Source organism: Paenibacillus chondroitinus NBRC 15376 (assembly GCF_004000765.1).
GTDB lineage: Bacteria > Bacillota > Bacilli > Paenibacillales > NBRC-103111 > Paenibacillus_E > Paenibacillus_E chondroitinus.
The window spans coordinates 57,672-288,357 of record NZ_BILW01000005.1; the positions used below are offsets into that span (position 1 = coordinate 57,672).

The 230,686-nt window shown below is 46.1% G+C and carries 221 protein-coding genes, 3 tRNA genes and 2 other annotated features (2 of these 226 only partly in view); of the genes, 173 read left to right on the forward strand and 51 right to left on the reverse strand.

Annotated elements, in window-relative coordinates; all coding sequences use genetic code 11:
• From PCH02S_RS08345 to ileS, 31 genes are all read left to right on the forward strand, one after another.
• Positions 1 to 477 carry the 3' end of an ABC transporter ATP-binding protein gene (locus PCH02S_RS08345; RefSeq protein ID WP_127451944.1) on the forward strand. 486 nt of this gene lie to the left of the window's left edge, so the window shows 477 of its 963 coding nt (coding positions 487-963); the start codon falls outside the window, past its left edge; its stop codon occupies positions 475 to 477.
• Positions 478 to 629: 152 nt separating this feature from the next.
• On the forward strand, positions 630 to 2,264 hold the full coding sequence (gene bshC, locus PCH02S_RS08350) for a bacillithiol biosynthesis cysteine-adding enzyme BshC (protein WP_127451947.1): 1,635 nt from the start codon (positions 630 to 632) through the stop codon (positions 2,262 to 2,264).
• 12 nt (positions 2,265 to 2,276) lie between these two features.
• A complete protein-coding gene (locus PCH02S_RS08355; protein ID WP_127451949.1) occupies positions 2,277 to 3,539 on the forward strand; it encodes an adenosylhomocysteinase in 1,263 nt (420 codons plus the stop codon).
• Between the two features lie 135 nt (positions 3,540 to 3,674).
• Complete coding sequence (locus tag PCH02S_RS08360; RefSeq protein ID WP_127451952.1) at positions 3,675 to 4,760, forward strand: DUF4349 domain-containing protein; 1,086 nt, start codon at positions 3,675 to 3,677, stop codon at positions 4,758 to 4,760.
• Positions 4,761 to 4,885: 125 nt separating this feature from the next.
• Positions 4,886 to 5,323, forward strand: coding sequence for a division/cell wall cluster transcriptional repressor MraZ (gene mraZ / locus PCH02S_RS08365; RefSeq protein ID WP_127451955.1), 438 nt, complete (start codon positions 4,886 to 4,888; stop codon positions 5,321 to 5,323).
• 65 nt (positions 5,324 to 5,388) lie between these two features.
• Positions 5,389 to 6,339, forward strand: coding sequence for a 16S rRNA (cytosine(1402)-N(4))-methyltransferase RsmH (rsmH, locus tag PCH02S_RS08370; RefSeq protein ID WP_127451958.1), 951 nt, complete (start codon positions 5,389 to 5,391; stop codon positions 6,337 to 6,339).
• 20 nt (positions 6,340 to 6,359) lie between these two features.
• Positions 6,360 to 6,794: a cell division protein FtsL gene (ftsL, locus tag PCH02S_RS08375; RefSeq protein ID WP_127451961.1), complete on the forward strand. Its 435-nt coding sequence runs from the start codon at positions 6,360 to 6,362 to the stop codon at positions 6,792 to 6,794.
• 15 nt (positions 6,795 to 6,809) lie between these two features.
• Positions 6,810 to 9,017, forward strand: coding sequence for a penicillin-binding transpeptidase domain-containing protein (locus PCH02S_RS08380; RefSeq protein WP_127451963.1), 2,208 nt, complete (start codon positions 6,810 to 6,812; stop codon positions 9,015 to 9,017).
• 94 nt (positions 9,018 to 9,111) lie between these two features.
• Positions 9,112 to 11,040 (forward strand): stage V sporulation protein D, encoded by a 1,929-nt coding sequence (locus PCH02S_RS08385; RefSeq protein ID WP_127451966.1) that lies wholly within the window; start codon positions 9,112 to 9,114, stop codon positions 11,038 to 11,040.
• A gap of 111 nt (positions 11,041 to 11,151) precedes the next feature.
• Positions 11,152 to 12,639 carry a UDP-N-acetylmuramoyl-L-alanyl-D-glutamate--2,6-diaminopimelate ligase gene (locus tag PCH02S_RS08390; RefSeq protein ID WP_127451968.1) on the forward strand — a complete coding sequence of 496 codons (1,488 nt, stop codon included), beginning with the start codon at positions 11,152 to 11,154 and terminating at the stop codon, positions 12,637 to 12,639.
• Positions 12,636 to 14,018 (forward strand): UDP-N-acetylmuramoyl-tripeptide--D-alanyl-D-alanine ligase, encoded by a 1,383-nt coding sequence (locus PCH02S_RS08395; protein ID WP_127451971.1) that lies wholly within the window; start codon positions 12,636 to 12,638, stop codon positions 14,016 to 14,018. Before PCH02S_RS08390 ends, PCH02S_RS08395 begins: the two co-directional genes overlap by 4 nt.
• A 96-nt stretch (positions 14,019 to 14,114) precedes the next feature.
• Positions 14,115 to 15,050, forward strand: a complete 936-nt coding sequence (gene mraY, locus PCH02S_RS08400; RefSeq protein ID WP_127452395.1) for a phospho-N-acetylmuramoyl-pentapeptide-transferase — start codon at positions 14,115 to 14,117, stop codon at positions 15,048 to 15,050.
• Between the two features lie 3 nt (positions 15,051 to 15,053).
• The gene (murD, locus tag PCH02S_RS08405) at positions 15,054 to 16,448 is read left to right on the forward strand and encodes a UDP-N-acetylmuramoyl-L-alanine--D-glutamate ligase (protein WP_127451974.1); all 1,395 of its coding nucleotides are present in this window, start codon (positions 15,054 to 15,056) and stop codon (positions 16,446 to 16,448) included.
• Positions 16,449 to 16,549: 101 nt separating this feature from the next.
• Positions 16,550 to 17,647 carry a stage V sporulation protein E gene (gene spoVE, locus PCH02S_RS08410; protein WP_127451976.1) on the forward strand — a complete coding sequence of 366 codons (1,098 nt, stop codon included), beginning with the start codon at positions 16,550 to 16,552 and terminating at the stop codon, positions 17,645 to 17,647.
• Between the two features lie 7 nt (positions 17,648 to 17,654).
• Positions 17,655 to 18,725 (forward strand): undecaprenyldiphospho-muramoylpentapeptide beta-N-acetylglucosaminyltransferase, encoded by a 1,071-nt coding sequence (locus tag PCH02S_RS08415; protein ID WP_127451978.1) that lies wholly within the window; start codon positions 17,655 to 17,657, stop codon positions 18,723 to 18,725.
• Positions 18,726 to 18,924: 199 nt separating this feature from the next.
• Positions 18,925 to 19,830 (forward strand): UDP-N-acetylmuramate dehydrogenase, encoded by a 906-nt coding sequence (murB, locus tag PCH02S_RS08420; protein WP_127451980.1) that lies wholly within the window; start codon positions 18,925 to 18,927, stop codon positions 19,828 to 19,830.
• Between the two features lie 15 nt (positions 19,831 to 19,845).
• A complete protein-coding gene (murA, locus tag PCH02S_RS08425) occupies positions 19,846 to 21,126 on the forward strand; it encodes a UDP-N-acetylglucosamine 1-carboxyvinyltransferase (protein ID WP_127451982.1) in 1,281 nt (426 codons plus the stop codon).
• Between the two features lie 115 nt (positions 21,127 to 21,241).
• Positions 21,242 to 22,135, forward strand: a complete 894-nt coding sequence (locus PCH02S_RS08430; RefSeq protein WP_127451983.1) for a cell division protein FtsQ/DivIB — start codon at positions 21,242 to 21,244, stop codon at positions 22,133 to 22,135.
• A 302-nt stretch (positions 22,136 to 22,437) separates the two neighbouring features.
• Positions 22,438 to 23,685, forward strand: coding sequence for a cell division protein FtsA (gene ftsA / locus PCH02S_RS08435; RefSeq protein WP_127451985.1), 1,248 nt, complete (start codon positions 22,438 to 22,440; stop codon positions 23,683 to 23,685).
• Positions 23,686 to 23,715: 30 nt separating this feature from the next.
• Complete coding sequence (ftsZ, locus tag PCH02S_RS08440) at positions 23,716 to 24,852, forward strand: cell division protein FtsZ (protein ID WP_127451986.1); 1,137 nt, start codon at positions 23,716 to 23,718, stop codon at positions 24,850 to 24,852.
• A gap of 234 nt (positions 24,853 to 25,086) precedes the next feature.
• Positions 25,087 to 26,010, forward strand: a complete 924-nt coding sequence (spoIIGA, locus tag PCH02S_RS08445) for a sigma-E processing peptidase SpoIIGA (RefSeq protein ID WP_127451988.1) — start codon at positions 25,087 to 25,089, stop codon at positions 26,008 to 26,010.
• Between the two features lie 179 nt (positions 26,011 to 26,189).
• Positions 26,190 to 26,912, forward strand: a complete 723-nt coding sequence (sigE, locus tag PCH02S_RS08450) for an RNA polymerase sporulation sigma factor SigE (protein WP_127451989.1) — start codon at positions 26,190 to 26,192, stop codon at positions 26,910 to 26,912.
• A gap of 215 nt (positions 26,913 to 27,127) precedes the next feature.
• The gene (sigG, locus tag PCH02S_RS08455) at positions 27,128 to 27,910 is read left to right on the forward strand and encodes an RNA polymerase sporulation sigma factor SigG (protein ID WP_127451991.1); all 783 of its coding nucleotides are present in this window, start codon (positions 27,128 to 27,130) and stop codon (positions 27,908 to 27,910) included.
• Positions 27,911 to 28,046: 136 nt separating this feature from the next.
• Complete coding sequence (locus PCH02S_RS08460) at positions 28,047 to 28,346, forward strand: YlmC/YmxH family sporulation protein (protein ID WP_127451993.1); 300 nt, start codon at positions 28,047 to 28,049, stop codon at positions 28,344 to 28,346.
• A 107-nt stretch (positions 28,347 to 28,453) separates the two neighbouring features.
• Positions 28,454 to 29,305: a peptidoglycan editing factor PgeF gene (gene pgeF / locus PCH02S_RS08465; protein WP_276562826.1), complete on the forward strand. Its 852-nt coding sequence runs from the start codon at positions 28,454 to 28,456 to the stop codon at positions 29,303 to 29,305.
• A 45-nt stretch (positions 29,306 to 29,350) separates the two neighbouring features.
• Complete coding sequence (locus PCH02S_RS08470; RefSeq protein WP_127451997.1) at positions 29,351 to 30,037, forward strand: YggS family pyridoxal phosphate-dependent enzyme; 687 nt, start codon at positions 29,351 to 29,353, stop codon at positions 30,035 to 30,037.
• A 41-nt stretch (positions 30,038 to 30,078) separates the two neighbouring features.
• Positions 30,079 to 30,501, forward strand: a complete 423-nt coding sequence (locus tag PCH02S_RS08475; protein WP_127451999.1) for a cell division protein SepF — start codon at positions 30,079 to 30,081, stop codon at positions 30,499 to 30,501.
• Between the two features lie 65 nt (positions 30,502 to 30,566).
• Positions 30,567 to 30,806, forward strand: coding sequence for a YggT family protein (locus tag PCH02S_RS08480; RefSeq protein WP_127452396.1), 240 nt, complete (start codon positions 30,567 to 30,569; stop codon positions 30,804 to 30,806).
• Positions 30,807 to 30,808: 2 nt separating this feature from the next.
• On the forward strand, positions 30,809 to 31,591 hold the full coding sequence (locus tag PCH02S_RS08485) for a YlmH family RNA-binding protein (RefSeq protein WP_127452001.1): 783 nt from the start codon (positions 30,809 to 30,811) through the stop codon (positions 31,589 to 31,591).
• A 116-nt stretch (positions 31,592 to 31,707) separates the two neighbouring features.
• The gene (locus PCH02S_RS08490) at positions 31,708 to 32,187 is read left to right on the forward strand and encodes a DivIVA domain-containing protein (RefSeq protein WP_127452003.1); all 480 of its coding nucleotides are present in this window, start codon (positions 31,708 to 31,710) and stop codon (positions 32,185 to 32,187) included.
• Between the two features lie 73 nt (positions 32,188 to 32,260).
• Positions 32,261 to 32,507, forward strand: a binding site (T-box leader).
• Between the two features lie 69 nt (positions 32,508 to 32,576).
• Complete coding sequence (gene ileS / locus PCH02S_RS08495) at positions 32,577 to 35,345, forward strand: isoleucine--tRNA ligase (protein WP_127452398.1); 2,769 nt, start codon at positions 32,577 to 32,579, stop codon at positions 35,343 to 35,345.
• Positions 35,346 to 35,400: 55 nt separating this feature from the next.
• Here the strand turns inward: ileS and PCH02S_RS08500 are convergent, their stop codons facing one another.
• Positions 35,401 to 36,141, reverse strand: coding sequence for a TraR/DksA C4-type zinc finger protein (locus tag PCH02S_RS08500; protein WP_127452004.1), 741 nt, complete (start codon positions 36,139 to 36,141; stop codon positions 35,401 to 35,403).
• A gap of 179 nt (positions 36,142 to 36,320) precedes the next feature.
• Between PCH02S_RS08500 and lspA the strand changes: the two genes are divergently transcribed.
• From lspA to PCH02S_RS08515, 3 genes are read left to right on the forward strand one after another with little or no spacing between them, the layout of a single operon-like run.
• Positions 36,321 to 36,839, forward strand: a complete 519-nt coding sequence (lspA, locus tag PCH02S_RS08505; RefSeq protein WP_127452400.1) for a signal peptidase II — start codon at positions 36,321 to 36,323, stop codon at positions 36,837 to 36,839.
• Positions 36,814 to 37,764 carry an RluA family pseudouridine synthase gene (locus PCH02S_RS08510; RefSeq protein ID WP_127452006.1) on the forward strand — a complete coding sequence of 317 codons (951 nt, stop codon included), beginning with the start codon at positions 36,814 to 36,816 and terminating at the stop codon, positions 37,762 to 37,764. The genes lspA and PCH02S_RS08510 overlap by 26 nt, the downstream gene beginning before the upstream one ends.
• A gap of 31 nt (positions 37,765 to 37,795) precedes the next feature.
• The gene (locus PCH02S_RS08515; RefSeq protein WP_127452008.1) at positions 37,796 to 38,950 is read left to right on the forward strand and encodes an aminotransferase A; all 1,155 of its coding nucleotides are present in this window, start codon (positions 37,796 to 37,798) and stop codon (positions 38,948 to 38,950) included.
• A gap of 50 nt (positions 38,951 to 39,000) precedes the next feature.
• Here the strand turns inward: PCH02S_RS08515 and PCH02S_RS08520 are convergent, their stop codons facing one another.
• The 4 genes from PCH02S_RS08520 to PCH02S_RS08535 form a co-directional block, all read right to left on the reverse strand.
• Positions 39,001 to 40,122, reverse strand: a complete 1,122-nt coding sequence (locus PCH02S_RS08520; protein WP_127452010.1) for an N-acetyldiaminopimelate deacetylase — start codon at positions 40,120 to 40,122, stop codon at positions 39,001 to 39,003.
• 20 nt (positions 40,123 to 40,142) lie between these two features.
• The gene (gene dapD / locus PCH02S_RS08525) at positions 40,143 to 40,853 is read right to left on the reverse strand and encodes a 2,3,4,5-tetrahydropyridine-2,6-dicarboxylate N-acetyltransferase (RefSeq protein WP_127452012.1); all 711 of its coding nucleotides are present in this window, start codon (positions 40,851 to 40,853) and stop codon (positions 40,143 to 40,145) included.
• 107 nt (positions 40,854 to 40,960) lie between these two features.
• Entirely contained in the window at positions 40,961 to 42,847 is a 1,887-nt protein-coding gene (locus PCH02S_RS08530; RefSeq protein ID WP_127452014.1) for an ABC transporter ATP-binding protein, read from the reverse strand.
• On the reverse strand, positions 42,844 to 44,568 hold the full coding sequence (locus PCH02S_RS08535) for an ABC transporter ATP-binding protein (protein ID WP_127452015.1): 1,725 nt from the start codon (positions 44,566 to 44,568) through the stop codon (positions 42,844 to 42,846). Before PCH02S_RS08535 ends, PCH02S_RS08530 begins: the two co-directional genes overlap by 4 nt.
• Before the next feature lie 443 nt (positions 44,569 to 45,011).
• Here PCH02S_RS08535 and pyrR point away from each other — a divergent pair, with 443 nt between their 5' ends.
• From pyrR to pyrE, 7 genes are all read left to right on the forward strand, one after another.
• Positions 45,012 to 45,566, forward strand: a complete 555-nt coding sequence (gene pyrR / locus PCH02S_RS08540) for a bifunctional pyr operon transcriptional regulator/uracil phosphoribosyltransferase PyrR (RefSeq protein WP_127452017.1) — start codon at positions 45,012 to 45,014, stop codon at positions 45,564 to 45,566.
• 2 nt (positions 45,567 to 45,568) lie between these two features.
• Complete coding sequence (locus PCH02S_RS08545; protein WP_174806759.1) at positions 45,569 to 46,468, forward strand: aspartate carbamoyltransferase catalytic subunit; 900 nt, start codon at positions 45,569 to 45,571, stop codon at positions 46,466 to 46,468.
• 19 nt (positions 46,469 to 46,487) lie between these two features.
• Positions 46,488 to 47,771: a dihydroorotase gene (locus tag PCH02S_RS08550; RefSeq protein WP_127452020.1), complete on the forward strand. Its 1,284-nt coding sequence runs from the start codon at positions 46,488 to 46,490 to the stop codon at positions 47,769 to 47,771.
• A 158-nt stretch (positions 47,772 to 47,929) separates the two neighbouring features.
• Complete coding sequence (locus PCH02S_RS08555; protein ID WP_127452021.1) at positions 47,930 to 49,114, forward strand: carbamoyl phosphate synthase small subunit; 1,185 nt, start codon at positions 47,930 to 47,932, stop codon at positions 49,112 to 49,114.
• A gap of 14 nt (positions 49,115 to 49,128) precedes the next feature.
• Positions 49,129 to 52,338 (forward strand): carbamoyl-phosphate synthase large subunit, encoded by a 3,210-nt coding sequence (carB, locus tag PCH02S_RS08560; RefSeq protein ID WP_127452023.1) that lies wholly within the window; start codon positions 49,129 to 49,131, stop codon positions 52,336 to 52,338.
• 55 nt (positions 52,339 to 52,393) lie between these two features.
• On the forward strand, positions 52,394 to 53,083 hold the full coding sequence (gene pyrF / locus PCH02S_RS08565) for an orotidine-5'-phosphate decarboxylase (protein WP_246069008.1): 690 nt from the start codon (positions 52,394 to 52,396) through the stop codon (positions 53,081 to 53,083).
• A gap of 32 nt (positions 53,084 to 53,115) precedes the next feature.
• On the forward strand, positions 53,116 to 53,757 hold the full coding sequence (gene pyrE, locus PCH02S_RS08570; RefSeq protein ID WP_127452026.1) for an orotate phosphoribosyltransferase: 642 nt from the start codon (positions 53,116 to 53,118) through the stop codon (positions 53,755 to 53,757).
• Positions 53,758 to 53,888: 131 nt separating this feature from the next.
• Here the strand turns inward: pyrE and PCH02S_RS08575 are convergent, their stop codons facing one another.
• Positions 53,889 to 54,773, reverse strand: coding sequence for a LysR family transcriptional regulator (locus PCH02S_RS08575; protein WP_127452028.1), 885 nt, complete (start codon positions 54,771 to 54,773; stop codon positions 53,889 to 53,891).
• 123 nt (positions 54,774 to 54,896) lie between these two features.
• Here PCH02S_RS08575 and dapA point away from each other — a divergent pair, with 123 nt between their 5' ends.
• Both dapA and PCH02S_RS08585 read left to right on the forward strand, forming a co-directional pair.
• Positions 54,897 to 55,772: a 4-hydroxy-tetrahydrodipicolinate synthase gene (dapA, locus tag PCH02S_RS08580; protein WP_127452029.1), complete on the forward strand. Its 876-nt coding sequence runs from the start codon at positions 54,897 to 54,899 to the stop codon at positions 55,770 to 55,772.
• A gap of 19 nt (positions 55,773 to 55,791) precedes the next feature.
• Positions 55,792 to 56,181, forward strand: coding sequence for a RidA family protein (locus PCH02S_RS08585; protein ID WP_127452401.1), 390 nt, complete (start codon positions 55,792 to 55,794; stop codon positions 56,179 to 56,181).
• A 97-nt stretch (positions 56,182 to 56,278) separates the two neighbouring features.
• Here PCH02S_RS08585 and PCH02S_RS08590 read toward each other — a convergent pair whose 3' ends face one another.
• Both PCH02S_RS08590 and PCH02S_RS08595 read right to left on the reverse strand, forming a co-directional pair.
• Complete coding sequence (locus tag PCH02S_RS08590; protein ID WP_127452031.1) at positions 56,279 to 56,785, reverse strand: GNAT family N-acetyltransferase; 507 nt, start codon at positions 56,783 to 56,785, stop codon at positions 56,279 to 56,281.
• Between the two features lie 18 nt (positions 56,786 to 56,803).
• Positions 56,804 to 58,186: a dipeptidase gene (locus PCH02S_RS08595; RefSeq protein WP_127452033.1), complete on the reverse strand. Its 1,383-nt coding sequence runs from the start codon at positions 58,184 to 58,186 to the stop codon at positions 56,804 to 56,806.
• A gap of 189 nt (positions 58,187 to 58,375) precedes the next feature.
• Here PCH02S_RS08595 and PCH02S_RS08600 point away from each other — a divergent pair, with 189 nt between their 5' ends.
• The 17 genes from PCH02S_RS08600 (at position 58,376) to PCH02S_RS08675 (ending at position 78,510) form a co-directional block, all read left to right on the forward strand.
• On the forward strand, positions 58,376 to 58,921 hold the full coding sequence (locus PCH02S_RS08600) for a GNAT family N-acetyltransferase (protein ID WP_127452034.1): 546 nt from the start codon (positions 58,376 to 58,378) through the stop codon (positions 58,919 to 58,921).
• A 339-nt stretch (positions 58,922 to 59,260) separates the two neighbouring features.
• Positions 59,261 to 59,947, forward strand: coding sequence for an ABC transporter ATP-binding protein (locus PCH02S_RS08605; RefSeq protein WP_246069009.1), 687 nt, complete (start codon positions 59,261 to 59,263; stop codon positions 59,945 to 59,947).
• Positions 59,910 to 61,004 carry an efflux RND transporter periplasmic adaptor subunit gene (locus PCH02S_RS08610; RefSeq protein ID WP_127452038.1) on the forward strand — a complete coding sequence of 365 codons (1,095 nt, stop codon included), beginning with the start codon at positions 59,910 to 59,912 and terminating at the stop codon, positions 61,002 to 61,004. Before PCH02S_RS08605 ends, PCH02S_RS08610 begins: the two co-directional genes overlap by 38 nt.
• Positions 61,004 to 63,937, forward strand: a complete 2,934-nt coding sequence (locus PCH02S_RS08615; RefSeq protein WP_174806753.1) for an ABC transporter permease — start codon at positions 61,004 to 61,006, stop codon at positions 63,935 to 63,937. Before PCH02S_RS08610 ends, PCH02S_RS08615 begins: the two co-directional genes overlap by 1 nt.
• A 1-nt stretch (position 63,938) precedes the next feature.
• The gene (locus PCH02S_RS08620; RefSeq protein WP_127452040.1) at positions 63,939 to 64,862 is read left to right on the forward strand and encodes an ABC transporter ATP-binding protein; all 924 of its coding nucleotides are present in this window, start codon (positions 63,939 to 63,941) and stop codon (positions 64,860 to 64,862) included.
• Complete coding sequence (locus PCH02S_RS08625) at positions 64,859 to 66,331, forward strand: ABC transporter substrate-binding protein (RefSeq protein WP_127452041.1); 1,473 nt, start codon at positions 64,859 to 64,861, stop codon at positions 66,329 to 66,331. Before PCH02S_RS08620 ends, PCH02S_RS08625 begins: the two co-directional genes overlap by 4 nt.
• A 54-nt stretch (positions 66,332 to 66,385) precedes the next feature.
• Positions 66,386 to 68,536, forward strand: coding sequence for a hypothetical protein (locus PCH02S_RS08630; RefSeq protein WP_127452043.1), 2,151 nt, complete (start codon positions 66,386 to 66,388; stop codon positions 68,534 to 68,536).
• Between the two features lie 289 nt (positions 68,537 to 68,825).
• Positions 68,826 to 71,936 carry an efflux RND transporter permease subunit gene (locus PCH02S_RS08635; protein ID WP_127452045.1) on the forward strand — a complete coding sequence of 1,037 codons (3,111 nt, stop codon included), beginning with the start codon at positions 68,826 to 68,828 and terminating at the stop codon, positions 71,934 to 71,936.
• A 29-nt stretch (positions 71,937 to 71,965) separates the two neighbouring features.
• Positions 71,966 to 73,225 carry an efflux RND transporter periplasmic adaptor subunit gene (locus PCH02S_RS08640; RefSeq protein ID WP_127452047.1) on the forward strand — a complete coding sequence of 420 codons (1,260 nt, stop codon included), beginning with the start codon at positions 71,966 to 71,968 and terminating at the stop codon, positions 73,223 to 73,225.
• A gap of 24 nt (positions 73,226 to 73,249) precedes the next feature.
• On the forward strand, positions 73,250 to 75,001 hold the full coding sequence (locus PCH02S_RS08645; protein ID WP_127452048.1) for a hypothetical protein: 1,752 nt from the start codon (positions 73,250 to 73,252) through the stop codon (positions 74,999 to 75,001).
• Positions 75,002 to 75,157: 156 nt separating this feature from the next.
• The gene (locus PCH02S_RS35630) at positions 75,158 to 75,322 is read left to right on the forward strand and encodes a hypothetical protein (protein WP_164484139.1); all 165 of its coding nucleotides are present in this window, start codon (positions 75,158 to 75,160) and stop codon (positions 75,320 to 75,322) included.
• 89 nt (positions 75,323 to 75,411) lie between these two features.
• A tRNA-Met gene (locus PCH02S_RS08650) sits at positions 75,412 to 75,488 on the forward strand.
• A 10-nt stretch (positions 75,489 to 75,498) separates the two neighbouring features.
• Positions 75,499 to 75,572, forward strand: a tRNA-Ile gene (locus tag PCH02S_RS08655).
• A 195-nt stretch (positions 75,573 to 75,767) separates the two neighbouring features.
• A complete protein-coding gene (locus PCH02S_RS08660; RefSeq protein WP_127452050.1) occupies positions 75,768 to 76,055 on the forward strand; it encodes a copper amine oxidase N-terminal domain-containing protein in 288 nt (95 codons plus the stop codon).
• A 9-nt stretch (positions 76,056 to 76,064) separates the two neighbouring features.
• Positions 76,065 to 77,309 carry a copper amine oxidase N-terminal domain-containing protein gene (locus PCH02S_RS08665; RefSeq protein WP_127452052.1) on the forward strand — a complete coding sequence of 415 codons (1,245 nt, stop codon included), beginning with the start codon at positions 76,065 to 76,067 and terminating at the stop codon, positions 77,307 to 77,309.
• 46 nt (positions 77,310 to 77,355) lie between these two features.
• On the forward strand, positions 77,356 to 77,643 hold the full coding sequence (locus PCH02S_RS08670; protein ID WP_127452054.1) for a DUF2277 domain-containing protein: 288 nt from the start codon (positions 77,356 to 77,358) through the stop codon (positions 77,641 to 77,643).
• Positions 77,644 to 77,775: 132 nt separating this feature from the next.
• Entirely contained in the window at positions 77,776 to 78,510 is a 735-nt protein-coding gene (locus PCH02S_RS08675) for a DUF1906 domain-containing protein (RefSeq protein WP_127452056.1), read from the forward strand.
• Positions 78,511 to 78,557: 47 nt separating this feature from the next.
• Here the strand turns inward: PCH02S_RS08675 and PCH02S_RS08680 are convergent, their stop codons facing one another.
• On the reverse strand, positions 78,558 to 79,697 hold the full coding sequence (locus PCH02S_RS08680; protein ID WP_127452058.1) for a hypothetical protein: 1,140 nt from the start codon (positions 79,695 to 79,697) through the stop codon (positions 78,558 to 78,560).
• 177 nt (positions 79,698 to 79,874) lie between these two features.
• Here PCH02S_RS08680 and PCH02S_RS08685 point away from each other — a divergent pair, with 177 nt between their 5' ends.
• The 7 genes from PCH02S_RS08685 (at position 79,875) to PCH02S_RS08710 (ending at position 85,231) form a co-directional block, all read left to right on the forward strand.
• On the forward strand, positions 79,875 to 80,726 hold the full coding sequence (locus PCH02S_RS08685; RefSeq protein WP_127452060.1) for an alpha/beta hydrolase family protein: 852 nt from the start codon (positions 79,875 to 79,877) through the stop codon (positions 80,724 to 80,726).
• Positions 80,727 to 80,734: 8 nt separating this feature from the next.
• Positions 80,735 to 82,075, forward strand: coding sequence for a Na+/H+ antiporter NhaC family protein (locus tag PCH02S_RS08690; protein WP_127452062.1), 1,341 nt, complete (start codon positions 80,735 to 80,737; stop codon positions 82,073 to 82,075).
• Between the two features lie 19 nt (positions 82,076 to 82,094).
• Positions 82,095 to 82,607: a metallophosphoesterase gene (locus tag PCH02S_RS08695; RefSeq protein WP_127452064.1), complete on the forward strand. Its 513-nt coding sequence runs from the start codon at positions 82,095 to 82,097 to the stop codon at positions 82,605 to 82,607.
• Between the two features lie 76 nt (positions 82,608 to 82,683).
• A complete protein-coding gene (locus PCH02S_RS35635) occupies positions 82,684 to 82,857 on the forward strand; it encodes a hypothetical protein (RefSeq protein ID WP_164819479.1) in 174 nt (57 codons plus the stop codon).
• Between the two features lie 191 nt (positions 82,858 to 83,048).
• A complete protein-coding gene (locus tag PCH02S_RS08700; RefSeq protein WP_127452066.1) occupies positions 83,049 to 83,366 on the forward strand; it encodes a hypothetical protein in 318 nt (105 codons plus the stop codon).
• 152 nt (positions 83,367 to 83,518) lie between these two features.
• Positions 83,519 to 84,031: a hypothetical protein gene (locus PCH02S_RS08705; protein WP_127452068.1), complete on the forward strand. Its 513-nt coding sequence runs from the start codon at positions 83,519 to 83,521 to the stop codon at positions 84,029 to 84,031.
• A gap of 585 nt (positions 84,032 to 84,616) precedes the next feature.
• Complete coding sequence (locus PCH02S_RS08710) at positions 84,617 to 85,231, forward strand: hypothetical protein (protein WP_127452069.1); 615 nt, start codon at positions 84,617 to 84,619, stop codon at positions 85,229 to 85,231.
• Positions 85,232 to 86,213: 982 nt separating this feature from the next.
• Here PCH02S_RS08710 and PCH02S_RS08715 read toward each other — a convergent pair.
• Positions 86,214 to 86,286: transfer RNA gene (locus PCH02S_RS08715), tRNA-Val, on the reverse strand.
• 372 nt (positions 86,287 to 86,658) lie between these two features.
• On the opposite strand from PCH02S_RS08715, the gene PCH02S_RS08720 reads away from it, so the two are divergent.
• Entirely contained in the window at positions 86,659 to 86,853 is a 195-nt protein-coding gene (locus PCH02S_RS08720; RefSeq protein ID WP_079420361.1) for a hypothetical protein, read from the forward strand.
• A gap of 96 nt (positions 86,854 to 86,949) precedes the next feature.
• Here the strand turns inward: PCH02S_RS08720 and PCH02S_RS08725 are convergent, their stop codons facing one another.
• The 3 genes from PCH02S_RS08725 to PCH02S_RS35640 form a co-directional block, all read right to left on the reverse strand.
• Entirely contained in the window at positions 86,950 to 87,243 is a 294-nt protein-coding gene (locus PCH02S_RS08725; RefSeq protein WP_127452071.1) for a hypothetical protein, read from the reverse strand.
• A gap of 198 nt (positions 87,244 to 87,441) precedes the next feature.
• Entirely contained in the window at positions 87,442 to 87,651 is a 210-nt protein-coding gene (locus tag PCH02S_RS08730) for an alpha/beta-type small acid-soluble spore protein (RefSeq protein WP_127452072.1), read from the reverse strand.
• A gap of 142 nt (positions 87,652 to 87,793) precedes the next feature.
• Positions 87,794 to 87,949 (reverse strand): hypothetical protein, encoded by a 156-nt coding sequence (locus PCH02S_RS35640; protein WP_157321483.1) that lies wholly within the window; start codon positions 87,947 to 87,949, stop codon positions 87,794 to 87,796.
• A gap of 306 nt (positions 87,950 to 88,255) precedes the next feature.
• Between PCH02S_RS35640 and PCH02S_RS08735 the strand changes: the two genes are divergently transcribed.
• From PCH02S_RS08735 to PCH02S_RS08745, 3 genes are all read left to right on the forward strand, one after another.
• Entirely contained in the window at positions 88,256 to 88,582 is a 327-nt protein-coding gene (locus PCH02S_RS08735; protein ID WP_127452074.1) for a hypothetical protein, read from the forward strand.
• 169 nt (positions 88,583 to 88,751) lie between these two features.
• Positions 88,752 to 89,300: a superoxide dismutase family protein gene (locus PCH02S_RS08740; protein ID WP_127452076.1), complete on the forward strand. Its 549-nt coding sequence runs from the start codon at positions 88,752 to 88,754 to the stop codon at positions 89,298 to 89,300.
• Positions 89,301 to 89,322: 22 nt separating this feature from the next.
• Positions 89,323 to 89,871 carry a hypothetical protein gene (locus PCH02S_RS08745; protein ID WP_127452078.1) on the forward strand — a complete coding sequence of 183 codons (549 nt, stop codon included), beginning with the start codon at positions 89,323 to 89,325 and terminating at the stop codon, positions 89,869 to 89,871.
• A 338-nt stretch (positions 89,872 to 90,209) separates the two neighbouring features.
• Here the strand turns inward: PCH02S_RS08745 and PCH02S_RS08750 are convergent, their stop codons facing one another.
• Positions 90,210 to 90,671: a Ger(x)C family spore germination C-terminal domain-containing protein gene (locus PCH02S_RS08750; protein WP_127452079.1), complete on the reverse strand. Its 462-nt coding sequence runs from the start codon at positions 90,669 to 90,671 to the stop codon at positions 90,210 to 90,212.
• A 331-nt stretch (positions 90,672 to 91,002) separates the two neighbouring features.
• Positions 91,003 to 91,434, reverse strand: coding sequence for a CBS domain-containing protein (locus tag PCH02S_RS08755; RefSeq protein WP_127452081.1), 432 nt, complete (start codon positions 91,432 to 91,434; stop codon positions 91,003 to 91,005).
• A gap of 161 nt (positions 91,435 to 91,595) precedes the next feature.
• Here PCH02S_RS08755 and PCH02S_RS08760 point away from each other — a divergent pair, with 161 nt between their 5' ends.
• On the forward strand, positions 91,596 to 92,057 hold the full coding sequence (locus PCH02S_RS08760) for a divergent PAP2 family protein (protein WP_127452082.1): 462 nt from the start codon (positions 91,596 to 91,598) through the stop codon (positions 92,055 to 92,057).
• A gap of 75 nt (positions 92,058 to 92,132) precedes the next feature.
• Positions 92,133 to 92,570 (forward strand): GNAT family N-acetyltransferase, encoded by a 438-nt coding sequence (locus PCH02S_RS08765; RefSeq protein WP_127452084.1) that lies wholly within the window; start codon positions 92,133 to 92,135, stop codon positions 92,568 to 92,570.
• 29 nt (positions 92,571 to 92,599) lie between these two features.
• On the opposite strand, the gene PCH02S_RS08770 is transcribed toward PCH02S_RS08765, so the two are convergent.
• Both PCH02S_RS08770 and PCH02S_RS08775 read right to left on the reverse strand, forming a co-directional pair.
• Positions 92,600 to 94,177, reverse strand: a complete 1,578-nt coding sequence (locus tag PCH02S_RS08770) for a sensor histidine kinase (RefSeq protein WP_246068998.1) — start codon at positions 94,175 to 94,177, stop codon at positions 92,600 to 92,602.
• Between the two features lie 167 nt (positions 94,178 to 94,344).
• Positions 94,345 to 95,097, reverse strand: a complete 753-nt coding sequence (locus tag PCH02S_RS08775; protein WP_127452085.1) for an MBL fold metallo-hydrolase — start codon at positions 95,095 to 95,097, stop codon at positions 94,345 to 94,347.
• A 145-nt stretch (positions 95,098 to 95,242) separates the two neighbouring features.
• Here PCH02S_RS08775 and PCH02S_RS08780 point away from each other — a divergent pair, with 145 nt between their 5' ends.
• The 3 genes from PCH02S_RS08780 (at position 95,243) to PCH02S_RS08790 (ending at position 97,241) form a co-directional block, all read left to right on the forward strand.
• Positions 95,243 to 96,136: an alpha/beta hydrolase gene (locus PCH02S_RS08780; RefSeq protein ID WP_127452087.1), complete on the forward strand. Its 894-nt coding sequence runs from the start codon at positions 95,243 to 95,245 to the stop codon at positions 96,134 to 96,136.
• An 81-nt stretch (positions 96,137 to 96,217) separates the two neighbouring features.
• Positions 96,218 to 96,838, forward strand: coding sequence for a stalk domain-containing protein (locus tag PCH02S_RS08785; protein ID WP_127452089.1), 621 nt, complete (start codon positions 96,218 to 96,220; stop codon positions 96,836 to 96,838).
• 91 nt (positions 96,839 to 96,929) lie between these two features.
• Positions 96,930 to 97,241 carry a DUF1292 domain-containing protein gene (locus PCH02S_RS08790; protein WP_127452090.1) on the forward strand — a complete coding sequence of 104 codons (312 nt, stop codon included), beginning with the start codon at positions 96,930 to 96,932 and terminating at the stop codon, positions 97,239 to 97,241.
• A gap of 134 nt (positions 97,242 to 97,375) precedes the next feature.
• Here PCH02S_RS08790 and PCH02S_RS08795 read toward each other — a convergent pair whose 3' ends face one another.
• On the reverse strand, positions 97,376 to 97,795 hold the full coding sequence (locus PCH02S_RS08795; RefSeq protein ID WP_127452092.1) for a DUF1885 family protein: 420 nt from the start codon (positions 97,793 to 97,795) through the stop codon (positions 97,376 to 97,378).
• An 85-nt stretch (positions 97,796 to 97,880) separates the two neighbouring features.
• Positions 97,881 to 99,350, reverse strand: coding sequence for an aminotransferase class I/II-fold pyridoxal phosphate-dependent enzyme (locus PCH02S_RS08800; RefSeq protein ID WP_127452094.1), 1,470 nt, complete (start codon positions 99,348 to 99,350; stop codon positions 97,881 to 97,883).
• Between the two features lie 170 nt (positions 99,351 to 99,520).
• Between PCH02S_RS08800 and PCH02S_RS08805 the strand changes: the two genes are divergently transcribed.
• Both PCH02S_RS08805 and PCH02S_RS08810 read left to right on the forward strand, forming a co-directional pair.
• Complete coding sequence (locus tag PCH02S_RS08805; protein ID WP_127452096.1) at positions 99,521 to 100,771, forward strand: MFS transporter; 1,251 nt, start codon at positions 99,521 to 99,523, stop codon at positions 100,769 to 100,771.
• A gap of 34 nt (positions 100,772 to 100,805) precedes the next feature.
• Positions 100,806 to 101,978, forward strand: coding sequence for an MFS transporter (locus tag PCH02S_RS08810; protein WP_127452097.1), 1,173 nt, complete (start codon positions 100,806 to 100,808; stop codon positions 101,976 to 101,978).
• 262 nt (positions 101,979 to 102,240) lie between these two features.
• On the opposite strand, the gene PCH02S_RS08815 is transcribed toward PCH02S_RS08810, so the two are convergent.
• Positions 102,241 to 102,930, reverse strand: a complete 690-nt coding sequence (locus PCH02S_RS08815) for a hypothetical protein (RefSeq protein WP_127452099.1) — start codon at positions 102,928 to 102,930, stop codon at positions 102,241 to 102,243.
• Between the two features lie 113 nt (positions 102,931 to 103,043).
• Positions 103,044 to 103,676, reverse strand: a complete 633-nt coding sequence (locus PCH02S_RS08820) for a YktB family protein (RefSeq protein WP_127452101.1) — start codon at positions 103,674 to 103,676, stop codon at positions 103,044 to 103,046.
• A 189-nt stretch (positions 103,677 to 103,865) separates the two neighbouring features.
• On the opposite strand from PCH02S_RS08820, the gene PCH02S_RS08825 reads away from it, so the two are divergent.
• Complete coding sequence (locus PCH02S_RS08825; protein ID WP_127452103.1) at positions 103,866 to 104,723, forward strand: stalk domain-containing protein; 858 nt, start codon at positions 103,866 to 103,868, stop codon at positions 104,721 to 104,723.
• Between the two features lie 5 nt (positions 104,724 to 104,728).
• Here the strand turns inward: PCH02S_RS08825 and PCH02S_RS08830 are convergent, their stop codons facing one another.
• Positions 104,729 to 105,391 carry a response regulator transcription factor gene (locus tag PCH02S_RS08830; RefSeq protein ID WP_127452104.1) on the reverse strand — a complete coding sequence of 221 codons (663 nt, stop codon included), beginning with the start codon at positions 105,389 to 105,391 and terminating at the stop codon, positions 104,729 to 104,731.
• Positions 105,392 to 105,432: 41 nt separating this feature from the next.
• On the reverse strand, positions 105,433 to 106,554 hold the full coding sequence (locus PCH02S_RS08835) for a sensor histidine kinase (RefSeq protein WP_127452106.1): 1,122 nt from the start codon (positions 106,552 to 106,554) through the stop codon (positions 105,433 to 105,435).
• 184 nt (positions 106,555 to 106,738) lie between these two features.
• Between PCH02S_RS08835 and PCH02S_RS08840 the strand changes: the two genes are divergently transcribed.
• From PCH02S_RS08840 to PCH02S_RS08850, 3 genes are read left to right on the forward strand one after another with little or no spacing between them, the layout of a single operon-like run.
• Positions 106,739 to 107,674, forward strand: coding sequence for an ABC transporter ATP-binding protein (locus PCH02S_RS08840; protein ID WP_127452108.1), 936 nt, complete (start codon positions 106,739 to 106,741; stop codon positions 107,672 to 107,674).
• A gap of 12 nt (positions 107,675 to 107,686) precedes the next feature.
• Complete coding sequence (locus PCH02S_RS08845; RefSeq protein WP_127452110.1) at positions 107,687 to 108,868, forward strand: ABC transporter permease; 1,182 nt, start codon at positions 107,687 to 107,689, stop codon at positions 108,866 to 108,868.
• Positions 108,861 to 110,015: an ABC transporter permease gene (locus PCH02S_RS08850; protein ID WP_127452112.1), complete on the forward strand. Its 1,155-nt coding sequence runs from the start codon at positions 108,861 to 108,863 to the stop codon at positions 110,013 to 110,015. Before PCH02S_RS08845 ends, PCH02S_RS08850 begins: the two co-directional genes overlap by 8 nt.
• Positions 110,016 to 110,089: 74 nt before the next feature.
• On the opposite strand, the gene PCH02S_RS08855 is transcribed toward PCH02S_RS08850, so the two are convergent.
• On the reverse strand, positions 110,090 to 110,188 hold the full coding sequence (locus tag PCH02S_RS08855; protein ID WP_127452113.1) for a YjcZ family sporulation protein: 99 nt from the start codon (positions 110,186 to 110,188) through the stop codon (positions 110,090 to 110,092).
• 227 nt (positions 110,189 to 110,415) lie between these two features.
• Between PCH02S_RS08855 and PCH02S_RS08860 the strand changes: the two genes are divergently transcribed.
• The 7 genes from PCH02S_RS08860 to gndA all read left to right on the forward strand — a co-directional run bounded on the left by PCH02S_RS08860 (position 110,416) and on the right by gndA (position 117,795).
• Positions 110,416 to 110,652: a DUF6953 family protein gene (locus PCH02S_RS08860; RefSeq protein WP_127452406.1), complete on the forward strand. Its 237-nt coding sequence runs from the start codon at positions 110,416 to 110,418 to the stop codon at positions 110,650 to 110,652.
• Positions 110,653 to 110,867: 215 nt separating this feature from the next.
• On the forward strand, positions 110,868 to 111,464 hold the full coding sequence (locus PCH02S_RS08865; protein ID WP_127452115.1) for a hypothetical protein: 597 nt from the start codon (positions 110,868 to 110,870) through the stop codon (positions 111,462 to 111,464).
• A gap of 215 nt (positions 111,465 to 111,679) precedes the next feature.
• Positions 111,680 to 112,684: a LacI family DNA-binding transcriptional regulator gene (locus tag PCH02S_RS08870; RefSeq protein WP_127452117.1), complete on the forward strand. Its 1,005-nt coding sequence runs from the start codon at positions 111,680 to 111,682 to the stop codon at positions 112,682 to 112,684.
• 18 nt (positions 112,685 to 112,702) lie between these two features.
• The gene (locus PCH02S_RS08875; RefSeq protein ID WP_127452119.1) at positions 112,703 to 113,974 is read left to right on the forward strand and encodes a nickel pincer cofactor-dependent isomerase, group 22; all 1,272 of its coding nucleotides are present in this window, start codon (positions 112,703 to 112,705) and stop codon (positions 113,972 to 113,974) included.
• Complete coding sequence (gene gntK / locus PCH02S_RS08880) at positions 113,971 to 115,542, forward strand: gluconokinase (protein ID WP_127452121.1); 1,572 nt, start codon at positions 113,971 to 113,973, stop codon at positions 115,540 to 115,542. Before PCH02S_RS08875 ends, gntK begins: the two co-directional genes overlap by 4 nt.
• 40 nt (positions 115,543 to 115,582) lie before the next feature.
• Positions 115,583 to 116,350 (forward strand): SDR family oxidoreductase, encoded by a 768-nt coding sequence (locus PCH02S_RS08885; RefSeq protein ID WP_127452123.1) that lies wholly within the window; start codon positions 115,583 to 115,585, stop codon positions 116,348 to 116,350.
• 32 nt (positions 116,351 to 116,382) lie between these two features.
• Entirely contained in the window at positions 116,383 to 117,795 is a 1,413-nt protein-coding gene (gene gndA, locus PCH02S_RS08890) for an NADP-dependent phosphogluconate dehydrogenase (protein WP_127452124.1), read from the forward strand.
• 14 nt (positions 117,796 to 117,809) lie between these two features.
• On the opposite strand, the gene PCH02S_RS08895 is transcribed toward gndA, so the two are convergent.
• A complete protein-coding gene (locus PCH02S_RS08895; RefSeq protein ID WP_127452126.1) occupies positions 117,810 to 118,109 on the reverse strand; it encodes a hypothetical protein in 300 nt (99 codons plus the stop codon).
• Between the two features lie 171 nt (positions 118,110 to 118,280).
• On the opposite strand from PCH02S_RS08895, the gene PCH02S_RS08900 reads away from it, so the two are divergent.
• Positions 118,281 to 118,787, forward strand: a complete 507-nt coding sequence (locus tag PCH02S_RS08900) for a shikimate kinase (protein WP_127452128.1) — start codon at positions 118,281 to 118,283, stop codon at positions 118,785 to 118,787.
• 21 nt (positions 118,788 to 118,808) lie between these two features.
• Here the strand turns inward: PCH02S_RS08900 and PCH02S_RS08905 are convergent, their stop codons facing one another.
• Positions 118,809 to 119,099: a rhodanese-like domain-containing protein gene (locus PCH02S_RS08905; protein ID WP_127452129.1), complete on the reverse strand. Its 291-nt coding sequence runs from the start codon at positions 119,097 to 119,099 to the stop codon at positions 118,809 to 118,811.
• Between the two features lie 640 nt (positions 119,100 to 119,739).
• On the opposite strand from PCH02S_RS08905, the gene aroA reads away from it, so the two are divergent.
• The 3 genes from aroA to PCH02S_RS08920 are packed head-to-tail and all read left to right on the forward strand — an operon-like array spanning position 119,740 to position 122,326.
• Positions 119,740 to 121,035, forward strand: a complete 1,296-nt coding sequence (gene aroA / locus PCH02S_RS08910; RefSeq protein WP_127452131.1) for a 3-phosphoshikimate 1-carboxyvinyltransferase — start codon at positions 119,740 to 119,742, stop codon at positions 121,033 to 121,035.
• A 34-nt stretch (positions 121,036 to 121,069) separates the two neighbouring features.
• Entirely contained in the window at positions 121,070 to 121,888 is an 819-nt protein-coding gene (locus tag PCH02S_RS08915) for a C39 family peptidase (RefSeq protein ID WP_127452132.1), read from the forward strand.
• 12 nt (positions 121,889 to 121,900) lie between these two features.
• Positions 121,901 to 122,326 (forward strand): CoA-binding protein, encoded by a 426-nt coding sequence (locus PCH02S_RS08920; RefSeq protein WP_127452134.1) that lies wholly within the window; start codon positions 121,901 to 121,903, stop codon positions 122,324 to 122,326.
• 71 nt (positions 122,327 to 122,397) lie between these two features.
• Here the strand turns inward: PCH02S_RS08920 and PCH02S_RS08925 are convergent, their stop codons facing one another.
• A complete protein-coding gene (locus PCH02S_RS08925) occupies positions 122,398 to 122,964 on the reverse strand; it encodes an FAD-dependent oxidoreductase (protein WP_127452136.1) in 567 nt (188 codons plus the stop codon).
• A gap of 219 nt (positions 122,965 to 123,183) precedes the next feature.
• On the opposite strand from PCH02S_RS08925, the gene PCH02S_RS08930 reads away from it, so the two are divergent.
• The 7 genes from PCH02S_RS08930 to PCH02S_RS08960 all read left to right on the forward strand — a co-directional run bounded on the left by PCH02S_RS08930 (position 123,184) and on the right by PCH02S_RS08960 (position 130,870).
• Positions 123,184 to 123,996 carry a hypothetical protein gene (locus PCH02S_RS08930; protein ID WP_127452137.1) on the forward strand — a complete coding sequence of 271 codons (813 nt, stop codon included), beginning with the start codon at positions 123,184 to 123,186 and terminating at the stop codon, positions 123,994 to 123,996.
• A 192-nt stretch (positions 123,997 to 124,188) separates the two neighbouring features.
• Entirely contained in the window at positions 124,189 to 126,078 is a 1,890-nt protein-coding gene (locus PCH02S_RS08935; protein WP_127452139.1) for a glucose PTS transporter subunit IIA, read from the forward strand.
• Complete coding sequence (gene ptsP, locus PCH02S_RS08940; protein ID WP_127452140.1) at positions 126,075 to 127,814, forward strand: phosphoenolpyruvate--protein phosphotransferase; 1,740 nt, start codon at positions 126,075 to 126,077, stop codon at positions 127,812 to 127,814. The genes PCH02S_RS08935 and ptsP overlap by 4 nt, the downstream gene beginning before the upstream one ends.
• A 1-nt stretch (position 127,815) precedes the next feature.
• Entirely contained in the window at positions 127,816 to 128,358 is a 543-nt protein-coding gene (locus PCH02S_RS08945) for a type 1 glutamine amidotransferase domain-containing protein (protein ID WP_127452142.1), read from the forward strand.
• Positions 128,359 to 128,483: 125 nt separating this feature from the next.
• Positions 128,484 to 128,891, forward strand: coding sequence for a hypothetical protein (locus PCH02S_RS08950; RefSeq protein ID WP_127452144.1), 408 nt, complete (start codon positions 128,484 to 128,486; stop codon positions 128,889 to 128,891).
• A 179-nt stretch (positions 128,892 to 129,070) separates the two neighbouring features.
• Positions 129,071 to 130,075: a catabolite control protein A gene (gene ccpA, locus PCH02S_RS08955; protein WP_127452146.1), complete on the forward strand. Its 1,005-nt coding sequence runs from the start codon at positions 129,071 to 129,073 to the stop codon at positions 130,073 to 130,075.
• Between the two features lie 93 nt (positions 130,076 to 130,168).
• Positions 130,169 to 130,870: a 5'-methylthioadenosine/adenosylhomocysteine nucleosidase gene (locus PCH02S_RS08960; protein WP_127452148.1), complete on the forward strand. Its 702-nt coding sequence runs from the start codon at positions 130,169 to 130,171 to the stop codon at positions 130,868 to 130,870.
• Positions 130,871 to 130,931: 61 nt separating this feature from the next.
• On the opposite strand, the gene PCH02S_RS08965 is transcribed toward PCH02S_RS08960, so the two are convergent.
• Both PCH02S_RS08965 and PCH02S_RS08970 read right to left on the reverse strand, forming a co-directional pair.
• Positions 130,932 to 132,119 (reverse strand): acetoin utilization protein AcuC, encoded by a 1,188-nt coding sequence (locus PCH02S_RS08965; RefSeq protein ID WP_127452150.1) that lies wholly within the window; start codon positions 132,117 to 132,119, stop codon positions 130,932 to 130,934.
• Positions 132,120 to 132,201: 82 nt separating this feature from the next.
• On the reverse strand, positions 132,202 to 132,840 hold the full coding sequence (locus tag PCH02S_RS08970) for a GNAT family N-acetyltransferase (RefSeq protein WP_127452152.1): 639 nt from the start codon (positions 132,838 to 132,840) through the stop codon (positions 132,202 to 132,204).
• Positions 132,841 to 133,064: 224 nt separating this feature from the next.
• Here PCH02S_RS08970 and acsA point away from each other — a divergent pair, with 224 nt between their 5' ends.
• A complete protein-coding gene (acsA, locus tag PCH02S_RS08975) occupies positions 133,065 to 134,789 on the forward strand; it encodes an acetate--CoA ligase (protein ID WP_127452154.1) in 1,725 nt (574 codons plus the stop codon).
• Positions 134,790 to 134,851: 62 nt separating this feature from the next.
• On the opposite strand, the gene PCH02S_RS08980 is transcribed toward acsA, so the two are convergent.
• Positions 134,852 to 137,962, reverse strand: coding sequence for a transglycosylase domain-containing protein (locus tag PCH02S_RS08980; RefSeq protein ID WP_127452156.1), 3,111 nt, complete (start codon positions 137,960 to 137,962; stop codon positions 134,852 to 134,854).
• 128 nt (positions 137,963 to 138,090) lie between these two features.
• Positions 138,091 to 138,369 (forward strand) — a binding site (T-box leader).
• Between the two features lie 50 nt (positions 138,370 to 138,419).
• Here PCH02S_RS08980 and tyrS point away from each other — a divergent pair.
• Positions 138,420 to 139,679 carry a tyrosine--tRNA ligase gene (gene tyrS / locus PCH02S_RS08985; protein WP_127452157.1) on the forward strand — a complete coding sequence of 420 codons (1,260 nt, stop codon included), beginning with the start codon at positions 138,420 to 138,422 and terminating at the stop codon, positions 139,677 to 139,679.
• 40 nt (positions 139,680 to 139,719) lie between these two features.
• On the opposite strand, the gene rpsD is transcribed toward tyrS, so the two are convergent.
• Positions 139,720 to 140,319, reverse strand: coding sequence for a 30S ribosomal protein S4 (rpsD, locus tag PCH02S_RS08990; protein WP_127452159.1), 600 nt, complete (start codon positions 140,317 to 140,319; stop codon positions 139,720 to 139,722).
• 354 nt (positions 140,320 to 140,673) lie between these two features.
• Between rpsD and PCH02S_RS08995 the strand changes: the two genes are divergently transcribed.
• The 4 genes from PCH02S_RS08995 to PCH02S_RS09010 all read left to right on the forward strand — a co-directional run bounded on the left by PCH02S_RS08995 (position 140,674) and on the right by PCH02S_RS09010 (position 144,282).
• Positions 140,674 to 142,662: a sensor domain-containing diguanylate cyclase gene (locus PCH02S_RS08995; RefSeq protein ID WP_246068999.1), complete on the forward strand. Its 1,989-nt coding sequence runs from the start codon at positions 140,674 to 140,676 to the stop codon at positions 142,660 to 142,662.
• Between the two features lie 173 nt (positions 142,663 to 142,835).
• Positions 142,836 to 143,513, forward strand: coding sequence for a TVP38/TMEM64 family protein (locus tag PCH02S_RS09000; RefSeq protein ID WP_246069010.1), 678 nt, complete (start codon positions 142,836 to 142,838; stop codon positions 143,511 to 143,513).
• Positions 143,514 to 143,623: 110 nt separating this feature from the next.
• Positions 143,624 to 143,872: an HPr family phosphocarrier protein gene (locus PCH02S_RS09005; RefSeq protein ID WP_127452161.1), complete on the forward strand. Its 249-nt coding sequence runs from the start codon at positions 143,624 to 143,626 to the stop codon at positions 143,870 to 143,872.
• 122 nt (positions 143,873 to 143,994) lie between these two features.
• A complete protein-coding gene (locus tag PCH02S_RS09010; protein WP_056833125.1) occupies positions 143,995 to 144,282 on the forward strand; it encodes a YlaN family protein in 288 nt (95 codons plus the stop codon).
• A gap of 56 nt (positions 144,283 to 144,338) precedes the next feature.
• On the opposite strand, the gene cax is transcribed toward PCH02S_RS09010, so the two are convergent.
• The gene (cax, locus tag PCH02S_RS09015) at positions 144,339 to 145,385 is read right to left on the reverse strand and encodes a calcium/proton exchanger (RefSeq protein ID WP_127452162.1); all 1,047 of its coding nucleotides are present in this window, start codon (positions 145,383 to 145,385) and stop codon (positions 144,339 to 144,341) included.
• A 199-nt stretch (positions 145,386 to 145,584) separates the two neighbouring features.
• On the opposite strand from cax, the gene PCH02S_RS09020 reads away from it, so the two are divergent.
• Positions 145,585 to 145,965 (forward strand): Asp23/Gls24 family envelope stress response protein, encoded by a 381-nt coding sequence (locus tag PCH02S_RS09020; protein WP_127452164.1) that lies wholly within the window; start codon positions 145,585 to 145,587, stop codon positions 145,963 to 145,965.
• Between the two features lie 29 nt (positions 145,966 to 145,994).
• Here PCH02S_RS09020 and ftsW read toward each other — a convergent pair whose 3' ends face one another.
• Positions 145,995 to 147,143 carry a putative lipid II flippase FtsW gene (gene ftsW / locus PCH02S_RS09025; protein ID WP_127452166.1) on the reverse strand — a complete coding sequence of 383 codons (1,149 nt, stop codon included), beginning with the start codon at positions 147,141 to 147,143 and terminating at the stop codon, positions 145,995 to 145,997.
• 13 nt (positions 147,144 to 147,156) lie between these two features.
• Positions 147,157 to 147,504: a YugN family protein gene (locus tag PCH02S_RS09030; protein WP_127452168.1), complete on the reverse strand. Its 348-nt coding sequence runs from the start codon at positions 147,502 to 147,504 to the stop codon at positions 147,157 to 147,159.
• A gap of 205 nt (positions 147,505 to 147,709) precedes the next feature.
• Between PCH02S_RS09030 and PCH02S_RS09035 the strand changes: the two genes are divergently transcribed.
• From PCH02S_RS09035 to PCH02S_RS09065, 7 genes are all read left to right on the forward strand, one after another.
• Positions 147,710 to 148,879, forward strand: coding sequence for a M20 family metallopeptidase (locus tag PCH02S_RS09035; RefSeq protein WP_127452170.1), 1,170 nt, complete (start codon positions 147,710 to 147,712; stop codon positions 148,877 to 148,879).
• 63 nt (positions 148,880 to 148,942) lie between these two features.
• Positions 148,943 to 149,383 carry a CBS domain-containing protein gene (locus PCH02S_RS09040; RefSeq protein WP_127452171.1) on the forward strand — a complete coding sequence of 147 codons (441 nt, stop codon included), beginning with the start codon at positions 148,943 to 148,945 and terminating at the stop codon, positions 149,381 to 149,383.
• 194 nt (positions 149,384 to 149,577) lie between these two features.
• Entirely contained in the window at positions 149,578 to 150,738 is a 1,161-nt protein-coding gene (locus tag PCH02S_RS09045; RefSeq protein WP_127452173.1) for a Gfo/Idh/MocA family protein, read from the forward strand.
• 58 nt (positions 150,739 to 150,796) lie between these two features.
• Complete coding sequence (locus PCH02S_RS09050) at positions 150,797 to 151,870, forward strand: Gfo/Idh/MocA family protein (RefSeq protein ID WP_127452175.1); 1,074 nt, start codon at positions 150,797 to 150,799, stop codon at positions 151,868 to 151,870.
• 134 nt (positions 151,871 to 152,004) lie between these two features.
• Positions 152,005 to 153,711, forward strand: coding sequence for a DNA repair helicase XPB (locus tag PCH02S_RS09055; RefSeq protein WP_127452177.1), 1,707 nt, complete (start codon positions 152,005 to 152,007; stop codon positions 153,709 to 153,711).
• Positions 153,701 to 155,734, forward strand: a complete 2,034-nt coding sequence (locus PCH02S_RS09060; protein ID WP_164819480.1) for a helicase-associated domain-containing protein — start codon at positions 153,701 to 153,703, stop codon at positions 155,732 to 155,734. The genes PCH02S_RS09055 and PCH02S_RS09060 overlap by 11 nt, the downstream gene beginning before the upstream one ends.
• Before the next feature lie 82 nt (positions 155,735 to 155,816).
• The gene (locus PCH02S_RS09065; RefSeq protein ID WP_127452411.1) at positions 155,817 to 156,266 is read left to right on the forward strand and encodes a YlbF family regulator; all 450 of its coding nucleotides are present in this window, start codon (positions 155,817 to 155,819) and stop codon (positions 156,264 to 156,266) included.
• Positions 156,267 to 156,272: 6 nt separating this feature from the next.
• On the opposite strand, the gene PCH02S_RS09070 is transcribed toward PCH02S_RS09065, so the two are convergent.
• Positions 156,273 to 157,277: an asparaginase gene (locus PCH02S_RS09070; RefSeq protein ID WP_127452181.1), complete on the reverse strand. Its 1,005-nt coding sequence runs from the start codon at positions 157,275 to 157,277 to the stop codon at positions 156,273 to 156,275.
• A 47-nt stretch (positions 157,278 to 157,324) separates the two neighbouring features.
• On the opposite strand from PCH02S_RS09070, the gene PCH02S_RS09075 reads away from it, so the two are divergent.
• The 5 genes from PCH02S_RS09075 (at position 157,325) to galU (ending at position 161,054) form a co-directional block, all read left to right on the forward strand.
• Positions 157,325 to 157,588, forward strand: a complete 264-nt coding sequence (locus PCH02S_RS09075; protein WP_127452182.1) for a YlbG family protein — start codon at positions 157,325 to 157,327, stop codon at positions 157,586 to 157,588.
• Between the two features lie 211 nt (positions 157,589 to 157,799).
• On the forward strand, positions 157,800 to 158,237 hold the full coding sequence (locus PCH02S_RS09080; RefSeq protein ID WP_127452184.1) for a hypothetical protein: 438 nt from the start codon (positions 157,800 to 157,802) through the stop codon (positions 158,235 to 158,237).
• 111 nt (positions 158,238 to 158,348) lie between these two features.
• Entirely contained in the window at positions 158,349 to 159,260 is a 912-nt protein-coding gene (locus PCH02S_RS09085; RefSeq protein WP_127452186.1) for a selenium metabolism-associated LysR family transcriptional regulator, read from the forward strand.
• A gap of 46 nt (positions 159,261 to 159,306) precedes the next feature.
• Positions 159,307 to 160,173: a PHP domain-containing protein gene (locus PCH02S_RS09090; protein WP_127452187.1), complete on the forward strand. Its 867-nt coding sequence runs from the start codon at positions 159,307 to 159,309 to the stop codon at positions 160,171 to 160,173.
• Complete coding sequence (gene galU, locus PCH02S_RS09095; RefSeq protein ID WP_127452189.1) at positions 160,173 to 161,054, forward strand: UTP--glucose-1-phosphate uridylyltransferase GalU; 882 nt, start codon at positions 160,173 to 160,175, stop codon at positions 161,052 to 161,054. The genes PCH02S_RS09090 and galU overlap by 1 nt, the downstream gene beginning before the upstream one ends.
• 57 nt (positions 161,055 to 161,111) lie before the next feature.
• Here galU and PCH02S_RS09100 read toward each other — a convergent pair whose 3' ends face one another.
• Positions 161,112 to 162,875 carry an Rqc2 family fibronectin-binding protein gene (locus PCH02S_RS09100; RefSeq protein ID WP_127452191.1) on the reverse strand — a complete coding sequence of 588 codons (1,764 nt, stop codon included), beginning with the start codon at positions 162,873 to 162,875 and terminating at the stop codon, positions 161,112 to 161,114.
• A 182-nt stretch (positions 162,876 to 163,057) separates the two neighbouring features.
• Between PCH02S_RS09100 and PCH02S_RS09105 the strand changes: the two genes are divergently transcribed.
• The 19 genes from PCH02S_RS09105 to spoVM all read left to right on the forward strand — a co-directional run bounded on the left by PCH02S_RS09105 (position 163,058) and on the right by spoVM (position 183,859).
• The gene (locus PCH02S_RS09105; protein WP_127452193.1) at positions 163,058 to 165,850 is read left to right on the forward strand and encodes a calcium-translocating P-type ATPase, SERCA-type; all 2,793 of its coding nucleotides are present in this window, start codon (positions 163,058 to 163,060) and stop codon (positions 165,848 to 165,850) included.
• Positions 165,851 to 166,001: 151 nt separating this feature from the next.
• Positions 166,002 to 166,835 carry a diaminopimelate epimerase gene (dapF, locus tag PCH02S_RS09110; RefSeq protein ID WP_127452195.1) on the forward strand — a complete coding sequence of 278 codons (834 nt, stop codon included), beginning with the start codon at positions 166,002 to 166,004 and terminating at the stop codon, positions 166,833 to 166,835.
• A gap of 96 nt (positions 166,836 to 166,931) precedes the next feature.
• Positions 166,932 to 168,806: a bifunctional homocysteine S-methyltransferase/methylenetetrahydrofolate reductase gene (locus tag PCH02S_RS09115; protein ID WP_127452412.1), complete on the forward strand. Its 1,875-nt coding sequence runs from the start codon at positions 166,932 to 166,934 to the stop codon at positions 168,804 to 168,806.
• Positions 168,807 to 168,847: 41 nt separating this feature from the next.
• Positions 168,848 to 169,720, forward strand: a complete 873-nt coding sequence (locus PCH02S_RS09120; RefSeq protein WP_307719929.1) for a YicC/YloC family endoribonuclease — start codon at positions 168,848 to 168,850, stop codon at positions 169,718 to 169,720.
• 34 nt (positions 169,721 to 169,754) lie between these two features.
• Positions 169,755 to 170,015, forward strand: a complete 261-nt coding sequence (remA, locus tag PCH02S_RS09125) for an extracellular matrix/biofilm regulator RemA (protein WP_009672664.1) — start codon at positions 169,755 to 169,757, stop codon at positions 170,013 to 170,015.
• A complete protein-coding gene (gene gmk / locus PCH02S_RS09130) occupies positions 170,005 to 170,643 on the forward strand; it encodes a guanylate kinase (protein ID WP_127452198.1) in 639 nt (212 codons plus the stop codon). Before remA ends, gmk begins: the two co-directional genes overlap by 11 nt.
• 1 nt (position 170,644) lies before the next feature.
• Positions 170,645 to 170,878, forward strand: coding sequence for a DNA-directed RNA polymerase subunit omega (gene rpoZ, locus PCH02S_RS09135; protein WP_127452200.1), 234 nt, complete (start codon positions 170,645 to 170,647; stop codon positions 170,876 to 170,878).
• A gap of 70 nt (positions 170,879 to 170,948) precedes the next feature.
• Positions 170,949 to 172,169, forward strand: coding sequence for a bifunctional phosphopantothenoylcysteine decarboxylase/phosphopantothenate--cysteine ligase CoaBC (coaBC, locus tag PCH02S_RS09140; RefSeq protein ID WP_127452201.1), 1,221 nt, complete (start codon positions 170,949 to 170,951; stop codon positions 172,167 to 172,169).
• Positions 172,169 to 174,682, forward strand: a complete 2,514-nt coding sequence (gene priA, locus PCH02S_RS09145; RefSeq protein ID WP_127452203.1) for a primosomal protein N' — start codon at positions 172,169 to 172,171, stop codon at positions 174,680 to 174,682. Before coaBC ends, priA begins: the two co-directional genes overlap by 1 nt.
• Positions 174,683 to 174,722: 40 nt before the next feature.
• Entirely contained in the window at positions 174,723 to 175,205 is a 483-nt protein-coding gene (gene def, locus PCH02S_RS09150; RefSeq protein ID WP_127452205.1) for a peptide deformylase, read from the forward strand.
• An 11-nt stretch (positions 175,206 to 175,216) separates the two neighbouring features.
• Positions 175,217 to 176,170: a methionyl-tRNA formyltransferase gene (gene fmt / locus PCH02S_RS09155; RefSeq protein ID WP_127452414.1), complete on the forward strand. Its 954-nt coding sequence runs from the start codon at positions 175,217 to 175,219 to the stop codon at positions 176,168 to 176,170.
• Positions 176,171 to 176,260: 90 nt separating this feature from the next.
• Positions 176,261 to 177,652, forward strand: a complete 1,392-nt coding sequence (rsmB, locus tag PCH02S_RS09160) for a 16S rRNA (cytosine(967)-C(5))-methyltransferase RsmB (RefSeq protein WP_246069000.1) — start codon at positions 176,261 to 176,263, stop codon at positions 177,650 to 177,652.
• Between the two features lie 118 nt (positions 177,653 to 177,770).
• Positions 177,771 to 178,841, forward strand: coding sequence for a 23S rRNA (adenine(2503)-C(2))-methyltransferase RlmN (gene rlmN / locus PCH02S_RS09165; RefSeq protein ID WP_127452208.1), 1,071 nt, complete (start codon positions 177,771 to 177,773; stop codon positions 178,839 to 178,841).
• Between the two features lie 12 nt (positions 178,842 to 178,853).
• Positions 178,854 to 179,618: a Stp1/IreP family PP2C-type Ser/Thr phosphatase gene (locus PCH02S_RS09170; RefSeq protein ID WP_127452210.1), complete on the forward strand. Its 765-nt coding sequence runs from the start codon at positions 178,854 to 178,856 to the stop codon at positions 179,616 to 179,618.
• The gene (gene pknB, locus PCH02S_RS09175; protein WP_127452212.1) at positions 179,615 to 181,729 is read left to right on the forward strand and encodes a Stk1 family PASTA domain-containing Ser/Thr kinase; all 2,115 of its coding nucleotides are present in this window, start codon (positions 179,615 to 179,617) and stop codon (positions 181,727 to 181,729) included. The genes PCH02S_RS09170 and pknB overlap by 4 nt, the downstream gene beginning before the upstream one ends.
• On the forward strand, positions 181,729 to 182,658 hold the full coding sequence (gene rsgA, locus PCH02S_RS09180; RefSeq protein ID WP_127452213.1) for a ribosome small subunit-dependent GTPase A: 930 nt from the start codon (positions 181,729 to 181,731) through the stop codon (positions 182,656 to 182,658). Before pknB ends, rsgA begins: the two co-directional genes overlap by 1 nt.
• A gap of 6 nt (positions 182,659 to 182,664) precedes the next feature.
• Positions 182,665 to 183,315 carry a ribulose-phosphate 3-epimerase gene (rpe, locus tag PCH02S_RS09185; protein ID WP_127452215.1) on the forward strand — a complete coding sequence of 217 codons (651 nt, stop codon included), beginning with the start codon at positions 182,665 to 182,667 and terminating at the stop codon, positions 183,313 to 183,315.
• Between the two features lie 14 nt (positions 183,316 to 183,329).
• Positions 183,330 to 183,575, forward strand: coding sequence for a hypothetical protein (locus PCH02S_RS09190; protein ID WP_127452216.1), 246 nt, complete (start codon positions 183,330 to 183,332; stop codon positions 183,573 to 183,575).
• Positions 183,576 to 183,778: 203 nt separating this feature from the next.
• Positions 183,779 to 183,859: a stage V sporulation protein SpoVM gene (spoVM, locus tag PCH02S_RS09195; protein ID WP_014652194.1), complete on the forward strand. Its 81-nt coding sequence runs from the start codon at positions 183,779 to 183,781 to the stop codon at positions 183,857 to 183,859.
• 97 nt (positions 183,860 to 183,956) lie between these two features.
• Here the strand turns inward: spoVM and rpmB are convergent, their stop codons facing one another.
• The gene (gene rpmB / locus PCH02S_RS09200; protein WP_127452218.1) at positions 183,957 to 184,145 is read right to left on the reverse strand and encodes a 50S ribosomal protein L28; all 189 of its coding nucleotides are present in this window, start codon (positions 184,143 to 184,145) and stop codon (positions 183,957 to 183,959) included.
• A 339-nt stretch (positions 184,146 to 184,484) separates the two neighbouring features.
• Here rpmB and PCH02S_RS09205 point away from each other — a divergent pair, with 339 nt between their 5' ends.
• The 15 genes from PCH02S_RS09205 to PCH02S_RS09275 all read left to right on the forward strand — a co-directional run bounded on the left by PCH02S_RS09205 (position 184,485) and on the right by PCH02S_RS09275 (position 198,397).
• Positions 184,485 to 184,844: an Asp23/Gls24 family envelope stress response protein gene (locus PCH02S_RS09205; RefSeq protein WP_127452220.1), complete on the forward strand. Its 360-nt coding sequence runs from the start codon at positions 184,485 to 184,487 to the stop codon at positions 184,842 to 184,844.
• 29 nt (positions 184,845 to 184,873) lie between these two features.
• Positions 184,874 to 186,607, forward strand: a complete 1,734-nt coding sequence (locus tag PCH02S_RS09210) for a DAK2 domain-containing protein (RefSeq protein WP_127452222.1) — start codon at positions 184,874 to 184,876, stop codon at positions 186,605 to 186,607.
• A 48-nt stretch (positions 186,608 to 186,655) separates the two neighbouring features.
• Positions 186,656 to 187,513 carry a DegV family protein gene (locus PCH02S_RS09215; RefSeq protein WP_127452224.1) on the forward strand — a complete coding sequence of 286 codons (858 nt, stop codon included), beginning with the start codon at positions 186,656 to 186,658 and terminating at the stop codon, positions 187,511 to 187,513.
• Positions 187,514 to 187,516: 3 nt separating this feature from the next.
• Entirely contained in the window at positions 187,517 to 189,562 is a 2,046-nt protein-coding gene (recG, locus tag PCH02S_RS09220) for an ATP-dependent DNA helicase RecG (protein ID WP_127452226.1), read from the forward strand.
• 214 nt (positions 189,563 to 189,776) lie between these two features.
• Positions 189,777 to 191,090: an alpha-L-fucosidase gene (locus PCH02S_RS09225; protein WP_127452228.1), complete on the forward strand. Its 1,314-nt coding sequence runs from the start codon at positions 189,777 to 189,779 to the stop codon at positions 191,088 to 191,090.
• An 88-nt stretch (positions 191,091 to 191,178) separates the two neighbouring features.
• A complete protein-coding gene (locus tag PCH02S_RS09230; RefSeq protein WP_127452230.1) occupies positions 191,179 to 191,445 on the forward strand; it encodes a DUF1294 domain-containing protein in 267 nt (88 codons plus the stop codon).
• Positions 191,446 to 191,505: 60 nt separating this feature from the next.
• Complete coding sequence (locus PCH02S_RS09235) at positions 191,506 to 191,793, forward strand: stage VI sporulation protein F (RefSeq protein ID WP_127452232.1); 288 nt, start codon at positions 191,506 to 191,508, stop codon at positions 191,791 to 191,793.
• A 147-nt stretch (positions 191,794 to 191,940) separates the two neighbouring features.
• Positions 191,941 to 192,312, forward strand: a complete 372-nt coding sequence (locus PCH02S_RS09240) for a hypothetical protein (RefSeq protein ID WP_127452234.1) — start codon at positions 191,941 to 191,943, stop codon at positions 192,310 to 192,312.
• A complete protein-coding gene (locus PCH02S_RS09245) occupies positions 192,309 to 193,577 on the forward strand; it encodes a DNA polymerase IV (protein ID WP_127452236.1) in 1,269 nt (422 codons plus the stop codon). Before PCH02S_RS09240 ends, PCH02S_RS09245 begins: the two co-directional genes overlap by 4 nt.
• Complete coding sequence (locus tag PCH02S_RS09250) at positions 193,574 to 194,071, forward strand: hypothetical protein (protein ID WP_127452238.1); 498 nt, start codon at positions 193,574 to 193,576, stop codon at positions 194,069 to 194,071. The genes PCH02S_RS09245 and PCH02S_RS09250 overlap by 4 nt, the downstream gene beginning before the upstream one ends.
• 184 nt (positions 194,072 to 194,255) lie before the next feature.
• Positions 194,256 to 194,936, forward strand: coding sequence for an SOS response-associated peptidase (locus tag PCH02S_RS09255; RefSeq protein ID WP_127452240.1), 681 nt, complete (start codon positions 194,256 to 194,258; stop codon positions 194,934 to 194,936).
• Positions 194,937 to 194,963: 27 nt separating this feature from the next.
• Positions 194,964 to 196,127 (forward strand): metallophosphoesterase, encoded by a 1,164-nt coding sequence (locus tag PCH02S_RS09260; RefSeq protein WP_127452242.1) that lies wholly within the window; start codon positions 194,964 to 194,966, stop codon positions 196,125 to 196,127.
• Between the two features lie 6 nt (positions 196,128 to 196,133).
• Positions 196,134 to 196,685, forward strand: a complete 552-nt coding sequence (locus PCH02S_RS09265; protein ID WP_127452244.1) for a hypothetical protein — start codon at positions 196,134 to 196,136, stop codon at positions 196,683 to 196,685.
• Positions 196,686 to 196,690: 5 nt separating this feature from the next.
• Entirely contained in the window at positions 196,691 to 197,728 is a 1,038-nt protein-coding gene (locus tag PCH02S_RS09270) for a CobW family GTP-binding protein (RefSeq protein WP_174806755.1), read from the forward strand.
• Between the two features lie 207 nt (positions 197,729 to 197,935).
• Complete coding sequence (locus tag PCH02S_RS09275; protein WP_127452247.1) at positions 197,936 to 198,397, forward strand: Fur family transcriptional regulator; 462 nt, start codon at positions 197,936 to 197,938, stop codon at positions 198,395 to 198,397.
• A gap of 174 nt (positions 198,398 to 198,571) precedes the next feature.
• On the opposite strand, the gene PCH02S_RS09280 is transcribed toward PCH02S_RS09275, so the two are convergent.
• Positions 198,572 to 199,612, reverse strand: a complete 1,041-nt coding sequence (locus tag PCH02S_RS09280) for a polysaccharide deacetylase family protein (RefSeq protein WP_246069001.1) — start codon at positions 199,610 to 199,612, stop codon at positions 198,572 to 198,574.
• 173 nt (positions 199,613 to 199,785) lie between these two features.
• On the opposite strand from PCH02S_RS09280, the gene PCH02S_RS09285 reads away from it, so the two are divergent.
• On the forward strand, positions 199,786 to 200,841 hold the full coding sequence (locus tag PCH02S_RS09285) for a WD40/YVTN/BNR-like repeat-containing protein (RefSeq protein WP_127452249.1): 1,056 nt from the start codon (positions 199,786 to 199,788) through the stop codon (positions 200,839 to 200,841).
• A gap of 4 nt (positions 200,842 to 200,845) precedes the next feature.
• Here PCH02S_RS09285 and PCH02S_RS09290 read toward each other — a convergent pair whose 3' ends face one another.
• Positions 200,846 to 201,340: a GNAT family N-acetyltransferase gene (locus tag PCH02S_RS09290; protein WP_127452250.1), complete on the reverse strand. Its 495-nt coding sequence runs from the start codon at positions 201,338 to 201,340 to the stop codon at positions 200,846 to 200,848.
• Between the two features lie 117 nt (positions 201,341 to 201,457).
• Here PCH02S_RS09290 and PCH02S_RS09295 point away from each other — a divergent pair, with 117 nt between their 5' ends.
• Positions 201,458 to 201,742, forward strand: coding sequence for a hypothetical protein (locus PCH02S_RS09295; RefSeq protein ID WP_127452252.1), 285 nt, complete (start codon positions 201,458 to 201,460; stop codon positions 201,740 to 201,742).
• Positions 201,743 to 201,808: 66 nt separating this feature from the next.
• Here PCH02S_RS09295 and PCH02S_RS35645 read toward each other — a convergent pair whose 3' ends face one another.
• On the reverse strand, positions 201,809 to 201,979 hold the full coding sequence (locus tag PCH02S_RS35645) for a hypothetical protein (RefSeq protein ID WP_164819481.1): 171 nt from the start codon (positions 201,977 to 201,979) through the stop codon (positions 201,809 to 201,811).
• Positions 201,980 to 202,212: 233 nt separating this feature from the next.
• Here PCH02S_RS35645 and PCH02S_RS09300 point away from each other — a divergent pair, with 233 nt between their 5' ends.
• The 3 genes from PCH02S_RS09300 (at position 202,213) to PCH02S_RS09310 (ending at position 204,556) form a co-directional block, all read left to right on the forward strand.
• Entirely contained in the window at positions 202,213 to 202,476 is a 264-nt protein-coding gene (locus PCH02S_RS09300; RefSeq protein ID WP_127452254.1) for a hypothetical protein, read from the forward strand.
• A gap of 123 nt (positions 202,477 to 202,599) precedes the next feature.
• Positions 202,600 to 203,319: a metallophosphoesterase family protein gene (locus PCH02S_RS09305; RefSeq protein ID WP_127452256.1), complete on the forward strand. Its 720-nt coding sequence runs from the start codon at positions 202,600 to 202,602 to the stop codon at positions 203,317 to 203,319.
• Between the two features lie 148 nt (positions 203,320 to 203,467).
• The gene (locus PCH02S_RS09310) at positions 203,468 to 204,556 is read left to right on the forward strand and encodes a hypothetical protein (protein WP_127452257.1); all 1,089 of its coding nucleotides are present in this window, start codon (positions 203,468 to 203,470) and stop codon (positions 204,554 to 204,556) included.
• 143 nt (positions 204,557 to 204,699) lie between these two features.
• Here PCH02S_RS09310 and PCH02S_RS09315 read toward each other — a convergent pair whose 3' ends face one another.
• Entirely contained in the window at positions 204,700 to 204,909 is a 210-nt protein-coding gene (locus tag PCH02S_RS09315; protein ID WP_127452259.1) for an alpha/beta-type small acid-soluble spore protein, read from the reverse strand.
• A 210-nt stretch (positions 204,910 to 205,119) separates the two neighbouring features.
• On the opposite strand from PCH02S_RS09315, the gene PCH02S_RS09320 reads away from it, so the two are divergent.
• Positions 205,120 to 206,565 (forward strand): PAS domain S-box protein, encoded by a 1,446-nt coding sequence (locus PCH02S_RS09320; protein WP_127452261.1) that lies wholly within the window; start codon positions 205,120 to 205,122, stop codon positions 206,563 to 206,565.
• A 120-nt stretch (positions 206,566 to 206,685) separates the two neighbouring features.
• On the opposite strand, the gene PCH02S_RS09325 is transcribed toward PCH02S_RS09320, so the two are convergent.
• A complete protein-coding gene (locus tag PCH02S_RS09325) occupies positions 206,686 to 207,174 on the reverse strand; it encodes a hypothetical protein (protein WP_127452263.1) in 489 nt (162 codons plus the stop codon).
• 217 nt (positions 207,175 to 207,391) lie between these two features.
• Between PCH02S_RS09325 and PCH02S_RS09330 the strand changes: the two genes are divergently transcribed.
• On the forward strand, positions 207,392 to 208,609 hold the full coding sequence (locus tag PCH02S_RS09330; protein WP_164819482.1) for a Ger(x)C family spore germination protein: 1,218 nt from the start codon (positions 207,392 to 207,394) through the stop codon (positions 208,607 to 208,609).
• A gap of 130 nt (positions 208,610 to 208,739) precedes the next feature.
• Here PCH02S_RS09330 and PCH02S_RS35650 read toward each other — a convergent pair whose 3' ends face one another.
• Entirely contained in the window at positions 208,740 to 209,150 is a 411-nt protein-coding gene (locus tag PCH02S_RS35650; protein ID WP_164819483.1) for a hypothetical protein, read from the reverse strand.
• A gap of 549 nt (positions 209,151 to 209,699) precedes the next feature.
• Here PCH02S_RS35650 and PCH02S_RS09350 point away from each other — a divergent pair.
• Entirely contained in the window at positions 209,700 to 210,011 is a 312-nt protein-coding gene (locus tag PCH02S_RS09350; protein WP_127452271.1) for a hypothetical protein, read from the forward strand.
• 44 nt (positions 210,012 to 210,055) lie between these two features.
• Here PCH02S_RS09350 and PCH02S_RS09355 read toward each other — a convergent pair whose 3' ends face one another.
• Complete coding sequence (locus PCH02S_RS09355) at positions 210,056 to 210,610, reverse strand: hypothetical protein (RefSeq protein WP_127452272.1); 555 nt, start codon at positions 210,608 to 210,610, stop codon at positions 210,056 to 210,058.
• Positions 210,611 to 210,836: 226 nt separating this feature from the next.
• On the opposite strand from PCH02S_RS09355, the gene PCH02S_RS09360 reads away from it, so the two are divergent.
• The 7 genes from PCH02S_RS09360 (at position 210,837) to PCH02S_RS09395 (ending at position 216,898) form a co-directional block, all read left to right on the forward strand.
• Complete coding sequence (locus tag PCH02S_RS09360; protein WP_164819484.1) at positions 210,837 to 211,547, forward strand: stalk domain-containing protein; 711 nt, start codon at positions 210,837 to 210,839, stop codon at positions 211,545 to 211,547.
• Between the two features lie 67 nt (positions 211,548 to 211,614).
• Positions 211,615 to 211,908 carry a hypothetical protein gene (locus PCH02S_RS09365; protein ID WP_127452275.1) on the forward strand — a complete coding sequence of 98 codons (294 nt, stop codon included), beginning with the start codon at positions 211,615 to 211,617 and terminating at the stop codon, positions 211,906 to 211,908.
• 561 nt (positions 211,909 to 212,469) lie between these two features.
• Positions 212,470 to 214,008, forward strand: a complete 1,539-nt coding sequence (locus PCH02S_RS09375; protein ID WP_127452276.1) for a stalk domain-containing protein — start codon at positions 212,470 to 212,472, stop codon at positions 214,006 to 214,008.
• A 224-nt stretch (positions 214,009 to 214,232) separates the two neighbouring features.
• A complete protein-coding gene (locus tag PCH02S_RS36685; RefSeq protein WP_268597378.1) occupies positions 214,233 to 214,364 on the forward strand; it encodes a hypothetical protein in 132 nt (43 codons plus the stop codon).
• 511 nt (positions 214,365 to 214,875) lie between these two features.
• Positions 214,876 to 215,244, forward strand: coding sequence for a hypothetical protein (locus PCH02S_RS09385; RefSeq protein ID WP_127452278.1), 369 nt, complete (start codon positions 214,876 to 214,878; stop codon positions 215,242 to 215,244).
• A 5-nt stretch (positions 215,245 to 215,249) separates the two neighbouring features.
• Entirely contained in the window at positions 215,250 to 216,521 is a 1,272-nt protein-coding gene (locus tag PCH02S_RS09390) for a DNA polymerase IV (protein ID WP_127452417.1), read from the forward strand.
• The gene (locus PCH02S_RS09395) at positions 216,518 to 216,898 is read left to right on the forward strand and encodes a YolD-like family protein (RefSeq protein ID WP_127452280.1); all 381 of its coding nucleotides are present in this window, start codon (positions 216,518 to 216,520) and stop codon (positions 216,896 to 216,898) included. The genes PCH02S_RS09390 and PCH02S_RS09395 overlap by 4 nt, the downstream gene beginning before the upstream one ends.
• A gap of 114 nt (positions 216,899 to 217,012) precedes the next feature.
• On the opposite strand, the gene gerPC is transcribed toward PCH02S_RS09395, so the two are convergent.
• The 5 genes from gerPC to PCH02S_RS09420 form a co-directional block, all read right to left on the reverse strand.
• Positions 217,013 to 217,336 carry a spore germination protein GerPC gene (gerPC, locus tag PCH02S_RS09400; RefSeq protein ID WP_127452282.1) on the reverse strand — a complete coding sequence of 108 codons (324 nt, stop codon included), beginning with the start codon at positions 217,334 to 217,336 and terminating at the stop codon, positions 217,013 to 217,015.
• Between the two features lie 404 nt (positions 217,337 to 217,740).
• The gene (locus PCH02S_RS09405) at positions 217,741 to 217,920 is read right to left on the reverse strand and encodes a DUF2524 domain-containing protein (protein WP_127452283.1); all 180 of its coding nucleotides are present in this window, start codon (positions 217,918 to 217,920) and stop codon (positions 217,741 to 217,743) included.
• A gap of 659 nt (positions 217,921 to 218,579) precedes the next feature.
• Complete coding sequence (locus PCH02S_RS09410) at positions 218,580 to 219,803, reverse strand: tyrosine-type recombinase/integrase (protein WP_127452285.1); 1,224 nt, start codon at positions 219,801 to 219,803, stop codon at positions 218,580 to 218,582.
• 6 nt (positions 219,804 to 219,809) lie between these two features.
• The gene (locus PCH02S_RS09415) at positions 219,810 to 220,202 is read right to left on the reverse strand and encodes a hypothetical protein (RefSeq protein WP_127452286.1); all 393 of its coding nucleotides are present in this window, start codon (positions 220,200 to 220,202) and stop codon (positions 219,810 to 219,812) included.
• A gap of 2 nt (positions 220,203 to 220,204) precedes the next feature.
• Entirely contained in the window at positions 220,205 to 220,795 is a 591-nt protein-coding gene (locus PCH02S_RS09420; protein WP_127452288.1) for an ImmA/IrrE family metallo-endopeptidase, read from the reverse strand.
• Between the two features lie 311 nt (positions 220,796 to 221,106).
• On the opposite strand from PCH02S_RS09420, the gene hsdR reads away from it, so the two are divergent.
• From hsdR to PCH02S_RS09445, 5 genes are read left to right on the forward strand one after another with little or no spacing between them, the layout of a single operon-like run.
• On the forward strand, positions 221,107 to 224,370 hold the full coding sequence (hsdR, locus tag PCH02S_RS09425) for a type I restriction-modification system endonuclease (RefSeq protein ID WP_127452290.1): 3,264 nt from the start codon (positions 221,107 to 221,109) through the stop codon (positions 224,368 to 224,370).
• Complete coding sequence (locus PCH02S_RS09430; RefSeq protein ID WP_127452292.1) at positions 224,367 to 225,785, forward strand: class I SAM-dependent DNA methyltransferase; 1,419 nt, start codon at positions 224,367 to 224,369, stop codon at positions 225,783 to 225,785. The genes hsdR and PCH02S_RS09430 overlap by 4 nt, the downstream gene beginning before the upstream one ends.
• Positions 225,785 to 227,425, forward strand: a complete 1,641-nt coding sequence (locus PCH02S_RS09435) for a restriction endonuclease subunit S (protein WP_127452294.1) — start codon at positions 225,785 to 225,787, stop codon at positions 227,423 to 227,425. Before PCH02S_RS09430 ends, PCH02S_RS09435 begins: the two co-directional genes overlap by 1 nt.
• Positions 227,391 to 228,980, forward strand: coding sequence for an AAA family ATPase (locus PCH02S_RS09440; protein WP_127452295.1), 1,590 nt, complete (start codon positions 227,391 to 227,393; stop codon positions 228,978 to 228,980). The genes PCH02S_RS09435 and PCH02S_RS09440 overlap by 35 nt, the downstream gene beginning before the upstream one ends.
• Positions 228,977 to 229,792 (forward strand): HNH endonuclease family protein, encoded by an 816-nt coding sequence (locus tag PCH02S_RS09445; protein ID WP_127452297.1) that lies wholly within the window; start codon positions 228,977 to 228,979, stop codon positions 229,790 to 229,792. The genes PCH02S_RS09440 and PCH02S_RS09445 overlap by 4 nt, the downstream gene beginning before the upstream one ends.
• Positions 229,793 to 229,830: 38 nt before the next feature.
• Here the strand turns inward: PCH02S_RS09445 and PCH02S_RS09450 are convergent, their stop codons facing one another.
• On the reverse strand, positions 229,831 to 230,040 hold the full coding sequence (locus PCH02S_RS09450) for a hypothetical protein (protein ID WP_127452299.1): 210 nt from the start codon (positions 230,038 to 230,040) through the stop codon (positions 229,831 to 229,833).
• A 15-nt stretch (positions 230,041 to 230,055) separates the two neighbouring features.
• Positions 230,056 to 230,686: the 3' portion of a hypothetical protein gene (locus tag PCH02S_RS09455; protein ID WP_127452301.1), read on the reverse strand. The gene runs 113 nt beyond the window's last position; 631 of the gene's 744 nt are visible here — the last part of the coding sequence; the start codon falls outside the window, past its right edge; the stop codon is at positions 230,056 to 230,058.

Below are 230,686 nucleotides of genomic sequence, written 5' to 3' on the forward strand. Positions count from 1 at the left end.
ATTGCCCGCGCGCTTGCGATCGAGCCGAAATTCATTATTGCCGATGAGCCGATCTCGGCATTGGACGTTTCCGTACAAGCTCAGGTTGTCAACTTGTTTAAGAGATTACAGAAGGAAATGGGCCTGACTTACTTGTTTATCGCGCATGATTTGGCGATGGTGAAGCACATTTCTGACCGTATCGGAGTTATGTATCTTGGTAACTTGGTTGAAGTTACAACATCCGATGATCTTTACGCGAAACCGCTGCATCCGTATACGCAATCTCTGCTTTCAGCGATTCCGATTCCAGATCCGGAAATCGAGCGTACACGCGAGCGTATCATTCTTCAAGGCGACGTACCAAGCCCGCTCAACCCGCCTAGTGGTTGTCCGTTCCGTACGCGTTGTCCGCAAGCGATGCCGCAATGCGCGGAATCCATGCCGCCAAGCAAAGAAGTGGAACCGAATCACTTCGTAGCTTGTCATTTGTACTAAGCACTCATTTGCCGTCCCGAAAGGGGCGGCTTTTTGGCATTCATCTATTCAATTGTAATGATTTGAAATACAGTTTTGACGATTGGATGCCTACCGTGTACAATCAAAGAATAGTCGTTTTATTTGGTATGAAGAGGGGACACTAGTCGCATATGCAAATGGAAACTTTTCATTGGAAAAAGAGTCAGAAGCTAGCTGAAGATTATATTCAACAGTCAGCAGAAGCTGCACCATTATTTCCATATTATTTTGGAAATCAAGAAGATTGGCAGTCTCGCGTTAAGTGGCTGGACGAAGGGCATTCCGCACGGAAGGCGGATCGCGGACGCTTGGTGGAAGTGCTGAAAACATACAACGAGCGAATTGGTAATACAGGTGCTGCCTTGGATCAAATTGCCGCGCTAGCGAGCCAAGAGGCACTTGCCGTTGTTGGAGGACAGCAAGCAGGGCTGTTTGGCGGTTCGCTGCTTGTTTTGTACAAAGCCATCACGATTATTCAGCTCGCTCGGGAGTGGAGCTCCAAATTAAATCGTCCTGTCGTTCCTGTCTTTTGGATCGCTGGCGAAGACCATGATTTTGATGAAGCAAATCATATGTACGTGCTGTCCAATACACAGCAGATTGACAAAATGAAGGTGGATCACCCAACAGGGCACCGCACGTCTGTCAGCAAGCTTCCGCTGGAGCCTGAAGCGTGGAAGAATGCTTTGGCGGCCTTGGATCAGTCTTTGATGGATACAGAGTTCAAAGCCTCCTTGATGGCGAAATTAGAAAGCACGACGGAAGGCAGCGCCACGTTATCCGATGCTTTTGCCCGTTGGATGGCCGTTTTGTTTGGTGAATACGGACTTGTGCTGATTGATTCCGATGAGCCTGCTCTTCGTGCGATAGAAACGGAGATGTTCGAACAGCTTGTTTTGCAGAATGAAGCTTTTGCTGCATCTCTGATGAAGAGTCAAGAGGATGTGCAGCGGGCGGGTTACAGCAGTCAAGCGGACATTGCTGAGGATGCGGCTAACCTTTTCGTTTATGCAGGAGGGCATCGATTGCTTCTACATCGTGAAGGTGAATATTTCACAGATAAGAAAAAGGAATATCGCTTCACGAAAGAACAGCTGCATGATCTGGCGGTAACGAGCCCGGAGCAGTTGAGCAACAACGTGATGTCCAGACCGCTTATGCAGGAGTTTCTGTTCCCTGTGTTGGCCAGCGTGTTAGGCGCCGGTGAAATTGCCTATTGGGCGCTCACGAAGCAAGGGTTTGAGCAGTTTGGAATGAAAATGCCGATTGTTGTGCCGCGTTTGGAGTTTACCTTAATTGAAGGCACCGTTCAGAAGCAGATGCACAAATATGATTTTACGTTTGAGGATGTTCTGCATCGTTTTGAGCAAAAGAAACAGGATTGGCTGGATGCGCAAGATACAATGCGGCTAGGCGAGCGTTTTGATAAGGTGAAAACCGATTTTGAGACCAGCTATGCGCCTCTTGTTGAATCACTGGCCGCGATTAATCCAGGCATTAAAAAGCTCGGAGATACGAACTTGACGAAGATTTTAGAACAGATAGAATTCCTGCAAAATAAAGCTTCGGATGCGTACAAAACACAGTTTGATGCGACGTTAAGACAGCTAGAGCGCATTCGACTAACCATAATACCGTTAGCAAAGCCGCAAGAAAGAGTGTATAATGGGTGTGTTTATATGAATCGATATGGGAATGATTGGCTGCGTGCGCTTGTCGAGACGCCGATTCCTGTGGACGGTTTGCACCGTGTTTATTATTTGTAGGAGGAAGTATACATGACAACTGTTGAAAAAAGTATTGTTACGGATATGGCATTGGCACCTGAAGGCCATTTGAAAATTGATTGGGTTCAGGCGCATATGCCTGTTTTGAACCGAATTCGTGAGCAATTTGAAAAAGAGCAGCCTTTTAAAGGGTTGAAAGTAACCATCTCTTTGCACTTGGAAGCCAAAACAGCTTATTTGGCTAAAGTGGTAAAAGCAGGCGGTGCGGAAGTTACGATTACAGGCAGTAATCCTCTTTCTACACAAGATGATGTATGTGCTGCGCTTGTTGAGGATGGCATTACGGTATTCGCGAAATACAACCCTAGCCCGGAAGAGTATAAGGAATTACTGATTAAGGCGCTAGAAACGAAGCCTGATCTAATCATTGACGACGGAGGGGATCTGGTATCCATTCTTCACTCCGAGCGTAAAGATCTTGCTGCTCAAGTCCGCGGCGGTGCGGAGGAAACAACAACCGGTATTCTTCGTTTGAAAGCGATGGAAAAAGAAGGGAAACTGGAATTCCCGATGGTTGCTGTGAATGATGCTTTCTGCAAATACTTGTTTGACAACCGCTATGGCACAGGCCAATCCGTTTGGGACGGTATTAACCGTACAACAAACTTGGTTGTTGCGGGTAAAACAGTTGTTGTTGTCGGCTACGGCTGGTGCGGTAAAGGTGTTGCGATGCGTGCCAAAGGGCTTGGCGCTAATGTAATCGTAACAGAAATTGACGCGATCAAAGGCGTTGAAGCTTACATGGACGGTTTTGCGGTAATGCCGATGATTGAAGCGGCGAAATTAGGTGATTTCTTCGTAACGGTAACGGGCAACAAGGATGTTATCCGCGGCGAACACTATAAAGTGATGAAGGATGGCGCTATTCTTTCGAATGCAGGCCATTTCGACGTGGAAGTCAACAAACCTGAGCTTGAAGCACAATCCGTATCCAAACGTACGGTTCGTCGCAACATTGAAGAATATCAACTGGCGGATGGCCGTAAGATCTATGTATTGGCTGAAGGTCGCCTTGTGAACCTGGCGGCAGGTGACGGACACCCGGCTGAGATCATGGATATGACGTTTGCGCTGCAAGCGATGTCTCTCAAATATGTGAACGACGAGTATAACAAACTAGGGAAAACAGTTGTCAACGTGCCTTACGTCTTGGATGAGCAAGTGGCCAGATTCAAATTGGAGTCGCTTGGCACAAGCATTGATTCCTTAAGTGATGAGCAAAAGCTCTATCTTGACAGTTGGGCAGAGCATTAAGAACTTGAGAACCTTTTGGACCGCTTTTATGTGGTCTGAGAGGTTTTTTTTATTTGTAAAAATTTTGCAACATTTTTTGTTCGTTGCCCGTTTATAGGGTGTATAACCTATATTTGGTAGGGAGGGGATGGCAAGATGGGGGTCAAAAAGTGGGGTCAAAAGGTTTCATTGCTGCTTGCTGTGTGTATGCTGATTAGCAGCCTAGTGGCTGGATGCAGTTCATCCAAAAATGATGCCGCATCGTCTTCAGAGCAAAAAATGAGTTCAAGCAGCGGAGCAATGGCGAAAGAAGAGCTACGTGCCGAGAGTCAAAAGGCCGCGTCTCCTGCCGCTCAGACGCAGGCGGCGAGTGACCTCAAAGCGGCGGAGTCAGGGACGGCTCAAGCGCCGGCCGATGGCAAAGATGCGACGATGACTGTCATGCCGGCATTGGGCAGCGATGAAGCGGCGGGATTTAATCGTAAGCTGATTTACCGGGCTAATTTGGTTATGCCCGTTGAAGACTACGGAAAGGCTCAAGCAGCGCTTAGAGACCTTGTGACTTTGAGTGGAGCATATATCCTGCAGTTCTCGGAGAACGCTAATACAGGAGAGAGAGGCGGCACGTATACCATCAAAGTAGCGGCCAATGGCTTTGTTTCTTTGTTGGACAGCTTGGAGAAGATTAGTCCGTCTCTGCAAAGGAATGTGCAAGGGCAGGATGTAACGGAAGAATACGTTGATCTCAGCTCGCGTTTGAAAGCCAAACAGCTGGTTGAAACAAGATTGCTTGGATTTATGGAAAAAGCTTCAAAGACGGATGATTTGCTGGCCTTCTCGAATGAGCTTTCGAAAGTGCAAGAGGCTATCGAACAGATCAAAGGCCGAATGAGGTATTTGGATCAAAATGTCGCTTATTCCACGATTGAAATTCGGATGTACCAACAAACGGATAAGAAGCCGTTCCTCTCGGATCCGGGCCAACTTAGCTTAAACGACCGGATCCAGAAAGCATGGAACTCTAGCCTAAATGTACTAGTAGCTGTACTGCAAGGGATCCTTGTTTTCCTGGCGGCCGCGTTCCCAATCCTTGTAATTGCACTGTTGATCGGTATTCCGATTTGGGTATACAGGCGCAAAAGAAACAAGCAATTGGCCGCGATGCGAAATCAGCTCAAAGAGCAAAATGCTTCTTTAAACTCACTTGAAGATGAGAAACAAGGAACAATAGACGCAGAATAGACCCAAAAATGAAAATTTTTTCGCAAATCCTGCTCAAAAAGCAGGATTTGTTGCGTTATTGGCGAATTAACATTAAAAAGTGGTGAAAAGTGGTACGAAGTGGAGGGAAAGGGGGACGCCATGCTATGTTCATGGGGGAATATCAACATAGCATAGACGAAAAAGGCCGAATGATCATTCCGGCCAAGTTTCGTGAAGCCCTTGGCGAATCCTTCGTAATCACTCGCGGTCTAGATCAGTGCTTGTTCGTGTATCCTCGCTCCGAGTGGGCCATTCTCGAACAAAAACTGAAGGCATTGCCGCTGATGAAATCAGATGCACGTGCATTCACCCGCTTTTTCTTCTCGGGCGCAACCGAATGCGACCTTGATAAACAAGGTCGGGCAAATATTCCAGGCAATCTCGTCGACCACGCCAAGCTTGAAAAAGATTGCGTCGTTATCGGTGTTTCCAACCGAGTAGAGATTTGGAGTAAGCAAATTTGGGAAAGCTATGCCAATGAATCGGAACAGTCGTTCAATGAAATAGCGGAGAAACTCGTCGACTTTAATTTTGATTTATAGATGCTTGAAAGATTACGCTTACGAAGACAGTTTTGCCAAGGCAAAACTTTTAGGAGGACACCAAGTTGTTTCATCATGTGACGGTACTAAAAGAAGAATCAGTTGAAGGTTTACATATAAAGCCTGATGGCGTATACGTGGATTGTACGATGGGAGGCGCGGGGCATAGTTCCCTCATAGCTTCTAAATTAGGTCCTAATGGGTTACTGATTGCCCTTGACCAGGACGATGTTGCTCTAGCTAACGCTCAAACCGTGCTCGCTCCTTACCTGGATCGTGTGAAAATCGTGAAAAGCAACTTCAGGGATTTGGAGCAGGTGCTCATGAATGAGCCAAGAGCACTACGGGATGGGAAACCGCAAGTTGATGGGATTCTTTTCGATCTTGGCGTATCTTCTCCGCAGCTGGATGATGGCGAGAGAGGTTTCTCCTATCATCAAGATGCAGAGCTTGATATGAGAATGGATCGTACGACGGAACTAACCGCCAAAACGATCGTCAATGAATGGGCTCCTGAGCGAATTGCAAAGATTTTGTTTGAATACGGGGAAGAGAAATTTTCACGGCGTATTGCAGGCGTCATAGCCGAAGCTCGTACCAAAGGGCCTATTGAAACCACAGGTGAGCTTGTTGAGCTGATTAAGGAAGGAATTCCTGCAGCCGCAAGAAGAACAGGCGGCCACCCGGCTAAGCGAAGTTTTCAAGCGCTGCGCATTGCGGTAAATGATGAGTTGGGCGCTTTTGAAGAAGCGTTGGAGCAATCTGTGAGATGTTTGGCTCCGGAGGGCAGAGTAGCGGTGATCACGTTCCATTCTTTGGAGGATCGCATCTGCAAGCAATTTTTCGTTAAAAATGTGGAGAAATGTACGTGCCCTCCGGCGTTTCCGATGTGTGTTTGCGATAAATCCGGTGATCTTAAATTAGTAACACGCAAACCGATCATACCTAGTGAGCATGAACTTGAGGTGAACCAAAGAGCAAGATCCGCCAAATTACGTATTGCCGAAAAGCTTTGACACAAAAGGAGGAAGTTGATATGCCATCTTACATCCAGGGGAATTTAGCTCTTGACCGGAAACGGACTGTTCCAGCAGCTAAGGTTAAGATTAAAGAGACAACGAAAGTTGTTTACCGCAATAAATCGCTGCCGACCCAAGAAAAAATGCTGTATCTGTTCACGGTTCTCCTCTGTGTCCTTGTTGCAGGCGTGATCATTTGGCGGTACGCGTCCATCTATCAAATGAATGCAAGCATATTGAAAATGCAAGGAGAAATTCGCGAGATTCAAGCTCAGAACAGCGCTTTGAAGCAGGAAGTAGAGAAACTGCAAAGTCCTGATCGTCTCAAAGAGGAAGCTGTCCGCCTCGGGTTTAATTTAGATGATGACAAAAAGGTAAGTTTAGTGACTCCGGCCAAACCGAAAACTACCACGAGCAGCAGTAAAAATACTAAAGCTGCTTCTAAACCGTAACGGGCAGGTATCGATATGACAAAAAAAATTAAGCTGCGTTCTTTACTCATTGGAGGGTTTTTCACCCTTCTTTTTGTTGTCCTTATTGCTAAAGTCTATTGGATTCAAGTGGTAGATGCCTCTTGGTTGCTAGAACAAGCGGAAGAAAAATGGGAGACGGACAAAATTATCGCGCCTGTTCGCGGAGCTATTCTTGATCGGAATAATAAAGTGCTTGCTGAAGAAGGAACCGCCTACACCGTTACGCTGAATCCCAAAATGATTGATAGTCTGCATGCGGCGGATGATATCGCCAGAGGGTTAGCGGATATTTTGAAAGAATCCGATGTGTCTAAAGCAACGCTTGAAAACAAAATCCGCGAACTTGCCACAAGGAAGAAGCCGGACGGCAGTGATTTCGCGGTCAATGTCGAAATTCGCAATGAAGGCTGGAAGATTGACAAAGAGAAAGCGGATCAAGTTCGTGACTTCATTACAACTATGCAAACGCGATTGAATAAATCGGCCAAAACGAACATCGGAATCGGGATCATCGAAGAAAAGAAACGGTATTATCCAGGGGAAACGTTAGCTGCGCATATTCTTGGATATACGAACAAAGAAGGTAAAGCTTCACTTGGCTTAGAGTTGAAGCTGGACGACACGCTGAAAGGCGTTCCTGGCATGCTGAGCTATGAAAAAGACGGCAAAGGTGTGGAACTTCCGGATGCCAAAGTTGATTTTAAACCGGCGGAAGACGGCAACAATGTGCGGCTCACCATCGATAAGAACATTCAGTTCTATTTGGAAAGCGCGTTGGCCAAAGTAAATGATAAATGGCATCCCAAAAGCTTGACGGCTATTGCAGTTGATCCGCAAACCATGGAAATTTTGGGTATGGCGAACACACCGACCTTTAATCCGAATACGTACTGGAATATTAAAGATCAAAGTGATTTTAAAAATAATGCGGTAGCTTCCCGTTATGAGCCTGGCTCGACATTCAAGATTGTCACTTTAGCAGGTACGGTAGAAGAAGGGTTATTTAATCCAAATGAGATGTACCAGTCAGGTATGATTCGTGTGCAGGATAGAGAGCTGCATGACCACAACCGTGTAGGTTGGGGCAAAATTTCGTATCTGGATGGTCTTAAGCGTTCAAGTAACGTAGCTTTCGTCAAATTAGGAATCGAGAAGCTTACACAACCTAAACTCAAGAGTTACATAGAGAAATTTGGATTTAACGAAAAAACGAACATCGATATGCCTAATGAAGTATCCGGACTCATCGACATGAAATATCCATCGGAGTATGCAACGGCAACGTATGGGCAAGGGAAAGTCGTTGTGACGGCCATTCAGCAAACGGCCGCTTATGCAGCTATGGCGAACGGCGGTAAATTAATGTGGCCCCACATTGTGAAGGACATCATAGACCCCAAAACAGGAAAAACCATTCAATCCTTCGCGCCGCAAGTCGTGCGTCAAGTCGTGAGTGAGAAGACGGCAGCTACGGTTAGCGGCTACTTGGAACAAGTCGTCTCCGATCAAGATATCGGAACAGGGAAGCTGGCCTACATGGAAGGGTACCGCGTAGCCGGCAAAACAGGTACGGCAAACTTGGTACTTCCTGGAGAAAAAACGTACTCAACCAATACCTGGGTTATCTCTTTTATCGGATATGCACCTGTTGAAGATCCAAAAATCCTCGTCACGTTGATCGCAGATCAGCCTGATCTTGGCGGCAATTACCATTTGGGCGGACAAGTTTTAGCGCCTGCTTTTAAAGATATTGTTGGGGAATCCCTGCAATATATGGGGGTTAAATCAAGCAAGCAAACACAAATGGTTGCCAAAGAAGCGAACAAATTAAAAGTGCCTAATTTCATGGAAATGACATCGGCCAATGCGAAAGCAGCGGCGAAGGAGAGCAATTTACCATTGGAAGTTTTCGGCAAGGGAGATCAAGTTGTCGATCAATTCCCCAAACCGGGAACTGAAATCTTATCCACGCAACGAATATATGTGGCCATGCAGAACGTTAGTGAAATGCCCCTGCCAAACCTAGTGGGTCGATCCTTGCGCGATGCTGTAGAAGCTTGCTCCTTCTTCAAAGTGGATTGCCAAACTTCTGGCGAGGGTTATGTCTCGGAGCAAACGAGTGCAGGTGAGGGTGAAGGGCGCAGCGCAACACTGACGTTGAAACCATTAAGCGATAAACCGGCGGTAGCAGGTACAAAGTAGCCTGAAAGTGGCAGGCTTGTTCTAACCCCTGTTTGTCCCGAATAGTCATGTTAGGAATGAGACTGACTTATTTGGGAAGGGAGATTGAACGTTCATGCGTGCTTCTAACGTTACTGTTCGCCGCAGATTGTTTACTGCGCTCATCATTGGCACGATTATTTTCACTGCACTTATTCTCCGCTTGGCTTACGTCCAGCTATGGATTGGACAAGACTTGGCGAATAAAGCGGAGGATAGCTGGAGGAGACAGATTGAATTTGCGCCGAAACGAGGAGAGATTCAGGATCGCAACGGGATCACTTTGACTTATAGCATGAGCACGCCGACGATCGTGGCGATACCGGTTCAAATTCAAGATCCTCAGAGTACGGCAGCCAAACTGGCGGAAGTGCTTCAAGGAAATGCGGATGATATCTATAAGCAAATTACGAAAAAAACGTCCCAAGTCGACATCAAGCCGTCCGGACGGAAAATAACGATTGAGAAAGCGCAGGAAGTCCGCAATCTGCACCTTCCCGGGGTAGTAGTCGCCGAAGATAATAAACGATATTACCCATTTGGCAGCTTGGCAGCACACATCCTGGGCTTTGCAGGCATAGATAAAGGTCTTACAGGGATTGAAGCAAAATACGATAAGGAATTGACGGGCATCCCCGGCAACATTTCGTATATGACAGATGCAGCAGGCAGGCCTCTGGCAGGGACGACGGATAAGTATACAAGCCCGAAAGACGGGCTCAACGTAAAACTGACCATCGATAATCATCTGCAGTCCGTGATGGAAAGAGAATTGGACCAAGCCATGGTTCAATATCAAGCGCAAAATGTCGTCGCCATTATGATGGATCCGAATAATGGTGAAATATTGGCCATGGGCAGCAGACCGACCTATGAGCCGGGCAATTATAAGAATTTTCCAGCAGAAACGTATAACAGGAACTTGCCGATTTGGAAAACATACGAGCCAGGTTCGACGTTTAAAATCATTACGCTTGCAGCAGCTTTGGAAGAAAAGAAAGTGGATCTCAAGAATGAACCTTTCTATGATCCTGGTTTTATTGAAGTTGGAGGAGCTAGACTGCGCTGTTGGAAACGTGGCGGCCATGGCAGTGAAACGATGCTCCAAGTTGTACAAAACTCTTGCAACCCGGGTTTTGTCGTCATGGGGCAGCGGCTGGGCAAAGAGAAGTTGTTTGACTATATTTCCAAATTTGGCTTTGGGAAAAAGACAGGCATCGACCTCGGCGGAGAAGAGAACGGGATTATGTTCAAACCTTCCCAGGTAGGGCCCGTGGAACTTGCAACGACCGCTTTCGGTCAAGGGGTTTCCGTAACGCCGATTCAACAAATTACAGCAGTATCTGCGGCAATCAATGGCGGAAAGCTGTTTAAACCTTATGTGGCCAAATCGTTCTCGAACCCGGACACAGGTGAAGTTGTTGATGTCGTAGAGCCGGAGCTTGTGCGCAATGTTATTTCCGAGGGAACCTCGAAACAGGTCCGGGAAGCGCTCGAAAGCGTAGTAGCTCTAGGTACAGGGCGCAATGCCTTCATCGACGGCTACCGGGTCGGAGGGAAAACGGGAACTGCGCAAAAGGTTATCAACGGCCGCTATTCACCCGATGAGCATATCGTGTCCTTTATCGGTTTTGCCCCGGCGGATAACCCGAAAATTGTGATTTATGCGGCGGTGGATGACCCCAAAGGGATTCAATTTGGCGGCTTGATCGCAGCGCCTTTAGTGAAGAACATGATGGCTGACGCTTTGCGCTATATGAAGGTTGAGCCGAATAAGCAGCAGCTCGATAAAGAGTACCGATATGGGGAAACGCCGGTTGTTGAGGTGCCGGACTTGGTTGGAGCGTCAGTTGATGATATATTAGAAGATCTGAACATGAATTTTAAGCTGGCGAAGTCCGGCAATGGCAAATATGTGATCAGCCAAGCGCCAAAAGCAGGCACAAGGGTCGATCAAGGTTCAACGATTCGTATTTTTTTATCGAACAATGAGCCGCCACAATAAAGAGTTAGCTTCCGATTCAAAAAAAGATTTGCAAGTAAGACATGTTTAGCTTTTCCATATGCATAAAATTGTCCATAATAGATAGGAAAAATGTTAAGGAGAGGGTTGCTCATGAAACTGCAGGAGCTTGCTTCCGCACTGCTCATTACCCACATACATGGAAATGCGAATACGGAAATTACGGGGATTGAAGCAGACTCTCGTAAAATTAAACCAGGCGATATATTTTTGTGCATCCCAGGACTGACGGTTGACGGCCATGATTACGCCCCAAAAGCGATTGCGCTTGGGGCTTCTGCGCTTGTTACCGAAAGAGTGCTGGATTTGCCGGTTCCACAGCTGGTGGTGAAAGATGCCAGATACGCGATGGCCGCATTGTCTGCTCATTTCTACGGATATCCGAGTAAGGAATTAAAGTTAATCGGAATTACAGGAACCAACGGCAAAACAACATCGACCTACTTGCTGGAAAAAATATTGCGCGATCAAGGCTTTACCACGGGTCTGATGGGCACGATTCAAATGAAAATCGGTGATACGTACACCGAGATGGAGCGGACAACGCAAGAGTCCGTTGATCTGCAGCGCAGTTTCCGCAGCATGTGCGAGGCAGGAACAGATTACTGCATTATGGAAGTTTCAAGCCATGCTTTGGAGATGGGCCGTGTGAAGGGGATTCACTTCCGCTCCGGTATTTTCACGAACCTGTCCCAGGATCATTTGGATTATCACAAAACCATGGAAGCTTATGCAGCGGCAAAAGGGCTTTTGTTCTCCAGGCTGGGCAATGGTTTTTCAGGCAATCCCGAAGATCGTCAGTATGCGATTTTGAATGCGGATGATGCGGCATCTGAAACGTTCAACAGGCTTACTGCCGCACAAGTAATTACATACGGAATAGAGCAGCCATGTGATGTTCGAGCAACGGACATTCGGATGACCGCAAAAGGCACAGCATTCAAGTTAGTCTCTTTTGCCGGAGAAGCGTTCTTCGAAATGAAATTGGTAGGAAAATTCAATGTATATAACGCCTTAGGCTCAATCGCAGCCGCATTGGCGGAAGGTATTCCGTTAGAGACAATTCGAAATAGCTTGGAAAATATTGCTGTCGTTGATGGACGGATGGAGGTCGTGGATGAGGGCCAGGATTATCTGGTTCTGGTTGACTACGCCCATACGCCGGATGGACTTGAGAATGCACTTTCTACGGTCCGTGAATTTGCCGAGGGCAAAGTCATTACCGTATTTGGTTGTGGAGGAGATCGCGACAGAACGAAGCGCCCCTTGATGGGTAAGGTAACAGCGGCCTATAGCGATTATTTATATGTGACTTCCGACAATCCTCGCACCGAGAACCCGGATGCGATCCTTCAAGACATTGTTCCTGGTCTGAAGGAGGTCAATTATCCCGAAAATAACTATGAATTGATTCCAGATCGTAAAAAAGCGATACAAAAGGCTATTGATGGGGCAGGCCCCAAAGATGTAATATTGATAGCGGGAAAAGGCCACGAAACGTATCAGGACATCATGGGGGTTAAGCATGATTTCGATGATCGTTTGGTGGCTAAGGCTGCGATAAAGGGGAGAAAGCGATGATCCAGCGTACATTAGAACAAATTGCAGACATGTTGGGGAGTGAGGTTCGAGGGACAGAAGCTGCCGTGAGCGTTGCGGGCGTCTCGACCGATACCCGCTCGATTCCGGCCGGCAGTCTATTCGTCCCGCTGATTGGAGAAAAGTTTGACGGGCACGCCTATGCAGAGGAAGCTTATCATAAAGGAGTGGCGGCTGTATTATGGCAGGAGGATCGCGGAGAGGCACCTGCAGGTGTTCCTTATGTCCCCGTGGCAGATACGCTGGCAGCTTTACAGCAATTAGCCAAGGCTTATCGGAAGCAACTGCCTGTACGTATCATAGGCATAACGGGCAGTAACGGTAAAACAACGACGAAAGATTTGGTCGCAGCCGTTTTGGGCAGTACCTATAAGGTGCATAAAACCAAAGGGAATTTAAATAATCATATCGGGTTGCCGGTTACGCTCTTACAGCTGGAGGAAACGACAGAGTTTGCCGTGGTTGAAATGGGGATGAGCGGACGGGGCGAAATCGAGCTGCTAAGCGATTTGGCCGAGCCGGATGCTTCGATCATCACGATGATCGGCGAGTCCCACATGCTTCAGCTGGGCTCGAGAGAAGAAATTGCCCGGGCGAAAGTGGAGATCGTAAGCGGCATGCCAAGCGGCAGCCTGCTTGTGTACAACGGTGACGAGCCGCTCATTGAGATGGCTCTTGCAGAGCGCAGCTTGCCGGAGGGGCTTCACCGCCTCCAGTTCGGACATGGCAAGGACAATGCGAAATACCCGACAACAATCCGGATGGATGCGGACGGTACGCACTTCCAGATCAATTCACCGGATTACTCGGAATTGTACATTCCTCTACTCGGCACGCATAATGTCATCAACGCGTTAGCGGCCATCGCCATCGGCGAAGCCTTCGGCGTTCAGCCGGAAGCCATTGCAGCGGGGCTCCGCTCGCTGGAGATGACAAGCATGCGCATCGAGAAGCTGACGGCAGCCTCAGGGCTGACCGTGCTCAACGATGCGTATAATGCCAGCCCGGCCTCCATGAGGGCGGCTATTACATTGACCGAGACGCTTGGCGGCTTCGGTCGGAAGTTCCTCGTGCTCGGCGACATGCTGGAGCTTGGCGAGCACGAAGAGCAGTTCCATCGCGAAATTGGCGCGATGGTTTCGCCGGAACGTGTAGACTACGTCTTCACGTTCGGCCGTTTGGGCCGCTTCATCGCAGAGGAAGCGGCGGCGCGCCTCTCGAAGGACCGCGTGCGCGCCTTCGAGGACAAAGAGCTGCTCGCGAGCGAGCTAGCCGCTTTGGCACAGCCGGAGGACATTGTGCTTGTGAAGGGCTCGCGCGGTATGCGGCTTGAGCAAGTCGTGAATGCTTTGCTCACTTAATAAGAACAGAATGAACTTATGATGAAACAGTAGATCGTTTTCGGTTAACGGAAACGAGCAGGGGGAACCAACGTGGAAAACGCAATTTTATTAACGATGGGCGTCGCATTTGTGCTTGCGCTTATTATGGGGCCGCTTTGTATTCCGATATTGCGGCGTATGAAGTTTGGCCAACAAATCCGTGAGGATGGCCCGCAGGGACATTTGAAGAAACAAGGAACACCAACGATGGGCGGCATCATCATTCTGATTGCCCTAGCTTTGGCAAGCCTTCGTTTTGCTGATAAAAATACCGATCTTCTCATCTTGCTGATTGCTTCATTAGGCTACGGCCTGGTAGGTTTTCTGGATGATTACATCAAAATTATTTTCAAGCGCTCGCTTGGCCTTACAGCGAAACAAAAGCTGTTCGGGCAGCTGCTGATCTCGGCTATTGTTTGTTACCTGCTGGTAAGGGAAGGACATAGCACGGACTTATATATTCCTTTTGTGGAGTTCCACTTCAATCCGGGTTGGTTGTACTTCCCACTGATGGCGATTCTCATGTTAGGCGCGTCGAACGCGGTGAATTTCACCGATGGGTTGGACGGTTTGCTGGCAGGGACAAGTGCAATTGCATTTGGCGCTTATACGGTGATTGCGATGAACAATACACAGCCGGAAGCAGCGATTTTCTCAGCGGCAATGGTCGGTGCTGTGCTTGGATTTCTCGTCTTCAATGCGCATCCGGCGAAAGTGTTCATGGGAGATACAGGCTCGCTTGGCATCGGTGGCGGCTTAGTGGCTGTTGCAATTTTGACCAAAGCGGAGCTGCTGCTGGCGGTTGTCGGCGGCGTGTTCCTGATCGAGATTTTATCTGTCGTTATTCAAGTTGTTTCCTTCAAGACCAGGGGCAAGCGTGTTTTCAAAATGAGTCCGATCCATCACCACTTTGAACTGGTCGGATGGTCGGAATGGCGTGTCGTTATCACATTCTGGGTCGTAGGTCTTGTACTTGCTGCACTCGGATTATATATGAATGAGGTGTTGTAGAACATGATGCATCCGCGGGAATATCGTGGACTTGAAGTGGTCGTATTGGGCTTGGCTCGCAGCGGTGTCGCTGCGGCTAAGCTTTTTCATCAACAAGGTGCCCTGGTCACCGTTAATGACAAAAAAGAGCGGAGCGCATGCCCTGAAGCCGACGAATTGGAGGCTCTGGGTATTTCTGTTGTATGCGGGTTTCACCCGGAGTCCTTGGTGCATGAGGGGGTTGCGCTCGTTGTTAAAAACCCGGGCATTCCATACTCGGTTGAGCCGATCCGCAAAGCATTGGAGCTTGGCATTGAAGTCGTTACGGAAGTAGAGGTCGCTTACCAGTTCTGTGAAGCGCCGATTATCGGGATTACAGGTTCTAACGGGAAGACAACAACGACAACATTGATTGGATTAATGCTGGATTCAGCAGGCTTGTCGCCTGTCGTGGCGGGGAATATCGGGCGTGCTCTTACAGAAGCAGCGCCAGAAGTAACGGCCGACAATTGGATGGTTGTAGAGTTAAGCTCCTTTCAACTCAAAGGGACAACTTCGTTCCGTCCGAAAATTGCGCTGTTCTTGAATTTGTACGAAACTCATCTGGACTACCACGGTTCGATGGATGACTATATTGCCTCAAAAGCAAAGCTGTTTGCCAATCAAACAGAGGAAGACACGGCTATATTAAATTGGGACCATCCGGTATGCCAATCGCTTATTCCTACTCTAAAAGCGAAGCTTTTCCCATTCTCCAGAAAAGAAGTACTGTCTTACGGTGTTTATTATGACCAATCATCGGATAACCTTGTTTATGCGAATGGCCAGGGGGACATTGTGCCGATTATGCCGGCTCGGGAAATGGGAATGCCGGGCAGCTTTAACATTGAGAACGCTTTGGCGGCAGCGGCAGCAGCCCTCACAGCAGGCGTAGAGCCGCACACGATCGCGGATGTGCTTAGAAGCTTCAAGGGCGTAGAACACCGCCTGGAGTTCGTGAGAGAACTTAAGGGGATCACGTTCTACAATAACTCCAAAGCAACAAACGCTGTGGCAACGATTAGTTCAATTGAAGCCTTTGACCAGAAGTTAGTTTTAATTGCTGGAGGCTTGGACCGAGGGTCAGATTACATGGAGCTGCTCCCTACGTTCCGTGAGCGAGTCAAAGGGATTGTCACGCTTGGACAAACTAAAGAGAAAATTAAACATATCGCAGAGCTGGCAGGGATTAGCAGCATTCAAACCGTCGATACTGCTAAGGATGCAGCGGATGCAATTTCGCAAGCCGTTCAGCTTGCTTGGCAGATGTGTGAAGCGGGAGACATCGTTCTGCTTTCGCCGGCTTGTGCAAGTTGGGATATGTTCCCCTCCTTTGAGGACAGGGGACGCATGTTTAAGGAGTCCGTGCATAACCTTTAAATAGGGCTTATCCACATGTGTTTGCTGGCAGGTGACGGTTGTCTCCTGCTCGGCTATTCATCCTCTGGATGTGGCCCAGAACACATAAAGAGGTGTCTGTTATGGGTAAATCACGGTCTGCTCCTGATATTTGGATTATTATTCCAACTTTGCTGCTTTTGACAATTGGCATTATTATGGTTTACAGTGCGAGCAGTGTACTTGCCTTTCGGGAATTCGGCGATTCCCTGTATTACCTCAAACGGCAGTTAATTTTCGCTGTTTTAGGGATCATTGCGATGTTTTTTACCATGAATGTCGATTATCTCGTTTGGAAAAAGATAGCGCGCATTACACTGATCGTATGTTTCTGCATGCTCATTATTGTGCTCATTCCCGGCATCGGGGTTGTACGTGGCGGGGCCAGGAGCTGGCTCGGGATCGGCGCCTTCGGTATACAGCCGTCGGAGTTTATGAAGATGGGGATGATTCTGTATTTATCCAAATTGTTATCCGAGCAGCAATCCCAAATCACCCAATTTACCAAAGGGTTATTGCCTCCGCTAGGAATTATGGGTCTAGCTTTCGGGTTGATTATGCTGCAGCCTGATCTTGGCACCGGCGCTGTTCTGGTCGGAGCTTCGCTGCTTATTATTTTTATCTCTGGCGCACGATTGCTTCATCTTTCATATCTGGGTATGATAGGGGTTGCCGGTTTCATTGGGCTCATCATTGCTGCTCCTTATCGCTTGAAACGGATTACTGCTTTTTTAGATCCTTGGCAGGACCCGCTTGGTGCAGGCTATCAATCTATTCAATCTCTCTATGCAATTGGTCCAGGCGGCTTAGTAGGGTTAGGACTTGGTATGAGCCGTCAGAAATACAGTTATTTGCCTGAACCGCAAACCGATTTTATTTTCTCCATCATTGCAGAAGAACTTGGTTTTATTGGCGGTACTTTAGTGCTTCTATTATTTACCATCTTAGTATGGCGCGGTATGCGGGCGGCTATTACAGCTCCGGATACATTTGCAAGTTTAATTGCTGTTGGCATTATCGGCATGATTGCTGTTCAAGTAATTATTAATATCGGTGTCGTCATTGGAATGTTTCCAGTTACCGGTATTACATTGCCATTCATAAGTGCAGGCGGTTCGTCATTGACGCTTATGCTGACATCCGTCGGCATCCTGCTCAATATATCCCGTTATTCGAGGTGACAAAGGAATGAAAACAATTGTCTTTACCGGAGGAGGCTCCGCAGGACATGTTACGCCTAACATTGCTCTTATGCATAAGCTGAAAGAGTTAGGTTGGGAAATTCAATACATAGGCTCGGCAACAGGCATCGAGAAAGACATCATCGAGCGCGAAGGTGTTCCTTTTTACCCGATATCTTCTGGGAAATTGCGTCGATATTTTGATCTGAAAAATTTCAAAGACCCTTTTAGAGTGATGAAAGGTGTTTATGAATCTTATAGATTGCTCCGTCGTCTGAAGCCCGCCATCGTCTTTTCGAAGGGCGGGTTCGTTTCCGTACCGGTCGTTTTGGGCAGTCGCATGAACAAAGTGCCGGTTATTATTCATGAATCCGATATGACGCCAGGACTGGCCAACAAAATATCGATTCCTATGGCAACGAAAGTATGTGTAACATTTCCGGAGTCCATGCAGCATGTCAACAAAGAGAAAGCGGTTCTTACCGGTTTGCCGATTCGCGAACATATTCGGAGCGGGAAAGCCTCCAGAGGCTACCAGCTTTGCGATTTTCATAAGCAAAAACCCGTTATTTTGATTATGGGGGGAAGCCTGGGCTCGCAGGTCATCAACCAAGCTGTCAGATCCAATCTGCCTCGCTTGCTCGAGCAATTCCAAATTGTTCATTTGTGCGGCAAAGGCAATATTGCGGCTGAGTTTGCCGGGACGCGCGGATATAAACAGTTCGAATATTTGAATGAGGAACTCCCGGATGTCTTAGCTATGACAGACCTTGTGATTTCCCGGGCTGGCGCTACATCCATCTATGAGTTTTTGGTATTGGAAAAACCAATGCTGCTTATTCCTTTGTCATTGCAAGCAAGCCGTGGCGATCAGATTCTGAACGCCAAGTCGTTTCAGAAAGCCGGTTACGCGGAGGTTATGCAGGAAGATGAGCTTACAGCTGAATCGCTGCAAACCCGCCTGGAGGCTCTCTATGCAAACAGAGAAACTTATAAAGCAGCTATGCAATCCCGCAATGACAGCGATGCTGTTGCTGCGATCGTTAAATTGATTGAATCCTACAGCTTATCGAGTTAGTTTTTCGAAAGCGAATGGGCGATTGTCACACTCTATCCGATTTTACATAAACTATACTATAACCGTGACAGACACCTAAGGCTTGATATGGCGCCAAAGTTTGAAGCCCGGCCATCTTCAACTTGGTCCGTATTTTTGAAATTATGGAGCTTAGCTGATTCGATAATTTCGCCCTATGTTCTGTGAAGGAGGTTTTCCCATGCAGCAGTTAATATCCGACTTAAAGGCAGCAAATATTGGCGAGATTCGAACGAATGAGCGACTGGCCCCTTATACGACTTGGAAAATCGGTGGTCCGGCCGATTGCCTTATCCTCCCGAACACGAAGGAGCAGGTTGCTGCAGTCATCCGTTTCCTGCATCAACGTGGAGTACCATGGACGATTATCGGTCGTGGCTCTAATCTGCTTGTCAGTGACAAAGGAATTAGAGGGGTAGTTATCAAACTTGGCTCTGCGCTGGAAACTTTGCGCTTTGAAGGTGCGACGGTTTATGCAGGCGGTTCCTATTCGTTCATTAAATTGTCTGTGCTAGCAGCCAAGGAAGGTTTAACCGGACTGGAGTTTGCTTCGGGCATTCCCGGTTCTGTGGGAGGCGCCGTCTACATGAATGCAGGGGCTCACGGGTCCGATGTGTCACGCATACTCAAGCAGGCTGAAGTCATCCTGGACACAGGGGAATTGGTCACGATGCAGGCAGAGGATTTGCAGTATGCCTATCGGCATTCGATTCTGCACACTCTACCCGGCATAGTAACAGAAGCTGTCTTTGAATTACAGGTTGGAGAACGCAAAGAAATCGCGGGAGCCATGGCGGCTTACCGGGATCGGCGTCTTCGCACTCAACCGCTTCAATTAGCTTGTGCTGGAAGTGTTTTCCGCAACCCCGAAGGGGGATTCGCCGCAAAGCTCATCGAAGAGGCTGGCCTGAAAGGCAAACGTGTCGGTGGAGCGCAAATCTCCACGCTGCACGCCAATTTCATTGTGAACACCGGAGATGCTAAAGCCGAGGACGTTCTCACTCTCATCGCAGAAGTACAGCAAATCGTGCAGAAACAGTACGGCATATCGCTAGTACCGGAAGTTTTGGTGATGGGTGAGAGGTAAATCGGAGGTGGAACTTTGGAGAAGCTCGTTATCGAAGGTGGAAAACCTCTCACGGGAGCCATCCAGATACACGGCGCTAAAAACGCCGCATTACCAATCTTAGCAGCATGCATCCTGGCTAGCGGCACTCATACTCTGCATAATGTTCCTAATTTGCTCGATATCGACACCATGCTGCGCATTCTTCGTGCGTTGGGCTGCCGTGCCGAACAGCAAGAGGATACGGTATCCATTACAACATCCACAGCTAATTCCTCGCATATTCCAGAAGAATTGATGGGGCAGATGCGTTCATCCATCTTTCTTATGGGACCGCTGCTCGCTAGATTTGGCAGTGTCACCGTGTATCAACCCGGAGGCTGCGCAATCGGCGAACGTAAAATTGATTTGCACCTGAAAGGGCTGCAAGCTTTAGGAGCCAACATCGAAGAATTCGCAAACAAAATTGTTTGCACAGCCGAATCGCTTCATGGCAGTGAAATCGTTCTGGATTTCCCGAGCGTCGGAGCGACGGAAAATATCATGATGGCTGCTGTGAAAGCAGAAGGCATCACAACGATTTATAATGCGGCACGCGAACCGGAAATTCAGGATTTGCAGAACTTCCTGAACGCCATGGGCGCCGACATTATCGGAGCAGGAACAGATACCATCACCATTCGTGGCGTGGAAAATCTGTCACCTTGCACCTACCGCATCATCCCTGACCGTATCGTGGCCGGAACCTTTATGGTGGCCGCTGCTGCAACGAAAGGGAGCATTACTTTAGAGAAGGTTAACCCTGCTCACTTAACCTCTGTGATCCATGTCCTCAAGCGTGCAGGTGTTCAAATCATCTCTGACGGTGATATAATACATGTAAGCTGTCCGACTAGACCGAAGGCCGTCGAACGTATCGTGACTTCGCCGCATCCATCTTTTCCTACTGATTTGCAATCACAGGTTATGGTGCTGCTATCCTTAGCAGACGGTATGAGCGTAATGAAAGAAACGATTTTCGAAGGTAGATTCAAGCACGTAGATGAATTGTCCCGTATGGGTGCAGATATCCGTGTTGATATGAGTTCAGCCTTTATTAGAGGCGTTCCCAGGCTGTATGGAGCGACAGTGGAGGCGACGGATTTACGTGCTGGCGCAGCACTTGTTATCGCCGGTCTGGCTGCGCATGGTACGACGATCGTTGAGCAAATTCATCATATTGATAGAGGCTATGATAGAATTGAACATATGCTTTCAAGATTGGGTGCATCCGTGCATCGACAATCACCTGTTCCAAGCGAGCAAGCGAACAACTGAATGAATTCCGCGCATCCCTTCCTGGATTCAGGCGGGGATTCACGGTTTCATTTGATTGGTACATACAAGATTTTAAATTTTAACCTTCATTCGAAACTATTAGGTGGTGCCCAGCTTGTCTGACGACCGCAATATGCCCGCTCTGCCGCCCGTTCCAAAGCCACGAGCCCGTACGAATAGAAAACTGCTCATCTTTTTATTTATTTTTTTTATCATCATTTTAGTCATTTTGTTTTTTCAATCTTCACTAAGCCGTGTAAGTGCCATTGAAGTTGAAGGAAATGAGCTCATAACCTCGGAAGCGATCGGACAAGCCAGCCAGATTGCCGTCGGGGACCGTTTTTTTGCCTTCAGTTCCCAAACGATAACACAACGTATAGCCTCTCTACCCATGATTAAGACAGCTACGGTGAAGAAGCATTTTCCAGGCAAGATTCTCATTACCGTGCAGGAGTATCCGAAAGTTGCTTTCCAGATAGCAGCAGATGGCAAGAAGCAAGCCGTGCTTGCCGATGGCGCTGTCGTTGAATTGCCTTCTGGCAGCAGCATTCCACTGGATATGCCCATTTTGACAGGGTGGACGGATGGTGATCCGAATAAAGCAGCACTATGCAAAGTGCTTGGTGAAATTCCGGAGAGTGCGCTGTCGGACATTTCCGAAATCAAACCGGACCCGTCGGAGCCGTACCCGGACAAAATCAAGCTGTACACGAGATCCCAATTTGAAGTGTACACCACGATAGCTTACTTGCCTGAGAAAATTGACAATCTGCCTGCTTATATAGCAAGCTTACAAGAGGATCATATTACTAGCGGCATTATCAAAATGCTAGAAGTAGAATATCATGCTCCTTTTGAACCTAATGAAGATACGAAGAATGATTCTAATAATACGTCGGGCCAAAAAGGTGGAAGCAACGCAGCGGCAAGCCCATCACCCGATCCTGCTAACAAGGATGGGAACAAGTCGACGCCAAAGCCGACTCCAAAAGCGACACCGAAACCGTAATCCCAGAGACAGCGCGCCCTTCCAGATAAAAAAACGGTTTAATGGACTACTCAACCATGAAAATTAATGTTAAAATTAGTTTTATGGTTAAATAGAAATCTATTGACCCTATGAAGGGTACAAGCAATTAATAGACTTGTTTTATCCCTATTCTATTGAAAATTAACTGTTTAAAAAAACGACGTTGCTTCCGTTAAAAAAAATGTTGAAAAAAGAGGGAATATGGCGGTTGTGTGGAATACGTATTTAAGTAATTGTAATGTAAACACAATATTATCCAAGTTATAGGAGGTGCCAGGGGCTTGAGCAACAATGATATCATTGTTAGTTTAGACATCGGTACATCCAAGGTTCGTGCTATTATTGGGGAAGTTGTTAACGGAACCATTAATATAATAGGTGTGGGATCTGCCGAGTCAGAGGGTATTCGTAAAGGCGCAATCGTTGATATTGACCAAACGGTCAACTCCATCCGGAGCGCTGTTGATCATGCAGAACGAATGGTCGGCGTACAAATTTCCGAGGTTTACGTAGGAATTTCAGGGAATCATATTGCTCTTCAATCGAGTCACGGTGTTGTCGCTGTTTCCAATGAAGACCGAGAAATCGGGGAAGAGGATATTGATCGTGTCATTCAAGCGGCAAGAGTCATCGCATTACCTCCCGAGCGTGAAATTATTGGAGTCGTACCTAAGCAATACTTAGTTGATGGCCAAGAAGGCATTAACGATCCTCGCGGCATGATCGGCGTTCGCTTAGAAGTGGAAGCGACGATTATCACAGGCGCGAAGACTGGGATACATAATCTGATCCGAGTTGTGGAAAAATCCGAACTTAAGGTTGCAGGCCTCATCTTGATGTCGCTTGCATCCGGACAGTTAGCTCTTTCCAAGGATGAGAAATCAGTTGGAACTGTACTGGTTGATGTTGGTGCAGGTGCAGCGACGATCGCTGTGTTTGAACAAGGGAATCTGACAGCCACATCAACGATTCAAATCGGCGGTGAGTATATCAGCAATGATATCTCGATAGGCCTTCGTACTCAGCTCGAAATCGCAGAGAAAATAAAGCTGAAATACGGTTGCGCATCGGTAGACGACTCGGCCCCCGATCAAATGTTTAAGGTTACACGAATGGGAAGCAATGTGGAAAAAGAGTTTTCGCAAGTTGATCTCGCGAATATTATTGAACCCCGCGTTGAAGAAATTTTCCAAATGATCCGTGCAGAAGTGCACCGTTTGGGATATGGCGATCTAGCTGGTGGGTATGTACTCACAGGCGGGACCGTTTGTATGCCAGGTGTACTCGCAATTGCGCAAGCTCAACTCGCTACATCTGTTCGAATTGCCGTTCCTGATTTCATCGGAGTGCGTGATCCTTCTTACACGAGTGGTGTTGGCATCATTCAATTCGTTTCCAAGTACATGAAAAACCGGAATACCGCTTTCACCAAAAAAGTGGCATCCAAACCTGTAACAAAAAAATCCTCCGAGAGCTCTAAACCTGGTATTTTGGAACGTGTAAAAAGTTTTTTCAGTGAATTTATTTAGTGAACGCAACGTTAGGGGGATATGACTCACATGTTTGAATTTGATATGGATATGGAACAGTTGGCTCAAATAAAGGTCATCGGTGTTGGTGGCGGTGGTAGTAATGCGGTAAACCGAATGATTGAGAACGGTGTTAAGGGCGTTGAGTTTATTACCGTTAACACGGATGCTCAAGCTTTACACCTTGCCAAATCGGTGCATAAATTGCAAATCGGGGACAAGCTGACGCGCGGTCTTGGCGCAGGCGCAAACCCGGATGTAGGGAAGAAAGCGGCAGAAGAGTCAAGGGAGATGATTCTGAACACGCTTCGCGGCGCAGACATGGTATTCGTTACTGCAGGAATGGGTGGCGGTACCGGAACTGGAGCGGCTCCCGTTATTGCTGAAATCGCAAAAGAAGTGGGCGCATTAACCGTTGGTGTTGTTACTCGCCCGTTTACATTTGAAGGTCGCAAACGTTCTTTACAAGCAGAGCAAGGGATTGCAGCATTGAAAGAAAAAGTGGATACGCTTATCATTATTCCTAATGATCGTCTCTTGGAAATCGTAGATAAGAAGACGCCTATGCTTGAAGCTTTCCGCGAAGCGGATAACGTACTTCGCCAAGGTGTTCAAGGGATCTCCGATTTGATCGCGGTTCCTGGTCTGATTAACTTGGACTTTGCCGATGTGAAGACAATCATGACAGAACGCGGCTCCGCCCTGATGGGAATCGGAGTGGCAACAGGTGAAAACCGCGCGGCTGAAGCAGCGAAAAAGGCGATTTCCTCGCCACTCTTGGAAACGTCGATCGAAGGTGCTCGCGGGGTGCTGATGAACATCACAGGCGGCGTGAACCTAAGCTTGTACGAAGTCAATGAAGCGGCGGATATCGTGGCATCAGCTTCTGATATTGAAGTGAACATGATTTTCGGAGCCGTTATTGATGATAAACTGAAAGACGAAATTCTGGTAACAGTCATTGCTACCGGTTTTGAGCATAGAACATCACCGTTGGCTCAACCGGTTAAGCGTCCGGTCAGCGGACATCAAGAGCAACCACAATCCTCGCCATCCGTTTCTTCCGACCGATTGAACAACCTCAAACCTTTTGGCTCACAGCCGTCAAACGATCAATTGGATATTCCGACGTTCCTGCGCAATCGCGGGCGGAATAACGACAAATAATTACACGAAATGTGTAAAGAGACCGAAGTCCTACGTCATGTAGCGGCTTCGGTTTTTTGTTATTTTGAAGGCTTTTCTAGCTAGCTAAAGGCCGCGTCAACTGACAAAAAAAGTAGTAGCTTACTAGCAAGTTTAGACAGACTTTGAACTAGGATTGCCCTATACTGATTTAGAACCTTAAAGTTTCGTCAGGAAAATGGTTGAAAAAGCATCTATCATGGAGGTGAGGACATTGTGATCGTCTACGCGGATCTCATTTTCCTACTGAACTTTCTGATGGATGCGGCCATGCTGATCGTAACGGCCAAAACGCGGAAAATATCGTTCAAGTGGTGGAGAATCGCAGGTTCGTCGTTCTTAGGAGCCTCCTATGTCGTCATTATGTTCTTGCCGGTACCCGTGTTTCTTTTTACATTTTCTGTGAAATGTATGTTTTGTATAGGGATGATTATGACTGCTTTTGGGTTCGGGTCTTTACAAAATTTATTGAGAAACCTCGGAACGTTCCTCTTAGTAAATTTTGCTGTCGCTGGCGGGATGTTTGGTATCCATTACGTCCTTGCATCATCCTCTGAGGTGATGAAAGGTATTGTATTTACCCAATCCGGTGTGGCTATGTTCCAATTCCAAATTGGCAGCGTGCTCTTTGTTCTTTTATTACTTATTCCATTGCTCTGGTGGTTCAGGACCGTGCTGCAAAGCACGAAGCAGCGTGAGGTACTGACAGCCTACGTGGCGGAAGTTACGATTCATGTAGGGGACTACACGGCCTCCTGCAAAGGATTGATTGATACGGGAAATCAATTGTATGATCCACTAACGCGCACCCCTGTGATGGTCATGGAAGTGTCGGAATGGGGCGATGTATTGCCTGTAGAGTGGCTGCAGCGGATTCGGTCAGCTGATGTTGACCAAATCATAAGCGGTTTGGGTGTAGAAGAGTTCGTTTGGCAGGACCGCTTGCGTCTAGTGCCTTATCGAGGCGTTAATCGGAACACCCAATTCATGCTGGCCATTAAACCGGATAAGGTGGTGATTACCCATAATAGTACGCAAATTGAAGCATCCAAGGTGCTTATCGGACTCGACGGCGGAAAGCTTTGCAGTGACGGATCCTATCAAGCGATTATTCATCCGGCTTTAATATCTGCTGGTTAGCGCTTTCATTGCCCTGGCGAAGTCTGTTCTGATACGCAAAACTCAGCGAATGCATACGAAGCAAGTTTTCCTGCGGAAAACTCAACCCATGCTCACGAAGTTAGTTTTGCTGACGCAAAACTCAGCTTACGCTTACGAAGCAAGTTTTGCTAACGCAAAACTCTTAGGAGGAAACTAACATGCTCTTGAAGTGGAAAATGCTTTTACAACTAGCGTACTATCGAATTTTGATGCTCCTTGGCCTTAAGGGAGAAGAAATCTATTACATAGGTGGAAGCGAAGCTCTACCGCCACCGCTAACGCGAGAAGAAGAAGAATACTTATTGGAAAAATTACCGTCCGGGGATGCTGCTATTCGAGCTATGTTGATTGAACGCAACCTGCGATTGGTTGTTTATATAGCCAGGAAATTTGAAAATACAGGCATCAACATCGAGGATCTGGTTTCCATTGGCGCTATTGGCTTAATCAAAGCCGTTAATACGTTTGATCCGGAGAAGAAGATTAAACTTGCTACATACGCTTCCAGATGTATTGAGAACGAAATTTTAATGTACCTGCGGCGTAATAGTAAAATCCGTACGGAAGTATCTTTTGACGAACCGCTGAATATCGATTGGGATGGCAATGAGCTGCTATTGTCCGATGTGCTCGGAACAGAGAACGATACCATTTACCGTAACATTGAAGAACAAGTAGACCGTAAGCTGCTGCACAAAGCGTTGGATAAATTAAGTGAGCGTGAGCGAATTATCATGGAGCTGCGTTTTGGATTACAGGACGGCGAGGAAAAAACGCAAAAAGATGTCGCAGATCTGCTTGGCATTTCGCAATCCTACATCTCCAGGCTGGAAAAGCGAATCATTAAAAGGCTTCGTAAGGAGTTTAATAAGATGGTGTAAGGTGAAAAGAGAGCTTGGGATGAGGTTGCGATCCCACCTCTCTTTTTTTTGTGAAAAATTTTTTTAAGCTGGCGATGTTCAAATTGTTCAGGCGTCACAGGGGGGAGCGAGTCGGAGACCTTTTGTCAAGTGGCTGGACGGGGTGTTAAGCAGGAATAAATCACTCACTCAGGGGGATAATTAACATTAATGTTTCTCCTTGGGAGGTAATCACGGTGACCCGAAATAAAGTTGAGATATGTGGTGTTGATACCGCCAAACTGCCTGTTCTGACCAATGCAGAAATGCGTGAGCTGTTCGCTGATTTGCAGACTAAGCAGGAGCGAACGGCAAGAGAGAAATTGGTGAATGGGAACCTCAGATTGGTTCTAAGTGTGATCCAGAGGTTCAACAATCGCGGAGAGTATGTGGACGATCTCTTCCAAGTTGGCTGTATCGGTCTGATGAAAGCCATTGATAACTTTGATTTAAGCCAAAATGTCAAATTCTCAACCTATGCTGTACCGATGATTATAGGTGAGATACGCCGCTACTTACGTGACAACAACCCGATTCGCGTTTCTCGTTCCTTAAGAGATATTGCTTACAAAGCGCTGCAAGTCAGAGACAGCCTGACGAATGCGAACTCACGCGAACCTACGATTTATGAGATCTCCGAGGCACTGAACGTGCCCAAAGAGGATGTCGTGTTTGCACTCGACGCTATTCAAGACCCGGTTTCGTTATTCGAACCGATTTATCATGATGGCGGTGATCCGATTTATGTCATGGATCAAATCAGTGATGAAAGAAATAAGGACATGTCCTGGATTGAGGGAATCGCACTTCGTGAAGCGATGCGCAAGCTGAATGCGAGAGAGAAAATGATTCTCTCCATGCGCTTTTTTGAAGGAAAAACACAGATGGAGGTTGCCGATGAGATTGGTATTTCCCAAGCACAGGTTTCGCGGCTTGAGAAATCAGCCATCTGCCAGATGCAGAAACATGTGAAATCGTAATTTCTATACATAAAGACCGGAGCAGCTGTGACAAGCTGTGACGGTCTTTTTTTGATATTCAGGACATTTTGCCCACACTGCACATATACTAGTACAAAATCAGTTAAAATCCTATGGATTCGTGGTGAATAGCCTCATGAAAATATCTGATTTCCAGACGAAAGATGTCATTAATATCGTGGACGGCAAAAAGCTCGGTCAAATCAGCGATCTGGAGCTGGATCTGCTGCAGGGACGGATCGAAGCGATTGTCGTGCCGAATCAAAGCCGATTCTTCGGATTGTTTGGTACCGGAACAGACGTCATCATACCATGGAAACATATTGTAAAAATCGGCGCAGACGTTGTGCTCGTGAAGCTTGAAGATGCTCGTCCGTATCGTCAAACCGATGAAAATGAAGGTGTCTATGAGTTCAACAGACAGTTCCGCAACTAACGTATGACACACGAATGCAGGCTGAATTCGCACAATCAGCCAAGAGACAATCGTGTGTCTTTTTGTTTTGTGCTAAAGTAGAGGTAGTATGAAAGCAAGGGAGTGGAATGATCGTGGAACCATTTGTGAAACAAGTTAGAGAGGGGCAGCCTGCACTCTTTACGATAGAAAGCTGGATGAATCAATTTGAAGGACTTACTGCGGGCTTTACGTCACGACATGGCGGAGTGAGCGAAGCGCCCTATTCAACGCTGAACTGTGGTCTGCATGTGCTGGATAATCCTGAGCACGTGATCAGGAACCGCGAACGGCTAGCTGAGGCAATCGGTCAGCCATTCGACGCTTTTACCTATGCGGAGCAGGTGCATGGCAATGAGGTGACCGTTGTGTCGCTTCAGGAGAAAGGGATAGGAAGAACGTCGAGGGAGTCAGCCATTCAAGCGAAAGACGGCTTTATTACGAAGGAGAAGGGAATTGTGCTCTGTGCGCAGTTTGCAGACTGTGTACCGCTGTTTTTCTACGATCCTGTACAGCACGTCGTGGGACTCTCTCATGCCGGGTGGAAAGGGACCGTGCTAAACATTTCCATGGCTACAATATCCTTAATGACACATACTTTTGGTAGTCAGCCTAAGGACATCAGGGCAGCCATCGGACCTTCCATCGGTGTTTGCTGCTATGAGGTGGACGAAACCGTTGCAACACGTGTGTATGCTGTGCTGGAAGAAATTAATGCAACGCCCGATGAAAGGCTTACAGTGATTACTGGCAAGGACAACGGCAAATACATGCTGAATTTGCAAGAACTGAACCGAAAATTGTTGGTACAAGCAGGAATTTTGTCGTCCCATATCGAAGTTACTCAGTTATGTACGAGTTGTCGCTCAGATGACTTCTTTTCTCATCGCAAAGAGGGCGGATCAACAGGTAGAATGGTTGCTTGGATTGGTCTTCGGTAAGGAGAAACAAGCAGGCAACGTTTGAAAATTGAGGTGTTTACATATATGACTTTACTAGCGCGTAAAGAAGAAGTTGAAGCTCGTGTTGCTGCAGCTTGCCAGCGGTCAGGACGAAATGAGAATGAGATCAAGATTATTGCTGTGACCAAATATGTATCCTTGGAGACGACCCGAAGCGTACTGGATACGGGATTGCTGCATATCGGTGAAAATCGTTGGCAGGATGTGAAGCCTAAGTGGGAAGCACTGCATGACCGGGGTACGTGGCATTTCATAGGCCATTTGCAGACGAACAAGGTGAAGGATGTCATTGGCAAATTCGCTTACATTCATTCGCTCGACCGAATGTCGCTCGCCAAAGAGCTGGACAAGCAGGCTGCGGCACTGGGTATGAAAGTGAATTGTTTACTGCAAGTGAACATATCCGGAGAAGAATCCAAGTATGGCATGGACCCCGAGCATTTCTTCGAATTTGCTGAAGAAGTCAGCAAACTGCAGCATATACATATCTCCGGTTTAATGACGATGGCGCCTTATGAGATGGAAGCCGATGCGACTAGACCTGTCTTTCGCGGTTTGAGAGAACTGAGAGATCGGTTGAATGAGCGCAGCATCTTCCCCTATGAGATCAAAGAACTATCAATGGGAATGTCCGGGGATTTTGAAGTAGCAATTGAAGAGGGAGCTACTTGGGTGCGATTGGGTACTGTTCTGGTTGGAAAAGAAGCATAAAGGTTATAAAGGATTGAAGAAGCGGATAGGAGGGAATTATAATGGGAGTTTATAACCGTTTTATGAATTTTCTTGGATTACAAGAAGAGGAAGAAGTTGTGGAGCGTGAGCGAATCGTGGAAACAACGGAAGAACCTGAAACCAATCCCTATGAATTGCGTAATAAAAATAAGGCGAATGTCGTCAGCATTCACTCTCAGAAGAACGCGCGTGTCGTGCTGAGCGAGCCTAGAACGTACGAAGAAACGCAAGACATCGCGGATCATCTTCGTTCTCGAAGAGCGGTGGTCGTCAATCTACAGCGAGTTCGCGGTGATTTAGCCATACGCATCGTAGATTTTTTGAGCGGAACAGTATATGCTTTGAATGGGTCTATATCCAAACTGGGACCGAATATCTTCCTTTGCACACCTGATACAGTTGATATTCATGGCCACATCTCAGAGATGATGGGTGAGGAATAGGCGCATATCCTAACACAGAGGTGGATGCGTACGTGGATTACGTTCACTATTATCTTAGTATTTTGATGGAAATTTATTATTTCATGATTATCGGTTACTTAATTCTTTCCTGGTTTCCGAATGCACGCGACAGCTTTGTCGGTGGTCTGCTGGGGAAATTGGTTGAACCGTACTTAAGTCCTTTCCGAAAAATAATTCCAAGCATCGGGTTCATCGACTTGTCACCGATCGTTGCTCTTATCGCTTTGCGATTTGTGGTCATGGGGATTATTGCCGTTCTAGATTTCATTGTAAGGATGTTTTAAAATTGTCTAAAGAACTCTATAGTCATTTTCATTCAGACGAACATTACTTTGTAGATAAAGCCTGGGATTGGGTGGAGCGGGCGGCACAGAACCACGCCGTGAAGCTGACTGATTTTCTGGATCCCAGACAAGCTTTCATTTTAACCTCACTCGTGAATCGGCATCCGGATGTGCACTGCCGGTTCGACGGAGGTTATCCGGATGCGGAACGCAGAAGGGCGCTGGTCGCCCCTGACTACCGGTCTTTGGATGAGGAAGATATGGAGATGGCAGTTCTCTCCGTTTCATCCGGGGACGGTAAGTTTCTAACATTAGAACATGGGGATTACATGGGCGCCATTCTTGGACTCGGCATGAAGCGAGACAAGGTTGGCGATATTCATGTTATAGAGGGTGGCTGCCACTGCCTGGTTACCCGGGATGCAGCCGATTATTTGCACTTGAACTTGTCACAAGTTCACAGGGTGCATGTTCAGACAGAGCTGCTGCCACTGAATAAGCTGGAGCTAGCTGCTGTGAACCTGGACGAGCTGACGTTATCCGTTGCCTCCATGCGGATGGACGGTATTGTAAGCGATGTATTCAGGCTTAGCCGCGCTAAAGTGCTGATACCTATTCAAGCTGGGCGCTGCCGCGTCAACTGGAAGCCGGAAGAAGATCCGAGCAAGCCGCTGAAAGAAGGCGACATGGTTTCTATGCAAGGGTTCGGCAGATTCAAGGTGCTTGAAGTCGAAGGCGTAACGAAAAAAGGTAGGATTCGTGTGAAGATCGGCAAGTTTGCGTGAGCGTGGATAATTTATCCACGAACCATGCAGGAATTGCTAATTTTCTGTCGAACTGATTCAGTATAGATGTGCGTATTGCCGTGCAAAGCTGTGCAAAACGCAAAGGAGGGGCACTGATGCCATTAACACCGTTAGATATACATAATAAGGAATTTTCCCGTTCTTTTCGCGGATACGATGAAGATCAAGTCAATGAATTCCTCGATCAAGTCATTAAGGATTACGAGGCATTGATTCGTGAGAATAAAGACTTAGCTAATCAAACGGTGGCCCTGCAGGAGCGTCTGGATCATTTCACGAATATCGAAGACTCGTTGAGCAAAACCATCATTGTTGCCCAGGAAGCAGCGGATGAAGTTAGAAATAACGCCAAGAAAGAAGCACAGCTGATCTTGAAAGAAGCTGAGAAGAACGCAGACCGGATTATTAATGAATCCTTGACGCGTTCACGCAAGGTAGCTCTGGAGATTGAAGAGCTGAAGAAACAAGCGTCGATTTACCGCACGCGTTTCCGGACGCTCCTGGAAGCGCAGCTGGAGCTTCTAAACAATGAAGGCTGGCAGAGCATGCAGTTCGATCAAAAAGAAGAAGCCTAGGATGGCGGCTGACAGGCGGCTGTTATATTGACTATGTCTAGTGAATTCGGTATACTCCTGTTATTAGTATCTCAGTAAAGCTATGACTGGAACGAGTAGGTCGCCTAAGCAGTGTCAGCGAATTAGGGTATCGGTGTGAGCCTAATCTCTGCAGCGTATCGAATATCCCCCAGGAGCGTCTCTTGAATCAAGTAGAGAGAACCGGGTCATGCCGTTATACATGATCGAGTGAATGAGCGAGGAATTGTATGCGTTTAGCGCGTCTTTTCGGTGGCTTATTAACGAGGGTGGTACCGCGAGTAGAGTTTCTCGTCCCTTTTAGGGGATGAGAGGCTTTTTTTGTTTTTTTGGATGATAAAATGTATGAAGGTAAGAATGGAGTGGTTGAGTTGGATTATGGCAAAACATTAAACTTATTACAAACCGATTTTCCGATGAGAGGGAATTTACCTCAAGCGGAGCCTAAAATTCAAGAACATTGGGATGCCGAAGACATCTATGCCAAAGTGCAGGAGAGTCGCAAAGGCAGAGAAAAATTTATTTTGCATGATGGACCTCCATACGCGAATGGGGACATTCATATTGGACATGCCCTTAACAAAGTATTAAAAGATGTGATTGTTCGTTTTAAAACGCTGCAAGGATATGACGCTCCTTACGTGCCGGGCTGGGATACACACGGCTTGCCGATCGAGCAGGTGATTACGAACAGCGGGAAAGTCGACCGCAAGAAAATGACGGTCCCTGAATTCCGTGAATATTGCAAAGAATACGCGCTGCAATCCGTTGAGAAACAGAAAAGCCAATTCAAACGTCTAGGTATTCGAGGCGACTGGAAGAATCCGTATATCACTTTACTGCCAGAATATGAAGCGGGACAAATCCGTGTGTTCGGCAAAATGGTGCAAAAGGGTTATGTCTATAAAGGTTTGAAGCCTGTTTACTGGTCTCCGTCTTCTGAAAGCGCGCTAGCTGAAGCGGAAATTGAATACAAAGAAAAAACGTCCTCCTCCATCTATGTGGCATTCCCGGTTAAAGACGGTAAAGGCAAGCTTCCTCAAGACGCAGCAATTGTCATCTGGACGACTACAGCTTGGACGCTTCCAGCGAACTTAGGGATCTCCTTGCACCCGGAATTTGATTATGCTGTGGTACAAGCCAGCGGGAAGAAGTATGTGCTTGCGAAAGGCTTGCTGGAAGCAGCGGCCAAAGAAATCGGCTGGAGCGATTATGAAGTTTTGTCGACGGTGAAAGGCCAAGAGTTGGAGTATGTGACTTGCCAGCATCCTTTCTATGATCGCGAATCGCTTGTTATGGTTGGCGAGCATGTTACGCTTGAAGCCGGTACAGGTTGTGTACATACGGCTCCAGGTCACGGGGAAGATGACTTTGCAATCGGTCAACGCTATAATCTTGGGGTCCTTTGTCCAGTGGACGATCAGGGTCATTTTACAGCGGAGGCACCAGGGTTTGAAGGCATGTTCTATGAAAAAGGCGGCAAGCTGATCATTGAGAAGCTGCAGGAATCAGGCCTACTGCTAAAAGCAGGGGAAATTCAGCATCAATATGCACATGACTGGCGTACGAAGAAACCGGTTATTTATCGTGCTACGGAGCAATGGTTCGCTTCGATCGATAAATTCAGACAAGAGATGTTGGATGAAATCAAGAAAGTGAAATGGACGCCAGAGTGGGGAGAATTGCGCCTGCACAACATGATCGCCGATCGTGGAGACTGGTGTATTTCGAGACAACGTTCCTGGGGCGTACCCATTCCTATTTTCTATTGCCGCAGCTGTAATGAACCGCTCGTCAATGAACAAACGATTGAGCATGTGGCCCAGCTATTTGAGCAAGAAGGATCGAACGCTTGGTTTATTAAAGAAGAGAAGGACCTGCTTCCAGCGGGAACTTGCTGCTCCAAATGCGGCCACGGCGAATTCCGCAAAGAAACAGACATCATGGATGTTTGGTTTGATTCCGGTTCCAGCCACGTAGCCGTGCTTGAGGCCCGTCCTGAGCTTCAGTGGCCGGCAGATTTGTACCTGGAAGGTTCTGACCAATACCGTGGTTGGTTTAATTCTTCCTTGATTACAGGTGTTGCGACGAAAGAGCAATCTCCTTACAAAGGCATTCTAAGTCATGGTTTCACACTGGACGGAGAAGGGCGTAAAATGTCCAAATCCATTGGGAATACGATTGATCCTAATGTGGTTTGTGGCAAACTAGGGGCGGACATTCTGCGTCTATGGGTATCCTCTGTGGATTACCAATCAGACCACCGGATTTCGGACAACATTTTGAATCAAACAACGGAAGTTTATCGCAAAATCCGTAACACGATGCGTTTCTTGCTCGGGAACCTGAGTCACTTCAATCCAGAGACAGATCGCGTAGCTGTTGAAAGCTTGTCGGAGCTTGACCGTTATGCATTGATCCGTCTGAACCGGATGATTGATAAGGTTGTTAAAGCTTACGATGCTTATGAATTCAACATTGTGTATCAAACGATTCATCATTTCTGCGCGGTTGAGATGAGCTCGTTCTACTTGGATATTATCAAGGATCGCTTATATGCCAACGCACCGCAAGATCCAGCACGGAAAGCTTCGCAAACAGTGTTGTATGATTCATTAGTCGCTGTGACTAAGCTAATTTCACCAATTTTGGCTCATACAGCTGATGAAGTGTGGAAGTACATCCCTGGCGTAACATTAAGCAGTGTTCAATTGGCTGAGCTGCCGGAAGTGGATTCGAGCTTGTACAATGTGGAATTGGAAAATAAATGGAACAGCTTCCTCGACATTCGCGACGAAGTACTGAAAGCGCTGGAAGAAGCGCGTAAAGAGAAAGTCATCGGTAACTCCTTAGGGGCTGCTGTGCACCTGTATCCGAACGAAGCGACTTTTGCTCTGCTTAGCCAGCTTGAACAGCTAGATCAATTGTTCATCGTGTCCGCTGTAAGTGTACATCAGCCAGGTACAAGTGCACCTGAAGGGGCTCATCAAACGAAGGATTTGGCTATTGCTATTGAAGTAGCGAACGGTGAGAAGTGCGAGCGCTGCTGGATAGTGACTCCAGAGGTTGGGCAAAGTAAAGAACATCCAACGCTATGCGTCAGATGTAATGACGTGGTTACTGCTCATTACCACGAGTAAGAAAGGAGCAAACGAGCTTGCGCTGTTATAGCGAAGCTCGTTTGTCCTGTTTATGTTAGAGCGGCTCGTCATCAAGGGAACGGTTCTCAGGCTCAAGAAAAGGGTCGCCTTCCTCGCTGTGCATATAATCCCGGTAAGCTTTGCTGCGCACTATGGTGACATGCTCACCATATAAGTCTGTGGCTACGAAGCTTTCGAAAGATTCAACATAGCCGACATTTTCATCAGCTTCAATGTACATTTCGTTGTAATTCTCAACGTTTGGGTCTTCTGCGAATGCAGGCGTATTGGATGTGCCCCAGCTTTCAACGATTTGCCAAGCGTCTTCACCGTCAAATTCGGTTTCGTCATTACGCTCGTCAAAGCTTGTTCGGCCAAATGGCGGATAAAGCACTTGCTCTTCAACCGGTCTTCTGATGGACTGTTCAGGATCAGGCACATGTTCTTTGCAGTAGAGCGTGGTTGGAATGGCTTGCAATCGTTCAAAAGAAATCGGGCTATGGCAAAAGATACATTGGCCATAATCGCCTTTTTCCATATGTGCTAAAGCTTCATCAACTTGCCTCAAATGAAACTCAGCATGCTCATTGAGCGAGATATCTTTTTCACGTTCGAAGATTTCTGAGGCCACGTCAGCAGGATGATTATCGTACATGGAGAGCTCACCTGTGCTGTCTTTGAATGAGTTTGACAGGCCAAAATGATCGTTCGTGGCAAAATGTTTTTCAAGACCCAGCTTTTCCTCCAATAATTGCAGGTATAATTGATTTGATTGCTCCTCGGTTAGATGGCTCATAGGTCGTACAGCTCCCTTCTTACAGCTGATCCTTACCGTTATAATGCCGAGCAGCCGCGTTTTTTAGTGAGGTAATTCCTTGCAATTAAGGTACCTTTCTTGCTTACGGATAGATGTGAATGTTTATGAAGTGGGTTTTTGCAGAGGCAAAGCTCTTAGGAGGAAAAGAAATGAAGTATATGAAGTATTATTTCTATGCGCTAATCGTGTTTATTTTGGATCAAGTGTCCAAATGGTTCATCGTAAAAAGGATTCCTCTTGGCGAAGAAAGATCTGTCATTGGTGAGTTTTTCATGATCACTTCCCATAGAAACCGGGGAGCCGCATTCGGCATTTTACAAAACCAAAGATGGTTTTTCATTATCATTACGACCTTTGTGTTGATCGGTATCATTTGGTATATGCGCCGGACAATTCGTGATGGGAAAACGTTGTTGACATGCGCACTTAGCTTACTCCTCGGAGGAGCTATCGGAAACTTTGTAGACCGCGCATTATTCGGAGAAGTCGTGGATTTCCTGCAGGTGACTTTTGATTTCAGCTTGTTCGGCAAGGACATTTATTACATTTATCCGATCTTCAATATCGCTGATTCCGCCATCGTGATCGGGGTTATCCTCATTTTCTTAGATTCAATTCTTGCGTGGAGAAAAGAGAAAAAAGGAGCGGCTCATGAACACAAATCAGACCTCGTCTGAAATGGCATCTCAAGATGTTATTGAATGGACAGTTGATAAAGAGTATGCGGGTGAACGGATCGATAAATTCATCACCGAAGCGTTGGAAGAAGATGTGTCCAGAACCTTGGTACAGCAATGGGTCAAAGACGGGCATGTTAAGGTAAATGAGAAAACGATCAAACCGAACTATAAGCTCTCGGAACAGGATGCGATTTCGCTGCAAATCCCAGACCCGCAAGGTGTCGAGCTGATGGCTGAAGACATTCCGCTTCATGTGGTATACGAAGATGCGGATGTCATCGTCATCAATAAGCAGCGCGGGCTCGTTGTACATCCTGCGCCAGGGCATTATTCAGGCACGTTAGTGAATGCCTTGATGCATCATTGCAAGGATCTTTCCGGAATCAACGGAGAGCTGCGTCCCGGCATTGTACACCGCATCGATAAGGACACATCCGGCTTGATTATGTCTGCTAAGAATGACAAGGCTCATGCGAGTCTGGCTGAGCAATTGAAGGCACATACCGTTAATCGCAAATATATCGCGCTGGTCCACGGACATCTTCAGCATGATCAAGGCACGATCGATGCGCCGATCGGGCGCGATTCCCATGATCGCAAGATGTACACGGTGACGGAGAAAAACAGCAAACATGCGGTGACGCATTTCGTCGTGCTGGAACGTTTCGGCGATTTCACTTTAGTGGAACTCAAGCTTGAAACGGGGCGTACGCACCAAATTCGCGTACACATGAAGTTTATTGGACATCCCTTAGTCGGTGATCCGATGTACGGCAAGAGCAAAGGGATGTTGATGGATGGTCAAGCGCTCCACGCCGCAGTGCTAGGCTTTGAGCATCCTCGGACAGGGGAATGGCTGCAGTTCGAAGCGCCGATTCCATCAGACATGGAACAGCTGCTGCAAACAATACGAACATCCTAGGGTTCATCTGATGGGGAGAGGAGCGAATCATATGGAGCATTTAATTAATCCACAAGTAAAAGACATTCAGATTTCGGGTATTCGTAAAATCTCCAATCTGGTCAGCACGATTCCGGGTGCACTGACACTTACGATCGGACAACCGGATTTCCCGACGCCGCGGCATATTATTGAAGCGGGACAGAGGGCGCTGGACGAAAATAAAACCGTCTATACGCAAAATCCGGGCTTACTTGAGCTTAGACAAGCGGTATCTCACTTTGTGAAAGTGAAATATGGACAAACCTACCGTGCAGCAGATGAAATTATCGTGACTGCCGGCGCAAGCCAAGCGGTAGATATCACGCTGCGTACCATTCTTACGCCGGGTGCGGAAGTCATCCTGCCGGCTCCGATTTATCCGGGGTACGAGCCTTTGATTCGACTTGCCGGCGGGGTTCCAGTTTATGTAGACACCAGAAAAAACGGATTGAAATTAACCGCCGAACTGTTAGCGCCATACATAACTGACAAAACGCGCTGCGTGATCTTATGTTATCCGTCCAATCCAACAGGCCAAGTGCTATCGAAGCAAGAATTGAACGACCTGGCACTGCTATTGGAAGACCGTGAATTATTCATTTTATCCGATGAAATATATAGTGAGCTTGTATATGGCGATACGCATCAATCCATTGCAACGATTGGCAGCCTGCGAGAAAAAACGATCGTCATCAATGGATTGTCCAAATCTCATGCCATGACAGGATGGCGGATTGGCTTCACCTTGGCGCCGGCTAACATAACCGAGCATATGGTCAAGGTACACCAATATAATGTCACCTGTGCCAGCTCTGTAAGCCAGTACGCGGCTTTGGAAGCATTGACAGCAGGGATCGACGATGCTCTGCCGATGCGAGAAGAATATGAAGCTCGCCGAGATTACGTTTTTAATCGTTTGCTGGCCATGGGCTTTGAACTGGAGAAGCCGGATGGGGCGTTCTATTTGTTCCCGTCTATCACCAAATTCGGATTATCCTCTCAAGAGTTCACGATGAGACTGCTTCAAGAAGAGCATGTCGCGGTCGTGCCTGGGGATGCTTTTACCTCCTACGGCGAAGGTTTCATCCGTATTTCCTATGCGTATTCGCAGGAAGTACTGGAAGAGTCGCTGAATCGTGTGGAACGTTTTATCAGCAAATTGTAAGACGCAAAAACCTCCAAAGCCGAAGGGCTTGGAGGTTTTTTTTTACCCATTTACTGAGATTTAAATTGGAAGTAAGCAGTAATGGTGTTAATAGCAACATCAATCGCCCGTTCATCCGGGTCAAGTTTGGCATTGTGCAGTCCGTGAGGCGTATCTACCCCTAACCAGAACATGAAGCCGGGAATTTGCTCTAAAAAGTAGCCAAAGTCTTCGCCAGTCATAGCTTCCGTACATTCTACAAGCTGAACTTGATCGGTTGTTCGCAGCCACGCCATGAACTCGCCAGTCAAAGCAGGATCGTTAAAAACTTGACGGTAGTTCGAGCCGTAATCAATCGTTACTTTGCATTCAAAAGAGCTTTCGATGCCAGCCGCAATAGCCTCAATCCGTTTCTTGATCTTGTCCATTGAACCAGCGGAAAGTGTGCGAATCGTGCCTTCCAGGCGACCTTTTTCGGCAATGATGTTCTGTTTGGTGCCAGCCTCCATTTTGCCGATGGTCACGACAGCCGAATCCAGCGGATTCACATTACGGGAAACGATGGTTTGCAGTTGGCCAACCATTTGCGTCGCCGCGATAATCATATCATTCGCTTGATGCGGGTAAGCGGCGTGTCCACCTTTACCTAGAAGGTCGATGAACAACTCAGAAGTGTTGGCGAACAAGATCTCAGGCCGTGTGGCAATGGTGCCAACCGGGTACTCAGGCGCGATATGAAGAGCAACCATCTGATCCGGCATCCAGTCCTGCAGTTCTTCCGAAGCAAGCATGGGCATTGCGCCCCCAGGTCCTTCTTCAGCCGGCTGGAACAGGACAACAAGATCATCCTTAATAGGCTGTTCTACAAAATGGGTGATCACGCCTATCCCGATTGACATGTGAAAATCATGACCGCAGGCATGCATATACCCAGGATGCTGCGATGGAAACGGAAGCGTAGTTTCTTCCGTAATCGGCAGCCCGTCCATATCCGCGCGATAGCCAAACCGTTTGGTGGGATTTGTTCCTTTGATATAAACCAAAATGCCTGTCCGCCAAGTCCGGATGCTGATCCGATCCTGAGGATGCTTAGCAAGTTCGTCTAAGAGCAGCTTTTGCGTCTTGAACTCTTCAAAGCCCGGCTCCGGGATTTGGTGAAGCTGACGACGCAATGCGATGAAAGGGCTAGACATAGGTGTTCCTCCAGATGATCTTACAGGGTACGCAGATCTTGTAAGATTTCTGTTTTGGATTTTGTTTTATCGTCAACTTTCTTGATTACACGAGCAGGAGCGCCGGCAACAACCGTGTACTCTTCAACATCTTGTGTAACGATAGCGCCTGCAGCTACTACGGAACCTTTGCCAATGCGAACGCCTTCTAGGATTACAGCATTAGCGCCTACAAGCACGTCATCTTCAATCACGCAAGGTTGTGCAGAAGGAGGCTCAATAACGCCGGCAACAACTGCACCAGCACCGATGTGACACATTTTACCGATTTGCGCTCTGCCGCCAAGAACAGCGTTCATGTCGATCATTGTGCCGTCACCTACGGATGCACCGATGTTGATAAGCGCGCCCATCATGATAACCGCGTTGTCTCCGATATGTACTTTATCGCGAATAACTGCGCCTGGCTCGATACGAGCGTTGATTCCTTTTAGGTCTAGCATAGGAATTGCGGAATTACGGCGATCAGATTCAACCACGTAATCAACGATTTGCTCTTTGTTGGCTTCAAGCACAGGGGAGATTTCGCTCCATTCGCCAAATACGACGCCGCTGCCTCCGGAAATGAAGGATTGGCTGCCTTCTCCGAATTCAATACCTTCAAGGTTTCCTTTTACATATACTTTAACGGGAGTTTTTTTCTTGCTTTCTTTAATAAACTGGATGATTTCTAACGTATTCATTTCGCTCATGGTGACATCTCCTTAAATTAAATTGACTCTCCTATATTATCAGATAGGGGGCGACGTGAAAAGGACTGCGTAACGAGTCGAAACAACTCGAATGCGCAGTCCATCGATTAGGAGATCGCTTTTGAAGCAAATTGGCTGTTATACAGGTCGGCATAGAAGCCATTTTGCGCTAAAAGCTGCTCATGTGTTCCCTGTTCAATAACCGTTCCATGATTCATCACCAGAATGAGATCAGCGTCACGGATGGTAGATAAGCGATGGGCAATAACAAAGCTCGTGCGGTTCTCCATCAAATTGTTCATCGCCCTCTGAATGGAGACTTCCGTGCGGGTATCTACGGAGCTGGTCGCCTCATCCAGAATCAAAATCGCTGGATCCGCTAATATCGCTCGAGCAATGGTTAGCAGCTGCTTTTGGCCATGGGAAAGATTGGATGCTTCTTCATTTAAAATGGTGTTGTATCCTTCCGGCAGCGTTCGAATGAAATGATCGGCGTATGCCGCGCGAGCCGCATTCACGATCTCTTCCTCGGATGCGCCGACTCGACCGTAAGCGATGTTCTCCCGAATCGTGCCGTTGAACAGCCACGTGTCTTGGAGGACCATACCGAACAGTCCGCGAAGGTGGCTGCGAGACATTTTACGGGAATCAACGCCGTCGATGGATATCGTTCCGCCTTTTAACTCATAGAAGCGCATGAGCAGGTTGACGATAGTGGTTTTCCCCGCACCGGTCGGGCCAACGATGGCCACGGTTTGACCTGGCTCAACTTCAATGTTCATATGCTCAATGAGCGGCTCATCGGTTTTATAGGAGAAAGCAACCTCGTTGAACTGGACATGCCCGCGCACCTGCGTAACGGACTTGCCTGCGGCGTCCTCAAGTACCTCTTCAGGCTCATCCAGCAGCTCGAAGATCCGTTCCGCGGCTGCGATGGTGGATTGAATAATGTTTGCGATATTGGCAACCTGTGTGATAGGCATCCCGAACTGCCCGGAGTACTGGATGAAGGCCAAAATATCACCAATTTTGATCGTGCTTTGTGTCACCATGATACCGCCAATGACACTGACGAGCACATAGCCGATATTTCCGATAAATGACATGAGGGGAAAGATCATCCCGGAAATAAATTGCGCCTTCCAGCCGGAATGATACAACCGGTCATTAATTTCATTGAATTTCTCGATAGAGTGGCGTTCACGCCCGAATGCTTTGACAATCGTATGTCCCGTATACATTTCCTCGACGTGGCCATTGAGCTCGCCAAGTGTTTTTTGCTGGCCTTTGAAATATTTCTGCGAGCGGGAAGCAATCATTTTCGTTGCCAAAATGCTTAAAGGCAGTGTGATGATGGTTACCAATGTCAAAAGTGGACTAATCGTAAGCATCATAATGATAATCCCGAGCAGCGTGACGATCGACGTAATTAGCTGAGTTAAACTCTGCTGCATGGTGGAAGAGATCGTATCGACATCATTCGTTGCGCGACTCATCGTATCTCCATGACTACGTGAATCAAAGAAAGAAAGCGGAACCCGAGTCAGCTTGTCGCTAATATCCTTGCGGAGATTAAACACAATTTTCTGTGTGACACCAACCATAATCCTTTGCTGGATAAAAGTTAAAACAGAGCTGAATACGTAAAGTGCAGCTAGTATCAAAACAATTTGCAGCAGCGCATCAAAGTCAATTTTTGCACCGGGCACACCCTTGAGCTTAGCCATGGAGCCTTCATACAGCTTTGTCGTTGCATTCCCCATGAGTTTGGGACTAATGATGCTGAAAACCGTACTGAGCACGGCTGCTATAAAAACAGAAATGATAGATACCCGGAAAGGCTTCATATAGCCGGACAGCCGACGCAAGGTACCCTTGAAATCCTTTGCTTTTTGAACAGGCATGCCCATCGCACCCATACCGCCTCGGCCAAAATGTGCTGGATTCACACCTTGGGAGGGAGGACGCTGCCCGTTTCTCGGTTGATCACTCATGCAATTTCCTCCTCTGACAGCTGGGAAGCCACGATTTCTTGATAAACACGGCAGGTGCCCATCAGCTCGGCATGTGTGCCGATCCCGGCTATGCGTCCGTCTTCTAGTACGATAATCCGGTTGGCATCCATGATGGTGCTGACTCGTTGAGCTACGATGATTTTCGTCGCTTGCGCGGTTTCAGCTTTAAGTGCCGCCCGCAGCTTCGCGTCGGTTTTGAAATCAAGCGCAGAGAAGCTGTCATCGAAGACGTAGATTTCTGGTTTGCGAGCGAGGGCTCGGGCAATGGCTAACCGCTGCTTTTGACCGCCGGATAAATTCGTGCCCCCCTGAGCCAGGATGGATTGATAGCCATCTTTCAATTCAGCAATGAAATCTGCGGCCTGCGCCGTCTGCGCAGCCTGTTGGATTTCGTCCTCCGTTGCAGACTCGCGTCCGAACCGGATATTATCGGCAACCGTACCGGAGAAGAGCGCCGCTTTTTGCGGGACATATCCAATTTGTTGTCTCAGGCTATCTATTTGCAAGGTGGGTAAAGGATGGCCGTCAATCGTAATGCTGCCTTCATTAACATCATAAAAGCGCAGCAGCAAATTGATCAGTGTTGTTTTGCCAGAACCTGTACCTCCAATAATGGCTGTTATCTCACCCGGCTCTGCGCGGAATGAAATATCACGGATGGCAGGCTGCTCGGCACCCGGATAGCTGAAAGAGACATGTTTAAATTCAATCGCTGCTTGATCGGAAGGAAGAACCTTTGCCTCTTTGGAATTTTTTATCGTAGAGGTCAAAGCCAGAACTTCATTAATACGCCCGGAAGAGGCGGATGCTCTAGGGATCATCATGAAAATCATCGTCATCATGAACATCGAAAACATAATTTGCATCGCATATTGAATGAAAGCCATCAAATCGCCTATTTGCATCTGGTTGTTATCAATGCGAATTCCCCCGTACCAGAGGATCACGACAATCCCCAAATTAAAAACCAGCATCATGATTGGCATCATCGTCGCCATAATTGTGTTTACTTTGATGGCTGTTTGAGTGTAATCGAGGTTCGCTTTCTCAAACTTCCGCTGTTCATGACCGGAACGGTTAAAAGCGCGAATGACTCGGATACCGGTCAAATTCTCGCGAAGCACAAGATTGATGGCGTCTATTTTGACTTGCAGCACTTTAAATAGAGGAAGCCCTTTGGACATGATTCCTATGATGGCTAATGCGAGGATCGGAATGACGGCAATGAGGACAATAGCCAGATGGGCATCTTTATAGGTCGCCATAATGACACCACCGATCAACATTGTCGGCGCACCGATGAACATCCGCATCATAACAATCACTTGCTGTACTTGCGCAATGTCATTGGTAGTTCGTGTAATCAGCGAGGAGGTGCCGACCTTGTCGAACTCATTTAAGGAAAAGCTCTCGACATGGCTAAAAAGCTTACGGCGTAAATCTCTGCCGAATCCAGTGGCTGTCCGTGCCAGCAAGTAGCTGGCAACCATCACGCAAGCCATCGCGCCCATAGCTACCAAAAGCATGTAGGCCCCATAACGGAGAATATAGGCAACATCCCCATGCAAGACTCCGACATCGACGATGTCCGAGAGCAAAGTGGGGAGATACAGTTGAGACAATGACTGAAGAAGCATTAAGGCGATGATGGCAACAACTGAAACTTTGTACGGATTCAAAAGTCTAAACAGTTTGAACAAATGTTTTCCTCCTTAGGGAATTGTGAGTAATGCCATAGTGGATTTTGATATGTAAATTATAACACATGATAAAAATTCTGTTCAAAAATTCAACGCTATTCATATTGACTTATCTTGTCGAAAGTGGCATAATGCTTTTAATTACATATGTACCTTTAAAAACAGTCCAGAGAGGCTGGCAAGGTAGTCGATAAGAAAAGACGGGATAAATTGAATCGTGAATTCAGTTTATGAACAAGCTTGGGGATGTGCGCATCCTTATGCCCCGCTCTGTATCTTTATGCACGCTAACTCCTTGCCAATGAATGGGCAAGGAGTTTTTTGGTGTGTTTTAACCTGCCAAAACTCAGCCAATGCTTACGATGCCAGTTTTCCTACGGAAAACTCAGCCAATGCTTACGATGCCAGTTTTGCTAAAGCAAAACTCTCAGGAGGCGAATCAAATGAACGAAGCAACCGAGCACACGATTATAGACGAAATGGGAATTCGTCGTGCCCTTACGCGGATTGCACATGAGATACTTGAAAAGAATAAAGGGGTAGAAAATTGCACCCTAATTGGGATTCGGACACGAGGCATTTATTTAGCGAAGCGAGTCGCTGAGAGAATTATGGAAATCGAAGGCGTGCCGGTTCCTGTCGGCGAAATTGATATCACTTCGTATCGAGACGACCGCGTCAAAGTGAAATCGGCCCTGAACGTCCAGGAAGGCGGCCGCATCCAAATTCAAGACCGGAAAATCATTCTGTTCGACGATGTCCTGTTTACGGGACGCACCGTGCGGGCAGCGATGGACGCCTTGATCGACTTAGGCAGGCCACAAATGATTCAGTTGGCCGTGCTAGTGGACAGAGGGCATCGCGAACTGCCGATTCGCCCGGATTACGTAGGAAAGAACGTGCCTACCTCCAAAAGTGAAAGCATTGAAGTGCTGCTAACGGAAATCGACGACAAAGACGGCGTCATTATACTTCAACAGAGGGGGAAACAGGAGTGAGCATGGTGAGTACACAAACCAAACATTTTCTAGGACTAAAAGGAGTTAGCGCTGACGAGATCATAAGCATCCTTGATCGCGCGGCTTACTGGGAGCAGAGTCCTGCGAAAGTGACCAATCAATTTAACGGCAAATTCGTTTCCAACTTATTTTTTGAAAATAGCACTAGAACCCGCTTTTCCTTCGAACTGGCGCAAAAGCGTCTAGGCGCAGATGTTCTGAACTTCTCTGCAGCGGAATCCAGCGTACAGAAAGGCGAGTCCATCTACGACACAGTCCGTACGCTGGAGTCGATGGGGATCGACGCAGGCGTCATCCGCTTGAAGCCAAACGGCGTGCTCCAGGAGCTCGCGGAGAAAATCAAAATCCCGCTGATTAATGCGGGCGACGGCAACAACGAGCATCCGACGCAAGCGCTGCTCGACTTCTACACGATGCGCAAGCAGTTCGGCGCCATCAAAGGGCTGACCGTCTCCATCGTCGGAGACATCCTGCACAGCCGCGTGGCACGCTCCAATCTGTGGGGACTGCTTGCATTGGGGGCTAAAGTGCAATTTTGCGCGCCAGCAAGCATGCAGGCTCCAGAACTCGCAGAGTTCGCGCCGTACGTGTCCTTCGATGAAGCGCTGAAGGCAGACGTTATTATGATGCTGCGCGTGCAGCTCGAACGCCACGACACAGGGCTGCTTCGCTCCGCAGAGGAATACCGCGAGCAATACGGGTTAACGGTAGAGCGCGCAAGCCGCATGGCTCCTCACGCGATCATCATGCATCCTGCTCCGGTTAATCGCAACGTGGAACTGGACGATGAACTGGTTGAACATGAGAAGTCAAAAATTTTCACACAAATTGCTCACGGCGTGCCGATTCGTATGGCCGTCATCGAACGAGCTTTATCATAAAACAGGGGGACTCATCACAATGGGCATTTGGATTCTAAACGGAACGACAGTTGACGCAAATAATGTACAAGCGAAGAAACACATTTTAGTTGAAAATGATAAAATTGCTCAGGTTCTGGACGCTGTCGAAGGTTCGGCGCCACAAACGGAAGGGCATGAAGTTATCGATGCAGCAGGCAAATTGGTAACACCTGGCTTTATCGATATGCATGTTCACTTAAGAGAGCCCGGGTTTGAACATAAAGAAAATATTGCGACCGGAACGCGTTCCGCTGCAAGAGGCGGATTCACAACGATTGCATGTATGCCGAATACAAGACCCGTCATCGATACAGTAGAGACGGTGAACTACATATTGGACAAAGCAGCTACAGAAGGCGTAGTTCGTGTCCTTCCTTACGGCACGATCACGAAAAACGAGCTTGGCCGCGAGTTAACTGACTTTGCCGCGCTGAAAGAAGCGGGAGTCATCGGCTACACGGATGACGGCGTAGGCGTGCAAAGCGCGCAAATGATGAAGGATGCCATGGCCTTGGCCGCATCCATCGGAATGCCCATCATCGCTCACTGCGAGGATGATACGCTTGTCGTCGGAGCTCCGGTTAGCGAAGGCTCCTTCGCCAAGAAGCACGGCCTGAAAGGCATCCCGAACGAATCCGAAGCGATTCATGTTGGCCGCGACGTGCTGCTGGCTGAAGCAACAGGTGTTCACTACCACGTGTGCCACGTTTCTACCGAGCAATCGGTTCGCTTGATTCGTCATGCGAAGCAGTTTGGAATTAAAGTAACCGCAGAGGTTTGCCCGCATCACCTTGTGCTATCGGATGAAGATATTCCAGGGCTTGACGCGAACTGGAAGATGAACCCGCCGCTGCGCACACCGCGCGATGTGCAAGCTGTCATCGAAGGCCTTGAAGACGGGACGATCGACATTATCGTGACGGATCATGCGCCTCACTCGGAAGAAGAGAAAGAGAAGGGCATGATGCTGGCGCCATTCGGTATCCTTGGTTTCGAGACTGCCTTCAACCTGCTGTACACGAAATTTGTCCTGACCGGCAAATGGACGCTTGGCTTCCTGGTAGATCGTATGACGAAGAAACCAGCTGATGTATTCGGACTTCCATACGGAACGTTGAATGTAGGCAGCATCGCGGACATCACTATCGTGGATTTAGAAACAGAACGCGAGGTTCTAAAAGAAGAGATTGTTTCGCGCAGCAAAAACACACCGTTTATCGGATGGAAACTGAAGGGGTGGCCGGTTGTTACCATCGCTTCCGGGAAAATCGTTTATTCATAAAAACGACACGAACGATCTGTACGGAAACTATAAAATCGTGTATATTTATACAAACTGATCATTTTTTATGCAAGTCTACGCATAAAGATGATAACAAATAAGCATGACATCTGCGGTTCGTTAGAATCGCCTGACAATAGTGAAGGAGCTGAACATACATGCAGGCAAGATTGTTGCTGGAAGACGGCACGCTTTTTACAGGAAAATCGTTCGGTAGTGAAGGGGAATCCGTTGGTGAGGTAGTATTCAACACGGGAATTACTGGGTATCAGGAGGTTCTTTCCGACCCTTCCTACTGCGGTCAAATCGTAACGATGACTTATCCATTGGTGGGGAACTACGGTGTGATTCGTGATGATTTTGAATCCGTACGCCCATTCATTCATGGTTTTGTCGTTCGTGAGCACGAAGAAATCCCAAGCAACTGGAGAGCGCAATACACGCTTGGCAGCTTGCTTAAAGAATATGGCATCGTAGGCATCAGCGGTATCGATACGCGCATGTTGACTCGTAAGATCCGTCACCATGGCGTTATGAAAAGCTTGCTGACAACTTCCAATAAATCTGTTGCCGAGTTAACTGAAATCCTGAGAGGGACTTCCCTCATGACGGATCAAGTAGCTCGCGTCTCCACGAAAAGCGTGTACGGAGCACCAGGTCACAAAGAACGAATCGTATTGGTTGACTTTGGGGCGAAAAGCGGAATTATCCGCGATCTGAGCAAACGCGACTGTGACGTTGTTGTTGTGCCTCAAGATGCAACAGCGGAACAAATTCGCCGCCTTGCACCTGACGGCGTCCTGCTGTCTAACGGCCCTGGGGATCCGAAAGATGTTCCACACGCTGTCGAAATGATTAAAGGATTGCTTGGCGACATCCCGCTTTTCGGAATTTGCTTGGGTCACCAGCTGTTCGCACTTGCTTGCGGCGCTGACACTGACAAACTGAAATTCGGACATCGCGGCGGTAACCACCCGGTGAAAGATTTGGCTTCCGGCCGCTGCTACATTACATCGCAAAACCATGGCTACACCGTAAAAGATGAGTCCGTTGCCGGAACTGATCTTGAAGTGACGCACATTAACAATAATGACCGTACAATTGAAGGTTTGAAACATAAGAAATTCCCGGCTTTCTCGGTTCAATACCATCCGGAAGCTGCACCTGGACCGTTTGACTCCAGCTATCTGTTCGATGATTTCATCTCGATGATTCGTCAGCACAAACTAGATAATCCAGAACAACCGCGCCAAGCGCAAATGCTTGCTCAATGGAAAGCATCCGCGGCATCGACATCTGTAAGTAAAGCTTACGAAGCAAGTTTTGCTGAAGCAAAACTCTAGGGAGGAACTGTAATATGCCAAAAAATAATACACTCAAAAAGATCCTCGTTATCGGTTCCGGTCCGATCGTTATTGGTCAGGCAGCGGAATTCGACTATGCGGGAACGCAAGCTTGCCAAGCATTGAAAGAAGAAGGCATGGAAGTTATCCTGATCAACTCCAACCCGGCTACGATTATGACGGATACGAACATGGCTGACAAAGTATATATCGAACCAATTACGCTTGAATTTGTTACACAAATCATTCGTCAAGAGCGTCCAGACGGTTTGCTTCCGACTTTAGGTGGTCAAACAGGTCTGAACATGGCAGTAGAACTTGCTCGCGCTGGCGTTCTTGAGAGCGAGAACGTGAAGCTTCTGGGTACACAGCTTACTGCGATTGAGAAAGCGGAAGACCGCGATCTTTTCAGAGACTTGATGAGAGAGCTGGAGCAGCCTGTACCGGATAGCGTTATCGTAACAACTGTCGCGCAAGCGGTAGATTTTGCAAATGAAATCGGCTTCCCGATCATCGTTCGTCCTGCCTACACACTTGGTGGTACTGGCGGCGGTATCTGTAACACGATGGAAGAACTGACGGATATCGTAGCTTCCGGAATTCGTTACAGCCCAATCGGCCAATGTCTGGTTGAACGCAGCATCGCAGGTATGAAAGAAGTCGAGTATGAAGTTATGCGTGACGCGAACGACAACTGTATCGTTGTATGTAACATGGAGAATTTTGATCCAGTAGGCGTACATACCGGAGACAGTATCGTAGTAGCGCCAAGCCAAACGTTGTCGGATCGCGAATATCAAATGCTTCGCTCCGCATCCCTGAAAATCATTCGTGCTTTGAACATCGAAGGCGGATGTAACGTACAATATGCGCTTGATCCGCACAGCTTCCAGTACTATGTTATCGAAGTTAACCCGCGCGTAAGCCGCTCTTCAGCGCTTGCATCCAAAGCAACAGGTTACCCGATTGCCAAAATGGCAGCTAAAATCGCGATTGGCTACACGCTCGATGAGCTTGTAAATCCGGTAACGGGTCAAACGTATGCATGCTTCGAGCCTGCACTTGACTACATCGTGTCCAAAATCCCGCGTTGGCCTTTCGATAAATTCACGGCGGCTAACCGCAAATTGGGTACACAAATGAAAGCAACCGGTGAAGTTATGGCGATCGGACGTACATTCGAAGAGTCCATTCACAAAGCGGTTCGCTCCTTGGAAATTGGTGTACATCGTTTGTTCCTGAAGGAAACAGACCTTTTAGATACAGAAACATTGGAATCCCGTTTGCAAAAACCTGATGATGAGCGCTTGTTCTTACTGGCAGAAGCTTACCGCAGAGGCTATTCTGTAGAACAATTGCAAAATTTGACGAAAATTGATTGGTGGTTCTTGAACAAGCTTGAAGGTTTGATCAAGTTCGAGAAAGAAATCGCTGCAAGCGAATTAACGGCTGATCTGATTTTTGAAATTAAGCGTAAAGGCTTTACAGACCGAGCTGTTGCTGAAATCCGTACGCTTGCCGGCTGCACAACATTCATTAACGAAGCTGATGTAAGAGCTTATCGCTTGAAGCAAAACATTAAACCTGTTTACAAAATGGTTGATACTTGCGCAGCGGAGTTTGAAGCCTCGACGCCATACTACTATTCAACTTATGAGCAAGAAGATGAAGTAACGGAAACATCGAAAGAGAAAGTTGTTGTACTTGGTTCCGGTCCAATCCGTATCGGACAAGGGATTGAGTTTGACTACTCAACCGTACACGCTGTATGGGCAATTCAAGCTGCTGGCTACGAAGCTGTTATTATCAATAACAACCCAGAGACGGTGTCCACGGACTTCAACACATCCGATCGCTTGTACTTCGAGCCATTGTTCTTCGAAGATGTGATGAACGTCATTGAACGCGAGAAACCAATCGGGGTTATCGTACAATTCGGTGGTCAAACCGCGATCAACTTGGCAGCTCCTTTACACAAAGCAGGAGTTCGCATTCTAGGTTCCGATCTGGAAAGTATCGATACTGCGGAAGATCGCAAGAAATTCGAAGCTTTGCTAAGCAAGCTTTCCATTGCTCAACCTCCAGGCGGTACAGTAACTTCTGTGAATGAAGCGGTTGGAACTGCAGCGAAATTCGGTTATCCGGTTATCGTTCGACCTTCCTATGTCTTGGGCGGACGTGCGATGGAAATCGTCTACTCCGATGAAGAATTGCTGAGCTACATGGAATATGCGGTGAAAATCAACCCTGAGCATCCGGTTCTGATCGACCGTTATATGCTGGGTAAAGAGGTAGAAGTAGACGCGATTTGTGATAGAGAAACGGTTCTAATCCCTGGGATTATGGAACACGTTGAGCGTGCAGGGGTTCACTCCGGCGACTCCATCGCGGTATACCCGCCGCAATCGCTCTCTGACGAAATTAAGGCGCAAGTTATCGAGATTACGACAAAAATCGGTCTGGAACTTAACGTAGTGGGCTTGGTAAACATCCAGTTCGTTATCCACAACGACCAAGTGTATGTAATCGAGGTTAACCCGCGTTCTTCCAGAACGGTACCATTCTTAAGCAAAGTAACGAACATTCCGATGGCTAACGTGGCTACACGCGTCATTATGGGACAAAAGCTGGCGGATATGGGTTACCAAAGCGGTCTATGGCCGGAAGATAACTATGTCTCCGTAAAAGTGCCGGTATTCTCCTTCGCGAAACTTCGCCGTGTCGATACAACACTCGGACCTGAGATGAAATCAACAGGTGAGGTCATGGGTCGCGATACGAACTTCGCTAAGGCGCTTTACAAAGGTTTAATCGGTGCGGGTATGAAAATCCCGTCTGCAGGTTCAGTCGTCGTGACTGTTGCTGACAAAGACAAGGAAGAAGCGATTGAAATCTTGAAAGGCTTCTACCGTCTCGGTTATAAAATCATTGCAACCGGTGGAACGGCTACAGCGATTGAAGAAGCTGGTCTTCCAGTTACAACGGTGCATAAATTGAGCGAAGGCTCACCGAACATTTTGGATCTGATTCGCAGCGGTGACGCGCAGTTTGTTGTCAACACGCTGACCAAAGGCAAAACGCCTGAGCGCGACGGTTTCCGTATTCGCCGTGAAGCTGTTGAGAACGGTGTGGTTTGTATGACATCGCTGGACACAGTAAGAGCACTCGTGAATATGCTTGAAGCGATCAACTTCTCCTCACGTTCCATGCCGGTTCATGTCTAAGAAAGAGGTGACGGACTTGTCAGTATTAACTCGTACGGATGTTGCAGGACGCATTATGGTCGCGCTCGATTATGCGAATGCGGCAAGCGCCGAAGGGCTGCTGAAGCAGCTCGAGGGCATCCCTTGCTATGTGAAGGTGGGCATGCAGCTGTTCTATGCTGCAGGTCCAAGCTTTGTCGCGAGCCTGAAGGATCGCGGTTATAAGGTGTTCCTTGATGTGAAGATGCATGACATTCCGAACACGGTCAAAGGCGGCGCGGAAAGCGTAACGCGCCTAGGAGTGGATGTGTTCAACGTCCATGCCGCCGGAGGCAAGGACATGATGGTCGCTACCTTGGAGGGTGTTGACAAGGGTTTGGCCGCAGGCGCGGTACGTCCGATCGTCATCGGCGTGACGCAGCTGACCAGCACCTCGCAAGCGGTGCTGAACGAAGAGATCGGCTTGACCGGTACGGTGGAGCAAGCCGTCATTCGTTATGCCCGCTTGGCGCATGCCGCGGGGCTTCAGGGCGTCGTCGCGTCACCGCTAGAGGTGACGGCGATTAAGGCGGCGTGCGGTGACGGGTTCGTCACCGTAACGCCGGGCATCCGCCCGGCAGGAGCGGATGTGGGCGACCAGTCGCGCATTATGACGCCAAGCGAGGCGTTCGCGCAGGGAACGGACTACGTCGTGATCGGCAGACCGATCACAGGCGCAGCGGACCCAAGGGCTGCATTGGAATCGATTATTGATTCCATCTTGTAACATCTAACAACGGAAGGAACGGTGGAAGTAACATGAGTCAACTCGAAACGATTGCGAAGCATGTCGCGGCTTCCTTATTAGATATTCAAGCGGTAGCGTTAAGACCGCAGCAACCTTTCACATGGACTTCGGGCTTGAAATCCCCGATTTATTGCGACAACCGTCTGACGATGTCACACCCGGCGATTCGCGAAGCGATCGCTGACGGCTTCGTCAGCTTGATTCAAGAGAAGTTCCCGGATGCAGAGGTTGTAGCCGGTACTGCAACGGCTGGCATCCCTCATGCGGCATGGGTCGCTCAGAAGCTGGGTCTCCCCATGATTTATATTCGCGATAAAGCGAAAGGCCATGGCAAAGAGAACCTGATTGAAGGTTCTGTAAAGCCCGGCCAAAAGGTCATCGTTATCGAGGACCTGATTTCAACAGGCGGAAGCTCTCTGAAAGCAGCGATTGCTGTCAAAGAAGCCGGAGCCATACCGTTAGGCGTACTAGCCATTTTCTCCTACCAATTGGACAAGGCGACAGACGCTTTCCAAGCTGCGGAGATGCCGCTTCATACGCTTTCCAACTACTCTACGCTGCTTGAAGTAGCTTTAGAGAAGGGTGCAATCAAAGCTGAGGATATGGCTTTGCTACGCTCATGGAGAGAGAATCCTGCTGCTTTTGGTGTGTAAAAGGATTTGATGTGTGCCAGTTTCGGCTGGTTACCGCACCGGCGGCGCCACAATAGGATGACATTCTCGACATCCACATATAAATGAAATGCGAAGAAGCCCTACCTTTTCGAAAAGGAGGGCTTCTTTTTTTATTTGTCTTCCTCGTTATTGGTCAATAGTTGGATAAAAGTTTGCAAGGGCTGGGAGATCCACTTTTTCGGATGAAGCAGCAGTTGGATATCCAACTTTAAATCTTCATGTGAAAAAGGCAGGGAAACAAGCCTTTTTTGTTCGAGTTCGCCCTGAACGACAATTCTGGGAAGCAGCGCGATCCCGAGCCCATTCATAACGCATTGCTTAATGGCCTCCAAATTGCCTAGTTCGAAGCCGATTTGGAACGGGATGGCGTGATCTTTGAGCAGCTTTTCAAACATGCCCCGATAAATGCAGCTTTCTTCTGTTACAATAAACTCAGTTTGTTGTAGATCGGTAAGCTCAATTCGGTCTAATTGTGTGAGCGGATGAGATAATGGAGCAACAAGCAGCAAGGGTTCTTCTTTAATTTTCGTACAGGTTAAGAGGGGTTCAGCCGGATATTGGTCCAAAAGCAGACCCAGATCGTAGTCGCCTTCTCTAACTTTGGTCATCAGGGAGGCTTCGCTGTCCGGATATAACTGAATATTGAGGCCGGGATAAAGCTGTTTCAAAGCTTGTAAATAAGGAGGCAGGTAATAAGCCGCAAGCGAGTTAATTGTGCCAATCGTCAAAGTACCGGTGACCTGGCTTGCCACCATTTCTTTGGACTGATCATAGAGATCGAGCATTTGTACAGCCAGTTTCAGAAGGATTTCACCAGGAGATGTCAGCCGCAGCTGCCGGCCAAATCGTTCAAAAAGAGGCACCCCGTATTCACGCTCAAGCTTCTGAATTTGCATCGTAATGCTGGATTGCGCATAGCCTAAATCTTCGGCGGCCTTGGTAAAGCTTTTTCTTCGGGCAACTTCCCGAAAGGTGCGGAAATACGTTAAGTCCATGGCAGCCTCCTAATCTCACTTCAAAATTATTGATGAGTAGTATCACTTATTATAGCTAACTGTGATGCATTATTCCATGCTAAAGTGGATGTACAACATCAAATTAACGGGGAGATGGCTAATATGTTAAATGAAAAAGACTTGCATGGTGTGTATGTTCCTATCATTACGCCTTTTGACGAGGATGGCGAGTTGGATGCTGCCTCCTTGTATAATCATGCCTACAATTTGTTTCAAGACGGAATCGATGGGCTCGTCGTTAATGGTACGACAGGGGAATCCCCGACGATTGCGAGTGATGAACTGGGCATTATGTTTGCAACTGCTCAAGCTGCCCGAGATGCGGCGCATGTGCATGTCCCGCTTGTAGTGGGTACGGGCACGAATGATACGCGATCTACGGTGCGTAAAACAGAAGAAGCTGGAAAACTTGGCGCTGACAGTGCTTTAGTCGTGGTGCCGTATTATAATAAACCCAGTCAGCAAGGGATTATTGAGCATTTTCGCCGTGTTGCAAGTGTTGGTGTACCCGTCATTCTCTATGAAGTTCCCCATCGTACAGGGGTTAAATTAGAGCTGGATACGGTTCGGACCATTCTCGAACTGGATGGTGTGATTGGAATGAAAGACAGTACGCCCAACACTCAGCTAGTCTCGGAGCTTACTAGATTGGGCTCGAAGCCGATTTTGTGCGGTGAAGATACGTTGCTTTTCGAGGCTCTTCAATCAGGGGCTAAGGGTGTAATGAGCGCATCTGCGAATGTGGAGACAGAGCGGTTTGTAGCATTTTATCGCCATTTTCTGGAAGGGCAGCAGGAGAAAAGCAAAGAGTTTTTTGAAAAATTGCTTCCGCTGATTCACCTGCTTTTCCAAGAGCCTAATCCAGCTCCACTGAAATGGCTGCTTGAGCACCAAAGGGTCATTGAATCGGGAACGCTTCGCTTGCCGCTTATGCCGGTATCGGAAGGTTTGCGCGCTAAGCTTGCATCTTATCTGTAAAAGGAGAGTTGAGTGAATGATGACTCGAACAAAAGTATTTACAGGCTCGCCTTGGGAGCCTACGGTAGGTTATTGCCGCGCAATCCGAGTAGGCAATCGCATTGAGGTAGCCGGAACAACAGCAATGAGGGATGGCGAAGTGGTCGGCGAAGGCAACGCTTATGAGCAAGCGCGTTATGTGCTGGAGATAATTGAGAAAGCACTCCTAGAGCTTGGAGCCACGATGTCGGATGTTATACGTACGCGCATGTTTGTGACGGATATTTCCTTATGGGAGGAATTCGGCCGTGCGCATGGGGAATTTTTCCGGGAAGTTCAGCCAGTGGCAACAATGGTTGAGGTGCAAGCTTTAATTGATCCCAGGTTAATGATAGAAATTGAAGTTGAGGCGTTGAAGACCGAAGATTAGAGATGTGTTCAGGTTAATAAATAAATAGCGCTTTTTCATTTTGTCGTTGATGTCATGTCGCTGACAAGAGGAAAAAGCGCTATTCGCGTGTTATTTGTTAGCCGACCCGTTTACCGAGAATAATCAAGTCTCGTTCAATTCCGTCAAGCTCGGCAATGCCAGGCAGATGCGCCCAATTTTCAAAACCAAATTTACGGAAAAGCTGCAGACTAGGTTCATTATGGCCGAAAATAAAGCCGAGCAAAGTCTTAAGCCCCAGCTTTGGACAAGCTTCTAAAGCCTGCTCCATGAGGTATCGGCCGATTCCTTGGCCGCGGCACGTTTCGTCTATATAAATACTGACTTCTGCCGTGGCATTGTAGGCAGGGCGGCCATAAAAGGATTGAAAACTAAGCCAGCCGCAGATCCCGCTGCCATTTTCCAGTACCCATAAAGGACGGAAATTCGCGGAGTGTTCATGAAACCAGCCTTCACGACTGGCTGTCGTCACGGGTTCCGTATCTGCGGTAACCATGCGCCCAGCAATTGTTGAATTATAGATACGTACGATATCCGCGAGATCTTCCAAATTGGCATCGCGGAGAGATAGATTTGTTGTGCTCATGATGTTCGCTCATTCCTCTCATGCTTTCTCATTTCGTGCAGCTAGATTCAGCCAGAAGCGGCTGATTGTCTCCGTTCCCTTTTCCCAATTGATCAAATGGAAATGCTCATTAGGGGCATGCAAGTTCTCACCCGGAAGGCCGAAGCCGAGCAGAACAACTGGGGCATCCAGCACGCGGCCCAACACTTCCACGATTGGAATGGAGCCGCCGCTACGTGTGTACACTGGCCATGAGCCATATGTATCTTCATAAGCTTCAGCGGCTGCAACCATGACGGGCTCGTCGATCGGCGTAATAAACGGATTGCCGCGTAATTGACGATCGAGTGTTACTTTAACGCCAGGCAAATCTTGGGCATGAATATGCGCTTCAACGGCATTCATGATCTCATCCGGGATTTGCGCAGCAACGAGTCGGCAGGCAATTTTGGCCGAAGCACGGTTAGGGATAATGGGTTTAATCCCTTCACCTTGAAAACCGCCGCTCACCGAAGTTATTTCCAACGTGGGTCTCGACGTTGTTTGCTCGTAGAACGAGAATCCTTTTTCCCCATATAACGTGTCGACATTTAGATTTGTACGGACTTTATTTTCATCAGGTTCAACTTGTTTAAAAGCTTCGCGCTCTTTGTCTGAAAGCTCGATGACCCGATCGTAGAAGCCTTCGACGGCTACTCGGCCATCGGCATCATGAAAAGAGCTTAGCAGCTTGGTTAAAGCATGAATCGGATTTTGGACAGCCCCGCCAAATAGCCCGGAATGCAGGTCACTGTTCGCTCCATCGATCGTAATCTCAAAACCGGCGAGACCACGCAAGCCATACATAAGCGCCGGTTTGCCAGGGCCGTGCATCTGAGTATCCGATAGGACAACAGCGTCAGCCTGCAATTTGTCTTGGTACTTTTCTACAAAGGGAGGGAGGTTTTTACTGGCAATTTCTTCTTCGCCTTCAATACAGAATTTCACATTCACGGGAAGAGTGCCTTGTGTACGAAGGAAAGCTTCGACCACTTTTACATAAAGCAGAAGTTGCCCCTTATCGTCTGTACTGCCTCGGGCATATAGCTTCCCATCGCGAATGACAGGCTCGAAAGGTGGAGTGTCCCATAATTCCATAGGATCTGCCGGTTGAACGTCATAGTGTCCATAAATAAGCACAGTTGGTTTACCTTCTGCATGCAGCCAGTCAGCATAAACGACAGGATGCCCGCCTGTAGGCATGATTTCAATATTTTCTAGGCCGGCTTTTCTGAGGGAGTCAGCCGTCCATTCCGCACAGCGCTTCATATCCGGTTGATGTTCGGCAACAGCACTAATACTTGGAATCCGCAAAAATTGCATCAATTCCTCTATGTGTTGGTCTCTTTGCTCTTCCAAATAGGTTTTGATTGTTTCAATCATGTCGGTGATCTCCTTCTTTGTAAGCAATTCTAAATAAGCTACTTCTTTTAACTTCCCCAAAGGGCGGGAAAATCCTGCAAATGAATGCTCCTCTATCACATTTTGTAGGACAGTTGCATGCAGCTTGGAGAAGCGGGTATTATTGTAAAGCCAAATAAACGGAACCGTGACGGTTAAGGAGGAGTAAACATGCAGCTTGTTTGTAAAACAGAACGAATGTCTTTGGTTCGTTTAGATCCAACTTCATCTGAGCTGGTGCTTGATTATGTGAATCGCAATCGGGCTTTTTTGAAGGAATGGGAAATTGAGCGTAATGAGCTGTATTATACGAATTCGCATCAAGCTGATTTGCTTGAGAAAGAAGTTAAACTGATCGAGGACGGCTTGCTGATAAAAGTATGGATGTTGTATGAAGACCGAGTGATAGGGTCGATTTCTCTAAGCAATATTGTCAGAGGAGCTTTTCAATCCTGCCATCTGGGCTATCGAATGGATGGAAGCCTTGTCAATCGTGGGCTTATGACGGAGGGGGTCCAGGCCATAATTGACTATGCTTTTGAGGTCGTGGGGCTGCACCGAATTGAAGCCAACATCATGCCACGCAATGCTGCCTCTTTGAGGGTTGTGGAAAAACTGGGGTTCTATGAGGAGGGCTTAGCGTTCAAATATTTGAAAATTCATGGTGTTTGGGAGGATCATATTCATATGGTGCTGCGGAATACGGCTATGGAATAAAAGCGGTAGATGTAGATAAGGATCATCTTAAAAGTCTGTAAGGACTTTCAGGATGGTCCTTTTTTGGATAAAATTAGGTATTTTGTTGTATAACATTTTTTTTACAAATCATAGTATATTTTAATAGATTCATACAAGAGAACGTTCGTGCTTAAAAACTTTCAGCAAATTTTCAGTTTCGTGGAACTTTTTGAAAACATCTAACGTCTAATTTATCATACAGGTTATTTTGGAAATGAAAGGAAGAAGTATCATATGGCGAATTGGTTTCGCAAAAATAACAGGGCTGAGCCTGCAGGTACTGAGGATAAGATAATCCCTAACGAGTTGCAAGCAGCTATGCACGTACATAATTCGCCGCTGCTAACGGTAACGGGTGTTCATCGCTCTTTTCAAGTCGGCGGCGAGCGTTTAGAGGTACTGAAAGGGATTGAGATGGAACTCCGACCGCTTCAGCTTGTGATGCTCAAAGGCCGCTCAGGCTCAGGGAAAACAACACTTTTGAATTTAATTGGGGGGCTTGATCAGCCGAATGAGGGAGAAATCATGTTCCTAAATCATGCTTTCCATTTAGGGAGCGACAATGAACGAACGTTAGTTCGTCGAAAGGAGATCGGCTTTATTTTTCAATCGTATGCCTTAATGCCGTTATTATCAGCATGGGAAAATGTGGAGCTTGCGCTTCGCATGGCGGGTGTTCCTCGGTCTGAATGGAAAGAACGGGTTGCGTATTGTCTAGAGCTCGTCGGGCTCGGTAAGCGAATGTACCATCGGCCTTTCGAGCTGTCTGGTGGTGAGCAGCAGCGTGTTGCCATTGCCAAGGCGATTGCGCATCGACCTTCCTTGATTTTGGCCGACGAACCGACGGCTGAGCTGGACTCCCAGATGGGAGCACAAATCATGTCCGTTTTTCGCAGTATGATTGCAACGGAGCAGGTAACAATTTGTATGACGACCCATGACCCTACGATTTTGGAGGATGCCGATCATGTTTACGAAATGGTGGACGGGAAATTCGTCTCCTAACTGGGGAAAGCCCGTAACTGCACTACTTATCTCTACTACACTTATTTTATCTTCCGGCTGCTCGCTGCTGCCAAAGGAACAGGAAGAAGAGGCGCTTCCAAGCATTAATCCGCCTAAGTTATCCAAGAAGCCTGAATATACGGTGAAAACAGAAACACTTGAGACGAAAGTAAGAGGGAGCGGGCGTCTCATGGCGCTGCAGGAAGAAAAGCTGTTCTTCTCCGAAGATATGACTTCCAAACGGATCAGTGCCATTCTCGTGAAAAATGGCGATGCGGTTGAGAAAGGTCAGCCCGTAGCTGAGCTGGACGTTTCGGATATGGAAAGCGATTTGAAGCGGAAGAGGCTTGAAACCCGCAAAGATGAGCTGACGATGATCGAAACGCTGCGGAAAGCGGACGAAATGACGCCGGAGCAAATTGAGCAGGCCAAGATTGATTTTGAGCTGAAGCGGGAGGAACTCACGAAGCTGGAGAACCAAGTGAGTAAAGCGAAGCTTCTCGCACCGTTTAGCGGAACGATCGTCACGGTTACAGCGAAGAAAGGCGACACAGTGAAGTCAGAAGAGTCCGTCGCGACACTTGCGGACTTGAATGAATTGACGGTGGCGGCAAGTATAAGCGCAGACGATGCGAAGAAAGTCTCCATCGGCATGGAAGTCCAAGTGGATATTAACTCTGCCGGACAGCACAAAGGAAAGGTTAAGCAGCTGCCGAACCCGCAAGCGGCAGGGAATAATAACGGCGGCTTCCCGGGAGGCGGGCAAGACGGCAAGCAGGACTCCATTGATCAATATTTAGTCGTTCAGTTGGATGAATTTCCGAAAGGCCTGAATCGTGGAACACCGCTTAGCGTGACAATTATTACCCAAAGGAAAGAAAACGCGACAACGATACCGCTTGCGGCGCTTCGTTCCTATTCCGGCCGGAATTATGTGCAGGTGGTTGATAATCAGGGAAATAAGAAGGAAGTTGATGTGGAAATCGGTCAACAGACGTCAACGGATGTAGAGATTGTAAAAGGTCTTACCGCCGGACAGAAAGTAGTTGGTCGCTAATGTCTATTCCCATGCTGCGGTTTTTATTTCGGAAAATGTGGAATACCCGCTGGCTGACGCTCAGCACATTGCTTGGTTTGATTATGGCTGTTGCGTTCACAACCAGCATACCGATGTATGCGGACGGGTCGCTGAAGCGTGTCGTAGCCAAATCGCTCGAAGAGAAAAGCAGCGGACTTCCGGCAGGATCCGTGCTTATGCGATATCAAGCGGTTGGGACGGAACGTGCAGGGTTAGACGAGCTAAAGGACGTCAATGTGTACATAGGAGAAGAAATTCCCAAAGAAATTGGATTTCCGATTGATACGTTCGCCAAAAGCTACACGATCAAAGCAGCTCAAATAACCCCTGTTGATGCATCGAAAGTAGATCCCAGCAAAAGGCGGCAAATGGCGCTCACTTCATGGAGCGAGCTGAATAATCACGTGGATTGGTCCATCGGTCAAATGGCTTCGGATCAAGTGCAGAACGGTATTCTGGAAGCTGTTGTTTTGGATGAAGCTTTATACCGGAATGATTTGCACATCGGTGATGTGTTCAACTACTCGGTGTCTGGTGCAGGAGGCAGCCAACTGCTTAAGGTGAAGATTGTCGGCTCTTTCAAGCCAAAAAATGAAGCGGATGCCTATTGGTTTCAAGGTTTAGAGGGGTTACTTAACTCACTTATCGTAAGTGATGATGTTTTTATGAAGACATTGTTAACAGAGAAGAAAATTCCGCTCCAGTTGGCTAATTGGTATTATGCTTTCGACCTGCGGGATATTCAAACAAGTCAGTTGTCACCACTAGATCACCGTCTGGAGAGATTGGATATCAACCTCTTCCAGAAACTTAAAAATACGAAGGTCGATGTTTCCTTCAAGCCGATGCTTGCTGAATTTAAGGCGCAAAGCTTGCAGATGCAAATTTTATTATTCACGTTAGCAGCACCTATGATTGCCATGGTTTTCTATTACATTGTTATGAATGCCAGACAATCCCTGGATCGACAGCGGGGAGTTATCGCCACACTGCGAAGCAGGGGCGGCAGCACGAAGCAAATCATTGGCATTTATTTTCTGGAAGGTTTATCGCTAGGGATCATAGCGTTGGTAGTTGGACCGTTCATGGGCTGGTTCATGGCCAAAAGTATAGGTTCTTCCAGCGGGTTCCTGACTTTTGTGGACCGCAAATCAATTCCGGTCAGTTTTACCAAGGAAGCAATGCTGTACGGCGGGCTTGCTGTTTTAATCGCCATCCTGGCAAGTGTCATTCCTGCGGTTCTTTACGCCAAAGCTTCGATCGTGAACTATAATCAGCTCCTTGCTCGATCTGATCGATCTCCGCTATGGCAGCGTTGGTTTATAGACATTGTACTGCTCGGTGTTGTAGGTTATGGCTTTTATCTGTTTGATCAGCGTCAGGTGTTGTCTGTACAGACTGGCTTAACGACCGATCAGCTGCAAGTTCATCCGCTACTGTTTTTTGTGCCTGCACTCTCGATATTTGCGTTGGGATTATTCTTTTTGCGAATTTTCCCGTGGCTGCTGCGCTTTTTTGGATGGCTTGGGCGGAGATTCCTTCCGGTGCCTCTCTACTTAACACTTGTGCAGCTTTCCCGGTCGGCCAAAGCTTACTATCCATTAATGCTGTTGTTGATTCTTACGCTGGGACTCGGCGTATACAATTCTTCGGCAGCACGCACGATTGATCTGAATTCCACAGAGCGAACGCTCTATCAATATGGAACGGATGTGGTGCTGCAAACGGTATGGGAAGGTTTCTCCGATGATCTGCCTAAAGATCCTAATGCAGGCGGAAATCAGGGTGGTGGCGCTGGAGGTAATAACGGCGGCAACGGTGGCTCCGGGAATGGAGGAAACGGTGCTGGCGGTGGTCAAGGAGGCCAGGGCGGTCAGGGTAGTGGAAATCCCGGGGAGGAAACACCATCGAAGATTCGCTACGTGGAGCCGCCATTTCAAGTATTTCGCGAGCTTGAAGGCGTTCAGGCAGCGGCAAGAGTGCTGCAAACCAAAGGTAATGTCGTGGTTTCCGGGAAATCGACGGGCCAAGGGCTTGTCATGGGCATCGATAACGTCGATTTTGCCAAAGTCGGGTGGTTCCGGCCAGATTTATTTCCAGCTCCTCCGTATCAATATTTGAATTTGCTTGGCAGCTATGAGCAAGCCGTTATCATTCCTTCTAATTATGCAAGCAAGTATGCGTTGAAAGCCGGGGATCTGCTCTCAATTACCATTAGCCAGCAGCCTGTGGAATTCGTCATCGTTGGCATTCTTCCGTACTGGCCAAGTCAATATCCCGATCAGACGCCATTTTTCATTACAAATTTGGATTATGTATACGATCAAGCGCCTATGGTTCCTTATGAGGTTTGGCTGAAAATGAAACCAGACGCGAAAGTGGCGCCTATTGTTACTGCTTTGCAAGATAAGGGGATTGAGCTGGCTTCTGTGAAGGATGTTCGCAACGAGCTCATTGTTCAGAAGAAGCTTCCGGCCAGGGGCGGAGTTTTCGGGATTCTAAGCTTAGGCTTTCTCGTATCTGTCCTAGTGTCTTTAATCGGCTACATGTTGTACTGGTTCTTCAATCTTTCCAGTAGAGTCGTGCAGTTTGGGGTCCTTCGTGCTATGGGGCTTTCCCGTAAGCAATTGACCGGCATGCTGCTGCTTGAGCAAGGCTTTACAGCAGGTTTATCGATTGCTTTAGGAATTGCAATAGGTAAACTGACGAGTTATTTCTTCTTGCCTTTCTTGCAAACGTCTCAGAATGTGAAGACTCAGGTGCCGCCTTTCCGGGTTGTTTTCGATTCCAAAGACACCAATCAGCTCTATTTCGTTGTAGCTTTCATGATGGCAACAGGAGCTTTACTGCTGTTCTTGCACATTAGAAGGCTGCGTGTTCATCAAGCTGTGAAGCTCGGGGAGGAGAAATAGAATGATTACTTGTGAAGGCTTAGTCAAAATTTACAAATCAGACGAAGTGGAAGTTGTCGCTTTGCAAGGATTGAACATCCAAGTTGACGCCGGCGAGCTTATGGCCATTATCGGGAACAGCGGAAGCGGCAAGTCTACCTTGTTAAACATCTTGGGCGGTCTGGATCGTCCTTCCGCAGGTCAAGTGAAAGTCGGCGATTGGGATTTGTTGAAAATCACAGATAAGCAGCTGGTCGAATACAAACGGCATACAGTCGGCTTCATCTGGCAAAATAACGCCCGCAATCTTGTTTCCTATTTGACTGCACTTGAGAATGTAGAAATGCCGATGATGCTCAGCGGGAAATATGATCCCGCCTATGCCAAGCAATTGCTGGAATGGGTTGGGCTTAGCCATCGGCTGAACAATAAACTGCAAGAGCTGTCAGGCGGCGAACAGCAGCGTGTAGCCATCGCGATTTCGCTTGCAAACCGTCCGAGGCTGCTGCTTGCCGATGAACCTACGGGTTCCGTAGATTCCAAGACGGCGGATATGATACTAAACATTTTTCAGCGACTGAATAAAGAATTGGGGGTTACGATTGTGATTGTTACCCATGATTTATCCATGGCTGGAAAAGTAGGAAGAGTCGTTGCCATCCGGGATGGAATGACCAGTTCAGAGTTTATTGCGCGCAGTCCGTCACTTGTAGGCACGGCGGGTATTGCGGGTGGACTTGCGAATAAGGACCATGAAGAGTTTGTGGTATTGGACCGCGCAGGCCGCTTGCAAGTGCCCAAAGCTTATCTGAACGCCTTGCAAATCGAAGGCAAAGCAACGATGGAGTTTGACGGCGAGAAAATTATGATTAAAGCCCCAAAAGCCATACCGGCTTTTGGGGGCAAAGATATGAATTCACATGCTGACGGAGGTAAATCCAAATGAAATCAATTACACGTAAAATGGTCGCTACATCTTTGACCTTGGCCATGATCGTACCCCTTGCAGTGGCTTGTACGAAGGGTGAGAAAACGGATGATAAACAGGAGCGGGTGCTGAAGATCGCCACATCCATGGGGTTCGGTGATGATGAGTATTTCCGGCAACAGTTTACCGAAATATTTGAGTTCGCCAACCCGAATATTAAGATTGAAATGATTCCAACGATGGATGATAAATATCGCTATGGCGGGGTGCAGCCTGGTGAGAAGATGCCGGATCCGATGGAGAAGCTGAAAGAGGTCATGCAGGGGGATAACCCGCCGGATGTCGTGATGGTCGGCTTCGAACAGCTGCCGGATATTATTGAAAGCAATATGCTGACGCAATTGGATCCGCTGATTACGAAAGATAAATTCGATACAACAGGCATTGTGCCTGCTGTCATTGATGGCATCAAAAACGCTGGCAGCGGTAAGTTGTATGCACTAGCTCCAACCTTCTCTTCCTCGGCATTGATTTATAATAAGAAAATGTTCACGGATGCCGGTGTTGATTTTCCGAAAGACGGCATGACGTGGGATGAGGTTTTTGACCTTTCCAAACGGCTGACCAAAGGAGAAGGAGAGAACCGCTTGAACGGCTTCTCATTCTCAACGCAAGCTCAAGGCGATTTATTCTATGGTATGCAAATGTACACGGCTCCCCTGCAACTCAAGATGTTTGATGATGCTGGCGATAAGATGACGGTGGATACGGATCAGTGGGAAAAAGTATGGACGAAGATGGCACAGCTGCAAAAAGACAATGTGTTCCCTGAGCTTATTGATCCACAAAAGGGGTTGAACCGTAAATTCGATCAAGAAAATCCTTTTGCTTATGACGATTTCATGTCGAACCGCTTGGCGATGGGAATCATTAATTACGGTCAAATTCAACAAATTACGAATGCGAACAAAAACGCTGCCAGCTACAAAGGATTTACACCGATTGATTGGGATGTTGTAACAATTCCTTCACATCCTGAAGCGAAAGGCGTGGGCGGTTCCATTTATATGAATGGGATTATGGGGATTAACGCGAAAGCCCAGAATCCGGACGATGCCTGGAAATTCATTAAATTCGTGAATGGCGATGACTGGGCCAAACTGAAATCATACAGTTCTTATAACTTAGTTGCGCGTTCCAAGTATTTGAAGCCGAAAGACGGTATGGATTTCCATATGGAAGCATTTTACAATGTCATTCCTGCACCATCGGATAATAACTTCAAAATTTATCGTGATAAGCCGAACATTTATCAAGTCCAAGAAATTGGCCATCAATTGTTTAACAATGTTTTACAAGGAAAAACGACGGCTCGTGAGGCACTGAAAGAATGGCAAACCCAAGGCGATGCAATGCTGAAGCAAATGAAGGAAAATCCAGGTGAACCACCGAGACCTATGACTATGCAAGCAGTGCCTGCCGGTTAATAACGACTAACGATAAGATGACAGTTACAAACAATGAAGGAGGCCATTCACACCATGAAGATCAAGTTCGGCTACAAATATGCGGCCACAATTGCTTTGTCTGCCACAATGGCATTTGGCGCCATAACACCCGTTTGGGCAGATGGCAGTCCAGCCGCCGTAACCATGGCGATAGGTAAGGTACCGATTACGAATAGCAGCTATTTTGAATTAAAGCAAATTCATGTTTTACCTGATCAAAGCGGCAAGATCGCAACGTTCACGATTACGATTCATAATGAAGGCAGCAGTGAATTGCAATTTATTGATTACTGGGCTAGATTGAAAAGTAAATCAGGTAATCAATTCTCAGCGCGCTTGCTGCCTGCTGATAAGGATAAGAACCGGGTAGCCCCCGGTTCTACAACCGATTTAACATTCTATGCAACGGTGAATCCAAGCACGAATCTTCAGGACCTTGTTGTCCAATTCATCAAGTGGGATTTTAGCCAAACGAATTTCGAACGGGTGCTTGGAGAGGTCGCTGTACCGGAGAATTATACAGATGTCGTTCCCTCTGAAGGTACGGGCACCATTTCGATTGGCGGAGTGGACGTACGAGCTTCTATTAAAAAATTCGTCAGCAACAAAAACGAGAAATATCATGTTCCTACGGTTTACCTGACCTTGGAGAATGTTGGTAGTCATGCTGTAACTATACCTGCTTACTTATTCTCAATTAGGACACAAGACGGGCTCTTGTATCCTTTGGAGGCTAAAGGGATCAAAGATTTGAAAATTAATCCAAAAGAGAGCAAAGAAATTCAGCTCTCAGGTTCGATTCCCGTAGCGGTAGCCGCGGATGCTTGGCAGCTGGCCATTGCGGATACGATTGCGGATTTGAAGCTTAATGTAGCCGTGGCCAACTTCCAACTTCCTGCCGTATCATCTCAAGAAGGTGGTTCCATTGGCAAAGAATATTCTTTTACGAATAAATCGGGCGTTTACACAGCTCAGCTAGGTGGTCTTCACCGTCTTCCTTGGGAGGATCAAGATCTTTTGACAGCAGATCTAGTCCTAAGCAATAAGGGAGATGAGTCGCTGCCCATTCCGAAGCTGTCCGGATATTTCCTCCTGGATGATGCGGTTAAAATCGATGCGAAGCTTATCCAGACAGCTAAAGTGATTGGGCTTGGAGCGGGTACAAGCGTTAACCTGCAGCTTGCCGGCAAATTGCCGTATACGTATGAGTTCTCTCACGTGAAGCTTGTACTTCAAGAGAATGAGGGAGATGAACCAGCTACGGGAACAGAAACAACAAGCACAACAACGACGGATGTTCTGGAGTTCTCAACACAAGCTGAACTACAAGCCGTTCCTCTAATTGGATTGGGCGAATCCTACTCGTCGACAGATGTCGGGCGCAAAGCCAAGTATGCAGTTAGAAGCGTATCGACTTATGAGGACAAAACGAGCATCATGTATTCCGCTATGGTTGAGGTGACTAACCTGGAGAAAAGATTCACGAACGCCACGAAGCTTGTCGCGAATTTCCGGTCACCGGACGGAACCGTATTCCCGGCTTCTGTTGCGGAAGTGAAGAACAAAATTTCTCCATCAGGAAAAGGGCTGCTTAACGTTTGGGCGCCTGTGCCAAAAGGCTTTTCAACGGAGAACATGAACTTGCTTCTTGGCGAAGCCGTAACGGAGGGCAAACTGTCGGAAGGCGACAAAGCTGTAGCTGATTCCTATGTAAATCCAGTTGCCTATACACTGCCAGCGGAAATTACGAAAGTGGCAGATACACTTACAAATGTGGACTTATTCCCTTACACGATTAGCATTAATAAAATTGGGACGAGTATTGAGGATAAAGTATTTACACTCAAATTCAACTACGAGTTAACGAAAGAGAAACTGACCGAAATTAATACCGAAGGCCACAACTTATTGCTTGTATTTGAAGATGGCGGCGGAATTAAACGTTTTGAGAGGAGATTCGATTTCAAAGATTTTGACGTCTTCAATGGAGAATCCACGGGGGATGAGGATACGAAGATGCGACTTGGGAAAAGAGAGAATTTCAAAATCTCGATCCCGGATGAAGGCCTTATTTTTAATACAAAATTCCTGCAAAAATATACACTTAGTGTGTACGACGAATTCCAGGGGCAACGAAAATTAGTTGCTTCTCAGAAAGCAGATTGGTTTATTACTACGGATTAATAACATACATCTAAGGGTTGTCTCAAATGGTCTGCTAAAGCCAATGAGCAGCCCTTTTTTTGTGTTCAGTCATAAGAAGTCATAACAGGAATGCCCGCCATATGACCAATATATGACTGAAATATGACTTCACTCACCTGTTTTTATACATAGCCCGAGATATAATAAACCCAGACCGAAAAAAACATAAATTTTCCAATGTAATTTTATGTTTTGTTAAGAAATTCCAAGTATGATGGTTGAGTGAGTGTTTCAAAGTATTAAAGCTGGTGATAGGGGAGAAGTGAGAATGATCAAGTTAACCGAGTTTTCAATGAAAAATGTAGCAGCAATTTTCATTCTGATGCTGCTGTTAGTCGTAGGTGGTACGTACTCCACAACGACGCTCAAGGTAGAAAGCTTTCCAGACATTACTTTTCCGGTCGTCATTGTAAGTACTACATACGTAGCGCCTCCTAAGGACGTGCTAGACGAAGTTACGAAGCCGCTCGAAAAGGCGGTTGCAGGATTAGACGGTTTAAAGACCCTTAGCTCAAGTTCACAGGATAATTACTCACAAATTATTCTGGAGCTTGAACAGGATAAGAAACCGGAAGATGTGAAGAAGGACGTTGAGAGCTTAATTTCCAACGTTAAGCTTCCGCAGGGATCTGAGAAGCCTAAGGTGTTAACAGCCGGCTTTGCTTCCGAACCGGTCTATTATCTAGCCGTATACGGTGATGAGGGAATGAACCAAGCTGAGCTGGATAATGCGTACAAGGATACAATTCTTCCAGGCTTTAATGGACTTAAAGGGGTTGACCATGTCGACTCTGTCGGTAACCAGGACGCTGTGCTCACAATTAAGCTGGATGCGCCTGCGATTAACAACTATGGCTTAACTCCAGCGGATGTATCTGGATCCATTAAGGCAGCATTGGTTTCCAGCCCTGCAGGTACCGTGGATTTCAATGGTAACCAACAGATGGTTCGTGTAAAAGGCGAGATGGATACTATCTACAATTTGGATAATTTAAAAATTACGACGAAAGCAGGCGATACGCTTCTCCTTAAGCAAATAGCCAAGGTTGAAGCCATTAGCGAGTCCAAATTTATTGCCAGATTAGACGATAAACCGGCGATTGGTGTGCTTTTGTACAAAACCAAAGCAGCCAACGCCGTTGAATTTGCAGACAGCGCAGATAAACTAATGACAGACTGGGCTCAGACTTTGCCTGGTGTGAAGTTCCACAAAATTTATAACTCAGCCAACGATATCAAAGATTCTATCCATGGAATGGTCCAAGAAGGCGGCTTAGGTGCAATCCTGGCATCTGTCATGATCTTGCTGTTCCTTCGTAATATACGCATGACACTGATCGTACTCGTTTCCATTCCTCTATCGATTCTCGTCACGCTGTTAGTCATGGGACCATTGGGCATTTCCCTGAATATCATGACGCTTGGCGGTATGGCGATTGCGGTTGGCCGGGTCGTGGACGACAGTATCGTCGTTATCGAAAATATTTATAGTCAGCTGCAAGTGGCCCAACAACGTAATGAATCCGTTATTCGATTAGCAACGAAACAAGTTTCGAGTGCAATTACGTCTTCAACCATTACAACCGTAGGTGTATTTGGTCCGATCGGCTTCGTAAGCGGTGTTGTCGGCGAAGTATTCCGTCCTTTTGCGATAACGCTGGTTGTTGCTCTTTTATCTTCATTAATTGTAGCGTTAACTGTCATTCCCATGTTGGCGAAGCTGATGGTGCTTAAATCCAACAAACTTACCAACCACGATGAAAATCACGTTGGACCGATGGGTGAAAAGTATAAGAAAGCGATTATCTGGTCTTTAAACAACCGCATCAAAACGCTTTTGATAGCCGGAGTAGCCCTTATTCTTTCTATTGTTATTACGGTTCCGAATTTAGCGGTGGCCTTCATGCCAAACAGTGAAGCTGTGAAACAAGGCGCAATTGAAATAAAAATGCCTCGTGAAACATCCATTGAGATGATGAATGAAAAATCCAAGGAACTAGAAAGAGAATTAAAGCAGCATAAAGATAAATTAGGAAATCCTGCATTCAAGTATATTGAATCCCTAGTTGGTTATAACCAAAGCAGCGATCGGTATGCCTATAGAGCGATGATGTTCTTCGAATTAACCGCAGACACAGATGCGACAGAGGCTGTCAAAATCTACAAAGAAGATATGCTGAAATTGATGCCGCCAGGTTCGGATGTCAACATCCAGTTATTTACGGGTGGACCTCCAACATCAACAGGCTCTGATTTTGCCTACTCGCTGAAGGGCGATGACCAGTTATATCTCCAGCAAGCTGCTAAGATGGTAGAAGATAAGCTGAAAGAGTTTCCAGAAATAAACGATATCAAAGATAGTCTGAGTGATTCTAAAACGGAAGTTGAGATTACGGTCGATCAAAATAAGGCACGATTGTACGGACTATCTTCAGCGCAAATTCTACAATCTGTTAGTTCCTGGATCGCAGAAGAAAAGCTCGGAGATTTGAAGTTTAACAATGTTACTTATGCAACCAAAGTTATGCTTAATCCAATGTATAAAAATTCCGTGGATAAATTAGGCACATTCTTGGTCAAAACAACTACGGGTCAAACGATCCAGTTAAATGAAGTCGCTCATATAGCGCAAATTGACGCGCCTAACAGCATCAGTCGTGAAGATGAAGAACAAATTGTAAGTGTAAGCGCCAAAATTGACAGTACGGATAAAGGCGGCGTGAGCCAAAAAATAACGGCTGAACTGGCAAAGCTGGAGCTGCCGTCTGGGGTCTCACGTGAAGTCAAAGGGGTTTCTGATGATATTAACAGAAGCTTTATGCAAATGTTTGTCGCCATCTTTGCATCCATTTTCATTGTTTACATTGTCATGGTAATCGCATTTGGTAACGCAAGAGCGCCACTGGCTATTCTTTTCTCACTGCCGCTTGCGGCTATTGGAGGGCTTCTAGGGCTTCTGATTACGGGAGAATCCATCAATGTTACCTCACTCATCGGATTCCTCATGCTGATCGGTATCGTTGTAACGAACGCGATTGTACTTGTAGACCGTGTACAGCAGCTTAGGGAGTATGGCCATTCCATCCGTGATGCACTTATTGAGGCAGGGATTACACGTTTAAGACCGATCATTATGACGGCAGGCGCAACGATTATTGCCCTACTGCCGCTTGGATTAGGTTTATCCAAAGGGACCATTATCTCCAAAGGATTGGCGGTCGTTGTTATTGGGGGACTTACGACTTCAACGTTGTTAACACTTGTTATTGTACCGATAATGTATGAGATTTTATTTAAAAAGAGAGATCGTCGTTGGTTCAAAAGAAAAGGGAAATCGTCAACCATACAAACGGAGCAAGCACCGTCTGCGCTTCAATAAGCTGAATTGGGGAAAAGGAGAAATCGAATATGAAACGTCAGTTGTTCACGATTAAGCAAAGTGCCAAATTATTCGGTGTCGTCGCGCTTAGCGCGGCGATCATCGCAGGATGTTCCGCATCACCTGCTGCAAGCCCGAGCGCAACGCCGGGAACTGCTGCCGAGCAAGGAGTTAAAGTTGTAAAAACGGCTAAAATTGCTAAACAAAAGATTGGTAATCCGATCGAGCAAGTAGGGGATGTTGTCTCTTCTATACAATTGGATGTGGTAGCGAAGTCAGGCGGGGAAGTTATTGAAATTCTTAAAAAACGCGGAGATAAAGTTGAAAAAGGCGATGTGCTGTTCCGCTTGGATCCGACCGATGTTTTGATTCAAAAAGACTTGAATACCGTGAGTATCAAAGGAGCCCAGGCCGGGCTTGTTGAAGCTAAACAGAAGACGGCCAACGGGATTGCTGATGCCAAAGACGGGGTGTCCAAATTAGAAACAGCCGTTAGCGATCTTGAGAAGGCCTATAACAAGGCTCGTAATGAATACGATCTGGGTACAGCAACGAAAACGCAGTTAGAACAGTCCGAAACAGCGCTAACAAATATGAAAAAAGATTTGGAGAGCGCACGTAGAACGCTGAAAACTGCGCAAGAGACGAATTCTCTTGCGCAGGTGGAGACTAGTCTGGAGTCAGCACAGGTAAGTGCACGGAGCATTGATAGAACGTTAAGCAACCTCGATGTAAAAGCGCCTGCTTCCGGTGTGCTAACGGATCTCAATGTGACCGTTGGTGAAACTTTATCACCAGGCGGCCGTGTCGGTGAAGTGCAGCAGACGAACCCGGTCAAAATCAAGTCTCAACTGACCGAAGCATCGGCAGCTCTCGTTCGAGGCAAAAACGAACTTATTTTCTACATACCAGACGTTACAGACAAAGCGAGCGCTAAAGTCACGTATTTATCCGATGTGATCAATGGTCAATCCAAGGCCTATGATTTGGAGTTAGAGGTTCCGAATCCGGATGGCAAGTTGAAACCGGGCTCCAAAGCCCAAGTCGAGCTTACTAAAGACGATGAACAAATCGTACCGGTTATCCCGAGCCTTAGTATCGTCCGCGAAGGCGGCGACAGCTATGTGTATATCGCGAACGGGGAAACCGTACAAAAGCGTAAGGTTGAACTTGGTCGCTTAAACGAAACGAATCAAGAAGTATTATCCGGTGTTAAGGAAGGCGAGATGCTCGTAATTTCCGGACAGCACCAGCTGAAAGATCAAGATAAAATCAAAGTGAGCAACTAGCAGGGGCTCAAGGAGGAGAACTACGTGAATAAGAAAATGAAGAGATCACTGGCCACTATTGTACTAACCGCTGCACTTTTAACTACCGCTTCTTTTCCTGCATGGGCTGCGGAGGGTGTGAGCTCGGCAGTTTTCGCTCAAACAAGCACGAATACCAGCTATGCGCTGACAGATAAAGTTGAAGTGGAAATCAAAAGTATACTCAACCAGCATGAATCGGATTCAACGAAGCTGGGAGCAGTCATTCGGATTAAAAATACGACCGATAAAATAACTCGTGTCCCTGATTTTGAATTGCGTGTTCGCATGGCGGATGGCATTGAATATACGCTGCAGCCGAGTGCCAAAAATCTAAAGTCTATACTACCGAAGACGCAGCAAGAGCTTAGCTATCTAACGAATGCAGAACGCAGCGACGATGCTGAGCTTAGTGAGCTTAGCTTTGTAGATGTGGATATGGAAGTTTATCCTAAAAAAGAAACAACACTGCTGAGCGTACCGGTTGACGCGGCGCTCGTGTGGAAAGGCAGTGACAGCACAATCACCAAAGCTTCTGCGCTTCTGAAGTGGGGCGAGGCTTTCACGCTGCCATCACTGAGGACATCGGTAGGCTTCATTCCTGTGGATATCCACAAGGAAATTACAGCCAAAGGCGTGTCTACTGTTGTGCAAATTCAGGTCGTCAATCCAACGAATGAACGTCAAACCGTGCCGAATTTCGGAATCGATGGCAAGACGGAGAGCAAGGTTTATTCCGGCGATCGTGCTGAAGCTTCCGTTGTGCTTGATCCGGGTGAGAAAAAGTATATCCATATCGTGATCCCAACCGATTTGGACACCGAATTCACGAGTTTGAATGTCGTGACGCCAGAGAGTTTCTTCGCCTCGCAGGGGGATGGCAAGATGCAAGAAGATACTTACCGTGTAGGACGCGCGAACATTTTACTGCCTGTTGGAGCGGCGACACAAGGCGTCATTCCGGCACCAGATTACACATTGGGAACGCCAGTTAAACTGGATTCCACGAATAAATTTGTACCGTCCAATGTCGATGTGTCGCTTGTTGAACTGCATGTCACCAACAATGAAGATGATGGATTCAATACGGCAGTTGCCAAATTTAAACTAACGAATAACAGCGATCGTCCAGTCCCAATTCCAGCGATACAAACGGAGCTTGTAAGTAAAGACGGCTTTGCTTATGGAGGAAGAAGACAGTTGGCAACTGCGCTTAGTGTTGTTCCTAAGGCATCTTATGTTGTCAGCTATTCCTATGCGCTTCCTGCTTCCGAAACGGGTGAGGGCTTGAAGATGAACTTATACAGCCAGCAAGTTAGCGGAGATACGGTGTATAAGTCACTGCTAGCAACTGCGAAAGTGCCCGTACAGGCCAACGAGACAACGAGTAAAGTGCTTAACGTTTATCCTTACGAGATCAATATTAAGGACTGGAGTATATCAGCGATATACCAAGCTTCCTTGACCTACGATTACAAGTTGAAGCTGGAGCTGGACATCAAACCGGATAAACAAGTAACCGCCGATAAGTATAACAACATGCTTTCCTTTGAGTTATTTGATAAAGTTGGCAATCCTGTCGGAAAAACAACGAGAGATTTGTCAGGCGAAGGAAGATTGTACAATGGTACGAACACAATTGACCTAAGTGCGAGATCCGGTCAACTGGATTTCCCGATCCAAGTCAAAGTTTATGAGACCTTTACGAACGAATACGGAGAAACGGTTAAACGATTCCTTACAACGTTCAAACAATAGTCTTTCAATGGATAAATCGCCTGGTGGTGCATGAAGCACTGCTAGGCGGTTTTTCGTTTTTATCGTGCATGCAGGATGTTCGTGAGGGGGACTCATAAGTCTGATCTGTTTTGGATAAGATAGGTTTATCGATTTCATTAAAACGGAGTGATTGCGATGAACTGGATATATTGGGCTAAATTATATGATTCCAAGTTTCAAGCGGGCTGTCTGGCGAAAAGAATGGAAGAAGACTGGTGGATTTACGGGTATGAATGCCCACAAGAAGTGGAAGTTTTCAAGTCGAAAAAGGGACGTTTCGGCGTTCGTTACAATACGTAATTTCCTGCATTTTATCTAAAAATTAACGCTTGACTTACCACTCGCGCTTAGTGTATATTTATTTTTGTCGCTGTTGAGCGGCAACATGACGCGGGGTGGAGCAGCTCGGTAGCTCGTCGGGCTCATAACCCGAAGGCCGCAGGTTCAAATCCTGCCCCCGCAACCAAATTTTATTTGGGCCTATAGCTCAGTTGGTTAGAGCGGTCGGCTCATAACCGATTGGTCGGGGGTTCGAGTCCCTCTGGGCCCATAGTAGTGAAACCCTTGGAATAAGGGTTTTTTTATTTTTTAGAAGATAAAAACAAGCCTCTTATTTTCATCAATCGTTTGATGATGATGAGGGGCTTGTGCATGTTTTGTGCACATTGTTTACAAAAAATAATAAGAGAATCAATTTGAAAGGTATGGTAAACTGTGTAAGAAATTACTACTTGGAGGAAGTTGCATGCCATTAAATTTTATTAGAAGAAGCCTCATTTTATCTGCATTACTAGTATGGACTTATTCACCATTAGCTGTGTTTGCTTCATCTACAAGCGGATCCGCTTACATCAAGTTAACACTGGGGGAAACCAAAGCTTCAATTAATGACCAGAGCGTTACGCTTCAAATGTCTCCGCACCTTGTCGAGAATACAACGATGGTCCCACTCCGATTTGTTACAGAAGCCTTAGGAGCTACCGTTAAATGGGATGGAGCGGCTCAGAGAGTTGACTTGACTTATGGGACATAGCTCCTCTCTATGCAGATAGGAGATGCAACTGCTCATGTAGATGGTATGCCAATTCACCTTGAGCAAGCTCCTACTATTGAAAATAAAGTCACTCTCGTGCCGATTCGGTTCATTGCAGAGAATTTCCAACAGACAGTTGCATTCGATGAACAAACTCGGGTTATCACGATTTCGCCACCAGTTGATCAAAGCTCGAATACCGCTCTCCCTGTCAAAAAGCGATTGGATAAGCCAACAGTTGATAATCTAACTTCACAGAACTCAATAAAAATTCCTTTAACTGGACTCCTCCCATCATCTAGACCTTATCCTCATTATTTCCTTAGTGATATAGAGATGATCTCGGATGGCAAAGATGATTTGTACTTCATCTCACAAAATGATCAGTCTAACTTCTATATCAAGAAGATGAATTTGAGCAAAGGAAAAGAGATAAGTTTAGAAACCATCCTATCGTTCAACGATGAGAAGTTTGATTTTGAATATAAAGACGAGCATGGTTCGGTAAGCAAATTTCTACGTTATGAATTCATCCCAAAATCATTATTCTATGACCAAGCCTCAGATAGACTTTTTGTCATGGGGAGAGACTTTTATAATAAAATGGCGGTTTTTTATCAAGTATGGCCTAGTGTGAAAATGATTGCGTTCGATACGAGTGGACAATTAGATACGGATACGGATTTTATTCAACCTTTGAAAGATGGACAAACGTATGTGATAAGCAACTCTTTCAAAAACATCCTGTACACGGCTCATGAGGGGGAGAGGCTCACATCCTACATGAGTGTTGAGGGAAATCGCATGCATCATCTTGTTCCACTTGTTAGTAATGGGATCTTGTATGTTCTTGATCGCGAGAGCAAGCAAATAAAAGAAATTACTCCCGGGGTAGGATCACAGGTAGTTGCTACATTAAATATGGATCAGATAAATATCGCAATCACACATGATGGATCTTTTTACCTTACAGATGCGAAGCAATTTTATCGTGTCAATGTAGAGGGGGAGATTGAACCCTACGCGAATATGGATCTTGCCATTTTTAAAAAGGGTATTTTTAATTCTTTGACGGGGAACTATGATCAGATGCCCATTCCTCCAGGCTACTCAGGAGCAATAAATGATGATTTTGAGCCTAAAAAAATGGTTCTTGGTATTTCACCGCACTTTGCCATTAATGCCGATGGTAATATTCTGATTTATGATGATATCAATTTGATTCTTAGGAAAATTACCGTTTTCGAAAATTAAGCTGAAGTGTTCAACAATTAAAAAATTTGCAAAGGAGCTGCTTGCTATGTGCCGAAATATTAAGCCGCTTTTTAACTTCAACCCCGTTGCTACAGATGCTGAGATTCAGGCGGCCTCCTTACAATTTGTTAGAAAAATTTCGGGTTTCACCGCGCCATCCAAGGCTAATGAAGAAGCTTTTAACCGAGCGGTTACTGAAGTTGCGCTAGCTGCGCGTCAATTAATGGATTCACTCGTCACTACTGCGGAGCCGCGCAATCGAGAAATCGAAATCGAGCGTGCACGCGCTAGAAACGCCAAACGTTTCGGAACCGTAAAAAAACTGGAGTCTTAATAAAAAGGCTTTTACCTTCTTAGGTAAGAGCCTTTTTGTTGCTTTCCTTTCATTAGCAACTCAATTGAAGGTAGCAATCTATTGTCTACGAGCATATGATGTAACAAACTAGTAGAAATTAGGTGATAGAAAGTGACCAAAGGTTTTGATTGCTCAACGCCTTTAACGGCGCAAACCGCCGCAGCTTTCGTCAAAGATGGCTACTCGTTTGTGGCCAGATATCTCGTCCCGAGCGGGTATAAGGCTTTAACGAAAAGTGAAGCGGAACGAATCAGCCAAGCAGGTTTGGACATCGTATCTGTTTTCGAAACTACGGCAAACCGGGCTCTTGGCGGTAGAAGTGCAGGATTGGCTGACGGCGCTACCGCGGTACAGGTGGCTCATCAGCTGGGGCAGCCAACAGGAAGCTGTATCTATTTTGCTGTCGATTTTGACGCGACTAGCGCTCAAATGGCTACGGTTATAGCGTACATCCAAGCGGCAAGTGAAGCGACTCCGGAGTATACCACCGGGGTATATGGGTCGTATGCGGTTATGGAAGCTGTGAAGCAAGCAGGTGCTTGCTCGAGGTTTTGGCAGACCTACGCATGGAGCGGAGGTAAAAAATCCACATTCATTAACATTTATCAATATTTGAATGATGTTTCCGAGAATGGCATCCAAATAGATCATGACGAATCCTATGGCAGTGAAGGCTGGTGGAACACGCTGACACCAGTGAACTATCCGCTTACAACACATGATGCCAATGTCATCATCCCTTTTCTGTCTGCCGGTTATATGGCGACAACTTCGCTTCCGGCCCGAGCGGAATTCAATCGCTTGGCGAATGAACTGCGCAAGGCGTCTGGCCAGCCGCTGCAGTAAATGTAAAGCCCGCTAACTCTCGTTTCCTGAGAGTTAACGGGCTTTTGTCATTGCATGACAGCGCTGCGAATGTACCAGCGCGAATCAAGCGATGCTCTTTCGAGCCGAAAGAGCACACGCCTGTGTGCAGGCGCGGAAGCACGTGCCGGTGTAACCGAAACGTCGACCGCAGCCTCAAGCTCGAGGAGCTGGGACACGTCCCGCTCCGGGAACTTGGACAGGCGGCGCATGCTTCGCACATGTACCGCCTGCTCTTGCCCTGTGGTGACCTGCAGCAGCTGCAGGTCACCTTGGTTGGCTCCGCTGATCCAGACGTCGATCAGCGCCCAAGGAGAAAGCTTGCTGATGTAGGACGTCAGCAAGCCTGCCGCGCGGTGCACCATAACCTGGTGCGCCGGATCCGAGGAGTGGGAGCCGTGCGTCACGCTCCCGAGGAAGTGAATACAGAAATGACCGTTGAAGTCATTTCCGGGAATCCCGTCTCCGCCATGCGGCATGCCGTGCATGGAGCCGGCCAGCGTGCGGCTGTTAAACTTCACGAGGACCGCTTTGCGGTCCCAGCTCCAGGCGCCGCCATAGATGGTTTTGAGCGTCGCAGAGTCGGTCTTCGTCAGCGGTTGGACATCCGCGTGACTGGAACCCGCGCGGCGCTGCCCTTCAAAGCTAAGACCGGTTTCCACGTCGGTGATCGTGAATTTACTATATTTGGGGATGACCGCGCTTGCGTCCTCCCAAGTCAGGATTTCGCCATAGTGCTGAGCTCTAAGCGCTTGAACTTGCGTGCGAAGCGCTTCTTGCACGCCTGTCGACACCGCATAAATGGATTTGGTCATCGGATCAACCAATTCCCCATTTTCCGTGACGCCGTAATGCTGCGTCTGCCCTTTTTTATGATAAATGAGGGTGGTGTCCGGCGGCAAAGGCTCCGTATACGAAGCGCCTGCCTGTAGTTGCTCAAGCTCTCGCTGTAATTTTTTATTTTCAAAAGATGATTCTGATCGGTAGGCGGCATGTGGAGAGGCTTGGACGACCAACTGAAAAGTAGTCGTATTCGTCGTTTCTTGAGACCTGAGGGCTTGACCATAAGCATGGTGGCCGAATGGACCAAACAAACAAATGGACATCACAGAAAGCAACAAGGTGCAGATCATCGTTCGGAGCAAGCGGGTTGCTCGGGCATGATGCATAGGTAAGCTTCCTCCTGAATTGATTTTAGTAGCGGTCCACATTTGAACAGCAGGATGAAACGCCATAGTCAAGTTTTTACTAATTGCCATAAATTTATGAACAAATTCATCGTTATCTGCTGCCCGATTGGCATCTGTGTTAAAATATAGCAGTACTTAGGAAAGGGAGGTTATCTCATGCAACCAAGTGAATGTAAAGCATTTGAGCTACATATAGCAGAGGATCGGATTGTGAGAGGAGATTTCTATGAAGCGGCGTCACAACCGGCTATGGGGACCTTAGTCATTTGCCATGGATACAAAGGGTTTAAAAACTGGGGGATGTTCCCTCACGTAGCGCAATCCTTGTCTAAGGATGTAAATGTCATGGCCATCAATTTCTCTCACAATGGCGTTGGAGAGGATCTGCTTGAATTTACAGAGTTGGAGAAGTTCGCGCGAGATACATATTCCAGAGATCTTGAAGATTTGGAAGCCGTTGTGGAGGAAATTCGGCGAAATGAACAGCTTGCTGGTGCTGGTACTGGTGCCGGTGAGAAACCGATTTTGCTTTTGGGCCACAGCAGAGGGGCGGGGGTGTGCCTAATCTATGCGCTTGATCATCCTGATCAAATTGCGGGTGTTATCAGCTGGAATGGCATTTCGAATGTTGATCTGTTGACGGAGGATAATAAAAATGAGATGCGCATAGCGGGAAGATCGTATACGTTGAACGGTCGTACAAAACAAAATATGCCGTTAGATCTTGAAATCCTTGAAGACATGGAGAGCAACAGCGAGCGATTCAATATAATGGGCAGAATTAGCGGCGCTGCGTTTCCAATTGCTTTAATTCAAGGAACTGAGGATAGCGAAAGGCTTATTCGAGGCTCACGACAGATGGTCGAGCAAAACTCATCTATTCAATGGATCCGAATTCCTGAGGGCAATCATACCTTTGGCTCGGTTCATCCTTATCAAGGAGAGTCCCAGGCGCTGAAGCAAGCCATTCAAGAGACTCTTCACACCATTCGAGAAATGTTAGGATAAAAAGACACATGTTAACGAATAGACAACTTGGCGTAACGATACTTATTACCATTCTTGGACTCGCTGCTGCATATGTGCTGCATATCGCCTTGGCGATTGGTTTTTCATTTGGACTCATCACATTGATCGTCATCGTATGGCGAGGCGGAGCTGCATTCAGAGGCATTCTGCGAAGCATGTGGGAGGGTGTCACGCAAACCAAAGAAGTGATGTGGATTCTTGCATTGGTTGGCGTTGTTATCCCTACATGGACAGCTAGCGGGACTATTCCCTATATGATCGATTTAGGACTTCGCATCGTGGATCCCAGCTATTTTCTTACATTTTCGTTTGCTCTTTCCGTGTGCATTTCCATGCTGCTGGGCACTTCCACGGGGACGCTGAGCTCGGTCGGAATCCCGCTAATCGGTCTTGCTATGCTGCTTCAAATCCCTTTACCGATGGTTGCAGGCGCACTAGTTTCGGGCGCTTTTGTCGGCGATAGGACTTCGCCTTTTTCCAGTGCGAACCGTCTGGTGGCGTCTTCCACAGGTGTTACCGTCAAAGAATTATTTAAAGCCTTGCTGCCAACTACGATTGGGGCTGGAGGTATTGCCCTCGTTTTTTTCTTGTTTTGCGACATGAGAGGGAAGTGGCATCAAGAGGAAAACAATGTGCTTAGTCAGCAATTTGGCTCCGGTTTTAACTACAGCATTTGGTTGTTAGTGCCTGTGCTGCTTTTACTGCTTTCGATTTTGCTCAGATTTAAAACAAGAAACGGATTTCTCCTTTCCATCGCGAGTGCAATCGGAATTGGCCTGATTTTTCAAGGAGTCACTTGGGAGGAATGGCTGCATGCGATGTGGTTTGGTTACCACTCCATGACTTTTGATTCGCTGCAAACCAAAGGATTGTCCAGTATGGTTGAATTAATTGTACTTATTGCACTCGCGGGAGCGTTCAACGGGATTTTAGAGGAAAACCGTGTTTTACAGGCCTATATGCAAAAATTGTTGGGAGGAAGCTCCACCTCCTTATTCGCAGCTACGATTCGAACCGGCTTATTTGGTCTAGGCCTTGGCCTAGTTTCGTGTACACAAACCCTCCCGATCATGATGACAGGCAGGAGTTTGCTGCCCTTTTGGAAGGAACGCTTCCCGCGCAGTCAGCTTGCCAGAGTAGTTGCAGATTCAAGCCTTATTCTAGCTGCTATGATTCCTTGGAATATGCTCGCTATTGTATGTGGAACCATTGTAGGAGTGCCAGTCGAGCATTATATTAGTTATGCGCCATTTCTTTGGGCTTTGCCACTATGTACCATGATGTGGTCATATGGGTGGGGTCGTCGTGGCAGAGCCGTCGGATATTGAATTGAAGGGGAGTTGCAAGATGCCTACAACTTATTTTATTTCAGATCACCACTTCGGCCATAAAAACATCATTGACTTCGAAAACAGGCCTTTCGCAGATGTTGACGAAATGTCAGAAGCCATGATAGCAAAGTGGAATGCTGTCGTCCGTAAAGAAGACAAAGTTTTTCATTTAGGCGACTTTTCTTTTTTAAATAAAGAACGCACTCAGTCAATTGTTTCACAGCTGAACGGGTATAAAATCCTCATCATGGGCAATCATGATCGGGGGAGAGCGAGGACCTGGTGGCTTGATGCGGGATTTGATGAAGTAAGTGAGTATCCACTTATTTATATGAACTTCTTTTTCCTTTCGCATGAGCCTATGTACATGAATAAACAGATGCCGTATTTGAATGTTCATGGGCATATTCATGGCCAGAAATATGAAGGACGTCAATATTACAATGTGAGTGTAGAACAATTAGACTATACGCCGGTGTCTTTTGAGCAGATTCGCGATTCGGTAGTGGTGGATGAGGAACAGGCGTGATGGCGCTTGAACGACAAGTATGAAGGTGTATAAAAGGTGGGAATAATGAGATTAATTGTTCGAGGAGGTTGATTTTATGTTAACGAATGACAAGCTGAGTGAAGCCGATATCGAAGTCATTTTGATGGCCATAGACACTTCAAAAGACGCACTACTTAAAGTGTATACGAAAGATTGGCTCGAAACGAAAATCGATGATATAAAAAACAAGCTTCACGCACAGCAGGAGGAACTGGAACGAAAACATTGAATCATGTAATCGATTCTATCGACCAAAAAGCACTAATGATCATTGATCATTCGGGTGCTTTTTTTACAATGTATCAAGAAGCATTTGATAATGCGGGTGGTAAGTCGTACAATGATTTGAAGAGTAAATCCATGTAAGTTTTTGGGACGTAGCCTTACCTCCAATAAATTATGCCTAAGGAGATTTGAATCATGCCTCAAATGTCATCGTATAAATTGCCTTGTGGAACTAAGAAATTTTATCCTGAAAAGCTCGATTATTTAACACGTAAAGGAAATTATCTATTGTTTCATACGTTTTCACCTAAAAATAAAATGGCCTATATCATCTCTCCGAAACAGAAGGGCATGGATATCATTGTTGAAGGTCCACCGAGCGATATCGTTAACCTCTATGAAAGTATCGGCCTTGATGAACAAGAGATTCGAGATGTAAATGGCGTATTTCTCTATAAACAAGCCCAAACAAAAGAAGAATTTGAACAGGTTTTTGAAAAGTTCGTCCGGTAATAGTTGAAATATTATAGAAAGAGCACTTGAATTTATTCAAGTGCTTTTTTGTTGTAATGGATGCTCAGTGATAGGGGGAATTCGAGATAATTTATACAATCACATAATTTGGGAATACTGTCTGAATATCAGAAAGTACAAGGTGGTACAAGATGTTCTATAAAAATCAACAAAAATTTTATCAAGAACCGGTGTACAAGTCCCCTTACGCTGCTGCACTTTGGTCATTATGTCTTCCAGGATTCGGGCAACTTTATGTGCGTGAGTATTTTATCGGTATTATTTTACTCGGTTCTGAAATTGCCTTTAATATTTTATCTAAATTAAACTGGTCTATTTATTACTCGTTTACTGGAAAATTGCAAGAGTCTTCCGAGATTGTGAATATGGGATGGGGGTTGTTCTATCCCTCCGTATACGCGTTCAACATCTGGCATGCCTATAATACGGCAAAGATCATGAATGCTAAGCTAGAAGCAGAAGGAGTTCCAAAGCCTGAAAAACTGGCACATAATATGGGCTTTTTTACTGGGCTCGTTTTTGGTATGTTTTTCGGACTGCATTGGGTATTTTTGATAAGTCCTGTTTTTTCAGGTATTGTCCTGGGATTTTCTTTGGCGATTATTGGGCATTTAATTGAGAAGAATATGAGTCGATCAATTTAAATGTAAAAGACAATCCATCGAAACAAAAAAGCCCTGGGCATATGTCCAATCAAGAACTATGTACTGAGCGTATGATCATACTGTAATGAAAATTTACATGAAGGGAAGGATTAAATATGGGTGCAAGTTGTGCAGGTTATGGTGGCTACTCCACAGCCGCGGTGGTATTGGTCCTTTATATTTTACTTGTAATTGTTCTTGCAGTTTTTGCTTGGTAATACCCAGAATGCTCATTCGCTATCACCTTGTAGTGTACCGAAAAAGAGAATCCTTTAAGTTTTAAGGGGACTTCTTTTTTTTGTTCATAGAATCGATTCGAGTTGTATGTACACAATACACAGCAAAGGGAGGCTGCCGGCACGATCGGCAGCCTTTCGCTCACCTAACGGGCAGAATAGTGAATTTATACATTTTCCAATGTACAATTTATACATGTATATAAGCGCATATGTTGGATAAATTAAACATAAAAAGAAACCTATAAAGTTCGTACATGAATGGTAATGAAGACTAATCCTGAAATCAAGAATTATTATGGTTACAAGCGGAATGCTTATTGGGAGAAATATTGTTAGGAGGCATAAAATGGATTTTAAACAATATTGGAATCAAATCCTTGAGAAACAGGAAGAGTTAAATTCGCAATTAAGTTCTTATTGGAGTAGTTTTTCGGATATGGGTAATTGGCAATTTTGGGTAGTTACTTCATTGTTGGTGGTACCCCTTCTATTGGTTTTCTTTATAGTAGATCGAAAAAGAATTTTTGAAATATTTTTCTTTGGATATACAGTACATATGATCTGGACGTACATCGATATTGCACTTGGAAGAACCGGTCACTTCACTCATAAATACTTTCTAACTCCTGTATTGCCGAATGCATTAAATATCACTGTATCGGTACTTCCAGTTGGTTTTTTGCTTTTGTATCAATATTGTACCAATAAGAATAAAAATTTCTATTTGTATACCTTGTTGTTAAGTGCAATGTTTGCATTTGGTTTCGCAACAATTGAAAAGTATATGGGGTTTGTTGAATTTAGAAAAGGAACGAACCAATTTCACCTATTTATTATCGATGTTGGAATAGCATATATTGCCTACTGGTTTACTAGGTTACTTCTAAAAGTAAGAGAAAAGAATAATAATTGGAACCGTGAATTAAACATAAACAATCCTTTTAAAAAGAAGGCACGATAATAAGTACATCAAGGTCACCTTTGCGGAACAAAACTTAAACTAACGGGAGAACGATAGTTCAAAAAACATGGAGCAGATGCCGACGTTTCCAGTCTAGAAGCCGCAGGGCTCAATCAAAATCTCCAGCCTTTGCATCATTAAAAGCCCTCTCAACCTGTTCCAATGAAGGGACTCGTTGATGTTTTCTGTGTAATCCAATGATTCTCGACAATTCAGTACTCTTGAACTTCATCAATTTCTTTCGTTTGTTTAAGTATTGCAACTGCAATAACATTTCCAGTGTATTACATCCTTAAAGGTAGATGAATTACTCATGAGCTCGGAAATAAATAATTTGACTGGGATATCTAAGTCAAATAGAACTCATTTAGCGAATAAGTATTTCCCCACTGGTTAAATATCTGGTGGGGATTTTTGTGTTCCTAAAATAAAATAACTTGCATAGCGAATACGTGCTCGGTATATAATATAACACACAAACAAGTGTTCTTGTTTTGGGCTATATAGTCATATTCTGTTTGATTTAAAAGAGGTTGAGAACACAATTTATACTGAAATACAAAATATTAAAAGTAGAATGAAAAAACGGGACATTAAAGTGTTAAACATGTCAACCACTGCTTTAGGTATAAATGATGAATATAAAGTTCGCGGTTATATCCACCATTTTACAATGCTACGAAGTTTGATTAAGGCTGAACTCATGCTTAGTATGAAAACCTTTATGCCAGATTGGATGACAACAGCGCAGTTTAAGACTTTTAATTTTAAGGTCTTGGTCTGCTGCCGTTTCTTTTAATGGATCAATCTAAACCGTATTTTTCAAAACTTATCATTCTTCAATTTAAAAACCGAGTTTAAAGTATTTGGTACCCAAAGCGTACCCAAGCGATAAAAAACAAGCTGTTATATGCACTTTTTGAAGACTGTACTAATAAACAAAACCCGCAAAGCACAGTGCTATGCGGGTTTCTGTTATATATGACCTGTAGTGGGCTCGAACCACTGACCCCTACCCTGTCAAGATAGTGCTCTCCCAGCTGAGCTAACAAGTCGTTTTGTAAAGACAATTAGTAATATACCAAGAATTCTCAAGCATGTCAATATATAAAATGATTATTTTGTAAACGGATTAATGGCGCCAAAAGCGAAAAAGCTTGGTGAGGAGATGGTAAGTTTTACGCTTCTTTTTGGACCTGGGCATGAAGGAGAATTCGTTTGTTGAAGTTTCTAAAGTTGCTGTATGACCTTTCCCCAGCAGGATGGACAGTTCATCGTCGGTTACGCCTTGCATTGTCATGGATTAGTCAACCTTTCCGCTCAATCATGTCATTAATATATCAAAAAAGTCAGCGCTTTGATATAGGACTTTCATATTAGCGGGATTTATGGTAACTTGGTGTCATTAGAGTTTGGGAGGAACAGGAATGACGAAGCAGCAGCATCGATGGAATTTGCGTTTAAAAAGCAGTAATGTATATCTAGGTACCGTATATTTGGGCGATCCGCTTCCTGAAGTGGAAGATGTGATTATGATTGGCGATAAGAAATATACAATTCTTGAACTCGGAAGTAATCGCGATGCAAGCGATGTGTTTGTAGAAGAAGTGAAGAAGAAGTAACTCATGGTAAAAGCGCTGTCTAGGAGGGTTCATCCTTCTAAACAGCGCTTTTTAATTTAGCTTATTCTTACACTGGATCCTATGCTTTTGTATGTACTAGGCAATGTTGTAGAGGGAGGCCAGGCAATCAACGAACATTTTGTTATATTCCTCGCGGGTGTAGTCTTTGTTGCAGGCAATGTCTCTTCCCAGGAATTGAAACCAGGTGATTTCTGTTTGCGCTTTTTTGTAAATAAATTTGCCGTGTTGGATGAGGAAGGTGTCATTCTCGAAGTAAGGTACGTTGTCAAACTGAAGCGTTTTTTCGCCTTTTTGTTCGGAGACTAATGTCGCCAATAGAATAAGCATGCGGTACGGATCACGGAAAATTTCATATTGTTGTTCAGTCATGGATTACCACTCCTTTCGTGTATAAGGGATAAAGCCATCATACTAGAGAGGTAATCCGAATAAAATATGCGAACGAAAACTCATGAGGATATCGAAGGAACAGATGACAATATTGAAGAAATAGAAAAAAAGACTGACGGTCACTCTAAGGAGGATCGAGTGAAATCAGTCTTTGGAGTTTGCGTCTACATCAAAGGATTAACGTTTGAAGCTGGAAAGTTGTTGTTCTGCGATTTGTACCAAACGCTTCGTGATGTTTCCGCCGATCGCGCCAGCATCACGAGTTGCCAAGTTACCGTTGTAGCCAGTAGGGGAGAGAGGGACACCAATTTCCTGAGCGACTTCAAACTTCAGTTGATCCAATGCTGCTTTTGCTTGTTGTACGACTAAAGTGTTGTTACTAGCCATTCAAAATCATCTCCTTTTTTATGGTACATCAGTATTATTTGAATGTTCAGAAAATTTATACGCAAAAAATAAAAATATCTATATCATCAATAAACCCCCAACCGGTTGGCTGGGGGAGGATATATTTTAAAATAAGGATCAATTATTCCTCTTCGGATTCCACGCTTTCCTCAGCCGCTGCAGCTTCTTGACTCGCCTCTGCAACCTCTTCAGCCGCCTCTTCGTTCACTACTTCTTCTGTGGACTCTTCAGCGATTTCTTCTTCATTTTGGGATACAACTTCTTCTTCTTGGCTCATGCATTTCACCTCCTCGGTTATGTATAATATCATTTTATCCGCTTCTATCAGGCCCTACAAGAGGGTTTAGAGGGCTGTGCATAGATTTAATGAAACCTTAATTCGTTTGTCAAATCCCGCTAAAAGGGGGTAGCGAGAAAACTCGGTTTTTGCGCCAAAATGACTTATTTTCGCCGGATTTCTCTAATGAGCATGTTTTATTTTTCTATGAATATACATGAGGCAAGCAGCGAAAGTTTATGAATGACTAAGCTGAGCTACGCTATAAAGATAGTTTTCTTACGAAAACTCTTAGGAGGAGTCCGAATGAACCGGTCGGATGTTATTTTGGAATTACAGTTAGTCCCTGAGCTGCTCAAGCAAGCTGAAGCGATCTATGTGGATGCCGTATCTGAGCTGAGTTGGGCCAAGCACGAACTATTGACGAAGGAATGTGAGGTCATAGGTGACGGATTGGTGACAGGGAAAAATGAACAGCAGCGTCAAGCTGAAATGTGGCCTTACACGAAAGATTTGCAGCAGCAAGTGTTAAGAATGGAAGATGCCGTCGAGCATACGAAGGTAGAGTTCCATTTTTACAAGCGAAAGCTTGAAAATCTACAAATTATAGCCAAATTGATGACCATTCTATAAGGGGAAATAAATGATGAGAAACCTGCGATCGGATGATTGCGGGTTTTTTACTATTTCTGAGCATAGATGAAAATTTTATTTTTGTTATACGGTTACAGCAGAAGTCAGTTGTGCATCCTAAGGGTAGATTATGTAAAATGCTAAGTTTTCGGGAGGACGAAGATACGACATGAAATCATTAAAAATTGTTGTGACTGTGAGTTTGGGGCTGCTCGTGCTGACAGGTTGTCAAAGTGTGAAAAGTACGGCGACAGCAGAAGCTGGTTCTACGCCACCTCTAGAGGTTACATTAATTGGGACAAGCGGACAAACGGTTGGTAAGGCACAACTGGCGGCCGTTCCAGAGGGCGTACAAATTGATCTTCAAGTAAGCGGGCTGACGCCTGGTGCCCATGGTTTTCATATTCATGAAAAAGCCGCTTGCGTTGCGCCGACATTTGATTCGGCAGGTGCTCATTTTAACCCGATGCATAAAGAGCATGGTTTCCTAAATCCCAAAGGCGCGCATGCTGGGGACCTTCCTAACTTGGTCGTAGATGAGCAGGGAAATGGCCGTTTGAGTACGGTCACCAAATCCGTGGTGCTGCTTCCTGACAAGCCAAATTCATTGTTTAAGCCAGGGGGAACCTCTCTCGTCATTCATGAGAAAGAGGATGATTTGAAGACGGATCCATCTGGAAATTCTGGTAAACGAATCGCCTGCGGTGCCGTGAAATAAAGGAAGGAGCATTCATGACAACATGATCAAAACACAGGATCTCAAACTGCAGATGGATGAACTCACCAAACAGAATGACTTAGTGCTAATTGAGCTCGAACAGGTAAAGAAAATGTTGTTAGGCGGATCCCAAAGCTCGCAAGGTGGCCAAAATCAGCAGCAAGCTTCGAATTCCGGTCAATCGCAAGCGCAGGGTGAAGATCAAGGACAGAACCAGGATCAAGCTCAAAGTCAGGCTCAAGGGCAAGGACAAGATCAGGGACAGGCTCAAGGACAATCTCAAGGACAATCTCAAGGTCAGGGCCAAGGACAAGGACAAGGCCAGCAAGCCGGACAAAATGGCGCTAACGGCCAACAAGTCTCAGACTTAGCCAATGAACTATTGAAAATTAAGGATTTGGTTGAAAAGCTGGAACAAAAAACATCCCAATATGTCAGCAGCCAGTCCAACAACGGGACATTAACAGAGAAAGACGCAGTCAATCTGATATTGACGTTAATGAACGGCATGGTCGATTGGGCCAGCGAATTTGTATCATCCAAAGCCTCTTCGAATGGACAGCTGCAATAACATAAAAGAGATCAGCACCCCAAAAAAAGAGCTGCCCGTGCAGCTCTTTTTGGTTTTTTGTCGAAACGAAACGCTTTTCAATTGTTTTTTCAGTGACGCGTTTTATTGATTCTTTAGGCGATTCGACAATATGCACTTATTTACATAATCGAGTCTGACCGATAAAGTAAAGAGGAGTTAAACGTAAAGAGACAAACCATAGATGGGGTGTAGTGTATGCGGGAAATAGATATTCATCATCTGATGAATCAACTCGGAATTCAGCCTGATCAATTACATAAATGGATGTCTGATCAAGGGAATGAAGCTAAGGTTGAAGCGACTCGTAGAGCCGATCATTATTTGATCACGCAGACCCCTTCGAGCTTCATTTCGACACCGACGCGGAACTCTAATTCGGGATAAACTGATGCCGATTCTTCAATGACACCTCTCATCTTAATGTGCATATCGATATAAGGAGGTCCATTTTTTGGAATGAGAATGTGATATTTCGAATTAATGTTATCCACCGAAACGAAAAATTTCGAATCCTGAAAGGGAGCTTCAATTTCAACTTTGTTAATACTCGCTTTTATAATATTAAAAAGGTGTGTTTCATTCGAGTTTAGTGTTAGCTGAACATTCTTTTTATCAAAAACAACGGCAGTATTGATCGTAAAACGATTATTAGCCGATTCCACAATGGAGAGAATGGGATCTAATCCTAGTTCTTTTTTTTTGCGATAAAAGTTGAATAGGTATTCGGAAACCACATAACTGGATTCTACCCCCGAAGGATACCCTTCCTTTCCAAGCAAAGTTTACCTCTTAGTCTGTCTCCGGAGGGCTGACCCTATCCATGACTTAAGGGAAACTGGCTGATTCAGGCAGCGAAGAAGATAATGTTGAAATTGCCGTGGGTGGCGCTGTTTTTTCTGGTGGAAGGAGCAGTTCTGCTTGGGAAGTAAGAAAAGCGGGAGGGGAGGGAATTCGGAATGAGACGTGGCAGCGGGGGAAGCGGGTGATCCGTTCCAGGGAGGAACGGACCCGATCTTCCGAAAGTCCATTGCGTGGACCCAATGTCCACTGAACCGCGATTTTGGATGAAATGTATGAAGATTGGAAAAGGACAAGACAGGAGTGCTGTGACTACCTCTCTCCTGCAGCGGAGGGGGATTTGAACACGACTTGCTTCGCGCAATATTCAATGATTTCGCTTCTTCGCACAATACCGATGAATTTATCGGAATCATCTACAATTGGCACGAAGTTTTGAACTTTGGCTAAATCAATGAGATCTACCATGTCCGCATGGATATGGACAGGTTTGTTTTGCACACGTAGCGGAACCTCAGACAGCAAATGCCGGTGCGCATTCTCAAACGTTATGCCTTCCGAATTTTTCAAAAACCATAACAAATCGCCTTCAGTGACAGTCCCTACATAATGACCATCGTCGGATAATATCGGTACCGCGGTATAACGGTGATATTCCATACGCTCAAGTGTTTGACGAAGCGTTGTTTGTAATGTTGTTGTAATAACCTCTGATTTCGGTAAAAGGAAAAAAGCGATATTCATCATTCACACTCCTTAGAGTTTTCATAAGAAAACTGACGTTGCTAGCAAAGGCTTGGAGTTTTACGCAGGAAAACTTTCTTCGTAAGCTAACACTCCTATTGTATCAAAATTTACGAATAGAATCTAAACCTGTGTTGGATGCTACAAGAGAGGTGAGTAGAATGAATAGAGCGCTTATAACAGCATTGTTAGGAATTGGTACCGCACAGGCGTTAAAAATGCCTCTTACTTATATGACAACGAAGAAGTGGGACTGGTCGCAACTCATTCAAACCGGTGGAATGCCTAGTTCGCACTCCGCGGGTGTGTCGGCTTTAGCAACTTATATCGCTATGAAAAGAGGGCTCTCGGCCGTTGATTTTGCCATTAGCTCGGTGTTTGGTGCTGTCGTCATGTACGACGCCATGGGAGTTCGTCATGCAGCTGGGGAGATTGCCATAGAAGTGAACGAAATTGATGTGCAGGTAGAGCGGTTAGCTAAACAACATCCGGGTTTATACCATGCTCGCAGACGGAAGGCTTTGAAAGAAAAATTGGGTCATTTGCCGCGGGAAGTCTTGGGCGGTGCGATTTTGGGGGTAGCCATCGGCGCTTCCAGCTATTTGTTGGAGAAAAAGAGGTAGGCTTTGACGCGTGTGGACATCCTTTCTTGAATGATATAAGATCAAGGAATATTCATTGAAAGGAAGAAAGTCCACATGCAAATCATTCGTGTTACTAGTCATGATCAACTGAAAGATTGCTTTAAGGTTCGTTTCAAAGTATTTGTAGACGAGCAGCAAGTGCCTGAACATTTGGAGATGGACGAAAAGGATGAATCGCCGGAAGCTTGCCATCATTTCCTTATTCTAGACGGTGAACAACCGGTAGCCGCAGCCCGTTGGTACGAATACCAGCCCCAAACCGCCAAGTTTCAGCGTGTAGCTGTTTTGAAAGAATATAGAGGCCAATCCCTCGGCAAACAAATCATTCTGGCTATGGAGCAGCAAGCCCGCGAATTGAACTGCACGTCATCCATTCTGGATGCGCAGTGCCAGGCTGAGGGCTTTTATAGTCAACTAGGATATCATGTCATCTCAACAGAACCATTCTACGATGCAGGCATTCTGCACGTAAGAATGAAAAAGCCGCTGTAACTACAGCGGCTTTTTTTGCTATGACGATGTTATTGCGCCAATGGGAAAGTAATGATGAATCGTGTGCCAGTGCCAAGCTCGCTTTCCACCTCCAGTGTACCTTGGTGATCTTGCACGATTTTGTAGCAGATCGATAAACCAAGCCCTGTGCCGGATTCTTTGGTCGTGAAGAAGGGATGGAAAATTTTCTCCAACTGTTCGTTTGGAATCCCGGGGCCATTATCGGCAATGACGACCGTCACGCTTTTGGCATCAGACGTCAATTGCATGTGTACGACACCGTTTTCTTCCATGGCTTCGCAGGCATTTTTTACGAGATTAAGAAGCAATTGAATCATTTTATCCTGATCCATCAAGACAAGGACGGGCTCCGTCGCTTCTTTGTAGTGAATTTGATGGCCGAATCGGGTTGCTTCCGACTCCATCAGCGCGATGACCCTGAGCACACACTCGTGCAAGGAGTAGACGCGAAAATCGATGCTATGAGGCTTGGAGAATTGCAGGAATTCACCGGTTAAATCACTCATGCGATCAATTTCCTCCATAATCAAGCTGTACCAATTTTCTATATTGTAACCGTTTGCTTTGGAGATTTGCAGAAATCCTTTGATCGTTGTAAGCGGGTTTCGTATTTCATGAGCCATACCGGAAGCCAATTCGCCGATTACCCTTAGCTTATCGGATCGAAGCATATGCTCTTCACGCTTTAGCCAAGACTCCCGTTTACTCGTAAATAAGTTATTCTCAGCTAACAAGATCAGATCATCTTTCGTCAAGCCGTCCAGCGGATAGGAAGCAATCCCGTATGTAATTTGGATACCAGTCAGTTTAGGCAGTTCGGAGTCCAGCTTTAGTTTTAAAGAGGATGTGGCTGATTGGTCAGCAACTAGCGGCATAACGACTGCGAATTCATCACCGCCGTATCTCGCTATGAAGAGCGCATCTTTAAACAAGATTTGGAGGAGCTCCGCCATCTGCTTCAAGATAAAGTTTCCAGCCTGAAAACCGCGGGTCGTATTCATCGATTTCAAATCCGTGCAGTCGATCAGAATCAGGACCAGACCCTGTTTCTGACGAATGAGCTGCTCAAGCCGGCGATGGGACTCTTCATAGTTGTAAAGGCCTGTTAGCGAATCCTGCTGCGAGAATAAGTATCGCTCCTTTTTCAATCGATCAGCTTGTTTAAGCGTGGAATATGTTGCTTTCGTCAGTAATGAAACCGTTGTGAAATGCAGCAAGCATTCAATCCCATAAATCCAAAGCAAGTCATAGAGTCCTTTAATGAGATATACATTGCCCAAAAAAATAAGCGCGTAGGAGGCGGACAGCACCCACGATTTTTTGCGATTTTCTTCTGTATAAATATCGTAGAGCAGCGTTAGTATGTATAGAGGGAGGATCAAGTTTAAATGACCTATGTAATGTAGGAAGCCAATGATCAGTAGGCGGAGCCAGGGCATTCCTGCATGTTTGATTGGAATACGGAAGCTTATCAAGTACAGTAAAACGAAAAGGATTTGTAAAGGAGTGTTAATGGAAGTGTGGAGAACTGTCGTATATAGCATAAAAATAAATGCGTAAGCAAAAAGAATCCAATTGATTATCAAAGTATCATCTCCTGCAAATTACGATGTCCAGAATAACCACTCTTGTGAAATGTTCTCTGTCTCTTACCCAAATCCTGCTTTCAGGCAAAAAGAATAGGAAATAAACACGGATTTTCGCGAAAAAAGAACCTTCAGGGGGTTGAATTCCTAAGGTTCCATGATGATAATTATTCTGGAAGATCAATAATTTCGTGCTGGACGGCAAACCGCATATGGCCGGTTTTGCCAATGAAATCGCTCATATTGTCGGCATAATGCATGAGATAGATCCGCTGTTGAATATGTTCAGGTAACGTAAGCAATTCGTCAAGTGTAGCATGGATGAATCCTTGGCCGCTTAATTGACAATCATGAAAGATCGTATGGCAGTTTCTTTTGGCGGCAACTTCGTAAACGAGCAGTTCTTCACTGAAGCGGACATCCGCACTATAGAAGATTCGGTCGTTGATAAACAGCGAGTAGCTGGGCTTGCAGGAAATATGAAGTGTTGGCACAAGTTCAATGGTTAAACCAGGGCCTATGACAACAGGCACTTGTTCCTCAATCACAATGACGTCAAAATAATCCTCGAGGGAATGATAGCCTTCTTCCGGATTATACATGCCGCCTTTCAAAGTGTTTTCCCATAACGTATCTGCAATTGCTTGAGTCAGGTAGAGCTTTGTTTTCTTCTGATTGCTTTCATATAATAAGCGGAAAGCCATTTCTTCCAATCCGCCAACGTGATCCGCATGAATGTGTGAAATCACGATGCCATCGATTTGATCCGGCTGCAGCTGTATATCGTAAAGCGATCTTGGCGTTGTTGAGCCACAGTCGATGAGTAGATTTCTTTCGGTTGAACGGATTAATGCGCTTGTATTATAAAATGTTTTGGCAAAAGCACTGCCGGTTCCCAACATTTGAATTTGCAAACTCATTCAGCCGCCTCCATTTTTCGACAAAAAACATCTTTTTCTAATGTAGCATGGGAGGTTGTTCGATTTCAACCATAATATGTATGGCGTATAAGCTTAAAGTACGATGTATAAATAAGTTTATTTCATTTAAGGTGATGATATTGGGATGATTTGGTATTTAATTGGAGCGCTGATCGTGACGGTTGGCTTGATTTTGGTGGGTATTTCTACCTATGTCGGTTGGCAGTTAACACATCCGAAACGAAAAATCGTCGATGAGTTCCCTGAGCAATATGGCTTGCAGAAGCAGGATATTGCATTTCCGAGCCAATCGCAGGACGTTGCACTGGATGGATGGTTTTTCAAATCGCCTTCCGCACCCCAAGGGGAGTTGGCGACGACGGTCATTATGTCACATGGATATGCGGGTACACGACTGGAAAAGGGGCTGCCGGCGCTTGCTTTAACGAAAGCGATCGTTGAGGACGGCTATCATGTGCTTATGTTTGATTTTCGCAATTCGGGCAATTCGGAAGGCAGCTTGACGACTGTCGGATATTTGGAGAAGCAAGATTTGTTGGGGGCTATTCAGTGGGTGCGGGAGCATGTCCCTAGTAAAATTTGCTTGCTGGGCTTCTCGATGGGAGGAAGCACGTCACTTTTGGCTGCAGCAGAAGAATCCTCCGTTGCGGGGGTGATTACAGATAGTGCTTTTAGCCAGCTAAGCCCATACTTGCGAGATAACCTGCCGGTGTGGTCGAAGCTGCCAAGATTTCCGTTCACACCTTTGATTTTGGGCATTTTGCCAAGACTGATAGGGATTAATCCCCGGCATGTAGATGCGCTTGCGGCTGTTGATCGCATTTATCCGAGACCGATTCTTTTTATACACAGCAAAGATGACGATGCGATTCCATGGTCAAATAGTGAAGGGATGTGGCGTCGGCATCCAGACGTTTTTGAGCTGTGGCTCACACAAAAAGCGGGGCATGTCGGGTCTTATAACATGCAGCCGGAGGCGTACAACCAACGCGTTCTATCATTTTTATCAAAATTATAAAATCATCGCAACTCTTTTTAACCTCCGGAGTATAAAGATGCAGACATAAAGTTTACTAACGAGAGCTGGAGGTTATTCAAAATGAAAGTTGTTCAGCGGATATTTACGTTGATGCTGGTGTTTTTTGTTCTAAGTACGGCTGCAGTGGTGGCCTCGTCGATATGGGGGGATTATAAGGGATTTAACATTGCCCGACTGGTCGTCAACGATACGACATCGGAGTTCGGGGATTCGGATGTTCCGCCTCTTATCGTTGATGGCAGCACCGTTTTACCTTTACGTGCGGTTAGCGATGCCTTGCAAGCGCTGGTGAAATGGGATAACACCAATAAGACGGCCTATTTGTACAAACCGAACGTACACTTGTTCTTCACAACGGAAGTGCGGAAAGACTCGGCCATCGTTCCATTTGGCGTCGTTGAACGCGGGAAGCAAGCGGATTTTATTGTGTTTGCACAAGTGGATAATTTGAAAACAAGCATTAGTTCTGTCAAAGTTTCCATTGTGTCGCCAAGCGGCAAAAGTGTGGTTACACCTGTAGTGAAAGCTATCACGGACTCCAAAGAGTCTTTCTGGCTGAAGGTGCCTTTGTATGGCGTTTCATTTGACGAAGCAGGCACTTATGTTGTTAAATTCGCGATGCAGGCTACAGGCTCTAGCGATTATTCCGTCGTATCCGAGAAGCAAATTCAATCCGAATAGGATAAGCTCGCAAGAAAGTGGTTTGACCTCTGAATATGAAAATGTTAGGATAATGACGTAACTAATTATTCGACGAAATGAGGTTCTGCCTGTGAGCGATGAGAAGCACGATCATGTACACGGCCCGGACTGTGACCACGATCACGAGCATGGGGAAGATGTTTTTATCGTAACGGACGAGAACGGTGAAGAGCATGAGATGGTTATGGTGTATACCTTCCAATCTCAAGAGCAAGCTTATGCGGTATTGCTTGATCGCAATGATCCTGAAGCGGACGGCGTTATTTTCCGTGTTGAGGAAGATGGCGACGATGCATTCCTAGTCAACATTGAGGATGAAGAAGAATGGGAACGCGTAGTGACCATTTACAATGAGATCGTAGCTCAAGAAGGCGAAGAATAAGAGCTATACATAAGAAAGGGCTGTCCAGTCAGTAGATGATCTACTGAAGGGCAGCCCTTTCACTATTGATATGAAACGGGGCTGTCCCAGCGGTTTGAATAAACCATTTGGGACAGCCCCGTTCGTGTAAAATGTTATTTTCTAGGGTTGAAGTACATGATTCTGCCATTAAATAGATGAAGTTCAGCTTTCAACAATTTACCAAGGTATTTGCAGAACTCATTGCCTTTGCTCTTATCGCCATGAGTGGCGTCGTCAGGTAATACGACTTGAACATAATGCCGGTCTTCCTCTTGAACCTTCTCGCTGCCGACACCAATCACGATATATTTGTATAAAGGATTGATACCTTTCAGATAGAACCATTTGCCTTCGCCTTCCGGCTTCGTCTCAATGGTATAAGGGAATCCGGCCTCGTCATATTCCCAGCCAAGCTGCTTGGCTGTCAGACTGAGCTGCTCACGGTAATGCAAAAGCTTGTCCTTGAGTTCATCCAAGGTGAGTGCGGGTACTTGGGAGCCTGTTACGAATTTAATATAAGCGCTTTGAGCCATTCCTTGTTCACCTCATTCGCTAAACATCACCAACATCATAGCATCATGTAAACGGTTTTACAATAACTACCTATCAGTTAAAAGCTTAGAATATCGCCTGTGTCTCAACGATAACTTTGACGTTTTGAACGCTGCGGTCCTCTGGGCCCTTGACAGGAAGTCCAACCTCAACATGCTCGACGATGTAATCAATAAGTTCTTGTGTGATGACCTCACCTGGAAGCAAAATCGGAATTCCCGGTGGATAGACATAGATGAACTCAGCGATGATCCGGTCGGCGGAGTCTTTGAACGGCAGAATTTCGGTCTCGCCATAGAAAGCATCTCGCGGTGTCAACGTCAATTGAGGAATAGCAGGAACTTTAATGACTACCTCTTTGACTTCAACAACATCGTCATTCATATGCGAGAGTTTGCGCAGAGCTTCTAGTAGAGTCTCGATGTTCTCTGGCGTATCACCCGGAGTAATGAGGCAGAGAATGTTGTACATATCGCTCATTTCGACTTCGATATTGTAGTGCTCGCGCAGCCAGTTCTCGACTTCGAAGCCCGTGACGCCGAGCTTTCGCACGTGGACACATATTTTCGTCGGATCATAAGTGAAAGTTGCTTCTTCGCCTAGAATTTCTTCCCCAAAGCAGTAGAGGTTCTCAATTTCATTTATTTGCTTTCTGGCATACTGAGCAAGGGCGATGGTACGTTCCGCCATTTCATAACCGTTCAAGGCCAAGTGCCTGCGGGCTGTATCCAGCGAAGCTAATAAGATATAGGACGTAGAAGTCGTCGTAAGCATAGAGATAATCGTTTGAATCCGCTTCGGATTTACGCGATTTCCTTTTACGTTCAAGACGGAGCTTTGCGTCATGGAACCGCCAAGCTTATGAACGCTAGTCGCGGCCATATCAGCGCCTGCTTCCATAGCGGACATCGGCAGTTTGTCATGGAAGTGAATGAGCACGCCATGCGCTTCATCAACGAGGACCGGCATGTTATAGCTGTGTACCAGATCAACGATTTCTTTTAAATTCGTGCATACGCCATAGTAAGTCGGGTTGATGACCAAGACAGCTTTGGCGTCGGGATGCTTTTCGAGCGCTCTGCGGACAGAACGAGTCGGAATACCGTGGTCGATTCCTAAGTTCTTGTCACGAGCTGGTTGGATAAACACTGGCTTAGCGCCTACGAAAATAATCGCGGCAAGTACGGATTTATGTACGTTTCGCGGAACGATAATTTTATCGCCCTCGGAGCAGACGGTCATAATCATCGTCATAATGGCTCCGCTTGTTCCTTGTACGGAGAAAAACGTATGGTCGGCGCCATAGGCGTCCGCAGCCAGCTTCTGGGCTTCCTCAATGACACCCATCGGTTGATGGAGATCATCCAGCGGTGCTATATTGATGAGGTCGATGGACAGGGCGTTGTCTCCAATAAAGGAACGAAACTCCGGGTCCATGCCGACTCCTTTTTTGTGGCCAGGAATGTGAAATTGAATCGGATTTCTTTCAGCATGCTTGAGCAATGCATTGAACAGGGGGGTACGGGTATGATCCACCTGATTATCGCTTCCCTTCTATCGTGGATTGCTTGTCGAAAGTTGCAACAAACAAAATGAGTATATCAAACTAGAGATTTCATGCAAGCTAATTTTTTGAAAATAGTTTGTGCAAATTGGGGAAAAACTAACAACACTTGTTAAAATACGGCCAAATAAGGAGAAATCGCATGATTTTGAGACAAAAATGGCGGAAAAACCAGCTGTTTTCCCCATTTGTGATCGAATTGTTAATTATTATGTTTATCGTCGAATTTGTGAAGGGTGCACTGCTCATTACCATATTGCCGGTATATATGAAAACAGGGCTTGGCGCATCCGCGTTTATTATCGGGTGGACGCTTGCGGCGCAATATATCGGTGATAATGTGCTTCGCACGCCCGTTGGCTGGATTATTGATAAGCTCGGTTACCGTACAACCATGCTCACAGGTGTGCTTTTGACCTTTATTTCCGTAATCCTGATGGCGACAACGTCCCAATATATATGGATGATAGTCGGCTGTGCGCTGCTTGGCTTTGGTACAGCCCCGCTGTGGCCCTGCGTAATTACAGGTACGACGGAAGTGGCGGGAGAGGATGGCAAAGCGACGATTATGAGTGTCGTTTACATGGCATGGCTGTCAGGTGTCGGACTGGGTCCGGTGGCGATCAACTTTTTTGTAGGCGAAAATCACTACAGCACGGCATTCCGTTTATTAATTGCCTGCATGACGATTGTAGTGCTGGTAGCGTTGATGCTGCCTAGGAAGAGTTCAACTGCGGATGTTGCGACGGAAAAGGTTTTGACCCACGCTAAAGTACAGAAAGCACCGCTAGCTCAGCGAATTTCAGTCTATCTGAGTGAAGTAAAGCGATCGATGTCTGTTAGTCCGCTGATGTTTCCCGCGATGTTCGCGCAGACGTTTGCTCTTGGCATATTGACACCGATTTTGACCCTGTATGCCAAAGAGGTGTTAAAGCTTTCCTCCTTTGCATACAGCATGTTTTTGATTGCCGGAGGAGCTGTTACGGTCATTTGTTTAGTTCCGATGGGGAAATGGGTGGATCGCCGAGGCATACGTCCGTTTTTGATAGCGGGATTTACGATAAGCGCAGCAGCGCTGCTGCTGTTTACATATGCCAAGTCTATGACCATACTGTATGTATTGGTAGCCCTGCTTGGAATCGGCTATGCGTTTATCATACCTTCCTGGAATGCATTGATTGCTTCAGCGATACCACCTGAGAAAAGAGGGGCGGTATGGGGGTTTTTCCTGACGATTGAAGGGCTCGGAATGATCGTCGGCCCGATTGTTTCCGGCAAACTTTGGGATGTATATGGTTATCATGCGCCTTTCTTGATGAGCGGTTCAGTCCTCGTACTGTTACTTGTTCTTCAAATGTTCATTTCCATCCCCAAAAAAGGTATGGTACGATAAGGAAAAATGTTTGGTTTGGAGGCTCATAAGCATCATGAATAAACAGATTGGAATCATCATGTTGTTGTTGATGACCATTTTCGTAGGGTTTGGCATTATCATTCCCATCCTGCCGGAAGTTGTCAAAGGAGCTGGCTCTGAGTATCATAACGCGTTGTTGCTATCGGTCTACTCTGCGGCTTCCTTTCTGATGTCTCCGATATGGGGCGCGGTGTCGGACCGCATTGGACGCAGACCTATCATCTTGATTGGCTTGTTGGGCTTTAGTATCAGCTTTTTGATTTTTGGATTTGCAAATGGACATCTGTGGGTCATGTACGTGTCACGTATCTTGGGGGGCTTATTCTCAGGTGCAGCCACAGCATGTGCTGTCGCTTACGTGGCGGACATTACAACGGCCGAGAATCGGACGAAAGGCATGGGCATGGTGGGCATGTCGATCGGTTTAGGTTTTATCTTCGGGCCGGCGCTCGGAGGTATTTTAAGCCGTTGGGGGACTTATGTGCCTTTCTTCGCAGCTTCCATCCTGGCGTTCGCCTCGTTCCTTTTTGCTTTTGCGATCCTTTCGGAATCGCTGCCGGCAAATAAGCGGTCATCGGTGAAAGAGAAAGCACCTTCCCGATGGACCGCATTCTCCGGAGCTTCCAAGTATCTGTATGTGTTATCCTTTTTCGTCTCGTTTACACTAGCGGGCTTAGAAGCAACACTTCAGTATTATCAAATGGACAAGATCGGCGCAACGCCATTTGATATCGGCATGATGTTCCTTGCCAGCGGCATCGTCGGCGCGTTGATTCAAGGCGGAGTCGTTCGCCGCCTGGTCAAGCAGGGTGCCGAGCAGAAGGTGATCGGCATCGGCTTAGTGCTCTCAGCAGCCGGCTTCTTCCTGCTGCTGTACTCCAGCAGCGTAGTCACCGCTGCGATTTACTTGTCCGTATTCGGCGCGGGGAACGCGCTGATACGGCCTTGTGTAACGTCGCTGATTACGCAGCGCACGAAAGTCGGTCAAGGCGTCGCGACGGGCCTCAGCTCCTCCATGGACAGCCTGGGCCGCATCGCCGGCCCGCTGCTTGGCGGAGCGGTGTTCGCCATCGCGCATTCCCTGCCTTTTATTATCGGCGGCGTGCTTTGCTTGGCGGCGATTCTGCTGCTGCAGCGCTTCGTGCTGGTAGACCGCCAGACGCGCGTCCAACAGCAAACGGCTTAGAGCAAATGAAAAGCTGTACACTAGCCTATCTCGTTGGAGAGGGCGGGTGTACAGCTTTTTTTGATGCATGAGGGCGTCAGCGCCGCAATTCAGGGGCAAGACGACCTCGATCGAACGCAGGGACACAGACATCGTACCTAAGCTGAAAAAGCCTGAGAAGAACGCTTGGGGGTCGATAAAGAGTCGTTGGTTGAATGATCTGGATAAAAAAAGACTGCCCCAACGCCATCAAAGATGACAGTGAGCAGTCTTTTAAATACGCTTATTCCTTAGCTTTTTTCTCTTTCTTGTGATCAACCCACTTCTCAATCGAAGGGGTTAGCTGATCTTTAATGGACGCAACGAGCTTGTCCTTGGAAATGCCTTTCGACTGAGCGATCTCGGCGAGCGACTTGCCGGAGCGGAGCTGGGCGTGCAGTTCATCTTTGCTCAGTCCGAGCGTTTTGGCGAGCTTTTCCGTGTCAGGCTTCAGTCCGAAGCGGTGCCACTTACTTCTGCCGTGGCTGTCCAGCAGGTTCTTCTCGTTGAGGATGAACTTCAGATGCTCGCCAAGTTTTTGCTTCATATGCTCGCCTTGGTCGGCCGTCAGCTTGCCGTCCTTCACGGCCACTTCGATCTTCCCGGTACGGAGCTGCTCGAGTTTGGCCGTTAGATCGGCTTCGCTGATTCCTTTGTCGGCGGCTGCCTCCACGATGCTTTTGCCGCTCTTGAGCGACTTCACGAGCACTTCTTTGTCAACGCCTATGACATGGGCGGCTTCCTCGATAATCGGCCATTTGCGGCTATGGCGCCCGTGCCCTTTTTCATCAGCTTGCTGCAAAGAGACGATCTCCTGCTGATTCTCGGAAGGAGCCTGCGCCGAAGCTGAAAGTGACGGGAGCATAGCTGCTCCCAAGACGAACGAGAGGGCCATCGTGCTCACCAGAAGCCTTTTTCTATAATGCTGATTCATGTGTGTACGCCTCCTTTCCCAAATAATAGGAATTACAGAACATAGTCTGTGCAGGAGGGATTAATTTTAGTTTAAAATAACCTTAGTTTTACATAAAAATTCCAAGATTCGAGTTATTTCGCGTCGACCGCCAATTGATACAAGGGAACCAGCTTTTCGAACGTGTCTTTAATCAGGGATTCAAGTTCGTCAGGTCTGGTCAGCACAGGATCTTGGAAATGAAGGTTTTTGCCGATCAGCAGCTCAACTTTTTTGACATCACGGAAACGGATCAGAGCATCATTCCATGCGCTGCGGTCCAGTTCAGCAAGCGGAGTGACATCCTTTTTCATATGATCGAAGGACAGGACGAAATCGGCGGGAATTTCTTTTTGAATGCGATCAATTTGATTCATATACGTGGTAGCGATGTTGCTTTTATTAGGCAGCTCATAGATGAGTGCAAGCCAGATAAACACGCGGTCATCGAACAGGCCGACCTGGAAATGAGGAACTTGCTTATAGCCTCTTTTGTTTGGGCAGATCGCCATCCAGGTGTCCACCGGCGGATTAATTTTGCGTCTTAAATGCTTGGCAATATGTAAGAACATTTCGGTTCCGGCCAAAAGCGAGAGATCCTGTGCCAAAGAATCGCCTAACGCTTTGAATTTAGGTTGAATGCGCTCGCGAATGGCTTCCATTCGTCCATCTAGACCTTCTATAGCAAACGTATCAAAATCATGTTGTGTAAATCCAGTAAAGCTCATCGTCAGTTGCCTCATTTCACTTACGTTTTTCAATTATTTTAAAATAAATGAGTGCGCTCTGCAATGTTTTACGAGTTTCGTAGAATGCAAGTAGGAAAAAGGTCCCAATTTGTCTAAAAAAGCAGGAAAATATAGGAGTTTGCCGAAATATGTGGAATAATCTATGGCTAAAGACAGGAGAATTCGGATATGAGAATGAAGAAATGGTCTGCGATCGCTCTTTTGGGCTCTTTGATGGGAACATGCTTTACCGCAGGCGTCTATGCGCAAGATGTGCTGCAACGTGTTGACGCGTATTTAAGAAATGATTTCAAGATCGTAGTGAATGGGCAGCAGGTGACGCTTATGAACCCGCCGTTAATTTATAACAATAGCAGCTACTTGCCAGTCAAAGAGTTGGGAAATTATTTGGGGGCAGTCGTTAATTGGCAGGAGAGTTCCAAAACGATTTATATTAACCCGCGTATCAATCAAGGACAACCCACAGAGGGGAATAATATCAATTACACAGAAATAGTGTTCCAATACCCTTATGTGCAGTACTTTGATTATCGTGGTGCCACTTATCCAATCCTGACGAACACGACAGAGTTGACGTACTATCGATTAAAGGATGTGGAACGAATGGGTGTTCCTACAGCCGGATTGCGCAAAGCAAAGGAGAAATATTCGGAAGAGATCTATGTCGGAGAGGATGAATTGAAGAAGGTTTGGGGGAGCGAGCCCCCGCAATCCTCATATATGTATAATGAAGGTGTTACGGTCACAGGCGAGAATGACCCTATTAAAATCAAAGCACTCAAAGACTATGTAGAGAGCTTCCGATATTATGAGATCGATAAGATACCGTACATGTCGAGCCCGATTATTATTGATGCACTGCCTGAACTCAATACATACAGCTATTTACTTGTCGAGAACGGTCATTACTTCCGTACGACACTCAGGCTGACTCAGAGTAATAATAATAACCCTAACAATCAGCCTGAATATGTGGTGGGGAGTTCCTCCAAAGAGAATATCGAGGTCGTCAAAGTAAATAAATAGCTGCTCTAGCTGATGACTCCGGATTGTTTTTTTAAATAGAAGATGGCAATTTGCGTGCGATCGCGGAGATTCAGCTTGCTGAGAATTTCAGTGATATAATTTTTGACCGTACCTTCGCTCAGGAACAGCTCCTGGGCGATTTCTTTGTTCGATAAGCCTTCCGATATTTTCTCAACCACAGCTTGTTCACTGGCCGTGAGTCCGTATTCCCGGAGCATGGCAGGCAGAGGTGCGCTTGGTGCGGGAGCAGGGCTGATGAAGGTAGCCAATTTCTTGGCAATGTCAGGATGGATAAGCAAATTGCCTTGCTCAACCGTTTTAATTCCTTGAACGATACGGTCCGGAGAAATGTTCTTCAATAAATAGCCGCTAGCCCCATTGCGAAGCGCCTGAACGATAAACTCATCGTCGTCAAATGTTGTTAGAATCAGAATAGAAATTGCGGGATATGCTTGTTTAATTTTCAACGTTCCTTCCACGCCATCGCAAATGGGCATTCTAATGTCCATAAGGACTACATCGACCTGAACAGCACTCTGAATAAAAGCCAAAGCTTCATCTCCATGGTTGCACGTACCGACAACCGTAATGTCTGGGTCAAGTCCAATAATCAATTGCAAGCTTTCTCGAATAAACGGATCATCGTCAGTAATAAGAACATGTATCATCGTTGTTTCAATCCTTTCTTTCTTCGTTTGCATTCGTTCGTTTAACGAAAAGTGGGCAAGACGGTTGTCACGGTAAAAGCGGAGTCCATGGCCACATAAAGCTGACCGCCAATAAGCTTGCTGCGCTCTTCCATACCTGTCATTCCAAGTCCTTTCTCGTTTTGAGCGGCAGGGAGCCGCCCGTTATTCGAAACGCTCATTGTAATTTGCTTGGTTTCATAAATTAATTGAATCTGAACGGAAGTTGCTCCGCCGTGGCGAATTGCATTCGTGATGGCTTCTTGGGCATTGCGGTATAAAATGAAGGCGAGACTTGGATACAGGACATAAGGCATTCCCTGAATATCAACTTCAATAGCGATACTTTTGTCCTTGGTCAATCCTTCAATAAGCCGATTAAGCGTGAACGACTGCATGGAGTCGTCATCCGGTTTCAGCTTGCGCACCGTTGATCGAAGCAGCTCCATACTTTCAGTCAACTGGTCCCTGACGGAAGTTAACATCTCCATGCCTTTGTCCATTTGGATTGGCAAAATCCGCAGGCCGGCTTCCATCATCATTTTGAGACGAATTAATTGATGCCCCAAATCATCGTGAATTTCTCGGGAAATTCGGTTCCGTTCATCCAGTTGGGCTATATTTTCAACCTGCTTGGCATAGTCCAATAACTGCATGCGTGCTTCATCCAGCTCATAATGCTGCCGCCGCAGCTGATCATAGATCAGTTCGATATCCACTTTGTTTTGTTCTACCTGGTTCATATGCAGCAATAGGAGAGCCAGGATAAAAAAGAGAAGATTGGCCAGTACATAAGAATTGCTCGATTGGCCTTGTAAACTCAGATTTAAAGCGATCAATTGAACACCCAAGATAGAAATTCGGAGATGACGATGAAAGGAATGAAGATAAGTCAGCATTGTGGAGTAAAAGATCATGAATATTAAGCCGTCAAACGTATAGCTTAGCCAACCGCTGAATCCGATTTCGATCAGAAGCATCCATACAGCTCTCTTGAAAATCGTTCTTCGCAGCTCTGCGATCCAGAAGAATAGGAGAATAAAGAATACATACGTGCCGTTAGATTCGTAGCTTTCGAGATACATGGAGGCGATCGCTGGAATGAGAATAAGCGTGTAGCGGGTAATTAGCAATAAAGGTAACAAGCGATTCCCTTCCTTTGTAAGCGTGTAGGAAAATTATAGCATAATTGACAAGTGAGTCTACAGGTTTTATGGCGTGCTTATGACTTTTGTCACCCTTGTTAAATGACTTAATCTACCTGTAGAAGTCATTTCCATGAGGTACAATAAGTGTAATTCAAGCCGTCGAGAAAAGGGAGAGGATCCTATGAGTTTTATTCAAATTAAAAATGTTGTAAAAAAATACAGCCAGCAAATATCCGTTGATCATTTGAATTTATCCATCCAGGAAGGCGAAATTTTCGGTTTGCTGGGGCCGAATGGAGCCGGAAAAAGCACGACAATCAAAATGCTAAGCGGCTTGCTCAAAATAGATGGGGGAGAAATGATTGTAGACGGTTTGTCCGTTGCCAAGGATCCGTTGGAGGTCAAACGCCTTATCGGTCTTGTTCCGCAGGAACTTGCCATTTTCGAAAGTTTAAGCGCCAGGGAAAATGTTACGTTTTTCGCCAGGCTCTATGGCTTAAGAGGCGCCCTCTTGCAGAGCCGTGTGAAAGAAGCTCTTGATTTCGTCGGATTATCGGATCGGGCTAACGATAAGCCGAACGCTTTTTCAGGCGGAATGAAGAGGAGATTGAATATTGCTTGCGCCATTATGCATCATCCTAAGCTGATTATTATGGATGAGCCGACCGTCGGCATCGATCCCCAATCCCGGAATCACATTCTGGAGTCGGTCAAAACCTTGAACCGCATGGGCTCTACGATTATTTACACATCGCATTACATGGAAGAAGTGGCTGCGATTTCGACGCGTGTCGGCATCATGGATCACGGACATCTGATCGCTTGCGGTACGCAAGAGGAGCTTCGTGGCAAAGTCGCGCAGGATAACAAGATTGTGCTGCAGGTGGCGCATTTATCCGAAGAGGCGGTTAAGGAGCTGCGGGACCATCCCAAAATCAAGCAAGTCAACGCTCAGGAGCAAGCGCTTGAACTGCTGGTCGGTTCGTCGCAAGCCTATTTGCAAGACATTTTGTTCATTTTATCCAAACATAACGTCAAAATTCAATCGCTCGTGCAGGTAGAACCGGATCTTGAAGCGTTATTCCTGTCATTAACCGGCAGAACTTTACGGGATTAGGGGGAGAGCGCGATGCCGTTATGGATTATTGCAAAATATGAAGTTTTGCGAATGTTTCGCATGCGCTATGTCATGGCTATTCAGTTTGTTATGCCGCTTTTGCTCATATTCATCTTGGGTTCAGCGCTTTCAGGAGCGTTCAAAGTGGAGGACAGGACCCTCAAGCCGGTGAAAGTGGACGTTGTGCAGGGAGATTCGGGTGCCTTGAAATCAAGTATTGAAGGCTTTCTGCATTCACCCGACCTCGGGAATTTGATTCATACTTCAACAGTTCAGACACGCGATCAAGCTGTCAAAAGGCTGAAATCAGGCACCTCTGAATTTGCGCTGATTATCCCTGCTGATTTCAGTGCCCGTGTAATGGCGGGGAAGGAAGCCGAATGGGAAATGATCTTCGGTAACAATTACGAGCAAAATTTGACAGCCGAAATGGTGCTTCGTTCCTTCTTGGATAACGTAAACCAAAGACAGGCAATCGCGATAGCGGCGGGTTCTGAAGCAGCAGCAGCCATGCAGAATCAGGGTTCGTCTGAGCATGCTGCAGCCCCGGCAGCTAGCCATGTCAAGCTAGGTAATCTTGCAACAAATAAATCCCAGTATTCTGCTATGCAATATTATGCGGCATCGATGCTGGTCATGTTTTTGCTATACTCCGGCCTTTCCACGGCGATGACACTGCAAGGCGAAAAGGATAAACATACATTATCTCGCCTTAATGCCATGCCAATTCATGAATCTACAATTTTACTTGGCAAGGTGCTCGGAAATGCCTTTATTGCGATTTGTCAGGCGGCGGTCATCGTCGGCACAACCGTTATTGTGTATCATGTCGATTGGGGAAAATCGTATGGGTTATTGGCGCTAATCTGTATTTTCGTCGTCATAGCGTCCATGAGTCTCGCGGTATTAACAGCTCTCATTGTGAAATCGTCCAAGGGAATCTCAACTATTTTTCAGATGGTGGTGTTGACGATGTCTTTTCTAAGCGGGGGCTTTACACCTTTACCGGATGGATTTCTGCGGCAAATTGGTGATTTCACTCTGAATTACTGGGCGATGCAAAGCATGTATCGCATTATGCTAGGCAGTGAAGCCTCTGTTTTAGCACATCATTTACTTGTCTTGGGCTGCATTAGCGGAGGATTACTGCTTGTTTCCTTCATTGTTTACCGAAAGGCGGGATACCATGAATAGTTTGTTTATCGCCTATAATATGCTTCGTCGCACGATTTTACAAAGAAGAGGTTTTATGATGTATTTGCTCATTCCGGCGGGCGTAGTATCCTTGATCATCGGTGTGATGGGACAGCAGCAGGAGCATCGGGTTGATATCGCTTATATCAATATGGATCGCGGGCCGCTCGGCGCTCACTTGGTGCAAGAGTTGAGTGGACTGCCGGACTACAGGCTGAAGGAACAAGTTTCCGATGCGGACTTGAAGGAAGCGGTGACGAAGCAAAGTGTCGGTGGTGCGTTCGTCATTCCGGAAGGATTCAGTGAGACGTTGTTAAAGGGCTCCGCACCGCAAGTAGAGATGTATCAATTAAGTGTAAGCGAAGCGACGGTTACGTTGAAAATAACGCTGGATAGCACCCTTTCCGGCTATCAAGGAACTGTTGACGCCTTGCTCAAGCAAGGACTTCAGGAGAAATCGCTTCAGGATGCCGTAGATAAGACACTGATCCAACTGGAAAAGCACCAAGTTAAGGCGCGTGTCACGGATCTGAACTTGTATGTTAATCCGAATATGCATCTTGTCATTGGTTTTATGCTGATGTTCATGATGGGGGTTATCAATAACACGATTTCCGTCATTATGGAGGACCGGAGAATGCGGACCATGGCAAGAACCTTCACGGCTCCGGTTCGCTCCATAGAAATTATGCTAGGCAATTTTATCGGCAGTTTTTTTGTAGGAACCTTGCAAGTACTAGTGATCTTAATCATTACACGGTATGTGGCTCTGTATGATTATGGACTGCCGTTCTTCTCACAATTTGTTATGTTGGAGTTTTTCTTATTAGCAAGTATGGGCATTGCCAGCGCAGTTGCAGGTTTGGTGAAAAATGCCTCCAATATGGGCATGATCAACTCTTTAATTGTTACTCCAACTTGCATGCTCGGCGGCTGTTTTTGGCCGGTTTCGCTGATGCCGGATTGGATGCAGAAAATTGCTGATTTCGTTCCGCAGAAATGGGTGATTGAAGCCATTCAGCTTATGGCTGCGGGGCAAGTTTTGTCCCAGATGTGGATGCACATGGGGGTGCTGACCTTATTTGCTCTGATTCTGCTTGGTGTCGGCACTGTGATTCTGAGACCCGAGGATGCGGAAGTAGGATAATCTGCTCTCTAGCGGAAATATGAATAAAGGGCTGCTGGCGAAATGCCAGGCAGCCCTTTCGTATTTGAAGTGGATTAGATGACGAATGCACTAGAAATAATAACTAACAAAATAAAGAGAACCAAAATTGCTGCGGCAGAATTGTAACCACCAAAACCAGCTTCATAACCCATTCAAAATCACCCTTTCGTTGATTAATTCTGTGCGTTTGTCTTACAGGGATAGCATATGGTGATCTCCCTAGGAGTGAATGGGCGAATGGACCTGTAGGGGGATGATTGTGCTCCTGTACCTATCCATCGATAAATGTAAAGAAAATGTGTTACAATGGAACGATAGATTTACCTTATTGGACAAGGTTCAATTCGAGATAACGAGTGAAACGAAGGAGAGAGCGGGAATGGCCGTTACGGCGAACGAGGTTGCAGAATGGATGCTTGAACAGCTGAAATCCGCGGGGATTTTGCATCAGAAAGAAGCTGTTGACTATATTATTCGCCATTATGGAGAATCCTTTATTTATGTCAACGAAAATGGCAATCAAGCGATTTCCAAAGAAGTCAAAAAAATATTCAAGAAACTTCATGGCGGCAGAGCAGCTTGGGAGCGCGACGGATTTTTCTGGGGATGGCATTAAATTGGGCCACTCTGCATAGCAAATCCAGCCTTCCATTTTTGCTAGGCTGGCGCCGCGGTCATACAGGCATCGGCTTTTTTTGTACGTTTTTCCTTAAAAAAATGTCAATAATCCAAGTTGCTAAAACATAGAATTCATAATAAGATAAGGATAAGAAGATAAGTTGTCTGAATATTTAAATAAAATCAAACGCACCAATTATGGAGGGGATTGCCGTGAGTAAGAGTCATGAAGTGGAGTACTGCAACCTAGAGTTACGATTTGATCGCCGGCTAATCCGGAACTTCATTAAAGCACTCATTCAAGAAGGTTATTCTCTGTATTGGAACGAAAGTGAGCTGCAGTTCATCATTTCCATTCGTACAGGACGCAAGCTGATTAAGCTGAAGTTTGAACGAATTGGTGAAAAGTATAAAATCGTGGGTAATTATTCGTTCAAAGACGAGAAGCTCGCGGAAATGATGGAAAAATTAATTGGAGACACACGCGGTCATGCCGTAGTCAAAAGATTTAAGGATCGGCAAATTCTCATTGAGAATATTATGTTCGGGGAAATCATTCGCATGGTTGAAATTAGCGGCATCGAACATAAAGTGCTGTATCAGAAGGAGCCAGCCGTGACAGTAGAAGAAGTCATGCAAGCGCTGCGATCCAAGCGTACTGATGAGCGTATCCCTATTTTGCGCATGGAGCTCGATTATGAACTGGCCACCTTGCATGATGCGATCGCATCCGGGGATGCCAAAGCGATTATGGAGAGTAAAACCAAATTGCTTGAAATGCGTCAAGAAATGCTTTTATTGGAGATGTGAGAATGAATAGTGGATTTGAATAAGAAGAGAGCCTGTATTTATACATACGGACTCTCTTTTGTGTTTCTTAGGGTTTCTGAAAAAGAAGAAGCGTGTTTACTAGGATTTTTGCTTAAACTAGAGGTATGCCGCTCCCAGGAAAGGGAGCTTTTTTATTGAAAAGACTATTGTTAACGTGTGCATGAATGTGATATGCTTCTGATAGAGGTGAAGGAATGAGCGTAACGATTAAGGATATTGCCAAGCTTGCGGGTGTGTCCCATACGACGGTTTCCAGGGCGCTTAATAACAGTCCGCTTATTCAAGAGGAAACGAAAGAACGTATTCGACTCATAGCCGAGCAACTGGATTATACGCCCAATTACAGTGCAAAGAGCTTAGTACTCGATCGATCGTATAATTTGGGGCTGTTCTTTACCACACTGAGTAAAGGAACTTCAGCAGGGTTTTTCTATGAAGCTATCCGCGGCGTCAATTCGGTCATTCAGGACCGATACCAACTGATTGTCAAGGGGATTGATGACTATTCGAGCTTTCAATCCATTACCCGCAAGAGCTTTGACGGAATTATTATTGTTTCTCAAAGCGATGACGATCAGGCCATTATTGAACATATCGTAAGTAAAGGCATCCCGCTCGTCGTTCTTAATCGGCCAGTCACTACAGCCGGCGTGTTGAATATTCTGTCTGACGAAGAGCAGGGCGCTTTCCTGGCTTGTTCCTATTTGATCGAGCAGAGCCACACGCGCATTGCATTGATTGAGGGACGCAAAGGATTTAAATCCGCCCAAAATCGGAAAGACGGTTTTGAACGGGCGATGAAGCATTATGGCATTAAGGTACCGCCGATTTACAGAATTCCCGGCTTGTATGATCTCGAAAGCGGTCATAAAGCTATGCAGCAATTCCTTGCCTTGGAAGAGCGGCCTACCGCTGTTTTTAGCTGTAATGATGAGATGGCGCTTGGTGCAATGAAAGCGATATCGGAAGCCGGCATGCAGGTGCCGAAGGACATTTCCGTTGTTGGATTCGACGATACGGTGTTTGCAGCTTATGTAACGCCCGCCTTGACCACCGTCCGCAGACCGATTGAACAAATTAGTAAAGAAGGCGCTTTACGGCTCCTTGGCAATATTGAGAATAAACAGCACGAAACGGAGCAGGTGCTTTTGAAGACAGAGCTCGTCGTGCGGGAGTCCGTAAAAAAGCTGTCAACATAAAGAAAGAGGGAATAATCGATGAGCATTTTGAGAGAGCTGTTAAATGATATTCCGATCCCGCAAGTGGTTAAGATTCGTCAGAAGTTCGACCGTACGATTCTGGAAAATCCAGAGCAGGAGCTTGCCGATAAGCTTGCGAGCAGCGGCGTTATGGAGACCATTCTTCCAGGTCAGCAAGTTGCTGTTGCCGTAGGGAGCAGAGGGATTGCGAACATCGCCGGATTTACCAAAACGACGATTGATGCCATTAAGGCTAAAGGTGCGTTCCCGTTCATCGTACCTTGCATGGGCAGCCATGGCGGTGCAACGGCAGAAGGACAAACGGAAGTGCTCCTTCACTTTGGGATCACGGAAGCGACAATGGGCGCTCCGATTCGTTCCTCTATGGAAGTTGTGAAAATTGACGAGCTTCCTAACGGTTTGCCGGTTTATGTGGACCGCATCGCCTCAGAAGCGGATGCTATCGTTGTCATCAACCGCGTGAAGCCGCATACGGCGTTCCGCGGACGTATTGAGAGCGGCATCATGAAGATGATCGCGATCGGGTTAGGGAAGCAAAAAGGGGCAGAAGCCTGCCACCAGCTGGGCTTTAAGTATATGGCGGAGAATGTGCCGGCTATGGCGAACCTGATGATTCAGAAGCTGCCGATCGTATTCGGTGTAGCCCTTGTCGAGAATGCCTATGACGAGACTTGCCGCGTAGAAGTGCTTCCTGCAGCCGAGATTGAAGAACGCGAAGAGCAGCTGCTGATTGAAGCGAAAGCACGGCTTCCGAAGATTTTGTTTGATGAGATTGACGTGTTGGTCATTGATTATATCGGTAAAAATATTAGCGGCGACGGCATGGATCCGAACGTAACCGGCCGCTACCCGACGCCTTATGCCCACGGTGGCCCGGACGTTGCCAAAATGGTTGTCTTGGATTTGACACCAGAAACGAAAGGTAATGCAAACGGGGTAGGAACGGCTGATTTTACGACTCAACGTTTAGTCGATAAAACGAATCTGGAGTTCACATATGCCAACGGACTGACATCCACTGTATGTGCGCCAACGAAGATCGCAACAACGCTGGAGAATGATTTTTATGCGATCAAAGCGGCTGTAAAAACTTGCAACATCCTGGACTACACAAAGTGTAAGCTGGTTCGGATTCAAGATACGCTGCACCTTGGCGAAATTGAAATCTCCGTGAATTTGCTCGATGCGGCGCGCGTGCATCCCGATATTGAGATTTTAACTGAGCCTTATGAGCTTTCATTCAACGCAGAGGGGAATATTAGCAAATGACTGACCAATTAAGTACCTTCAAGCCCTACATCATTGCGGCTGATATAGGTACGACAAGTACGAAAACGCTCGTTATTTCACGTGAAGGGAAAGTGCTGGGGTCTCACTCCATTGAGTATCCCCTTTTCACCCCGACGGCTGATCGCGCCGAGCAAGATCCGGATCAAATCTTTGATGCTGTCGTGCAAGGGATCGGCGAAGTTGTTCGGAAGGTGGGCGTCAAGCCGGAGCAAGTGCTTTGCGTCTCCTTCAGTTCGGCTATGCACAGTCTCATCGCAGTTGATCAAAACACGAAGCCGCTGACCGCTTGCATCACATGGGCGGACAATCGCAGCGCGATGTATGCGGCTGAATTGAAGCGCAGCGGGCTGGGGCAGCAGATTTACTCGCGAACAGGCACGCCGATCCATCCGATGTCTCCGCTGCTCAAGCTGATGTGGTTCCGAGATAATGAACCTGGGCTCATGAAAGAGACCTATAAGTTCATTGGTATCAAAGAATATGTTTTCGCGAAGCTATTCAATCGTTATGTGATTGACCATTCACTTGCCAGTGCAACAGGCTTATTCAATCTGGAGAACTTGGATTGGGATGAAGAAGCCCTCGGACAAGCTGGCGTTACGCCAGATCAGCTCTCCGAGCTAGTTCCTACAACGTATCGCGTAGAAGGCCTTAACGCTGAATACGCTTCTGCCATGGGATTGTCTCAGGATACACCGTTTATTGTCGGAGCTTCCGACGGTGTGTTAGCCAATCTGGGCGTTGGCGCTTTTGAGCCTGGCGTTGTCGCAGTCACGATAGGCACCAGCGGCGCTGTGCGCAGCGTAGTGACCAAGCCGCAAACGGACCCGGAAGGCAAACTGTTCTGCTATGCGCTAACAGAGAAGTTCTGGGTCGTTGGCGGACCTATCAACAACGGCGGTATTGTCTTCCGCTGGGTACGAGATCAGATCGCTACAGCGGAGGCCGAAGAGGCTCGCCGTCAAGGGATCGATCCGTATGATTACTTGACCGAGCTAGCCTCCCAGGTGAAAGCGGGCTCTGACGGGTTGTTGTTCCTGCCGCTGCTTTCGGGTGAACGAGCTCCGTACTGGAATGCGAATGCTCGCGGTGTATACTTCGGGCTTTCCCTTAGCCATGAGAAGAAACATATGATTCGCGCAGCTCTGGAAGGCGTCATGTTCTCCATTCAAGCTGTCGCAACGTCGCTTGAGCGAATTATGGGGCCAGCGGCAGTAATTCGAGCTTCAGGCGGTTTCGCCAGATCCGAATTTTGGCGCCAGATGATGACGGACATGCTGGGTACGTCCGTTACGGTGCCGGATTCCATCGAAAGCTCTGGCATCGGGGCAGCGCTGCTTGGTTTACTTGCAATGGGCGAGATTGATGATTTGGCTCATGCACACAATTGGATTCAGGTTGGAACGGCTCACGAAGTGAATGAAAGCAATTATCGCGTATATCAACAATTGACATCTATTTATACAAGCGTATATCATCAGTTAAAAGATCAATTCGACGCGATAACCGCCTTTCAAGGACAGCACCTTCGGAGCCCTCAATCATAAATAGCTTAAGCAAGCAAAATGCTAGAGGGGATGAAGACAAATGAATTTATTCGATCTTACAGGGAAAACAGCAGTAATTATCGGCGGTAACAGTACACTTGGAGGTTCTATGGCGATTGCTTTGGCCGGTCATGGCGCGAAAGTTGCCATTGTCGGACGCAACCAAGAGAAGAGCGATCAAGTTCGCCAGGAGATCGAAGCGATCGGCGGCGAAGCCCAAACCTTCCAAGCGGATGCAACGAAACGTGAAGATTTGGAGCTTGTGCTCAAAGAAGTTATCGCTTGGTCTGGCCGTGCTGACATTTTAATGAACTGCCCAGGGAAAAATAGTGCTACGCCTTTCTTTGACATTTCCATGGAAGAATGGGATTCTATTATGGAGGTAAACTTGAAAAGCGTCGTGCTGGCTTGCCAGGTGTTCGGGAAATACATGATTGATCGCGGCGAAGGCGGAAGCATTATCAATATTTCGTCTGTGTCCTCGGATCCGCCTCTTTCACGTGTATTCACTTACTCCGCTTCTAAAGCAGCTGTTAATAACATCACACAGAACATGGCTCGAGAATTCGCTCCAAGCCGTGTTCGTGTGAATGCGATCATTCCTGGTTTCTTCCCGGCTGAGCAGAATCGTAAGATTTTGTCGCCTGAACGTATCGAGTCCATTATGCGTCATACGCCAATGAACCGATTCGGTGAGGCATCTGAGCTACAGGGTGCTGCTGTGTTCCTTGCTTCGGAACAAGCTTCCAGCTTTGTTACGGGCTCTGTTTTAAGAGTAGACGGCGGTTTTGGCGCGATGACGATTTAAATATTTATATATCGGAAGGGTGTATGAGAGACGTGTCTAAACAACAAATTGGTGTAGTTGGATTAGCGGTAATGGGGAAAAACTTAGCGTTAAACATCGAGAGCAGAGGTTTCACTGTATCCGTATTTAACCGTTCTGCCGAAAAAACAAAAGAGCTTCTTGAAGAAGCAGCCGGCAAACAACTCGTTGGTACATACTCTGTTGAAGAATTCGTACAATCTTTGGAAGTTCCGCGCAAAATTTTGATCATGGTCAAAGCTGGCGGACCAACAGACGATACGATTAATCAATTGCTGCCTCACCTTGAAAAAGGAGATATCCTGATCGATGGGGGCAACGCATTCTTCCCGGATACGCAACGCCGTAACAAAGAACTGGAAGCGCACGGTATTCGTTTCGTTGGAACAGGTGTTTCCGGTGGTGAAGAAGGCGCGCTGAAAGGCCCATCGATTATGCCAGGCGGTCAAGAATCCGCGTATAAATTGGTTGAGCCTATTCTTACAGCCATCTCTGCCAAAGTTGGCGACGACGCTTGCTGTACGTATATTGGACCAGACGGTGCCGGCCACTATGTAAAAATGGTGCACAACGGGATCGAGTATGGCGACATGCAGCTGATTTGTGAAGCTTACCAACTCTTGAAAGATGTTCTGAATGTAAGTACTGAAGAACTTCATGAGATCTTCACAGAGTGGAACAACGGCGAGCTTGACAGCTACCTGATCGAAATTACACGTGATATCTTCACGAAATACGACCCTGAAACCGGCAAACCGATGGTCGACGTCATCCTCGATTCCGCTGGTCAAAAAGGAACAGGAAAATGGACCAGTCAGAGTGCTCTGGACCTTGGCGTACCGCTTTCCATCATTACGGAATCCGTATTCTCCCGTTTCATCTCCGCGATGAAGGAAGAACGCGTAGCGGCTAGCAAAGTGCTCAAAGGACCTGATGCTCCAGCTTTCACAGGCGATCGTAAAGCATTTATTGAAGCTGTGCGTCAAGCTCTGTATGCAAGTAAAATTTGCTCCTATGCACAAGGCTTTGCTCAAATGAGAGCAGCTTCCGATGAATACAAATGGGATCTGAAATATGGCAACATCGCGATGATTTTCCGCGGCGGCTGCATTATTCGCGCTAGATTCCTTCAAAATATCAAGGATGCGTACGACCGCAATCCGGAACTGAAAAACCTGCTGCTCGATTCTTACTTCACAGATGTGGTTGAGAACTATCAACAATCGTGGAGACAAGTTGTTGCAGAAGCTGTAACTCGCGGTATCGCGGTTCCTTCTTTCGCATCGGCACTTGCTTACTACGACAGCTACCGTACAGAAAGACTGCCGGCTAACCTGCTGCAAGCGCAGCGTGACTACTTCGGCGCTCACACGTTCCAACGTGTGGACAAAGAAGGTTCCTTCCACTTCAACTGGATGGAAAACTAAGAGGGGCAGGGGCGCTACGCCTCTCCCTGTAAACCGTAAGCCGCTTCGCGCAGCCACATTTTCAAACGGTCGGCTTCTTGATCGAAGCCGTTCCGTCTGTGAATGAGCATCAAGGAGACTTCGGCAAAATAACGGAAATTTTTTAACAATCGTGGTTGAGTAAGACCTTGCATGCGCGGGTCTTCTTCAGCCACTTTTTTCTTAATAAACTCCAAAATCCAAACAACATCCTCTTTGCACAAAACATAGCTCGGGTGTAAGATTTGCTCCAGTTTGCCTTGCGTGTGGTTGGAATAGGCAACAATTGGGTTCAAAACTTCATCTCTCCTTGTCGGCATTAGGTTTCTCTTAAAATCTTAACTGTTTGTGTTGGAATTTATTCACACTACTATATGTTTTTCAAATGGATTGTATTCATGACTTTGCGGCTATGGTATGATGTTGGGAAAGTTTGTATGAACAGCATATGAGAAAAGGGGATTAACGTGACAACAAGCAATCTTGTACTTGTAGGTTTCATGGGGACAGGCAAATCAACCGTCGGAAAGAAGCTCGCTGAGCGTCTAGGATGGCAATTCCAAGACTCGGATGCCGTACTTGAAGATGAGCAGCAAACGAGCATTGCGGATTTGTTTCGTCAATATGGGGAGGCGCATTTTCGCACATTAGAGAGTAAAACTCTTGAAAGCTTATTAGCTCAAAGAGGGCAAATTGTGGCAACAGGCGGGGGCGCTGTGTTAGCAGAGGAGAATAGAGCGTGTATGCTTCGTAATGGCTTTGTCGTGGCGCTGAAAGCTTCGCCAGAGACAATCATTCATCGCGTGAGTGCGGATATAAATCGTCCGCTGCTGCAGGGGAACTTGGAAGAACGTGTTCATACACTGCTTGAACAGAGAAAGTCTGCATACGATTTCGCACATGCCATGATCGACACGACGGAACTAACGACTGACCAAATTGTTGATTTGATTATTCAACAAGCGAATCTTTGAGAGGAGGGACAAGCTTTAAGCTTAGTCCTCCCACTCCAACATACCGCCGGTCATGTTTTTAAGGCCTTTATAGCCTTGCGCTTCCAAAAAGCCAACCGCTCGCCCGCTGCGATTGCCGCTGCGGCAAACAAGAATCACTTCATCCGCCTGCGGGATCTCGCTTAGTCGCTCCGGCAATTGGCCTAGTGGAATATGGATTGCACCGGCAATCATACCTTCTGCCACTTCTTCGTCTTCTCGAACGTCGATGATTGCCAACTTCTCGCCACGGCTTAATCTATCTTTGACGTCGGATGGTAAAATCGTATCCATCGTAGGACCTCCTTGTTTTAAAATGCGGGGGTAAACCCCATCAGAAGTAATGATAGAAACATTAAGACAAGATGTCAAACATCGTGTCGCTGAGCTCCGGCGACAAGTCTCGAGAAGCCTCAATTCTCAAGCTACATACTCAGGGTGAGCTCGGATTTTGCGCTGTGCGAGAACCTTACGGACTGAGCGGCCCTTATTTGGAGAAAATAGGCCGTTTTCGAGTTCTAGCGGACGCCACAGTCTCTATTTTCATGATTACATGAAAATTGGCTGGCTCTTGACCAATTAACGGCTCTGTAGTCCGTTAGGTCAGCAGAAAGGTGCCATTTACGGCACTGAAAAAACCTTACGGAGCGAGAGTCCCTTATTTGGAGGCCGTTTTCATAAGTAGCGTGAAGGTTGGCTGCGTGGCACATACATGTCGAGAAGGTTCCCAAGTTCTATTCCGTATGGTACACTGACAATAAATCTTTTGGCCTGTTTTTTACTGGGAATTTTGATGAAATATCCTGCGTTCGACAGTTGAAACTATTGATTGGTACCGGTTTTATGAGAGCTTTAACTACAGTTATACCGGTGGAATTCTATTAACATTCATCGGATATTACATATAAACACATGCGAAGGAGATATTAACCACATGAAAGCCATTGTGAAACCTACTGCAAATCTACAAGGAGAAATTAACGCCCTTTCCTCCAAAAACTACACAACTCGTTATTTGCTAATCGGTGCACTTGCGAATGGGACAAGCACGATCTATTACCCGGCTCACAGTGAAGACAGTGATGCAATGAGACGTTGTGTACAAGATTTAGGCGCTGTTATAGAAGAAGATGACGAGAAGATTGTCATTACAGGTTTCGGCAAGAACCCTAAACACGTGTCTGAGTTAAACGTAGGAAATGCCGGTGCCGTTCTGCGGTTTTTAATGTCTACAGCAGCATTTTGCCCGGATGTAACGTTCGTGAATACGTACCCGGAATCCCTGGGCAAGCGTCCGCATGACGATTTAATCGAAACTTTGCAGCAAATGGGTGTGGAAGTACAACATTCTAACGGACGTTTGCCGATAACAATTAAAGGGGGCAAACCCCGCGGCGGCAAACTTACGGTTTCCGGAAACGTCAGCTCGCAATTCCTTAGCTCTCTCTTATTTATGACACCACTGCTTGAAGAAGATAGCGAGATTGAAGTGCTTCATGATTTGAAATCCAAAATAATTGTGGGCCAAACGCTCGAAGTGCTAGAGCAAGCAGGCATTGTTGTTCATGCAAAAGAAGACTTGATGCACTACCGGATTCCTGGCAGACAATCGTACCAAGCCAAAGAGTATGTGATTCAAGGCGATTATCCGGGTTCTGCGGCCATTTTGGCAGCGGCGGCAGTGACGAACTCGGACGTACGAGTTCTTCGTTTGGAAGAAAACAGCAAGCAAGGCGAGAAAGCTTGTGTTGATGTTTTACGTACAATGGGTGTTAATTTAACGCATGATAACGGAGTTGTACACGTTCGCGGCAATCAAAAACTGATCGCAGGGGAATTTGATGGCGATCATTTTACAGACGCTGTACTAGCTATGGTTGCGGCCGCTGTATTTGCAGAAGGGACATCGCGTTTCTACAATGTTGAAAATTTGCGTTACAAAGAGTGCGACCGAATCACCGATTACTTGAACGAGCTGCGCAAAGCAGGCGCTGATGTGGAAGAGCGTCAAAGTGAGATTATCGTACACGGCAAGCCGGAAGGGGTTACTGGCGGTGTCGAGATCAACGCTCACTTCGATCATCGCGTCATTATGGCTTTGACCGTCGTTGGACTTCGTTCCGAGAAGGGTTTGACTATTCGTGATGCTCATCACGTGGCCAAATCGTATCCGCAATATTTTGACCATTTGCGTTCTATCGGTGCTCAGGTTGAACTTGTGAAGGAGTAACTTCATTCCAAAAACAAGGATCGGGTGAGTCAGCATGAGGATTATTTGGCAGGGGTTAAAGGTGACGTTTGGATTTTTCCTCGTTGCAGGACTTGTGTTTGCCAGCAGTGTTTTTGCTGTACTGCTGTATGCCAAAGCTACCGGGAAAGAGCCGGCATTATTTGCAGCCAATCCTGTAGTGGCCACGGTTAAGCCAAATGAGCCAGTTCAAGCAGCGGAGGTTTCTTCGCCACAACCGACAATCCAGACAAAAAAATCAGCAATGATTGATGCGCCTGTTTTTTCTCAACTGCCTGAACTGCCTGCAGGTTGTGAAATAACGAGTTTAACGATGCTATTGCATTACTATGGAATAACCAAAAGTAAGATGGAACTTGCAGCTGAGATGCCCAAAGATAATACACCTATCAAGCTAAATGCAGATGGTTCACCTGCTTATTGGGGGAACCCGAACATAGGCTTTGTAGGTGATGTTACCCGAAAGCAAAGAGGCTTCGGCATTTACCATGCCGGTCTTTTCCCACAGCTAAAGTCCTACATTCCGGAAGCGATCGATATTACGGGTGAGTCCTTTGAGCTATTTGAACAGCAAGTGGCAAGCGGTATTCCGGTCATTACATGGACGACAATTGATTATAATCTGCCCTACAAATGGGTGACATGGGACACGCCGCTTGGCCCGATTCAAACGACTTATGCGGAGCATGCTGTATTATTGGTCGGATTCGATGAGAATAATGTATACTTGAATGACCCGCTAAGCGGCAAAAAACAGCTGCAGGTAAACAAAGCTCAGTTTATTGAGAGTTGGACCGCTATGGGGAAGCAAGGCCTCACTTACTTGAAAAAATAGGAGGTACTACACATGACTTTTGAAAATCCGTCCAGAGAGCACATTAAGGAAATTCTTGCGAATGCAGGCAATATTGCCGTCGTGGGTCTGTCCGACAAGCCTGATCGCACATCTTATATGGTAGCTGCTGCCATGCAAAGCAGGGGTTACCGGATCATTCCCGTTAATCCGAATGCAACGGAAATTTTGGGTGAGAAGTGCTATGCTTCGTTATCCGACATTCCGGAGCCTGTCGATATCGTCAATGTTTTCCGCCGGGCGGATCAAGTCGTTCCCGTTGCGGAGGAAGCTGTGAAAATCAAAGCCAAAGTGTTCTGGCTGCAGCTTGAAATCGTGAATGAAGAAGCAGCCCGCATCGCAAGTGAAGGTGGCTTAGAAGTCATTATGGATCGTTGCATTAAAGTTGAAGACGCCATTCTCAATCCGCGGAACAACTAAGGCATAAATCAAAAAACCGCTTTTCTCAGACCGTCATGGCGAGAGAGAAGCGGTTTTATTTACGTTAAAGCTTAAGCTTTCAATACGTCGTGATCGACATAACGTGCACCATTCAACTCACTGATCACGTTAATGGCCACTTTGGCGCCATCCCCGGCAGTAACAATGGTGTGCATGGAAACACCGGCGATTGTGCCAGCTGCCCATACACCTTTGAGGCTGGTGTTACCTTGTGCATCCGTATCGACAACCGTTTTGATACGAGGCTCAGTACCTGGCTTCGTCTGAATGCCGGAGGCTTCAGCGAGGTCAACGGATAAACCTGTGGCAAGAATGACATACTTACCTTCATATGTACCATTTTCTGTTGTTACTTGAAAGCCGTCGCCAGCCTGATTTAACTGTGCAGCTTTGCCTTGCACGAATTCAGCACCGAATTTAGCGGCTTGTTTCTTCCCGATTTCGACTAAATCAGGACCGGTAATGCCATCTACACCATAATGATTTTCAATCCACGCACGTTTTGTCACGCTTTGATCATTGTCAATAACGAGCGTTGATTTGCCAGCTTTGGCCGAGAATAAGGCTGCACTTGCTCCAGCAGGTCCTGCTCCAATAATAATAATGTCATAGGCCATGTCCGTATTCCTCCTTGTAAAGTGTATAGGGTACTAAGAAATTATGGCATATTCATTTCCCATTAGTCAACTTACGTGTATAGAAAGTATGTTTTCTCATTTGAACCACTTTGCATAGATCTTAAAATAAAAATAAATAAAAAACGGAGGAGCGGAGAGAATAAAAGAGGCTCCCAAAAGGTGCCCAAAAAATAGAAGTATGTAGGAGGATTTACACACATGTATAACAACTTCAACAACAACGGTACTTCATCGTTCGGAAACTCTTCGCAAGGTATGCAAGCGTCCCACAACAACCAAGCGTCACAAGGTTATCAGAGCAACACCTCTCAATATCAAGGTTACCAAAAGCAGTATCAACCTGTAGGATATGTCCAGTCCTTTTACACGCAACCGGTATCGGGCAATACTACTCAAAGCTTTAGTCAAGGCTATAGTCAAGGCAGCAATCAAAATCAGGGCTATAATCAAGGCCATGCTGCCACGGAGTCTTTTCATATGGCGAATTACCGGGGGAACCAGACGGGCAATGACAACTATACACGCAGCGAGTCTTCCGTGTCATCGCATTACCAACCATCAAGCTTCCAAAGCGCTTATTCTACCTACAACGGGATGAATAACCAAAGCAATACCTTCACTTCCAACCAGTCTCAACCGTCAACTTATTCCTATAGCCAACCATCGATCACGAGCCACTATACGAGCTCTTCGCAAATGAATCAGCAGCCTAATACTCAAACCTATGTTTCCCCTAATGCTTATCATACGGCTAATTACCGTGGAAACCAGCCAGGCCATGATGCGTATTTGCGCAGTGACTCGTCTAATTCTTCTGCGCAATCCTACTCCTACCAACCGAGCTATGCCTTTCAACAAAGCACGCAACAAGGCTATCAACAGCAAGGGCAACAAGGGCAGCAAGGACAAACGGGATATCAAAGCTACCAACAGCAAAACACACAACCGTACATCCAAAGTTTCAGCAGTACGGGCATGGGGCAGCAATACGGAAATAATTCTTCGTACTAATTGCCGTATGCTTTCCAACATGTATAAGCGGGTCGATCCTCGACCTGCTTATTTTGTTTTGACAAACGGGCAAACAAGCTATACGATTTGATAAGAGAGGCTTATGCTTACCATGTAAGTTTTTGAGAACACTGGGCTTTGGCTTACGATGTTGGTTTTGTTTAAGCAAAACTTTTAGGAGGTAGCATACGTTTGAACTGGATGGGGAACTTACAACAGCTTGGCCGCTCATTAATGCTGCCCACCATTGCGCTTCCTATTGCTGCTGTGCTGCTTAGTCTGGGGAATCTACCTTGGGACGGGATTCATGCATCCGGCTTTGGGGATATGCTGCTGTTAGCAGGGAATACGGTCTTTGACTATATACCCATCATATTCGCTGTTGGCGTGGCGCTCGGTCTTACGGAAAGTGCCGGAATCGCCGGACTGTCTGCCATGCTGGGCTATTTTATGTTTACAAGGCTCATCGAACATTCACTGGGGTCCCACTTTCAATTGGGTGTACCGGGCGGGATCTTAATCGGCTTGCTCGCAGCCATTATTTATCATCGCTGCAAAGAGATCAAGCTGCCTGAATACATACAATTTTTCGGTGGACCCCGCATGGTGCCGCTCATCATGGGGATGTGCACGCTCATTGTGTCCTATATTATGATTGTGATAGGACCGTTTTTGGAAGATGTAATGGGTAAGCTTTCGACTTGGCTGCTCGGCCTTGGCGGGTTTGGTGCATTTATTTACGGTATAGCGCATCGATTGTTGGTGCCGTCAGGTCTGCACCATATTTTGAATAACTTTTTTTGGTTTCAAGTGGGAGCTTACAAAACACCATCAGGGCAGATGGCTTACGGGGATTTGCCACGTTTTTTTGCCGGTGATCCTACGGCTGGGATGTACATGGCCGGTCTATACCCCATCATGATGTTTGCGCTTCCTGCCATTGCATTTGCCATCATCGGGGAAGCGCGTGAGGATTTGAAGCCGAAGATTAAGGCGACATTTCTGACAGCGGCGCTAGCCTCTTTTTTGACAGGTGTCACGGAGCCAATTGAGTTTGCTTTCCTGTTTGTTGCACCTTATTTGTTCATTATTCACGCTATTTTATCAGGTGTAGCCATGTGGTTGGCTTATGAGCTGCATATTCAACATGGTTTTTCCTACTCGGCAGGTGCTATAGACTATGTTATTAATTTGCATTTATCGCATAACGGTCTACTGCTAATCCCGATTGGAATCGTGTATGGACTGGTGTATTACTTCATGTTTCGCTGGGCGATCAGACGGTTCCAAATCCCGACGCCAGGCAGGGAAGAAGGATCTTCACTTGAAGAATGGGCTGGCGATATTCCGTATCGTTCACCTTTAATTTTGCAAGCCTTGGGTGGGAAAGACAATATTAAGAAGATTGAAGCCTGCATTACCAGATTGCGCCTTACGCTTGTTAATGATCGATTGATTGACATCACGGCATTACGACATTTAGGAGCTGCAGGCGTCATCCGTCTTGGAGGAGGCAATGTTCAGGTCGTGTTCGGGACATTCTCAGAGCTAATTCGTGAAGAGATTATGAAAGTACTGCGCAAAGATATTCATGTGGTATTGTTTACTTCGCCGATGCAGGGACGCATGATTCCTATTGAGGAAGTGCCTGACCGCATTTTCGCCTCGCGATTGGTGGGCAACGGGGTTGCGTTCATTCCTGAAAAAGGGGAGCTGGTCTCGCCTGTTGCAGGTACCATCATGCATATTTATCCGACCATGCATGCCCTGGGCATTTTGACGGATGAAGGACTAGAGGTCTTGCTGCACATTGGTATTGATACGTCAAGTTTACCGGGCAAGTGCTTTAATGCTGTGGTAAAAGAAGGCGATCGTGTTGAAGCGGGACAATTGTTAGTTAAATTTAATTATAATAAAGTTAAAAAGTTTGCTTCATCTTTGGCGACACCGATGATTATTACAAATCCGGATCTTGTTAAGTCTTGGAGCTTTGCTCCGTTCAAATCTGTTAAAAAAGGCCAAGGTTCTGTGATGTCCGTCGTCTTAAAGCCTACTAAATCTACGGGGGGGATGAACGGATGATCAGAGGGATAGGCGCGTCTTCAGGCATAGCAATGGGTCAGGCTTTTGTCATTCCTACGTGGGAGTGGGATTTTCCTGAGAAAATGATCGATGTGACAGATTTGGCTTATGAATTTGAGCGGTTGTATGACGGCATCCGCTCTTCTAAAGATGAATTAGAGTTAATCAAGCAGGAAATTAAGGAAGTTGTCGGGCAAGATCAGGCGTATATTTTTGATGCCCACTTGGCGATTTTGGAAGATCCCATTTTTATGAATGAAATTCAGGGGATCATTGAGCTTCAGTATAAAGCCGCCGAAGTTGCGGTGAAAGAAGTAATCGATAAATTCGTCGGTATGTTCAATATGATCGATGATGAGTACATGAAGGAACGCGCGCTGGATATTAAAGATGTGGGCAACAGGCTTCTGAAGCATTTGCTTGGGGATACCAGTTCAACCGTTCCGCCTATCGATCATCCGTATATTTTAGTCGCAAAAGAGCTTACACCTTCGCAATTGGCTCATCTGGATCCGACTAAAGTATTAGGGCTTCTAACCATTCTAGGAGGTACGCATTCGCATGTGTCGATCATGGCGAGAGCCATGTCGGTTCCTTATGTGTTGGGCTTGGAAGGGAAGCTTCTGCGTCCGATTCAAAACGGCGATTTCTTGATTATTGACGGTCAAGAGGGCACCTTGTATATCAATCCGGACAAGATCACGATTGAGCGTTACCAGGCTCGCAAAAAGAATTGGCTGGAATTCAAAGAGAGTCTGCAGGAAATCGCAGATGTTGCGCCTGTCACTGTGGACAATAGCTATGTGAATCTGCACGCCAACATCAACTCGGTTATGGAGATCGATCAGGTTCTGCGCAACGGGGCTTCTGGCGTCGGTTTGTTCCGTACGGAGTATTTATACATGGACCGTGATTCACTGCCTGGCGAGGATGAGCAGTTTGAAGTCTATCGTCACGCTGCCAAACAATTAAAAGGCCGTCCTATTGTTATCCGAACCTTGGATATTGGCGGAGACAAAAAGCTGGATTACATGCCGCTTGCCAAAGAGGATAATCCGTTCCTTGGATACAGGGCCATTCGGATCTCACTGGATCGCAAAGATCTTTTTATGACACAGTTAAAAGCTATTCTCAGAGCAAGTCATTATGGGAACGTGAAAATCATGTATCCAATGGTAACTTCGCTCGGTGAAGTGCGTCAAGCCAAAGCCCTTCTGGAGAAGGCGAAAGCTGAACTCAGTGCCCAAGGGGTTCCTTACAATGCTCAAATTGAAGTAGGATTAACCATTGAAGTACCAGCAGCGGCTCTTATTGCAGACGTCCTTGCCAGTGAAGTGAATTTTATGAGTATCGGCACCAACGATCTTGTTCAATATGTACTTGCAGTAGACAGGATGAACGAAAATATTGCGCACTTATATAATCCTTATCATCCGGCTGTTATCAGACTTCTTAAACACGTGATTGATGCTGGCAAAAGTGTTGGCATTCCTGTTGGTGTCTGCGGAGAAATGGCGGGAGACGTCCGCGCGCTTCCTATTTGGTTAGGTCTAGGCATTGAAGAACTGAGCATATCTGTGCAAACGATCTTGCAAGTCAAACACCGCTTATTAAGCAGTGACGCTAAGAAATGCAAGCAGTTGGTAAATGAAATTTTAGTTTGCAAAACCAGCGATGAAATCATAGAGCTGTTAGCACAAACCGAACAGACAGAGTCCATTGTAGGAGGTACTTAGGATGGAATTAAAGGGTACGAAGGTATTGGCATTTGTTGATGAAGAGTTCGAAGATTTGGAGATGTGGTATCCCGTTTTACGTTTGCGCGAGGCGGGTGTTGTCGTAGATATCGTCGGGCCAAAAGCGAAAACGGTTTATCATGGCAAATATGGCGTCCCGATCACAACGGATTTTGCTTTTGATGAAGTGAAGTCCTCGGATTATATCGGTCTTTATGTGCCAGGAGGCTGGGCTCCTGATAAATTACGCCGTTATCCGGATGTGCTCCGCCTTACGCAGGAGTTCCATGCCGCGGTGAAGCCAATTGCTCAAATCTGCCATGCCGGCTGGGTGCTTATTTCAGCAAAAATCGTAAATGGCTATACCATGACCTCCACGCCAGGCATTCGCGATGACCTCGAAAATGCTGGAGCTACTTGGGTCGATGAAGAAGTCGTGGTCGACCGTAATATCATCTCAGGGCGTCGCCCGCCAGATCTACCGGCATTTTCCAAGCGTTTTGTGGACGAGCTGGTGCAATTCCATAAACATCAGGAAAAGTAACTTGACACTTCCATTCGTGGCAAAAACTACTACTCTCCTTTCGGCAGGAAATCGTATAGAATCGTAGAATATCTTTATTACAAGAAATTCATGTTCATGCCGCCTGCCAGTGAAGGAGTGTTAGAATGCAAAAGTTTTGTAAGTGCGGACGCACGATGAACCTTCGTCTGCGTACGGTTATTTATCAAAGTAAAGTCGATATTGAAAATGTACCTATTTATTCATGTGAGGCTTGTGGACGCAGTGAAGTTGTTCCTCATGTTAAACCCGAGCTTACCGGTTTAATCGGCAAGCTGGGGAGTAAGCCTGAGAAGCAGCAGCTGTTTTTTCATGAGCTATCGGAAGTAGCTTTCTTACTGCTCAAGGTAACTGAGAAAGAACATATGAATGATTCCATGGAAAAGATTGTTGAAGAACGTATAAATGAGCTTCTGGACATCTTACTGCTGGCACAATCGCTAGGTGACGAGCCGTGGACCGAAGAAATTCGCAAACGGTTATCTCAAATCACACAAAGCGCAATCTCGACATAAGTTACAAACGGCCAATCCCTTACGGATTGGCTTTTGTACATATTTGTGTACCTTTTGAAAACAAAATGAAATTATTTTCAAAGTATTTTCATTTTTCATTGCAAGATGGATTAATTTGTCGTATCATAACGGTAATATACTAGGCTCGCAGAATACTTTTGAAAATGGAGAGAGTAACCGTGACCGTAACCATTTATGATGTAGCAAGAGAAGCAGGCGTATCCATGGCAACCGTTTCCCGGGTTGTAAACAACAATCCGAACGTAAAGCCGCAAACACGTAAGAAAGTTTTTGAAGCCATTGAACGACTCGGTTACCGCCCTAATGCGGTGGCAAGAGGATTGGCAAGTAAGAAAACGACAACCGTTGGTGTCGTCATTCCCGATATTTCAAACTCAATTTTCGCAGAAGTAGCGCGCGGAATTGAAGATATTGCGAATATGTATCACTACAATATTATTTTGTGTAATGCCGACAAGAAGAAGGAAAAAGAAATTCGCGTCATCAACACGCTGTTGGAAAAACAAGTCGATGGCTTGCTCTTCATGGGTGGTGTCGTGACAGAAGATCACATTCAAGCTTTCCGCACGTCTTCCGTTCCTGTTGTCTTATGTGGAACGAAGGATGAGGCACAAACGATGCCTTCCGTCGATATTGACCACGAGAAAGCTGCATTTGATGCCGTTAATGTGTTAATCGCAGCGGGACACCGCGATATTGCGATGATTTCCGGAACTTTGCAAGATCCGGCTAATGGATTCGCCCGTTACCAAGGGTACAAGAAAGCGCTCGATGCAGCAGGAATTGAGCTGCGCGACGAGTATGTTCGTATCGGGAACTATCGATATGAATCCAGTGTGGACGCAGTCAAATATTTCTTGGAGCTTTCCCCTCGTCCAACTGCTATTTTTTCGGCGACAGATGAGATGGCGATTGGCGCCATTCACACGATTCAAGATAGCGGACTCAAAGTACCGCAAGATATCGCCGTAATCAGTGTGGACAACATTCGCATGGCTTCCATGGTAAGACCGACGCTTACGACAGTCGCTCAACCGATGTATGATATCGGAGCGGTCTCGATGCGTCTTCTGACGAAGTTGATGAACAAGGAATCAACGGATAATATGCAGGTCATTTTGCCGCATGAAGTGATTTACCGTAACTCTGTTACACAATCCTAGTGAACTTAAGCCTCTAAGTGAGCTCTTCCTTTCGAGGATGACGCCGCTTAGAGGTTTTCTCTTTTATACATTATGGAAATGAGGATCGATGAAATGACATGGAATAAACTTGCACTAATCGGTGCGATGAATGAAGAAATTGAACTGCTTGTAGCGCATATGTCGGATGTGCGTGAAACCGTGAAAGCGGGAATTACCTTCAGAGAAGGGACGTATTTTGGCAAGGAAGTCGTTGTATGCCGCACTGGCGTAGGCAAGGTTAACGCTGCTGTAACCACTCAAATTCTAATCGATAAATTCGGTGTTGAAGCCGTCATTTTCACAGGTGTTGCCGGTGCATTGGATCCGGAACTGAATATCGGTGATCTTGTTGTTTCCAGCGAGTGCATGCAGCACGACATGGATGTTACACCGCTTGGTTTCGCCCGAGGCATCATTCCTTACGAAGTGAAATCTGTTTTTGAAGCGGATAGCAAGCTGGTGGATTTGGCCGTTGCTTCAGGCGAGAAACTTTTTGCAGGTAAAGTAAAAAAGGGGAGAGTGCTCTCCGGCGACCAGTTCATTGCTAGCCGTGAAATAGTAGCTGGCCTTAACACAGAGCTTGGCGGCGTTTGTGTGGAGATGGAGGGAGCATCCGTTGCCCAGGTTTGTTCCATGAATGCTATTCCATACGTCGTGCTTCGCTCGATGTCTGATAAAGCAGATGGCTCCGCTCATGTGAACTTTGCGGAATTCACGGTTCAAGCATCTGAGAATTCTTATAAAATGGTTGAGGAAATTGTGAAGCAGCTGTGATGGGAACATAAAAAAAGAGTTAGGCATGTACAACATGCTTAACTCTTTTTTTATAGGCTGCCTACTTCAAATACATCATCGAGAGATCCTTCGTTTGCCGGTTCTTTTCTGTAATGACCTGGCGCCTCGGAATCGGCGCCCAAGCGTCCACAGGGTCCAGCCACGTATCCACGAGCTGGACCGGGCTCTTGCTCTGCCAGGCGTCCAGCCACGCCTGGGGAAGCCTCAGCTGCGGCTGCGCCGCCAGCTGGGGGATTACCGCCTGCTCGCTCATCACGAGCCAGAGCAGGCTCCAAGCCCTTGGTACGACACGCCAGATGTCGTACCCGCCGCCCCCGAGCGCCACCCACCGCCCTTCGCACCATTGGTGCGCAAGGGAGTGGATTAGCTCGGGCATAGCCTTGTACACGCGCATGGAGCAATGTACATGCGCGAGCGGGTCGAAAGCATGGGCATCGCACCCATGCTGCGAGATAATGACGTCCGGCTGGAAGCGGGCGATCGTCTCGGTCAGCACCTCGCCGAAGCATTCCAGCCACGATTCATCCTCGGTGTAAGGTTCCACCGGGACGTTAATGCTTGTTCCGAACGCGTCGCCTTCTCCGCGTTCGTTCACGGCTCCTGTGCCGGGGAACAGAAATTTCCCCGTCTCATGAATGGACAACGTGCATACCTGGGGATCGGCGTAGAAGCTCCACTGCACGCCGTCCCCATGATGCACGTCCGTGTCAACGTACAGCACTTTCGCGCCGTACGTCTCTTTGGCGTGCGCAATCGCCGCTGAAGCGTCGTTGTAGACGCAGAAGCCCGCGCCCTTGCTCTGCAGCGCGTGATGCAGCCCGCCGCCCAGATGCAGCGCGTGCGGGGCTTGGCCGGACATCACCAGCTCCGCTGCGGTAATGGAACCGCCAACAATTTTCGCCGTGACGTCGTGCATGCCCGGGAAAAATGGCGTGTCATCGGTATCGAGTCCGAAGCGTGCCGCTTCTTTGACCCATCGTTCCTCCGGCACGGAAGCGCTAAGCGCTTTCACAGCTTCGATGTAAGCCGGGGCGTGAACCCGCAGCAGCTCGCTGTCTGTAGCGAAGCGAGGCGCCCACAGCGCGTTGTCTGGGAGCGCACCGGCTTTGCGCAGCAGATCGACCGTCATCACGAGACGGTCTTGATTAAAGGGATGATCTTCATTAAATTTATAGTGAATCTCTTCGTCATCATAGATAAAGACAGGATTTGATGCCTTCTTGTTCATATCCCACATTCCCCCGAATGAGCTAACATGCTTGCTTGAAGTCCTAGAAATCCAAAAGACAGATTTACTTTTGTTTTTGACTTTAGTACATGAAGCGCTGTTGAAAACGAATACGATCAAACTGTTCCACAGAAGATATAGGCACTTGCTTGCCTATACGAACCATTAGACAGTTGGCCGGATGCGAACAGATTTCTGGATCATCTGTAGCGAACCAGATCATATCGACGCTTTTCATCAACTTCTCCATCATTTGCCTATACTCCCAGACGGTGAGCTTGCTATTTTCCAAGTCCCAATGCCAATAATACTCCGTGGTGAAGCATATGACATTCTCCATTTGCTCATCTTCGAAAGCAAGGCGAATCATACGTTTGCCGAGCCCCATGGTGCGATAGTCATCCGCAACTTCTATTGCACCGAGCTCTATTAAATCCTGCATATTTCCTTGTGACCACCGCTCGATTTCGTCTGGATAATGGAAGGTGACGTAACCGACAATGGTAGCGCCATCCCTGGCAATGATAATCCGGCCTTCCGGTAATTCGGCAATTTCAATGAGTGCTTCCAGTTGTTCCTTGGGTCTGCGGAAGGCATCTAATTTGCTGTGCATCGTGAGACTTTGCAAGCTGTCAGCAGAAACAGGACCTTCTATCGTAATTTCTGGTTGATCGGGAGCTGTTCGCAAGCGAAATGAGTGATATATTTTGGAATGCTGCATAACCTTAGCTCTCCTTTTGAAAAACAGCATGATATGAGTGATTCCTTCTCGGTTAGGTCATAGTCCCTTTATACCAAATTTTATTTGCAAATAAAAGCTGAACTTAGGCGTAGGCGAAAAATTCTCCGTGTGATATAATAGAATATGTCAAAAATCGATCACATTTTGCTCGAAAACATCAGTAAAATGAAAGCGGTTTATCTCGTGAGGAGGGTTTTACGTACATGGATCAAATGAAAGTTGAACTCGTTGAAGCGGTAGCTACTAATCCTAACATGAAAAATTATGAGGAAACACACGCCAATTTTGACTGGAAAGAGATCGAGAAGAGCTTTTCCTGGTACGAAACAGGCAAAGTGAATATGGCTTATGAAGCTATTGACCGCCATGCTGAATCGTCGAAGAAGGATAAAGTTGCTCTCTATTACAGCGACAACCAAAGAGAAGAGGCCGTAACATTTGGACAGATGAAAGATAGATCCAATCAGTTCGGTAATGTGCTTCGTGGTCTAGGTATCGGCAAAGGTGAGCGCGTATTTATTTTCATGCCACGTACGCCTGAGCTGTACTATGCGTTGCTAGGAACGTTGAAAGTAGGGGCTGTTGTAGGGCCTTTGTTTGAAGCTTTTATGGAAACAGCGGTGAAAGATCGTCTGGAAGACAGTGAAGCTGTTGCGATTGTGACGACGCCAAGCTTGCTTTCCCGGGTTCCTTCGAGTGAACTTCCTCATCTGAAGCACATCATCGTTGTGGGAGACAATGTGGAGCCTGCTGAAGGCCATGTTGACTTCTACAAAGAGATGGAAGCGGCTTCTTCGGAGCTTGAAATCGAGTGGCTGGACCGTGAAGATGGACTTATTATTCATTATACGTCGGGTTCAACTGGTAAACCGAAAGGTGTTTTCCATGTACAGAATGCGATGATTCAACATTACTATACAGGTAAAATCGTTCTGGATCTCCAAGAAGACGATGTTTACTGGTGTACAGCCGATCCAGGTTGGGTAACAGGTACTTCCTACGGCATTTTTGCTCCGTGGTTGAATGGAGCTACGAATGTCATCCGTGGTGGACGCTTCAGTCCTCAGGATTGGTACAACACGCTGCAAAAATATAAAGTAACCGTTTGGTACAGCGCACCGACAGCTTTCCGTATGTTAATGGGAGCAGGCGATGATGTTGTTTCCGGATTTGATCTTTCGTCGCTTCGCCATGTGCTGAGCGTTGGTGAGCCGTTAAACCCGGAAGTTGTTCGTTGGGGACTGAAAGTGTACAACCAACGTATTCATGATACATGGTGGATGACGGAAACAGGCGGACAGCTTATCTGTAACTATCCGTCCATGACGATTAAACCTGGCTCCATGGGACGTCCGATTCCGGGCGTTGAAGCGGCTATTATCGACGATGCCGGGAATGTGTTGCCTCCGAACCGGATGGGCAACCTGGCGATCAAGACACCTTGGCCGTCCATGATGCGCAAAATTTGGAACAATCCAGCTAAATATGAAGAATACTTCCGTTTGACAGGCTGGTACGTTTCCGGTGATTCGGCTTATCAAGATGAAGAAGGGTACTTCTGGTTCCAAGGACGCGTTGATGATGTTATCAACACAGCTGGAGAGCGGGTAGGTCCATTCGAGGTTGAAAGCAAGCTTGTTGAGCATCCAGCGGTTGCAGAAGCAGGGGTCATTGGCAAGCCTGATCCGATGCGCGGAGAAATTATCAAAGCGTTTATCGCGCTGCGTGAAGGCTTCACACCATCCGATGAGCTGAAAGCGGACATTTCCAAATTTGTCAAAGAAGGGCTTTCCGCCCATGCTGCGCCTCGTGAAATTGAATTCAAAGACAAGCTGCCGAAGACACGCAGCGGCAAAATTATGCGCCGTGTCCTCAAAGCTTGGGAGCTCAATCTCCCAACAGGCGACTTATCCACGATTGAAGATTAGCATGAATTGAACGATGAACAGAAAAAGAACCTAGCGATGATTATCATCACTAGGTTCTTTTTTTAGTCATTATAGGCAATGGAAGCAGATGCTTTGGACTCGCCTGAGTCACTGACAGCCGTTACTTTGTAGAAGCCATTGTAAGCTGCTGCATAATAATGAAACTCTGTTCCGCCTTCTACCGTGCCAAGTTTGGAGTAGGTGCCTTTTTCCTTGTTGCTATAGTAGACGTTATATTTTTTGACTTTTTCTTTCGCAGCATTTGCTTTCCAAGTGAGCACAATGCCTGCTCCGTCTGCTTTGGCTTTAAGTCCGGTTGGAGCGCCTGGTGAATCCTTCGATGTCGTGTTTGGCGGTTCAGTTGCGCCAGTAGGTGGAGTGGATGCACCTGGGGCACCTGGGATCTGCGTGCCATCATCGGATGGGACAAATAGCGAATCCAGTGAGCTTCCGTCGGTATAGGCCGAACGGCTTGGAGCTGATTCTTTACCGGCAACATCGACAGCCGTCACATAGTATCCCATTAAACTTGATGCAGGGATCGTATCAACAAATTTCGAATCCGCACCGGCTAAAACAACTTTGCCGCCTAATAGCTGGAACTTGCCGCGGTTATCCGAACGATAAATGCGATAACCGACTATATCCGGGTTCGGGGTTGGCTGGAAGGTGATGGAGACCGTTTCTCCGGACTTTGTTGCTGTTATATTCGTTGGAGCAGTGGGCTCTTTGCCGTCATCAACCCTTGGATCAGTTTCGGAAGGAGCATCGTCATCATAATCGGTTGGTTTGTAATTATCGATTGGCTTTCTGCTTTTCTCAGGAAGCTTATTCAATGCGTCTTGAACTTCCTTGAGCAACTGAGAAATCGATTTTTGGCGTTTAATAACCGTTTTTTCTTGAACGAAATCTACCGGCGTTTGATCCTGCGCAATGTAGTTCAAGCCGTTGTAGGAGCTGATTTTCATCCGCACCATGACATTGTCGACTTCCGTAGGCACATATTTCTTGTTGAAGATATCGGTCACTTGAAGATTCGAGCTTGTCGTTAATTCGCTTGGCAATTTGCCTGATAAGCTGGATACAGTTGCCGATACGATACCATCAGGTTTGGCGAACGTTTTGGTAGGGAAGAGCTCTGGCTTCTGTTCGATCGTTTTATTCATGATTAAGGCCCAGACGTCTTTGGCGTGATTCGTTTGCAGCGTTTTGGAAGAGAGCTTATTGATAGGTTGATCATAACCAATCCAAACGCCGACCGTAATATCCGGTGTAAAACCCATGAACCATGCATCAGCATCATCTTGTGTAGAGCCTGTTTTACCTGAAATCTCGATTTTGCCGTAAGATTTATACTTTTTCATGAGATCGGTAGCGGTACCTTGGCTAATCACCGTTTTCATCATATCCGTAATCAGATACGCGCTTTGCGGGGAGTAGACCTGAGTTGGCTTTTGATCATGAGAATAAATCGTCTGGCCGTTCGAATCTTTGATTTCGCGAATCATGAATGTTTCATTGTATTGTCCTTTGTTCGGGATAGAAGCGTAGGCTCCAGTCAGCTCTCTGACGGAAGTACCGCGGCTTAATCCGCCGATTACCCCGGTTTGGGCGTAATAATCTTCTTTTTGAATAGAAGTAATGCCTAGCTTTTTCGCAAAATCCCAGGCGTCGTTAATACCGACTTTATTCAAAAAGATATCGATGGCAGGGATATTGTAAGACTGGTTCAATGCTTTTCTGGCTGTCATCAACCCGTGGAACTTGTGATCCCAGTTCTCTGGCAGATGGAAACCTTTGACGCCGTCTTTGAGAATGATCGGAATGTCATCCACAATACTTGCCGGTTGAATGACTCCTTTTTCTAAAGCTGGAATGTATGCGGCGATGGGCTTCATCGTTGAACCTGGCTGTCTATACGCTTGTGTAGCGTGATTCAGCTGTTCATCAAAGAAGTTCCGACCCTCGATCATTCCTTTGATAGCGCCTGACTTGGAATCGATCATGATCGCGCCGACTTGCTCAATGCCCTTTTTCTCATCGTTTGGTGCAAAGTTCTTATCGTTGCTTGAGATTTCGTGCATGGAATCATAAATCGTTTTGTCGATCGTGGTGTAAATTTGATAACCACCGCGCAGCAGCTGAGTATGTATGCCTTTCAAAGCTTCATTATAAGCGGCTTGATTTTTGGTAGGATCAAGGTCTGGCTTTTGAATTTTCAGCAAAATCTCGGCTGCTTCCTGCTCCGTCTCAATCATCAGATACGGATAAGTCGTGTACGCTTTTTGAGCGGCAGATGGCATGGATCCTTTCAGATCAAACTTGAGAGCGGCTTGATATTGCTCGTTCGTTATTTTCTTTTCTTCGAGCATCCGTTTCAGTACCAGCTGTTGCCTGGTAACAGCCTTTTTGAAGCCATCTTCATCAAACTCCGGTTTACTTGTGAATGCCGAGTACTGAGAAGGGGATTGCGGCAGTCCAGCCAGATAGGCGGCTTGGGCTACGTTAAGCTTGCTCAGATCATCAATGTCGAACAGACCTTTGGCAGCCGCTTTAATTCCATATAGGTTGTAACCGGTTGAGCCGTTTCCATAAGGGATTTTGTTCAGATAGGCGAGCAAAATCTCATCTTTGGACATCAGGCGTTCCATCCGCAGAGCAAGCAGCAATTCTCTTGCTTTACGGCCATCATCTCGATCCAACGTTAAAAATACCCGTCTGGCGAGCTGTTGTGTAATCGTACTTCCTCCGGTTTGGACTTCTTCATTCAGCAGTTTCTGTGTCACTGCCCGGTAAAGTCCCCGGAAATCAATTCCGTGATGTTCGTTGAAGTCTTTGTCCTCAATGGAAAGAACAGCATCTAACAATACTTGCGGAATATCATCCAATTGAGCGAGACGCCGATCTTCTTCGGTTCGCAATTGTCCAATGACCGTGTCGTCATTGAAGTAAGCAAAGCCGGTTATTGCGTTTTCCTGCATCTGCTGGCGAATTTCTTCCTCGCTGCGGACAGGATCTTTTTTGACCAGTGCACTGACATATCCAAATGCCGCGGAGCCGCCCACGATTCCTGCTAAAAAGGCAGAAATGAGCGTCCATTTTAACGTAATTCCGATTACTTTAAATGTCGTTCTTACCCAAGGGCGATTGATTTTGGCGAAAAAATTACGCATAAGTTCCAATATCCTCCTTACATGAACCCTAATAGTATACCATAATTGCCCTCCCAGCGGTAATGATGTGTCGAAGAAAGGTGGTTGCATCGTTTGACAATTGCCGGAAATCTGTGATATAAATTGTATCAAATGCGTAGAGAGATCAGCAGTAGGTAGCTTGTGGATGCTTTCAGAGAGCCGGTGGAGGGTGCGAACCGGTACCTGCAGGTTAGTGAATTACGGTCTGGAGCAGTGAATGGGAACCTGCAGCAACAGAAGCTGCATTAGTAGTGTTTGCCGATTAAACCCCGTTACAGGTTCTTGAGTGAAAATAGTTAGCCGTACACGGGCGTTGTTCCTATAGATGTACGTAACTGCTGTTTTAATTAGGGTGGTACCGCGAGTCAAGTCTTCTCGTCCCTTGTGGATAAGAAGGCTTTTTTGTATGCCCACATAACAAAGGAGATGGATGAACATGTCGATTTTGAAGGATTTGGAGTTTCGTGGATTGCTTCATCAAATTACAGACCGCGAGGGCTTGGACAAGAAGTTAAGCGAAGAGCGAGTCGTCTTGTATTGCGGGTTTGATCCGACAGCGGATAGCCTGCACATCGGCAGTTTGCTGCCTATTTTGACATTGCGCCGTTTTCAATTGGCGGGTCACATTCCTCTGGCACTCGTAGGCGGAGGCACTGGCTTGATTGGAGATCCTAGTGGTAAAGCGAATGAGAGAACCTTGAATGGGCCAGAAACAGTTGAAGCATGGTCCCAAAGCATTAAAGGTCAGCTATCTAGATTTTTGGACTTTTCATCGGATATCGAAAATAGCGCGGAGCTAGTCAACAACTATGATTGGCTTGGGTCTCTGAATGTGATTGAATTTTTGCGAGATGTGGGTAAAAACTTCACAGTCAACTACATGCTGGCGAAGGATTCCGTTGACTCCAGGATCACAAAAGGTATTTCTTTTACGGAATTCAGTTACATGATTCTGCAATCCTACGACTTCTTGAAACTGAACGAAACGAAAAACTGTTCCTTGCAGATCGGTGGAAGTGACCAGTGGGGCAATATCACAGCCGGTCTTGAACTTATTGGCAAAACAACGGAGAGCAGAGCTTACGGCGTAACCTTGCCGCTCGTGACCAAAAGTGACGGACAAAAGTTCGGTAAAACAGAAGGCGGAGCGATTTGGCTGGATGCAAGCAAAACGTCCCCTTACCAGTTCTACCAGTTCTGGTTGGGTACGGCGGACAACGATGTTATTCGCTTCCTGAAGTATTTCACGTTTATCAGCCACGAGGAAATTGAGCAATTGGAAGTCGAGGTCCAAACTCAGCCTGAGAAAAGAGAAGCGCAGAAATTGCTTGCTCGTGAAGTTACGAAGCTTGTGCACGGGGGAGACGCCCTGGAGAGCGCGCTTAATATTACAGCGGCATTATTCAGTGGCAATATCCAGGAACTATCTCGTACAGAGATCGAGGAAGCCTTTAAGGATGTTCCGTCTTCGACACTAGAACAAGAGGATATGCCTTTGGTGGATCTGCTTATTGCTGTAGGGGCTGCACCGTCCAAACGCCAAGCTCGTCAAGATATTGAAAGCGGAGCTGTGACGGTTAACGGGGTCAAAATAACAGAGCTTGATGCGGTTGCCAAGGACCTGGGCAGACTCGGAGAGTCTTACATCGTTATTCGCCGCGGCAAAAAGAACTACTATCTGGCGCAGTTTAAATAAAATAAACCCCTTAGGAAATTCCCTAAGGGGTTTGCTTTTATTAACGGCTGTAGAACTCGACGATTTGTTTCTCGTCAATTTCTTGAGGAAGCTCAGCGCGCTCTGGCAAACGGATGTATTTGCCTTCTACTGCTGCATCGTTGAACTCAAGGTAAGTTGGCAGGTGGTTACGGTTAGCAAGAGCTTCTTTCACAGCGGAAAGGCCTTTGCTTCTTTCGCGAAGGGCGATAACGTCACCAGTGGATACGATGTAAGAAGCGATATCTACTTTTTTGCCATTTACAGTTACGTGACCGTGAGAAACGAGTTGACGCGCTCCTGCACGGGAGTTGGAAAGACCAAGACGGTAAACCAAGTTGTCCAAACGGCTCTCAAGCAAGATCATGAAGTTCTCACCGGCGATACCTTTAAGTTTGGAAGCTTTGTCGAACAAGTTGCGGAATTGCTTCTCGTTCAAGCCGTACATGTGACGAAGTTTTTGTTTTTCATTTAATTGAACGCCGTAGCCGCTCATTTTTTTACGTTGTCCCGGGCCGTGTTGACCTGGAGGGAATGGGCGTTTCATGTCTTTGCCGTTACCACTTAAAGAGATACCAACGCGGCGGCTTAATTTGAACTTAGGTCCTGTATAACGTGACATTTAGGAAAAACTCCTTCTTTTTAACAAATAGTTTAGTAGATAGCATCTAGATGTCAGGGTGAAGACAAGTGCCTGGTTTTGCTTACGAATCATAATGTGATTCCCTGACAAGAGTAGTTCAGCCGCTGTCTTGGCAGGAGCAAAAGCAGTGAGGGTGATCACAAATGGCATTCACCGAAATCATGTTGTTACTCGACTTCTAATTTTATTAAAAAGCGGGGCAAGTGTCAAGTCTCAATCCGTCAAAACAAATCGAAAATATCGTGCAATACCAGTCGAAAAATAGTATGATAAATGTGGTAACATGTTAGCCTGGATCAAAAGAACTATATAGTTTGTTAGTGAGGAGAGCCTATGAGTGAACCGCTTCGTAGTATGAAACAACATAGTTCGGCAGAGCACTTCGAAGAGTTTCTTCGGCAAGGACTTGTTCTTCCTAGCAACTTTTCCTATGGAGAATTCAATACGGATCAAGCGCTGCAAGATGCATTTGAGTATTGGGTTTATCAATTTGGACAAGCGATGCTACCGCATCAAACCGCATTGTTGTGCGTAAATAGGGATCTTCGTGTCATTAACGCTTGTTTGAATAACGCCCCGTTTATGGAGGAATACTCGCAGACAGGAGTGTCTTGGAACTTTGCTGAACGAGAGGAGAATCCTTTAGCCAGATGTTTAGCCATTCCTCGATTACATGTGATGTCTGGCGAAGAACTGGATGTTTCAAGGCAGAGTTCGATGTATGCTGCCGCTATTCCGGTCCTGGACTCACAAAAACAACCCATTGCCTATCTGGGACTATTCTCCCATTTTCTTACAGAGACTAACGGACTTATTCAATTGCTTTACACCTTGTCAATCTCCTTTCATAGCTGTGTACAAAGCATTGAGGATCGTCGCCGATATGACCATCTCTTGCTGCAAAATCAGCAAAGAGAGCTTGATTTTAAAAAGCATGACATTTTGTTTGAAGCCTCTAAAAAGCTGCATGCCAAAATTGATGTTGACTCGGTGCTGACGGAGGCAATTGAATGCATGTACCGCGTGTACCCGCATATTCAAGTCGATCTGCTGCTCTCGCAAGATAACGATTCAACGAATCTGTCCGTTAAGCCCTTGAATTTTCAAAGTATTGAGAATGACATTTGTACGCGCGCCTTTATGGAAAGCACCGTGGTCTTTGAGCCGACGAAGGGCAGCGAAGGGCCAAGTACGGGGAAAGTAGCGGCGCCATTATCCGGCAAGCAGGGCGTGTATGGCGTTTTATATATGCAATTTGAGCATGATTTGATTCATGCCACCGATTTGCAATTTATTTCAATGCTCGCCGATACGGCAGGTTCGGCATTTGAGAATGCGAAGCTGTATGAGCAGTCGAATGTCATGATTAATGAGCTTCGCTTAATTAATGAAATTACCAAGCAACTTAACCAGAGCTTGCGGTTGAATGAAGTTTTCAGCTCGGCTTCCAGTGAGATTTTAAGCATCTTTGGAGCCGATTTTTGCTGCATTTTGCAAACGGATCAAGATTCGGACAAATTAATTCTGCAAGCCACGAACCTGCCTGCGTTGTTTCAAGAGACTTTTACGATGGATCAGGGCTTCTCCGGGCAAATTTGGAGGACGAAAGAAGCTGTTATCATTTCGGATTATCTGGCAACCCATAAGGTGAAGTCTAAATTCATGCAGTTAAGCAACGCCAGATCGCTCATCGGATCGCCTATTTTAGTGAACGGCCGTGTAGAGGGTGTCATTCTCGTGGCGCATAACAAGCCGAATTTCTTTTCCTACGATAACTACAAATTATTGCAAGTGCTTTCCGGGCATATCGGTTTAGCCATGACGAATGCTTCTTTGCATGCGGAAGTGAAACGTATGGTTATCACGGACAATTTAACCGGCCTTTATGCGCGTCACTATTTGGATGAGCAAGCGAATTTGCTGCAAAAGAAGGATTTCTGCGGTTCGCTAATCGTTGTAGATATCGATAATTTCAAACGCATTAATGATACGCACGGCCATCAAATTGGCGACAAAATATTGATTCAGGTGAGTCAAATTATTAAGACCTGTATTCGCGAGAGCGACATCGCGGCCAGATGGGGCGGTGAAGAGCTCGCCGTATACCTGCCTCAAGTCGCCAAAGATCAGACGATTCGCATTGCAGAGCGCATACGTACAAGAGTTCTTAAGGAAACCAGTCCGCAAGTGACTGTTTCCTGCGGGGTATCCGATTGGAACTGGGAAGAGGATAAGATCAGCGTTGAATCCTTGTTCTATCGGGCGGATATGGCGCTGTATCAAGCTAAAAACAGTGGGCGTAATCAAATTAAAGTCGGCTAGCTTTCCACAAAAACCACTTATCTATAGATAGGTGGTTTTTGCTTTTCATAACGTTGCAAAAAAAGGGCAGACTAGCTTCAGACACGCATGCTTTTACCCTACTTTTCTCTTCCTGAACTAACGGTAACATGATACAATGGTTTGGTTAAGGGAAGGATGGTCGAAATTTGTCAGTGGCTAACAGAAAGCGGATACTTTCAATTCTACTTATTATCATTTTAGTCGGTTTTTTGGTTTATTTTTTCTTCTTTAACCACATAGGCATTAAACTTGCTCACAGCAATATGAGGCAGCTGTCTGATCATTTGAATGATCTTGGTTGGCCCGGCAAAATCATCGGCATGGCTTTGATATTTGCTCAAACCTTTTTTCCGTTTATTCCTTTTGTGCTGGTAGCCGGGACGAATGTTGCGCTTTTTGGGATTAAAGTAGGGTTTTTGGTCAACTATATCATGTCTTGCCTAGGAGCAATTGCCTCTTTTTATTTTGCTCGTTATTATGGACATGCCTGGGTAGAGAAGAAATTAGAACGATTTCCGCTTGTTACTCAGTTCAGCCGCCGCATGGAGCAGCGTGGATTTGTCTATGTACTTTTAGGGAGATTGATTCCGATTTTGCCGTCATCGGCAATTAACTTTGCTGCAGGACTCACGCGAGTACGATTCACTCAATTTCTTTGGGGCACTGTCATTGGGAAACTTCCCATCGTTTTTTTAGAATCCATGATTGCACACGATTTATTTCATTTTCACAAATATAAAGGAAGACTTCTCCTTCTGCTCGGTATCTTTGTCGTCTTAATTCTTGTTGGTAATGGTGTGAAGAAGGTGCTGGCACCCAAATCGAAATAAAAGTGTTGGAGAATGCAGGAAATTTTCTAGTTGCGCTTTGTCACCTATCCAAGTTATCATATAGAAAGCAAGGCGACCAACTCATATGCAAATAAATGGAGGAATGAAATATGCCAAGTGCTAATAACGCCGCAATTGTTGAAATTTCACAAACAGCTAATAAATTTAGATCATCCATCGTTCTCCAATATGATAATAAGTATATCGATGTGAAAAGTATTTTGGGGTTGTTTACAACTCTGCTTAGCTCCAGCAAATATGATTTGCACGTTCACGGTCCAGATGAGCAAGAAGCGAAAGTCGCTATGGCCGAAGTTTTCGCTAAGCATGATCTAGGGGTTAATGTTGTAGAAGACTAGAATAATGCCTGATGAAGGTACTCTCAGAATCTCTGAGGGTACCTTCTCTTGTATATTGGAGCAATTTCGCTTAATATAGATACATATAAGGACGGATGACTATGCGTATAGGGGGAAGTGGAATGTCTTCATCTGATCTGTTGTTGGACATGAATCAAAAAGCGCTTAATCTTCTTCAAGAAGATGCAGATAAAATCGAAAAGCTGATCGAAGTACAAATGGAAAATTTGACAACACGTCAATGCCCGTTGTACGAAGAGGTTCTAGATACGCAAATGTACGGTCTGTCTAGAGAAATTGATTTTGCCATTCGTGCGGGACTTATTTCCGAGATGCCAGGCAAGCAAATTCTCAGTAAGCTTGAACGTAACCTTGCTCAGCTATATGAAGCGCTGAATAACAAAAAGTAACCCATCATTCGGGTTACTTTTTTTTGTTTAGCGTATGTAGAGGTGATACACGAACGTTAGACGAGGAAGAATACGACGCCCAGGATGATGTAGACAAAGAGCAGGAGGAGACCTTCATACCAATTGGTTGAACCATCCTGTGTGATGGATTTGGTGATGAAGACGGCGACCCCGATGGCGGCGATCTCATAGGTTGTGAAGACGATATTCATTGGCGTGCCGCTCATGAAGAAGCTGACCAACACTAGCACTGGAGCTACGAATAGCGCAATCTGCAAGGAGCTGCCGATGGCAATTTCAACGGCTGCACCCATTTTATTTTTCATCGCCATCATAACGGCTGCGCTGTGTTCAGCTGCGTTCCCGATAATCGCTACGAGGAAGGCCCCGACAAAGAGCTCCGAGAATCCGAATTTATGTGTAACCTCCTCCAAGGTGCCAACCAGCCATTCGCTCGTGAAAGCAACCATGACGGTGGATAGAACGAGGAAGAGAATCGATGTTGTTTTGGACCAAGCAGCCTCGCCGTGCTCAATGGATGCATCGGAAAGTATGCTTTTGTGGGTAACCATGGAGAACAACAGCCAGAGCAAGTAGGCGACTATGAGTAAAATCGCGACGATCATGCTCATCGTCGAAGTTTCTTTAGACGTTAATCCTCCCGTAAAAATCGCTGGAATGAAAAGCGCCACGACACCGAGAATCATCAAGGACGAGTTGTGGGAAGCCAGCTTGACGTTAAACGACTGCTCTTTGAACTTAAGTCCTCCTGCAAAAATACTAAGCCCGAGCACCAGCAGGAGATTCCCGATGATAGCCCCGGTAAGGCTGGCCTTCACGATATCGTACAAGCCGTCCTTCACAAGGAAGATGGCGATGATTAGCTCTGCTGCGTTGCCAAACGTGGCGTTAAGAAATCCACCTACCCGTTCGCCAGCATAATGGGCCACACTTTCAGTCGCTTTGCCCAGGAATCCGGCGACAAAAATAATCGCGATACAGGCAATGACGAATTGCAGGGTTGTATTCATATGCATGTAGTGTGCAATCCCTGTCAATACAAAAGAGATGATTAAACCCGCATAAAACAATTTACCTTTCAATGTACACCCTCCGACCCTTGAAATATTGGAACTTTTTTACTTCTTTTTACTATACCCACTTTGCCTGATAAAGTAAATTCGATTTGGACATTTGCGGCAGTTCTTGCTTTCATCTATTGAACTTATTACAATAGATTTATACCAGAGTGGAGAAGTTTGGCATTCCATTCAAAGAACCCTATATTAGGAGTTGATCCATATGTCCGAAGACAATCAAACCGGTTTAATTCGTATTTCTGATGATGTAGTATCCACAATAGCAGGTCTAGCAGCTCTTGAAACGGCTGGCATAGCAGGAATGTCTGGCGGCATTTCAGAAGGCTTAGCTAAGCGCTTGAGCGGTAAAAACGTGCAACGAGGCGTATCAGTAGAGGTAGGTCAAGTGGAAGCTGCCATCGATTTACGCGTTATCGTCAATTACGGTTCCCGTATTCAGGATGTATGCAGGGATCTCCAAGAGAACGTTCGGGAAGCTGTCGAGAATATGACAGGTTTAAATGTGGTTGAAGTGAACGTTAAAGTAGAAGGCGTTGCTTTCAGAGAAGAAGAACTTGCAGACGATCCTCTTCGTGTAAAATAAAAAAAAGACCCAATCGAATTTCGTGTCGATTAGGGTCTTTTTTTGGTAGCTGGTTCTTCTTTGCGTATTTGTTCCCTAGATATACTAAGTATAATGCCCATACTGATCAGAGAGACCATCATGGAAGATCCTCCGGCTGATATAAAGGGGAGCGTTACCCCGGTTAGGGGAATGGTTCCTGTGACGCCTCCGATATTAACAAAGGCTTGAAAGCCGAACATCACCATAATTCCTACCCCTGCTAGCATGCCGAACATATCCGGACTGCGAACGGCAACAAGGATACCCCGCCAAATGAAGAAAATGAAAATAAGAATAAATAGAGAGCTTCCTATAAATCCTAATTCCTCACCGATAATGGCAAAAATAAAATCGTTATGTGCCTCAGGCAAGTAGTGCAGTTTCTGGATACCTTGTCCGAAGCCAGCCCCTCGAAAGCCGCCGTGTCCAAATGCGTATAAGGACTGGACCACTTGATGTCCGGCACCTTGGGGGTCCGAGAAAGGATCCATAAACGAAGTCAAACGGTCAATTCGATAGTTATTGCCATCGGAGCCGCCTTTTAACATATAAAGGGCTACGCCGATTGCACCAAGGGTAAGCAAGCTTGTCCCCAGCATGAAGATGTGCTTCAAATTGGAGCCGCCAACCATAATCACGATGGCCGAACAAATAAAAAGAATCATGCATGAACCAAGATCCGGCTGAAGCATGATCAGGAAACAGACGAATCCGACAACAATCAAGGCGGGGAGAAGCCCCTTTTTGAAATTGCGGAAATTCTCCTCCTTATTGCTGATTAACGAAGCCAAATACAGAATGACAATCAACTTGGCGAACTCTGTGGGCTGAATGCCGAATTTACCAAGCGTGTACCAACTGCTGGCTCCGTTTGCTTTGGTCGTGAAGATAACGAAGATTAGGGCAATCACGATAAAGAAGAACGCTGGGATGACAAGCTTTTTGAGCTTCGTGTAATGGAGATTCATGCAAAAGAGCATGCCGATGGTTCCAATCCCGACTGCGATTAACTGTTTTTTCGTGAATGCCCAGGGATCTCCATAATAAGCGCTTGTCATCGAGCTTGCACTGAAAACCATGGCCAGACCGAAGCATACAAGCACAAAGGTTAATAGAAGCAGCAGAAAATCCGGCGTTCCTCTTCGAGGTGGATTCATGCTGTATCCTCGCCTAGTCCGCTAATAATTGCTTCAGCTGATCCAATTTTTGCTTGGAAAGTTTGAGCACGGATTCAGGAATTGGTGAATCGTAGTCCAAACCATGCGGGAATGTTTCTCTGCCTATGTATGCGTCCTCTAGAAACAAAATGGCGTAAGGAGACTCCAGTTTGCCCGATTCTACACGTGTGTTCACGCGCAAGAAGTATACGGATTTGCTTGCTTTATCTTCCATTTTGAAATCATAAGTAGCACGAGTGTATTCCCACTGCCAGCGCACGAAACCTAGCTTCGTCGTTACTTCATCCAGGTGAGCCAGATCGCTTTTTAAGCCTTTTAAGCCAGTTGCTTCAATAATCACTTATAACGCCTCCATATTGTACGTATGCATTCTTTATTCATGATAGTATGTTTCCAATGGTTCTGCAAGTCGATAGCTTTGTCTAATTTCTAATATTTGATGGCACTTTGGAGATGAAACTGGCGCATTAATTTGGTAGAATAGGTTCAATCACTTAGGCAAAATATGAAATACCTACATATAAGGATGAGCGGAGGAGTTATCTATGATTGATTTTCAAGCGGACTTACAAGCCATTTATGAAGAAATGGTTGGTTGGAGGCGCTATCTGCATCAAAACCCTGAACTCTCCTTCCATGAGTACCGGACGGCTGATTTCGTAGCAACCCACCTTCGCAGTTGGGACATTGAAGTCCGTCAAGGCGTTGGCGGCAATGGCGTTGTCGGGCTTCTTCGCGGCGGCGAAGACGGACCAACCGTTGCTCTGCGAGCCGATATGGATGCTCTTCCTATTCAAGATGAGAAAAACTGCGCATATGCATCGCTGACCAAAGGAGTTATGCATGCCTGCGGCCATGATGCCCACACATCAACTCTGCTCGGGATTGCCAAGGTTGCAAGCAAGCGCCGGGCTGAGCTGAAGGGCAATCTGGTTTTCCTGTTCCAACACGCGGAAGAAATCACCCCTGGCGGGGCTGATGCTATGATCCAAGATGGAGCGCTTGAAGGTGTCGATGCTGTGTTTGGCGTACATCTGTGGACACCATTCCCAGTAGGCAGTGTTTACTCCAAAGCGGGTCCATTAATGGCAGCTCCCGATGAATTTACCATTCAGATTCAAGGGAAAGGCGGTCACGGCGGCTTGCCGCACCAAACCATTGACAGCATCTATGTGGCTTCTCAATTAGTTGTGAACCTGCAATCGATTGTAAGCCGTCAAGTAGATCCGATTGAACCATGCGTTGTAAGCATCGGCTCCTTTCACGGAGGGACGAGCTTCAACGTCATTGCAGAAACAAGCTCGTTAAGCGGGACTGTCAGGACTTTTAACGCAGAGCTTAGACAAGATGTCAAGCAGCGCATCGAACGGATCGTGCAGTCCACTTGCGAAATGTATGGAGCGGCTTACGAAATTGATTACAAGCTGGGCTATCCAACGGTAGTGAATGACGCGAATGAAGCTAGTCGATTCTTTAAGGTAGGAGCTGCATTATTTGGGTCAGAAGCTACGCAGGAATCTCCACTTATTATGGCCGGAGAAGACTTCTCTTATTATTTGCACCATCGGCCGGGCTGTTACATGTTTGTTGGAGCGGGCAATGTCGAAGCGGGGATTATCCATCCGCACCACCATCCCAAATTTGATATCGATGAGAAGTCCATGCTGAATTCGGCAAATTTGCTGCTTGGAATGGCTTTGGATTATATGGCATGAATGCCGTCCATCCTTTGGAGAATGCTATGTCTGTAAGACAACTCTAAGGGAGGGATCGTGGACATGGCTGGGAAAACAGTTCGGGATATTATGAGTAAAGATTGCGTGACAGTGACTTTGCAGGATAATGTATATGAAATTGCTTTGAAAATGAAACAACACGATATCGGATTTGTTGCCGTTGTTGACGGTAAGAAGCTCATTGGTGTTGTAACCGACCGTGATTTGGTTGTCCGCGGATATGCGGAAAAGCATTCAGGTTCTACGGCCGTTGAAAAGGTAATAACGAAGGATATTGCAACGATAGATTCGAATACTTCTATTGAAGAAGCAGCCAAAATTATGGCGAAAAACCAAATCCGGCGGCTGCCGGTTGTTGAGAACGGCGAGCTCGTTGGCATCGTAGCCATTGGAGATCTGGCTGTGCGCGGCAGCTTCGAAGATGAAGCCGGCCAAGCACTCGGCAAAATCTCTTCCGACAAAACGCCGGTTGGAGCAAGATAAAGGATTAACAAGATAAAGGATTAATCTGAGTATTTTGGACCGGGCATCCGGTCCTTTTTACTTGGCGAAAGCTTGGAACTGTCAAAGTTCGCAATAAGGTGGTCAATCTGCGACAAGATGCGAACTGCTGAAATATGCTACATTGGTAACGTGTTCAATTAATTGTGAATCTGACAAGAAAAAGGTGAGTACATATGGAGAAGGTTAGGATTGGTATTATCGGTCTGGGCAACATGGGAACTGGACATGCCAAATATTTGGTGAAAAACGAAGTAAAAGGCGCTGAATTGACAGCTATATGTGAATTCAGAGCGGATCGCTTGGAATGGGCGAAAGAAAACCTAGGTCAGGATATCCAATTATTCGACAATCTTGACGCATTTCTGAACTCAGGCGCTATTGATAGCGTACTGATTGCGACTCCACACTATGATCATCCCGAAGTAGCGATAAAAGCTTTTAAAGCTGGACTTCATGTTCTGTGTGAGAAACCGGCAGGCGTATATACGAAACAAGTGCGCCAAATGAATGAAGCAGCTAAAGAGTCAGGCAAAATCTTCAGCATGATGTACAACCAACGTACAAATCCTTTATATAAAAAGCTCAAAGATCTGGTGGAATCCGGTGAGCTCGGCGAAATCCGCAGAACCAACTGGATCATTACGAACTGGTACAGATCCCAAAGCTATTACGATTCAGGCGGCTGGCGCGCAACATGGGCTGGTGAAGGCGGCGGTGTTCTGATTAACCAGGATCCGCATCAGCTTGATTTGTGGCAGTGGACAATTGACATGATGCCGAAACGTGTTCGCGCGTTCTGTTACTTCGGGAAACACCGCAATATCGAGGTAGAAGACGATGTAACAGCATTCGTTGAGTACGAAAACGGCGCGACAGGGTTATTCGTTACGACAACAGGGGAAGCTCCGGGAACAAATCGTTTTGAAATTTCCGGCGACCGCGGAAAAATTGTTATTGAAGACGGCAAGCTGACATTCTGGCGTTTGCGTGTTTCCGAAAGAGAATTTAACGAAACATTCAAAGGCGGATTCGGTCAACCGGAATGCTGGAAAATCGATATCCCAATCGAAGGCAAAGAAACAAGCCACATGGGAATTACCCAAAACTTCGTTGATGCGATTCTTCACGGCACACCACTTGTTGCTCCAGGGGAAGAAGGCATCAAAGGCTTAATGCTTTCCAATGCAATGCTATTGTCCACGTGGACAGACAACTGGGTGGATCTGCCGATTGACGAAGACCTGTTCGAGCAACATTTGCAGGACAAAATCAAAAATTCCACTGTTAACAAAGAAGCTGGCTATAAAACTTTTGATGTTTCCGCTTCAAGATAAATAAAACTGACCATTTGACCCTGTCGATACATGGGTAAGATCGTGGAGGAATTCGGATATGCAAAAAAGCGATGGAATGAATTATGCACCAAAAGGTAAACCGAACATCGTCGTGCAAAAAGGTGAGTTCGTCTTCGCAGCAATTGCCTTAGATCATGGTCATATCTATGGGATGTGTAATGGTTTATTGGAAGCTGGAGCAGAACTGAAATGGGTCTACGACCAAGATCCTGCGAAAGTAGCAGCTTTCATTGCGAAATATCCGCAAGCCAAAGCAGCTTCTTCGGAGCAAGAAATTTTCGATGACGCGGAAGTTAAGCTGATTGCTGCGGCTGCAGTTCCATCCGAGCGTGGACCGTTAGGTATCCGGGCGATGGAGAATGGCAAAGACTACTTTACAGACAAAACGCCATTCACTTCGTTGGATCAACTTGCCTCTGCCAAAGCTAAGGTAGAAGAAACTGGCCGTAAGTATGCGGTTTACTTCAGCGAACGTCTGCATGTAGAAAGCGCTGTGTTTGCCGGCCAATTGATCGAAGAAGGCGCTATTGGGCGCGTTGTTCAGGTAATTGGTCTTGGGCCGCACCGACTGGGTGCTGCAGGCCGACCGGATTGGTTTTTCAAAAAAGATAAGTATGGCGGTATTCTGTGTGATATCGGCTCTCATCAAATTGAGCAATTTCTGCATTATGCGGGATGCAAAGATGCTACCGTGGTAAGCAGTAAAGTCGCGAACTACCATGCGAAGGATTATCCGGAGCTGGAGGATTTCGGTGACGCTACGCTTGTTGGGGATAACGGGGCAACCAACTATTTCCGTGTGGACTGGCTGACACCGAGCGGTCTTGGAACATGGGGCGACGGACGCACGCTGATTCTGGGAACAGAAGGATATATTGAGCTTCGTAAATATATTGACATCGCGCGCGATCCGCAAGGAGATCAGTTGTACCTGGTCAATCAGCAAGGCGAGAAGCACTATAGTCTTCATGGACAAGTAGGGTTTCCTTTCTTTGGCCAATTGATCCTTGATTGCATCAACCGTACGGAGAACGCTATGACGCAGGCTCATACGTTCAAAGCAGCAGAGCTCTGCTTGCTTGCACAGGAGAAAGCGATTCGCGTTGAATAGAAATTATCAAACGGGTAGTCCGGCGATCACCGCCGGGCTGCCCGTTTTGCTTTTTTATGAATAAAACAGACAGGCCAGATAGGTTTAAATCCAGTCCTTTCCTTTCATACTAGTGAGAAAGGAGATGGCAACCAGTGAAAGTAGATCCTACTCGTCCTCTGATCGTACAAAGCGATTTGTCAGTCTTATTGGAGACGCATCATCCCGAATTCGAGTCCGTTCGGGGGGTTCTATCCCGTTTTGCGGATCTCATCAAAAGCCCTGAGCATCTCCATATGTACCGGATTACACCGTTATCGCTGTGGAATGCAACAGCTGCCGGGATGCCGATCGAACAAATGTCAGCTTGTTTGCAGCAAAATGCGAAATTCGGCGTACCGTCCTCTGTGCTAAGCGGGATTCGTAAATATGCAAACCGCTATGGCTTGTTGCGCATGGAAGACGTCGGCGACGAACTCTATCTCGTTAGCGATGATACGGTCATACTAAGAGAAATTCGTACGTACGATTCGCTGAAAAAATATTTAGAAGATACCCGCGGCGAGCGGGCTATTGCTATTTCGCCGGCATATCGCGGCGTGTTGAAGCAGGAATTAACCAAACTCGGCTTTCCAGTTGAAGATTTGGCTGCATATCGGAGCGGCGAATTTCTTCCGATTCAGCTGCGCGACGATGAAACAGTGGAAGAGCCTTTTCAGCTGCGCGACTATCAAAAGAGTGCCGTGGATGCCTTCCATCGCATCGGAGAAGGGGGAAGCGGCGTTCTTGTGCTGCCTTGCGGGGCAGGTAAAACGGTGATTGGTATCGCCGCCATGGCAAGATGCAGTTGTGCCACGTTGATTCTTACGTCGAATGTCACATCCGTAAAGCAGTGGAAGCGGGAAATTTTAAGCAAAACAGGGCTCGGCGAAGACCAGGTCGGCGAATATAACGGAACAACAAAGGATGTACGGCCAGTCACTATTGCAACGTATCAAATCCTGACACATCGTGGGAATAAAGAAGATGACTTCGCTCATATGCGTTTGTTCAGCGAGAGAGAATGGGGGCTTATCATTTATGATGAGGTGCATCTTCTCCCTGCTCCTGTTTTCCGCGCAACAGCGGACATTCAGGCGACCCGCAGACTCGGGTTGACCGCTACGTTAATCAGAGAAGATGGGCGAGAGGAAGATGTATTCTCTTTAGTGGGGCCTAAGAAGTTTGATATGGCATGGAAAGAATTGGAGTCGCAAGGTTGGATCGCTAAGGTTACCTGCCAGGAAGTGCGCGTTCCGCTCTCCGAAAGCGATCGTGACCTGTACGGCGCTTCCAGCGCAAGACAGCAATTTCGGATTGCCGGGGAAAATAGCGCCAAACAACAAGTAATTGACCATTTGCTGCGGCTCCATGCCGATGAACCGACTTTGATTATTGGTCAATATATTGATCAATTAGAGCAGATTTCAGCTCATACCGGCGCGCCGATGATCAGCGGTTCAATGGCCTATGAACACAGAGAGGAGCTGTATGATCAATTTAAAAAGGGGCAGCTGCCCTTGCTTATTGTCTCAAAGGTGGCTAATTTTGCCGTTGATTTGCCGGATGCCGCGGTGGCTATTCAGGTTTCCGGCAGCTATGGGTCACGCCAAGAGGAAGCTCAGCGCCTGGGGCGCATTCTTCGCCCGAAAAGCAGCGGCGCGAATGCAGCCGTATTTTATTCCATCATCAGCGAGGATACCAAAGAGCAGGACTTTGCCATGAAGCGTCAATTGTTTCTGGTTGAACAAGGTTATGAATATTGCATTAAGCGTTGGAGTCCTGAAACGAAAGATCGTAAAGGAGAACAGTATGAGATATGAGCATGTCGTGAGTCGAATGCCGGAAGCCTTGAAGCAGCTTATTTCCAGCCAAACCTGGTGCTCATCTTACATCAAAGAGGGAGTTTCACTGCCTGATCTGCTGACGGACCGGAAATATCTCTTAAGACTGCTGTCTCATTTGTCAGTAGATGAGAAGAATACCCTCCGTCTTATTCTTAGCGCATTCGGTTGTGAGTCGTTCACATACGCTGCGCTTGAAAAGCAAGCGGGTCTCCGTATGGCCGGCGCTCAAGTCGCCATTGGCCTGGTAGGCCTTAGACGTGCAGGCGTTATTGCCGCTTTCCGCAAAGCCTGGGGGGAGCAGCTTTTTGTGCTGCCTGAGGATGCTTTTGAGGCATGGCAGGGACTGCTTTTTCCTTCCGTAAAGCTTAAGACTATGGTGGATGAAAACGCGCTAGAGTTAATACCAGCGGGGTCTACCCAAGCGATTGGCTCGCAGGAGGAAGAAGCAACCGTGCATCCGCGAGGTCTTGCCCAGCAGCTTTTTCACTTTATGGTAGCGTGTTCGCAGCAATCTTCACTTCCCCTGACCAACAAAGGGACATTACATAAAAAGCAAATCTTGAAGCTAACTCAGCATCTCACGCTTCCGAATGACTTGCTGCGCGCCGCGGGAATTACCTACGCATTCAGGGATATTTACGATGACGGTGCAGCACTGATGTTAGAAATGGCTATTCGAATGGGATTCATTTCGGGGCAAGGGGATCAGCTGGTTGTGTGCAAGGACGCTTTCCTGACATGGCTGGATGATCGCTATGAGAGCCAACAGAAGGCGCTTTACGGCGTTTGGCGGCAGCTGCAGCTTCCTGCACCTGTCTGGCTTCAACTTGGCTTAGCATGGATGGAGAGGGCGGAAACAGGCCAATGGGTTGAGCTGGATGCTATCGTTGGAGCGATTATGGCCTGCTGCTCCGAATACGATACGCTGAAAGAAGCTGATTCACTTTCGCGTGCGCTCTTCTCTTGTTGGATTGCGCCGCTGTCCATCTTCCGTTTTGTTGAGCTTGCTGCCGATAAAGAAGGCGGTATATGGTTTCGCTGGCTGATTTCACTGAGGGAGGAATGGGAATCAGAGGCGGGAATCAGCGATGACCCACCCGATGTTGCGGAAAAACAATCGACATCTTCTTCACTTTATGTGCAGCCCGATTTTGAAATTCTGCTGCTTCCAGATGTTTCGCTTCGAACGGAATGGGAGATCGCGGCGTTCGCCGACCTTAAGCAAACGGATCATGTTCGTACTTACCGGATGACAAAAGAAGGCTTTTATCGCGCCTGGGAAATGGGGCAAAGTAGTGAAGAGATCATCTCCATGCTGCAAGAGAATGCGTGTTATGATATTCCTGAGCCAATAACCTTAACGCTGCGGCAATGGGGGGAGCAGACCGGCAAAGTGCATTTTGAAGAAGTGACGCTGCTTCGCTGCCGATCGAGCGACATTGCAGACGCCCTGCTTAGAAACGAGAAATGCAAGCCGTTTCTTCGGGAACGTGTCGGCGCGGCTGATTTTGTAGTGCCCAAAGCGCAGCTCCCTCTGCTTACGAAATGTTTAGAAAGTATGGGCTATAACCCTAAAAGCAGCCGTAAGGATAAGGATGATCCGGGAGTCAATGCTGCCAAGGGTTCATATGGCAATCAGACACCTGGTTTATGTTATTCCAGAGATTCCATCCAGCTATATGAGATGGATGCCGAGCTCCCCGAAAGAGATGGCTTATACCCGGACATGAGGGATATTCCGTCAAGTTGGCTGCATGACTTTCGTTCTTACCATGGTTCCACGCGTAAAGAAATGATTCGCAAGGCCATTGAATGGAAGAGCTGCTTACAGCTGCGCAAAGAAGGGCAGAACCGCTTCATCATTCCTAGAAGTTTGCGCGAAGAACGCACAGGTTGGATCCTGGAAGGCCTAGAAGAATTGCAAGAGATTGCATGGTCTGGCGAGGATTGGGAGGAAATGAAATTGATTTTGCCGGGGATTAATGATAAGGATATCTAGAGAAAAGGAAGAAACTCTTGAGGAACTGTGGTATAGTAGAGATGTCAGATACTCTTTAAGAGGAAGGAAGTTGAACATAGGTATGTTACAGACGATGGAAACAGAAACGATTGATATGTCGGCCGTTCTTATGCAGGCCTATGACATGGGTGACATGATTAATTCCTCTGCTGAAGTGGCAGATTATTTATATTGGAAGAACGCTGTTGAGAACAGTGCGGAAGTGAAAGAGCTGAAAGCCGTCTTTGCAAGGAAAAAAGATGCTTTCGAAGAATGCGAGCGTTTCGGGCATTATCACCCGAGTTATCACGAAGCATTGGCTGCTGTGAACGAGGTTCAGGACAAGTTGCATCAGGTCGAGGCTGTTCGCAGATTCAAAGAAGCGGAGGATCGCTTGGACGATTTACTGTTCACCGTATCCACGACGATCGCTCACGCCGTATCTGATTCTATCAAAGTTCCCAGCAATAACCCGCTGCCAACCGGCAAAGGATGTTCCTCCGGCGGAAGCTGCAGCGGCAATTGCGGTTAACCCATGTTACAACTGGAAATCGGGGCGGATGATTCCGACCTCGGTTCCTTGCCAGTTATGAACGGTAGGCGTGTGAAATGCAGCAAGCTTGCTGACTTCGGATGCCGAAAGCAGATCTAACTGCTTTAGCGCTTCAACGACAGCAGGATATAGCGCTCGCTGATTACCGTCTTCAATCTTCAGCACAAAACCCAAACCTTTATCGGGAACCGTTAGTGCGAAAATACCCTCAGCACCCATTTTGCCGATGATTCGGCCTTGCGTGGCTTCGATTAACTGCGTATCGAAGCGATCGTTGCCTGCTAGGAATTGAGGATATTTTCGCACCGCGGCGACGATTCTCTGGCAAGCGTTTGCACGGACTTCAGGCAGCGCTTCCGGACTTCCTAGCCGGGCGAATGCAAGGGCTAGATGATGGATCGGCATGCCGAATACGGGCACTCCGCAGCCGTCGATCCCGAGCTCCATCTGCGATTTGGGGATGTCCGACATGGCGCACACCGCCTCCAGCATAAGCTGCTGCACAGGATGCTGCAGGCTCATGTATGTATCCGGTGATGCACCGAGGTGCGCACAAAGCGCCAGCATGCCGGAATGTTTGCCAGAGCAGTTGTTATGCAGCGTGGTCGGCGCTTCTCCCCGCTCCCGCATCGCCTGCGCGGTCGGCGCGTGGTAGGGCTCATGAGCACCGCACTGCAGGTGCTCGTGGTGGAAACCGAGCTTGCCCAAGATGCCTTGGGCAGCGCTCACGTGCTCGGCTTCCCCGTTGTGGGAAGCGCAGCACAAAGCGATTTCGGCCTCACCAAGGCCGAAATGATCCGCCGCGCCGGACTCGATGACCGGCAGCGCTTGAATGAGCTTCGCCGTTGAACGGGCGAAGGTAAGGAGCTGTGGGTCGCCTGCGCCGTGCAGCAGCGAGCCCTTGGTATTAACGACCGCGAGATGAACGCGGTGAACACTTTCCGTTATGTTCCCGCGGTATACGCGGACAATGGTGTTAGAAGGCTTCATGTAAGGGTATCACTCCATACTAGGATTATTGAAAAGAGGTTGCAATCATGATGATTGAGCGTAGCGGGTTAATCATTTGGGTTAACGATGTTAAAGCCGCCAGAAACTTGGAAAGATTCGGTTCGCTTCATTACATATCCAAGAAAATGAATTATGCGGTTCTTTATATACATGCAAGCAAAGTTGAAGAAACGACTCGCAGCTTACTTAAGCTGCCCTACGTCAAAAAAGTAGAGAAGTCATATCGCAACGAAATCAAAACCGAATACAGTAGTGAAGTACCGGACAAAACTAGATTTTACACCCTTTGAGGCTGTAGTGCAAAACGAAAGCTTCGGAAGAAGCTTTTTTTATTTTTTGAATTTTTAGATAATAAGCATTTTTTCATGAATTCACAAATATTTATTAATAATTTTATATATTCTTACATGGGAAAAAAAGTTATAATCAAGTAAACTATAACTTACATATATTCATGGAATAGGTACGCGGACTCATTTTTGTAGGAAAGGGGGTGTGATCATGAAAGACAAAGTAATGGGGAGATGGAGTACTTACGAACCATTCTTCGTGCAGCTGGGTGACAAGAAAGTAGCGGATGTCGTGATCACGAATCATGCGAAGCTGAGATGGAGTGATCGTGTCTCTAGTGAAAATAACTCACTGGAGGAAATCTGTGCTTTTCTATGGGAAAAGCTTAAAAATGGTGACATCGTCCCTTATTATCGAAATGAAGAAGATGTTTATCTGATTGATGATGACCTTGTCGTCGTTGCCGAGTTTTCTCACTTGGAGAATGAAACGGATCTGGTGGGCAATCCGCTGCATAAGATGATCATCGTCACCTTCCTCGGGAGAATGTCCGAAACCATGGAGCTTCGCGATTTGAAATCATATTATTCTTGGCTTAGGCATTCAAGGCGCATGACATTGATCAAGAACAGCCGCAAGCGCCGGTAACTGGATAATAGCTGGATCAAGGGCGTGTCCATCGGGCATGCTCTTTTTTACGTCTGAATGGACTGCGCGCGCGCAATTTCATATAATGGTAGCAAAGAGAGGCGGGGTTTCATGGCACTTAATTTTCATCAACTTCACATTTTTTATACCGTCGCGGAAAAAGGAAGTTTCTCACATGCCGCCGGGGCGCTGCATATGACCCAGCCTGCCGTCACGATGCAGGTCCAATCCCTCGAGGATTATTTCGGCGTGAAGCTATTTCACCGCAGCACCAAGAAGATTGAGCTTTCTGAAGCGGGAAGAGCGCTCATGCCGTTTGCTAAAAATAGCATTGAGCTGATTCGGGAGACGGACGTGGCGATGTCCAAGTTCACCAAAATGATTGAAGGACGTCTCCAGCTTGGCGCAAGCTTGACGATGGGCGAATACATTTTACCTCGTCTTCTTGGTCCCTTCAGCAAAGATTACCCGAATATCTCCGTTTCCATGAAGGTAATGAATACGACACAAATTCTTGATGAGGTTCTGGGTCATCAGCTGAATTTCGGGCTTGTTGAGGCGCCGATTCATCATCCGGATGTTCATACAGAAGCGATTCTAAGCGATGAGCTGAAGCTTATTGTGCCGACGGACCACCCTTTAGCAGACCTGGAGGTTGTTACACTCGAAGAAGTGTTGAAATATCCTTTCGTGCTTCGTGAGCAGGGGTCCGGAACTCGAAGGGTAATGGAAGAGGAATTCGCCCGCTGCAACATGGATTGCTCCACAATGAAGATTGTCATGGAATTAGGCAGCACTGGCGCTATTAAATCAGCCGTTGAAGCTGGACTTGGTATTTCCATCCTATCGCAGTCTTCGGTTAAGCATGAAGTGACCCTAGGACTGTTTAAAGTGAAAACGATTGAGAATATTAGGTTTGAACGCAGCTTCTATGCGATTTATTTAAATTCCACACTGCTTCCTATATCCGCAGTCAGTTTTATGACCTTTTTACAGCAGGAAGAATTAAGCCGTTTTCTTTAAAATGTGCAGCACCTGTAAGGGATAAGAAGAAGAGGGGGAAGCGGAAATGACAGCCAAGGTGTCATCCAAAATGGAAGCGGATTTACATACACATACGACGGCTTCGGACGGGACGCAGCGTCCTGCGGCTAATGTGCAAATGGCCCACGATGCCGGATTGGCGGCAATCGCGATCACGGATCATGATACGGTTTCAGGAGTGGCTGAGGCGCTTGCAGAAGGAGCAAAGCTCGGCATTGAAGTTGTACCTGGGGTTGAGATCTCGACCGTCGCGGGTGGCCAAGACATCCATGTGCTGGGGTATTATATTCAAATCGACGATAGTCAGTTTCTGGAAAGATTGGCCTCTTTGCGTGACACCCGAAATGCTCGGAACGACATGATTATTGAGCGCTTGCAGCAGTTAGGCATGGAAATTACGATGGATGATGTGCTCAAAGAAGTAGCGAATATTAAGCGCAAGGGCGATACTGTCGGAAGACCCCATATTGCTGCTGTGCTTTTGAACAAAGGTTATGTTTCCTCCATTAGCGAGGCCTTTGACAAGTATTTGGCTACAGGCGCAGCCGCTTATGCCAACCCGCCGCGCATCAAACCGGAAACGGCCATCCAGTGGATTCATGAAGCGGGTGGAAAGGCCGTACTTGCTCATCCGGGCATCTATCATGACGATGCGCTCGTTGAGGCTATTACGCAGCAAGGATTAGACGGCATTGAGGTCTACCATTCCGACCATACGCCGGAAGATGAAGCGAGATATCTTGAGCTTGCCCAGCGCACAGGCCTTCTCATTACAGCGGGTTCAGATTTCCACGGCGAACGGGGCGGAGTTGTTTTTCATGCGCCTATCGGTTCCAAGCGAATTGGGACTGAAGTTTTGCAATATCTACAAACCGAGAAGGAGCCGCGTTAATGAAAAAGATTCGCAAAGCGATCATTCCTGCGGCTGGTTTAGGAACCCGCTTCCTGCCAGCCACGAAAGCGCAGCCCAAAGAAATGCTGCCCATTGTGGACAAGCCTGCCATCCAATACATCGTGGAAGAAGCAATTGAGTCCGGGATTGAGGATATCATCATTGTAACCGGCCGCAACAAGCGGGCGATTGAAGATCATTTTGATAAATCCGTTGAACTTGAAATGATGCTTGAGGAAAAGGGCAGCACGCAATTGTTGAATATTGTGCAGTCTGTCTCTAATCTGGCTGACGTTCATTATATTCGGCAAAAGCAGCCCTTAGGCCTCGGCCATGCCATCCTTTGCGCACGCAAATTTATTGGCGATGAGCCGTTTGCCGTGCTTCTGGGCGATGACATTCTGCAGTCATCTCCACCTGGACTCAAACAGATGCTGGATGTTTATGAACAGACAGAAACGTCCGTTATCGCTGTACAGGAAGTGCCATGGGAAGATGTGAGCAAATATGGGATCGTTTCCCCCGCGGCGAGCTACGGCAGCTATCGTTTGATTGAAGATTTGGTCGAAAAACCTGACCGTGACCAAGCACCTTCGAATTTAGCCGTGATCGGCCGTTACTTGATCATGCCTGAAATATTTGGCATTTTGGAACGGCAAGAGCCTGGCCGCGGTGGAGAAATTCAATTAACGGATGCACTCCGTGTCCTGAATAGAGAGCAGCAAATGGCCGCTTATTTGATGCAGGCGAATCGTTACGATGTTGGCGACAAATTCGGCTATATTGAAGCGACCATCGAGCTTGCCCTTCAACGGCCGGATTTGCAGCAGCAGGTGAAAGCGTATCTTCTCAATTTGGCTAGAAAGCTAGAAGCGGAATAAACATAAGTATACATAAGTAAAAGAACCTAGTGCAGGAAGATGCGCTAGGTTCTTTCTTTATTTTACAGTTACTTTCATTTGTTTGATTTCCTGTTCATCCGGCGTTACGAATAGTGTTTTCTGATTCACATAGATCACGAATCCAGGCTTGGAGCCATTCGGCTTATGGACATGTTTAATCGCCGTATAGTCAACAGGCACTTGGCTGGAATGCTTGGCTTGACTGAAATATGCAGCTAATTGCGCTGCTTCTCGCAGAGTTACCTCGGAATAGTTGTCGCTTCGGATCACGACATGGGAGCCGGGGATATCCTTCGTATGCAGCCAAGTATCGGAGGAGGAAGCAAGCCGGTTGGTTAAAAATTCGTTTTGCGTATTGTTTTTGCCGACGTAGATCGGAATTTGCTCGCTAGACATATAGCATGCCAAGGCAGGCTTATCTTTTTTCTTCTTTTTGCGCTGCTTTTTGTTGCGGTCGCGAATGTAGCCCTGTTCCATAAGCTCATCGCGGATTTCTTCGATATCGGTCAAGGAAGCTACGCCCAGCTGCTGCAGCAAGGAATTCAGATACGTAATTTCCTGATGCGTTTGTTCGATTTGTTCCTCGACAATAGCGGTACTGTTTTTCATTTTTGTGTATTTTTTAAAATAGCGCTGCGCATTCTCTGACGGGGTCAACAGCGGATCCAACGGAATTTTGATCAAAGCCTGATCTTCATCATAGTAGTTGACCGTCTCAAGCTCGCGATCCCCTTTGTTAACGGCATGCAGGGAAGCTGTCAGCAGCTCGCCAAGTATTCGAAATTTGTCGGCATCTTTGGAATCTTCGACGGTCTCTTGCAGTTTTTCCAGTTTTTTAACATTTTTGTTCGATTCATTTTGTAAAAAACGGAGCAAATCGGCCACGCGCTGTTTGACTGTATCTCTTTCGGCTTTGTCTCCATAAAACATCTCCAAGCATGCGCTAGGCGTTGGGTACGTCGTGGACGTGCCTTCAATGTGCGTGAGCGGTGTCATGGCGAAGAACAATTTGCCGGTACTTGTCTGCTCGGTAATGACGGGTTCGTAGTGGTGCTGACGCACAGCCGACATCACATGGTCAAAAGCATGCCATAAAGCGCCGAGATCGACCGTTTGTTCGCTTCCATCGCTCTTGCGGCCGCGGTATACGATCTCTTTGGCAATTAATGGGCTTAACCCGCTAAAGGCGGCGACAAGCCGATGTTCGGGTTTATCCGAACCAGAGGAATCTTCCCCGGACATTTGAGTCATCGCATCAAGGAAGGTTGGTTTATTCACGTTAAGTGGATTTTGCTTATCCTGCACAGGCGGTGTGACATACTTGCTTCCTGGCATGACAACCCGATAGGAGGAAATAGCTGGGGTTACGTGATGTATACCATCCAAAATGGTGTCCGTTGCCGGATCCAGCAGAATGATATTGCTATGCCGCCCCATAATTTCGACGAGGATTTCTTTGGTGCTCATATCGCCTAATTCATCTCGGTGGCGGATTTGCAACCGGATGACACGTTCCATGCCAATTTGTTCCACGGCTTCAATAACTCCGTTCTCACAGTGCTTGCGAAGGAGCATGCAAAACATAGGGGCATCCATCGGATTCAAAGAGGTTTGCTCCGTGAGCTGGACCCGTGGGAACGTGGGATTCGCTGAAAGAAGAAGCTTGAGATTTTGCCCTTGCGCCCGGATTTGCAGGATGACGTCATTTTCGCTGGGCTGGTGAATTTTATTAATGCGGCCTCCGACACACGTTTGTAATTCATGAACAATCGCGTGCAGGACTAGTCCGTCTAAAGCCATGATACATACAACTCCATTCTAGGTGAAAACTTTGCTAATCTCTATGATGCCATACTTTTCACAAAAACTTAAGCCTTAGCCACCGGGAAAGATGATTTCAGGGATATTTTCCGGCTTGTCTGAATACATTTACGTATGAGTGGGAGGCAAGATCAAGTGGGAAGTGGGAGGGAGAAGGGCGAATGAGTCAGAATAAGTGGTACCAGTTGACATCGGAAGAAGTCCTGCAGTTACAGCAGGTGGACACGCAGCAAGGATTGCCCTGGGAAGAAGCCTGGAAGCGGCAGGGAGAAGCGGGTCGCAATGAGCTGACTGAAGGCAATCGCGTCTCTCCGATTACGCTGCTATTGAATCAATTCAAAGATTTCATGGTGCTGGTGTTATTAGGGGCGACTCTGATCTCCGGCTTGCTGGGCGAATATCTAGATGCAATCACGATCGTTATCATTATTGTCATGAACGGCATCCTTGGCTTTACCCAAGAATTCCGCGCCGAACGTTCGCTTCGCGCACTTAAGGAATTGTCTGCTCCGAATGCGAACGTGTGGAGGGAAGGCGCCATTCATCAAATACCGGCTCGTGATTTGGTGCCTGGCGATATCATTTTGCTGGAAAGCGGGGACAGGGTTCCGGCAGATGTGCGGTTCTTGGAGACGAACGGTCTTTATATCGAGGAATCAGCGTTAACAGGCGAGTCTGTGGCCGTCAGTAAGCAAACAGCAGCGATTGCGCATGATGAAGTACCGCTTGGGGATCAGCGAAATCTAGGGTTTATGGGGACGATGGTTTCCAGAGGCACAGCCAAAGCCGTGGTCGTTCGCATTGGAATGAATACGGAAATGGGTAAAATTGCAGATTTGATTCAAAATACGGAATCCATGGAAACACCGCTTCAGCACCGTCTGGAACAACTCGGGAAAATACTGATTATTGTCGCAATCGCGTTAACCGTTCTCGTCGTCGTTGCCGGTATTATGCACGGACAACAGCCGTATGCGATGTTCTTGGCAGGCGTGAGCTTGGCCGTCGCTGCCATTCCAGAAGGCTTGCCTGCTATTGTGACAATTGCACTGGCACTTGGCGTGCAGCGGATGATTAAACGCAAAGCGATCGTAAGAAAACTGCCTTCTGTTGAAACACTGGGATGCGCTTCGGTCATCTGCTCCGATAAAACAGGAACCCTCACACAGAACAAAATGACCGTTACCCACTTATGGGTTGGCGGTGATGTGCTGGAAGTAACGGGGGACGGCTATACACCGGTAGGAGATATTCAAATTGGCGGACAAAACGCCGATCTGCTCAAAAACCCTTCATTAAGCAGGCTGCTCCACGTGTCTGTGCTTTGTAATAACGCAACGTTATATGAGGAAAAGCAGGAGCTGAAACGGAAGAAGGGTAAGGATTCCAAAGAGAACGTCGTCTCCGTCTGGAATATCAAAGGGGATCCGACGGAAGGAGCCTTGGTTGTCCTGAGCGCGAAGAGCGGCATTACGCAAGAGTCGCTTAGCGACAAGTATAAACGGATCGCCGAATTCCCTTTTGATTCCGAACGCAAACGGATGTCTGTTCTGGTGACTTCGGAAAATGGGCGCATGGCATGCACCAAGGGCGCGCCTGACGTTCTGCTCCAGCACTGCAGCTACATTCTATGGGATGGCAAAGTCATTCCATTCACTTCTACGCTGAAGCAAAAAGTAATGGCGGCCAATGAAGGCATGGCCAGATCCGCCCTGCGGGTGCTTGGCATCGCCTACAAGGAGCTAAAAAGCACGGATCGCTACGACGACTATGAAACGGTGGAGAACGGCTTGGTCTTCATCGGCTTAACCGGCATGATTGATCCGCCTCGTAAAGAAGTGCGCGAAGCCATCTCCAAATGCCGCAAAGCAGGCATCAAAACAATTATGATAACCGGCGACCATCAGACGACGGCAGAAGCGATTGCCAAACAGCTTGGCATGATTCAAGGCAGTGGCGTCAGCTTGAGCGGGCAGCAGCTCGCTTCCATGTCGGACGAAGATCTCGAAGCCAAGGTAAATGATACTTACGTGTATGCAAGGGTATCCCCTGAGCATAAGCTGCGTATTGTCAAAGCTTTGCAGCGTAAAGGACATGTTGTCGCTATGACGGGTGACGGAGTGAACGATGCGCCGGCAATTAAAGCGGCTGACATCGGAATCGCGATGGGGATTACGGGTACGGACGTTTCGAAGGAAGCTTCTTCCCTGATTCTCAGTGACGATAACTTCTCCACGATTGTCGCAGCGATTGAAGAAGGACGGGGGATTTACGAAAATATCCGCAAATTCATCCGATATTTGCTGGCATCCAATGTCGGCGAGATTATGACGATGTTTATCGCGATGATGGCAGGTCTGCCGCTGCCGTTGGTACCGATCCAAATTCTGTGGGTGAATCTGGTGACGGACGGCCTTCCGGCGATGGCGCTGGGTGTCGACCAAGCCGAGAAGGACTTGATGCAGCATAAGCCCCGCTCCTCTAAGGAGAACATTTTCGCCAGACGGCTCGGCTGGAAAATCATCTCCCGCGGAATTCTCATCGGTGTCTGCACCTTGGCGGCATTCTGGCTCGTACTGCGGGCGGATCCTTCGGATGCCGCAACATTATTGAAAGCACAAAGCGTCGCCTTCGCTACGCTGGTCATGGCTCAGCTGATCCATGTGTTCGATTGCCGCAGCTCCCGTTCGATTTTTCACCGCAATCCGTTACAAAATCGTTACCTTGTTCTTGCGGTATTATCCTCTCTTATTTTGATGCTCGCCGTTATGTATGTGGATACTCTTCAACCGATCTTCAAAACCGTTCCTCTTGGATGGAAGGATTGGATTCTCGTGCTCATCGCCGCAGGGATCCCGACCTTTCTTATGGGGCTGGGCAGCGTGCTCTCACCGAAGCGTACGAAAGGCTCTCGTCCTGCTTCCTATACATCATCCAAGGCAAGTTTCAGATAAGTTTAGAGATGAGGCTGTCTCAGAGGTCTTGATGACCTTGGGGATGGCCTTTTCCCCTTTAGCTGAACGAAAAACAGGAGAAAGGGCTATGCATTCAATCATTTTTGCGCTATGATATTGGCTAAAACACACATTTGGAGTGCTGAATACAATGAAATTCACAAAATTGCATGGTTTAGGCAACGATTTTATTGTCATAGCTGGTGAAAAAGAACTGCCTGCCGGTGTGGATCAGCTCGCGATCCGGCTGTGCAATCGCTTCTTTGGCATTGGCGCTGACGGCTTAGTATACATTCTTCCTTCTGAGAAGGCAGATTTCAAAATGCGCATCATTAACTCCGACGGATCCGAGGCTGAGCAATGCGGCAATGCGATTCGATGCGTGTCCAAATATGTTTATGACCACAAGCTTACGGATGCAACAGAGATTACGGTTGAAACTCTAGGAGCAGGTGTGCAGAAGGTCCAACTGAATGTGCAAGAGGGGAAAGTTGCGACGGTCCGGGTGGATATGGGGCAGCCGATTTTGCAAGGACTCGAAGTTCCTACGACGGTAGATGAGGCAAAAGTAATCAATCATCCGATTGAAGTAGACGGAAGAGAGTTTCGGTTTACAGCTGTTTCGATGGGAAATCCGCACTGTGTCATTTATGTGGAGGATGCGGTTAATTTCGACCTTGCCGTTTGGGGGCCGAAGCTTGAAGTACACCCGATGTTCCCGCGTAAAATCAATGTGGAATTCGCTACGGTGAAGAATCGTACGTTTACGGATATGCGTGTCTGGGAGCGGGGGGCAGGTCCTACCCTGGCTTGCGGGACCGGTGCTTGCGCGACGCTGGTATCTTCCGTTCTTAATGGGCTTACCGACCGTCAGGCTACGGTTTCGCTGAAAGGCGGAGATTTGTTCATCGAATGGAATGAAGAAGATAATCACGTGTATATGACAGGGCCAGCCGAAGAAGTGTATCAGGGTACGCTCGACTAGCACACTATCAGAATGATTGATAAAGGTTTATCTTAATATCTCCCATCATTTGTGATACATTATAACTACATTTTTTTAGTAAGCGGGGAGATTATGATGAAACTGGATCTTCGAGCGGCGCTTCAGCGGGATATTTTGACCGGTGACGGCGCGATGGGGACTTATTTATATCAGATGGGATTTCCGGTAGGCATTTCTTATGAAGAACTGAATCTGCTCAGACCGGAAACGGTCGCTGAAGTGCACCGCCGCTATTTTGAGGCTGGTGCTCGTCTTATTGAAACGAATACCTTTTCGGCTAACCGTGAAAAATTATCTAAGTATGGGCTGGAAGGCGATGTTGAAGCGATCAACCGTGCAGGTGTGGAGCTTGCAAGGAAAGTTGTCGGAAAAGACGCTTATGTTGTTGGAGCGATCGGTTCGATTCGTGCCGGCAAACGCAAAAATGTCCGTACCGCCGATGTCGAAGAATCGCTGCGCGAACAGATCTCCATTCTTCTGGACTCACCGGTTGACGGGCTTATGCTCGAAACCTTCTATGATTTGGAAGAACTGCAGCTGGCGCTGCGCATCATTCGCAGCATGAGCGATTTGCCAGTGATCTGCCAGTTCGCGAATGAGGGAACCGGCAGCACACAGGATGGCGTTCCCCTGCAGGAGGCGTTCCTGCGTCTGCGCGATGAAGGCGCTGACGTCATCGGTTTCAACTGCCGCGTCGGCCCGAACGGGATTCTCCGCTCGATGGAGAAACTGACCCCGCTGGCCGGTGTGCCGTTCTCCGCGTTCCCGAACGCGGGGCTGCCCGACTACGTCGACGGGCAGTACACGTATGCGGCGACGCCTCAGTACTTCGCCGAAAGCGCGCTGCGCTTCGCCGATCTCGGCGCGCGCATCATCGGCGGCTGCTGCGGCACCACGCCGGAACATATCGCCGCAGTCGCGAAGGCGCTGCAGGACTACGTGCCGGCAGAGCCGGGCACGGCAGTGTCCGCGCGCGCGGTGCGCGTGCTGGAACCGGCGCCGGCGAAACCTGCGCCGCCGGCAGGCAAACCTTCGCTGCTGGAGATCGTGAAGCAGCGCAAAACCGTCATTGTCGAGCTGGATCCCCCGCGGGATCTCGACATCGACAAATTTATGCAGGGCTCCAGGGCCCTGCAGGACGCGCGCGTCGACGCCATTACGATGGCCGACAATTCACTCGCGGTGACGCGCATGAGCAACCTGGCGCTCGGCCACCTCGTGCAGGATAAGCTTGGCGCGCGTCCGCTGATTCATATCGCGTGCCGCGACCGCAACATGATCGGGACGCAGTCCCATCTCATGGGGCTTCACGCGCTGGGCATCGACCATGTGCTGGCCGTGACCGGCGATCCCGCCAAATTCGGCGATCTCCCAGGGTCCAGCTCGGTTTATGACCTGACATCTTTTGAGATTATCCGGATGATTAAACAACTGAACGAAGGGATTGCGTTCTCCGGCAAACCGCTGAAGCAGAAAGCGAACTTCGTGGTCGGGGCTGCTTTTAACCCGAATGTCAAGCATTTGGATAAAGCGGTGCAGCGTTTGGAACGCAAAATTGAAGCCGGCGCCGATTACATTATGACGCAGCCGGTATACGATGCTGAGCTGATTGAACAAATTTACGAAGCGACCAAGCATTTGCATATACCGGTCTTCATCGGGATTGCGCCGCTCGCGAGCGGAGGGAACGCGGAGTATTTGCATAATGAAGTGCCGGGCATCCGGTTGTCGGATGAAGTTAGAGCGCGCATGAGCGGACTTAAGGGTCCAGAAGGCCGCGCGATGGGCGTGGAGATTGCCAAAGAGCTGCTGGATGCGGCAATGCCTTACTTCAATGGCATCTATCTGATGACCCCTTTTCTAGCGTACGAGATGTGTGTTGACTTGACAAAGTATGTGTGGGAAAAGTCGAAACGTCATGATTTCCACTTGTACCCACTTTCAAAATGAATTAAAATAGGGTAATGGATGTGATGAGGATGATTTGCAGTATGACCGGATTCGGACAAGCGAATCGTTCTTTTGCGGGATACAACGTGTTTATCGATGTGAAATCGGTCAATCATAGGTATAGTGAAGTGTCGATTCGAATGCCTAAGGAATGGGCGGTCTTTGAAGACGCTTTGAAGAAGACGGTGCTGCAAGCTGTGAGGAGAGGGCGCGTTGACGTCTTCGTTACAGCGGAACGTGAAGCGGCTTCCACCAAGAGCGTGACGGTCGACTTTGGTTTGGCAGATGCTTATTTGCAGGCTGCTGAGGAGTTGAAGGGGCGCTATGGGTACGCCGAACAGGTCGGTCTCAAAGATTTATTAAGACTGCCGGATCTCATTCAGATGAAAGAGCTTCGCAAGGAGCCTGACGAGGAGATCGAACAGGAATTGTGCGCCTGCTTGCAGGAGGCCGTTGCCAAATTATCCGATATGCGGATGCGAGAAGGAGCATTTCTGGAACAGGACATTCGTGAGCGCCTGGCTGAGCTCAAACGGATCCATACGGAGCTGGAAGCTTTAGCGCCTGGGGTCGTGCAAGATTATGCGGCTAAGCTCACCAATCGCATTCAGACTCTCCTGCAGGATCAGACACCTGTGGATGAGATGAGGCTGGCGACAGAAATTGCGATTTTCGCAGATCGTTCTAACGTGGATGAGGAATTGACTCGTCTGAAGAGTCATTTTGGGCAATGTGATCAATTGCTTTCAGAGAAAGAGCCTGTCGGACGAAAGCTGGACTTCTTGATTCAAGAAATGAATCGGGAAGTGAACACGATCGGATCCAAATCCAATCACTCGGAGCCTACGGCTAGAGTCATTGCGATGAAGGCAGAGCTTGAAAAGATGCGCGAGCAAATACAGAATATCGAGTGAAGCGGCATGGAGCTTCGCGAGGAGGAAGCCCTAAATGGCTATCAAATTAATCAACATCGGGTTCGGCAACATCGTATCGGCGAACCGCATTATCTCGATTGTGAGTCCGGAATCGGCTCCGATCAAGAGAATCATTCAAGAGGCGCGTGATCGTCACATGCTGATTGACGCTACATATGGTAGAAGAACCCGTGCCGTTATTATCACGGACAGCGATCATGTGATTTTGTCGGCAGTACAACCAGAGACGGTAGCGCATAGACTTTCCAACAAGGACGATGATCATGACGAGTAATACGAACACTCTTGAGCGTGAGAGAGGTATTCTGATTGTTTTATCCGGACCTTCAGGTGTCGGTAAAGGTACCGTATGTGCCGCGCTGCGCAAGTGCTCTCCGGATATCGTGTATTCCGTATCGGCTACGACCCGCTCACCGAGACAAGGGGAAGTCGACGGTGTCAACTATTTCTTCAAAACACGGGAACAATTCCAACAGATGATCGATTCGGATGAAGTGTTGGAATGGGCGGAATACGTAGGTAATTTCTACGGGACGCCGAGACGTTTTGTTGAAGAAACGCTTCGCTCCGGCAAAGATGTCATCCTGGAGATTGAAGTTCAGGGTGCTCTGCAGGTGAAACAAAAGTTTTCCGAAGGCGTGTTTATTTTCTTGCTGCCGCCTTCGCTGGATGAGCTTGAGAATCGCATTGTAACGCGTGGTACAGAAACGGACGAAGTCATTCGCAGCCGCATGTCGATAGCGATTGATGAAATTCGTTTAATGGAACACTACGACTATGCAATTGTGAATGATCATGTGGAAACAGCATGCTCCAAAATACAAGCGATTCTAACGGCTGAACATTGCAAAAAAGAACGCGTGTATCCCAAAATCGTACAATGGATAGATGAGGTGAAATAAAATGTTATATCCTTCAATTGATAAATTGCTAGATATCGTAGACAGCAAGTATTCCCTGGTTGTCGCTGCATCCAAAAGAGCGAGATCTCTTCGCGACGGCGCGAAATCAGACTTGAAAAACCACAAAGCTCATAAGCAAGTTGGCGTGGCGCTTGAAGAGCTTTACGGCCACTACATTGGCTACGAGAAAATCGAGCCGACAGAGAACGAGAAAGTGAAACAAACCGAGAAATAAATCGCTTACCCAACAACCCTTTGTGGTTGTTATTTTTTTCCCAGAATAGCAGATAGAAGGGGGAATACTCATGAGTGTTTTGCAGGGTAAAACGATTGTACTTGGCGTGTGCGGAGGGATTGCTGCTTATAAAGCGGCAGCGCTCACGAGCAAGCTGACTCAGGCGGGAGCGGTGGTGCGCGTCATTATGACAGAATCCGCTGTTCAATTCGTGGCGCCGTTAACGTTTCAAGTGCTGTCTCGTCATCATGTATTCGTGGATACCTTTGATGAAAAGGATCCTTCTGTTGTTTCCCATATCAACTTGGCGGATAGCGCTGATCTCGTGCTTGTTGCGCCAGCAACAGCGAATACGATTGGTAAAATAGCGCTAGGTCTCGGCGATGATATGCTAAGCACAACGCTGCTCGCAACAACCGCACCGGTCTGGATTGCGCCTGCAATGAACGTGCATATGTATGCAAATCCAGCCGTGCAGATGAACATGCAGACTTTGCTTAGCCGCGGAGTGCGTTTCATTGAGCCGGGCGAAGGGCAGCTTGCCTGCGGTTATGTCGGCAAAGGCCGGCTTGCGGAACCGGAGGAGATTTTTGCTGCGGTGGAGCGGCACTTTAAGGGAGAACCTCGGCGCCTTGAAGGGCAGCGGGTACTCGTGACGGCGGGAGGTACGGTAGAACGCATTGACCCGGTTCGTTATATTACGAATGATTCTTCCGGTAAAATGGGCTATGCCATCGCGGAGGAAGCTGTACGCATGGGAGCTAAGGTGACTTTGGTCTCAGGTCCAAGCGCATTGCCTGTGCCCGCCGGTGTTGAATGGGTTCCTGTGCAGTCCGCGCTGGATATGAGAAAGGCGGTCTTATCCCGTTTTGAGGAAAGCCATGTGGTGATCAAAGCGGCTGCCGTCGCTGATTACCGCTCTGCGGTTATCGCGGATCAAAAAATCAAGAAAAAATCGGATTCGATGACACTGGAACTGATTAAAAATCCGGATATTTTACAGGAATTGGGCACGCTGAAAAAGCATCAGTTCGTTATTGGTTTTGCTGCGGAAACGGAGCGGCTCGATGAGCATGCGCTGGACAAGCTGAAGCGTAAAAATTGTGATCTGATCGTCGGGAACGATGTATCGCAGGAAGGGGCGGGCTTTAGCGGAGATACGAATGTGGTGCGCATTTTTGACCGCAACGGACTCGTAGAAGCGCTGCCTATTCAGAGTAAGAAAGATGTAGCGCGCAGGCTGCTCGAATTGACAGCGGATCGTTTATCCACCAAGGCGAGGGAGTCCTGATGTACGCCAAGGTCATTGTGGATGTTCCTGCGAAACAAACGAACCGTGCGTTCGATTATGAAGTCCCCTCGGCGCTAAAGAAGTGGGTCGAGGTGGGGAGCCGTGTGGGCGTACCTTTCGGGCCTCGGGTGCTGCAAGGTTTCGTTGTGGAATTGCACGAGGACACACAGCTTGATGTGAAACGGATTAAACCCATACAGAACGTCCTGGATCTGGTGCCTCCTCTGACCGATGAGCTTGTGAGGCTTGGCAGATGGATCAGCCACATGTATTTGTGCCACGAAGTCACAGCGCTGCAAGCCATGCTGCCCGCCGCACTCAAAGCGAAGTATGAGCGGGCGATTGAAGTTGGCGAGGAATCCGGTGAACAGTCGCTGCTGGACATGCCGGATTTGCAAGCGATTGTGGCTTTCGTCAAGTCCAAAGGATCCGTTCCGATGGATGCGTTAATGGAAGGTTTTGCCGCCGACGGTGCCCTCATCAAGCAATTGCTTGGCGCGGGCATTTTGACGGAAGTGCAGGTCGTGAAAGACCGAATGAGCACGAAGAAGGCGCTGACGGTATTCCCTCCTGCAGGAGGCACCGGGTTGGAACAGGCGCTTTCCGAGCTTCCGGCAAGAGCCAACAAGCAGCAGGAAGTGCTTCGTTATTTGATGGAGCATCCCTACGCCATTCGGCTGACGGAGCTGATGGAAACGGTGGAAGTAGGCGCTTCAACGGTTAAAAGCTTGGCCGATCGCGGATGGATCGAGCTGCGCGAAGTCGAAGTGATGCGCGACCCTTATGCGGGTCGTGCTTTTGTGAGGACGAAGCCGCTTCCGTTAACTGAGGAACAGAGCCGTGTGTTCGCGGAAATTCGGGGTGCCGTCGGCGAGGAGCGACATGAGGTTTTTCTTTTGCATGGCGTGACAGGCAGCGGTAAAACGGAGGTTTATTTGCAATCCATCCAGCAATGCTTGGATATGGGGAAAGAAGCGATCGTGCTGGTACCCGAGATTTCGTTGACTCCGCAAATGGTCGAACGATTCAAGGGGAGATTCGGTGATCAGGTTGCTGTTCTGCACAGCCGGTTGTCGAACGGGGAACGATACGATGAATGGCGCAAAATTACGCGCAAGCAAGTGAAAGTGGTGATCGGCGCACGTTCCGCGATCTTTGCTCCTTTTACGAAAATAGGACTTATTATTATTGATGAGGAACATGAGTCTTCTTATAAGCAGGAAGAGAGTCCCAAATATCATACTCGCGATGTGGCGGTTAAGCGTGCAAGCATGCAGGGGTCGGTCGTTGTGCTCGGTTCAGCGACTCCTTCTCTGGAGAGCTTGGAGAAAACGAGGCGGCGCCGGGATCGGGCAGAACCTCCATACCGATTGCTGACGATGAAAGAGCGGGTGGCCAGCAGGCCAATGCCGCCAGTTGCGATTATCGATATGCGGGAGGAATTGAAAAGCGGAAATCGCTCGATGTTCAGCACGGCGCTGTATAAAGCGATTGAAGATCGGTTACACAAGAAAGAACAGATTGTTTTGCTGCTGAACCGGCGAGGGTATGCGACGTTCGTCATGTGCCGTACCTGCGGGTACGTCTCGACATGTCCGCATTGCGATATTTCGCTTACGTACCATCAGAGCTCACGCATGCTGCGCTGCCACTATTGCGGCTATGCGGAGCGTGAGGTAACCGAGTGCCCTAGCTGTCAGTCCAAGCATATCCGCCATTTTGGCACAGGTACGCAGCGTGTTGAAGAGGAACTGGGCAAAATATTTCCAGGTATTCGCGTCATCCGAATGGATGTCGATACGACGACAGAGAAAGGTTCGCACGAAAAGTGGCTGACGATGTTTCGCGAGAAGCAGGCGGATGTGCTGCTGGGGACGCAGATGGTCGCCAAAGGGCTTGATTTTCCCGATGTGACCCTGGTGGGGGTTATTGCTGCGGATACCGTGCTGAATATTCCGGATTTCCGTTCGGCGGAGCGCACCTTTCAGCTTCTGACTCAGGTAGCCGGGCGTGCGGGCCGCCATGAAAAGCAAGGGGAAGTGTTCGTCCAGACTTACACGCCTGAGCATTATAGCGTGCAATACGCAAGCCACCATGACTTTATCGCTTTTGCCAACCATGAGTTGGATGTTCGCGCGAATTTAGGATATCCGCCTTATCAGCGCTTGATTTTGGTTACTTTTTCACACGAGCAGGTGCCGCTTTTGGTGCGCTTTGCCGAAGCTTTTGTTACGAGGCTTAAAGAGATCGCGCGTGAGCATCAGGCGAAACAAATGGACCTGTTTTCAGACGCGGTGTCCCATGACCAATCCTTCCAAATGGACGTGCTGGGCCCAGTCGCATCGCCTATTTCCCGAATCAAAGATAGATATCGATTCCAATGCGTGGTAAAATATCGTGGGGAAGATCAGGCGGCGGAGATTGTCGGCCGGACGGTGGCCTGGTTTGAAGAGCGCTCATCGAAGGAAAAGCTGCTGATCAGTGTGGATGTTGACCCGCAATATTTGATGTAAGAAATCCCAAATAGAGAAGACTCAAAGGTAGGTGCACGTTATGGCTATTCGTATTATTGTCAAAGATCCAGATCCTGTGCTGCGGGAAAAGGCGATCACAGTTACCAAATTCAATTCCAATCTGCATAAATTGCTCGACGATATGGCAGACACCATGTATGAGGCAGAGGGCGTAGGCCTTGCTGCTCCGCAAATCGGTATTCTCAAACGCGTGATTGTGATGGACTGCGGCGAAGAGCATGGCGGACTGATCGAAATGGTCAATCCGGAAATCGTGTCTTCCAGCGGTGAACAGCATGGACCGGAAGGCTGCTTAAGTATTCCTGGACTTCGTGGTGATGTCACACGCGCTATGAACGTTACGGCCAAAGGCCAAGATCGCAACGGAAATCCAATCGAAGTGACAGGCACTGAGCTGCTGGCTCGCTGCATTTTCCATGAAATTGATCACTTGAACGGGATTCTGTTTACGGACCTGGCAACCAAAACATACACTAGCGATGAAGAGGAAGATTCTGAGTGAATATCATTTTCATGGGGACACCGGATTTTGCAGTACCTTCCCTGCAGGCTCTTCTGGAGGAAGGCTATAACGTGACGACGGTTGTCACGCAGCCGGATCGGCCGAAAGGACGCAAGCGCGTCCTGACGCCGCCGCCGGTGAAGGTCGAAGCCGAGAAACACGGCATTCCGGTGCTGCAGCCCGAGAAGCTGCGCCAAGCGGATTCCGTGGAGGTTTTGCGACAGCTGAAGCCTGATCTGATTGTAACGGCTGCCTATGGCCAGATTTTGCCCAAGGCTGTTCTTGATCTGCCGAAGCACGGCTGCATTAACATTCATGCGTCCTTGCTGCCCAAGTATCGCGGCGGAGCGCCGATCCACCATGCCGTGCTGCGCGGCGAAGCAACGACAGGCGTCACCATCATGTACATGGCCGTTGGATTGGATACGGGCGACATGATTTCGCGTGTAGAGCTTCCAATTGAGGATACCGATACGACGGGGACTTTGTTTGAAAAGCTGAGTATCGCCGGCAGCGAGTTGTTGAAACGCACCTTGCCGGATTTATTGGCAGGACGTATTCAGGCTGTCCCGCAGAATGAGGCTGATGCGATCTACTCCCCGAATATCCGCAGGGAGGACGAGCTGATTGACTGGTCTCGTTCGGCTGTGGAGATTTGGAATCAAGTGCGCGGCCTGAATCCTTTTCCTGGGGCCTACACCCTGTGGAACGGGGAAGTCATGAAGGTTTGGGAGAGCGCGAATCCGAAGGAAACAACAAGCCGCAGCTTCGCGGAAGCTCCTGCTCCCGGAACGGTTCTAGGCAGCAGCGAGCACGGTATTGAAGTGATGACCGGCGAAGGTACGCTATGGCTGACCCATATTCAACCTGCTGGCAAAAAAGCGATGCCCGTCTCCGAATTTATTCGCGGCGTACAAATCGCAGCAGGGACGACATTCGGCAGTGTGGGCGAAGATCAGCCATAACTTAACAAAAATGAGGTATTCGATTTGTCAACGCAAAAACCTAACCGTCCGCAACATGGATCTAACCAAACACAAGGGGCTCGGAAGCCCTTGTCATCTAAATCATCCGGAGGCGCTGCGAAGAGCAGCGCTGTTAAGCATTCTGCCCGAGAAGCGGCGCTGGATGTATTGATTCGCGTTGAAGAGAATCAATCGTACAGCAATCTTCTGCTCAATCAGGTTCTGCAGAAGCACGCGCTGGAACGGGCTGATGCGGGGCTGGCGACAGAACTTGTGTATGGGACCATCGGACGTAAAAATACGATTGATTTCTTTTTGGAGCGTTTCGTGAGCAAAGGGCTCGCGAAGCTGGAGCCATGGGTCAGATGCTTGCTGCGGCTGAGCTTCTACCAGCTGCATTATTTGGACCGCATCCCCGACCATGCGGTCGTCAGCGAAGCGGTCAATATCGCGAAGCGCCGAGGCCACCAAGGCATCTCGGGCATGGTTAACGGCGTGCTGCGCGCAATCATCCGCAGCAAAGCGGAGCTGGTGCTTCCGGCGGCGCTCGGCGATGTGAAGCGCCTCGCGCTGGGCCACTCCCACCCGGAGTGGCTCGTGCGCCGATGGATCCGTCAGCTGGGCCCTGAGCTGACGGAACAGATCTGTGCGGCGAACAATGAGCCGCCGCACGTGAGCATTCGCGCGAACGCGAGGCGCCGCAGCCGTCTGGAGCTGCTGGAGCAGCTCCAGGGCAGCGGCCTCATCGCGGAAGCGTCAGAGCTGGCCCCGGCCGGCATTCTTGTGCAGGGGGCCGGGAACATGGCTTTGTCCCCCGGCTTCCTGCAGGGGGACTTCTCGATTCAAGACGAGAGCTCGATGCTCGTCGCTGAAGCTCTTGAGCCGCGTCCAGGCATGACGGTGCTGGACTGCTGCGCCGCCCCTGGCGGCAAGACCGCTCACATCGCCGAGAAGATGGATGATAGCGGCAAGATTTGGGCTTGTGATCTGCATGAGCACAAGCAGAAGCTGATCGCAGATCAAGCGGAGCGTCTGGGACTGTCGTCGATTCAGACGCTGGTGATGGATGCTGCGAAGCTGGACGAGCATTTTGCGGCGGAGTCGTTTGACCGCATTCTGCTTGATGCGCCGTGCTCCGGCTTAGGCGTTATTCGCCGCAAGCCCGATTTGAAGTGGGCGAAGCAGGAAGCCGAGATCGATGCGATCAGCGAGCTGCAATACGCGATCTTAAGCCGGGTACACCGGCTGCTCAAGCCTGGCGGCGTGCTGGTATACAGCACGTGTACAATTGAGCATGCAGAGAACGCCGGCATGGTGGAGCGTTTCCTCGCGGAGCATCGCGATTTCGAGCTCGCTCCGCTGCCGGCGGAAGCTTTTGCGAGCGTGGACCCTGCGGCTGCTGCCGCCGGGATGGTGCAAATTTTGCCGCAGCAGTTCCATTCAGACGGATTTTTCATTGCGCGGCTGCGCAAACGTGCTTAGTGCACAGAGGGGGATGTGTGTTCGGCCCCGCTTTGTGATAAAATAGACAGGATTAGCAATAAGGCTGGAACAAAGCTAGAACAAAGCTGGAATAAATAACAACAGGTTGTGATAAATAGTGTCTAATAAACCGTATTTGAAAGAAAAACCATTTGTATATGATTTAAATTGGGATGAGTGGCAGAGCTGGGTGAAAGAAAACGGCGAGTCCTCATTTCGAGCTGGGCAAATTTTCGATTGGCTGTATATCAAGCGTGTGTTCAGCTTTGACGAAATGTCCAACTTACCGAAGACGCTGCGCGACAAACTGAAGGATCAGTTTGAATTCGTTACGCTGTCCGAGATCGCTAAATATCAGTCCCAGGACGGTACCGTCAAATTCTTATTCGAACTTGAAGATAAGAATGCGATTGAGACAGTCGTCATGAAGCACAACTACGGCAACAGCATTTGCGTCACTACACAAGTAGGATGCCGCGTTGGCTGTACATTTTGCGCATCTACTCTGGGTGGTCTTAAGCGGGATTTGAGACCAGGGGAAATTGTAGCTCAGGTCGTGAAAGCTCAAAAGCTGCTGGATGAGACGGGAGAGCGCATTTCTTCCATCGTGATCATGGGGATCGGCGAGCCGTTTGAGAATTATGAAGCGACGATGAATTTCTTGCGCGTTATGATTCATCCGAAAGGTTTGAACATTGGACAGCGTCACATCACGGTTTCGACAAGCGGGATTGTGCCGAACATTTACAAGTTCGCAGATGAGAATCTACAAGTCAACTTGGCGATTTCTATCCATGCTCCGAATGATACGCTTCGCTCGAAACTGATGCCGGTCAATCGCAGGTTTCCTTTCGTTGATCTGATCGAAGCTTGTAAGTATTATATTGCCAAAACCGGCAGACGCATTACGTTCGAATATGCCCTCATGGGGGAAGTGAACGATCAGGCAGAACATGCAGAAGAACTGGCGAAGGTATTGAAAGATATGCCGCTTAGCCACGTGAACCTGATTCCTGTGAATTTCGTGGCCGAACGGGATTTCAAACGTACGCCTAGGGACGATATTTTCACCTTCCAACGTATTCTTGAAAAGGCCAAAATTAATGCCACCATACGCCGTGAACAAGGCAGTGACATCGCTGCTGCATGCGGACAACTGCGCGCGAAGCATATGGAGAGCAAGTCATGAGGTGAGATCAGGATGAAGATGGTAAGCCGTACCGATATCGGTAAAGTCCGTTTAGTGAATGAGGACCGCGCCGCCATACATCATGAGCTGAATGGCCTTTCTTTGGCTATTGTCGCTGATGGTATGGGGGGACACCAGGCTGGCGATATTGCCAGCCAAATGGCAATTGATATGATCAGTAATGAACTGCAATCCATTCATTGGGGAATGCCCGTTGACGCTTGCAAGCAAGTGCTGAAGGAAGCGATCGAGAAGGCGAATGAGAAAATTTATGAGTTTGCCTCCGGACAAGAAAGCTATCATGGCATGGGGACGACCGTTGTCGCCGTGATCGCTTCGCAAGAGCTGCTGATCATCGGTCACATTGGTGACAGCCGTGCTTACAAAATTGCCGGGGAGTCGATCACTCAGCTGACGGAAGATCATTCTCTGGTATATGAGCTTGTGAAGAACGGGCAGATCACCCTTGAAGAAGCCGATCACCATCCTCGCCGTAATTGGATTACGCGAGCGTTAGGCACAGAGCCTGGCGTAGAGGTGGATTTATACGAGTATTCGTGGCGGCCGGGGGATATCATTCTGATCTGCACCGACGGTTTAAGCGGATTAGTGGATTCCGGCGATATTCTGCGAATCATCAAGTCGCATGCCGAGCTGGATGCTGCTGCGAAACAATTGATTCAAAGCGCGCTGGATGAAGGTGGAGACGATAACGTAACGGTTGTTTTACTTGCGCACGATGCTGATTCGGACGAAAAAAGGGGTGATGGGAATTGATCGGTAGAAAGCTTGGGGGCCGCTATGAAATTCTAGACCGTATTGGCGGAGGCGGCATGGCTTTAGTTTATAAAGGGCATGATCTTTTATTAAATCGTAAAGTGGCTGTAAAAGTACTGCGACAGCAGTATGTTCATGACGAAGAGTTCATTCGTCGTTTCCGCAGAGAAGCTCAAGCAGCCGCTTCCCTTTCTCATCCTAATGTCGTCAGTATTTATGACGTGGGACAAGAAGAAGATGTGCATTACATTGTTATGGAATACATAGAAGGCACTACTTTGAATGATTTAATTAAAGAGAGAGCGCCGCTGCAGGTGGAAGACGCTGTTCATTACGCCAGCCAAATTGCAGATGCGCTCGATCACGCTCATCATAATGAAATTATTCACCGCGATATTAAGCCGCACAATATTTTGATCGGTAAAAACGGCCGTGTCAAAGTGACGGATTTCGGTATTGCACGGGCCGCTACGTCTTCCACGATTACGCAAACGGGAGCTGTTGTCGGTTCTGTGCATTATTTCTCGCCGGAGCACGCGAAAGGTACGAATACCGGCGAAAAATCCGATTTATACTCCCTCGGTATCGTGATGTATCAAATGCTGACGGGCCGCCTTCCTTTTCTTGGCGAAAGTCCGATTTCCGTAGCTTTGAAGCATTTGCAGGAAGATGTGGAAGATCCTCGTAAAGTTAATCCTCTCATTCCTCAGAGTGTGGAAAACATCATTCTGAAAGCCATGCGCAAAAAGCCGGATGAACGCTACCAGTCTGCGAAGCTGATGATGGCGGATCTGGATACGTGTCTAAACCCGGATCGCCGGAATGAGGCGAAAGTGGCTTTTTGGGATGCCGACGGCATGGACGAGGAGCGTACCTTGGTTATGCCGGCCATTCGTGCGGATCAGCTTGCGAGCTTCGATGATGACGACGAACCGGAGAAGCCTGCTTGGCGTGAGGAAGCTGCTCCCAAGAAAGGGAAGGGCTGGATTAAGCCGCTTGTATGGATCGTCATTTTGCTGATGATTCTTGGTGCAATGTGGTATGCGGTCGGTTATGTGAAAGGGATGTTCACCGTTGAAACGGTCGAGGTTCCGGACGTGGTGAACAAGACGTTAACGCAGGCGGAAGCCGAACTGACCAGTGCTAAACTCGGTTTTACGGTAGAGTATGATCAGGAGAGCAAAGCGCCTAAAGATACGGTCATCCGTCAAAATCCCAGCGGCATGCGAATGAACGTAGGCACCAAGGTGACGCTGTACGTTAGTAAAGGCGCTCCCAAGATCAAGATGGAAAGCTATATCGGACAGCAGCTCAAAGACGCCAAGCTGAAGCTGGAAGCGCTCGGGATTGACGATAGTCAGATTACGTTCACGCAAACGACGACGGATGATCCGCCGGACACGATCCTGAAGCAAACGCCGCTGGTCGGGGAAGAATTTGAACTGGATAAAGCAGCGATAACCTTTGTCGTAAGCAAAGCGAAGGAAACCTTCAAAATGCCGGATCTCGTCGGCATGACGGAGGCTGAAGCGAAGGCGCAAATCACCAAGCTGAATCTTAAGCTTCCTGCGAACGGCATTACGCGAGAGAAAAGCTACAAGGTGGCCAAAGGGAAAGTCATTAAGCAGTTCCCGTATGATAAAGACACGGATGTTTCTGTCGGCTTCGAAATCTCGCTGATCATCAGCGACGGGTTGCCGGAGGATGCCGGACAAGTGACGGTCAGTGTCCCTGTGAAACCGACGACGGAGGGCAAGGATTCCGAGTTTAAAATCATCGTTAGCGATGCGCAGTACGAGAACTTCGAATACAAGACGGAAAAAGTGTCGAAGCCTCAAAACCTGGATGTCAAAGTCATTGTTTCTCCGGATAAGAAAGCCGTCATCTTGATTAAAGAAGGAGACAACTTGGTTAACTCCATTACGCGCACCTATCAAGATTATTTAGATCAAAAGAACGGGAAGACCGTCTCGCCGAGCCCTAGCGTCTCGCCTTCGTCGTCGCCTAAACAGCAAAACAACGGGCCGGCTATTCCGGTAGGCGGCAATGGCAATGGGCAAGGCCAATCAGGCGGGGCTGCCTCTAAACCACCAACTGGAGGCACAAATTAATGCCGCAAGGAATGATTGTTAAAGCTTTGAGCGGTTATTACTACGTTCTGCCCGAAGGGGCGGAGCTCCAGGATGCCAATATGGTTACATGTCGCGGGAGAGGCGTATTTAAGAACAGGAAAATAACGCCGCTTGTCGGGGATCGGGTCGTCTTTGAGGAGACCGAGAATGGGGAAGGAACAGTTACTGAAATCTTGCCCCGCTCTTCGGAACTGATCCGTCCTCCGATTGCCAATGTGAACGTGGTCGTGCTTGTTTTCTCTGTTACAGAGCCTGTTCTGAACTTACAGCTGCTGGATAAATTTTTAGTTCATATTGAACATACGGGCATCGAAGTTGTCCTTTGTTTCACCAAAAGTGACTTATTGTCAGCGGATCCTGATGCTGCCGCACCGAAAGAAATGACCGTTGCGGAACTGGAGCGGATTACGAAGCTGTATGAGGGCATCGGTTATCCTGTGCTGAAGACGAGTTCACGCCTGAAAGTGGGCGTGGAATCGATTCTGCAGCATCTGGAGGGCGCGGTCAGCGTGTTCGCAGGTCAGTCCGGTGTAGGCAAGTCGTCATTGCTCAATGCAATGATTAGCGGCCGCAACCTGGAGACCAATGAGATTTCTCAACGTTTGGGCAGAGGGAAGCATACGACCCGCCATGTTGAGCTGCTTCCTTTGAACAATGGCGGGCTTGTCGCAGATACGCCGGGATTCAGTCAGCTGGATTTCATGGAAGTTGATGCGGAAGGGCTTGGCAGCTGTTTCAAAGAGTTTGCAGAGGTAGCGGAAGGCTGCCGGTTCAGGGGCTGTTTGCATCTGCATGAGCCGGATTGCAAGGTTCGTGATGCGGTGGCCGAAGGAACGATTGCCGCTTCGCGTTATGATCATTACTTGTTATTTTTAGGGGAAATCAAGGACCGGAAGAGGAGGTATTAGGAACGAATGGTACACGTAGCACCTTCAATTTTATCAGCAAACTTCGCTAAACTTGGTGAAGAGATTAAAGACGCCGAGCTTGGCGGAGCAGATTGGATCCATGTGGATGTCATGGATGGCCATTTCGTGCCCAATATTACGATTGGACCGCTTGTTGTTGACGCTATACGTCCGGTGACGAAGCTGCCGCTGGATGTGCATTTGATGATCGAGCAGCCTGACCGTTATATTCCTGACTTTGTTAAAGCGGGCGCAGACCTGATATCCGTGCACGTAGAAGCTTGTACGCACTTGCACCGCACGCTTCATCTGATTAAGCAAAGCGGCGTCAAAGCAGGGGTTGTTCTTAACCCAGCAACTCCGATATCGCTTATTGAACACGTGCTTGATGAGAATCTGGATCTTGTGCTTATTATGACCGTCAATCCTGGCTTTGGCGGACAAGCGTTCATTCCGGGTATGCTTGGCAAAATCCGCGCATTGCGCGATCAAGCGAACGCCAAGGGCCTGAGCGGTCTTCACATTGAGGTGGACGGCGGTATTAACGAAGTCACGGCTCGCCAGGTGGTCGAAGCGGGAGCCGATGTGCTCGTCGCAGGCAATGCTGTATTTGGCCAGTCCGACCGCGCCGATGCAATTAGACGAATTCGGGGGTAGAGGGGAGCGGGACGATGAGATTTCTCTGGCTGTTTCTGTACAGTCTGGTATGCGCCGTGCTTCTTGCGTGTTTTTCTAACATACACGATTTCACGAAGTATATTTTTTCACTTGGTGCCTTGTATCTGGGGATGCGTTTCTTCCGTCGGTTTGAGGGACTTGGATTTCGGGTTTGGTTTATCGTGATTGCCGTGATCTTCTATTTCATCTTCAGCTTAATTTATGCACTATACACGCAGATGGGTATAACTGCACCCTAGCTGCATACATATAGTTACAAGAGCGATGCGCTCTTGTAGCTTTTTTTGCTTTCTGGAAGCGAATAGATCGGAGAAAGTAAAATAGAAGGTACTTTTTCACGACCGGGGCATATACTGTTGTAATGATGTTAGTGCTCACGAAGTCGAAGTCAGTCTTCGGGCATGCGTCCGTTTACTGGCTAAACTCTAAGGAGGGGTAGAGAATGAAGTTCTACACAATCAAGCTACCAAAATTTTTGGGTGGATTCGTGAAAGCTGTACTTAATACGTTTAGCAAAAACTAAGTTGGCTAACACATAGGAAGTCCATATCCCCAGAAATGCAAAAAAAGCACCGGAAGGTGCTTTTTGTCTTTTTACATAAAGTATAAGTATCCGAAAATTAAACGCGAGCCACTTTACCGGACTTCAACGCACGAGCACTTACGTAAACCCGTTTTGGTTTGCCATCAACGAGGATGCGAACCTTTTGAACGTTAACTCCCCAAGTACGCTTATTTTTATTGTTAGCGTGGGACACGTGGTTTCCTGATTTAGGACTTTTACCTGTAACGAAACATTTGCGGGACATGTTTGACACCTCCTTCGGCAGTATACAAAGCAGCCTGGGTGGCAAGCCTAAGCTTGACATGACAGCTTTCCTCAAATTTAGACTTTGCTTCTTGCGATTCTTGTAATAACCAGCAAAAACACACTTAAATATAATAGCATAGCAAAAGGAGCAGAGTCAACGAATTACCTTCTTTTTTGCCGTTTATTTATGAAGTATGTTATAGTACAATGAAGATTAGCCCACCTTTCCGAATACATAGTCATGACGTTTTTGGCGTCAACTTTGCTAAAGCAAAGCTGGAATGGGAATACTTAACTAATTAGTCGCTAATGTGAAACATGAAGGAGTTGTTAGATAATGCCAATTGAACTCACAACCGAGTTTGGAAAAGTGTATATTACCAATGAAGTGATTTCAACTCTGGCGGGATCCGCTGCGTTAGATTGTTATGGACTTGTTGGCATGGCCACCAGAAAGCAATTAAAAGACGGAATAGCAGAATTGCTAGGACGGGACAATTTAAGCCGCGGTGTCGAAGTTCGTCGGGAGAACGGGCGACTCGAGATTGATCTTTATATTATTGTCAGCTATGGAACCAAAATATCCGTCGTTGCCGGCAATGTCCAAACGAAAGTCAAATATATTTTGAACGATGTTGTAGGGCTTCATGTGGACGATGTGAACATTTTTGTTCAAGGCGTTCGTGTAGCCAAATAAAAGCCCGATAACCAGGAAGGGGAATCACTTTGAGTAAGCGCTTTATTTCAATAAATGGAAATGACTTCACTGCCATGGTCTTGGCGGGTGCGGATAACCTTCGCCGAAATGTAGACAAGGTTAATGGTTTGAACGTTTTCCCTGTACCCGATGGAGATACCGGCACCAACATGAATTTAACACTCACCGCTGGTTGTGAGGAACTGAAAAAGAAGCCATCCTCTCATATTGGGAAAGCAGCTGATGCATTGTCCAAAGGGTTACTGATGGGCGCCCGGGGTAACTCCGGGGTTATTTTGTCACAGCTGTTTCGCGGATTCGCGAAGCATGTGCACGATCTTGAGAATGTGAATGCACAGCAATTCGCGGCTGCGTTGCAGCAAGGCGTTGAGACAGCGTATAAGGCTGTCGTGAAGCCGGTAGAAGGCACGATTCTGACAGTGTCCAAAGAAGCGGCCAAACATGCCACGCAGGTTAAACGCGGCGGCGATGTGCTCGAACTGATGCAGGAAGTTTTGAGCAAGGCGAACGAAGCCCTCGCCAGAACACCTGAGCAGCTTGCTGTGCTCAAGCAGGTAGGCGTGGTAGATGCAGGCGGCCAAGGGCTTGTCTGCGTGTATGAAGGCTTTGTCACTGCATTAAACGGTGGTTTGCTTCAGGTAGAAGAAGACTACGCGATGATGGATACAAGACTCGATACGGTTTCCGTCGTTCCGGGCTTGAACCTCGCCAAAGAAGTCCATGCACATCTTCCGGCGCAGGCGCATTTGGCTACGGAAGATATTGAATTCGGTTATTGTACGGAATTCATGCTAACGATTGAACCTGGCAAGGTAGCAGGGCATGTGTTCGATGAAGGCAGGTTCCGCGAGCAGCTTAGCAAACTGGGAGATTCTTTACTCGTCGTTGCCGATGACGAACTGGTCAAGGTGCATATTCATGCCGAATATCCAGGCGAGGTCATGAACCAGGCGATGAATTACGGCGCTCTGAGCCGTATCAAAATTGAAAATATGCGCGATCAGCATTCACATATATTGGAAGAGATGACCATGGAAGGTTACGAGACTCCTGTGTCGACTGCTGTAGAAGCGGCAGCACCGGGCAAAGCGTATGGATTCGTTGCAGTCGCTTTGGGTGAGGGCATTACGGAGATTTTGTCCAGTGTAGGCGTTGATGTCGTATTGTCCGGCGGACAGACCATGAATCCAAGCACAGAGGATATCGTGAATGCGGTTAACAGCATTGATGCGGAAACGATCTATGTGCTGCCGAATAACTCCAACATTATCCTCGCAGCGCAGCAAGCCGCTGATCTGGTTGACAAAACGTTGATCGTGATTCCATCCAAATCCATTCCCCAAGGTCTTGCAGCTATTCTGGCGTTCCAAGAGAAAGCCGATGCCCAAACGAATACGGAAGCGATGAACGAATCCCTTCGCCGCGTGAAGTCCGGTCAAGTGACGTACGCGGTGCGTGACACGAATATGGACGGCATCGACATCAAGCAGGGGCATTTTATCGGTATTCAAGATGGCCGGATTGTGTCTTCACAGCCAAGTCTGATGGATGCTTGCAAAAAGCTGCTCGAAGAGATGATTGATGAAGGCAGCGAGATCGTGACCATCCTCACCGGAGAAGATGCCGTGAGCGCAGAGACAGAAGAGCTGGAAGCCTTCATTCAAGCGGTTTATCCTGAAATTGAAGTCGAGCTTCACCCTGGCGGGCAGCCATTGTACGCGTACCTGTTCTCTGTAGAGTAAACGATCATCCTCACAGTGGATTAAATTCGGAAATGGAGTGAAGCCCTGTTGACACATATACGGATTGTAACGGACAGCACGGCCGACATACCTTTGGCACTTAGACAAGAGCTTAACATTGAAATGGTGCCGCTTAAGATTCATTTTGGAGATGAACAATTTTTGGATGCGGTGACGCTGCGATCCGAGGAGTTTTATCCTAAGCTGACCTCGTCACCTCATTTTCCTAGAACTTCACAACCGTCTCCTGCGGAGTTTCTAGGCTTATATCAGGGTTTGCTGGAAGAGCCGAATACGGAAATCATTTCTATTCATTTATCTTCTGCGCTGAGCGGAACATACCAGTCGGCTTTGCTCGCTTCCACGATGCTGGAGGAGTCTGCCGGCAAGGTTCATGTGGTTGATTCCCGTTCCGCGTCCTATGGGATCGGCGCTCTTGTTGTCGCTGCAGCGAAAGCCGCCCAAGCTGGGCAAAGTGCAGCTGAGATTATAGAGCTGGTACAAACGATCAGAGAGAACTTTTACATATATTTTCTCGTGGATACGCTTGAATTTTTGCAAAAAGGCGGAAGAATCGGCAAAGCGTCGGCATTATTCGGTTCATTGCTGAATATTAAGCCTATTCTCTCGATCGATGGTGAGGGAGAAGTGGCGGCTACGGATAAGGTTCGAGGGCAAAAGAAAGCGATCGCGCGCATTCTAGAGCTGCTGGCAGCGGATGTGCCGAATCGGCGCATTCCGTCTCTGCATATTGCTCATGCGAACAATTTGGAAGGCGCTGAGCTGTTGCGAGAAGTCATAACGCAGCAATTCGAGGTGCAGCATGTGGACTATATTACACTGGGGCCTGTTATTGGCGCACACGCTGGACCCGGTACGATTGCTGCGTTCGTCCGTGCGGTGTAAGGGATGGATTTAAATCAAGTTGTCGTACGCGAAGTCCATGGAGTCGGCGCTCAAAAAGCACTTGAGCTGAACGCCATGGGCATTTTTACGGTTATGGATTTACTGGAGTACGTGCCATTCCGGTATGAGGATTACACCGTGCGCGATATCGCCAGTGTGAAAGACGGCGACCGAGTCACCGTGAAGGGGTATATCATCGGGGAGCCTGTGCTGCAGCGCTACAGCGGCAAGTCGCGACTCTCCTGCAAGGTGATGGTCGATGATTTTCTCCTGACGGCGGTGTGGTTTAATCGCCACTTTTTGAAGGACCGCTTGCGCCCGCAGCAGGAAATTATCCTGACCGGCAAATGGGATGGCAAGCGGAGGCAAATGAGCGTGTCCGATTCCGAGTTCCCCGGACAAGGCGATTCGAATACCGGCACGATACAGCCGGTTTATTCGGTTGCAGGCTCCATTACGCAAAAGTGGATGCGTAAAGCGATTCAGCAGGCGCTGACGCAGTACAGCGCCATGGTCAGTGAAGTGCTGCCGGGGGGAATTACCGGCAGGTACGGGTTTATGCCGCGCAGCAAGGCGCTGGCGGTCATCCACACGCCGAGCGGTGTGGAGGAAGGCAAGCAGGCGCGCAGGCGCATGGTGTATGAGGAGCTGTTCCTGTTCCAGCTCAAGCTGCAGGCTTACCGCGCCGTGACGCGAAGCCGTGCGGACGGGGTGAAGCAGCAGGTCGACCTGCCTGCTGTACGCGCCTTCGTGCGCGCGCTGCCCTTCCAGCTGACGGAGTCGCAGAAGAAGGTCGTGGGCGAGATCCTGCACGATATGCAGGAGCCGTACAGCATGAACCGGCTGCTGCAAGGCGATGTCGGTGCAGGGAAGACGATCGTCGCGGCCATAGGCCTCTACGCGACGGTCAAGGCCGGCTACCAAGGCGCGCTGATGGTGCCGACGGAGATCCTGGCGGAGCAGCATAAGCGCTCGCTGGACCGTTTGTTTGAGCCCTACGGGCTGCAGGTTGCGCTGCTGACAGGCAGCTCGACGGACCGTCAACGGCGGGATCTGCTCGCCTCCTTGCAGATGGGCATGATTGACGTGCTGGTCGGGACGCACGCCCTCATTCAAGAGGACGTTTACTTCCGCCAGCTGGGGCTGGTCGTGACGGACGAGCAGCACCGTTTCGGGGTGAATCAGCGCAGCATTTTGCGGCGCAAAGGAATGAACCCCGACGTGCTGACGATGACGGCGACGCCGATTCCGCGAACGCTGGCGATTACCGCTTTCGGCGACATGGATGTGTCGACGCTGCGGGAGCTGCCGAAAGGGCGTAAGCCGATCAAGACGTACGCCGTCCAGCACGCTATGTTGGAGCGTGTGCTGGGCTTTATTCAGCGTGAGGTGGCGGCTGGCCGGCAGGCGTATGTGATTTGTCCGCTCATCGAAGAGTCGGACAAGCTGGACGTGCAGAATGCCATCGACGTCCATATTCAGCTGCAGCAGCATTTCCCGCAAATGGGGATCGGCCTGCTGCACGGGCGGATGAGCGCGCAGGAGAAGGAAGCGATCATGCGCGCATTCAAGGAAGGGACCGTGGAGACGCTGGTGTCGACCACGGTCATCGAGGTTGGCGTGGACGTGCCTAACGCCACGCTGATGGTCATCTACGACGCCGACCGCTTCGGCCTGTCGCAGCTGCATCAGCTGCGCGGGCGGGTTGGACGCGGCGAGCACCAGTCCTTCTGCGTGCTCATCGCCGACCCGAAGACGGAGGTCGGCAAGGAGCGCATGAAGGCGATGACCGAAACGTCCGACGGCTTCGAGATTGCCAGGCGCGATCTGGAGCTGCGCGGGCCGGGGGACTTCTTCGGCACGAAGCAGAGCGGGCTGCCGGAGTTCCGTATCGCCGATATGATGGCGGACTTCGAAGTGATGGAGCAGGCGCGTGATGACGCTGCTGAGCTCGTCGCCGATTCATCCTTCTGGACAGGCGCTTCCTTCATCCCTCTGAGAGCTTATTTGGAGCGTGCCCATATTTTCGATAGTGAAGTGCTGGATTAAACAAAATGCTAGGATAGACTGAGGATAAATGTCAGTCATGATCCTAGCGTTTTTTTGCAGATAGAATGTTAATTATATCCTAACAGAGGTTAGTTTCGTACCTGTCCATTGCCCGTCTGTCTTAGTAGAATAAACCTATAGGGCTTAGTGGGCTCACCACTGGAAAGAGGACCTTGGGAGCGCCTAGCATTTTAATAGCGAAAGGTGTGTAGAAATGACAAATCCGATTATTCAAGAACGAACAGAGCGCACGCAGTGGTTTTTGCAGGATCGATTCGGTATGTTCATTCACTGGGGATTGTATGCGATTCCAGCTAGAGGGGAATGGGTTCGCAATGCGGAGCGCATTTCGGTAGAGGACTATCAGCCGTATTTTGATGAATTCGACCCTGTTCGCTATGATCCTAAAGCATGGGCGCGCGCAGCCAAACAAGCAGGGATGAAATATGCGGTATTGACGGCAAAACATCATGATGGTTTTTGCTTATTTGATAGCGCTCTCACGAAATATAAATCAACGAACACCAAAGCCGGGCGAGATTTAGTGCGGGAATTTATCGAAGCATTTCGGGCGGAAGGCTTGAAGGTCGGGCTCTATTATTCGCTAATCGATTGGCATCATGAGGATTATCCGGCTTACGGAGATCGCCACCATCCGATGCGGGGGAACGAGAGCTATGCCAGAAATCCGGAGACGTTCGACAGATATTTGCAATATATGCACGGGCAAGTCAAAGAGCTGCTCACGAATTATGGCAAGCTGGACATCATGTGGTTCGATTTCTCCTATGATCAGATGAAGGGGGAGACCTGGAAAGCCACCGAGCTGATGGCGATGATTCGGTCTCTGCAGCCGCACGTCATTGTAGATAACCGTCTGGACGCAAGCGGCGAGGAAGGCGGAAGCATTTATACGAACAATCCGCTCAGCTATTCGGGCGACTTTGCTTCACCGGAACAAATCATTCCACCGCAAGGTGTGACGGATCACGAGGGCAACCCTATTCCATGGGAAGCTTGTATTACGCTAAATAATAACTGGGGCTATGCAGCTCAGGATTTCCAATATAAATCCCCGACTACCGTCATTCGGAAGCTGGTAGAGTGCGTCAGCAAAAACGGTAATTTGCTCTTGAATGTCGGTCCTAATGCGCTCGGCGAGATTCCGCAGGAGTCATTGGACATTTTGTCGGAGATTGGCGATTGGGTTCAGAAAAATGGGAACAGCATTTACGGCTGCGGGCAAGCCGATTGGCCGAAACCGGAATGGGGCAGGTATACGCAAAAGGGCAATCTGCTGTATGCCCACTTATTCGAAGAAAGCGTAGGTCCCATCAATTTGAACGGTTTGGCTGGTAAAGTGAAGAAAGCCAGGCTGCTATCGGACGGTTCCGAGGTTTTCTTAAGCCGCCCTTGGAATGCCGCACAGTATCCGGATGATGCGTTCATTAGTTTCGGTAGACCGGAGCACTCGAGCTACCCGCTGCCGGATAAGAGGGCGACCGTTGTAGAGCTTACGCTGCTGTAATTTTTGAAATTACCATTTGACCACGCTCCCATTCGATTTTAAGATAATAGTAGTCTTATTATTATTTTGGAAACGAAGGTGCCCTCATTTGACTTATTTTCTTGTTTATTTACTGCTGATGAATATCGTTACTTTCATAGAGATGGGGCACGACAAGGGACAAGCCAAAAAAGGCGGACGCAGAGTCCCTGAGAAGCGGCTGTTTATGTTTGCTGCACTTGGCGGCGGGATTGGCGGTTGGCTCGGCATGCGGGTTTGGCGGCATAAGACGAAGCATACCTCATTCGTTATCGGGATGCCTTTGCTTGTTGCGCTAAATTGTATATGCGTTATTTTGATCGCCATTTATATGTAGTCAAGATTATGTTCGTATCCTCATATGTATAAAGCATGACGGGACATCGGAGGTACGAACATGAGTTATCAGCTGTATGGCATCGATCCTGCGTTGATTGAGCGAGTTAAGTTCAAATTAAGAAACCCGGCGATCAAGGAACGCCTCATCATGCTGCTGCAAAGCGTTACGAAGGCTGATTTGCAAAATCGTATGAAAGTCACGCAGCTCATCGGGATTGCTTCCGGCATTCTCGGCGAGAATCTGACCAACTTCCAAGCGAATCAGATTTTGGAGTTCATTCTTTCCCAAAAAATCGATCCCTCGAACACGTTTCACTTGATCAAACTGTGGTCCATGTTTCGATAAGCTATTCCCAAAATGCCGCCTGCAAGGTCTAAACGACCTGGTCAGGTGGTATTTTTTTACTTTTCAAAAAAACCACTTGCATAACGAATACGTGTTCGGTATATAATAAGTAACACGAATATATGTTCGCATATGGTGGTGAAAAATATGAGTGTTCATGCAAGAATTGAGACAGAAGAGGATGTTCAAATTATTAAGGAATATACGCTGCTGCCCATTTTGCTCGATATGTTGGCAAGGGATATGGAGGAGCTCAAGGTTTATAAGGATAAAATTGTGTATAATCATATTCTTTTTTACCTCAGAGAGGTGGAGACCGCCATTTATCCTCAATTACAAAGCATTAAGAGTGTTATGAAGAAAAGAGATATTAAAGTCATTCACACCGAAATGAATGCGTTAGGCATTAATGTCGAGTACAAAGTCCGAGGCTACATCCATCACTTCACGATGCTTCGCAGCTTGGTTAAAGCAGAACTGATGACTACGCTGATGAATATGCGGGGGGGATTACGGTGAGCAAAGGAAAGGAACGGACGATATTCCTGGCGGATTGCCAGAGCTTCTATGCAAGTGTAGAGAAGGCGGATCATCCGGGAGTCAGGGATAAACCGGTTGCGGTCGCGGGAGACCCTGCTTTGCGTTCCGGCATCATTCTGGCCGCCTGTCCCATCGCCAAATCATTTGGCGTTTCCACGGCCGAGCGGTTGGGGGAAGCACTTAAGAAATGCCCGGAACTGGTCGTTATGCGTCCGCGCATGCAGCATTATATTGATGTTTCGCTTATGATTACTAAAATATACGAAGAATTTACCGATCTTGTAGAGGTTTTCAGTATTGATGAGCAGTTTCTGGACATTACGGCAAGTTTGCCTGTTTTCGGAGACCCGGATACGATTGCGATGGCTATTCAACGGAAGGTGCTGCAGCAAACGGGCGTGAAGGTTCGTATAGGGATTAGCTCGAATAAAATTCTGGCGAAGATCGCGACCGATATTTGGGCTAAAAAGAATGATACAGGCATCTTCACGCTGCGCCCGCCCGCCGTTGAGGAGTACTTATGGGCGCAGCCTGTAAGTAAAATGTTTGGTGTCGGTTCACGGATGACCGCGCATTTTGCCAGACTCGGCATGTATACGATCGGCGATGTGGCAAGAACGCCGCTCCCGCTGCTCAAGGACAAATTCCGTGCACGATTCGGCAAGCAATCCGACATTCATGCGGAAGTCATGTGGCGAACAGCGAATGGTCTGGATGACAGTCCGGTGACGCCCGGTACGTTCGATACGCCTCCGAAGTCAATAGGCCATATGATGACTCTCCCTAGGGATTATGCGGAATCCGCTGAGGTGGATACGATCCTGCTTGAGCTTACTGAAGAGGTATGCCGCGATTGCCGCCGCAAGGGATATATGGCGTCTATTGTGACTGTCAGCTGCATGTGCAGCCCATTTGACGCTCCGACAGGCTTCTCACGCCAAATGAAGATGCCTGACCCTACGAATCACACTAGAACAGTTTTTCAAGTTGTTAAGAAGTTGTTCTACAAATTCTGGGACACGATGCCCGTTCGCCGTGCCGGTGCGATGTTAAGCCAATTCGTTGACGATGATACGTATCAGCTTACGCTTTTTGAAGATCAGATCAAGGCGAGGGCACTTGAGAAAGTAACGGACAGCCTCAAGGACCGATTCGGCAACGCAGCGATTGTGCGGGCTTCCTCGCTCACGACAGCCGGTCAAGCACAGAACAGAGCGCTCAAAATCGGGGGGCACTATAAATGAGTAAGAAACTGGAAAAAAACGGTTTGTGGGAGTCCAGCAGGATGATGCTGCCTCAGCACAGGGAAGCGCTGCAACATTTGCGCAGCGACAAGGCTGCTCCGGCGAATCGTCCTACAGCGGAGGACATTGGCATTATGCGGGATTACGTGCTGCTGCCCTTGATGCATGGGATGATCAAAAGAAAGGCTGCCCAGATCGAAAGATCCGCCGAAACGCTTAGACAGCTTTATTCACGTGCTGCTCACGCGCTTGCAGCCCAAATTCTAGCCGATATCAGTGAAACCAAAACGAAAATGATGCACAGAAGCATTCAAATGTTCGAAGAAGAGAAAAATGATCGAGCCATTCATTACCGCTATGTTTGCCGCGGGCACGAAGATGCGCTGATTATTGCGAAAGACTACATGCGTGCTGAAATGAGCGTGCGAACAGCGAGATACATTGACCAATTCGTAGCGAGCATGTACAAAAAAGGCGACGAACACAAAACGTAGTCCATGACGTACACAAAGAAGATATGACGCAACCGCCAGCCCGATGGAGAACCCTCCTCGGGCTGCGCGAATTGACGTGAGTATCTCTTTTTCACATAATGGAGAAGAGAGATTGTAATGTTAGATAGTGGGAAGTGGAAGTGGAGACCTCGCTGGGAAATATGAAGGCAAAGGATGTGCGGCCATGTGCGGACGCTATACAATAACCGTAACGTTAGAGGAGCTGATGCTGCGGTATGATATTTATTACAAATATCCTGCGAAATATAGCCCCAAATACAATGTGGCACCCGGACAGCAAGTCATGGCGATCGTTCACGACGGTGAGAAAAATAAGCTTGGCGAGCTGCGCTGGGGGCTCGTTCCGGAATGGGCGAAGGACGAGAAGCTAGGTTATTCGATGCTGAATGCAAGGGCGGAAACACTGGCGGACAAGCCTGCGTTTCGCAAGCCCTTTGAGCGCAAACGCTGCTTGATTCCGGCGGATTCCTTCTACGACTGGAAGGGGACGGGAAAGCAGAAGCAGCCTATGCGAATCATGCTGCGCAGCAAAGAGATCTTCAGTATGGCAGGGCTTTATGACACGTGGACGTCTCCGGACGGCACTCGCATATCCACCTGCACGGTCATTACTACGGAAGCGAACGAATTGATGATGGATATTCATGAGCGTATGCCGGTCATTTTACCGCGGGAGGCAGAAGCGGTTTGGCTGGACCGCAGCATAACGAACACGGATATGCTGCGCCCGCTGCTGAAGCCATACCCGTCTGACGACATGTATGCGTACCCGGTGTCCAGCCGGGTGGGCAATGTGCGCAATGATGATGAGTTATGTATAGAACCGATAAGCCTGCTGCTGTAGGCAGATGGACAGAATGGGAGAGGTAAAATGAAAATGCGTATGGTTCTAAGTATCACCCTTGTATTTGCCATTATTTTCGGGTTGAACGGTTACATCGGCTGGCACGGTCAGGTCTTTCTATCCAACCAGTTGGGTTCTTGGTTTCATCCCGGTCTATATTGGGTTGTCTTCTGGATCGTTGCCTTGTCGTATCTATTAGCATGGGCTGGTTCCAAAGTTCTGCCTGCTGGGATGAAGATGGTATTAAAAATCGTCGGTTCTTACTGGTTTGCCATGATGCAGTTCGGTTTCCTGCTGCTGCCGTTGACGGACGTGGCTGCAGGAGTGCTTCATCTGGCATCCGTGCCTGCTGCTACCTATACGCCTATCCTTGGGTGGATAGATCTAGGGATTTTTATTCTTCTTATGGCGCGTGGCTCCTATAATGCACGTAGTCCTGTTCTAAGGAAGTACGAGATTACGGTTCCGAAAAAAGCAGGCGACTGGGAGCAGCTACGCATTGCTGTGGCTTCGGATATCCATTTGGGCTCCATTGTAGGCAATCGTCATTTGCGAAAGCTGGTGAAGCATGTGAATGGCTTAAAGCCGGATTTGATCCTTTTGCCAGGTGACGTTATTGATGATGATATTAGACCGTTTATCCGCTATGATATGGGTACGACGATGCGAGAACTGCAAGCTCCCCTTGGGATTTATGCCGTACTAGGCAATCATGAATACATTGGGGGCCATATCCCTGCCTTCATCGAACAAATGGACAAAATCGGCATTCGTGTACTCATGGATGAAACTGTCCATATCCAAGATCGGTTGTATCTGGTGGGCCGAAAAGACAAGGCGGCCGAACGAACGGCCGAGGGGCGAAAAGCACTGGCCTCCTTGCTAGATGGGACTGACCTGGACCAGCCAATTATTGTTATGGACCATCAGCCCTATCACCTGGATAAAGCAGAAGATGCGGGCATTGATGTCATGCTTTCAGGGCACACGCACAGGGGGCAGATTAGTCCGAATCACCTCATCACAAGAAGGCTTTTTGAGCTGGATTGGGGGTACTTGAAGAAGGGGAATCTGCATGCCATCGTTTCCTCAGGTTTCGGTACGTGGGGGCCGCCGGTTCGTCTAGGGAGCCGTTCCGAAATAATTGAATTAATCATTCATTTTAAAAGCAACGAGAGAAAAGAGGAATAGCCTACCATGCAAGACGCAGAAAAAAAACAAATCACACCGGATGAACTAGCTGCAGCTATGCTGCAGTTCACGATGAAAAGCATCGAAAATAGCTGGGATACGATCAAGCCGGCAGTCGCCGCTTATTTACAAGATCCGGTTTTATCGCAAGAGAAAGAAGACGAACTCATAAAAGAGATTTACATAGCCGCTTTAGCGCTAGAAATTTATTGTATTCCTCATGCCTTCGATGCAGAAATTGCTCGTTTGGTCAGTTCGGGAATGAAACAAATGATGGCTTCAAGCAACTTGTCCGAGCATCGTTTATCTGAATCGATTAGTCAATACTATCTGCCTCGTTTGTCAACTGTCGAACTATCCGCAACAGCAGATTTAGCTTTGGCGCTCGCTCAAGAGGCCGCAAGTATTTTATATGACCGCTTAGAGCTTCCACTAAAGCCGGTTGACCCGACGAACAGCTTGTTGTGGGTGAAGCTGTTTCCGTTTCTTGTCCAGCATGTAGGGAAATGGCCGATCTTATCTACAAACTTTGAAGTCATTCAAGAGCGGAGGCAGTAAAGGTGATGGCACAGAAAAGAGTTACGGTGTTTATTTTATCAGGCTTCCTTGGGAGCGGGAAAACGACGTTATTGACGAAAACAATTGATCATTTTACCGAAGCGGGGCGAAAGCCGGCAGTTATCATGAATGAGATCGGTGAAGTGAATTTGGACGGGCAGCTGGTGGCAAATGAAGTGCCGATGTCCGAGCTGCTGGGCGGCTGCATCTGCTGCTCAAGCCGCGGTGATCTGGCGACAGCCCTTCACGAGCTAGTAACCGGGGAACAACCTGACTTGATTTTCATAGAATCCACAGGGATCGCGAATCCCATGGAAATCATTGATGAAGTAACCGATGCTTCGCTTATCATTCCAGTGGAGCTCAAAGCCGTTATCACCGTTGTAGATGCTCCGCAATTGCTGGAGCTGAACCGAACAAGCAGGGGCAAAACATATCGCCTGATGAAGGAACAAATCCGGTGCGCGAACTTGCTTCTTTTGAATAAGACAGATCTGCTTACGGGTACGGCGCTCGAGGAAGTGAATGCCCTTGTGCGCGAATGGAATCCATATGCCTCCACACATTTTACAGTCTTCAGTCACATTGATATGAGACTCGTTGAAATGCTCGAAGAAGAGGGATATGCTCCGACTCATCTGACGGACGGGCCTGCTTCACATGATCATGAGTCAGGCAATCGCGCATCACACGAAGAACATGAACATGCTCATGAGCACGGCAGCCACCATCATCATTCTCATAGCCATGTGATGGCGTATACGCACTTTTTTGAACGCGCAGTAGATAGTAATGCTTTTGAAGAGTTTGTCAGTAAGCTTCCTCAAGAGGTGTATCGCGCTAAAGGAATTCTTAGCTTCTCAGATACATCAAGCCGTTTCTTATTTCAGTATGCGTATAGGGAAATGGATTTCGTTAAAATTACACCAAAAGGTGAAGTACCCGATGTTGCGGTATTTATTGGGGAAAATTTCTCAAGAGATGCCGTTCGGGATGCCTTGCTGAAGCTGGAGTCCATGTCTGATAATGAAGCCAAATATTAAGTACAGTTTAAAGAATCCCGGCACGTAGCGCTGTGGGTTCTTTTTATTGTCTGTAAATACGCCATTAATAATAAATATTACTATTATGTGTTATAATGAGTTGGAGGCAAATTGGACAAGATTGTCGAAACATGGATGGTCAGCTACTTGACGTAGGATGCCAATTTATCGCACTATGTTAGTAGAATAATTTTTGACAGAGGGGTAATGCAAGTGGGCACTCATACACATACGATTGACGAGATGCTGAAGGCCATGGCTCAGCAGGGCTGGAGAATTACAGAGCAGCGCAGGAGTTTGGCAACATTATTTGCGGAATCTGGAAGCTATTTATCGCCGAAAGACGTTTATGAATACATGAAAGTCAAATACCCTGGTGTGAGTTTCGATACGGTGTATCGTAATCTTCGACTGTTGAGTGAGATGGGCGTGCTGGAGCAGTTTCATTTGGCGGATGGCTTGAAATTTAAAGCGAGCTGCTTATCCCACCATCATCACCATATGATCTGTGTGGGCTGTGAGAAGACGGTGACGTTCGAATTTTGCCCGATGAAGCTGGTTAAGGATCTGCCGGAGAGCTTTGAAATTCAAAGCCATCGGTTTGAGATATTTGGATATTGCTCAGAATGCAAGTCATCTGCAGCCGCTGCTGCACCAATAGAACATTAAAAAAGTCATGGAACTCTTCGTTCCGTGACTTTTTTTGCGGAAAGAGAAGCCGAGAGCGCATCTTGGGGTACGTTTGTTCGTGGATAAAAAAGTATAAGTTTGTAACTTTTGCTTCGCTCTGCCTTGACAAATGCGCTCGTCCTGAGTAAACGACGAAGTCGTTTATCCTCGGGTTTATTTGTTTTTGGTCACGTGAAGCAGCTCAGGTACAGTGACAAAGGTATAGCCGGCTGCTTTGAGTTTCGTGATTAATGGTCCGATGGCCTGAACGGTCCCCGACAAATCCTGGGTTTCAGCTCCACCGGAGTGCTGCAAAATGATAGAGCCAGGCTTCGTTTGCTGCATAATATTGTTCAGCACCTGCTCCGAGTTCAGCGATTTCCAGTCAAGGGAATCGACATTCCAATTGACGATCAAATAATGGTGGTCAGCGACCCATCTGACCTGCTCCTCATTAATGGCTCCATAGGGGGGGCGGATAAGCCTGGGCGCGTAGCCAATTAAGCCTTGCAGGACATTTTCCGTGTTCATAATCTGGTTTTGGAATTTGTCCACTGATAATTTGGGTAGATTCGCGTGGCTGTAAGAGTGATTGCCAATGACATGGCCTTCACGAACAATCCGTCTAACGATATCAGGGTGGCTACTAGCCTGTGAGCCGAGCACGAAAAAGGTTGCCTTTACCTGGTTAGCCTTAAGAGCATCAAGCACCTTGGGTGTAAACCGCGTATCAGGTCCATCATCGAAGGTTAGTGCGACCTTCTTCTCCTGACTGGATCCGCGCAGCTTGAAGGTGTCCGGATATTTGACTACGAGCTGCGAGAGCGTAAGTTTTTTCTGCGAAATTCGAACTTGGCCTGAATTTTTTTGGACGGGAACGGATGGCTTCTTGGAGCTGGATCCTTCCGTATGCGCGGCTTTCTTCGGGTTTGTTCTAGGCGATGGGCTAGGTGTAACAGCCGTTGGTGCAGATTTAGGTGATACGGTAGCCTGAGGTGTTGTCGTCGGCGTTAATGCTTCTATGTTCCTTGGGCTTGGCAAAGGTTCAAAATCAAAAACGCTGTCATCGAGACTGGACTTTATTGTTGCTTCTTGCTCATTGACATGCGCATTTTGCATTGAGCGCTGATCCTGATATGGCTTGCTTTTAGGCACACCGCATCCAGCAGCTAGCAGGCAAACGATGGCAGCGGAGCACACCCACTTGGTGGTCATGGCAATCCCTCCGAGCATTATGATATGCTCTAGCTTTTGTAATGAAGGGACAGCCTATCCTGTGAAATAAAGGAATAACATCTATTGGAAGCCATGGACATGAACTATTTCCAGTCATAGAGCGTCATTACATATACTTGAACCGGAAAACGTGAAAGGAGCGAGGAGAGGACATGATAGCTCTGATGAACAACAAAAAATTAATGATATTGATCGTTTTTGTGCTGTGCGCAGGCTGTTTTCATGAACAAACCTCGACTCTGCCGACAACTGCTACCCAATCGACCAAACCAGATAAGCAAATTAGTGGACTATCTGTCATTTCAGGAGAAAATATACAAGTACATGATGAAAATGTTCATAAGCCGAATGTCCCTAGCAAAGCCATTACATTCGTGAATGAGCTGCAAGGTTATGGGATTACGTCTGGAAAAGGAAAAGCTTCTCTCATGCAAACTGGCGATGGTGGGACCACTTGGAAGCCTCTGAGAGGAATAGACGCTTTGGCGGCGCCAAGCATGCTTTCTTTTCTTGATTCTCAAACGGGTTGGTTGCTGACAAGTGAATCGAAAGATCAAGAATCGGAACTTAGCTTAACCGCGGACGGAGGCCAAACATGGGAAGTGATTGCACAGGACTTGCCTGTGCTTGAGGCAGAGAAGGAAATCATGTTCTTTCGGTTCTTTGACCGACAAAATGGATTGATTGCCGTTCGCAACGGCAAGGACTTGGTATTGCTTCGGACGCAAGATGGGGGGATTACTTGGTTGGCCTCAAATCGTATTCCTATGCCAAGCGAAGGTGTTGTTACATTCCTTTCATCTTCAGAGGGTTGGTTTGTTGGCTCGAGTTCATTCCAGAGTCCAAGTGAAAAAAATAAGGCCGCTGTAACGTTATACCGTATGACAGACGGGGAATCATGGGAAGAAGCAGGAAAAATATCTACGTCCCTCGTACCGAAGGCACTTTCCTTTGTAGACACAGCACATGGTTTCGTACTGCTCCAGACAAATCAGCAGAATCGTGCTCAAGGGCAAGAGCGACAGCTGCTTCGGACCGGCGACGGCGGTAAAACATGGAGTCAACACACGTTTCCCGCCGCGTTCCAGCCGCTTGATCTGAATTTACAAGTGAGTTTTGTTACAACAAGCAACGGCTGGCTCTGGGATGCCCGAAATTTGTGGAAAACGAAAGATGGAGGCTTGAATTGGCAGCTGTTAACGCCTTAGAATATCAAATGATTTTCTGATAGGTTACGATATCAAGGAACTTGCCCCATTTGAAGCCAACCTCGCGGAAGTGAGCGCACTGCGTGTAGCCATTTTTCGAAAACATATGAATACTAGGCTTGTTATCTGCACAGATCGTAGAAATTAAGGAATGGAAATCTTGTTCTTTCGCGAACGTCTCAATAAATTGGATGGCGGCGGAACCAATTCCTTTGCCCACACACCCCGGTTGTAAATAGATCGTCACTTCTCCTGTAGTGGCATAAGCTTGCTTTTTCTTGTGAGGCATTACCTGCACATAGCCTTGAAGTTCTCCATCCAATGTGATCACAAAAGTTTGAAAACGCGAGTTCGGATGAACAACACTTTCTGTAAATTCGGTGATTGTAACAGGTTCCGTATGAAAAGAGGCGGTGGAATTCATGACGAAATAGTTGTAAATGTCCATTAAAGCGGGAATATCCGACGCTTCTATTGTTTTAAACATAATTGCAGACATATAAGACTCCTTCTCTTCTTTTTCAAATAGACATCTAGCATCATTCCATGTATCTTAGATATAATATCTTACTATTAAAAGAAGATAAAGTTGAACATCGTAAATAGGGGGAGTTACATGTCGGGCAGCTCGGGTTACATTCTCGTGATTGTTGTTGGAATCATTGTACTTGCAGGTCTTACATTCATGAATCTTCGCAAAATTAGCAAATCCACCGCGGACTTGACCCAACTCAAAAAAAGAACGCTTCTCTGGAGTGAAATCTCACTGGCGTTGTTTGTTCTGCAGTTGTTCTTCCGTGATCGGCAGGGCGGATTCTTGCTTTTCTTTGGGATTCTGACGCTATTTACAGGGGCTCATTACCTTGGTGTACTGTACTATTCGAAAAAAAGGGGTAAATAACAAACGGAGAGAGGCTTTCCTAAGTAGTCAGGCTACTTGGAGGAAAGTCTCTTTTTTTATGGGGTACTACTCGTTCCAGCTTGATGGTTGTGTTTTCGTCGGCAATCTCAGCTTCTGGTACCATTTTTTCTTTTTCTTTTGTTCTAATAACGCTTTTAACTGAAGCATAACAAGCTTCGCTCTGTCCTCGTCGGCATACTTGTCTCGTAGATGTTCGAAAATTGTTGGATCTTGCATTGGATCGGATACCTTCTTTTCTGACTGTAAGATAAATGCGAAAAAAAGAGAATATATGTTCTTGTTTGGCTATTATAGCATATGAGTTTTCGAGATGCTAGTCAACTTTTGCTACATGAGAATCTTCTCATGGGGCTATTTTTGTTTCCCTTTTTTTTAGGTAAGCGCTTAGATCCAATCCTCTGAATGCCGCATTTAATGTAGAGTACCAAACCATAAAGAGGTGAAGACAAATGGCTCGAGTAAAAGCAGTTCGAAACACTGACTTCGTTTTGATAACTTGGGTAAGAAACCCGCTTCGTCCAGGTTCTGCACGCAGAATCACCGCCTCTCGTGTGATCGGCAACGCCTCGCCATGTACGTTTACGTTAGCTCCCGGTAGACTATTGAATAACGCGTTTGCCTGCTTGTTGGATGCAGATATCGGTTTTAAAGTGGTGTATCAGAAAAATACGTCAAGCATTAGCGGTGTAGTGTTGCTCCGGCGTAATCGTTAAGTATAAGCTGGTTTAAAACCACCGCGAGGTGGTTTTTTGCTGATCAAAAACGGTTAAACCTCGTGGACACACAAAGTAAGTAATGGTAAAATTTAGTCATTATGTTATGGGGGGCAAGTTCGGATGAAAATAGCTTTTATTTCAGATATACATGGAAACGCAATTGCTCTTGAAGCGGTTTTAAATGATATTAAGCAAAATAATGCAGATAAAATTTATGTGCTAGGCGATCTTTGTTACCGTGGACCGGAACCCAAACGATCTCTGGAATTAATTCGTTCTTTGAATACTGAAGTGATTAAAGGCAATGCAGACGAATGGGTAGTCCGCGGTGTTCGCGAAGGGGAAGTTCCGCAAAAAGTGATCGACCTGATGAACATCGAACGTGATTGGACCTATTCCAAACTGGAACCGTCTGATCTGGCATATTTAGAAGCGCTCCCTACAGAAATTAATTGTGAGGTAAGTGGAATTCGAATAAACGCCTTCCATGCAACACCGGATAGTTTATTTGAAATCGTACTTCCGAACGAGGACGACGCTGGATTGCAAAGCCGCTTGATGAGTTCACAAGATGCGCAGATCTATGTATACGCGCACATCCATAAAGCTTACATAAGGCACTTGAATGGTAAAGTACTTATGAATGTTGGAAGCGTTGGGCTTCCGTTTGATGGCATCACTAAAGCTTCTTATGGTCTGATTGAAATTGAAGAAGGTAAATTAAAAACATCTATACATCGTGTTGATTTTGACGCGGAGAGAGTGATCGAACTATACAGGGATGTGGACTATCCGAATGCAGCAATGATGTCGGGGATTGTTCGAAACGCTAGAGTTTGAGCGGAAGTGTCATTTCTAGGACGTACAGGGGCAAGTAGTAATAAATCGATTTGGGCATGGAAAACTAAGTACTAAAGAAAGAAAAATGTTAAATGATGGAAAATAAATGCTAATTATGTTAATGTAGCAAGAGGGAGGGGAGGGAATTATGTTTTCCAAGAAAAAGAAAGTATCAATTTTGATTATTGCCGCTAATGTATTATTGTGTACATCAGTTTATGCTAATTCAGATACGAATTGGGATTACCCAACTAGTAGAAATGTGGAAGCTAAGAAGATCGAGAATAAACTGTTTATGACTACGAGCACGGTCCAATGGAGTGCTGATCAATTAAAATTGTTTCAAAGCAACAATGCTTCTAAACAATTTTTTCCTGCCTTATCGTACAAAGTAACCGGTTCTGATGAACTAAGGTCGAAGCTTATGTTAACCAACGCACCTGGGGCAAAATTTACAAGAAAGCTTGCCACCTATGCTGAAGGGGAAGAAATTAAATTATCCATTCTAAACACTACTCATATAATCGCAGATAAACCTTATGTATTCTATACAGCATGGCTGCATACAGCAGATAGCAATTCTCAAGTATCATTACGTTCTATGCAAAGATATTCTCAACCCAACGGAACTCTAAATGACCTATCTAAAACCGACGAAGAAATTGCACGCATTACGTTCGATAAAGCAGAACCCATCAATAAGAAATATAGGGAAATTTACCTTCCTGAATCGTTTGATAGTCCCTTCAAGCAATATACAGCGGAAGATGAAGCGGCTGCGGATGTTAATAAAGTGAAGAGCTACGCTTTGATTGATTCCAAAGAAAAGCTAGAATCTTATAAACGCGAAAATGCTCAAAAATTGAAATTTGCTTCTGACCAGAGTAAGGTTCAATTTGCCGTGACATTTAAAAATAACGGATTCACCAGACCAGAACTGCTAGCCAAAGAGTATAACTTGAATCTTTCTCAAATTTATGCTTCAGGGATTAAAGAGAATGGGGAAGAGTATACGGTGAGTTGGTATGATACTGGAATGGAAGTAATTTCATTGATGAACCTGAAAGAGACTGGTTTTAAGAAGTTTGCAGTTACGGAAATGGAAGGCACGGCATATGTAGGCGATTTACAGAAAATGAGTCAATTACCCAATGTTGATGTCATTGAGATTGAGAACGAGAATGAGAGGCAGGTTCCTACTGGCGTACATTGGCTAAATATGCGCTACGGAAATTAAGCAATAAGTAGAGCTGGCTGCTTGGCAGTCAGCTTTATTATAGTTATCGAATGGATTTGTATCAAAATAAAAAGACTTCATTACACCTGGAGGAGGCTAGGTGGCTAGAAGTCTTTTTTGCAAGCTTACTTTTACATCAAAACTTAACGTTGAAAACCTTGGAGCTGCTGCTCAGCCATTTGTACTAATCTTTTCGTAATGCTGCCACCAATAGAGCCTGCATCGCGAGTCGCGAGATTTCCATTGTAACCATCTGGTTGTAAAGGTATTCCCAATTGTTGAGCTACTTCAAATTTCATTTGATTTAAAGCTGCTTTTGCTTGAGGAACAACTAATGTGCTATTGTTTGCCATGGAAAAAATCACTCCTTTTCTTGGTGTACTCATATCATTTGGAGTGGAAGGAATTCTTATGCATGTAAAATTGAAAATTATTTTCATCTGATATTGCACAAAGCGTCTTAGAGATGTATTTTTGTGAAAAACATCTATACAACGGATTAAAAAATGCTGTTATAATGCCTTTGTTAGGTTAAATATGTACTGCTTTACACGGAGGATCGGATGCTAACACACTTCAATGACCATAGTCTTCTTTTACATGCATTTGAAAAATCTCCAATTGGAGTGGCTTTTTTGTCATGTGATGGAAGCCTTTTCAAGGTTAATCCATCTTTTTGCAAAATGTTAGGATATAGCGAAAGTGAATTAATAAATCTGGGTGTTCCATCTGTTACCCATCCTGAAGATTTAGAAGCTGATCAGGAATTGTGGCGTCAAGTGGCGCAAGGTGAAAGAGACGGTTACCAATTAGAAAAAAGGTACATTCATAAATACGGGGCCGTTGTGTGGGGGCTTCTACATGTTACTATCGTCAAAAACCAACAGGGAGTCAATGCTAATAGCATACTCATCTCCCAAGTTGTAGATATAACAGAGCAAAAAAAGAAGGAAGAAGAGTTCAAAAGGATTGAAGAACTGCACAATCTTATTTCCGAACATTCACAGGATGTTATTTTGCGTTTAACGCCAGACGGAATAATCACATATGTCTCGCCAGCTATACGTAACCAACTCGGATATGAGCCAGATGAACTTATCGGAACATTTGCCTATGATTATTGGCATCAAGAAGATTTGAAGTCTAACTGGTTAAAGTACGGTTATTATGAAAACTCGGATAGCAGAATATTTGTTTATCGTGTTCGGCATAAGAACGGCCATTATATCTGGCAAGAAGCACACTCCAAAAGAATAAGAAATGCTGCAGGAGCGATTCAACATGTTATCAGTATGGGGCGCGATATAACAGAACGGATACAGTCTGAAGAATTAATCCGCAGATCCGAGAAACTTTCCTTAGTAGGTGAGCTTGCAGCTGGAATCGCTCATGAAATTAGAAATCCTTTGACTAGTTTGCGAGGATTCATGCAGTTATACGTGAAAGAGGATATAGAAGGTATAAAGAAATTACGCAATGAAGTCATGATATCAGAAATTGATCGAATTAATGAAATTGTAAGTGAGCTTTTAGTGTTAGCTAAACCTTCAACTGAGGCATCGGAATTAAGAGACGTAGCACATGAGTTAAATCACGTTACACGATTATTTGAAGGACAAGCCAACCTTTACAACGTTCAAATCAATAAAGAGTTGGATGTCAATTTACCGCTTATCCAGTGTCAACGCAGCATCAATCAAGTATTTATCAATGTTTTAAAGAATGCTATTGAATCCATGCCTAAAGGCGGACAAGTGACAATAGAAGCCAAGCAAAAAAACGATGAAATTCATATTCGAATTCATGACACAGGACATGGAATCCCACAAAGTGAAATATCCAAGATCGGAAATCCTTTTTTTACTACCAAAGAAACAGGAACAGGGTTAGGATTAATGGTTTCAATGAGGATCATCCAAAATCATAAGGGAACTATACGAATCGAGAGTGAAGTTGGGAAAGGGACTACGGTGGAAGTTATTTTGCCGATCGTTAGCGGAATTCTATAAGGGAATAATAATGCTGAAAGAGCCAGTGCGCGATATCGTAAGTTATATATATAGAAACAATAAGCCCGAGGGTAAATTCCCATGGGCTTTTTTCATTTGATGAACAGCTTCCATCACCGATTAATGCTCAGATTTCGAAGTTCGTTTCATAACACGCAAATGAAAAGGTAAATAGAAATAGTACACAACTAAATAAACAGGAATCGAGTACAAGGGGTTCCAATGCTTTAATGTCATTATCCCAACAGCGACAGCTAGCCACTCGGCGAGCTCTGATACAGCTGTAAAAAGTATGGTGTAGAGAAGTTTTTTGTATTCTTGATAAACGTTTAGATAAATAACAGCAAAACTTGGAGGAATAATCGTGTACATGAAGAACTCAGGGATACCGCGTTTATTAGGGCTGCCAACGTCAAACAAATCAAGCCAAACGGAAAATATAGTATCGATAACCCAAACAAGTCCGGCGATTACACCGAAAGTGAGATAGATCTCTGACATGTTTAATCTTTTGGGCATAAAAACGATGAACAATAACAGGAAAACACCAAGAATGGCTGGGTACCACCACCCTTTACTAAAATCCATATTTTGAATGATTTGATTCATAACAGTCCACACACCTCACATACTGGGAATTGTCGTTAGTTTGCCCTTTAAGTGGATTTTTATGAATGGACTGCGGGAGAGCCGGTTCTTATAACGCGAAGAGGCTGCCTAATTTTCAGTTCTTGATAATATGCATAGAAACATAAATTTGGATAAAAATACTTTAAAGGGAATGTTTGGGAAAGTGAGATGATTCGAAAAAGTCGGGGTGATCAACTTGTTGCAAAATCTGAGTAAACAGATTCTTGTATTTCTGTTGATTGTTCCTTTGCTTTCGGGATGCTGGGATCGCCTGGAAATTGAAGATCGTGCTGTCGTATTAGCGATTGGAATCGATGAAGCAAAGCCTGGCGATGAGAAGGAAACCAGCAATGCAACGCATATTCTTAAACTGAATCCTAGGACGAATCAGGGATTACTCCGGATTACGGTCCAGATTGCCGTTCCCGGAAGGATTCCGCTCGGTGCAAGCAGCCCTTCCAAAGAAAAACCTATTTGGGTACTATCCAGTGTTGGATATACCATTGAGGATTGTTTAATGAATTTACAGCAGCAGCTCGCAGATCAGTTGTTCTATGGTCATTTAAGGGTCATCGTGTTATCGGAGGCTATCGCCAAAAAAGGGATTCAGAATGAGAACGATTTCTTTCGACGTCAGTCGCAAGTTCGAAGAACTGTTTGGATGGTTGTCTCAAAAGGAGAGGCAGCAGAGATCATGCATGCCATGCCGCAATTGGAAAGGGTGCCTGCACTATACTTGCTCGCAACTTTAGATGATGCCAGAGAAATGGGTAAGCTGCCAAACAATATTTTAGGAGTATTTTTTAGTCAATCATCAGCGAAAGGGCAGGAAGGATCAATTCCCTACGTGGAGTTAAAGAAGGCATCAAACATTGAAATCTCTGGTTTGGCTTATTTTCGTGACGATAAAATGGTGGGCACATCGACAGCCCTGCAGATCGGCCATTATATGTCGATTAAACAGATAAACCCTGGTGGGTTTAGTGTTATGCATGAATTACCCGGTGGCACAAGGGTTATATTCAAAGCGACACATCGGACATCGAGAATAACCACAACCATCCAAAATGGCAACGTACACGTCAAAATAAATTGTCAGATGGAAGGAGATTTAGAGGAAAAATCAGACGAGAAATTCAGTATTACCGATGAAATTCTTAGAAAATTGGAGGTCAAAATTGAAAAAAATGCCAAACAAGGTTTTGAAAAATTCATTCAGCAAACCCAGATAGATGGTAGCGATATTTTCGGTTTCGGTGAGTATGTGCGTGCTACACAGCCTGGTTATTGGAACAAGCAGGTCAAGACAAAAGAAGCGTGGCAGCGTCAGTACGCAGACATAAACATAGAAGTTAATTTGTTCGTTAAGATCAGGAGAATCGGCACAAAAAACCGATCAAGAAATTTGGGGTGATAATAGAAGGATCAATTTTAGAGGACTTTTAATTATTTGCGAAGAATAGAAATATTTGTAACAAGTAATTGAAGGGGCTGATTCGATGAATTTTGTTGTTATTATGATCGTTATATTCGTTATTTTTTGTTTAATTGGCATGTTTAGCAATAAGAATAGAAGAGGTAGCTCTACCCATCATCACAATCATAACTCTAATTTCTTTAATAATAATTCTTCTGATCATGATATTAATCGTCATCATCACCATCACCACAATCATCATAACACCCATAGCCATACTCATCATGACCACCACCATAATCACCATCACCATGATCATCATCACAATGATTCCTCCAGCGGAGGAGGAAGCGACAGTGGAGGAGGCAGTGATAGCGGAGGCGGTAGTAGTAGTGATTAATTGAGAGAGTCGATTTGACTCTCTTTTTTTGTTGGGGCGTGCCCAGAGGAATGTATTATCTAGTTGGTGAAAGTCCAACCAAGGGATTTGAAAGCGGGCGCCGGCCAGTGAATAAAAGGGGCATTGAGCGGCCGGCAACACGGCAAACCTCACTGATTGGCAGAGGTTTCAGATTGAAGATGCGTTGTCTAGACTAAGCAAACGGGAGCGAGAGTGTTATGTGCTGGCGCATGGCGATTGCTCTTCGTTTAGTGATGCGGGCTCAGAAAAAAATATCAGAGGACTTGCAGAACAGCCTATTTCTTGTAGGATAGGTTTTTAATTTCTTTAGTATATAAATGTACGCTCCATGCTACAATCATAAATATAAGGTAGGAATTGGTATTAATACTAGGAGATTATTATGAATTATTTATTGATATTTGTAATTATATATGTAGCTATCTTTACTAGAAATTATCTATCTAAGATTTTCTCTCAAAATATCTCTGTGAAATATTTAATAATTAGTTCCTTAGTGCAGGTAGTAATACTTGGACCAACGATATTTATTATAAAGGAGTTTAACTTTTCAAACTTTTTGGCTTATACGTTTTTTGGTGTTAGTTTGATTGTGACTCTATTTGTAGATAGTAAAATAGAAAAACTTTATTTACAAGAATAGAATCAATTTCAGGGAGGTACAGATTGTTTAAAAGAGGTGTGTTAAGAATTAACACGAAAATATTAATTGTTTTTTTAGTAATTATATTGGCAATTTTTTATTTCTATTTTTTGCATCAACATAATAGTTATGAGCATAAAGCATTGAATTACATGAAGGAAATTGATACAACTCAAACCTATAAATATTTAGGAAAATCTGATGAGGACTGTAAGATGATGCAAGGATGTACAATTGAAGTATATCTTGAGGGGAAAATAACAGGAGAAAGTGTAACCATTTTATTTATTAACGGTAGACTTGCTCCGCTTGCAAAAACTCAGGAAACAAAATAAAGCAGCCTATTCCTTGTGGAATAGGCTGTTTCTCAATATTAACGTTATTGTAATAAAGAGGAGATTAAGACTATGGCAATACATATTCCGAATACGATAAGAAGTGCTTTCCACTTTTTTGTTTCTGTAGTTCGGAAATATGAAGTCACTGATTCACGGCATAGATAAAATAGTAGAAAGCCATCAAAGGCAGAGCGTACACCATTTTTCAGATAATAACTTGTTACATTTTGTGAACTAACATCACCATACTGTTCAACTAGTGAGGGTATAGAAAGCATTGCATTCATATTTCTTGTGATTTCATAAGCAAAATAAAATAACGCGAGCCACCAACCCCACTTCTTACCAAGGAACATTCCAACTGCTGTTGCAAGACTAAGAACTCCTAAAAATGTGACTGCTGCTTGAAAGAAGTAGCTCGATACTCCAATTAATGAAGATACATCATCCAGCCTGCTAAAAAATGCAATCTGTGCAACTAGAACTATAACAGCTGCAATGGCGATCCAAATAGCTAGTAAAGTAATACCAATTGGTCGATCATATGAATACTCCATAATTTCTTCTTTGTTTAACTTCGGTGCAAAATAAGACAAATCTGTTCCTCCTAGAATAATATTTTTCATTGTATCATTAACACTAAAATGTAACAATGTGGGAATTTTAATATAGTAAGATCTGAGTAACATTTTATTACTTGTGGGATAAGTTCTTTGTGTAATTTTAATCTTACTAAATTCCGTTATGTGATACGATAGATGTTAGATATTTTGGCAGTTTTCAATAAGTTAAATATTAATAAAAAGCAAAGGAAAGATGATTTTGAACCTTAAAAAAAATACTATTATATCCTCAATTACATTAGCGTTTATTCTTGGTGGCTCAATTGGTGTTAGGGCAGATTCAGTATTGGAGTCGATTTCTGCATATCTAGATCATAGTTTTAAAATAAATTTGTATGGAACAGATTTTGCATTAAAGGATTCAGAAGGTAACAAATTAGAGGCAATAAACTATAATGGAAGCACATACCTACCACTTCGATCTGTAGCAGAAGCTACAGGTATGAAAGTAAGGTGGGACGAGGTAGAGAGAACAGCAACGTTAGAAAAGAATCCAATTGTACTTGCTAATTTAACAGCCACAAGTGGAGTTAAAATTAGTGTCGATGGGCTGTGGAGTCCATCTTATATTACAGAGCTTAAGAAAATTTATAGCAACTGGTATATGGGAGTTCTATTTGAGACTACACCAAATGATGATAAAAATTTTAAAGATGTTATTGCAATGAAAACTAAAGAAATTAAGAGTTATTCAAATATCATTGAAATGAAGGACATGAATATTGGAGATTTAAAAGGGACTTATATTGATTTTGAAGAACCGGATTCTCGTAGTAAGGTGGTTTACTTAGAAAGCAATAATTCAAAGGAATATTTCACAGTACAGGTATTTGTTGCAAAAAGTAAATACAGCGATGAGAACAAAGATGCTTTTGATAAAGTTATATCAACATTTGAAAGATATAGATAGTTTGATAGTTTTGTTTGGAATAAATTATTTATGGTGAACCCTTAAAATTTTGAAGGAGGATCTGTTGATGGTGAAAATTCAGTTGAGTGACATCACTTTTATAAACAAAGACAAAATTAAGTATCTAACTGGTAATAAAGAAGAAGAGATTGTATTCCAGGAATGTTATGATAACTATGTTAAAAAGAACTCAAACGGAGTGAGTAAATGTGTCGGAGTAAGAGATATTACGGCAAATCCTCCTTTTATTGGATTGTATAGTGATCCTCCATTAAAAATATTGTTTGAATCAGAAGAGGAATTTGCGGACTTTAGAAATAAAATTCATAATTTTGATTGGTTAACTCTAGATTTAAGTTAGGTATAAATCTAATTATTTTTAAAGAGTCGCTGACATGCGGCTCTTTTTGTCGTACAAGTGCTACCGAGAAATGAAGGGATTAATAATATGAACTTAGAAGCGTCCTAAGTGGTGCTTATCTTTATAACTAAAATCCGACATAACATAAGGGGGAATTAATTTGAGAATCGAAACTATACAAATTGAACATATAAATGCAAATGGCTGGAACCCAAACGAAATGGACGATCATATCTTCAGAGCTTTAGTTGAAAGTATCCGGAAACACGGTGTGCTGCAGCGAATCTACACTTATGACTTGTGAACAGATGGACAGGACGTGCAGGACATTGGAGTTGGACCCAGTCTTCTGCGATTTAATTAAGAAGCGGTTTTATGAGTGGGCGGGGATTGAACCAGTTCTTTTAGTTCGGTCTGCAGTTTCTTAAATAATAAGGAACTACAAAATTATACCTAAAGATTTTATTATATGGTAGTATTTAGTGGGATGGAAAGGGACTTTCTCCATTTTTAAACTAGTACTGAATTTTAATATTTTCATAACTGGGGGTAAATTTATTCATGCGATTAAAAACAAAGATTATAAAACCTTTATTTGTCTCGGTACTTGTTTTCACTTTTTCTGGAGGTAGTTTGGTTAGCGCTGATTCTCAATCATCAGAAAATGATGTTAAAGTTGGCTGGGCAGGAATTGGCGCTTTTAACCTAGCAGTCAAACAAGATGGTACAGTTTGGGCATGGAGTGGAAACAGTGATTCAAGGCCAACATCTAATTTAGAAGATGTAGATAATCCAGCTATTATTAAGGTTCCCAAACAAGTTAAAGGGATCTCGGATGTCACTGCAGTCGCCTCAGGCCATGGATTTTCTTTAGCTTTGAAGAAAGATGGTACTGTGTGGGGTTGGGGTGGCAATGGTGATGGTCAACTAGGCGATGGAACCCAATCTGTTTTTGATCCAAAAACCTATAAAACAATAAAAAGTGCGGATAAGGGTATACCAGTCCAAGCAAAAGGCCTATCTAATGTGGTTGCTATCGCAGCAGATTGGAACACAAGTTATGCAGTTAAAAATGATGGTACACTTTGGGCCTGGGGAGGCATCTATTATCGTAAAGCTGATGGAAGTGTTGCCAATTACATTGTCCCGACCCAGCTTAAAAAGTTCTCAGATATAGCTTCTGTCTCACTAGGTTGGGGAAATATGGTTGCGTTAAAGAAAGATGGCACCGTATGGATGCCATCACATGGAAATGTTGTTCAAGTCGAAGGACTTAGTGACATTATAGAAATTGCAGCTGGAGGACAATATTCGTATGGCCTTAAGAAAGATGGGAAGGTTTGGTTTTGGGGCTCAAATGGGGAGAGTGGGGCAGTAGTTGGTGGGAAAGATACTGCTGATCATTCAAAACCACAATTACTTGAAGGAATTGAGGATGTCGTCTCTGTACAAGCAAGTGCAGGGGGGCCACTTCTCTTGAAAAGTGATGGAACAGTCTGGGCTAGTGGAACAAACACAGGTGGGCAGCTAGGAATAGGCTCTTATGAAGATAGTATTGTACCTGTTCAAGTGAAGGGTTTAACAAGAATAAAAAAAATTGCAGCCTCTGGAACTGAATTTAAATCGATGGCTATAAAAGCAGACCATACACTCTGGTCTTGGGGAAATGGTTATGTTGGAGATGGAACGAAATGGTATAGGACTGTACCAGTATGGATAAAAAGTTATGATTCTGAAGTATTACCAGAAGATCAAATAATGGTGAACCTGGATAATAAAGAATTAGAGTTTGATCAACCACCTACTATTGTCAAAGGTCATACAATGGTGCCTTTGCGAAAAATCTTTGAGGCACTTGGGGCTGATATTCAGTGGGATAAGGATACACTAACTGCAACAGCCACGAAAGGGCAAACAGTCATAAAACTAACAGTAGGTAGCAATGTTGCATACATAAATGGAGTTAGCACGATACTAGACTCAGAACCCTTAATTATTGAGGGAAGGACTTTAGTCCCCGCTAGGTTTATAGTTGAATCTTTTGGAGCCAAGGTTAGTTGGGAAGAAAATTCAAAGACGGTTTTTATTAAAACAAAATAAAACATATTAGAAAGACAATATTTATTCAAAAGTTATTCCATTATATGCATGATTGAAACACCGCCTTTTCAAAAGGCGGCTTTTTATGTTGAATACTTTCTAAATAAAATGAGGGACTCTCTAACGCCCTCCTTTGGCACCGCAACACTCCCTTTTGCCGTGGCCACGGTTGTACGAACGCATGATCTCTGTTTCGTTTTAATGGATGATAGGAGTGTTCGCAATTGAAAGATGAAAATACGAACAAAGAAAATGAAGAGTTGTTATTTAAGCATGAGTTAGCATTAAAAGAAGGTATCATGGAATCAAAGTCAAAATTGCTGCAATCATTTCTAATATTAATGTCTGAGGCATAGTACACATCATTTTCTCGATATTGTGTATTTATCCAAATTTCTAGCTCTGTTTGCTTATAGAGTGTAAAGTCCATCTATTTTCCTAAGTACTTTAATAGTCATTTAGTCACGAATAGGAAACGTGCGTTCGTATTCTATTCTATCAGATCATTTGAGAATATTTTTAGTTTTCTGTAGATGGAATATTATAGAATGAGTTGTAATTAGTTCGAAATCCTACCATATTAAGGAATTGTATTATGAACTTCATTGGGAATTGGCTTAGTGTTATTAGAAATTGCAGTTATGACAAAACCTACAAGATGGCATGGGCTAAGGCTATTACTGAAATTTCACTAGAATTGGATTACGGTGATAGTGCTGACAAACTTATATTGCCCATCAAAATGTTCCCCGCTGGCTCTACTGGCTAGTGGGGATTTTTGTATTTATAAAAATCGCTTGCATAGCGAATACGTGTTCGGTATATAATATAAAACACAAACAAACGTTCCTATTTTGAGGTGATTAAATGAGTGTCATGCCAAATGTTGAGACTGACGAGGATGTTCAATTAATCAAAGAGTTTACACTGCTTCCTATATTGCTCGATATGTTGTCGAGGGATTGTGAAGAACTCAGGGTTCACAAAGACAAAATTATTTATGGTCATATTCTGTTTTACCTAAAAGAAGTCGAGAACACTATTTATCCAGCAATCCAAAGTATTAAGAGTAAAATGAAAAAGCGTGATATTAAGGTGTTGAATACATCGATGACTCCTTTAGGCATTAACGTTGAATATAAAGTTCGTGGTTACGTCCATCATTTCACAATGCTCAGAAGTTTGATTAAAGCTGAACTCATGACAACTTTAATGAGAATGCGGAGGTCATTGTAATGGTAATGAGGGAAAAAAGCGAACGCACAATTTACCTCTCGGATTGCCAATCTTTTTACGCAAGCGTCGAAAAGGCTACACATCCTGGACTAGATAATCTTCCAGTTGTTGTGGCCGGTGATCCTGCCAGAAGATCTGGAATTATTTTGGCAGCATGTCCAATAGCCAAAAGCTTTGGGATTAGCACGGCTCAGCGACTTGGAGAAGCTCTGCAGCTATGCCCAGATGTTATTGTAATGCGTCCGCATATGCAGCGTTATATCGATGTATCACTTGCAATTACTGACATTTACAAAGAGTATACCGATTTAGTTGAAGTGTTTTCTATTGATGAGCAGTTTCTAGATGTGACGGGTTCGCTCAATCATTTTCGCTGTACGTCAGAAGAACTGGCAAGTATGATTCAAAAAAAGGTCGCGGCGTCAATGAATGTACGTATTCGTGTTGGCATCGGTCCAACTAAAATCCTTGCCAAGCAAGCAACGGACAATTTTGCGAAGAAAAACCCGAATGGTATTTTTACGCTTGGTAAAGAGGATGTAGAACGTGTCCTATGGCCTTTAAGTGTGGATAAGATGTATGGGGTTGGGTCGCGCATGACTCGGCATTTCGTGGCTCTTGGAATGACAACGATAGGTCATGTTGCTCAAACACCATTGCATTTACTTAAGCAGAAATTTCGTGCGCGCTTTGGTAAACAATCGGATATTCAAGCTGAAGTCATGTGGCGTACAGCTAACGGTCTTGATGATAGTCCAGTCACACCTGGCACATTTAATGTAGCTCCAAAATCAATCGGTCACGGAATGACCTTGCCACGAGATTATACGACGGCAGAAGAGGTAGATATTGTGCTCTTGGAATTAACGGAAGAAGTTTGCCGCGATGCACGTGCAAAGGGGTATACGAGCGGAACCGTTCATGTATTCTGTATGTGCTCACCATACGATGCGCCTACAGGCTTTAGTCAACAGCGCAAGATGCCCTTTGCTACAAATAATACTCTGAAAGTTTTCAAGTCAGTTCGTGAGATCTTTCATCGTAATTGGAATGGGCACCCGGTGCGTAAAGTTGGCGTTACGCTAGGATCACTTGATGATGAGGAAGTTACACAACTAGATCTATTTGAAGACGTAACGAAGCTAAGGAAGCTTGACAGCGTTCTAGACGGAATTAAAGACCGCTTTGGCAATACGGCAATTATTCGGGCTTCCAGTTTAATGAAAGCTGGTTTAGCAGCGGATCGAGCTGGTAAAATTGGAGGTCATTATAAATGAGTAAGAAATTAGAGCTTAACGGACTTTGGGAGTCCAGTCGAATGATGCTTCCTCAACATAAAGAGCCCGCCATTAGAAATCGGAAAGAGGCACAACGCATTTCACGACCTATACGAGACGAGCAAGAAATACAAAACATATCAGCTGTGTTGAGTTTGTCGCATATGTACAAGAAACCAATCGAACTAACTTTATACGAGGAATTCAAGATTCGGAAAATTACAGGCATCGTAACGCGCACTAAACATGGTGAATTTCGTTTGGATATAGTAAAGCCCAATGGCGAAACAGTGGACTGGGAATGGATTGGATACAGAGATGTTCTGAAAGCAGAATTAAATAATGAATGGACAGAAGATGAAATGACCGAGCTATAAAAAACATACAAAGCATGCTCCTGAAAAATTAGCCCATGGGTAAAAATCCCAAGGGCTTTTTTCAAACACTAGAGTTCTGTAAATTGGTATTAGTGTCATTTCGCTTAGTGATCATTAATTATCCGTACTTTGTTGAGTAGAAATGTTTTCGGAAATGTGTGCCTGGTCAGTTTTTAACTTTTCAATTATGTCCCTCATTTGTTCAGTAGCAGGGGCCGTTAGACCGATGTTCAACGTACCTTTAAGCTCGTTTACATGGAGTTCTTGGATTTTGTAGGTTATATTCTGAGGCAGCGAGTCTATTTGGCCAGCCAATTGATGGTTCAGCTTCTCATTAATTTGCTTATCCAAGTGATCCTTCAACTCACATTGCTTTTTCTCAAGCATAGCTAATCTTTGCTCAAAAATACAAATCCAAGGGGGAAAATTATTATTCAATCATACATGAGGTCGCCTCCTTTGAATCATTGGACAACTGGGTGTGGAGGTGGCGGCAACAAATCGTCTTCCGGTACTGTATCAGCCTTCTTTTCGTTCACGCCTTCAGCAATCTCGGATTCGTAAAAAATAATGAGAGCCTGGGCCAAGAGAAGTATCATTATTAATGAAGAAAAAAAGCAAAGGCCCAAAGGAAAGTTCCCTTGGGCTTATTTTCATATACTTAAGCATGGAAGCGGCTAGGATGCGAATGTATGGGGACCATTAAAAAGGAAAGCGCAAGGTTCTTAAGAAAAAAAGTTCAAACATTCCGCAGTATGCGATGAGAATTGTGGAGTCGTCAACTTGTGGGAAACATGAAAAAAGTCCGCGCTCGGTAAAGGAGCATGGACTTTTCTTTCTTCTTACCGGTAACGGAAGTGTTCGTGCGGAATGGAGCATTTATTTTGGATAAAATGGATTTGATTCTCGAGTCGGTTGCGCTGCTCTTCGGGACCTTCGAACTGTTCAAGCTCTTGGATCAGATTATGTAAATCATTGCCCGCATTCGCGCAGTCGTAATTGCTATCCAAATTGTTAAGCATCTGCTTCTCTCCTTAGGTTCCAAATTCCACATTCGGCGTAGTATTTGGGCTCTTTTACTGACTAGTCGTATTTCTTTTTCTTGTCCACGAGATTATTATAAACAAAAAGCAAAAATTGATACGACTACTCCTTGGAAGGATAAAAATAAATGCCCGGCGAGCGATTTCATCGTTTGGTTGTATTATGATTAAGGTGATACCATAAAAATTATATCGAGGATGGGAAGATGAGCCGTTAAATATGCCAAATTAGAGCTTTATCCACCAAGGTTAAGTAAATTAACTTGTATATTCTTTATGTAGTTTATCTGAACTTATGTGAGGTTATTTATTCTATATAATTAAATTTGGTCACCAATTGGTCACCAAATGTGAAAAACACTCTCTGTACTATATAATTTTTAACCCCTGTTATACACAAAGAAACCCTTATCATATAAGGGTTTCAGGAAACTGTTTTTTAAATTAATACGACGGCCCTTTTACGGGCCGTCTCATGGGAGAAGTGAAATATCGATTTTCTTCTATCCTGTTATAGTCGAATGAATGTTGATTTGGTGCGGTTTATTTGAATGTGTATGAGGTCAATTAGACTGAACTGAATTTAATTATGATCTAGTTGGTACCTCAACAGTACCTTTTGGTACCTCGTCGGTACCTTAAACTTGTCCTTTGTTTACCTTGTTTTTTCTACTGTCGAACAGGAAATCAAGTTTATTAGCAGCAGTGTGATCAGCAGCGCGTAAAACGTGTCCGTAGACATTCATTGTTGTTCCAATGTTGGAATGTCCTAGTCTCTCTGAAATAACCTTAGCATGAACGCCTTGGTTGATCAAGAGTGTTGCTGAGGTATGCCTGAGGTCATGAAAGCGAATATATTTAATGGCACCTTTTAATTTCGCGTGGAAATAGTGCCATTGTTTTGTTGGCCAGTTCTGCGAATAGGCATTACCAAATGTTGAGCAGAATACAAATGAGCGGTCCTTGCCTTGCCATCTGTCGATAACATCCTCTTTAGCAGCCTTTTTGTAATCATAAAATTCCTCGAATTCAGAGATAACGGATGCGGGCAGGGCGACTTTGCGGAATGAACTGTTATTCTTGGGTACCTTGATAAGAGGAGCTCCATCTTTGAAACGGGGGAGAGATTGCTTCACTTCGACCGTGCCGGCTTCGAGATTTACGTGGTGCCATTCTAACGCAAGAAGCTCACCGCGGCGTAAACCGGTCGTAAGAGCGAGTGTGGCGATCATTCGAAAGTCAGGACGTTCGTTTTGAAGTGCTTCAAAAATAAACATCGTTTCCTTTTCGTCGTAAGCTTCACATTCCACTTTTACTTCTTTTGGTTTTGCGACACCAGTCATTGGGGTTGATTTAATTACTTTCCAGTCCATTGCCCGCATGAAGACGCTTCGTAAAACGCGATAGATGTATACTTTTGACGAAGAGGAGAGAGGTTTACCACTACCGTCTAACCGCGCTCCTGGCTGATCTAATGACTCAACGAAGTTCATGATATGGAATGTTTGTATCTGATCCACACGCATATGACCAAAGTGTGGGATTAGTCGATTGTTCATGATGCTGACGTAATTCTCTTGGGATGTTTGTTCCAGTTGCTTCATGACAAATTTACTTTCCCACTCTTTTGCAAACTGATCGAATTTCATTTTGTCAGGAGAAATGTATTCCCCGACTTCGACCTCAATTTTAAATTTGGAAAGCTCGCTGTCTAAAAAACGCTTTAACTCCAGTTTCTTCATCCTATCGGCATCTTCTACGCTGACTGTCTTACGCTTATACAGCCGTTTTCCGTTAACGTCATAACCAAGATCGACCTGGAGCCTCCAAGAGTTTTTACCGCTCTTCTGAATGCTTGCCACAACAAATTACCTCCATTCATAAAAAGGCTTTACGTCCATCTGCATGATTTCTTCAATATCCCCCATTTGAATGATGAATTGTTCAATGTCACTGTACTCAAAATGTAAACCCTCTTGATATTTCAATTTCTCTAAACGACGAACAACACTATGTATGTTAATCCCAAACTGATTTGGACGCTCAGGATGCGTCATAAGGTCTTCTAACAGAATAGTGACGCTCATTATATCTTCCGAGTAATCATCGGCTGTTTTAGGACGAAATGGAGCTTCTAATGGAATGAAAAGTTGGTTCTTATGCCACTCTATTTTCCCTCGAGCGAAAGAGATATTTAATTTATCTGGTACTGGATGAAAATCCTCAGGATGCTCTGAATAATAAACTGATAACCTTGCCACTTTTATGCTCCTTCAAGTTGTTTTGGACCAAGTTGTGCCATCACACGCCTAACGTGGTCATCATCAATTGTAATTTTAATGCTCCGACGACGAATCAATTCTTCTTCATATTGTACGGTTTGCACTCGCATTTGAATTTGAGTTAATCGATGTTGAACAAACTTCTCGGATAGACAAAACTCCTCAGCCATTACTTTTACGAGGAGGGGTGGAGAGACATTCTTAAATTCTTCTAGTAAGTATGATGGCATGGCTGCATAATGTTGAAAATGTTTTGCCTGAATCTCCTGCAGCTCAATAAACGATCTAGGCATAATTTCTTGTCGGCCGACATGCTGCAGCGGATGGCAAAGCTCATGGAAAAACACTTCACGCCTCTGCTTTTGATCTAGATAACCATTTAGAAAGATAAAGGAGTACTCATCCTCTTTCCATTCTGCGAAAGAGGGCCCGGCATACATGCGGATTTCAACATCAAAGATGGATGCTATGAGGTCCAAATCCATATCTGAGGCATACTCAATACCGATACTGCGATACTCTTTCTCAAGCCATTTTTCGAGTTCAGTAGGTTTATAAAATGATAAGTCCATATGCTACCTCCTATAGGTAGATGGTATCATAAAACGTCATAAATAGGAATATATGTTCGTGTATTTGTCGAAAATAACAGAATAAGGTAGAATGTGCCGCATTATATGATAATCCTAATTCTGAAAAACAATAGAGTAAGACAAAAGATTTAATAGGATGGTTGTATTAGAATACAAATTCTGTATATCCAGGTCTATTTTACTATGATAAAATTGTAATGTTATAGACTTGAGTATCATTTTAGGTTGACCTAAATTACAGATAAATACTAATAGGGAATACTATAAAATCAGCACAAGGGGGAACTGAAATGAAATCTAATTTCAAATTTCTAGAACATGCTTTTCCTATTCTTACCCAAATAGGTGGAACTGCTGAAGAATACCTTTATTCCGACAAAAATTCATGTTTAATCAAATTGGGATTGCTCGGAGAAACAATTGTCAACATTATGATTCAATTAGATGGAATTCAGCCTCCAAGTTATGATAATACACACTCGAATCGAATTAAATTGCTTAAAAATCAAGGACTATTACCTAGGGAAATAGACGATATATTGTACAGCCTTCGTATGGCTCGAAATAAAGCAGTTCATGCCAACTATGATTCGTTAGAAGATTGCAAGGTACTGATGGGCATGGCACACGAGTTAAGCATATGGTTTATGCAAACGTATGGGGATTGGCAGTACACACCAGAACGATTTGAGTTGCCTATACAAAAGAATCAATCGCAAACGGATTATGAAGCTATTATTCGTGAAAAAGAAGCAAAGATTGAAGAACTTACCAAATTAGCAGAGCTAGCGACAGTTTCTCCAAGTGTGACAATCGAGGAACGAACCTCTAGAGGGAACAAAGCGATTGAGCAACTTCATCTTTCCGAGGCGCAGACTCGGTATATTATAGACGAGCAACTGCGAAAAGTAGGTTGGGAAGCAGATACGGTTAACATACGTTATTCTCAAGGGAGCAAGCCACAAAAGGGTCGTAATATTGCTATTGCTGAATGGCCGACTCGTAGCGTAAATGGTAAAAACGGTTCCGCTGATTACGCACTGTTCGTTGGACTTCAAATGGTTGGAATCATAGAAGCAAAACGTCAGTACACTGATATTCCTTCTGTCATTGATAACCAATGCAAAGAGTATGCTCAAGCCGTTCGAGAAGATCACTCAGCTTATCAATTTGGACAATGGGGTCAGTATAAAGTGCCTTTTGTATTTGCTACGAATGGACGTAAATATTTGAAACAACTTGAGACGAAGTCGGGAATATGGTTTTTGGATTTACGTAAAAAATCAAATATCTCCAAGGCTCTTCAAGGGTGGATGAGCCCAGACGGCATTATGGAATTATTGAACAAAGATACCGATGCAGCAGATAGAGCTCTAGGAACAACGCCATATGATTTGCTAAGTGATGCTGACGGTCTTAACCTTCGTGAATATCAGATTGAAGCTATTGAGGCTGCTGAGAAGGCCATCATCAATGGGCAAGACAAAGTTTTGCTTTCTATGGCAACGGGAACCGGAAAGACTAGAACGATATTAGGGATGCTATATCGTTTCTTGCAGTCAGGGCGTTTTCAGCGTATCTTGTTTCTAGTGGACCGTACTTCGCTCGGGGTACAAGCCCAGGATGTTTTTAAGGAAGTTAAAATTGAAGAGCTCATGACTTTGGATAATATCTACAATATTAAGGAGCTTAGCGACAAAGAAATTGACAAAGAAACTAAATTACATGTTGCTACTGTGCAGAGCTTGGTCAAACGTATACTCTATAATGAGGGGGATACCGTTCCTGCTGTTTCGGACTACGATCTAATTATTGTAGATGAAGCTCACCGCGGATATATTCTAGACAAAGAGATGAGTGATGATGAACTACTTTATCGTAATCAGGAAGATTATATGAGCAAGTACAGTGCAGTCATCGATTATTTCAATGCAGTCAAGATTGGCCTGACAGCAACGCCAGCTGTACAAACAACAAAAATTTTCGGGCAGCCTGTGTTTAACTATTCATATCGTCGAGCTGTAGTCGAAGGTCATCTTGTTGATCATGATGCTCCTCATACTATTGTTACAAAGCTGAGTAAAGAAGGAATCAACTATAAAAAAGGTGAAGTCGTAGCAATTTACGATCCTGTGACGGGAGAAATTACAAATAGTAGTGAGCTTGAGGATGAGTTGAAATTCGATGTGGAGAAATTTAACAGAAAGGTTAAGAATGAGAATTTCAATCGCACAGTTTTGGCAGAGATTGCTCAGGATATTAATCCCGAAGGTGATGCGAAGACGCTTATTTATGCAGTTGATGATAGCCATGCAGATGAAATAGTGAATCTACTTAAGAAAATCTACGAGCCTTATGATGTAGATAATGATGCAGTCATGAAGATTACAGGAAGCATAGGCGGAGGGAATCCAAAGAAAGTACAAGAAGCTATCAAACGCTTCAAAAATGAACGTTTTCCCAACATCGTCGTTACTGTTGATCTATTAACCACAGGTATTGATGTTCCTAGGATTTCGACACTGGTCTTCATGAGACGAGTCAAATCACGAATTCTCTTTGAACAAATGCTGGGTCGTGCCACACGTCTCTGTCCTGAAATTGGAAAAACGCACTTTGAGATTTACGATCCTGTGGGCGTGTATGAATCACTTGGGGATGTAAATACCATGAAATATGTGGTGAATCAACCATCAACATCCTTTGACGATTTGGTGGACGGACTAGAGGTTTTGTCAACGGAGAAGCAACTACAAAATCAAATTGATCTGATTGTGGCCAAAATGCAGCGTAAAAAGCGAAATATAACTAAAGATGCTTTGGCACATTTCCGAGATATCGCGCAAGGCGACACACCTGATCAGTTTATAGAGAAGGTCAAACACATGCCCGTCGAGCAAGCAAAAGCTTATGTACTAGCTCATCAGAAGGTGTTTGATATCTTGAATGAAGGCGGCAGTGTTAAGCCAAGAGCAGTGGTTATTTCAGATAAAGATGATAAGCTTGTTACTCATGATCGTGGATATGGCAAAGGCTTAAAACCAAAAGATTATTTAGATGAGTTTAAAGCATTTGTGACTAACAACATGAACAAAATTGCTGCACTTCAAGTTGTTTGTACAAGACCAAGCGATCTTACACGGGAAAGCTTGAAAAGCCTGCGCTTGGAGCTTGATCGAGAGGGATTTACGGAACAACAGCTGAATACTGCTTGGAAACAGCTGTCCAACGAGGAAATTACAGCTGATATTATTAGCTTTATCCGTAAGGAGGCATTAGGATCTTCGTTAGTCAGCCGGGAAGAGCGTAATAAGCATGCTATTGCGAAGCTGAAGGAGAAGCATTCCTTTAGTAAAATGGAGCTGGATTGGCTCCAACGGATTGAATCTATATTGCAACATGAGCCGATTCTTGATCGTGATGTATTTAATAGCGGTGCATTTAAGAATCAAGGCGGCTACAATCGCATCAATAAAATATTTCGTAACCAACTCGACACAATTATTACAGACTTAAATCAATTTTTATTTGAAGACAGGGGACAAACAGCGTGAACAACCAAGAGATCGTATCAAAATTATGGAACTTATGTAATGTTCTCCGAGATGACGGGATTACGTATCACCAATATGTAACTGAACTTACTTACATTCTGTTTTTGAAAATGGCAAAGGAAACAGAGACAGAAAAGGAAATCCCTGAGCAGTACCGTTGGGATCAACTGCTCAAGCCAAAGGGCATTGAACTTAAGAAATATTATAAGGAGCTGCTCAACCACTTAGGCGAGGATACCAAAGGTCGAGTACGTGAGATTTATGCAGGTGCTTCCTCGAATATCGATGAGCCAAAGAATCTGGAGAAGCTCATTACTTCGATTGATGCGCTCGATTGGTATTCGGCTAAAGAAGAAGGACTCGGCAACCTGTACGAGGGCTTGCTTGAGAAGAATGCAAACGAGAAGAAGTCTGGAGCTGGTCAGTACTTTACCCCTCGAGTGTTAATCGACGTGATGACGAAGCTTGTTAATCCGCAACCTGGGGAACGGTGCAATGACCCTGCTTGCGGTACATTCGGTTTTATGATTGCTGCGGATCGATATGTGAAGGATCAAACCGATGATTTGTTTGCACTATCTCCTGAGTTACAGGACTTTCAGCGGAAACAGGCCTTCACTGGCTCTGAACTTGTCCATGAGACCCATCGCTTGGCATTAATGAACGCCATGCTGCATGACATCGAAGGACCAATCAAGCTGGGCGATACTTTGTCTAATCAAGGTAAGACAATGAAAGATTTTGATGTCGTGCTCACGAATCCGCCATTCGGAACGAAAAAAGGTGGTGAGCGTGCGACACGTGATGACTTCACTTACCCTACGTCCAATAAGCAGTTGAACTTCTTACAGCACATCTACCGTAGCTTGAAAGCAAACAATGAAGCACGTGCAGCCGTCGTTCTTCCAGATAACGTTCTGTTTGCTGATGGTGATGGCGCATCTATTCGTAATGACTTGATGGACAAATGTAATTTGCATACGATTCTAAGAATGCCTACTGGGATCTTCTACGCACAGGGCGTTAAGACCAATGTACTTTTCTTTACGCGCGGCAAGTCCGATAAGGACAATACGAAAGAAGTATGGATCTATGATTTACGCACTAACATGCCATCGTTCGGCAAAACAAACCCACTCAAGGTAGAGCATTTTGATGAGTTTGTTTCGGCTTACACTGCAGAAGACCGTCACAAGGTACAGGATGAGCGTTGGAATGTGTTTACTCGACAACAAATCCGAGTGAAGAGTAACAGCCTTGATTTAGGGCTTATTCGTGATGACAGTGTTCTCGACTACGACGATCTTCCTGATCCAATTGAAAGCGGAGAGGAAGTCGTAGCTCAGCTTGAAGAAGCGGTTGACTTGATCATGAGCGTTGTGAAAGAACTGAAGTCATTGGAGGTTAGTCGCTAATGGCTAAGGGCAAGAAGCAAAGTATATCGGCAGAAAAATTGTTAGAACAAGCTTTGGTTCCAGAGTATGAGCAGCAGTATAACGTGCCGGAGAATTGGTTGTGGGTTACAGGGAGAACTGCTTTTGGTAATATGGAATCGACTAAGCCATCTGGAGATTTCTTTAAATATATCGATATTGATGCTATTGATAATAAAAACCAGAGGGTACTTGAACCGAAGATAATTGCAGTAGAAGAAGCTCCAAGTAGAGCTAGCCGTAAAGTGAATGAAGGAGATACTTTATTTTCACTAGTCAGACCATACCTAAGAAATATTGCATATATTGATTCGTTCCATTCAGATTGTATAGCATCTACAGGCTTTTATGTTTGCCATCCGAATAAGATGTATAACCCGCGTTATATTTACTACCTAATGACAAGTGAATATGTCGTCAATGGTCTTAATGCATATATGAAGGGAGATAATTCACCATCAATAAGAAAAGATGATATTGAGAACTTTGCATATCCACTCCCGCCCATTGCTGAGCAACAACGAATCGTTGACCGTATTGAAAGTTTATTTGTTAAGCTTGATCAGGCAAAGGAACGCATACAAAGTGCTTTAGATAGCTTTGAAACACGTAAATCTGCTATATTGCACCAAGCTTTTACCGGAGCACTTACTGCAAAATGGCGACAAGGGCTTGGTTTAGGGATGGATAGTTGGGAAAAGAAAAAGCTTAGGGACTTAGCTAATTTTAGAGCGGGGTATGCGTTCGATAGTAATTCTTTTACACCAAAGGGCTATCAAGTTGTAAGGATGGGAAATCTTTATAATGGTAAGCTTGATCTTGATAGGAATCCAGTATTTGTTAATCCAGATATTCTCGATGATTCAGTATTTAAGAAGTCACTAATAAAAACTGGAGATATACTACTGACACTAACAGGTACTAAATATAAGCGAGATTATGGGTATGCAGTAATGATAAACGAAGATAAGATGTTATTACTTAATCAAAGGATTGTAGCTTTGACACCTAATCAAACTGACCCAAACTTCTTACTATATTATTTGCGTAGTGATTTGTTTAGAAATGTTTTCTTTAGTAATGAAACTGGTGGAGTTAATCAGGGCAATGTAAGCTCGAAGTTTGTTGAAAGTATCGAAATACCTTATCCAACACCTCTTGAACAACAAAAGATTGTCTCCATATTGGTGGAAGTCCTAGGAAAAGAAAATAAAGTAAAAGAACTCATTGATGTCATTGACCAAATTGATTTAATGAAAAAGGCAATACTTGCCCGTGCTTTCCGTGGTGAACTTGGTACTAACGATCCAATTGAAGAAGTTCGGTTGGAGTTGATACTAGAATCGGTGGGTAAGGAGAACAAAAGTAAGATTACTACTAAAAATCCCTCTTTCACACAAAAACAAATAGATACGGATTTAGTTCAATTACTAATAAAAGCTAATAGACGGTTAAGGCCAGAAGAATTTTGGGAAAAATCTGGAATAAGTGATCCGTTAAGATTTTATAGAGAACTAAAAATCTGTATTGAACATGGCTTTGTAAATGAACTCTTTGAACAAGAGGTAACATTTTTGGAGGTAACAAGTGAGGGTAAACAATATATGGATAGAAAAGTTTAGGAATCTACAAGATTTTAGCATAGATTTTAATCATAATACTGATTTATTAAAAGAAAATGCAAATACGACAGTTTTAATTGGGCGTAATGGAAGTGGGAAATCAAACTTATTTGAAGCAATTGTACTAATATTTCGAGATATAGATTTAGGTGCTAGACCAAGTTTTAGCTATGAAATAGACTATACAAGAAAAGATACAACTACTGATGAAGAACAACGAATTTTTATTAAGGCAAAGCATAAGGAACCTAATGAGAACAACATTTATAGCATAACAATTGATAATAGAATAATTGATTTTAGTATCTTTTTTAAAAATCGGTCGATTAAATACCTTCCCAAAAATATTTTTGCATACTATTCGGGTCGAAACCAACGTTTAGAATCTTGTTTTGAAATTCATCAGCAAAGATACAAGCAGAATCTCTCTCAAAGTAAAGCAACACCATTAAGACCTTTATTTTATGTAAAAGATGAGCATAGCCAATTTGTTCTTCTTTCATATTTCGCAAATGATTATGAAGTTGAGGAGGTAGAGTCAAAAGGCAAAAGGTTTTTGAAGAAATACTTAGATATAGATGGTATTGATTCGGTGTTATTTACTATAAAATTACCTAAAAGGAAAATAAAGGGTGATAATTACGATTCTCGGGGATTAAAAGGAGATATTGCAGATTACATTGATACAATACAAAATTATTCATTAGCCCCTATTTATGATAAAAATAAGAATCTTTTATATTTATTTATTCCTAATGAAGAAAAATTTAAAGAACTAGCCCTTGAGTTTGGAAATAGTATTAGTGTTTTTAAAAGACTAGAAAGTATTTATTTAACAAAGCATTTGATGAAAATAGATATATTGGTAAAAAGAAGAATTAATGACACTTCCACTGAAGTTACTCTTTCTGCACTAAGTGAAGGTGAGCAACAATTGCTAATCGTGATGGGTATGTTGAAATTGTTTGAGGACAAGGAGTCACTTTTTCTACTGGATGAACCTGACACACATTTAAATCCTAAATGGAAAATGGAGTATCTAAAGCTATTAAAAGAAGTTGTTGGAGAAGATGTGTCTAGTCAATTGCTTATTAATACACATGATCCGATTGTTGTTAGCGGCCTTGTTAAAGAGCAAGTTAGAATTTTATCCAAAGAGATTTTTACAGGAAAAATAACTTCTCAACAGCCTGCTACTGATCCAAGAGGAATGGGCTTTTCTGGATTACTTACAAGTGAACTTTATGGCTTTAGATCAACATTAGATCTGTACACATTAGATTTGTTAGATGAGAAAAGACGTATATCAATTAAGAATAGACTTAGTGATGATGATAGACATAGATTATCAGAACTAAATAAAATTTTAGAAGAACTTGATTTTACGAATTATCGAGATGATGCATATAGAATGTTTGCTTATGCTTTCAGAGAAATTGAAAGAAGAGAAGAAATTAATAATTTGATACTTACTGAAGAGGAATTAGATCGAAGGAAGCAATTGGCCAAAGATGTTTACGAAATTGTACAGCAACTCAAGGTGAATGGAATATGATATATATTAATATCAATAATATTTCCTTACCGCAAAATTGGGAAGAAAGAGCTGGAAGAGCACGTGAAAATGTAGCTGCATGTATCAACGCCTCTACACGCAGCATTGAAATTGATCGCAATGCACGTATATGGCGGGAGTTAAAAGGAATATTAAAAATTCATTCCAGGAATAAATGTTGGTACTGTGAGTCTGTTCAAGGAAGGTCTGATACTGATGTCGATCATTTTAGACCTAAAAATGCAGTGCACGAAGTAGAAGATCACGAAGGTTATTGGTGGTTAGCATTCGATTGGAAAAATTATCGCCATAGCTGCAGTTTTTGTAATCAACCAAGAGAAGGACACGGTAAACGAACGCACTTTCCATTAATGGATGAAAATTTTCGTGCAAAGTCTCAATTAGATGATATTTCACTTGAAAAACCAAAACTTTTAGATCCTGTAAACATTGAAGATCCTAAATTATTAAATTATCTTGAAACTGGTGAAATCGTACCATCTTATGATGAATCAGAATCACAGGAAAAATATGAAAGAGCAGCGGTTTCAATAGAAATATATAATTTAAAACAGGAATTTCTAAGAGAGCGTCGACAAGAAAAAATTAATCTTGTAAAAGAATTAATTAGAGATTACGAGGACTTTAAGTTATTTAATCCTGTAAGAGCTCAAGAAAAAAAAGCAATGATTAAAAATTATGCTTATTCAGATCAAGAATATGCAGGTGCTGTTCGTTCATATTTATCTACAAGAAGAGAGCATTTATGGATCGAGGATATCCTAAATAGCTTGGATCTAGTCAGTGTATAATGAAAATAAAAACGGCATCTTTTAGGTGCCGTTTTTCATTAAACAATCCTAAACACACAATTCTCCTTCAAAAAATATCCTCCAGCCATCTTCACTGATATCTCACAATGAGATTCAATAACTCCACCATCGCATATCTGTTCAAGTATCCCTTTTTTATTTCTTTGAAAAACCCCAACATAGGCTTTGTTGTGTATTGCAGCATCCAGGTGAGAGTCGGTTGAAAGATTAAAACCAGCTTTAAACATAAGTGACCTCCATAATTAATCCTTTGTGTATTTAACTAATGAATTTTCTTTAGGGTAGTAGACGTAAGCTGGAAAAGTAACTGACTTACGGCTTACGGGATAATTAGCCATAATGTGCCTCTCGCCGTCAAACATATAAATAAAATATAGGTCTTTAAGTTCTTCTTCTACAAGATTAACAGGTGTTTTTTCGATTTTATAAGCTGGTATACGTGGTCCATTAAACAATCTATATAAGAATCTATAGATGTAAAATAAAAAGATGTAAAAAATGTATACAATTCCAACTGCCACGAGTAGTTTTGAATTTTGCTTTGTGTTAAATAATTGCAAAATATAAGCTTTATTCAATACCGTATTTAAAAATGAAAAAATTAGTATTAAAGCAAAATTAGTAAAGATAATAATGTTGATCAATCTCTTTTTTATAGACACGCCGAAAAGGGAGATTATCCAACAAGCCAAGAGAACTATGCCAGTTAGCAGAAATGATCCTAGATTAGTGAGAATAAATAAGTCTTGTATAAATTTAGAGAACTCAGCGGAGTCGAAAATTAAGCTTGGTATATTTAGTGTTAAGACAAGAATTAATGAAACAGATATGATTTCCAAGAAATCTTCCCAATCGCTAGTGTTTTTGGGGGTT

Bases quoted from the DNA above. Each gene is read 5' to 3' on its own strand.
- bshC (WP_127451947.1), top strand. From the start codon at position 630: ATGCAAATGGAAACTTTTCATTGGAAAAAGAGTCAGAAGCTAGCTGAA.
- PCH02S_RS08355 (WP_127451949.1), top strand. From the start codon at position 2,277: ATGACAACTGTTGAAAAAAGTATTGTTACGGATATGGCATTGGCACCT.
- PCH02S_RS08360 (WP_127451952.1), top strand. From the start codon at position 3,675: ATGGGGGTCAAAAAGTGGGGTCAAAAGGTTTCATTGCTGCTTGCTGTG.
- mraZ (WP_127451955.1), top strand. From the start codon at position 4,886: ATGTTCATGGGGGAATATCAACATAGCATAGACGAAAAAGGCCGAATG.
- ftsL (WP_127451961.1), top strand. From the start codon at position 6,360: ATGCCATCTTACATCCAGGGGAATTTAGCTCTTGACCGGAAACGGACT.
- PCH02S_RS08380 (WP_127451963.1), top strand. From the start codon at position 6,810: ATGACAAAAAAAATTAAGCTGCGTTCTTTACTCATTGGAGGGTTTTTC.
- PCH02S_RS08385 (WP_127451966.1), top strand. From the start codon at position 9,112: ATGCGTGCTTCTAACGTTACTGTTCGCCGCAGATTGTTTACTGCGCTC.
- PCH02S_RS08390 (WP_127451968.1), top strand. From the start codon at position 11,152: ATGAAACTGCAGGAGCTTGCTTCCGCACTGCTCATTACCCACATACAT.
- PCH02S_RS08395 (WP_127451971.1), top strand. From the start codon at position 12,636: ATGATCCAGCGTACATTAGAACAAATTGCAGACATGTTGGGGAGTGAG.
- mraY (WP_127452395.1), top strand. From the start codon at position 14,115: ATGGGCGTCGCATTTGTGCTTGCGCTTATTATGGGGCCGCTTTGTATT.
- murD (WP_127451974.1), top strand. From the start codon at position 15,054: ATGATGCATCCGCGGGAATATCGTGGACTTGAAGTGGTCGTATTGGGC.
- spoVE (WP_127451976.1), top strand. From the start codon at position 16,550: ATGGGTAAATCACGGTCTGCTCCTGATATTTGGATTATTATTCCAACT.
- PCH02S_RS08415 (WP_127451978.1), top strand. From the start codon at position 17,655: ATGAAAACAATTGTCTTTACCGGAGGAGGCTCCGCAGGACATGTTACG.
- murB (WP_127451980.1), top strand. From the start codon at position 18,925: ATGCAGCAGTTAATATCCGACTTAAAGGCAGCAAATATTGGCGAGATT.
- ftsZ (WP_127451986.1), top strand. From the start codon at position 23,716: ATGTTTGAATTTGATATGGATATGGAACAGTTGGCTCAAATAAAGGTC.
- sigE (WP_127451989.1), top strand. From the start codon at position 26,190: ATGCTCTTGAAGTGGAAAATGCTTTTACAACTAGCGTACTATCGAATT.
- PCH02S_RS08460 (WP_127451993.1), top strand. From the start codon at position 28,047: ATGAAAATATCTGATTTCCAGACGAAAGATGTCATTAATATCGTGGAC.
- pgeF (WP_276562826.1), top strand. From the start codon at position 28,454: ATGATCGTGGAACCATTTGTGAAACAAGTTAGAGAGGGGCAGCCTGCA.
- PCH02S_RS08470 (WP_127451997.1), top strand. From the start codon at position 29,351: ATGACTTTACTAGCGCGTAAAGAAGAAGTTGAAGCTCGTGTTGCTGCA.
- PCH02S_RS08475 (WP_127451999.1), top strand. From the start codon at position 30,079: ATGGGAGTTTATAACCGTTTTATGAATTTTCTTGGATTACAAGAAGAG.
- PCH02S_RS08480 (WP_127452396.1), top strand. From the start codon at position 30,567: ATGGAAATTTATTATTTCATGATTATCGGTTACTTAATTCTTTCCTGG.
- PCH02S_RS08490 (WP_127452003.1), top strand. From the start codon at position 31,708: ATGCCATTAACACCGTTAGATATACATAATAAGGAATTTTCCCGTTCT.
- PCH02S_RS08500 (WP_127452004.1), bottom strand. From the start codon at position 36,141: ATGAGCCATCTAACCGAGGAGCAATCAAATCAATTATACCTGCAATTA.
- lspA (WP_127452400.1), top strand. From the start codon at position 36,321: ATGAAGTATTATTTCTATGCGCTAATCGTGTTTATTTTGGATCAAGTG.
- PCH02S_RS08510 (WP_127452006.1), top strand. From the start codon at position 36,814: ATGAACACAAATCAGACCTCGTCTGAAATGGCATCTCAAGATGTTATT.
- PCH02S_RS08515 (WP_127452008.1), top strand. From the start codon at position 37,796: ATGGAGCATTTAATTAATCCACAAGTAAAAGACATTCAGATTTCGGGT.
- PCH02S_RS08520 (WP_127452010.1), bottom strand. From the start codon at position 40,122: ATGTCTAGCCCTTTCATCGCATTGCGTCGTCAGCTTCACCAAATCCCG.
- dapD (WP_127452012.1), bottom strand. From the start codon at position 40,853: ATGAGCGAAATGAATACGTTAGAAATCATCCAGTTTATTAAAGAAAGC.
- PCH02S_RS08530 (WP_127452014.1), bottom strand. From the start codon at position 42,847: ATGAGTGATCAACCGAGAAACGGGCAGCGTCCTCCCTCCCAAGGTGTG.
- pyrR (WP_127452017.1), top strand. From the start codon at position 45,012: ATGAACGAAGCAACCGAGCACACGATTATAGACGAAATGGGAATTCGT.
- PCH02S_RS08545 (WP_174806759.1), top strand. From the start codon at position 45,569: ATGGTGAGTACACAAACCAAACATTTTCTAGGACTAAAAGGAGTTAGC.
- PCH02S_RS08550 (WP_127452020.1), top strand. From the start codon at position 46,488: ATGGGCATTTGGATTCTAAACGGAACGACAGTTGACGCAAATAATGTA.
- PCH02S_RS08555 (WP_127452021.1), top strand. From the start codon at position 47,930: ATGCAGGCAAGATTGTTGCTGGAAGACGGCACGCTTTTTACAGGAAAA.
- carB (WP_127452023.1), top strand. From the start codon at position 49,129: ATGCCAAAAAATAATACACTCAAAAAGATCCTCGTTATCGGTTCCGGT.
- pyrF (WP_246069008.1), top strand. From the start codon at position 52,394: ATGGTCGCGCTCGATTATGCGAATGCGGCAAGCGCCGAAGGGCTGCTG.
- pyrE (WP_127452026.1), top strand. From the start codon at position 53,116: ATGAGTCAACTCGAAACGATTGCGAAGCATGTCGCGGCTTCCTTATTA.
- PCH02S_RS08575 (WP_127452028.1), bottom strand. From the start codon at position 54,773: ATGGACTTAACGTATTTCCGCACCTTTCGGGAAGTTGCCCGAAGAAAA.
- dapA (WP_127452029.1), top strand. From the start codon at position 54,897: ATGTTAAATGAAAAAGACTTGCATGGTGTGTATGTTCCTATCATTACG.
- PCH02S_RS08585 (WP_127452401.1), top strand. From the start codon at position 55,792: ATGACTCGAACAAAAGTATTTACAGGCTCGCCTTGGGAGCCTACGGTA.
- PCH02S_RS08590 (WP_127452031.1), bottom strand. From the start codon at position 56,785: ATGAGCACAACAAATCTATCTCTCCGCGATGCCAATTTGGAAGATCTC.
- PCH02S_RS08595 (WP_127452033.1), bottom strand. From the start codon at position 58,186: ATGATTGAAACAATCAAAACCTATTTGGAAGAGCAAAGAGACCAACAC.
- PCH02S_RS08600 (WP_127452034.1), top strand. From the start codon at position 58,376: ATGCAGCTTGTTTGTAAAACAGAACGAATGTCTTTGGTTCGTTTAGAT.
- PCH02S_RS08605 (WP_246069009.1), top strand. From the start codon at position 59,261: ATGCACGTACATAATTCGCCGCTGCTAACGGTAACGGGTGTTCATCGC.
- PCH02S_RS08610 (WP_127452038.1), top strand. From the start codon at position 59,910: ATGTTTACGAAATGGTGGACGGGAAATTCGTCTCCTAACTGGGGAAAG.
- PCH02S_RS08615 (WP_174806753.1), top strand. From the start codon at position 61,004: ATGTCTATTCCCATGCTGCGGTTTTTATTTCGGAAAATGTGGAATACC.
- PCH02S_RS08620 (WP_127452040.1), top strand. From the start codon at position 63,939: ATGATTACTTGTGAAGGCTTAGTCAAAATTTACAAATCAGACGAAGTG.
- PCH02S_RS08625 (WP_127452041.1), top strand. From the start codon at position 64,859: ATGAAATCAATTACACGTAAAATGGTCGCTACATCTTTGACCTTGGCC.
- PCH02S_RS08630 (WP_127452043.1), top strand. From the start codon at position 66,386: ATGAAGATCAAGTTCGGCTACAAATATGCGGCCACAATTGCTTTGTCT.
- PCH02S_RS08635 (WP_127452045.1), top strand. From the start codon at position 68,826: ATGATCAAGTTAACCGAGTTTTCAATGAAAAATGTAGCAGCAATTTTC.
- PCH02S_RS08640 (WP_127452047.1), top strand. From the start codon at position 71,966: ATGAAACGTCAGTTGTTCACGATTAAGCAAAGTGCCAAATTATTCGGT.
- PCH02S_RS35630 (WP_164484139.1), top strand. From the start codon at position 75,158: ATGAACTGGATATATTGGGCTAAATTATATGATTCCAAGTTTCAAGCG.
- PCH02S_RS08660 (WP_127452050.1), top strand. From the start codon at position 75,768: ATGCCATTAAATTTTATTAGAAGAAGCCTCATTTTATCTGCATTACTA.
- PCH02S_RS08665 (WP_127452052.1), top strand. From the start codon at position 76,065: ATGCAGATAGGAGATGCAACTGCTCATGTAGATGGTATGCCAATTCAC.
- PCH02S_RS08670 (WP_127452054.1), top strand. From the start codon at position 77,356: ATGTGCCGAAATATTAAGCCGCTTTTTAACTTCAACCCCGTTGCTACA.
- PCH02S_RS08680 (WP_127452058.1), bottom strand. From the start codon at position 79,697: ATGCATCATGCCCGAGCAACCCGCTTGCTCCGAACGATGATCTGCACC.
- PCH02S_RS08685 (WP_127452060.1), top strand. From the start codon at position 79,875: ATGCAACCAAGTGAATGTAAAGCATTTGAGCTACATATAGCAGAGGAT.
- PCH02S_RS08690 (WP_127452062.1), top strand. From the start codon at position 80,735: ATGTTAACGAATAGACAACTTGGCGTAACGATACTTATTACCATTCTT.
- PCH02S_RS08695 (WP_127452064.1), top strand. From the start codon at position 82,095: ATGCCTACAACTTATTTTATTTCAGATCACCACTTCGGCCATAAAAAC.
- PCH02S_RS35635 (WP_164819479.1), top strand. From the start codon at position 82,684: ATGTTAACGAATGACAAGCTGAGTGAAGCCGATATCGAAGTCATTTTG.
- PCH02S_RS08700 (WP_127452066.1), top strand. From the start codon at position 83,049: ATGCCTCAAATGTCATCGTATAAATTGCCTTGTGGAACTAAGAAATTT.
- PCH02S_RS08705 (WP_127452068.1), top strand. From the start codon at position 83,519: ATGTTCTATAAAAATCAACAAAAATTTTATCAAGAACCGGTGTACAAG.
- PCH02S_RS08710 (WP_127452069.1), top strand. From the start codon at position 84,617: ATGGATTTTAAACAATATTGGAATCAAATCCTTGAGAAACAGGAAGAG.
- PCH02S_RS08720 (WP_079420361.1), top strand. From the start codon at position 86,659: ATGACGAAGCAGCAGCATCGATGGAATTTGCGTTTAAAAAGCAGTAAT.
- PCH02S_RS08725 (WP_127452071.1), bottom strand. From the start codon at position 87,243: ATGACTGAACAACAATATGAAATTTTCCGTGATCCGTACCGCATGCTT.
- PCH02S_RS08730 (WP_127452072.1), bottom strand. From the start codon at position 87,651: ATGGCTAGTAACAACACTTTAGTCGTACAACAAGCAAAAGCAGCATTG.
- PCH02S_RS35640 (WP_157321483.1), bottom strand. From the start codon at position 87,949: ATGAGCCAAGAAGAAGAAGTTGTATCCCAAAATGAAGAAGAAATCGCT.
- PCH02S_RS08735 (WP_127452074.1), top strand. From the start codon at position 88,256: ATGAACCGGTCGGATGTTATTTTGGAATTACAGTTAGTCCCTGAGCTG.
- PCH02S_RS08740 (WP_127452076.1), top strand. From the start codon at position 88,752: ATGAAATCATTAAAAATTGTTGTGACTGTGAGTTTGGGGCTGCTCGTG.
- PCH02S_RS08745 (WP_127452078.1), top strand. From the start codon at position 89,323: ATGATCAAAACACAGGATCTCAAACTGCAGATGGATGAACTCACCAAA.
- PCH02S_RS08755 (WP_127452081.1), bottom strand. From the start codon at position 91,434: ATGAATATCGCTTTTTTCCTTTTACCGAAATCAGAGGTTATTACAACA.
- PCH02S_RS08760 (WP_127452082.1), top strand. From the start codon at position 91,596: ATGAATAGAGCGCTTATAACAGCATTGTTAGGAATTGGTACCGCACAG.
- PCH02S_RS08765 (WP_127452084.1), top strand. From the start codon at position 92,133: ATGCAAATCATTCGTGTTACTAGTCATGATCAACTGAAAGATTGCTTT.
- PCH02S_RS08775 (WP_127452085.1), bottom strand. From the start codon at position 95,097: ATGAGTTTGCAAATTCAAATGTTGGGAACCGGCAGTGCTTTTGCCAAA.
- PCH02S_RS08780 (WP_127452087.1), top strand. From the start codon at position 95,243: ATGATTTGGTATTTAATTGGAGCGCTGATCGTGACGGTTGGCTTGATT.
- PCH02S_RS08785 (WP_127452089.1), top strand. From the start codon at position 96,218: ATGAAAGTTGTTCAGCGGATATTTACGTTGATGCTGGTGTTTTTTGTT.
- PCH02S_RS08795 (WP_127452092.1), bottom strand. From the start codon at position 97,795: ATGGCTCAAAGCGCTTATATTAAATTCGTAACAGGCTCCCAAGTACCC.
- PCH02S_RS08805 (WP_127452096.1), top strand. From the start codon at position 99,521: ATGATTTTGAGACAAAAATGGCGGAAAAACCAGCTGTTTTCCCCATTT.
- PCH02S_RS08810 (WP_127452097.1), top strand. From the start codon at position 100,806: ATGAATAAACAGATTGGAATCATCATGTTGTTGTTGATGACCATTTTC.
- PCH02S_RS08815 (WP_127452099.1), bottom strand. From the start codon at position 102,930: ATGAATCAGCATTATAGAAAAAGGCTTCTGGTGAGCACGATGGCCCTC.
- PCH02S_RS08820 (WP_127452101.1), bottom strand. From the start codon at position 103,676: ATGAGCTTTACTGGATTTACACAACATGATTTTGATACGTTTGCTATA.
- PCH02S_RS08825 (WP_127452103.1), top strand. From the start codon at position 103,866: ATGAGAATGAAGAAATGGTCTGCGATCGCTCTTTTGGGCTCTTTGATG.
- PCH02S_RS08830 (WP_127452104.1), bottom strand. From the start codon at position 105,391: ATGATACATGTTCTTATTACTGACGATGATCCGTTTATTCGAGAAAGC.
- PCH02S_RS08840 (WP_127452108.1), top strand. From the start codon at position 106,739: ATGAGTTTTATTCAAATTAAAAATGTTGTAAAAAAATACAGCCAGCAA.
- PCH02S_RS08845 (WP_127452110.1), top strand. From the start codon at position 107,687: ATGCCGTTATGGATTATTGCAAAATATGAAGTTTTGCGAATGTTTCGC.
- PCH02S_RS08850 (WP_127452112.1), top strand. From the start codon at position 108,861: ATGAATAGTTTGTTTATCGCCTATAATATGCTTCGTCGCACGATTTTA.
- PCH02S_RS08855 (WP_127452113.1), bottom strand. From the start codon at position 110,188: ATGGGTTATGAAGCTGGTTTTGGTGGTTACAATTCTGCCGCAGCAATT.
- PCH02S_RS08860 (WP_127452406.1), top strand. From the start codon at position 110,416: ATGGCCGTTACGGCGAACGAGGTTGCAGAATGGATGCTTGAACAGCTG.
- PCH02S_RS08870 (WP_127452117.1), top strand. From the start codon at position 111,680: ATGAGCGTAACGATTAAGGATATTGCCAAGCTTGCGGGTGTGTCCCAT.
- PCH02S_RS08875 (WP_127452119.1), top strand. From the start codon at position 112,703: ATGAGCATTTTGAGAGAGCTGTTAAATGATATTCCGATCCCGCAAGTG.
- gntK (WP_127452121.1), top strand. From the start codon at position 113,971: ATGACTGACCAATTAAGTACCTTCAAGCCCTACATCATTGCGGCTGAT.
- PCH02S_RS08885 (WP_127452123.1), top strand. From the start codon at position 115,583: ATGAATTTATTCGATCTTACAGGGAAAACAGCAGTAATTATCGGCGGT.
- PCH02S_RS08905 (WP_127452129.1), bottom strand. From the start codon at position 119,099: ATGGATACGATTTTACCATCCGACGTCAAAGATAGATTAAGCCGTGGC.
- aroA (WP_127452131.1), top strand. From the start codon at position 119,740: ATGAAAGCCATTGTGAAACCTACTGCAAATCTACAAGGAGAAATTAAC.
- PCH02S_RS08915 (WP_127452132.1), top strand. From the start codon at position 121,070: ATGAGGATTATTTGGCAGGGGTTAAAGGTGACGTTTGGATTTTTCCTC.
- PCH02S_RS08920 (WP_127452134.1), top strand. From the start codon at position 121,901: ATGACTTTTGAAAATCCGTCCAGAGAGCACATTAAGGAAATTCTTGCG.
- PCH02S_RS08925 (WP_127452136.1), bottom strand. From the start codon at position 122,964: ATGGCCTATGACATTATTATTATTGGAGCAGGACCTGCTGGAGCAAGT.
- PCH02S_RS08930 (WP_127452137.1), top strand. From the start codon at position 123,184: ATGTATAACAACTTCAACAACAACGGTACTTCATCGTTCGGAAACTCT.
- ptsP (WP_127452140.1), top strand. From the start codon at position 126,075: ATGATCAGAGGGATAGGCGCGTCTTCAGGCATAGCAATGGGTCAGGCT.
- PCH02S_RS08945 (WP_127452142.1), top strand. From the start codon at position 127,816: ATGGAATTAAAGGGTACGAAGGTATTGGCATTTGTTGATGAAGAGTTC.
- PCH02S_RS08950 (WP_127452144.1), top strand. From the start codon at position 128,484: ATGCAAAAGTTTTGTAAGTGCGGACGCACGATGAACCTTCGTCTGCGT.
- PCH02S_RS08960 (WP_127452148.1), top strand. From the start codon at position 130,169: ATGACATGGAATAAACTTGCACTAATCGGTGCGATGAATGAAGAAATT.
- PCH02S_RS08965 (WP_127452150.1), bottom strand. From the start codon at position 132,119: ATGAACAAGAAGGCATCAAATCCTGTCTTTATCTATGATGACGAAGAG.
- PCH02S_RS08970 (WP_127452152.1), bottom strand. From the start codon at position 132,840: ATGCAGCATTCCAAAATATATCACTCATTTCGCTTGCGAACAGCTCCC.
- acsA (WP_127452154.1), top strand. From the start codon at position 133,065: ATGGATCAAATGAAAGTTGAACTCGTTGAAGCGGTAGCTACTAATCCT.
- PCH02S_RS08980 (WP_127452156.1), bottom strand. From the start codon at position 137,962: ATGCGTAATTTTTTCGCCAAAATCAATCGCCCTTGGGTAAGAACGACA.
- tyrS (WP_127452157.1), top strand. From the start codon at position 138,420: ATGTCGATTTTGAAGGATTTGGAGTTTCGTGGATTGCTTCATCAAATT.
- rpsD (WP_127452159.1), bottom strand. From the start codon at position 140,319: ATGTCACGTTATACAGGACCTAAGTTCAAATTAAGCCGCCGCGTTGGT.
- PCH02S_RS08995 (WP_246068999.1), top strand. From the start codon at position 140,674: ATGAGTGAACCGCTTCGTAGTATGAAACAACATAGTTCGGCAGAGCAC.
- PCH02S_RS09005 (WP_127452161.1), top strand. From the start codon at position 143,624: ATGCCAAGTGCTAATAACGCCGCAATTGTTGAAATTTCACAAACAGCT.
- PCH02S_RS09010 (WP_056833125.1), top strand. From the start codon at position 143,995: ATGTCTTCATCTGATCTGTTGTTGGACATGAATCAAAAAGCGCTTAAT.
- PCH02S_RS09020 (WP_127452164.1), top strand. From the start codon at position 145,585: ATGTCCGAAGACAATCAAACCGGTTTAATTCGTATTTCTGATGATGTA.
- ftsW (WP_127452166.1), bottom strand. From the start codon at position 147,143: ATGAATCCACCTCGAAGAGGAACGCCGGATTTTCTGCTGCTTCTATTA.
- PCH02S_RS09035 (WP_127452170.1), top strand. From the start codon at position 147,710: ATGATTGATTTTCAAGCGGACTTACAAGCCATTTATGAAGAAATGGTT.
- PCH02S_RS09040 (WP_127452171.1), top strand. From the start codon at position 148,943: ATGGCTGGGAAAACAGTTCGGGATATTATGAGTAAAGATTGCGTGACA.
- PCH02S_RS09045 (WP_127452173.1), top strand. From the start codon at position 149,578: ATGGAGAAGGTTAGGATTGGTATTATCGGTCTGGGCAACATGGGAACT.
- PCH02S_RS09050 (WP_127452175.1), top strand. From the start codon at position 150,797: ATGCAAAAAAGCGATGGAATGAATTATGCACCAAAAGGTAAACCGAAC.
- PCH02S_RS09060 (WP_164819480.1), top strand. From the start codon at position 153,701: ATGAGATATGAGCATGTCGTGAGTCGAATGCCGGAAGCCTTGAAGCAG.
- PCH02S_RS09065 (WP_127452411.1), top strand. From the start codon at position 155,817: ATGTTACAGACGATGGAAACAGAAACGATTGATATGTCGGCCGTTCTT.
- PCH02S_RS09070 (WP_127452181.1), bottom strand. From the start codon at position 157,277: ATGAAGCCTTCTAACACCATTGTCCGCGTATACCGCGGGAACATAACG.
- PCH02S_RS09075 (WP_127452182.1), top strand. From the start codon at position 157,325: ATGATGATTGAGCGTAGCGGGTTAATCATTTGGGTTAACGATGTTAAA.
- PCH02S_RS09080 (WP_127452184.1), top strand. From the start codon at position 157,800: ATGAAAGACAAAGTAATGGGGAGATGGAGTACTTACGAACCATTCTTC.
- PCH02S_RS09085 (WP_127452186.1), top strand. From the start codon at position 158,349: ATGGCACTTAATTTTCATCAACTTCACATTTTTTATACCGTCGCGGAA.
- PCH02S_RS09090 (WP_127452187.1), top strand. From the start codon at position 159,307: ATGACAGCCAAGGTGTCATCCAAAATGGAAGCGGATTTACATACACAT.
- galU (WP_127452189.1), top strand. From the start codon at position 160,173: ATGAAAAAGATTCGCAAAGCGATCATTCCTGCGGCTGGTTTAGGAACC.
- PCH02S_RS09100 (WP_127452191.1), bottom strand. From the start codon at position 162,875: ATGGCTTTAGACGGACTAGTCCTGCACGCGATTGTTCATGAATTACAA.
- PCH02S_RS09105 (WP_127452193.1), top strand. From the start codon at position 163,058: ATGAGTCAGAATAAGTGGTACCAGTTGACATCGGAAGAAGTCCTGCAG.
- dapF (WP_127452195.1), top strand. From the start codon at position 166,002: ATGAAATTCACAAAATTGCATGGTTTAGGCAACGATTTTATTGTCATA.
- PCH02S_RS09115 (WP_127452412.1), top strand. From the start codon at position 166,932: ATGAAACTGGATCTTCGAGCGGCGCTTCAGCGGGATATTTTGACCGGT.
- PCH02S_RS09120 (WP_307719929.1), top strand. From the start codon at position 168,848: ATGACCGGATTCGGACAAGCGAATCGTTCTTTTGCGGGATACAACGTG.
- remA (WP_009672664.1), top strand. From the start codon at position 169,755: ATGGCTATCAAATTAATCAACATCGGGTTCGGCAACATCGTATCGGCG.
- gmk (WP_127452198.1), top strand. From the start codon at position 170,005: ATGACGAGTAATACGAACACTCTTGAGCGTGAGAGAGGTATTCTGATT.
- rpoZ (WP_127452200.1), top strand. From the start codon at position 170,645: ATGTTATATCCTTCAATTGATAAATTGCTAGATATCGTAGACAGCAAG.
- coaBC (WP_127452201.1), top strand. From the start codon at position 170,949: ATGAGTGTTTTGCAGGGTAAAACGATTGTACTTGGCGTGTGCGGAGGG.
- priA (WP_127452203.1), top strand. From the start codon at position 172,169: ATGTACGCCAAGGTCATTGTGGATGTTCCTGCGAAACAAACGAACCGT.
- def (WP_127452205.1), top strand. From the start codon at position 174,723: ATGGCTATTCGTATTATTGTCAAAGATCCAGATCCTGTGCTGCGGGAA.
- fmt (WP_127452414.1), top strand. From the start codon at position 175,217: ATGGGGACACCGGATTTTGCAGTACCTTCCCTGCAGGCTCTTCTGGAG.
- PCH02S_RS09170 (WP_127452210.1), top strand. From the start codon at position 178,854: ATGAAGATGGTAAGCCGTACCGATATCGGTAAAGTCCGTTTAGTGAAT.
- rsgA (WP_127452213.1), top strand. From the start codon at position 181,729: ATGCCGCAAGGAATGATTGTTAAAGCTTTGAGCGGTTATTACTACGTT.
- rpe (WP_127452215.1), top strand. From the start codon at position 182,665: ATGGTACACGTAGCACCTTCAATTTTATCAGCAAACTTCGCTAAACTT.
- PCH02S_RS09190 (WP_127452216.1), top strand. From the start codon at position 183,330: ATGAGATTTCTCTGGCTGTTTCTGTACAGTCTGGTATGCGCCGTGCTT.
- spoVM (WP_014652194.1), top strand. From the start codon at position 183,779: ATGAAGTTCTACACAATCAAGCTACCAAAATTTTTGGGTGGATTCGTG.
- rpmB (WP_127452218.1), bottom strand. From the start codon at position 184,145: ATGTCCCGCAAATGTTTCGTTACAGGTAAAAGTCCTAAATCAGGAAAC.
- PCH02S_RS09205 (WP_127452220.1), top strand. From the start codon at position 184,485: ATGCCAATTGAACTCACAACCGAGTTTGGAAAAGTGTATATTACCAAT.
- recG (WP_127452226.1), top strand. From the start codon at position 187,517: ATGGATTTAAATCAAGTTGTCGTACGCGAAGTCCATGGAGTCGGCGCT.
- PCH02S_RS09225 (WP_127452228.1), top strand. From the start codon at position 189,777: ATGACAAATCCGATTATTCAAGAACGAACAGAGCGCACGCAGTGGTTT.
- PCH02S_RS09235 (WP_127452232.1), top strand. From the start codon at position 191,506: ATGAGTTATCAGCTGTATGGCATCGATCCTGCGTTGATTGAGCGAGTT.
- PCH02S_RS09240 (WP_127452234.1), top strand. From the start codon at position 191,941: ATGAGTGTTCATGCAAGAATTGAGACAGAAGAGGATGTTCAAATTATT.
- PCH02S_RS09250 (WP_127452238.1), top strand. From the start codon at position 193,574: ATGAGTAAGAAACTGGAAAAAAACGGTTTGTGGGAGTCCAGCAGGATG.
- PCH02S_RS09255 (WP_127452240.1), top strand. From the start codon at position 194,256: ATGTGCGGACGCTATACAATAACCGTAACGTTAGAGGAGCTGATGCTG.
- PCH02S_RS09260 (WP_127452242.1), top strand. From the start codon at position 194,964: ATGAAAATGCGTATGGTTCTAAGTATCACCCTTGTATTTGCCATTATT.
- PCH02S_RS09265 (WP_127452244.1), top strand. From the start codon at position 196,134: ATGCAAGACGCAGAAAAAAAACAAATCACACCGGATGAACTAGCTGCA.
- PCH02S_RS09270 (WP_174806755.1), top strand. From the start codon at position 196,691: ATGGCACAGAAAAGAGTTACGGTGTTTATTTTATCAGGCTTCCTTGGG.
- PCH02S_RS09275 (WP_127452247.1), top strand. From the start codon at position 197,936: ATGCAAGTGGGCACTCATACACATACGATTGACGAGATGCTGAAGGCC.
- PCH02S_RS09280 (WP_246069001.1), bottom strand. From the start codon at position 199,612: ATGACCACCAAGTGGGTGTGCTCCGCTGCCATCGTTTGCCTGCTAGCT.
- PCH02S_RS09285 (WP_127452249.1), top strand. From the start codon at position 199,786: ATGATAGCTCTGATGAACAACAAAAAATTAATGATATTGATCGTTTTT.
- PCH02S_RS09290 (WP_127452250.1), bottom strand. From the start codon at position 201,340: ATGTCTGCAATTATGTTTAAAACAATAGAAGCGTCGGATATTCCCGCT.
- PCH02S_RS09295 (WP_127452252.1), top strand. From the start codon at position 201,458: ATGTCGGGCAGCTCGGGTTACATTCTCGTGATTGTTGTTGGAATCATT.
- PCH02S_RS35645 (WP_164819481.1), bottom strand. From the start codon at position 201,979: ATGCAAGATCCAACAATTTTCGAACATCTACGAGACAAGTATGCCGAC.
- PCH02S_RS09300 (WP_127452254.1), top strand. From the start codon at position 202,213: ATGGCTCGAGTAAAAGCAGTTCGAAACACTGACTTCGTTTTGATAACT.
- PCH02S_RS09305 (WP_127452256.1), top strand. From the start codon at position 202,600: ATGAAAATAGCTTTTATTTCAGATATACATGGAAACGCAATTGCTCTT.
- PCH02S_RS09310 (WP_127452257.1), top strand. From the start codon at position 203,468: ATGTTTTCCAAGAAAAAGAAAGTATCAATTTTGATTATTGCCGCTAAT.
- PCH02S_RS09315 (WP_127452259.1), bottom strand. From the start codon at position 204,909: ATGGCAAACAATAGCACATTAGTTGTTCCTCAAGCAAAAGCAGCTTTA.
- PCH02S_RS09320 (WP_127452261.1), top strand. From the start codon at position 205,120: ATGCTAACACACTTCAATGACCATAGTCTTCTTTTACATGCATTTGAA.
- PCH02S_RS09325 (WP_127452263.1), bottom strand. From the start codon at position 207,174: ATGAATCAAATCATTCAAAATATGGATTTTAGTAAAGGGTGGTGGTAC.
- PCH02S_RS09365 (WP_127452275.1), top strand. From the start codon at position 211,615: ATGGTGAAAATTCAGTTGAGTGACATCACTTTTATAAACAAAGACAAA.
- PCH02S_RS09375 (WP_127452276.1), top strand. From the start codon at position 212,470: ATGCGATTAAAAACAAAGATTATAAAACCTTTATTTGTCTCGGTACTT.
- PCH02S_RS09385 (WP_127452278.1), top strand. From the start codon at position 214,876: ATGAGTGTCATGCCAAATGTTGAGACTGACGAGGATGTTCAATTAATC.
- PCH02S_RS09390 (WP_127452417.1), top strand. From the start codon at position 215,250: ATGAGGGAAAAAAGCGAACGCACAATTTACCTCTCGGATTGCCAATCT.
- PCH02S_RS09395 (WP_127452280.1), top strand. From the start codon at position 216,518: ATGAGTAAGAAATTAGAGCTTAACGGACTTTGGGAGTCCAGTCGAATG.
- PCH02S_RS09405 (WP_127452283.1), bottom strand. From the start codon at position 217,920: ATGCTTAACAATTTGGATAGCAATTACGACTGCGCGAATGCGGGCAAT.
- PCH02S_RS09420 (WP_127452288.1), bottom strand. From the start codon at position 220,795: ATGGACTTATCATTTTATAAACCTACTGAACTCGAAAAATGGCTTGAG.
- hsdR (WP_127452290.1), top strand. From the start codon at position 221,107: ATGAAATCTAATTTCAAATTTCTAGAACATGCTTTTCCTATTCTTACC.
- PCH02S_RS09435 (WP_127452294.1), top strand. From the start codon at position 225,785: ATGGCTAAGGGCAAGAAGCAAAGTATATCGGCAGAAAAATTGTTAGAA.
- PCH02S_RS09445 (WP_127452297.1), top strand. From the start codon at position 228,977: ATGATATATATTAATATCAATAATATTTCCTTACCGCAAAATTGGGAA.
- PCH02S_RS09450 (WP_127452299.1), bottom strand. From the start codon at position 230,040: ATGTTTAAAGCTGGTTTTAATCTTTCAACCGACTCTCACCTGGATGCT.